Below are 198968 nucleotides of genomic sequence, written 5' to 3' on the forward strand. Positions count from 1 at the left end.
GGGGGGGGCGGCCCCCCACCCCCCCCCCGGCGGCCCGGGGGCTGCGGGGGCGGCCCCCCCGGCCCCCCCCCCGCGGGCGGGGGGGGGGGGCGGGCGCCCCCCCCCCCCCCCCCCCCACGGCCCGGTGTCGTCGTCAGGCCGGCAGACGTCTGGCCGGCGGTGACCGGCATCACCGGGACTGACCGCGTGATGACGTTCGGAGACGGCTGAGTTGGTGTGCAGAGCTTTCTGACGCGGTTCGCGGAGTGAGCGTGTGCAGGGCCGCACGGAGCTGAACGGTCCGCCAGGGCCGTGAGCAGTACGGACGCGCGGGCCCCGGCATGGCGAAGGCCCGCCCGGTGACCGGGCGGGCCTTCGCACTGCTTCCGTGCTCGCCTACGCCAGCAACTCCACCTCCGCCAGCGTGTGCTCACCGTCCAGGACCAGCCGGTACTTCGCGTACGCGCCCGGCGACTTCACCGAGAACGCCCGCGTCTGCCGGTCCCAGGCGAAGGACTCGCCCGAGCGCTCGTCCAGCGTCCGCCAGGTCGTGCCGTCGGCGGAGCCCTGGAGCTTCCAGCCGGCCGGTGCCTTGGCGTGGTCCGCCGAGGAGGTCAGGGTGTACTGGACCGCCTCGACGCCGGTGCCGGACACCGGCAGGTCCACCGAAGTGACACTCGCGTCCGTCGCCGAGGTGTTGTCGAACAGGGCGCCCTCGCCCGCGATCGCGTCGGCGCGCGGGGTCGGCACCTCGTCGTCCTGGGTGATCGACGGCGGCGCCGCGTTCTCGCCCGTGCCCCACGAGGAGGGTTTCGAGCCCATGTCGAACTCCAGGACGCCGCCCTTCGCGAGCAGCGAGTGGGGGAGCGAAGTGGAGTTCCAGCGCTTGCCGTTGACCTTCAGGCCCTGCACGTAGATGTTCTTCGTGCTGTTCTTCGGCGCCTTCACGACCAGCTTGCGGCCGTTCTCCAGGTGGACCGTCGCCTTGGTGAACAGCGGGGAACCGACGGCGTACTCGCCACTGCCCATGACCAGCGGGTAGAAGCCGAGCGAGGAGAAGAGGTACCAGGCCGACTGCTCGCCGTTGTCCTCGTCGCCGTGGTAGCCCTGGCCGATGTCACTGCCGGTGTACAGGCGCTGGAGCACCTCGCGGATGTTCTTCTGCGTCTTGTACGGCTGCCCGGCCGCGTCGTACATGTACAGGGCGTGGTGGGCGACCTGGTTGGAGTGCCCGTACATGCCCATGCGGACGTCCCGCGCCTCGGTCATCTCGTGGATGACACCGCCGTAGGAGCCCTTGAACTCGGGGGAGGCCGTCTCCGGGGTGGCGAGGTACTCGTCGAGCTTGTCGCCGAGGCCCTTGCGCCCGCCGTAGAGGTTGGCGAGGCCGCGGCTGTCCTGCGGGGCGGTGAAGGCGTAGCCCCAGCCGTTGGTCTCCGTGTAGTCGTAGCCCCACACGCGCGGGTCGTACTCGTCGGAGTCCACGCGCCAGTCGCCCTTGGCGTCCTTGCCCTGGAAGAAGCCGGCCTTCGCGTCGAACATGTTGACGTAGTCCTGGGCGCGGTTGAGGAAGTACGCGGACTCGTCCTTGTACCGCTTCTCACCGGTCTCCTTGTAGAGCTTCTCGCCCATCTTCGCGATGCCGTAGTCGTTGAGGTAGCCCTCCAGCGCCCACGACAGGCCCTCGTGCGTCTCGGACGAGGTGTAGCCGAGGAACGGCGAGGTCGCCATGCCCTTGCGGCCCACGCCCGAGGACGGGGGCACGACGGTGGCGTTCTTGACGGCCGCGTCGTACGCCGCCTCGGCGTCGAAGTCGACGCCCTTGACGTAGGCGTCCGCGAACGCCACGTCCGAGGAGGTGCCGGTCATCAGGTCCGCGTAGCCGGGGGAGGACCAGCGCGAGGTCCAGCCGCCGTCCTTGTAGTGCTGCACGAAGCCGTCGACCATCTCACCGGCCTGGGACGGGGTCAGGAACGAGTACGCGGGCCAGGTGGTCCGGTACGTGTCCCAGAAGCCGTTGTTGACGTAGACCTTGCCGTCCACGACCTTGGCACCGGTCTCCGTGGGCGTGTTCTCCTTGACCGCCTTGGAGAACGGGGAGGCGTACCTGTACTTGCCGTCGACCTTCTCGTGGCCCGCGTTCGGGTACAGGTACAGGCGGTAGAGGCTCGAGTACAGCGTGGTCAGCTGGTCCCGCGTGGCGCCCTCGACCTCGACCTTGCCGAGGATCTCGTCCCACTGCTTCCGGGCGTCGCGCTTGACCTTGTCGAAGGAGGCCCGCTTCGGGATCTCCTGGCGCAGGTTGTCCTTCGCCTGGTCGACACTGAGCAGTGAGGTGGCGATGCGCAGTGTCACGGCGTGGTCCCGGCCGGCGTCGAAGCGCAGGTGGCCCTTGACGCCGCTGGAGTCTCCGCCGGTGACCTTGCTGTCGAACTCGCCGTAGACGAAGAGCCGGGTGGCGCCCGCGGACAGGCCGGACCTGACGTCCGAGTAGCCGGTGAAGGTGCCGTTCTCCTTGTCCAGGGTCAGGCCGGCGTTGTTCTCGACGTTGTCGAAGATGACGCTCGCGTCCTCACCGGGGTAGGTGAAGCGCATCATCGCCGCGTGGTCGGTCGGCGTCATCTCGGCCTTGAGGCCGTTCTCGAACCGCACCCCGTAGTAGTACGGGCGGGCGGTCTCGTTCTCGTGCCGGAAGGCCAGCTCGCGGGCGTCCCGGCCGGTGTCCGGGGTGCCGGAGGCAGCCGAGGGCATCACCTGGAAGGTCTGCCGGTCGCCCATCCACGGGCTGGGCTCGTGGCTGGCGCCGAACGCCTGCAGGGTGGGCAGGTTGGCGTCGTTGTTGCCGCGCGCGTACTCGTAGAGCCAGCTGAGGGAGCCGGCGTTGGTCACCGGCGTCCAGAAGTTGAAGCCGTGCGGCACGGCGGTCGCGGGGAAGTTGTTGCCGCGCGAGAAGCCGCCGCTGGAGTTGGTGCCGCGGGTGGTGAGCGCGTAGTCGGACAGGTGGGCCCTGGGGCGCTCGCGCTTGGCCCGCTTGATCTCCACGTCGTCCAGCCAGCCGCGGAACTTCGCCGGGCCCTTGGGGGAGTCGTACGCCACCAGGATCCGGTCGACGGTCTTGCCGGCCGCGACCGAGCCGATGCCCGACTCGACGCTGTTCCACTGGTTGACGTAGAGGATCCTGGCGTCGCCCTGACCGCGCGGCGTCAGCGGGAACCCGTGCTGGTCGGTGGCCTTGAGGTCGCTCAGGTAGGTGCCGTCGGTGAAGGCGAGGTCGACGGAGACGTTCGTGGCGTCGTAGTCGAGGTCGCGGTCCGCCATCGACGGGAAGATCTTGTACGACAGCTCGGTGCGCCGGTCGACCTTCACGTCGACGTCGAAGACCTTGTTGTACGAGTACGCCCGGCCGTCCGCGGTGTGCCGGCCCGCGTAGCGCAGCGCGTGCGTGCCGGTGAAGCCGGCGTCCGCCTTCGCCGTGGGCGAGCCCGTCGGGCCCTCGTCGACGGAGGAGAGCATGTCCGCGGGGACGGGGACCTCGGTGTCGCCGGTGGAGAACTGGACGTCGCCGAGCTGGAGCGCGTCGCCCGCCCCGTTGTTCCTGGTGACCTCCAGCCGGAAGTGCTGGAACTCGGCGGCCTCGGCGAGGTCGTACGTCTTCGTCGTGAACGGCTCGCCGAAGGTCTCGCCGGAGCGGTTGTCCAGCGTCTGCCAGCTCTCGCCGTCCGCCGAGCCCTTCAGCGTCCAGTTCCGGGGGTCGCGTTCGGAGTGGTCGTTCGCGGAGGTGAGCGCGTACTTGGCGATCCTCGTCGGCGCGTCCAGGTCGAACTCGACCCAGCCGGTCGGCGCGAAGGTCAGCCACTTGGTGGTCGGCTCGTTGTCGGCGAGGTTCTCCTTCACCTCCCCGGCGCCCGTGTTCTCGCCGCTGGCCCGCACTCCGGTGACGTGTTCGGTGACGTTGCCGGGTATGCCGGTGCTGTACCCGCCGTCGACGCCCGAGGCCCGCTTGCCGCCGTCCGCGTCGGTGTCCACTGTGTCGAGCCAGTCCGGAGCCGGGTCGCCGTCCTCGAAGGACGACGCGAACTCCCGGTCCGCCTTCGCGGGCGCGTCCGGCAGCGCGACCGCCGCCCCCTGCGAGCCCGCCGCCAAAGCGAAGGCGGTCGTCATCACGACCGCCGGACCCCATCTGTGCCGAACTCTGTACTGCATGTCCTGGCCACCCTCCCTGCGCGTGGGACAACGTTGTCAAATCAACTGCGCAAGGACCAGTAGGGGTCAAGTGACATGTGATGTCAAGGGTGTTGGATGTGGCGTTCGGGGCTTATGCCAGGGATTCTTACGGCATGCCGTGCGCGGGCCGCTCATATTTCCGGGAGGTCTCAACTCGGAAAAGACGTACCGCCAACCTTGCTTTCGATCTTGCTCCGTCGGCGGAAAGTGGACTATACCTGTCGGCCACCGGGGGGATCCGGGGGGGAACCGCGAAAGAGGAACCGCCAGGGCGCCCGAACAGCAGTGACAGCACAGCAGTACCCGCATTTCCTGCACGACCCAGCGTGACCCGATCGCGGTGCCGGGGAGGATCCGGTTCACCGCCTGAGTCCTGGAGAAGGCGAGGACTTGAGCATGGGATCCACTTCCGCCGAGAACAACGGTAGGGGCGTCGGCCGCCGCGATCTGATCAAGCGGTCCGCCGCGCTCGGCCTGATCTCCGTACCGACCATGAGCTTCCTGTCCGCCTGCGCGAGCGGCGGCGGGGACGACCAGGAGAAGGCCGAGGCGGGCGAGAAGTCCGCCGAGAACCCGCTCGCGGTCAACGACAGCGCCCAGATGGAATTCGTCCTCTTCGACGGAGGCTTCGGCAAGGAGTACGCCGAGGACGCCGTGAAGCTCTACGAGAAGGCCTACCCGAAGGCCGAGGTGAAGTTCGCGGCCACGCAGAAGATCCAGTCCACCCTGCAGCCGCGCTTCAACGGCGGCAACCCGCCCGACCTCGTCGACAACTCCGGCGCCGAGCAGATGGACATGGGCGTCCTGGTCGGCAAGAAGCAGCTCGCCGACCTCACCCCGCTGCTCGACGCCCCGTCCTACGACGACCCGGACAAAAAGGTCCGCGACACGCTGCGCCCCGGCATCGTGGAGATGGGCCAGTTCGACGGCGACCCGGTCTGGATCATGTACTACGCCTACACGGTGTACGGCAACTGGTACTCCCAGAAGGCCCTGGACTCCCTCGACGCGGAGTACCCCAAGACCTGGGACGAGATGCTCGCGGTCTGCGCCAAGGCCAAGAAGAAGGGCATGGCCGGCTGGACGTACGCGGGCAAGTACCCGTACTACATCCCGTTCTCGATGTCCCCGATGATCGCCAAGGTCGGCGGTGTCGAGGTGCTGAACGCCATCGACAACCTGGAGCCGAACGCCTGGAAGCACCCGGCGGTCAAGGCGGTCTTCGAGGCCTGGTACGAGCTGTACCAGAAGGGCTACATCCTCAAGGGCACCCCTGGTCTGGACCACATCCAGTCGCAGACCGCGTGGGCCAAGGGCGACGCCCTCTTCATCCCCAACGGCTCCTGGGTGGAGAACGAGTCGGCCAAGGTCATCCCCGCCGACTTCGACCTCGCCGTCTCCGGGCCGCCCGGTATCGACGACTCGGACAAGATGCCCTTCGGCACCATCTGGGCGTCCGGCGGCGAGCCCTTCATCGTCCCGGCCAAGGCGGCCAACGGCGCCGGCGGCATGGAGCAGCTGCGCATCATGCTCAGCGAGGCATCCTCGAAGAACTTCACCAGCAAGGTGAAGTCGCTGAGCGCCTACAACGGCGGCACCGACGGCATCGAGCTGACCCCGGGTCTCAAGTCCGGTGTCGCGGCGCTGGAACTGGCCGGCGACAACGTGGTGAACCCGCGTATGCAGGACTGGTACGTGCAGCTCCAGAAGGAGAAGATCGGCGTCGGCTGCCTGGGCGAGATGATGGCGGGCCGGCTCACCCCGGCCGAGACCGTCAAGAAGATCCAGGGCTACGCCGACGACGCCGCCAAGGACTCGTCGATCAAGCACTACAAGCACCAGTGAGGACGCGTCACCAGGGCCTGTCCGGCGCCGCCGCGCCGGGCGGGCCCTGGCGGCGCCACCCGCACGCAGATCGGGGTCGGTAGCAATGCAGCACGGCAAGTACCGGTTCGTCGTGGGGTTCCTGGCGGTTCCTCTGGGGCTGTACGCGCTCTTCGTCATCTGGCCTTTCATCCAGTCGATCTACTACTCGTTCACGGACTGGACGGGACTGAGTCCCGAGTTCGAGATGGTCGGCTTCGACAACTACGAGCGGATGCTCGACGACGACATCTTCTGGAAGTCGCTCCAGCACAGCGTCATGTTCGCCCTGCTGGTGCCGCTGGTGACCCTCGGCCTGGCGCTCTTCTTCGCCTTCATGATCAACGTGGGCGGACGCCGCCGCCGCGGGGGACCCGCGATCACCGGGGTCCGCGGCTCCGGCTTCTACAAGATCGTCTACTTCTTCCCGCAGGTGCTCTCCATCGCGATCGTCGCCCTGTTGTTCCAGTTCGCGTACAACCCGGACAGCGGCGCGATCAACTCCCTGCTGCGCGGGATCGGCCTGGACTCCCTCCAGCCGATGTGGCTCGGCGACCCCGGCATCGCCCTGTGGTGCGTGATGGCGGTGCTCGTCTGGTCGACGGTGGGCTTCTTCGTGGTCCTCTTCTCCGCGGGCATGGCCTCCATCCCGGCGGAGCTGTACGAGGCCGCGCTGCTGGACGGGGCGGACCGCGCCACCACCTTCTTCAGGGTCACCCTGCCGCTGCTGTGGGACACCGTGCAGTCCGGCTGGGTCTACATGGGCATCCTCGCGCTGGGTGCCGAGTCGTTCGCGGTCGTGCAGATCATGACGACCGGACCCGGTGGACCCGACTACTCGACCACCGTCATGGTCCTGTACGTGTACCAGAAGGCGTTCCGTGACGGTCAGGCCGCCTACGCCACCACCATCGGCGTCGCCCTGCTCCTCGTCACGCTGGCCTTCGCCGCCGTCGTGATGCGGCTGGGCCGGCGCGAGCGGCTGGAGTACTGATCAGATGAAGACGACCGAGACCCCCGCCCCCGTGCCGGCCGAGCCCGGTACGCCCGTCCTGAAGGCCCAGGCCGCCCCCGGCGGACTCCGCAAGGGGAAGAAGAGGGAGGGCACCACCCTCAACGTCTTCTCCCACGGTGTCCTCGTCATCTGGGCGGTCATGGTCGGCCTGCCGCTGGTGTGGGCGGTGATGACCTCCTTCAAGGACGACGCCGCGATTTTCGGCTCGCCCTGGTCGCTCCCCGACAAACTGAACTTCGACAACTGGTCGCGGGCCTGGTCCCAGGCGCACATGAGCGACTACTTCCTCAACACCGTTCTGGTGGTGGGCGGTTCCCTCATCGGCACCCTGGTGCTGGGTTCCATGGCGGCCTATGTACTGGCGCGGTTCGACTTTCCCGGCAACCGGTTCATCTATTACTTGTTCATCGCCGGCATGAGTTTCCCGATCATGCTCGCCCTGGTCCCCTTGTTCTACGTGGTGGACAACATGGGGCTGCTGAACACCATCCACGGGCTGATCCTCGTCTATATCGCCTATTCGCTGCCCTTCACGGTGTTCTTCCTGACCGGGTTCTTCCGGACTCTGCCCAGTTCGGTGGCGGAGGCCGCTTTCGTGGACGGGGCCTCGCACACCCGGACGTTCTTCCAGGTCATGCTGCCGATGGCCAAGCCCGGCCTGATCAGCGTGGGCATTTTCAACTTCCTGGGACAGTGGAACCAGTACATGCTGCCGACCGTGCTGAACACGGACCCGGACAAGCACGTCCTCACCCAGGGCCTGGTGCAGCTGGCGGTCAGCCAGGGGTACAAGGGCGACTGGTCCGGCCTGTTCGCGGGCCTGGTCATGGCGATGCTGCCGGTGCTGGCGGCGTACATCGTCTTCCAGCGCCAGGTGGTCCAGGGGCTCACGGCGGGCGCCCTGAAGTAGCGCTCCGGCGCCCCTCGGCATGCCGCTCCCGCAGCGCGGGGGCGGCATGCCCGTGTGTGCGGGGTCGCGTGTGCGGGGCACCCGGATGCGGTTCAACCTCTTGACGGGAGGCGACCCGAACGGCTCAGCTTAGAGTTCACTAGTTGGACATGGACGGGGCCTCATCGAAGCGGCCCCGCGCGCAGGAGGTCGTCGTGGAGACTCCGGGGTCGCAGTCGTCGCTGCACCGAGCCAACCTGGAACGGGTCGTACGAGCGGTACGGCTCGCCGGGTCGCTCACGCAGGCGGAGATCGCGAGGACGACGGGCCTGTCCGCAGCCACCGTCTCGAACATCGTCCGGGAACTGAAGGACGGCGGGACGGTCGAGGTCACGCCCACCTCGGCGGGCGGCCGCCGGGCCCGCAGCGTCTCGCTGAGCGGGGACGCCGGCATCGTCATCGGCGTGGACTTCGGGCACACCCATCTGCGCGTCGCGGTCGGCAACCTCGCCCACCAGGTGCTCGCCGAGGAGTCCGAGCCACTGGACGTCGACGCGTCCGCGGCGCAGGGCTTCGACCGGGCGGAACAGCTGGTCAGCAGGCTGATCGCGGCCACCGGCGTGGACCGTGCCAAGATCGCCGGAGTGGGCCTCGGCGTGCCCGGCCCGATCGACGTGGAGTCCGGGACACTGGGCTCGACCGCCATCCTGCCCGGCTGGGGCGGCACCCGGCCCGCCGAGGAGCTGCGGGGGCGGCTCGGCGTGCCGGTGCACGTGGACAACGACGCCAACCTCGGAGCCCTGGGAGAGCTGGTCTGGGGCAGCGGCCGGGGAGTGCGGGACCTGGCGTACATCAAGGTCGCCAGCGGTGTCGGCTCGGGCCTGGTGATCAACGGCAAGATCTACCGCGGCCCCGGCGGCACAGCGGGTGAAATCGGGCATATCACCCTCGATGAGGCCGGCCCCGTCTGCCGGTGCGGAAACCGGGGTTGCCTGGAGACCTTCGCGGCAGCACGCTATGTGCTTCCGCTCCTCCAGCCCAGCCACGGCACCGGGCTGACGATGGAGGGCGTCGTGCGCCTGGCGCGGGACGGTGACCCCGGCTGCCGTCGGGTGATCGCCGACGTCGGCCGCCACATCGGCAGTGGAGTCGCCAACCTCTGCAACCTGCTCAACCCGAGCCGAGTCGTCCTCGGCGGCGATCTCGCCGAGGCCGGGGAGCTGGTGCTCGGGCCGATAAGAGAGTCTGTCGGACGTTACGCCATCCCCAGCGCGGCGCGGCAACTGTCCGTGCTTCCAGGGGCCCTTGGGGGCCGTGCGGAGGTGCTCGGGGCGCTCGCCCTCGCCCTCAGCGAGATGGGCGATTCGACCCTTTTGGACGGAAGTGCGACCGGGGCTCTTCCGGCGGCCACCCCTGCCTTCACTTAGAGCACGGATGGCACCGTTGTCATCTCGTTAAGGATTTACTTCTTGACGTCGCACGTGCGGCCGAGTTGACTTCCAGCCACCTCGGCCGCAACGACGCGGCCTCGTCAGGGAGGTTTGTGTAGTGAACACGCGTATGCGTCGTGCCGCCGTTGCCATCGCCGCCGGTGCCATGGCCGTCTCGCTCGCCGCCTGTGGCAGTGCCAAGGAATCCGGCGACAACAACGACTCGTCCGACTCGGCAGCGAAGAAGGGCGACGACATCAAGGTCGGTCTGCTCCTTCCGGAGAACCAGACCGCTCGCTACGAGAAGTTCGACAAGCCCATGATCGAGAAGAAGGTCAAGGAGCTCACGAACAACAAGGGCGAGGTCGTCTACGCCAACGCCAAGCAGGACGCCAGCCTGCAGAACCAGCAGGTCGACACGATGGTGACCAACAAGGTCGACGTCATGATCGTCGACGCGGTGGACTACAAGGCCATCGCCGGCTCGGTGAAGAAGGCCCACGACGCCGGCATCAAGGTCGTCGCCTTCGACCGCCTGGCCGAGGGCCCGATCGACGCCTACACCTCGTTCGACAACGTCACCGTCGGCAAGACGCAGGGCGAGGCTCTCCTGAAGGCGCTGGGCGACAAGGCCAAGGACAGCCAGATCGTCATGATGAACGGTTCCTCCACGGACCCGAACGCCGCCCAGTTCAAGGAGGGCGCCCACTCCGTCCTCGACGGCAAGGTGAAGATCGGCCGCGAGTACGACACCAAGGAGTGGAAGCCGGAGAACGCCAACGCCAACATGCAGGCGGCCATCTCCGCGCTCGGCAAGGACAAGATCGACGGCGTCTACTCCGCCAACGACGGCATGGCGGGCGGCTCCATCACCGCCCTCAAGCGGGCCGGTATCACCGGCGTCCCGGTCACCGGCCAGGACGCCGAACTCGCGGGTGTGCAGCGCATCATCACCGGTGAGCAGTACATGAGCGTCTTCAAGTCCTACCCGAAGGAGGCCGAGACCGCGGCCGAGATGGCCGTCGCGCTGGCCAAGGGCGAGTCGCTCGACTCCGTCGCCAACGACAAGGTCGACAGCGCCAGCGCCAAGGACATCCCCGCGGTCATCGTCCCGGTCGTCTCGCTGACCAAGGACAACATCAAGGAGACCGTCATCAAGGACGGCTTCTACACGATCGACGAGATCTGCACCGACAAGTACAAGGCCGCCTGCGACAAGATCGGCCTCAAGTAAGCGGACCCGCGTCCCGCGCCGCGTGAGCGCGCGGGACCGCCCGCCCCAGCTCCTCCGGCGCCCCGCACTCATCAGCCCCGCAAGCTACGCGGGGCGCCGGACGGATCACCCCCCAGAAAACTTCTGCACAACCTCCCGCCGGGTCAGGCGGCGAAGGAGATGGTTCACGTGTCCGCTACGCCCGTGCTGGCGTTGCGCGGGGTCTCCAAGCGATTCGGTGCCGTCCAGGCGCTCACCGACGTCGAGCTTGAGGTCCACGCCGGTGAGGTGGTCGCCCTGGTGGGCGACAACGGCGCCGGAAAGTCCACGCTGGTCAAGACGATCGCCGGCGTGCACCCCATCGATGAGGGCGCCATCGAGTGGGACGGCAGGTCCGTCTCGATCAACAGGCCGCACGACGCCCAGAACCTCGGCATCGCGACCGTCTACCAGGACCTCGCACTGTGCGACAACATCGACGTCGTCGGCAACCTCTACCTGGGCCGGGAGATCCGCAGGCGCGGCGTCCTGGACGAGGTGGAGATGGAGCGCCGATCCCGCGAACTGCTGGACACGCTGTCCATCCGCATCCCCAGCGTCCGCATCCCGATCGCCTCGCTCTCCGGCGGTCAGCGCCAGGTCGTGGCGATCGCCCGGTCCATGCTCGGCGAGCCCAAGCTGGTCATCCTCGACGAGCCCACCGCCGCCCTCGGCGTCGAGCAGACCGCGCAGGTCCTCGACCTGGTCGAGCGGCTGCGCGAGCGCGGCCACGCCGTCATCCTCATCAGCCACAACATGGCCGACGTCAAGGCGGTCGCCGACAAGGTCGCCGTCCTGCGCCTCGGGCGCAACAACGGCATCTTCGAGGTCAAGTCGACCTCGCAGGAAGAGATCATCTCCGCCATCACGGGCGCCACGGAGAACGCCGTGACCCGTCGTGCGGCGCGCACCAATGGGGAGATCAAGAAGTGAGCATCGACAAGACCTCCACACCCGCCGAGGACCACACGGTGGACAATCCCGCCGCGGCCTCCGGCACGGCCACCGCGGTCGACCCGCGGCTGCTGGTGCGCGAGCAGGGCTTCGCGGGCTATCTCGGCGAGTTCAAGCGGAAGATGAAGGCCGGTGACCTCGGGTCCATACCGGTCGTCGTCGGACTGCTGGTCATCTGGGCCATCTTCACCAGCCTGAACTCCAACTTCCTGACCGCGGGCAACTTCTCCGACATGTCGGTCGCGATGGTCGGCACCGGCATGATCGCCGTCGGTATCGTCTTCGTCCTGCTGCTCGGCGAGATCGACCTGTCGGTCGGCTCGGTCAGCGGTGTCGCGGGCGCCACCTTCGCGGTGCTGAGCGTCACGCACGGGATGAACGAGTGGCTGGCCCTGCTGCTGGCCGTCCTCACCGGCACCGTGGCCGGCGCCGTCCACGGGTTCTTCTTCGCCCGCATCGGCGTGCCGGCCTTCGCCGTGACGCTGGCCGGACTGCTGTTCTGGCAGGGCTTCATGCTGCAGATACTCGGCAGCAACGGCACGATCAACCTGGACACCGACGGCGTGGTCGTCAAGCTGACGAGCTACTTCTTCTCCGACGTGGCCGCCGCCTACGGCCTGGCGCTCGTCGTGACCGCGGGATACTTCCTCGCCGCGTTCTTCGACAACCGCCGCCGCGAGGCCGCCGGGGTGCCCTCCCGGCCGCTGAACGAGATCATCGTGCGCACGGTGCTGCTCGCGGTCCTGGCCTTCGTGGTCGCGATCGTCTTCAACCAGTACAAGGGCCTGCCGCTGGCCGTGGTGATCTTCCTGGCGGTCCTGGTGCTCACGGACTTCGTCCTGCGCCGCACCGCCTACGGTCGCATGATCTTCGCCCTCGGCGGCAGTGTCGAGGCGTCCCGCCGTGCCGGTATCAACGTGGAACTGGTCCGGATCTCGGTCTTCGCGATCGCCGGCGGTTTCGCCGCGCTCGGCGGTCTTTTCGTGGCGTCGAAGATCGCCGCTGCCAACCAGGGCGCGGGCACCGGTGAGTTCCTGATGAACGTCATCGCCGCGGCCGTGATCGGCGGCACGTCCCTCTTCGGCGGCCGCGGCCGCACCTGGAACGCGCTGCTCGGTGTGATGGTCATCGTCTCGATCCAGTACGGCCTCGCCCTGGAGGGCGTCGGCTCGCCGGTCCAGTACATGATCACCGGCGGTGTGCTGCTGGCGACGGTCGTCATCGACGCGATCACCCGCAAGACGCAGAAGACGGCCGGCCGCGCGTAGGCCCCGAGCCCCCTGCGGCCGACGACGGTCCGCCCGCCCGCCCGGCTGAGCCCCGGGCCGGCGGGCGGACCGCTTCGCCTGCGTCGTCCTGGCCGCCCTCGCCGTTCTCAGCAGGCGCCGAGGTCCTGCCAGACGCCCCACTGACCGGTGGTTCCGGGCTCCTCGCCGGTCGTCCACCACTTGGCCTTCCAGGTGTGCCCCTCGTGGGAGACCTGCCGGCCACCGGTGTAGACCGTGCCCGGGGCCCACGGGGCGGCCGTGCACCGGCCGCCGTCGCCGCCGGTGACGGTGAGCGAGTACGTGGTGCTGTGGCTGCCGGACGGGCTGGTGCCCGTGACGGTGACGGAGTAGGTCCCCGAGACGGTCTGGGCGGTCGTGTCGAGGGTGAGCGTCGAGGAGCCGCCGGCCGTCACGGACGCGGGGCTGAGCGAGGCGGTGACCCCGGCCGGGGCCCCGCTCACGCCGAGCGAGACCTTCTCCGCCTCACCGGTCTGCACCGCGGTCTTCACCGTGGTGGTGGCCGAGGCGCCCGCGGTCACCGTGCCGGCGGAAGGGGTGGCGGACAGCGAGAAGTCGTTGTCCGGGACGGTGCCGCCGCTGGTGAAGGGCGCGAAGACGTGCGAGAAGTCCCAGGTGTTCTGCCGGATGCCCGAGCAGTCGTCGGCCGCGCCGCCGCCCGCGCAGCTGCCGTTGTCGCGCTGGAGTGCCCAGAAGGAGAGCGTGTTGACACCCGTCTCCAGGGCCCAGTCGTAGACCGTGCGGGCGTTGTCCAGGGTGAAGGTCTCCGCCGGTCCGAAGTCGTCGACGCCGATCATCTCGATGACGCCGATCATGTTCCACAGCTGGGCGGAGGACCTGTCCGGGTGGAGCCGGGCCAGCACGTCGTGCAGGCCCTGGGCCGCGGTCCGGGTGTCCCCGGCCATGTCGTGCCGCTGGTTGTCGTAGTAGTCGAAGGTCATGAGGTTCACGACGTCGACCCGGGTGCCGTTGCGCACGGCGTTCTCCAGCAGCGCGACGCCGTTGTCCGCGAGGCCGTGGGTGGTCGTGGGCAGCGTGTAGGAGATCTCGATGGCGCGGCCGTTCGCCGCCGCCCAGTCCTGGACCAGCTTGACGGCCTTGTTGCGGCGGTCGATGCCCGCGGTGTTGTCCAGCGAGTCGATCTCGATGTCCATGTCGAGCCGGGTGACGTCGTAGGTCGTGATGACCTTCTCGTAGGCCGCGGCGATCTGCTGGACGTCGGTGCAGCTGTCGGCGATCTCGGTGCCGGTGGTGTCGGCCGTGTACCCGCCGAACGAGGGGATGACGTCGCCCCCGTTCGCCTGGATGGTGTCGAAGTCGCCGCCGAAGGTCGACCGGGCGACCGGCATCGACGTGTCGCCGTTCCAGTACGGCGTGCAGGAACCCGCGGTCGCGGTCTGGAGGAAGGCCATGGTGAGGTGCTTGGCACCCGACTGCGCGGCCAGGGCGGCGGGGCTCTCGCCGGTCCAGGCCTCGAAGTACGGCGCGAAGACCCGGTCCGGCAGCGGGGTGCCCGCCTCCGCCGTACCGGTGCCGGCCAGGGCGAGGCCCATCGCGGCCACGGTGGTGGCGGCCGCGGTGAGGGCCGCGCGGATGGAACGCCTGCGTCTCATGTCAGTCCCGGTGTGTGTGGGGTGTAGCGCCGATTCCCGTGCTGTGCTGGGGTGTTGCCGGGTACGGGGATATCGCCGGGGCGCCGGGGAACGCAATGGTCTGGACCAGAATGGGACTAGACCAATGTGCCGGGCCGGGCGTCACCCGGCCTGGACACCGTGCGCCCGGCGGACTGGACCACCCGGGTAAAGGTGTCCCCAAGCCGGGACCGCCGCCGGGGATGTCGTAGAACGGTCCGTCAGTGGGTAAGGCCGAACGCGTGACGTACGACGCACCGCCCGGACACGTTCCGCCGGAGCGGAACATTAGACTCGACGAGCCCGGCAACAGCTCTACTGCAAGGAGGCACGGGTGCCGCTGCTGACCCGCATCACGGGACCGCGCGATCTGGACCGGCTCAGCCTGGAGGAGCTGAACCAGCTGGCCGAGGAGATCCGTACCTTCCTCGTCGACGCCGTGTCCAAGACCGGCGGCCACCTCGGCCCCAACCTCGGCGTGGTGGAACTCACCCTCGCCCTGCACCGCGTCTTCGACTCGCCGAAGGACAAGGTGCTCTGGGACACCGGCCACCAGTCCTATGTGCACAAGCTGCTCACCGGCCGCCAGGACTTCTCCAGGCTGAAGATGAAGGGCGGTCTGTCGGGCTATCCCTCGCAGGCCGAGTCCGAGCACGACGTCATCGAGAACAGCCACGCCTCCACCGTCCTCGGCTGGGCCGACGGCATCGCCAAGGCCAACCAGGTCCTGGAGCGCGACGACCGCGTGGTCGCCGTCATCGGCGACGGCGCCCTCACCGGCGGCATGGCCTGGGAGGCGCTGAACAACATCGCCGCCGCCAAGGACCGCCCCCTGGTCATCGTCGTCAACGACAACGAGCGCTCCTACGCGCCCACCATCGGCGGCCTCGCCAACCACCTGGCGACCCTGCGCACCACCGACGGCTACGAGCGCTTCCTGGCCCGCACCAAGGAGGTCCTGGAGCGCACCCCGGTCGTCGGCCGCCCCCTCTACGACACCCTGCACGGCGCCAAGAAGGGCCTGAAGGACTTCATCGCCCCCCAGGGCATGTTCGAGGACCTCGGCCTCAAGTACGTCGGCCCCATCGACGGCCACGACCTCGAAGCCCTGGAGTCCGCCCTCACCCGCGCCAAGCGCTTCGGCGGCCCCGTCATCGTGCACTGCCTCACCGAGAAGGGCCGCGGCTACCAGCCCGCCCTGGCGGACGAGGCCGACCGCTTCCACGCCGTCGGCAAGATCCACCCCGACACCGGTCTGCCCATCTCCACCGCCGGCGCCGACTGGACGAGCGTCTTCGGCGACGAGATGCTCGAGCTCGGCAAGGAGCGCCAGGACGTCGTGGCCATCACGGCCGCGATGCTCCAGCCGGTCGGCCTCGACAAGTTCGCCAAGGCCTTCCCGGACCGCGTCTACGACGTCGGCATCGCCGAGCAGCACGGCGCCGTCTCCGCGGCCGGCCTCGCGCACGGCGGCGTCCACCCCGTCTTCGCCGTGTACGCCACCTTCCTCAACCGCGCCTTCGACCAGGTGCTGATGGACGTGGCCCTGCACAAGTGCGGCGTGACCTTCGTGCTGGACCGCGCCGGTGTCACCGGCACCGACGGCGCCTCCCACAACGGCATGTGGGACATGTCGATCCTCCAGGTCGTGCCCGGTCTGCGGCTCGCCGCCCCGCGCGACGCCGACCAGGTCCGCGCCCAGCTGCGCGAGGCCGTCGAGGTGGACGACGCGCCGACCGTGGTCCGCTTCTCCAAGGGCGCCGTCGGCCCCGCCGTACCCGCCGTCGGCCGCGTCGGCGGCATGGACGTCCTGCGCGCCCCCGGCACCGACACCCCCGACGTGCTCCTGGTCTCCGTCGGCGCCCTCGCGCCGATGTGCCTGGAGGTCGCCGACCTGCTGAACAAGCAGGGCATCTCCACCACCGTGGTCGACCCGCGCTGGGTCAAGCCCGTCGACGAGGCCATGGCCCCCCTCGCCGAGCGGCACCGCGTCGTCGTCACCGTCGAGGACAACTCCCGCGTCGGCGGCGTCGGCTCCGCGGTGGCCCAGGCCCTGCGCGACGCGGGCGTCGACGTACCGCTGCGCGACTTCGGCATCCCGCCGCGCTTCCTCGACCACGCCTCCCGCGCCGAGGTGCTGGCCGAGATCGGGCTCACCGCTCCCGACATCGCACGCCAGGTCACCGGCCTGGTCGCCAGGCTCGACGGCAGGTACGACCGCTCGGGCGCCGAGGTGGACCAGGTGGAGGCCGCGCGGGACTGACCTTCCGCACTGCGCCGAATGGGCCGGTTCCACCACTCCTCGCAGTGGTGGAACCGGCCCATCCGCGTGACATCGCCCACGCCGGGGCATACGCAGTACGCCCCCTCTCGATCATGTCGAGGACGACAAGCGTGGGAGGTCCCCGTGAGTAACACCCTCTTCAGGACCAAGAAGATCGAGCAGTCCATCCGTGACACGGAGGAACCGGAGCACGCGCTCAAGAAATCCCTGTCGGCGCTCGACCTGACCGTCTTCGGTATCGGCGTCGTCATCGGCACCGGCATCTTCGTACTGACCGGCACGGTCGCCAAGAACAACGCCGGGCCCGCCGTGGCCCTGGCGTTCGTCGTGGCCGGAGTCGTGTGCGCGCTCGCCGCGCTGTGCTACGCCGAGTTCGCCTCCACCGTCCCGGTGGCCGGCTCCGCGTACACCTTCTCGTACGCCTCGCTGGGCGAACTGCCCGCCTGGATCATCGGCTGGGACCTGGTCCTGGAGTTCGCGCTCGGCACGGCGGTGGTGGCCGTCGGCTGGTCGGGCTACATCCGGTCGCTGCTGGACAACGCGGGCTGGCACATGCCCGCGTCGCTCGGCGGCAGGGACGGTGCCGAGGGCTTCGGCTTCGACATCCTCGCCGCCGCCCTCGTGCTGGTGCTCACCGCCGTCCTCGTGCTCGGCATGAAGCTGTCGGCGCGGATCACCACGCTCGTCGTCGCCATCAAGGTGGCGGTCGTCCTCATCGTGATCATCGCGGGCGCCTTCTTCGTCAAGGGTGCCAACTACGACCCGTTCGTCCCGAAGGCGCAGCCCGTCGAGGCGGGCGGGGGACTCCACTCGCCACTGATCCAGCTGATGTTCGGCTGGGCGCCGTCCAACTTCGGCGTGATGGGCGTCTTCACGGCCGCCTCGGTCGTCTTCTTCGCCTTCATCGGCTTCGACATCGTCGCCACGGCCGCGGAGGAGACCAGGAACCCGCAGCGCGACATGCCCCGCGGCATCCTCGGCTCCCTGGTCATCTGCACCGTCCTGTACGTCGCCGTCTCGATCGTCGTCACCGGCATGCAGCACTACACGAGGCTGTCCGTGGACGCCCCGCTCGCCGACGCGTTCAAGGCCACCGGGCACCCCTTCTTCTCCGGCGTGATCAGCTTCGGGGCCGCGGTCGGCCTGACCACGGTCTGCATGATCCTTCTCCTCGGCCAGAGCCGGGTGTTCTTCGCGATGAGCCGCGACGGACTGCTGCCGCGCTTCTTCTCCCACGTCCACCCGAAGTTCCGGACCCCCTACCGGCCGACCATCCTGCTCGGCGTGATCATCGCGATCGTGGCCGGCTTCACCAGCCTGAGTGAGCTGGCCGAACTGGTGAACATCGGCACGCTCTTCGCCTTCGTCATCGTCGCGATCAGCGTGATCATCCTGCGTCGCACCCGCCCCGACCTGCCCCGCGCCTTCCGTACCCCGCTGGTCCCGCTGCTGCCCATCGTGTCCGTGGCCGCCTCGCTGTGGCTGATGCTGAACCTGCCCGCCGAGACCTGGGTCCGGTTCGGCGTCTGGATGGCGATCGGCTTCGTCGTGTACTTCCTCTACGGCCGCACCCACAGCCGCCTGGCCCGCGGCGAGGAGGCGCCGGCCGGCCCGGGCAAGTCGTCCGGCCCGGACGGCCCGTAGCCCCGCCGGCCCGTCGAGCCATCGACCCGTAGCCCCGTCGGCCCGTCGAGCCACCGACCCGTAGCCCCCGCCGGCCCGCCGACCCGCCGCTGAGGCCCCGCGCTCCCGCGAGTGCGGGGCCGAGGCGTGCGCGGGCGGGGCGTCACACGGGACGTACCGTCCTCGGCCCCGCCACCTGTGCGCCCAGCTCCGTCACCCGGCGGCGCAGTTCGCGGTCGGCCGTCACGACCAGGACCGCACGGTCACCCGCGGCCCGCGCCACCAGCTCGGCCATGTGGTCGTCCCCGCTGCCGGGCGCGGACTCCACCCGTACACCGGCCACGGACTCCACCCCGCGGGCCGCGCCCTCGACGACGAGCACGACCTCCACCGGCCCGGCCCGCCCCGGCACCCCGTCCGCCGCCAGCCGGTCCCGCAGCCGCTCGGCGGCCCCACGCCGGTCCCGCCACCAGCCGTCGGGCACCGAGCCGACGACGTTCGCGGCGTCGACGATCACGAGCAGGGGTGCGTTGTCGTCCATGCCGTCAGGGTCGCACGGCGACTCCGCCGCTCGCCGCCGTCCACGGCCGTACCCGATCGACACGGAGCGGCGGGGGCCCCCGCTCAGCGTGATCCGGTGAACGGCGACTGGGTTCTCTTCTCGGCCGAGACGGCCGCGGGAAACGAGTCCCCGGCCGCCCTGGCCTTCTTCGCCGTCGCGCGCGTCACGGCGGGCGCGACGCCGTACGGGCACTGACCTGTTCCGTGGCAGGCGAGAGGGCCCCCACCGCCATGGGGCGGATTCAGGGGCCCTCTCGTCCTCGTACGGGGACTACGCGGGTACGCTCGCCACGCCGTCCGCCAGGAACCGCTTCCCGTTCACCCGTTCGGCGACGCCCTCGCGGTCCAGGTACGGCGTGATGCCGCCCAGGTGGAAGGGCCAGCCGGCGCCGGTGATCAGGCAGAGGTCGATGTCCTGGGCCTCGGCGACGACGCCCTCGTCGAGCATCAGGCCGATCTCCTGGGCCACCGCGTCCAGGACGCGGTCGCGGACCTGCTCCTCGGTCAGGACGGAGTCGCCCTGCTTCAGGAGCGCGGCGACCTCCGGGTCCAGCTCCGGCTTGCCGCTGTCGTGGACGTAGAAGCCGCGCTTGCCCGCCTCGACGACCGCCTTGAGGTTCGGGGAGACGGTGAAGCGCTCGGGGAAGGCCCGGTTGAGGGTCTCCGAGACGTGCAGGCCGATGGCGGGGCCGACCAGCTCCAGCAGGACCAGCGGGGACATCGGCAGGCCGAGGGGCTCCACCGCCCTCTCCGCCACCGGCACCGGGGTGCCCTCGTCGATGACGTTCTGGATCTCACCCATGAAGCGGGTCAGGATGCGGTTCACGACGAACGCGGGGGCGTCCTTGACGAGAACCGCGGTCTTCTTCAGCTTCTTGGCGACGCCGAACGCCGTGGCCAGCGAGGCCTCGTCGGTCTGCTCGCCGCGGACGATCTCCAGGAGGGGGAGGACCGCCACCGGGTTGAAGAAGTGGAAGCCGACGACCCGCTCGGGGTGCTTCAGCTTCGACGCCATCTCCGAGACGGAGAGGGAGGAGGTGTTCGTCGCGAGGATCGCGTGGGCGGGTGCCACGGCCTCGACCTCGGCGAAGACCTTCTGCTTGACGCCCATCTCCTCGAAGACCGCTTCGATGACGAAGTCGGCGTCCGCGAAGCCCTCGGCCTTGTCCAGGACACCGGTCACCAGCGCCTTGAGGCGGTTGGCCCTGTCCTGGTTGACGCGGCCCTTGCCGAGCAGCTTGTCGATCTCGGCGTGGACGTAGCCCACACCCTTGTCGACGCGCTCCTGGTCGATGTCCGTGAGGACGACCGGGACCTCCAGGCGGCGCAGGAAGAGCAGCGCGAGCTGGGAGGCCATCAGGCCGGCGCCGACCACGCCCACCTTGGTGACCGGGCGGGCCAGCGACTTGTCCGGGGCACCGGCGGGGCGCTTGCCGCGCTTCTGCACCAGGTTGAAGGCGTAGATGCCGGAGCGCAGTTCGCCGCCCATGATCAGGTCGGCGAGGGCCTGGTCCTCGGCGTCGTAGCCCTGCTGGAGGTCGCCGTTCTTGGCGGCGGCGATGATGTCCAGGGCGCGGTAGGCGGCCGGAGCGGCGCCGTGCACCTTGCCGTCCGCGATGAAGCGGCCACGCGCGACGGCCTGGTCCCAGGCCTCGCCGCGGTCGATGGCCGGGCGCTCGATCGCGATCTCGCCCTTGAGGACGGACGCCGTCCAGATCAGCGACTGCTCCAGGAAGTCCGCGCCCTCGAAGATCGCGTCCGCGATGCCGAGTTCGTGGACCTGCGCGCCCTTGAGCTGCTTGTTCTGGTTCAAACTGTTCTCGATGATCACCGAGACGGCCTTGTCGGCGCCGATGAGGTTCGGCAGCAGCGTGCAGCCGCCCCAGCCGGGGACCAGGCCGAGGAAGACCTCGGGGAGCGAGAACGCCGGGAGGGCCGCGGACACCGTGCGGTAGGTGCAGTGCAGACCGATCTCGACGCCGCCGCCCATGGCCGCGCCGTTGTAGTACGCGAAGGACGGCACGGCCAGGTCCGCGAGGCGCTTGAGGACGTCGTGGCCGCCCTTGCCGATGGCCAGCGCGTCCTCGTGCCGCTTCAGCAGCTCGACGCCCTTGAGGTCGGCGCCGACCGCGAAGATGAACGGCTTGCCGGTGACGCCGACGCCGACGATGTCGCCGTCCGCGGCCTCCTTCTCCACCCGGTCGATCGCGGCGTCGATGTTCGCCAGCGACTGCGGGCCGAGCGTGGTCGGCTTGGTGTGGTCGTGACCGTTGTCCAGGGTGATCAGGGCGAAACGCCCGGCGCCCAGGGGCAGGTCGAAGTGGCGTACGTGCGCCTGTGTGACGACCTCGCCGGGGAACAGCTCGGCCGCACCCTTCAGCAGCTCTGCGGTGGTGCTCACTTGTCCCCCTCGAAGTGCGGGTTCTCCCAGACGACCGTCGCGCCCATGCCGAAGCCGACGCACATGGTGGTCAGGCCGTAGCGGACGTGCGGCTGTTCCTCGAACTGGCGGGCCAGCTGTGTCATCAGACGGACACCGGAGGAGGCCAGCGGGTGACCGAACGCGATCGCGCCGCCGTACTGGTTGACGCGCGCGTCGTCGTCGGCGATGCCGTAGTGCTCCAGGAACGCGAGAACCTGGACGGCGAAGGCCTCGTTGATCTCGAACAGGCCGATGTCGTCGATGGACAGGCCGGCCTGGGCCAGGGCCTTCTCCGTCGCCGGGATCGGGCCGTAGCCCATCACTTCCGGCTCGACGCCCGCGAAGGAGTACGAGACGAGGCGCATCTTGACCGGCAGGTTGTTCTCGCGGGCGAAGTCCTCGCTCGCGATGAGGGAGGCGGTCGCGCCGTCGTTCAGACCGGCCGCGTTGCCCGCGGTGACCCGGCCGTGCACGCGGAACGGCGTCTTCAGGCCCGCCAGGTTCTCCAGCGTGGTGCCCGGACGCATCGGCTCGTCGGCGGTGACCAGGCCCCAGCCCGTCTCGCCCGCCTCCTCGTCGGTGCGGCGCACCGAGACCGGTACCAGGTCGGCCTGGATCTGGCCGCCTGCGTACGCCTTGGCGGCCTTCTCCTGCGAGCGCACCGCGTACTCGTCGGCGCGCTGCTTGGTGATGCTCGGGTAGCGGTCGTGCAGGTTCTCCGCCGTCATGCCCATGAACAGGGCGGACTCGTCGACCAGCTTCTCGCTGACGAACCGCGGGTTCGGGTCCACGGCCTCACCCATCGGGTGGCGGCCCATGTGCTCGACACCGCCCGCGACGGCGACGTCGTACGCGCCGAAGGCGACCGACCCGGCCACCGTGGTGACGGCGGTCAGGGCGCCCGCGCACATGCGGTCGATGGAGTAGCCCGGGACCGAGGTGGGCAGTCCCGCCAGGATGCCGGCGGTGCGGCCGATGGTCAGGCCCTGGTCACCGATCTGGGTGGTCGCCGCGACGGCGACCTCGTCGATCTTCTTGGGGTCGAGACCGGGGTTGCGGCGCAGCAGCTCCCGGATCGCCTTCACGACCAGGTCGTCGGCGCGGGTCTCGTGGTAGACGCCCTTCGGGCCCGCCTTGCCGAACGGGGTGCGGACGCCGTCTACGAAGACGACGTCCCTGACGGTACGAGGCACGATGGCTCTCCTCCAGGGTGCGGGATGGCACTGCTGCGGCACGCAAGTACTGAGCGCGCGCTCAGGTCCCATGCTACTTATCAGTAACGTAGCTGCCCAGTCCCCCCGGCGGGAGCGGCGAACGTCACATCACCCGTCACACCACCGGAGTACCGCTCGCGCGACCGCGGCGCGCGGGCACTCGTCCCCGGATCTTGGCCGGAATCCGCCGCCGCCCTCGCCGTGACGGGCTCCGGCCGCCTCCTGCCCCTCGCCGCGACGGGCTCAGCTGCGACGGGCTCCGGCCTGCGTGACGGGCTCCGGCTGCGGCCCGGTCCCGCTACGACGCGTCCTGGCGCAGCGCCGTCACCAGCACGGGTGTCACCTGCTCGACCTGCCAGGGCCGGGCCCCGTGTCCGGCCAGGGCCGCGCTCACGGATTCGGCGTCGGACGTCGCGGGCGGCTCCCAGCAGACGCGGCGCACCGTGTCCGGAGTGATCAGGTTCTCCTGGGGCATGTTCAGCCGCTCGGCGAGCGCCGTCACCGCCGCGCGCGCCGCGGTCAGCCGGGCCGCGGCGGCGGGGTCCTTGTCCGCCCAGGCCCGCGGCGGCGGAGGTCCGGTCACCGGCTGGCCGGGCTGCGGCAGCTGCGACTCGGACAGCGCCTTGGCCCGGTCGACCGACACCTGCCACTGCTCGAGCTGCCGGCGGTTCACCCGCCCGAACCCGTTCAGCGCGGCCAGCGCGTGGGTGTTGGGGGGCAGCGCGAGCGCCGCCTCCACGATCGCCGCGTCCCCGAGCACCTTGCCGGGGGAGACGTCCCGGCGCTGCGCGATCCGGTCCCTGGCCTGCCACAGCTCCCGTACCACGGCGAGCTGACGGCGCCTGCGCACCTTGTGCATACCGGAGGTACGGCGCCACGGGTCCTTGCGCGGCTCGGGCGGCGGGGCCGACGCGATGGCGTGGAACTCCTGCCGGGCCCACTCCAGCTTGCCCTGCCGGTCCAGCTCCTTCTCCAGGGCGTCACGCAGGTCGACCAGCAGCTCGACGTCGAGCGCGGCGTAGCGCAGCCAGGGCTCGGGCAGCGGGCGCGTCGACCAGTCGACGGCCGAGTGGCCCTTCTCCAGGACGAAGCCCAGGACGTTCTCCACCATCGCGCCGAGGCCGACGCGCGGGAAGCCGGCGAGCCGTCCGGCCAGCTCGGTGTCGAAGATGCGGGTGGGCACCATCCCTATTTCCCGCAGACACGGCAGGTCCTGGGTGGCCGCGTGCAGCACCCACTCCACGTCGGCGATCGCCGTGCCGAGGCCGGACAGGTCGGGACAGGCCACCGGGTCGACCAGCGCGGTACCGGCGCCCTCGCGGCGCAACTGCACCAAGTAGGCGCGCTGGCCGTAGCGGTACCCGGAGGCGCGCTCGGCGTCGACGGCGACGGGGCCGCTCCCGGCGGCGAAGGCGGCGGTCACCTCGGCGAGGGCGTCCGCGTCGGCGATCACCGGCGGAACGCCCTCGCGTGGTGCGAGCAAGGGTGTCGGCGCCTGGCTCACAGAAGATCCGGCGTCGTCCGGAGGGGCGCCTCCGGTGGTTCGCAGTGGGTGGTCTGCTGCGGTTTCGTGGGCGTCGGTCACCTGTCAAGGGTATCGGTGGATCGACGGCGCCCGCCGACGGAACGTTCCGTCGGCGGGCGCCGGGGGGTCGTAAACCAGTCAGGTCGGTGAAGGACCGGTGGGGGACCGGCTTCACGGGGAGCACGAGCGGGTGCCTCGGGCGGAGGCGGTGGGGGAGCGGGCGGGGCCGGGAGTGGCGGGACGCGGTGGGTCGGGGCGGGCTCGTGGTGGGGTCGGAGCGGTCAGTGGATGATGCCCGTGCGCAGCGCCACCGCGACCATCCCGGCGCGGTCGCCCGTGCCGAGCTTGCGGGCGATGCGGGCCAGGTGGCTCTTGACGGTCAGGGCGGACAGGCCCATCGAGACGCCGATCGCCTTGTTCGACTGGCCCTCCGCGACCAGTCGCAGCACCTCGACCTCGCGGCCGGAGAGTTCGCGGTAGCCGCCCGGGTGGCTCGGGGCGCCCGGGGGGCGGCGGTGCAGGCGGGCGGCGGCGGCGCCGATGGGGGCGGCGCCCGGCCGGGTGGGGAGCCCGACGTTGGTACGGGTGCCGGTGACGACGTAGCCCTTGACGCCGCCGGCGAGGGCGTTGCGCACGGCGCCGATGTCGTCGGCGGCGGACAGGGCGAGCCCGTTGGGCCACCCCGCGGCGCGGGTCTCCGACAGCAGGGTCAGACCGCTGCCGTCGGGGAGGTGGACTTCCGCGACGCAGATGTCGCGGGGGTTGCCGATGCGGGGACGAGCCTCCGCGACGGACGAGGCCTCGATGACGTCGCGCACACCGAGCGCCCACAGATGACGGGTGACGGTGGAACGGACGCGCTGATCGGCCACGACCACCATGGCGGTCGGCTTGTTCGGGCGGTAGGCGACCAGGCTTGCAGGCTGCTCGAGGAGAACGGACACCAGGCCTCCTGGGGTGCGGGGACGGGGCCGGCTCATGGGGGTGAAGCCGGGACGAACCGTGCTTTCAAGGTCACAGTCGTCTTCGGCACCGAACCCGTCCGCCTTTAGAGAATGATCACGATCTGGTGAGTAACAATCCGAGCAATTCGGACACGCTGTCGATCATTCGAAGATCGAACGGTTTCGCACTTTGTCGATACAAGGCCGAAAGTGGCCGTGTCGACAAAGTGACGGAACGTCCTCCAGGCATGCGGAGCCCACGCCGGGAACGGTGAACGACGGCAGGGTCAGCGCGACTGCGGGCCACGCCGCTGGGGCAGCGTCACGATCGACGCGTCACCCGGCGCGGCCGGCGGCAGGCCCGCGACCTGGGCCAGCAGATCGCACCACGAGGAGAGGTGCGCCGCGGTGTCCGGGACGCCGCCCAGACCCTCGCGCGGCGTCCAGGACGCCCTGATCTCGATCTGCGAGGCGGACGGGCGCGCCGAGAGCCCTCCGAAGTAGTGGGAACTCGCACGCGTGACCGTGCCGCTGGGCTCGCCGTACGTGAGCCCGCGGGCCTGGAGGGCGCCGGTCAGCCAGGACCAGCACACGTCCGGCAGCAGCGGATCGGCGGCCATCTCCGGCTCCAGCTCGGCGCGCACCAGCGTCACCAGCCGGAAGGTCCCGTGCCAGGCGTCGTGCCCGGCCGGATCGTGCAGCAGCACCAGCCGCCCGTCCGCCAGGTCCTCTTCGCCGTCGACGACCGCGGCCTCGAGCGCGTACGCGTGCGGGGCGAGCCGCTGCGGTGCGCGGGTCGCCTCCACCTCGATCTGCGGCCGCAGCCGCGCGGCCCGCAGGGCCTCGACGGCGGCCGCGAAGGCCGGCGGCGTCGTACTCCCCTTGTGCCGGGCCTCTTCCTCGGTCCCCTTCGCCTCGTCCATTCCGCCAGCGCCGTCCGACAGTCGTCCCTGAGCCGCAGCCATGCGGGGAACATTAGGCGGAACGGCGGCCCGACGCAGGGAGGGACACCCGAGTGCGGGCGCGATGTCCGGATCACGCGGCCTCCGAAAGCGCGCGGGAGCCGCCCCACCCGTGGTCCGGCGCCGTCCGGGGGCCATGCGAGACTTGCGGACGTGAGTGCCAACCAGAGCCCCGCGGGCAAGCAGCCGACCGCCACGTACGACTCCGCGTTCCTCAGGGCGTGCAGGCGTGAGCCGGTGCCGCACACCCCCGTGTGGTTCATGCGGCAGGCCGGGCGCTCGCTGCCGGAGTACCTCAAGGCGCGTGAGGGCATCCCGATGCTCGAGTCCTGCATGCGGCCGGAGCTGGTCGCCGAGATCACCCTCCAGCCGGTGCGGCGGCACGGCGTGGACGCGGCGGTCTACTTCAGCGACATCGTGGTCCCGCTCAAGGCCATCGGCATCGACCTCGACATCAAGCCCGGCGTCGGCCCGGTCGTCGCGAACCCGATCCGCACCCGCGCGGACCTGGCACAGCTGCGCGACCTCACCCCCGAGGACGTCACCTACGTCACCGAGGCCTTCGGCCTGCTCACCCGCGAGCTCGGTGGCACCCCGCTGATCGGCTTCGCGGGTGCCCCGTTCACCCTCGCGAGCTACCTCGTGGAGGGCGGTCCGTCCCGCAACCACGAGCACACCAAGGCCCTCATGTACGGCGACCCGCAGCTGTGGGCCGACCTCCTGGACCGGCTCGCCGACATCACGGCCGCGTTCCTCACGGTGCAGATCGAGGCCGGCGCGAGCGCCGTCCAGCTCTTCGACTCCTGGGTCGGCGCCCTCGCCCCCGCGGACTACCGCCGCTTCGTGCAGCCCGCCTCCCGCAAGGTGTTCGAGGCCGTCGCCGGATACGGCGTGCCGCGCATCCACTTCGGTGTGGGCACCGGCGAGCTCCTCGGCGACATGGGCGAGGCCGGCGCGGACGTCGTCGGCGTCGACTGGCGCGTGCCGCTGGACGAGGCGGCCCGCCGCGTCGGCCCCGGCAAGGCGCTGCAGGGCAACCTGGACCCGGCCGTCCTCTTCGCCGGCCGGCCGGCGGTCGAGGCCAAGACCCGCGAGATCCTCGACGCGGCGGCGGGCCTGGAGGGCCACGTCTTCAACCTCGGCCACGGCGTGCTGCCGACCACCGACCCGGACGCGCTGACCCGCCTCGTGGAGTACGTCCACACGCAGACCGTCCGCTAGGACCCAGGCCCGCTCACCCGTTGCGGGCGTACCACGCCAGGCACCGGCGCCACAGTGCCAGCCCGGACAGCAGCACCAGCAGGGCGACCGGGGGCGACAGGTACACCAGCACGGGGGAGAGGGGGACCGTGTCGGCGTGGCCCGTCAGCCACGCCGCCGGGTAGTACCCGGCGAACGCGATCGGCACCCCGAAGGTGAACGCGCCCTGGAGGGCCACCGGGAACACGCTCAGCGGGTAGTTGCCGAAGTTGCCCGCCGTGTTGTCCAGCCAGAAGAACAGGGACTCGCTGCCCCGGAACCTCAGCACCAGGCCGGCGATGTGCAGATTGAGCCCGAGTTCGATCACGGTGGCGGCGACGACCGCCACGGCCAGGAAGCCCAGCGCGGCGGGCGACCACGTGACGTCCAGCACGGACAGGCAGACGCCGAGCGAGGCGCCGGCCACGACCAGGTCGCCCAGCGCGTTGACCGGCGCCTCGTAGGTGAAGACCTGGAGCAGCACCGGCGCCGGCCTGGTGCGGAAGGCCTCGAAGCGTCCCTCCCGCAGCAGGTGCGGGAGCAGTCCGAGGTTGCCGAAGAGCAGCATGTACAGGCCGTGCCCCAGCATGCGGATACTGCTGATCAGGAGGATCTCCCCGAGGTCCCAGCCCGCCAGGGACGGAAACCGGCTGAAGATCACCGCTGCGAAGAGCAGCACCGTGATCTGGAAGGTCACGCCGTTGGCGACGGCCATCGCGAAGTCCGCGCGGTTGGCGAGCTGGCTGCGCAGTCCGGCCCGCATGATCACGGCGGCCAGCCGCAGCCGGCCCGCACGGGGCGCCGAGGACGGCGGCGCGGCGGTGTCGGAGGTCATCGGCGTCACCCGCCCAGGACAAGCAGCCGACGGGCGGCGCGCCGCCACATCAAGCGGCTCAGCACGGCCAGCAGCACGCACCACCAGGCCTGTTCGGCCAGGTACGGCCAGCAGTCCGCCACGCTGATCCGCCCGGTGTACAGGGAGACGGGCACGTTGACGGTCGCCGCGAAGGGCAGGTGCCCGGCGACGGCCGAGAACCCTTCGGGGAAGAACCACAGCGGGACGAGCCCGCCCGACAGGAGCAGCTGGGCGAAGGCCACCAGCCGGTTCACGCCGAAGCTCGTGATGGTCCAGAAGCTGGTCAGATCGACCAGCAGGCCGATCTGGTAGAAGACGACCTGCCCCAGACCGTAGGCGAGCACGGTCACCGGGACGGCGGCCGGGGACGGCGGCAGCGCGACCAGCCCGCACGCCACGCCCACGGCCAGGCCGACGAGCAGCCAGGCCGTGGCGTACAGGCTCTCCCCGAGGCCGCGCCAGGCGCAGTAGCGGCGGGCGGAGAGCGGGCGGACGAACCAGAACACCACCGAGCCGTCGCGGATCCTGCTCTGCGCGGTCTCCTGCGAGGCCCCCTCCATGATCACCCGGCCGGTACCCATCAGCGTCGCCAGGACCGAGTAGGTGATGGCCTGGTCCACGTCGAGGCCGGCCACCTCTCCGCCGCTCTCGCGGTACAGAGCCCGCCACAGCAGCACGTACAGGAACACCTGGGTGACGATCACGAAGGCGGTCGCGGCCAGGCGCGGGCGGTAGGCCCACTCGGTGCGCGGGACCAGCGAGACGAGCCGGTGGGCGCGCGAAGGCGTCCGCGCCGCCGGGCCGGACCGGTCGAGGACGCTCATCCGCCCGCCCCCGGTGCCGCGGCCCGCTGCTGTCGCGCGCCCTCGTGCAGAGCCCGCAGGACGTCCTCCGCCGTCGCCCCCTCGTACCGGACCGAGCGGACCGGATGGACGGCGAGGAGTTCCGCGGTCACCCGCGCCCGGTCCGCGCCCGGCAGCGGCCTGACCCGCACACTCGGCCCCTGAGCGGAGACGACCTCGGCGGTCAGCAGGTCGAGCGGCGGAGGCGGCGTCTCGAACTCGACCAGGAACGCGGACTCCGTCCCGGCGACCGACAGCCGGTCGCGGGGGCCGTCGTGGACGACCCGGCCGCGGTCGATGACGACGATGCGGCGGCACAGCGCCTCCACCTCCGCCATGTCGTGCGTCGTCAGTACCACGCAGTGGTCCCCGGTGGCGGCCAGCCGCGACAGCAGCTCCCGCACCTGGTCCTTCACCAGCACGTCCAGGCCGATGGTGGGCTCGTCCAGGAAGAGCACCCGCGGCCGGTGCAGCAGCGCGGCGGCCAGATCGCACCGCACCCGCTGACCGAGCGACAGGAACCGCACCGGGGTGTCCCAGAAATCCGACAGCGAGAGGACGTCGTCGAGTTCGGCCAGCGCACCGCGCCAGGCGTCGTCCGGCAGCCCGTGGATGTCGCGCAGGATGGAGAACGAGTCCCGGGCGGGCAGGTCCCACCACAGCTGGGTGCGCTGCCCGAAGGTGACGCCCATGTTCCGGGCGTTGGCCTCCCGGTCGGCGTACGGATCGAGACCGCACACCCGGACGGTGCCCGACTCCGGGAGCAGCAGGCCCGTCATCAGCTTGATCAGGGTGGACTTTCCGGCGCCGTTCTGTCCCAGCAGTCCGACGAACTCGCCCCGTCCGATGCGCAGAGCCACCTCGCTGAGGGCGACCGCGCGTCCGGCCCGCCGGCGTCGCCACGGCCGGCGGATGCTCCAGGCGTCGGCCCGGTCCCAGGTGCGGAAGGTCTTGGTGACACCGTCCACGTCGATGACCGGTGCCACGTGCCCAGGACCGCTCACGAGCCGCTCCCCCGCGCCTCCGCGTCCGCCGCCCCCCGCAGCACGGCCGCCGCCACCAGCGGGTACAGCAGCTCGCCCACCGCGGCCAGCCACCGCACCGGGACGACCCGGCGCAGCGCCCCCGGCGCCAGCGTGGCCAGCGCCTCCCGGGCCGCCGGCCGCCCGAGGTCGGGGAGGCCGCCGAGGTCCCGGGTCACCACGCCCAGGGCGTAGGCGGTGGTCCACACCTCGGCGAGTAGTACGTCGCTGACCCGGTCGTGGATCAGCTCCCGGTGCGGGACGGTCTCCAGCGCCGTGCGCAGCGACGCCACGACGCGCTCCCGTCCGATGCCCCGCGCCAGCAGCGCCTCCTCGGCCGGCACCCGGCGCCAGCCGTCCGGGCTCGCCGGGTCCCGCAGGTAGACCACGGCCAGCTGCTCCCACCAGCAGAAGTACGGCACGGCGCGCATCGCGGGCAGCACGGAACCACCGGGGTCGCCGCCGGAAGCGAGGCAGGCGGCGCTGCGCGGCCCCATCACGTCGTTGCCGACCAGGCTCGGCGGGTTGGCGTGGTCGACCGGGCCGGCCACCGGAACGACCCGGTCGACGTCGCGCAGGTAGTCGAGCAGGGTGACGTCGTCGGTCGCGTCGGGCGCGGCCTTGGCGGCGGCGTACTCCTCGAAGCCCCGGGCCAGTTCAGCGGGCAGCACCAGCGCGACGGACGGGAGGTAGTCGTCCACCACGGGCGCCCACGCGTGGCCGAGCAGGGCCGCGGCACGGACCGCGTTGGCGGTGCGCGAACCCCACTCGGTGAACAGGCTGACGGAGTCCCGCGGACGGGCGGCGGCCAGCGCGGCGACGGTGCCGGCGAAGTGCGGGCCGAGCACGGCGTCGTCCTGGAGCACCAGGTGGTGCGTGGCGTCGGCCGACACCGACCGCCAGGCCAGGCGTGCGGTGCGCAGCGCCGACGGCGGTCCCTGCGGCTCCGGGTCGGTGACGACCCGCGCGGCGAGGGCGGGATGCGCCCGCCCCAGGGCCTCGGCAGCGGCCCGCCGCCGGGGATGGGCCATGATCACGGTGGACAGACGGAGGTCGGAACGGTGCGGTGTCATCCTCGGGTCTTTCTCGCGGGGCCTCGGGGGCGAGGGGTCCGGGGGGCGGGGGCGGAAGTGCAGGCGGTGGGGGGGCGAGGGCGGAAGGGTCGGTGGTGCGGGCGTGGTCGGGGTGGTGGCCGGGTCGGGACGTGGTGGTCACCGCTCCGTCTTGCCGAGCACCAGCGGCCCGCCGCGCAGCAGGCGGGCCAGGTGCCGGATGGGGCCCGCCCAGTGCAGGAGCGGCTGGAGCAGGAACGCCAGGCCCAGCAGAAGGGGCGCGGAGCCGTCGGGGGGTTCGGCGCGGGCGTCGGCGCCGCGGTGTGCGGCCAGCCAGTGCCCGGCCCGCCGCACGCACCACCGGGCGTGCAGCAGCGTGTAGGCGCACGCCGCGAGGGCCCAGGCCAGCAGCGGTCCGTGGGCGCCGCGCACGACCAGGGTGCCCGCCGCGGCCAGTACGACCGCCGGACCGGCGAACCACCACAGGGTGTCCAGACCCTCCTTGACCAGCACCACGGCGTTGCGGAGCCGGAACGCGCGCAGTACCGGATCGGTCAGCAGCCGTCGGCACCCGGCGAGCGAGCCGTGCGCCACCAGCGCGTACGCCTTGCCGAGCGCCGCCGTGCCGGAGTACCGGTCGACCAGGTTGAACACGGGCAGCACCTCCATCACCGCGCCCGCGGAGGAGAGTTTGTAGCCGACGAGCAGGTCGTCGACGGGCTCCTCGTACATGCCGATGGACACCAGGGTGTCGTGCCGGACGAACAGGCCGGCGCCGACCCCGTACACCACCGGTTCGGCCACGGCCGTCACGCCCGCCGGCAGCCGCGCGGCCCGGATGCGGCGCCGGGCCAGGATGCGGTGCGCCTCGACGCCGGCCCGGCGGCGCAGGTCGGCCAGGGCGTGGGCCCGCAGCAGGACGTCCGCGCCGCCGGGCCGGGCCGCGTGCGGGCGGCGCAGCTGGAGCGGAAGCTGCTGGACCAGGTCGGGCGCGGGGCCGCCGCCCCGGGAGACGGCGGCGGCCAGGTGCGTCAGGGTGTCCAGGTCGGGCTGCGAGTCGGCGTCGTACAGCCCGACGTAGGTGAACGAGGGTGCGGCGTCCGGCGGCAGCAGTTCCGGCAGCCGTTCCACCGCGTGCACGAGCTGGCTGCTCTTGGCGCCCTCGTCCGTGTAGTGCAGGTGGTGCAGGCCCACTCCGGGGTGGGCCGCCGCCAGCTCGGGCAGCAGCGCCGCGGCTACCTCGCGGGTGGTGGGGACGGCGTCGAGTGCGGCCCGCAGGGTGCCCGCCGGGTCGGCGGAGGCACGGGTGCGGCGCGCCGTCTCGGCCGCCAGACCGGAGGGCACCACCCCGCCCAGCCGGGCGGCCGCGTCCCGCGCTCCGCTCGCGACCAGGGCCGCCGCGAGGGCGGGCAGCCGGTCCACCACCGCCTGCCGCTCCCGCTCCTCGCGTTGCGTGGTGACGACGACCACGTGCAACAGGCCCGGCGGATACGGGAGTCCCGCCGCCGCCCGCACCACCTCGCCCAGCAGCTCCTGCTCGCGCAGGGCCGGCACCAGCAGTACGACGTGCGGCGCGGCGTCCGGCGGCACCGCGGCCAGCCGCCGCCGGTCCAGGAGGCGTCCGGTGACGGCCGCGCGGACGCTCAGCAGCACACCCCACAGCAGCACGCCCCAGAGCACGGCGAGAGCGGTCACGGTCATGCCCGCTCCGTCCGGCCGGTCACGCCGTCCGGCACGGACAGCCGCCGGCGGCCCTCCCGGGCGAGCGCGGCCTCCCGCATCGGGCCGAGCCGCGGGTGCAGGCGCGCGGCCCACTCCACCACCTCGGCCGGGGTGAGCGTCTCCGGTTCGCCCACCGGGATGCCCGGCAGCAGGCCGGGCAGCCGCGCTCCCAGGCCGAGCGGCACCGTGAAGGCGGCGGTGCCCGGTCCGCCGACCGCCGTGAGTTCCACGCAGAGGGCGCCGCCGGTGACGGACGTCGTCACGCGCACGAGGTCCAGCAGGGCCGACCGGGCCAGCAACGGCCCCTCGGAGCCGGACGGGACCGATTCCGCGGCCGGCCACCGCGCCTCGTACCGCCGGCCTGCCGTCATGTCGACGACCGTGTCGAAGAACCGGTTGGGGAACCGGCGGTACTGCCCGCGCAGCAGATGGCGGCGGCGCGGCAGCGCGGGGTCGGCGTGGCGGGCCACGCGGGTGATCCGGGGGACGGCGTCGTCGTCCGTCAGCCGCACCCTCAACTCCAGCGAGGTGTCCAGGGAGAAGGAGTAGTCGTCCCCGTCGCGGCGCACACTGCGCGCGTCCTTGCCGATCTTCACCACGAGACGGTCGGCGAAGACCTGGACCTCGTCGTTGTACCGCCGGTCGCCGTACTTGTACTCGACGGACCGGAAGGTGCCGTCCGCGTGGAAGTTGGCGAGGACGACGGGCCGGTCCTGCGTACGGGGCTCCGGTCCGAAGACGGCGAAGTGCGCCGCGCCGACCAGCGAGAGCTTCTGCTGGTTGCGGTCGAGCACCTCAAGCGAGTACCGCTCGGGGTCGGTCACGCCGAACAGCTCGTTCGCGAACGGCGCCTCCGGATCCGGTGCGTACACGTACAGACCCGTACGGCTTCCGTCGTCGCCGGTCCACGGGCGGGCGGCCAGCTGCTCGCCGAGCCCGGCCCGGTCCTGGAAGGTGTGGAAGGAGTAGGCGTGGGGGTGGTCGTCCGGGTCGCGGCGGCCCGGCGGATGGACCACCAGGTGCCGCAGGCAGACGCTGCTGCGCCGCAGGTCCCGCAGTTCGGCGGCGGGGGCGGCCGGGGCGTCCCGCCGGGGGCCGCGCGAGGCACCGGCGAGCGAGCCGGCGAGCGCGGCGGCGAAGCCGTCCACATGGGCCGGGGTCAGGTGCGGCATGGCGTAGAAGTGGTGGAACAGCCGGTCGCCGGGCGAGCCGTCCGGGGCCGTCCACGGCAGCGTGTTGCCCACCAGGCGGTACCGCTCGGCCAGTTCCGCGGGGAGCCTGCCGTCCTCGTGGGAGAAGCCGGCGACGACCACGGTGTTGCCGGGAGAGGGCAGCACCAACGCGTCCGGGTCGGCGGCGCGGATCGCTTCGGCCAGCCGGTCCCGCACCCGCAGACAGTCGCGGAACACCTCCCGGTAGCCGTCCGCGGCCAGCCCGAAGACCAGCGACCACAGCGCCGCGGCCATCGCGCCGGAGCGCGAGCCGCTGATCGTCTCGTCGACGAAGCCGGACATCGGGGCCGCCACCGCACCGTGCCCCAGCAGGCCCTTGCGGCACAGGAAGACCCCGCAGCTGTACGGCATCAGCCCGGACTTGTGCGGGTCGAGCACGATCGAGTGGACGTACGGGTTGCGGAAGTCGAAGGGCACCTCGGGCGCGGTGAACGGCAGGATCATGCCGCCGTGCGCCGCGTCGACGTGGTGGAAGACGCTCAGGTTCCCGCCGTCCGCGGCCCGCCGGGCCAGTACGCCCGCGATGGCGTCCACCGGGTCGACCAGGCCGGTGTTGTAGTAGCCGGCGGTGGACACGACGACCACACCGGTGCGGGCGTCCGCGCCGGTCTCCGCCGCGAGGGCGTCCAGCGCGGCGTCCACGGCCTCGGCGTCCAGCAGCCAGGAGGGGCCTGCCGGGCACAGCCGCAGCTCCAGGTCGAGGATCTCGGCCGCCTTGGCCACGGAGTGGTGGGTGAGCGCCGACGCGAGGACGACGACCCGCCCGGCGCCCGCCGCGCGCAGGGCGTTGCGGCCGACGCGCAGACCGGCGAGGGTGCCCTCGTTGGCGCCGCCGGTGAGGTAGCCGTCCGCGGCGTCGGCGTGCAGCAGCCCGGCGAGCGCGAGGACCGCCTCCCGCTCCAGCCGCCGGGTGCCGCGGACGCCGTCGCCGAAGCGGGTGTGGACGCCCACGTTGTTGGGGTTGCGTTCGGCGAAGCGCCCGAACGCGTCGAGCGCCAGGGCGTGCGGTGCCGTCATGGCGAACCCCAGCCGCACCGGGTCGTCGGGGGCTTGCCAGCCGGGCACCTCGGCGAGGCGTGCGTCCAGCACCCGCGCCAGTTCGGTGGCGGACAGCGGGGTGTCCGGAAAGGTGTCGGTCTCGGTCGAACCGTCCTCCAGGTCGGCCACGTCAGTCCCCCTCCCGGCGCAGCACGCATCGCAGGACCGCGCGCGGGCCGACGTCGAGGTCGCGGACGTAGCTGTGCGTTCCGCCCTCCGCGTGCAGCCCGGCCGCGGCGAACGCGTCGAGGACCCCGGCGTCGGGCAGCAGGGTCATGGGCACGTCGTCGGGCAGCAGGTACCGGCCGTCGCCGGTGCCCGGCCGCAGCCGCGGGTCCAGGGTCTCGGAGGTGAAGGTGTTGAGCGCCAGCCGGCCGCCCGGCCGCAGCACCCGGCGGATCTCGCGGACCGCCGTCTCCCACTGGGTCCGGTCGACGGCGTTGTGCAGGACGCCGTAGCAGACCACCAGGGCGAAGGCGCCGTCGTCGGCCGGGATCGCGTGGGCGGCGCCCTGCCGGACGGTGACCCGCCCGGACGGGTACCCGGCGGTCCGGGCCCGGGTCGCGTCGACCATGCCGACGTGCAGGTCCACGGCGAGGACGTCGAATCCCCGTTCCAGCAGGGCCACGGTGTTGCGGCCGCCGCCGCAGCCGAGGTCGAGGGCCGGGCCGTCGGCCGGGAGGCGGCCGAGCAGCTCGGTGAGGTAGGGCCGGACGCCGAGGGCGCGGAACTCCGCGACGGTGTCCGGGGCGTTCCAGTAGGTGGCGGCGCGGACGGCGGCCGTGGTCGCGTCGGTCATCGGACTGATCCCGTCTCCTCGTAGGTGCCGTTGTGCGCTCGGGTGTGCACGACGTCCATGTCCAGCTCCTCGAAGCGGCCGGCGCATCGGCCCGGGTCGTCGGTGAGGGCGAAGAAGGCCGGGCCGACGGAGGACAGGGCGAGCACCGTCGCCGCCTTCTCGTGCCACAGGGACTCCACCTCCCCGGCCAGTTCGGTCAGACCGGGGTGCGAGAAGGAGCAGTTCTCGATGCTGCCCATCCGGAACCGGTAGTCGAAGACCAGGGAGCCGAGCGGGCCCAGGTCGCCGCGCAGAGCGGCCGGCATGGCCTCGTGCAGCATCCGGAACCGATGGTGGGCGACCAGCGTTCGCCGGTGGCCCGGAACCGGTCGAAGCGGGCGACCTCTGCGGCCATCAGTTCGTCGGTGGGGCGTTCCTCCAGGGCCCGCGGCACCCCGATGACCAGGGACAGGTGGTCGGGCACGGGCGCGGACAGCACGACGGTGCTCCGTCCGGCGACGACCTGCACCCCGCCCGGGTAGAGACCGGAGGCGGCCGAGCCGCCGATGCACTGCACGGGGGTGAGCAGACCGGGCCGGCTGCCGTGCTCCTCACCGTGGTTGGCGGTGAGGTACGGCAGCAGGTCGGCGCGGTCCACCGGGCAGCCGTACAAATGGTTGACGGCGGCGGCGACGGCCGCGATGAGACTGCTGCTGGAGCCGAAGCCGGCGTGCACGGGCAGTGGGTCGCTGTCGACGCCGATCGCCAGGTCGGGGACCGTGCCGAGGGCCGCGCACATGATCAGGGCCGCGTGCTCGACCAGTTCGGGCCTGCGCACGCCGGGGTCCAGGACCAGCCCGGCCCCCGGTTCCCGGCGGCGCACGTGGACGCGGTGATGGCGGGCGACGGAGAAGACGACCTCGCCGGCGTCGTAGATCAGGTCGTTGTCGCCCGCGATCGCCCCGGGTTGCAGGGCCATGGCGTTCAGCCGGGTGGGGTAGCGCACGCGCACCTCCTCGGCGGCCGGGCGTACCGGGCCCGGGGATTCGGCGAGGGGGTGGTGCACGGTGCCGGGGGCGAAGGGCGCGAACACGGGGGGCGCGGGTGGGGTGGGGGCCATGGGGTCACTTCTCCGTGGTCGCGCCGGCGGGGGCGCCGGACAGGAGCCGGTGCCGGGCGAGGGTCAGCTCCGCCAGGTGGTCGAGTGAGCCGGTGGTGTAGCCGCCGCTGCCGAGGGAGCCGTCCGGACGGATGTTCATGTTGGCCTTGGCGAGTTGCAGGTGGGGCAGGCGGAAGCGGAGCAGTTCCCGCATCAGCGAGCGCAGTCCGGCGAGCGTGCGTCCGGTCGTGGGACGAGTGGGGGAGCGCCCGGCCTCGTCCACCAGCCGGGGGAGCAGGGGGCGGTGGCGGCGGGCCCGGTCGCTCGCCGCGCGGTAGGCGGCGGGCAGGTAGGGCAGGTTCTCGCGCAGGTACCGCTCGTACCACTCCTCCCCGGGGTCGCCGGGCTCCGGCCGGATCAGCAGGACATCGACGAGCAGCGGGGTCATCTGGGCGCCGCCCGGCGCGTAGAGCACCTGCCCGCCGACGGTCATGGGCGGGAAGTAGGGGCGCAGTTCACCCGAGAACGTCTCCGGGGTGATGGCGCGCTTCACGGCCAGCAGTGACTGGGCGAAGACGGTGAACCCCCGGGTGGCCTCGGCCAGCAGTTCCGCCAGCACGGGGTCGTCCGCGGCCAACGTGAGGGCGTCGAGCAGCGCGTCGACGGCGGGACGCAGGGCGACTCCCGCGGTGCGCACCTCCCTGATGAACAGGGCCTCCTCGGGCAGTTCGGTGAAGGAGCGCACGGCGTTCACGGGGTTGCGCAGGGCGTAGGTGTAGACGCTGTCGCGCGGCACCTCCTCGGTGCGGGCGCCCAGCCGCAGCAGGTTCTCCTCCGCACCCGGCACGCTGCGGAAGTCGACTCCGTGGCGTTCCAGCGAGGCGAGGGCGAAGCCGAGGTCGCGCAGGGCGGCGCCGGCGGTGACGGTGTCGTGCACGTGCGCCGCGACCCGGCCGTTCCAGGTGCGGGCGAGGCGGTCGAGACCGGCGACGTCCCCGGCTCTGTTGAGGGCGGGCAGCCGCGGCGCGTCACGTGCGGCGTCGAGAGGGTCGGAACCGGCCACGAGGAGGTCCAGTTCGCGCATGGGTGAGGCGAGCAGCACGGAAATCGCAGTCTCCTGGGTGGGATGAGAGCGCGGTTCGACGGCGGCGACGGCGTCACGGGGCCTGGAACGGCCCGGTCGCGGTCACCGGCCGAGGACGGCGGTGCGGTTCGGTACTCGGCGGATGGGCCGGCTGTGCGGGTGCGGACGGGTCACAGGGAGCCGATGAGTTCGTCCAGGGCGCGCACGCGCCGTGCGACGGGGCCCGGCGGGACGGCCGAGCGGGGTGCGTCGGTGAGCCAGACGGCGGGCAGGCCCGCGGCGTCGGCGGCGGCCAGACCGGCGTAGGAGTCCTCGACGGCGAGGAGTCCGGCGGCCGGTCCCGCGGGGGCGCAGGCGCGCAGCGCGCCCAGGTAGGTGTCGGGCGCGGGCTTGGTCCGCACCCCGGGGCCCGCGCAGTGCACGGAGTGGAAGGCGGACCGGATGCCCAGCCTCCCGAGGTGGCCCTCCACCCAGTCCCGGCAGTTGCCGGAGGCGATGGCGAGGCGGTGCCCCCGCTCCCGGCAGTGGGCGAGGAAGGGGCGTACCCCGGCCCGGGCGTCGAGGAGATCGGCCCGGGCGCGGTTGCGCCGTTCGAACTCGGACCACAGGACCCGGGTGCGCCGGCGGCCGAGTGCGCCGGTCAGGCCGCGGCGCAGGGTGTCCCGGTCGAGCGTGCCGTCGGGACGTACGCTCAGTGTGCCGAGCGGCTCCAGCGAGCTGTCGCGCAGCAGACCGCGCCAGACCTCGATGCCCGTGCGTTCCGTGTCGAGCAGTACGCCGTCGAAATCCAGGACGATCACCCGTCCTGTCGCGCCGACGCGTAAGTCCTGCGCCCTCACGATCAATTCCCCCGTCCCCCGTGCACGGCGAAGCCGACGGCACACACGGATGCGGCCGCCCTGCTCGCCCTTTGGTCTGGACCATTGAACTCTAAGCCGCAACGACCGGTACTTCAACAGGCTTCGGGGAACCGCGCGCCGCGCCGTCCGGGTGTCAGTCCGTGCCGGCCAGGATCTCGGCCGCCGCCGCTCCGGAGGCCGCGCTCGCGCCGTGGGTGAAGATCTGGGCCGCGGCGACGGTGGCGCCCGGCAGGCCCATCTCCACCACGATCGCGTCCGGGCGGGCGGCGGTCAGGCCGGTCACTGCGCGGCTCATCCAGGCGTGCCGGGCCGCGTCGCGGGCGACGATCACCAGCGGGCGTCCCGCGGCCGGTTCGAGGGCGCAGCTCTCCAGGGCCACCGTCCCCTCCTCCAGTTCCCGACCGCGCACCCGCACGAAGGTGGTGCCGGGCAGCCGCTCCCGCAGCGGGCCTGCCACGCCCCACGGGGTCTCCTTGCCGACGGCCATGTTGGCCACCGGAGCCAGCTCGACCACGTGCGGCGCGGCGGTCAGCGGCAGGGCGGTCCGCGCGGCGCCGGTGAGCCGGACGGCGCGGCGCGCGGCGACGCGGCCGATGCCGTCCCCGGCCGCCTCCCCGGCGCCTCCGGCCGCCTCCCCGGCGCCTCCGGCCGCCCGCAGCCCGCCCGACCAGTGGGCGAACTCCCGTACCCGGCCCGCCGCCTCGGCCAGCCGCTCCCGCGGCAGCTCCCCGGCCTCCACCGCGGCGACCAGCGCCTTGGCCAGCAGGGCGACGGTGGCCTCCTCGGCGCTCTCGCCGCCCACGCAGACGGCGTCCACTCCGGCGGCCACCGCCCGCACCGCGGCACCGTCGATGCCGTACCGGCGGGTGACGGCGCCCATCTCGATGGCGTCGCTGACGATCAGCCCGTCGAAACCCAGTTCGCCGCGGAGCAGATCGTGCAGGATGCGCCGGCTCAGGGTGGCCGGGAGGTCGGGGTCGTAGGCCGGTACCAGGAGATGTCCGCTCATGACCGCGCGCACACCCGCCGCGACGGCGGCCCGGAAGGGGGGCAGTGCCTGGGCGGCGATCTCCTCCCGCCCGGCCGGGTACGCGGGCAGGTCGTGGTGGGAGTCGACGGCGACGTCACCGTGGCCGGGGAAGTGCTTGGCGCAGGCGGCGACGCCGGAGGACTGGAGGCCGCGGATCCACGCGGTGGTGTGCCGGGATACCACGCCGGGGTCCGAGCCGAAGGAGCGTACGCCGATGATCGGGTTGTCCGGGTTGGAGTTGACGTCCGCGCTCGGCGCGTAGTCGAGGCTGACCCCGGCCCTGCGCAGCTGCCGGCCGAGGTCGGCGGCGACGGCCTCGGTCAGCTCCGGGTCGTCGACGGTGCCGAGCGCGAGGTTGCCCGGCCGGGACGACCCGGTGGCGGACTCGATGCGGGTGACGTCGCCCGCCTCCTCGTCGATCGCGACGATCAAGTCGGGACTGGCCGCCCGCAGTCGCGCGGTCAGCCGGGCGACCTGCTCGGTGGAGACGATGTTGCGGGAGAAGAGGACGACGGAGGCCAGTCCGTCGTCGATGTCGCGCAGGATCCAGTCGGGCGCCTCGGTGCCCACGAAGCCCGGCTGCAGGACGGAGAGCGCGAGCCGGCGCAACTCGCTGCTGTGCTTGCTGGAGGACATCGGCCGCGCCTTTCGGATGGTTTCTTGGTATAGACCAAGGTGGTGCGCGTTCAGGTTAACCAGGCGTGTCAAGGGTGGGGTCGTCGAACTCGGAAGTAACAACTGACCTCGTCGGAGGGGGTGTTGACACCCTCCCCTGGTCTAGTCCATTGTGAGGCGCAAGTTCGGCGAGGGACGCATGCGACACCAGTTTCCGCGCCGGACACCTGCCGCGGCCGGGCTGCGAAGACCGCTGTCGTGGCGACGACTTCCGTACGACGACTTCCGTGACGACCACCCCGGACGAGACGACCCTTCCGGACGAGGGCGCGGACCGGGGCGACCCCCGAAGGGGGCGGCCCTGGGCGGGGGAGTGCCCCGTCCGTCCGAGCCGCCCCCGTCGCCCCGCTCCCGCCCCGTGACGCGAGCGGGCCCCCGCTGTCACCACCGACCTCATGTGCGACGGAACGACCTCCGTCGTACACACCGCCGTTGCCCGCACAAGGCGACGGCGAGGATCTGGAGCACCACATGGCGACGCCCGATTCCTACCTCCACCGAGCCCCGTCCGACGTGCCCTACTTCAGCGCGGACGCCGACACCTACCTGGCCCGCACCCAGCTGCGCGACCTCGACAAGACACGTCCGCTGCGGGTGCTGTCCGAGGAGGACTTCGCCCACTGGCAGACGTACGGCCACGTCGTCGTGAAGGAGGCGATACCGGCCGACTCCGCGCGCCGACTGCTCGACTTCGCCTGGGAGTTCCAGGGCCTCGACCCCGAGCGCCCCGACACCTGGTACCAGGACCGCGAGTACCGCTCCGACCTCGACCGGGAACTGCACGTCTACGGCTTCGTCGAGGCGTACCACCACCAGCTCATCTGGGACAGCCGCCAGACGCGGCGCGTCTACGACGCCTTCGTCGACGTGTGGGACTGCGAGGAGCTGTGGGTCACCCTGGACCGGCTCAACCTCAACCCGCCCAACACCGGCAACCGCGACCGCGCCCTCATCGACAAGCCGGACCGCGGCTTCGACATAGAGCTGCACTGGGACGTCGACACCACCCTCGGCGTCCTGCCGCAGCGCGTGCAGGGCATCATCGCCCTCAACGACACCAAGCCCGACCACGGCGGATTCCAGTGCTGCCCCGAGCTGTTCCGCCGCTTCGACCGCTGGAAGGCGCTCCAGCCCGACGACCGCGACCCCATCAGGCCCGCGATCGACCGTGAGGACATGCCCGTCGTACGGCCCGACCTGGAGGCCGGCGACCTGCTCATCTGGAACGGACTGCTGGCCCACGGCGTGGCGCCCAACGTCTCCGGCGAGGGCGTGCGCGCGGTCCAGTACCTCTCCATGATGCCCGCGCTGGAGACCCACCGCGCCCTGCGCGACTCCCGCGTCGACTCCTGGCGCACCCTCGCCACCCCCGACTGGAACGTCACCCTCCTCGGGGACGCCCACCGGCACGAGTCCGAACGCTACGGCCCCGCCGAACTGACCGAACTGGGCGCCAGGCTGCTGGGCCTCGAGCCCTGGCACGGGGCCGTCGGCACCGGCACCGGTACGGACAAGGGCGAGGCGACCGACGAGGCCACCGGGGACGCCGCATGCGCAGCATCTGTCTGACCCTCCCCACCAACCGGCCCTGCCCGGACACCGTCACGGCCCTCGGCGAGGAAGCCGCCTACGCCGCCGACCACTTCGACATCGATGTCCACCTGCTGGTCCTCGACTCCTGCGCGCCCCCGGACCACGCCGCCCACGCCGACGCGCTGCGGCACCTGCCCGCTCACCCCCGGGTCACGGCACACCACCTCGACGAGGCCGCCCAGCGCGACTTCCTGACCCGGGTGACGACACGCTCCGGCAGCGCCAAGCCCGAGCTGCTGCTCGACCTGATGCTGCCCGACGGCCTGTCCTACGGTGCCTGCACCAACCGCGCCTTCCTGATCGCGGCCGCGCTCGGCTGCGATTCCGTCCACCGCAGGGACTCCGACAGCCGCTACCAGAACGTGGACGGCCGTACGGTCTTCCCCGTCCACCACGAGCTGCTCTCCCTCGGCGCACGCGCCGCCGACGCCGTGCCCGGCGTCACCGAGTCGACCCTGCCCGAGGCCCTCCTCGAACGGCGGGTCGCCCTGGTGGGCGGTTCCTTCGTGGGCGAACCCTCCGTGGACATCGCGCGGATACGGGACGCCGACCCCGGTGTCTACCGCGACGTCGTGTCCCTCTGGGCGCCCGGGCACTGGTCCGCCGAACGGAAACGCGAGCTCGTCGAGGAGTCCTTCCTCGGCGCGGGCACCGAACCCTTCACGGCCGACCACGCGCTGCTGACGGTGGTCGACCCGATGCGCGTGGACATGTGCAACATCGCCTTCCACGGCGACACGGTCAGCGAACGGGTGCCGCTGCCGCCCGCCCGGGACACCATCGGCAGCGACTACTTCCTGATCCACCTGGTGCACGACGCCCGGCTGCCGGGCGTGCTGCACAACCGGAACATCGTCAACTACCACACCGGCGAACGCAGGACCGACCCGGGCTTCCTCGCCTACCAGACCCGCTTCGCCAAGTTCCTGCTGTCGATGCTCTACTTCCACTTCGTCTACGACCGCATGGCCGAAGCGGGCGACGCACTGCTGGACGGGCACGGCCGGGCCCGCCCCTCCGCCGTGGCCGCCCTGGCCCGCGAGAGCACCGGCCTCGACACCGCGGAGAACGTCCGCCGGCTCGACGCGCTCGACACCGCCTACCGCCGGCTCGGCGGCCGGTACGCCGACTTCGCCGGCCTCCTGGCCGGCCGCCGCGCGCGCCTTCTCGACGAGGCGCGCGACGACATGGCGGACTTCGCGCTGCTGACGGAGGCGTGGGAGGCGATGGTGGCCGCCGCCAAGGCCACGCCCCTCGCCCCGTCGGCGGGGCAGCCGCGATGAGCGCGACGACGGGCGCGGGCCTCACCGAGGCCCTGGCCGCCGCCCTCGCCGCCGCCACCGAGGACCGGCTCGTGTACGACCTGGCGGGCATCGAACGGCGCCACGACTCGCTGCGCCGCGAACTGCCCGGCGCGCGGGTGCGGTTCGCGATGAAGGCCTGTCCGGTCGACGAGGTCCTCGCGGTCCTGGCACGCCGGGGCGCCGGAGCCGACGCGGCGAGCCCCGGTGAGGTGGAGCAGGCGCTGCGGGCCGGGGTGCCGGCCGGGCGCGTGCACTACGGCAACACCGTCAAGTCCGACCGGAACATCGCCGAGGCGTACCGGCTCGGCGTCCGCACCTTCGCCACCGACAGCGTCCAGGACGTGGCCGCCCTCGCCGTCCACGCCCCCGGTTCCCGCGTGTTCTGCCGGGTGGCGACCGGCGGGGCGGGCGCGGTGTGGGGGCTGAGCGACAAGTTCGGCTGCCCGCCCGGCGACGCCGTCCGCGTGATGGCGGCGGCCCGGGACGCCGGGCTGGTGCCGGCGGGCCTGTCGGTGCACGTCGGCTCCCAGCAGATGACGGGCGAGGCGTGGCACGGCGCCGTGGAGGACCTGGGCGACGTCCTGCGCGAACTCGGCCGCCGCGGCATCCGCGTCGACCACGTCAACCTCGGCGGCGGACTGCCCGCGCTCGGCTACCGCGACCGCCGCGGCGCCCCCCTCGACCCACCGCTGGACAAGATCTTCGCGGTGATCCGGGAGGGCATGGACGAGCTGCGCCGTGTCCACGGCGGCCCACTGGAGTTCGTCGTCGAACCAGGACGGCACCTCGTCGCCGACCACGGCGCGATCCGCGCCCACGTCGCCCGCCTCACCGAGCGCCGGACGGCCGGCGGCGAGCGGCAGCACTGGCTGTACCTGAGCTGCGGCAAGTTCAACGGCCTGTACGAGATGGACGCCCTGCAGTACCGCCTGTTCTTCCCCGGGCACACCGACGGCCCCCGGGTCCCGGCGGTCATCGCCGGACCCACCTGCGACAGCGACGACGCCTACTCCCACGAGGAGGGACTGGTCCCGGTGCCCGCGGCGCTGGCCTCGGGCGACCCGGTCTGGGTCCTGTCCTGCGGCGCGTACGCGACCAGCTACACGACCCTGGGCTTCAACGGCTTCACCCCGCTCCCGTACGCCTGGGCGGGCCGCCCGGACGGGCCCGGCGCCGATGGATGAGACCGTGCGCGTACGCCCCCTCGCCGACCGGGACTGGGACGCCGTGGTGGCGCTGGAGAGGGAGGCCTACACCGGCCTCGGCCTGTCCGAGGGCCGGGCCGCGCTGCAGTCCAGGGCGGCGGCGTCGCCGGACACCTGCTTCGTCGTGGACGCCGGCGCCCGCACGGCCGGCTACGTGCTCGCGCTGCCCTGTCCACCGCGCCGCTACCCGGACCTGGCGCGCACGGAGGTGACCTGGGCCGCCCATCCACCCGGCAACCTGCACCTGCACGACATCGTCGTGGCCCCGGGTCTGCGCCGCCAAGGGCTGGCCCGGCACCTCCTGCGCCACCTCACCGGCACCGCCCGGGCACGTGGGGACGAGCGGATCTCCCTGGTCGCCGTGGGCGGCACCGAGCGGTTCTGGTCGGCGCGCGGCTTCGTGGCCGAGCCGGGGGTCGTACCCGTCGGCGAGTACGGCGGTGACGCCGTGTACATGTCCAAACCGGTGCCGGCCCGCCCGTCCACCTCCCCGCCCGCCACCCTGCGCGAAGTGAGCTGATGCGCGTGTCCCGCCTCCACGACCCCTTCCGGCGCGGCCAGTTGGCGATCGCCGCGCTGTTCCTGTCCCTCGGCTTCCAGTACGCCACCTGGGCCGCGCGAATCCCCGCCATCAAGGCCGACCTGGACCTGAGCGCGGCCGAGGTGGGGGTGCTCCTGATGGCCGCGGGGATCGGCGCCGCGGTGTCCTTCCCCGCGGTGGCGTGGCTGATGCGCCACCTGGGTTCCCGGCGCCTCGCCCTGCTCTCCCAGCTCGGTCTGGCCCTGCTGCTGCTCGCCCTGGCGGCGGCCCCCGGCTACCCGGCGGCCCTGCTGGTGATGTGCGCCGACGGCGTCCTCGTGGGCTGCCTGAACGTGGCCATGAACGCGCAGGGCGCGGCCCTGGAGACACGGCACGCGCGCAACACGATGGCGAAGCTGCACGCCACCTTCAGCGCCGGGTCACTGCTCGCGGCCCTGCTCGCCTCCGCCATGACCGCCGCCACCGGATCGGTCGCGGCGCACTTCGGCGTGGCCGCCGCCCTCCTCGCGGCCCTGGGCGTCTGCGCCCGGACGGGCCTGCTCGACGAGAACACCCCGTCCGAGCAGGCCGAGCAGGCCGACCGGGCCGCCCCGGGGACCTCCGCCGAGGCGAAGCCGGACCGCCGCCGCTGGACCGTCCCCTCGCGGCTGACCCTGTGGATGTGCTGCGCCATGGTCTTCGGCACGGTCGCCGAAGGCGCCATGAACGACTGGTCGGCCCTCTACCTGGAGGACGTCGCCGAGGCGTCGGCACGACTGGCGCCGCTCGGCATCGCCGTGGTGTCGGGGATGATGGTCGTCGCCCGCCTCTTCGCCGACGGCTGGCGGGGCCGCTGGGGCGACGGACGGGTCGTCCTGCTGGGCAGCGCCGTGGCCGGTGGCGGCCTCGCCGCTGCCCTGGTCAGCGGCGGCGTCGCACCGGCTCTCGCGGGCTTCGCCTGCATGGGCCTGGGCATCGCGGCCGTGACCCCCTGCGTCTACGCCGCCGCGGCCCGGCAGGGCTCGGACGCGCTGACGCTGGTCGCCGCGATGGGCACCACCGGGCTGCTGGCCGGTCCGCCGCTCATCGGCTTCATCGCGGGCGCGAGCAACCTGGCGTGGGGGATGGGCGCCGTGGCCGCCTCCGCCGTCGCCGTCTCGCTGTGCAGCACCCGCATCCGCTGGACCCCCGCCCCGGTCGTCCGGAGCGAGGCGACCCACGCCTGAGCCCGCCGGCGCCGCCGGGCACCATCCCGCCCGCGCCCGCCTCCCGAAACGGCAGCCCGCGCGGCTCCGGCGGGGGCGGGGGGCCCCGCCGCAGCGGCCAGGCGATCGGCATGCCGAGGACGAAGCGACGACGAAGCCGACGACGTGGGCCACGTGGGCCACGGTGCCCGCGTCGGAGACGGCGCCGCCGGACGAGTGGACCGCCTGGAGCCCGGATCACGAGCCCGGCACGGGCCCGAAGCCGTCTCCGGCGGTGGCCGGGGCACGAGGGGAACTCGGGCAGCAGACGACAGAGGAGTACGACAAGACCGGTGGCCTCCTCACCGGCGGCGGGTCCGAGGCCGACACCCGCGCACCGCGCGGCGCCCCGCTCCACCGCGGGGTCCTTGGCCCACGTCATGGACGGGGACGACCGGAGACGCCACCGCCCGCCCGGTGGACGGTGCGCCAGGTCACCCGCTGAACGCCCCGGTCCGTGTGTACGTATGCCTTCTCAACCGCCCGCGGCCCGGGGAAGGCGGGTGGCGGGGACGACGTGAGGAAACAGGCGATGAACGAACGGGTCACACCGGCTCCGGCGATGCACGCCCTGCCAGACGGCGAGGCCGAGGTCGCACTCGTGCTGCGCCTGCCATGGGAGGACGTCGCCCGGCTCGGTCAGGAGGCGGGGCGGCTGGCCGCGCAGATGCAGCGCCCGGTGACACTGGACGAGGCGGTGAGCCACCGGCTGCGTTCCACGCGGGGCGCGGCCCACGCCAGGTCGGCCGGTGAGCAGCCGCCCGCGGTGAGCGCCCCGGCACCGGCGGCCGCCCAGGCGCCGGTGGGCGGCCCGGCCCCGGTGTCCTCCCTGCCGTCGCGGCCCCCGGCCGAGCAGGCACGGCAGGCCATCGACCGCATCAACGGGACGGCGTGAGCGCCGGCGCCCCTCAGCCCCGCCGCTCCACGGCACGGGCGGCCTTGCGGGCGGCCACCAGCACGGGGTCCCACACCGGCGAGAAGGGCGGCGCGTAGCCCAGGTCCAGGGCGGTCATCCGCTCCACCGTCATCCCGGCCGTGAGGGCCACCGCGGCGATGTCGACCCGCTTGCCCGCTCCCTCACGGCCGACGATCTGCACGCCGAGCAGCCGTCCGGTGCGCCGTTCGGCCAGCATCTTCACCGTCATGGGGGAGGCGCCCGGGTAGTAGCCCGCGCGGCTGGTGGACTCGACGGTCGCCGTCACGAACCGCAGACCCGCCCGCAGCGCGTCCCGCTCGCGCAGTCCGGTCCGCGCGATCTCCAGGTCGCAGACCTTGCTGACCGCCGTGCCCACCACGCCGGGGAAGGTGGCGTAGCCGCCGCCCGCGTTGGTGCCGATGACCTGCCCGTGCTTGTTGGCGTGCGTGCCCAGCGGGATGTGCCGCTCCTGCCCGGAGACCAGGTCGAGCACCTCCACGCAGTCGCCGCCCGCCCAGATGTTCTCGTGGCCGCGCACCCGCATCGCCAGGTCGGTCAGCAGCCCGCCGTGGACGCCGAGCGGCAGCCCCGCGGCCTCGGCGAGCCCGGTCTCGGGGCGTACGCCGATGCCGAGTACCACCACATCCGCCGGGAATTCGGTGTCCCGAGTGGCCACCGCACGGACCCGGCCGTCGTCCCCGGTCAGCACCTTGGTGACCTCGACGTCGTTCACCATGACGATGCCGAGACCCTCCAGCGCCTCGTGGACCATGCGGCCCATGTCCGGGTCCAGCGTGGACATCGGCTCCCGCCCGCGGTTGACGACCGTCACCTCGTAGCCGCGGTTGATCAGCGCCTCGGCCATCTCCACGCCGATGTACCCCGCGCCCACGACCACCGCGCGGCGGCCACGCGTGCGGCCCAGCGTGTCGAGCAGCGCCTGCCCGTCGTCCAGCGTCTGCACTCCGTGCACCCCGGGCGCGTCGATGCCCGGCAGCTCCGGCCGGACCGGCCGCGCCCCGGTCCCGATCACCAGCTTGTCGTACGACGTCCAGGACTCCGCGCCGGAGTCGACGTCCCGCGCGCGTACCCGCCCACCGGCCACGTCGATCTCCGTGACCTCGGTGCGCATCCTCAGGTCGATGTCCCGGGCGCGGTGCTCCTCGGGCGAGCGGGCGATCAGCCGGTCCCGGTCGGTCACGTCGCCCCCGACCCAGTAGGGGATGCCGCAGGCCGAGAACGAGCTGAAGTGGCCGCGTTCGAACGCCACGATCTCCAGCTCGTCCGGGCCCCTCAGCCGGCGTGCCTGTGACGCCGCGGACATCCCCGCGGCGTCACCGCCGATCACGACCAGTCGCTCCCTCGTACCGCCCGCAGCGCTCATGCTCATGCGAACACGCTACGTGGGCGGGGCATTTCAGTCCCGCGCGCCGGGCGCCTCGCCGGGCGACGCCTCCCCGCGCGGCGCCGCGGGCGCCGGTGCCGGACGGCGCGGCAGCCGGGGGCGTACCGCCCGCAGCCACAGCAGCGCGAGCAGCGCCGCCACCGCGGCGAACGGCAGCACCGCGCCGACCACCACCGCCACCCAGCGCAGCATGGTCACGAAGGCGTCCCAGCCGCCGGCCAGCGCGTCCGTGAATCCGGGGTCCTCGTCCCGCGCCTTCTCCGCCCGCTTCACCGGCGTCTCGGACAGGGAGAGGGTGATGGTGGCCAGGCTCGTGCGGTCCTTCAGGGCCGCCTGCCGGGCGAGCAGCGCCTCCAGCTCCGCCTGACGGGTGCTCAGCTCGCCCTCCAGGGCCACCACGTCGTCCAGTCCCGTAGCCCGGTCCATCAACTCGCGGACGCGGGCCACGCTGGCGCGCTGCGACTTCACCCGGCTGTCCACGTCCACGACCTGGTCGGTGACGTCCTCGGCCTTCGCGTTGCGCTGGAGCAGCTTCCCGGCACCCTCCAGCTCGTCGAGCACGTCCTCGTAACGCTCCACGGGCACGCGCAGCGTCACCTCGGTCCGCTCGTGGCCCGCCGCGTCCCGGGTGGTGCTCTCGTCGCCGACGTAACCGCCCGCGTTCTCGGTCGCGGTGCGGGCCGCGTCGAGCGCGCTGGGCGCGTCCTCGACCTGAACGCTCAGGGACACGGTGCGGATGATGTGGGTCGGGACGAGTTTCGGCGGCGCGCTCGCGCCCTCACCGGCCGCCCCGCCCTCACCGGCCGCGCCGGCCCGGTCGTCGGCCTGCGCGCCCGCCTCTCGCGAGTCCTGCCGCGGCGCGGCCGCCCCGGCCTTGCCGTCCGCGCCGGAACCGGCGTCCGACGCGCTGCAGCCGGTGAGGGCGAGCGCTGTGACCAGCAGCAGGCCGGCCAGGGCGCGGGCGGGTGGAGCGGACCTTCGGGCCGCCGCTCGTCGTGCCTGCATCGTGGGTACCCCCCGGGGTTGTGTCGACTGATGTCTTTACGACGCGCGGAGGGGCGCGCACGACGGCGCGGAACGGTTCCGAAGAGATCACGGTCCGGACTCGCGGGGCGGACACCGGGCGCGGACACGGACACCGGACACGGACACCGGACACGGACACCGGGGACGGACACCGGGGACGGACACCGGGGACGGACACCGGGCGCGGAAACCGGGGGCGGGCACGGACACCGGCGGGGCGGTGTCGGTGGTGTCTGAGACGCTGGGGACATGTGCGCAAGTGAGACCCCAGCGGGTGAGCTTCCCGCGGACACGGGACCTGGACACGTCGTCGTCGTCGGAGCCGGCATCGCCGGACTGGCCGCCGCCCACCGCCTGCTGGAGCAGGGCGCCCGGGTGACCGTCGTCGAGGCGTCCGACCGCGTCGGCGGCAAGCTGCTGCCCGGCGAGATCGCCGGCGTCCGCGTCGACCTCGGCGCCGAGTCGGTGCTGGCCCGCCGCCCCGAGGCCGTCGGCCTGGCCCGCGCGGCGGGTCTCGCCGACCGCCTCCAGCCGCCGTCCACCGCGTCGGCCTCCCTGTGGACCCGCGGTGCCCTGCGCCCCATGCCCAAGGGCCACGTCATGGGCGTCCCCGGCACCGCCGCCGCCCTGTCCGGCGTGCTCTCCGAAGAGGGCCTGGCCCGCATCGAACGCGACGCCGAACTGCCCCGCACCGAGGTCGGCGACGACGTGGCCGTGGGCGAGTACGTCGCCGCGCGCCTCGGCCGCGAGGTCGTCGACCGCCTCGTCGAACCCCTGCTGGGCGGGGTCTACGCGGGCGACGCCTACCGCATCTCGCTGCGTTCGGCCGTGCCCCAGCTCTTCGACGCCGCCCGCACCCACACCTCACTCACCGAGGCGGTGCGCGCCCTGCAGGGCCGGACGGCCACCTCACCGCCGAGCGGCCCGGTGTTCATGGGCATCGAGGGCGGCATCGGCACCCTCCCGCCCGCCGTCGCCGACTCGGTCCGCGCGCGGGGCGGCGAGATCGTCACCCGCGCGCCCGTCACGGAGCTGCGCCGCACGGCCTGCGACGGCTGGCGGATCGTCGCCGGCGGCCGGGTGCTGCACGCCGGCGCGGTCGTCGTCGCGCTCCCCGCCCGTCCCGCCGCGGAGCTGCTGCGGGCCGAGGCGCCCGCCGCCGCGGCCGAGCTGTCCGCGGTGGAGTACGCCTCGATGGCCCTGATCACCCTCGCCTACCGCCGCTCCGACGCCGCCGCGCTCCCCGAGGGCAGTGGCTTCCTCGTGCCGCCGGTCGACGGGCACACCATCAAGGCCTCCACCTTCGCCTCCCGCAAGTGGGGCTGGATCGCCGACGAGAACCCCGAGCTGGTCGTACTGCGCACCTCGGTGGGCCGGTACGGCGACACGGAGATCCTGGCCCGCGACGACGACGGCCTCGTCGCCGTCTCCCGGCACGACCTGGGCGAGGCCACCGGCCTGACCGCCGAGCCGGTCGCCACCCGCGTCACCCGCTGGCAGGACGGCCTGCCGCAGTACCCCGTCGGCCACCACGCGCGCGTGGCCCGCGTCCGCGAGCACGTGGCGAAGCTCCCCGGCCTGGCGCTGTGCGGCGCGGCGTACGACGGCGTCGGCATCCCGGCGAGCATCGCGAGCGCGTACGCGGCCGTCGACCGGATCGGGGGCGGCCTGCGCGGTGTGGAGGAGCTCACGGGACACCCGGTGCGGGGTCCGCACGGCGGAGCGGGAGAATAGGGACCATGAGTGACGACGCCTCCACCCCCGCGGCCGAGCGCATCCCCAACAAGGGCAAGCTGGCCAAGGACCTCAACGAGGTCATCCGCTACACGCTCTGGTCCGTCTTCAAGCTCAAGGACACCCTCCCCGAGGACCGCGCCGGGTACGCCGACGAGGTCCAGGAGCTGTTCGACCAGCTCGCCGCCAAGGACGTGACGATCCGCGGCACCTACGACCTGTCCGGTCTGCGCGCCGACGCCGACCTGATGATCTGGTGGCACGCGGAGACCGCCGACCAGCTCCAGGAGGCGTACAACCTCTTCCGCCGTACCAGGCTGGGCCGCGCGCTGGAGCCGGTCTGGTCGAACATGGCGCTGCACCGCCCCGCCGAGTTCAACCGCGCGCACATTCCGGCCTTCCTGGCCGACGAGACGCCGCGGAACTACATCAGCGTCTACCCGTTCGTGCGCTCCTACGACTGGTACCTGCTGCCCGACGAGGACCGCCGCCGCATGCTCGCCGACCACGGCAAGATGGCCCGCGGCTACCCGGACGTGCGCGCCAACACGGTCGCCTCCTTCTCGCTGGGCGACTACGAGTGGATCCTCGCCTTCGAGGCCGACGAACTCCACCGCATCGTCGACCTCATGCGCCACCTGCGCGGTTCCGAGGCCCGCCGGCACGTCCGCGAGGAGATCCCGTTCTACACCGGGCGCCGCAAGGACATCGCGGAACTGGTGGCCGGGCTCGCCTAGCCGGAACCGGCTGACCCGCCGGGTCAGCCGGCCCGCCAGACCCGCCAGACCCGCCAGGCCAGATCCGTCAGGCCCGCCAGATCCGTCCGGCCCAGCAGATCTGTCAGGCCCTCGGCTGTGGCTCCGGGCGCGGGGCGCAGGACGCGTCCCGCGCCGGGAGACGGCCGCGCAGCAGGTACGCCTCCAGGTGGCCGTTGACGCAGGTGTTCGGTCCGCCCGCGATGCCGTGCGTCCCCGCGTCCCGTTCGGTCACCAGTACCGAGCCCGCCAGCCGCCGCCGCAGCTCCAGCGCACCCTCGTACGGGGTCGCCGCGTCCCGTTCGGCGGCCAGGACCAGTGTCGGCGGCAGCTCGCCCGGCGCGGTGCGCACGTCCAGCGGCTGCTGCCGGGGCGCCCGCCAGTAGGCGCACGGCAGGTTGGTCCACACGTTGTCCCAGGTCTCGAACGGTGCCCGGCGGGCCAGTCGCGTGTTGTCCCGGTCCCAGACCCCGAAGTCGGTCGGCCAGGGCGCGTCGTTGCACTCGACGGCCGTGTACACGGCGTTGGAGTTCTCCGCTCCCACCGCGCCCGCCTCGGTACGCGTGCCCGCCTGTTCGACCAGCGGCTGCGGATCGCCCCGCAGGTAGGCCGCCAGCGCCTCGGCGCGGTGCGGCCAGTAGTCGTCGTAGTACCCGGCACTCAGGAACGCCCCCTGCAACTGCGCGGGCCCCACCGTCCCGCCCGCCGGTTTCGCCGCGAGCCGTGCGCTCGCCTCCTCGTAGCTGTGCTGCACCTTCCTCGGTGTGTCCCCGAGCCCGTACACGTCGTCGTGCTCGGCGATCCACTCCCTGAAGGCGTCCCAGCGGTCCTCGAACGCCTCCGACTGTCCGAGGTTGTTGCGGTACCAGACCTGCCCGGGGTCCGGGTTCACCACCGAGTCGAACACCATCCGCCGTACGTGCGAGGGGAACAGCTCGGCGTACAGCGCCCCCAGGTACGTGCCGTACGACGCGCCCATGAACGTGAGCCGCCGCTCGCCCAGCGCGGCCCGCAGGACCTCCAGGTCACGGGCGTTGTTGAGCGAGTGGTAGTGCCGCAGCGCGTCCCCGCCCCGTTCTGCGCAGTCACGCGCGTACGCCGCGGCCTCGGCGGCGCGCTCCCTCTTGTACGCGTCCGAGGGCCGTGTCGGGGCCGGTCGGGGCCCCTTGAAGAAGTCCCCGGGATCCTGGCAGGACAGCGCCGCGGAGGGCGCGACCCCGCGCGGGGCGTAGCCGACGAGGTCGTAGGCGGCCGCGATCCGCTTCCACTCGGGCACCATGCCCACCAGCGGGAAGTACAGCCCCGAGCCGCCCGGGCCGCCCGGGTTGTAGAGGAGGGCGCCCTGCCCGGGCACCCTGTGCCTGCCGTCGTCCGGGTCCTTGTGCGTGGCCCGCACCCGGCTGACGGTGAGCTTGATCCGCTTCCCGTCGGGGTGGGCGTAGTCCAGGGGCACGGTGACCGTGCCGCAGCGCATACTGCCCGGCAGCTCCTCCGCCTCCGGGCACGCCCCGTATCCGATACCGGCCGCCGCCGCGCGCCGGGCGGCCACGGCGGTACCGCGCGCCTCGGCCGACCCGGGACCGGCCGGGGGCGCCGGGCCCGCCTCCACCGGGGCGGCGGCGAGAGCGGTCAGCAGCAAGGACCCGGCGGCCGAGTAGAGGGCGGCAGCTCGCATCGCGTATCCCTTCGGTGGCACGGGGTGACACAAGGGATGGTTGGTGCCACCGGCCGGGCAGGGCAAGCACCGCCCGCGGGTGTCGGCGCCGAATGCGTCCGCGCGCCCCCGGTGCGTCAGGCCTGGCGCTCCCAGTGGTCCCCGGCGTACTTCACGCGATGGGCGAAGGCCGCACGCAGGTCCGGTTCGCCGATCGCGTGGACGCCCCGCACGGCGACCGAGGTGAGGAAGGCCCGGTCGTCAGCCGTGCCGTCGGCCTGCTGGACGAGGGCGCCGATCAGCCGTTGCCCGGCGGGGGAGGCCCAGCGCGAGTACGGGTGGATCTCGATCCGCGTGATGGCGAGGCATCCCAGGGCCAGGGCGAGTGGCAGCGCGAACCAGAGGGCGATGAGGAGGCGCGGCTCGGTGGCGGGCAGCGGCAGTGCCAGGGCGACCAGGCCGAGCGCGCACACGGTCACCGAGGCGACCCGTACCCGCCGCACTCCTGCCGCGATCCCGAGGGCGCCGCCGTCGGGCACGGCGAGGCCCGCTCCGACCAGCCGGTCGGCCAGGCACCGTACCGCGTCGGCGGCGGCCGCGTCGGCCCGTACGGGTGCTATCCGGGACTGCCCCGCGGGGCCTATCGCCCCTATGACCGACCGCTCCATGTCGTCGCGTCCGCACGGGTCGACGACGGTCGCCCAGCCGGTGTGCGCGAGCAGCAGCCGCCGCTGGCGAGCCATGGAGACGAGTGTCAGGTCGGCGACCCGCCGCGGGCCGCCGGACAGGAACGCCGCCTCGTACAGCGTCAGCGTGTGCTCGGGAGCCGCGGCGCGCGGGCCGACGGCGGCCGCGCGCACGGCGGCCAGACACAGCCGCAGGCACGCGAGGCCGGCGACGGCCCAGGCCGAGACGAGGAAAAGGACCCAGAACATGCCGTACTTCTATGCCAGAGGCCCTCGTCGGCGCCATGCCCTGGTCACCTGATTCTCGTGAGGAGGCTCCGGCGTTCAGCCGGGGAGCGACCGCATCCGGGTGCGGCGACGAGGAGCGTCACCGAGGTCCGGCTCCGGGGGAGCGCCCGTATCGCCGCCGGCGCGACTGGCTCGGCCGGCAGCGCGGGCACCTGGACCGGGGGCGACGCCGGGACCCTGCGCTTCAAGGACGATGGCACCGTTGTCGTGACCGACCTTGCCGTGTACGACAACGACGACGGCGACAAGGTGTCGGAGTGCAGCGGCACAGGCGAGTGGGGCATGTATCCCGACGACAAGGCAGCGGAGCAGTGGCAGACCAGCGTGTGCGACGGCAACCCGTGGAAATTCGGCGGCTCGAAGGCGCACCCGGAGATGCGGCGCAGCGTGGGCGATCCTCATTACGGGAACTTCCAAACCCTCGGCGGCGAGGAGCGGAAGCCGCCCGGCGTGTCCGGCCCCTGATACATCCGGCTCACCCGTGCCGCACCAGGGGGTGCTTGACCAGTAGCTCTTCGGGCCCATCCGGCTCCGCTCGTCGTGCGGTGATCCGCTCCAGTGCCTCGGGGTCCGTCATACGCCGGAGGGTAGGGACGCGACCCGCGACGGCGGGCGGCCTCCCGACCCGCCTTGCCAGACGATCGAGGCCTGTCCCCCGTTCAGCGGCGCAGCAGAACGCGCCTGGTCGCACGGGCCAGCCGGACTCCGGGGCGGGCCGACCGCGGCACCGGCCCCGACCGCTCCAGCCACCACTCCCGCAACTCCCGCCGCACCCCCGGGTCCTCGTCTTTCCCCGGCGCCGTCCGCAGTACGTGCTCGACGAAGTCGAGGGCGTCCCGCCGGTAGCCGCCGGTCATCGGGGACCCCTGTGCGTAGGCGAGGAAGGCCGGCCGGTACCGCGCGCCCAGGATCAGCGGCAGCTCGGGCGCGACCTTCCCGACCACGTCGGCCCGCTTCGCGGCGAGCGCCTGGGCCTGCACCCCCAGCCTCACCCGGTCGAACCCCTCGGGCACCGGCGTCCCCGCGACCAGCGCGGACAGCAGCTCGGCCTGCGCGAGCCCGAGCCGCTGCCGTACGTCGGCGGACCCGGACCCGGAGGTGGACCCGGACCGGGATCCGGATCCGGAGGCGGACCGGGATCCGGATCCGGAGGCGGACCGGGATCCGGATCCGGAGGCGGAGCCGGAGCCGGACCCGGGCCGGGGTCCGGTACCCGCGGTGCGCGCCGCCGCCCCGCCCCCGAAGGCCGCCGTACTCCCCGCCCGCCCCTTCGCGACGGCGCCGCGGATCGCCTCCACCTCACCGCGCATCTCGTCGCCGTCGGGGAAGTCCTCGTCCCGTTCCAGCAGGACGCCCGGCGGCACGACGCGCGAGGCGAGGTCGGTCAGGATGTCGAGCACCGGCCGCGGAACGGGGTGGGCGTGGCTGTCGTGCCAGACACCGTCCCGCTCGAAGCCGCCCGCGACATGGACGTAGGCGATGGCCTCCAGGGGCAGTTCACCGAGCGCCTCGGCCGGGTCCTCACCGAGGTTGACATGATTGGTGTGCAGGTTCGCCACGTCGATCAGCAGCCGTACGCCGGTCCGGTCGGCCAGCTCGTACAGGAACTGCCCCTCCGTCATCTCCTCGCCCGGCCAGGCGATCAGCGCCGCGATGTTCTCCACGGCGAGCGGCACGGGCAGCCCGTCCTGTGCGATGCGCACGTTCTCGCACAGCACGTCGAGGGCGTCGCGGGTGCGCGGCACGGGCAGCAGGTGCCCCGCCTCCAGCGTCGGCGAGGCGGTCGGCGCCCCGCCCGCCCGGACGAACGCGATGTGCTCGGTGCACAGGGGCGACCCCAGGACCTCCGCCCGTTCGGCCAGCGCCGCCAGCCGCCCCGCGTCCGGCCGGTCCGCGCCGCCGAGCCCGAGCGAGACCCCGTGCGGTACGACGGTCACGCCGCGCTCGCGCAGCCGCAGCAGCGAGTCGGGCAGATGCCCGGGACACAGGTTCTCGGACACGGCCTCGACCCACTCGATGCCGGGCATCCGCTCGACGACGTCCGCGATCTCCGGCCGCCATCCGATGCCGGTGCCCAGCGGCGCCATGCGCTCCATGGTTGCCTCCCCTCCCGCGAACATGCCGGGGATATCGCCCGCCCGGCCCGGGACGAACCGTGAACGGGGCATGTTCAGAGCAACATCTGAGCTTCGTGGCGGCGCCGGCCTTCCGCGCCTACGAGTTCTCCCGCCGCAGCGCCGGATGGTCCGCCACCACCGTGCACGAGCCCGGCGCGATCTCCGTGAAGCCCGCGTCGCGCACCACCGGCAGGCCGCCGGTGGTGAGGCCGGTCCAGCGGGCCGGGTCCGCGGTGCGTACCGACAGCGGGAAGCCCGCGTCGCGCCACGCCGTCCGCTCGCCGTCGGACAGCTCCCACCAGGCGAGCTGCGCACCGTGGCCCGCCTGGGCCATCGCCTTGCCCGCCGACATGCCCAAGTCGGGATTCAGCCAGAGCACCGGCGCGGTGGGGTCGGCGCCGACCGGCGGCTCGGGGTCGTCGAGGTCGGTGCCGGAGACCTGGAGGCGGGCCAGGTCCTTCGGCCAGCCGTCCAACGGGACCGGCGGGAAGACCCGCACCTCGGCGGTCTTGCCGGTGACCGTGATGCCGGGCAGCGCCTCGGCCCGCCGCCACTCCGCGCCGCGGGCCCGCCGCACGACCTTGCGGATGCGCGCGTCCTGCCAGTCCCGCATCGCCCGCGCCCACTCGCCCTCACCGGTCGACCGCTCGTCGCCGAGCAGCACCAGCACCGCCCGGGCCGCGGTCTCCAGCGCGTCGGTACGGGGCGGCGGCGCCGCCCGCTCGATGCGCACGACGAGCGGCAGCACGAACTGCGGCGCCTGGTCGCGGTCGCCGGGCTCGGGACGGAAGGGACTGCCAGGAACAGGGGTGGGGGCGGGGACGGGTGTCGTCGGGTCGTTGCTCACGCCCTACAGTCTGCCAACCCGCGCGCCTGGGAGAGTACGGCCCCATGCAACGCGAGCTACGGCTGGACGGCGTGGGCCGCTGCTACGGTCTGCGCGGCCCCTGGGTACTGCGGGGGGTCGAGCTGGGCGTGGTGCCCGGTTCCCTCGTCCGTGCCGAGGGCGCCAACGGCACCGGCAAGTCGACGCTCCTGCGCCTGCTCGCCGGGATCGACGCTTTCACCGAGGGCCGGGTCACCGGCCGTCCGCGCACGGCCTGTGTCCCGGAACGCTTCCCGCCCGCCCCGCCCTTCACGGCCGTCCGGTAGCTCACCCACCTCGGCACCGTGCACGGGTGTCCCGCCGGGCTCGCAGCCGGGGCCGTCCGGGCCTTGGTCGTGGTCGCTCATGTGTCCAGCCCAGGCCGTCAGCCGCGGCCGTTCGCGGCGCCGATCAGGTCCGAGACCTTCACGAAGCGGTAGCCCCGACGGCGCAGCTCGGGCACGACCGCCCGTACCACCTCCTCGGTCACCGGGGCGGCGCTGCGCGTGCAGTGCATGACGACGACCGAACCCGGCCGCACCCCGTCGAGCACCTGCCGGGTCACCGCGTCGGCGTCCGTGGCGAAGGCGTCCCCGCTCACCACGTCCCACTGCACGGCGGTGACGCCGCTGGGGGTCAGCTCCTTCAGAGCGGCCTTGTCGTAACAGCCGCCGGGAAAACGGAAGTACGGCATCGGGTCCGGCACCCCGGCCTTCTCGAAGGCCCTGTACGCACGCTCCAGATCCGGCCGCATCCGCTCCCTGGACACGGTCGGCAGGCCGTAGCAGTCCTCGGTGTAGGCGTAGTGGCTGTAGGAGTGGTTGGCGATCTCGAACCGCGGGTCCCGGCCGAGGGAACGGGCCTCCTGCGGGTACTCCTCGGCCCAGCGGCCGGTCATGAACACCGTGGCCGGCACCTTCAGCTCGCGCAGCGTCGCGATCAGCGCGGGATTGTCGAACCGTTCGCCCGCCGCCGCCCGCGGCCCCTGGTCGGCGGTCATGTCGGCGTCGAAGGTGAGGGCGACCGTCCTGCCCTCCCCGCGGGAGCCGTGTTCGAAGACGGGGGTGAGACCCGCGGGCCCGGGGGCGAGGGTGGGCGTGGGCGTCCGGGAGGCGGAGGGGACGGGGGCCGAGGGCGCCGGGCGGGGGGCCTGCTCGGCGCCGGTGGTTCCGCAGGCGGCGAGTGCGGCGCCCAGGACACAGAGGGCGGTGGCGCGTCGTACGAGAGTGATCACCGTACGAACGTAGAAGTGGAATGTTCGGCTCGTATGACTGTGCGGAGGGACGTGCCGACCCGGTCACCCGCCCGGCTCACGCCCCCGGGTGTCAGATGTCCCGCTGCTCCAGCGGCTTCGTCGCCGGGCCCTCGAGCACCTTGCCGTCCGTGCCGAAGCGGGAACCGTGGCAGGGGCACTCCCAGGCGCGTTCGGCCGCGTTGAAGCCGACCAGACAGCCCAGGTGGGTACAGCGCGGTGAGACGGCGTGCAGCGTGCCCTCCTCGTCCCGGTAGACCGCGAGCCGGTCACCGCCCGCCCGGACCACCGCACCCTCGCCCGGGGGCAGCGCGTCCACCGGCGGGGCGGGCCGCAGCCGGTCGCCGACGAAGTGCCGGGCCACCTCGGCCTGCGTCTTGAGCAGCGCCGGTGCCTCGCGCACCGCCGTGAGCAGCCGGCGCGGGTCGTACAGCCCGCTCCACGCGCACTCCTCGCCGGCGATCTGCGCGGTGAGCAGCCGGCCCGCCATCATGCCGCCGCTCAGCCCCCAGCCGCCGAAGCCGGTGGCGACGTAGGCGTGCCGCGCGCCCGGGTGCAGCGGGCCGGCCATCGGCACGGTGTCGGTGGGGTCGATGTCCTGCGTGGCCCAGGCATGGGTGAGGTCGACGCCGGGGAAGTGCTCCGTCGCCCAGGCGGCCAGGCGGTCGAAGCGCTCGCGGGTGTCCCCCGTGCCGGGGGTGAAGTGCTCCCCGGTGACGACGAGCAGGCGGCGGTCCGCGTCCTCCAGGGGCGCCGTACGCACCGAGCGGGTGTTCTCCTCCGGCGTGATGTACATGCCGTCGACGTCCCGGTCCGCCTCGACGCTCCCCGCGACGACCAGCTCGCGGCGCGGGGAGAGACGGGTGAAGAGCAGCGCCCGGTCGAAGACCGGGTAATGCGTGGTGACCACCACGTCCCGGGCGGTGACCGTCGCTCCCGCCTCGGTCTTCACACGGCACGGCTCGCCCTCGTCCAGACCGTGGACGGTGGTGTCCTCGAAGATCCGCCCGCCGTGCGCCTCCAGGTCACCGGCGAGTGCCAGCAGGTACTTGCGGGGATGGAACTGGGCCTGCCCGGTCACCTTCACGGCGCCCGCCACCGGGAAGGGCAGCCCGGTCTCCGTCACGAACGACGCCGGCAGCCCCGCCTCCTCGGCCGCGGACGCCTCGGCCCGCAGCTCGTCGACGCGGCCCGGGTCGCGGACGTACGTGTACGCGTCGCGCGTCTCCCAGTCGCAGTCGATGCCCAGCTCGGCGACGATCCCGGCGGCGTGCTCGATCGCCTCGGACTGCGAGCGTGCGTACAGCCGGGCGCCCTCGGGGCCCCGGGTGCGGCGCAGCTTCTCGTAGATCAGGGTGTGCTGCACGGTCAGCTTGGCGCTGGTGTACCCGGTGACGCCGGCGGCGACCCGCCCGGCCTCCAGCACCGCCACACTGCGCCCGGCCCGCGCCAGCTCCCAGGCCGTGCTGAGCCCCGCGACACCCGCGCCGATCACGGCGACGTCGACATCGAGGTCTTCCGCGAGCGCGGGGCGGGGCGCGCCGCCCGGTGCCGTCTGAAGCCAGTACGAGCCGCTGACCTGCACGTTCTGAGTCATGCGGCCCGGGTACCCCATTGCTGTGGCTTCATGGACCGGGCGGCGCGCCCCCGCTACCGGCGCCAGGGGCCCGTCACCGCGAAGGTGGTGCCGGGCGTGTAGCAGTTGACGTACATCGTGTCGCCGTCCGGGGAGAAGGTGACGCCGGCGAACTCACCCCACTCGGGCTCCTCCTCCGTCCCGATGTTCTGGGCGCCGCGGGCCATCGCGTACACCTCGCCGCGCCGGGAGACGCCGAAGACGTGCTGCGCGCCGTTGCCGTCCTCGCAGACCATGAGGCCGCCGCTGGGCGCCAGACAGATGTTGTCCGGGGACTCGCCGGGCAGCTGCACGTCGGTGTCCGGGCCGAAGACGATCACCAGGGTGAGCCGGCGCCGCTCGGGGTCGTAGCGCCAGATCTGGCCGTAGTGGTCGGCGGCCGAGCCCTCGTCGCTGTGGGCGAAGGACGACACGAAGTACACGCTCCGCCCGCCCCAGTAGCAGCCCTCCAGCTTCTGCGCGTGGGTGATGCCGCCCCGGCCGAAGTCCTGGAAGCGGATCGGCGTCCCGGCGGCCAGCGGGTCGGGTACGTCCACCCACTCGATGTGGTCGAAGGCCGCGCCCGTCTCCTGGATCGAGGACAGGTCGGGCACGCCGGGCACGCGCATCGCCTGGAGCCGGCCGCCCGCACGCAGCGAGCCCCTGCCGCCCAGCGGTTTCTCGGGCAGGAACCGGTAGAAGAGGCCGAAGGGCCGGTCGAAGGCGTCCTCCGTCTCGTAGACGACGCCGCGCCGCGGGTCCACGGCGATCGCTTCGTGCTGGAAGCGGCCCATCGCGGTCAGCGGCACCGCGCCCGTGCGGTGCGGGTCGGCAGGATCGACCTCGAAGATGAAGCCGTGGTCCTTGGTGTAGCCGTTGGTCCCGGCCCGGTCCTCGGTCTCCTCGCAGGTCAGCCAGGTGTTCCAGGGAGTGTGCCCGCCCGCGCAGTTGACGGCCGTACCGGCGATCGCCACCCGTTCGGACAGCACGTGGTCGCGTGAGTCCAGCTCCAGCGCCGTACAGCCGCCCTTGCCCTCCGGGTCGTACGTCAGGCCCTTGACGGTGGGGACCGGTACGCGGGCGTCGGCGCGGTTCTCGTGGTTGCGGACGAGGCGGGTGTGGCCGTGTCTGCCGGGGAAGGCCGACATGCCGTCGTGGTTGGACGGCACCGGGCCCTCGCCGGAGCGCAGCCGGTCGCCCTCGCGGGACAGCACCCGGTAGCGGAAGCCCTCGGGCAGGTCGAGCAGCCCGTCGGGGTCGGGGACCAGGGGACCGTAGCCGGCGCGGCCGGGGGACTGGGCGGCGGCGGTGCCGGCGAAGAGTTCGGAGAGGGCGCCGGTGAAGGCGATGCCTGCACCCAGGGCTCCCGTACGGGCGAGCACCTGGCGTCGGGTTGCGGACATGGGGGTGACCTTCCTGCTGGCGGACAGGATCGCGACCCCGCCGTGTCTATCACCTGCCAGGAGTCCCGGGAACCACGCGGGTAGCTCGTGTCACCGCTCCACCGGGTGTTCCCGGGCCCTCTCCAGGAACCGCAGCAGCTCCACCGGGAAGGGCAGCACGAGGGTGGAGTTCTTCTCGGCGGCCACCGCCACCACCGTCTGGAGCAGTCGCAGTTGGAGGGCCGCGGGCGTCTCGGACATCTCCCGGGCCGCCTCGGCGAGCACCTTCGACGCCTGCAGTTCGGCGTCGGCGTTGATGACCCGGGCCCGCCGCTCCCGGTCGGCCTCGGCCTGGCGGGCCATCGAGCGTTTCATGGTGTCCGGCAGGGAGACGTCCTTGATCTCGACGCGGTCGATCTGCACGCCCCAGCCGACCGCCGGGCTGTCGATCATCAGCTCCAGCCCCTGGTTCAGCTTCTCCCGGTCGGACAGCAGGTCGTCCAGGTCGCTCTTGCCGATGATCGACCGGAGTGAGGTCTGGGCCATCTGCGAGACGGCGAAGCGGTAGTCCTCGACCCGGACCAGCGCGTTGGCCGCGTCGACCACCTTGAAGTACACGACGGCGTCCACCCGCACGGTGACGTTGTCGCGGGTGATGCCCTCCTGGGCGGGCACCGGCAGCGTGATGATCTGCATGTTCACCTTGTGCAGCCGGTCCACCAAGGGCACGATCATCGTGAACCCGGGACTGCGCGACTCACCCGCGAGCCGCCCGAGCCGGAACACCACCCCCCGCTCGTACTGCTTGACGACCCGCGCCGCCGCGGCGACGTAGAGGACGCCCGCGCCGCCGACGGCGGCAGCCGCGGTCACCAGCTCCTGGAGCATGGCGGCCTCCTCACTCGGAGGACGGTTTTCACCCTTTCTGTCACGATAGGCCCGCCGCCCGGTCCGGGGCCATGCCCCGGGCCGGGCGGCGGCACCCCAGCCGCTACACCCCCGACTTCTCCGGCTCCGTGAGCTTCACCGGGTCCGTGCCGGCGGCGCTGTGCCGCCCGGCCCAGTTCTCCAGAGCCGTGCGGCAGGCGTGGTCCAGGTGGTGCAGCCCGGACAGGTCCAGCTCGACCGGGCGGTCCTGCGGCAGCGCCTCCAGGCTCTCCAGCATCTTCGGGAGCCGCAGGAAGGTCGCGTTGCCCGTCAGATGGGCCTGGACAGGGCCCGCGCCCTTGTCGACGATCTCCAGCCTGAGGTGCGAGGCGTCCCAGGCGGCCTTGACCACGGACAGGGCCAGTCCGATCAGCACGCCCTCGAACATGTTGACCGCGACGATCGAGACGGCCGTGACCACCAGGATCAGCGCCTCGCCCCGGTGCCCCCGCCACAGCGACACGAGGCCGCGGAACGGGATCAGCTTCCAGCCCGCGTGGACCAGGACGCCGGCCAGCGCGGGCAGCGGTATCAGGGCCAGCGCGGAGGGCAGCAGCGTGGCGAACAGCAGCAGCCACACGCCGTGCAGCACCCGGGACGCCCTGGTCCGGGCGCCGGCGCCGACGTTGGCGGAACTGCGCACGATGACCGCGGTCATCGGCAGCGCGCCGAGCACACCGCACACCGTGTTGCCCGCGCCCTGCGCCATCAGCTCCTTGTCGTACTCGGTGCGCGGGCCGTCGTGCAGCCGGTCCACCGCCGCGGCGCTGAACAGGCTCTCGGCCGAGGCGATCAAGGTGAAGGCGACGATGGTGCCGAGGATGCCCACGTTCGCCAGCTCGCCGAACGCGTCGGCGCCGGGCGGCTGGACGGAGTCCAGCAGGCCGTTGACCTCGACCGTGGCGACCGGCAGACCCAGCGCCGCCGTGACCGCCGTGGCCAGTACCACCGCGGCCAGCGCGCCGGGCAGGGTCCGCGCCCGCTTCGGCAGCCGCTTCCACAGCACCAGCACGGCGACGGTGCCCGCACCGAGGGCGAGCGAGGTGAGCGCCTCGGTGCTGCCCAGCGCGCCGGCGGCGGCCCCGGGCAGCCCGGTGAGCTTGCCGATGCCGGAGGCGGGCGCCTCCAGACCGGCGGCCGGGTAGAGCTGGCCCGCGATGAGCACGAGGCCGATGCCGGCCAGCATGCCCTCGACGACCGACAGGGAGATCGCCCGGAACCAGCGCCCCAGCTTCAGGGCGCCCATCACGAGCTGGATGAGCCCGGCGGCGAGCACGAGCACGCCGAGCGCGGACAGTCCGTACCGGTCGACCGCGCCGAAGACCAGCACCGTCAGGCCGGCGGCCGGGCCGGAGACCTGGAGGCTGCTGCCCGGCAGGAATCCGGTGACCAGACCGCCCACGATGCCGGTGACCAGGCCGAGTTCGGCCGGCACCCCGGAGGCGACGGCCACGCCCACGCACAGCGGGAGCGCGACCAGGAACACGACGAACGAGGCGGTGAGATCCTGCCGCCAGTGCGGGAACCTCCGGTTCCGGCCGGCTATGAGGGGCATGCCGGCGCTCACAGGGTCTCGAACGTGTCGGTGGCCGCGCGGTACTGGCGCACGAGGCCGGTGTGGACCTCGTAGTACCAGCCGTGCAACCGCAGTCGGCCGTCCGCCAGCCGCTTCTCGACGCAGGGGTAGGAGCGCAGGCGCAGCAGTTGCGCGAGGACGTGGTGCCGCACGGCCCCGGCGACCGTCGGATCGGCCGGATCGCACGGCCCCGGCTCGTCGGCCGCTTGTGCCAGCCAGTCCCGCACGGCGGGTACGGCGGTGAGGTCGTCGTCGCGCACCAGCGCGCCGACGGCGCCGCAGTGCGAGTGACCGCAGACCACGACGTCGCCGACTCCGAGGACCTCGACGGCGTACTCGATGGTGGCCGCCTCGCCGGAGGGGTGCTCGGCGCCGTAGGGCGGGACGATGTTGCCCGCGGTGCGCAGCTCGAAGAGCTGGCCGGGCCGGGCGCCCGTGATCAGGGCCGGTACGACCCGGGAGTCGGAGCAGGTGATGAACAGGACTTCGGGCGACTGGCCTTCGGCGTGCCCGGCGAACTCCTCAGGGTGCTGTCCGAACATACGGGCGTTGTCGATGAGGGGTTGCATCATGATGCGGCATTCCTCCTGGCGCGCGGTGGGGGCGCGTCGGACGGGTGGAACAGAGGTGGGGGTGTACCGGTCGTCCGTCAGCAGCGGAAGACCTGAAGTGCCGCCGGGGAGCGGTCCGTCGCGGGTCTGGACCGGCGTGTCCCGGCCGCCGTGCCGGAGACACGGGGCTCGTCCGCGGCCGGGACACGCCGGTGCGGGAGCGGGCGCCGGGGTGGCTCGGGCTGGGGCGCGGCGGTGGTCCGGTGCCGGTCGCGGAGGCGCGCGGGACCGTGCGGGTTCCCGGACCGGGGGGTGGCGTGGCACGTGGCCCGCTCGTCGTGCGGCGCCGGGCCGGAGACGAGGATGTCCGGGTGGGCGTTGGCCATGACATCACGGCTCGTATGCGCGAAAGCGAAGGATACCGACGGAGCGAAGAGCTGGAGGGCCACCAGGACCGTGGCGAGGAGCGGAACCCGTGTCCGTGCCGTCGCGTCCCGGAACATACGCCCCCTCCAGGCAGTTCACGCCTTCGCCGTGTGCCGGTCCATGGTCGGCGCACGGTCATGACTTGACCAACGCAGGGTCAATGCGCGGTCAAGAACCACGTTAACCCTGCGGAGAGCTTTGCAGGGTTAACGTAGCGTTACGAGCTGAAGAGAGCCTGAAAATCGCGGGTGGGTTGGCGCGAACGGACCGTTCTCGGGGCGTGTCGAGCCGACTCGGAGCGCGCCGGACCCGGGGCGGGCCGGACCCGGGGCGGGCCGGACCCGGGGCGGGCCGGACTCAGGCGGTGTCGGTGAGGGGCGCCGCGTCCCGGGCCAGCGCGGTGAGCCGGGAGATCGCCCGGAAGTACTTCTTGCGGTACCCGCCCTCCAGCATCTCCTCGCTGAAGAGCCGGTCGAGGGGCTGCCCGGAGGCCAGGACGGGCACCTCGCGGTCGTAGAGCCGGTCGGCGAGCACCACGAGCCGCAGCGCGGTCGACTGGTCCGGCACCGGACGCACCCCGGTGAGGCACACCGCGGTGAGACCGTCGGTCAGGGCGCCGTAGCGGCTGGGGTGGACGCGGGCGAGGTGGTCGAGGAGGGCGGGGAAGCCGTCCAGGGAAGCACCCTCGGTCTCCCGTGCCGCGCGGGTCACCCGCTCGTCGGAGTACGGCGCCGGGGCCTCGGGCAGACCGCGGTGGCGGTAGTCGTCGCCGTCGATGCGCAGAGCGTGGAAGTGGGCGGACAGGCCCTGGATCTCCCGCATGAAGTCCGCCGCCGCGAACCGTCCCTCGCCGAGTTTGCCCGGCAGCGTGTTGGAGGTGGCGGCGAGCGCGACACCCGCCTCCACGAGCCGGGCGAGCAGGCTGGAGACGAGGACGGTGTCGCCCGGGTCGTCGAGTTCGAACTCGTCGATGCACAGGAGGCGGTGTCCGGACAGGGTCCGCACGGTCTGCTGGAAGCCGAGGGCGCCGACGAGGTTCGTGAGCTCCACGAAGGTGCCGAACGCCTTGCGGGAGGGTTCGGCGGGGGTGGCGTGCCACAGGGAGGCCAGCAGGTGGGTCTTGCCGACGCCGTAGCCGCCGTCGAGGTACACGCCGCGGGGCCCGGCCGGGGTCTTCGGCGCCCTGCGGCCGAACCCGAGGAAGCCGCGCCTGCCGCCGGACGCGCCGGGCGCCTCGCCCAGCCCGCCCGCGAAGTCCTCAAGCACCCGTACGGCCTCGCGCTGGCTGGGCTGGTCCGGGTCCGGGACGTACGTGCTGAAGCGGACCGAGTCGAAACGCGGCGGGGGCACCATCTCGGCCACCAGGTGGTCCGCGGGGACATGGGGCTCGCGGGCACACAGCGACAGCGGACCGGGAGCCGTCCCGGATATCGGGGCGGGGCCGGAGGCGGGGGAGGAGGACGACACGGTGGTCAATGGTAGGGCCTGTTCGGACGCCCTTGCCGCCGCGCGGGTGCGGGTGCGGGTGCGCTTGCGGGCGGCTGCGTGTGCGGGTCGGGCCCGGAGCCCGGAGTGCGGCACAGTCCCGCCGGACGAGGTGGCGTGGCCCGGCACCGCGGTGCGCTTCCCGCCGGAGGCCCGCCCCGGCCGACCGCTCCGACCGCTCCGCCCCGGCCGTCCGCTGCGCCCCGGACTCGCCGTGGCCTCGGACCGTGGTGGCCGTTGCTCCGCGAGCGCGGCGGGCGGGGAGGCGCGCGGTGCCGGCGGGCCGCGGAGGCCGGTCGCTGTCCGCGGTCGCGGTGGGTGACCGGGCGTGGTCGCCGGGGCGTCGGCCCGCGCGGTTCGGGGCGCCGGTGCGTGGAACACTGCACCGCATGCGACGTCTGTTCCCCGTGACCCCTGTGACCGATCGGACAGCCGGCCCGGGCCCCGACGGGACCGACCGGGAGTGGAGCCTGGCCGAGCTGGCCGCCGCCTACGCCTATCCCGAGCCGGACGGGCGACGGGAGCCGTGGCTGCGGGCCAACATGGTCTCCACCCTCGACGGTGCCGCGCAGCACGACGGCCGCTCCCAGCCCATCTCCAGCGCGGCCGACATGCGGGTCTTCGGCACCCTGCGCGCGCTGGCGGACGTGGTGATCGCCGGCGCCGAGACCGTACGGCAGGAGGGGTACCGCCCGGCTCGCGCGCGGGCGGAGTTCGCCGAGGCGCGACGGACCGCGGGCCAGGGTCCCGTGCCGGTCGTCGCGGTGGTCAGCGCGAGCCTCGAGCTGGACTTCTCCCTGCCGCTGTTCGCCTCGCCGCTCGTGCCCACCCTGATCCTGACCGGAGCCGCGGCGGCTCCGGGCCGGATCGCGGCCGCCGAGAAGGCCGGCGCCCGGGTGGTGACCGCGGGCGACGGCGTCGGTGTGGACCCCGCCCGGGCCCTGCGGGCGCTCGCCGGGCTCGGCCACACCAGGCTGCTGACCGAGGGCGGTCCCCGGCTGCTGGGGCAGTTCGTCACGGCCGGCGTGCTCGACGAGCTGTGCCTGACCGTCTCCCCGCTGCTGACCGCGGGGGACGCGCAGCGGATCGCGGGCGGACCCGCGGTCGAGGTTCCGCGACGGTTCGCACTGGCGTCCCTGTTGGAGGAGGAAGGTTTCCTCTTCAGCCGGTACCAGCGCGACCAGGGCGTTGCCGGGCCCCGGTGAGCGACGGCGAGCGGACACGGGTCCGGTTGTCGCCGCACATCCGGGAATCGACGGAATCTTCCGTTCCGCTTAGTCCGCGCCGGGCACACTGAATCCGGCAGTACCCGTGCGATCACGGGGCAGGATGGTTTCCGCAGGGTCCGGTACGGCCTACGGAGGGTGGGCCCACGGGCCCTAGAAGGAGAAGGGGCGCCTGGTGTTCACAAGCGTTTTGATGATTGAGAAGGCCCTGACGTCCGCCGACGTGGAGTTCGTCACCACCTTGCACGGGGATGAGCGGGTCGCCTTCCACGTGCTGCTCCAGCCGCGCGGCGATCAGGCGGACCGCCTGCTGCGGGCCATCGACGACGTCGCGCTCGGCGAGCTCGACGACGCCGTGCGGGAGGGGGAGACCCCGGAGGGCCGGGAGGCGCAGAGCGTCGGAGAGCGGGCCCTGGAGGTGTCCCTCACCGCCCTGCGCGCGTCCGGTGCCCGGGCCGAGGGGCGGCTGATCGAGAACCACCCGCTGGAGGAGCTGAAGGCCCTGGTCATGGAGATCGCGGCCGACGAGGTGATCGTCCTGACCGACCCCCACTACGTGGAGGAGTTCTTCCACCGGGACTGGGCCTCGCGGGCCCGGCACAAGGTCGGCGTACCGGTCCTGAAACTCTTCTCCCACAGCAAGGCATAGGCTGGTGCCGCGCCCCCGCCGAGGGGGCGCGTCCATCAGCGGACCACCTCTCGCACCACCCGTCGCACCCCTGGGGAGAACAGCGCATGGCACCCGGCCTTCCTACCGCCATGGCCCGACCGCACTTCATCGGCATCGGCGGCGCCGGAATGTCGGGCATCGCCAAGATCCTGGCCCAGCGCGGTGCCGCGGTGGGGGGCAGCGACGCCAAGGAGTCCGCGACCGCCGAGGCGCTGCGCGCGCTGGGCGTCAGCGTGCACATCGGCCACGCGGCGGAGCACCTCGCCGACGACGCGAGCTGTGTGGTCGTCTCGTCGGCGATCCGCGAGGACAACCCGGAGCTGGCCCGCGCCGCCGAACTGGGCGTCCCGGTCGTGCACCGCTCCGACGCGCTCGCCGCCCTGATGGACGGCCTGCGCCCGATCGCGGTGGCCGGCACGCACGGCAAGACCACCACCACCTCGATGCTGGCGGTCTCCCTGTCCGAGCTGGGTCTGGACCCGTCGTACGCGATCGGCGGCGACCTGGACGCGCCGGGCTCCAACGCCCTGCACGGCGGCGGGGAGATCTTCGTCGCCGAGGCGGACGAAAGCGACCGCAGCTTCCACAAGTACGCCCCCGAGGTCGCCGTCGTCCTCAACGTCGAGCTGGACCACCACGCCAACTACGCGTCGATGGACGAGATCTACGAGTCCTTCGAGACCTTCGCCGCCAGGATCGTCCCCGGCGGCACCCTGGTGATCGCCGCCGACCACGAGGGCGCCCGGGAGCTGACCCGACGGCTGGCCGGCAAGGTGCGGACGGTGACGTACGGGGAGTCCGAGGACGCCGACGTGCGCATCCGGTCGGTCGTCCCGCAGGGCCTCAAGAGCGAGGTCACCGTGGTCATGGACGGCGCCGAGCTGACCTTCGCGGTCTCCGTCCCCGGCCGCCACTACGCCCACAACGCGGTCGCCGCCCTCGCCGCGGGCGCGGCCCTGGGCGTCCCCGCCACCGAGCTGGCCCCCGCGCTGGCCGCGTACACGGGCGTCAAGCGGCGTCTCCAGCTCAAGGGCGAGGCGGCCGGTGTCCAGGTCGTCGACTCCTACGCGCACCACCCCACCGAGATGGCCGCCGACCTGGAGGCCATGCGCGCCGCCGTGGGCGACGCACGCATCCTGGTCCTCTTCCAGCCGCACCTCTTCTCCCGCACCCAGGAACTGGGCAAGGAGATGGGCGACGCGCTGGCCCTCGCGGACGCGTCCGTCGTCCTCGACATCTACCCGGCCCGCGAGGACCCGATCCCGGGCATCACCAGCGACCTGATCGTCGAGGCCGCCCGGGCCGCGGGCGCGGACGTCACACCGGTGCGCGAGAAGAGCGAGGCGCCCGCGGCGGTCGCGGGAATGGCGAAGGCCGGTGATCTCGTTCTCACCATGGGCGCGGGCGACGTCACGGACCTCGGACCGCGCATCCTCGACCAGCTTTCCAGCACGGACGCGAACAGGTAAGGGGCTGAGACTCATGTCGTACGACGTCGAGAAGCCGGACGAGCAGTGGCGGGCGGAGCTGGCCCCGGCGGAGTACGCCGTCCTGCGCCAGGCCGCCACGGAGCCGGCCTTCACCGGTGAGTACACCGACACCAAGACCCAGGGCGTCTACTCCTGCCGTGCCTGCGGTGCGGAGCTGTTCACCTCCACGACCAAGTTCGAGTCGCACTGCGGCTGGCCGTCCTTCTACGACCCGAAGGACACCGACGCGGTCGAGCTGATCGAGGACCGCTCCCACGGGATGGTCCGCACCGAGGTGCGCTGCGCCCGCTGCGGGTCGCACCTCGGGCACGTGTTCAAGGGCGAGGGGTACGCCACCCCGACCGACCAGCGGTACTGCATCAACAGCGTCTCGCTGCGGCTGGAGCCCGCGGAGGGCACCGCGGGCTGATACAGCCGCTCACCGGCCGGCCGGGAGCGTCACGGTGAACACCGTCGCCCCCGGCTCGTCGCCCACCCCGATGGTGCCGCCGTGCGCCCGCACCAGCGAAGCCGCGACCGACAGGCCCAGGCCGCTGCCGCCCCGGTCGCGGCCGCGGGCCTTGTCGACGCGGTAGAACCGGTCGAAGATCCGTTCCCGGTCGGCCGCCGGAATGCCGGGGCCCGTGTCGGCGACCGACACCCGGGCCGCCCCGGACGTGGCGGAGACCGTGACCGAGACCCTGGTGCCCGGCGGGGTGTGCACGGCCGCGTTGGCGAGCAGGTTGTCGAGCACCTGCCGGATCCGCTGCGGGTCCATGCGCAGCCGCACCGCCGCAGGCCCGGCCGTCACCGTCAGCGGATGGTCCGGGCGACCGGCGCGGAAGGCGTCGGCCGCCTGCCGCACCACCTCCGTCAGATCCGCCTCCTCCCACCGCAGCGGCGCCTCCACCTCGTCCGCGTCCAGCCGGGCGAGCAGCAGCAGGTCGTCCAGGAGCACCCCCATCCGGGCCGCCTCGGCGCGCAGCCGGGCCAGATGCCGCTCCCGTTCCCGGGGCGCGTTGGCCGCCGCGTACTGGAAGAGGTCGGCGTAGCCCCGTACGGACATCAGCGGGGTGCGCAGCTCGTGCGAGGCGTCCGCGACGAACCGGCGCAGCCGCTGCTCGGCCCGGGCACGCACCGCAAGCGACGCGTCGATGTGCTCCAGCATCGCGTTGAACGCGGTCCGCAGTTCCGCCACCTCCCGCCCGCCGTCCCGTCCGTCGGCCCGCAGCGGCAGCCGGGCGGCGGACTCCGTCAGGTCGTGCGAGGCGATGCCGTGCGCCGTGCTCGCCATGTCGCTCAGCGGCTTCAGCCCGCGCCGCAGCATCCGGCGCCCGAACACCACCAGGGCCAGCAGCGCCAGCCCGAAGGCGACGACCTGCACCGTGATCAGCTGCTCCACGGTGTCCTCGACATCGCCCAGGGGCGCCGCGCTGACCAGCACCACCCCGGGCTCGACCTCGCAGGCCCGCAGCAGATAGGGACCGTGTCCGCCGATCCGCACCGTGCGGGTGAGGTCCTCCTCCGAGCGGGCCATCGTCCGCGCCAGAGCGGTCAGCGCGGCGCTGTCCGCCGGCACCTCGGCGGGAGTGCGCAGGTCCGCCGAGGTGCCGGAGACGTCGTACACGGCCGTGTACCAGCCGTAATAGGGCTTGCGCCGTACCGTGCCGTGCGCCGCCGCGTCCTTGGACTGCACGACCTGCACCAGTTTCATCTGGTCGACGAGCTGCCGTTCCAGATAGTCCCGCATGTACGCGGTCAGCACCGTGCCGACCACGGCGAACACCACCAGGGACAGCATCCCCAGGCCCAGCGTCAGCCGGGTGCCCAGCCGCAGGCCGCGGTAGGCGCGCCACCACCGTCGTATCACCCGGCCGCCCGCCGGATCGCGTAGCCGAAGCCCCGCACCGTCTGGATCAGCGGCTCATCCGTGCCGTCCGTGCCCTGCGCGCGGTTCGCGTCGTCCAGTTTGCGGCGCAGCCGGCTGACGACCAGCTCCACGACGTTGGACCGGCCGCCGAAGCCGTACTCCCACACGTGGTCGAGGATCTGAGCCTTGGTCAGCACGGTCGGCGACTTGCGCATCAGGTAGCGCAGCACCTCGTACTCGGTCGGCGTCAGTGACAGCCGCCGTCCGCCGCGGCGCACCTCACGGGTGTCCTCGTCCATCGCCAGGTCCGCCACCCGCAGCACCGACCGCGGGTAGCCCGGCCCGGCGCCGCGCCGCAGCACGGTGCGGAGCCGGGCCATCAGCTCCTCCACCGCGAACGGTTTGACCAGGTAGTCGTCCCCGCCCCGGGTCAGCCCCGCCACCCGGTCGGCCACGCCGTCACGCGCGGTGAGGAACACCACAGGCACCGTCGTGCCCGCGCCGCGCAGCCGGTCAAGGACCCCGAAGCCGTCGACGTCGGGCAGCATCAGGTCGAGCACCACGATGTCCGGACGGAACCCCGCGGCCAGCCGCAGCGCCTGTTCGCCGGAGTTCGCGGTGACCGCCTCCCAGCCCTCGTAGCGGGCGACCGTGGCCACGAGGTCGGCGATGGGCGGGTCGTCGTCCACCACGAGGAGTCGCACTTTTTCCACCCGCTCATACTGCGCCACCGGCCGCCCGCACCCCAGAGCGCGGAGACCGCCGTACCGGAATCGACAGGTGTTTGAAAGCCTCCCGACAGGAAAACGACAGGTCCGGCACGGCACCGGCGGCGCGCGGCCGGGCACGGCGGTCGTGCCCCGACGACGCACACCGGGCGACCGGCGGCCGGACCGCGAGGTGTGCGCCGTGGACGCGCGGCGACGGCGGCCAGGACACCGGCGCCACCGGTCGCCGCGGCCGCGCCACAGCGCGGCAGGACGCCCGTGTGAACGCCCGAGCAGGGGGAAGGAGTCGCCCCGGAGCGGCGAGCCCCGCGGTTCAGCCGTCTACACTCGACCGGCGACGGCCCCACCGACCGCGGCCGGAGCGGGCAGCTTCTGCCAGACCCGAAGGGCATTCGGCGTTTTGATACGGATGGAATCAGTCACCAAGCGGTACCCGGACGGCACCGTGGCGGTCGACCGGCTGTCGCTGGAGATACCCGACCGCGCGATCACGGTCCTCGTCGGTCCCTCGGGCTGCGGCAAGACGACGACCCTGCGGATGATCAACAGAATGGTCGAGCCCTCCGAGGGGACGATCCTGCTCGACGGCGAGGACCTGCAGCAGCAGCCCGTCACGACGCTGCGCCGCTCGATGGGGTACGTCATCCAGAACGCCGGGCTCTTCCAGCACCGGACGATCATCGACAACATCGCCACCGTGCCCCGCATGACCGGCTGGGGCAGGCAGAAGTCCCGCGAGCGGGCCGCGGAGCTGATGGAACGGGTCGGGCTCGACGCCTCCCTCGGCAAGCGGTACCCGTACCAGCTCTCCGGCGGCCAGCAGCAGCGCGTCGGCGTGGCGCGGGCGCTCGCCGCCGATCCGCCGGTGCTGCTCATGGACGAGCCGTTCTCCGCGGTCGACCCCGTGGTCCGCAAGGGACTGCAGGACGAGCTTTTGCGCATTCAGGACGAACTGGGCAAGACCATCGTCTTCGTCACGCACGACATCGACGAGGCGATCAAGCTGGGCACCATGGTCGCCGTGATGCGCACCGGCGGCCGGCTCGCCCAGTTCGCGCCGCCCGCCGAGCTGCTGTCCGACCCCGCGGACGCCTTCGTCGAGGACTTCCTCGGCGCCGACCGCGGCATCCGGCGGCTCTCCTTCTTCCCTTCCGCAGACCTCGAGCTGACCACCGGCCCGGTCGTACGCGCCGACGCCGGAGCCGAGCGGCTCGCCGCCGCCACCGACGCTCCCCACCTGCTGGTGACCGACGCGGACGACCGGCCGCTGGGCTGGGCCGAGCCGGGGGACCTGACCGCGGGGGACGTCGTGCCCGAGCGCCTGCTGTCCTACGGGCGGCCGTTCGTACCCGGCACCGACTCGCTGCGGGCCGCCCTCGACTGCGCCGTGCTCTCGCCCACCGGCTGGGCCGTCGCCGTGGACGCCGACGGCCGGGTGACCGGCGTCGCCTCGCAGCAGACCATAGGCGAGGCCATCCGCACCGCCCACGGTGCGGACAGCGCCGGTGACGCGGCGGCCGCCGCCGAGGCCGCCGACACCACCAAGGTCGCCCCGTGAACGGCTTCTTCGACATCCCGAGCGACCTCGACAACACCTACTTCGGCCTGATCGTCCTGCATCTGCGCGAGGCGCTGCTGCCGGTCCTGGCCGGACTGCTCGCCGCGCTGCCCGTCGCGCAGCTCTGCGTGCGGTTCCGCTGGCTGTACCCGCCGGTGCTCGGGGTGACCACCGTCTTCTACGCCATCCCGTCACTGGCCGTCTTCGTGGTCCTGATCGACTACACCGGCCAGACCGAGCTGACCGTGATGATCCCGCTGGCCGTCTACAGTCTGGTGGTGCTCGTCCCGGCGATCGTCGACGGCGTCCGGTCGGTGCCCGAAGAGACCCTGGCCGCGTCCACCGCCATGGGCTTCGGGCCCATACGGCGCTACCTCCAGGTGCAGTTGCCCATCGCCGTGCCCGCGATCCTCGCCGGGCTGAGGGTGGCCGTGTCGGCGAGCATCTCCCTGGTCAGCGTCGGCGCCCTCATCGGCAACCAGGGCGCCCTCGGCAACCTGCTCGCGGACGCCCAGAAGTACGGGCGGCCCGAGCTGGCGGTCAACTCCGTCCTGACGACCGCCGTACTGGCCGTCCTGTGCGACGCGCTGCTCGTCCTGGTCCGCAACCTGCTGACGCCGTGGATGCCGCGCGGCAGGCGCCCCAGGGGGAGCGCCGCCGAGCGGCGGGAGCGGCCCGGACCGCGGGAGGCGGCGGCCCGGTGAACGTCCTCCACTTCGTCAACGCCTTCTTCAGCGACAGCGCCCACTGGCACGGCTACGACGGCATCCCGCAACGGCTGCTCGAACACGTCCAGTACACGCTGATGGCGCTGGGCCTCGCCGCCGTGATCGGGCTGCCCGTCGGGCTGCTGACCGGGCACACCGGACGGGGCGGCAACGCCGTGGCCTTCGTCGCCACCGCCGCCCGCGCCCTGCCCAGCTTCGGACTGCTGGTGCTGATCGCCGTCGTCGTCGGCATCGGCCTGCTGCCCGTGATGGTGCCGCTCGTCGTGCTCGCCGTCCCACCGATCCTCGTGACCACCTACGAGGCGGTCCGCTCGGTCGACCCCTCCCCGGTGGACGCGGCGCGGGGCATGGGCATGCACGAGTCGAGCATCCTGTTCCGGGTCGAGCTCCCCGTCGCCCTCCCGCTCGTCCTCAGCGGACTGCGTTCGGCGGCCATCCAGGTCGTCTCGACGGCGACCATCGCCGCGTACGTCAGCCTCGGCGGAATCGGCCGCTACATCATCGACGGCCTCTACCAGCGCGACTACGAGAAGGTGGTCGGCGGCGCCACACTGGTGGCCGTCCTGGCCCTCGTCACCCTCGCTCTCTTCTGGGCGGTGGGACGGTTCGCGGTGTCGCCGGGGGTGCGCAGGCGCTGAAAGGCACACGATGGCGGTGAAAACGTAACCAGGCCGTTCTTGACTGACCGGCAAGTGGCTCGTTTGGATCGACGGATGACATTCACCGCGAAGAGCAGCAGGTCCAGGACCAGGCACACCGGCGCGGCGGCCCTCGCGCTCACCGCCGCGGCGGCGCTGCTCGCGGGCTGTTCCTCCGACTCCGGCGACTCCTCCGACCCCCTGGCGGGCGACAAGGCGGAGGCCGGCACCGTCGTCGTCGGCTCGAACAACTTCGCCGAGAGCACCCTGCTCGCCGACATCTACGGCGAGGCGCTCAAGGCCAAGGGCCTCAAGGTCACCTACAAGCACAACATCGGCAGTCGGGAGACGACGTACGGCCTGATGAAGAACGGCTCCGTCACGGTGCTGCCGGAGTACAACGGCTCACTGCTGGCCTACCTCGACCCCGATGCCGAGCAGAAGTCCGCCGAGGCGGTGAACGAGGCGGCGAAGGCCAAGCTCGACAAGAAGCTGACGCTGCTCCAGTCGTCCCCGGCCCAGGACAAGGACTCGGTGAGCGTCAACGCCGAGACCGCGAAGAAGTACGGTCTCACCGCCGAGTCGACCCTCGCCGACCTCAAGGAAGCGGCGCCGGACCTCGTGATCGGCGGGTCGCCCGAGTTCCAGACCCGGCAGCAGGGCCTCAAGGGCCTGGAGTCGGTGTACGGCCTGAAGTTCAAGTCCTTCAAGGCGCTCGACGCGGGCGGTCCGCTGACCCAGTCGGCGCTGACCAAGAACACCGTGCAGGCGGCGGACGTCTTCACCACCGACCCCACGATCATCAAGGAGAAGTTCGTCGTCCTGAAGGACCCGGAGAGCCTCTTCGGCTACGCGAACGTCACCCCGCTGGTCAACAAGGACGGGCTGTCGAAGGAGGGCGTGACCGCGCTCAACACGGTCTCCGCCAAGCTGGACACCGAGACGCTCCTCGACCTGGACGCACAGGTGCAGCTGGACAAGAAGGACCCGCTGGACGTGGCCAAGGCATGGCTGGAGTCCGCGGGCCTGGTCTGACGGGGGCCGCGGTCACGACGCCGCGGCTCCGGTCGCGGCGTCGATCAGCCGGTCGATCAGGGCGACGAGGACGTCCCGGCTCGAGGTCCGCTCCCGGGCGTCGCACAGCAGCACCTGAACGTGCTCCGGCAGCGCGAGGGCCTCGCGGATCTCCGCGGCCGGGTACGGATGCCGGCCGTGGAAGCCGTTGACGCCGACGACGAAGGGAATGCCCCGCCGCTCGAAGAAGTCGATCGCGGCGAAGCTCGACTCGGGCCTGCGGACGTCGACCAGCACCACCGCCCCGAGCGCCCCGATCGCCAGGTCGTTCCACATGAACCAGAACCGCTGCTGACCGGGCGTACCGAAGAGGTACAGCACCAGGTCCCGGCCGATGGTGATCCGGCCGAAGTCCAGGGCCACGGTCGTGGCCCGCTTCTCCTCGATACCGGCGAGATCGTCGACGCCGAGGCCCGCCGCGGTCAGCGGTTCCTCGGTGCGCAGCGGGGCGATCTCGCTGACCGACCCGACCATGGTGGTCTTGCCGACGCCGAAACCGCCCGCGATCAGGATCTTCACCGCTTCGGGCGCGGTGGAGCGTGCGGATGCCGTGGGCGCCGGGGCGACGCGCTCAGAGCCGGCCAAGGCCGTCCCTCACTTTCTGCAGCAGGTCCAGGTCCGGAGTGGCGCGGGAGACGAGGCGGGGCGGCCGGGCGGTGATCCGGCCGGCCTCCAGCAGGTCCGAGAGCAGGATGACGACCACGCTCACCGGCAGGTCGAGACGGGCCGCGATCTCCGCCACGGCGACCGGCTCGGCGCACAGCCGCAGGATCCGCAGGTGCTCGGGCTGCGGCCGCGCGGCCCGGACGGGCTGCGGGTCGAGAGCGGTCACCGTCGTGATGAGGGTGAAGTCGGCGCGGCTGGGCCGGGTCCGGCCGCCCGTCAGGGCGAACGGCCGTACGAGCCGGCCCCCCGCGTCGCCTCCCGTCACGTCACTCGCCGGGGCCGGCGGTGGCCCGCGGTGCCGCGCTCAGGTGCTCGCCGATCTTCTTCACCAGCATGTTCATCTGGTACGCCACCACGCCGACGTCGGCGTTCGGGCCGGTCAGTACGACCAGGTGCGCGCCGGGGCCCGCGGAGGTGAGTATCAGGTAGCCGTTGGCCATCTCGATGAGCGCCTGGCGCACCGGGCCGCCCCGGAAGTCCATGCTGACGCCCTTGCTGAGGCTCATCAGGCCGGACGCGGTCGCCGCCAGCCGCTCGGCGTCGTCACGCAGGAACCCGGTGGACTTGCTGACGACCAGTCCGTCCTCGGAGAGCACCACGGCCTGGTTCACGTCGGCGACCCGCTCCACGAGTCCGGTGAGCAACTGGTCCAGCTCGGTGTGCGTGGCGGGGGAGGGTCGGGTCATCGGGTGTCCTTCGTCGGCGGTCGGTCGGCGGTCGGAGTCGAGGGGGCGGCGGAGGAGAGAACCTGCCCGTCGGAGTCGGAGTCGGAGTCGGAGTCGGAATCGGAGCCGGAGTCGGAGCCGGAGTCGGCGCCCGTGTCCGTGTCGTCGTCGGTCTGGGCCCGCAGGGTGCCACGCTGGAAACCGGCCAGGGACGAGGCGGCGCGCTCGGCCGTGAAGTCGGCGCAGTCGTCGTCGGGCGCGTTGTCCGGGCCGTCCCGTCCAACGCCCGGGTCCTCGTCGCGCAGCTCGGCGGCGAGACTGGTCTGCGGCACCCGTCGGGGCAACGGCGCGAGTCCGTTCCGCTCGTCGGGTGAGCCGGGTGAGCCGGGTGAGCCGGGTGAGCCGGGTGAGCCCGAGGAGTCCGCGTGGGCCGCGGACCGGTTCGCGGGCGCCGGCGGGGACGACCGCGGGGGCCGTTCGCCGACGGCCGGGTCCGCTCCGTTCCCCGAGGCCGCGGCGGAGGGGGCGGCCGGGGCGGTCCCGCAGTCGGAGGGCGTCGTACCGGCCGTCGTACCGGCCGTCGTACCGGTCGCCGGATGGTCGTCGCCGTCCGTCCCGCCGACCGGTTCGCGGACCACGATGTCGTGCGGGATCAGCACGATCGCCGTGGTCCCGCCGTACGGGGAGGGGCGCAGCGTGACGGTGATGCCGTGCCGGTGCGCGAGGCGGGCGACGACGAACATGCCGAGCCGCAGGTCGTCGGCGAGCGCGACCACGTCGAACTGCGGGGCCACCGCCAACTGGGCGTTGAACGAGGCGTAGTCCTCCTCCGAGAGGCCGAGCCCGCGGTCCTCGATCTCCACCGCCAGCCCCTTGGCCACCAGCGCCGCCCGCACGCCGACCGGGTTGGGCGAGGGGGAGTACGCGGTCGCGTTGTCGATCAGCTCGGCCAGCAGGTGGATCACGTCGGCCACCGCGGGCGGGGCGAGGGCCACCTCCTCGTCGGTGTGCAGCTCCACCCGCTGGTACTCGGCGACCTCGCCGACGGCGCTGCGCAGGATGTCGACGAGCGACACGGGCTCGCGCCACGTCCGCCGGGGCTGCTCACCGCTGATGATGACGAGGTTCTCCTCGTAACGCCGCAACTGGCTGGCCGTGGAGTCCAGTTCGTACAGCCCCTTGAGGATCTCGGGGTCCGTGTGCTCGCGCTCCAGGGCGTCCAGCTTGCCGAGCTGCATGTTGACGAGGTTCTGGCTCTGCCGGGCGATGCCCAGGATCACCTTCTGGAAGCCTCGCCGGGTGTCGGCGAGTTCGACGGCGGTGTGCACGGCGGTGCGTTGTGCCGTGTTGAACGCCTGTGCGACCTGCCCGAGTTCGTCCCGCCCGTAGTCCAGCGGCGGGGTCGCCGACTCCACGTCGACGGTCTCGCCCCGCTCCAGCCGGGCCACCACGTCGGGCAGCCGTTCCTCGGCCAGGCTCAGGGTGGCCAGGCGCAGGCCGCGCAGCCGCCGGGACAGCGAGCGCGTGATGCGCCAGGACATGACGATGCAGAGCAGCAGGGCGACCAGGCCGCCCGCGCTGAGGGAGGCGGCCGTGATCAGCAGCCCGCGCGCCTCGTCGGCGCTGCGGTCGAGCAGCCCGCCCGTCTGCTGCCCGATCAGCTGCCTGTACCGCTCGGAGACCTTCTCCATGGCGGGGGCCCACCGCTGCCGCAGCTCCGGCAGGGAGATCCGGTCGTCCCCGTCCGCCGCACGAGCCGCCAGCACCTGGTCCTCGACGCTCTGGAGCGTCCTCCACTCGGGACTCGCGAGGATCCGCTCGGTCTGGGCCTTCGCGCTGCCGCTCAGCGACGGGAGGATCTGGTCCTGGACCAGCCAGCGCCGGGTGTGGACCAGCTGGGAGAACCGCTCCCATTCCGCCTCGTCCATCCGGCCGGACGGCCAGGCCAGAGTGAGCCGGGCGTCCTCCTGGGAGACCAGCTCGGCGGCGTGTTCGATGGCGACCAGCGGCCCGGCCTGCGAGGTGAGGTCGCCGTCGTCCACCTGGGAGAGCTCCTGGAAGGCGTGGATCTGCTCGTCGACGATCGAGGTGTACTGGTCGAGCGCCTGCTCGGCGGTGATGTCGGTGGGGTCGTCGACCTGGTCGCGGTAGTACTCCAGGCTGCCCACCGAGCCGAGCACCGAGTACAGCCGGTCCGAGACCCGGTCGGGGGCGCTCTCGATCGCGTCGGACTGGCCCACCAGCCGGGCGACCGCCTCGTCCGTCTTCCGGCGCTGCGCGTCCAGCTCCGCCCGGTCGCCGTCCGGGGCGGCCAGCAGGGCCGCGGACAGACTGCGCTCCTTCTGCAGGGCGAGCGCCGCCTCGGTGCCCATGGCGCCGGTGTCGCGGCTCAGCTCCGTCTGCGCGCGCAGCCGCAGGCCCTCGGAGAACATCTGGATCGTCGTGACGCCCCACACCGCCGCGAGGGTGACGCCGGGGACCAGGGCCAGGAGGATCAGGGACAGACGGATGGAGCCGAGGCGGCGCCGGGCACCCCTCTTCCGCGTCTTCCGGGTCTTCCGTGCAGACATCGTCGTCCTAGGCGATCAGTGGGGAAGGGGAGCGGGGACGCGGAGGTGCCGTCGGCCGTGGGGCCCGGTCACCGGGTGCCGCCCGCGGCGAACTCCGCGACCGAGTCGGCGTTCGTCCGGGTCACGAACGCGGGGCCGGTCAGCACGGGCGCCACTCCGCCGCCGCTGACGTTGCCGTTGGTGCGGTACAGCCAGAGCGCGTCCACCGCGAGGTAGCCCTGCAGATAGGGCTGTTGGTCCACCGCGAACTGGACGTCCCCGCGTTTGACGGCGGCGACCAGGTCGTGGTCGAGGTCGAAGGTGGCGACGTGGGCACTGCTGCCCGCCTCGTCCACCGACTTGACCGCGGTCAGCGCGAACGCGGCGCCGTTCATGACGACTTCGTCGATGCTGGGGTCCTGCCGCAGCCGGGCCGTGACGGCCGCGCCGACCGCCTCCATGTCGGTGCCCTCGACGTAGAGCATCTCGGCCTCGCCCTGGAAGGTCTTCTTCACCCCCGCGCAGCGGGCCTCCAGGGCGACGTTGCCGCGCTCGTGGATGACGCAGAGGGCGTGCTTGGCCCTGAGGTCGTTCAGCTTCTCGCCGACGGCCCGGCCCGCGACGCTCTCGTCCTGCCCGAAGTACTCCAGGAGCCCCGTGGACCGCCAGGCGTCGATACCGGAGTTGAGGCCGACCACGGGGATCCCGGCCGCCTTGGCCTCGGCGACCGGTGCCTTCATCGCCTGCGGTTTGGCCAGGGTCACGGCGATGCCGTCGGCCTCGTCGCGGATGGCGTCCCGTACCAGGTCGGCCTGGTCGGCGGTGTCGGCGTCGCCCGCGTACGTCAGGTCGACGCCGTCCTTGGCGGCCGCGGCCTCGGCGCCCTTGCGCACCCGGTCCCAGAAGGCGTCGCCCTCACCGCCGTGGGTGACCATGACGATCTTCATCCGGCCGGTGCCGGACCCGCCCGCGGCGTCCGCGGCCGAACCGTCCTCCTCCCCGCCGGGGGCGGAGCAGCCGGCCACCAGCAGGCAGACGGCCGCGGCGAGGACCGCGGTGCTCAGACGTACGGGGGAGTGGGTGGGCGGGGGAGATGTACTCATGGGGGTTGGGGCACCTCGCTGTACGGCCGAGCAGGAGGAACGGGACGAGGTGGCCCGGAGCCGCGGGTCAGTGCGACCAACCGGGAGAAACTCGCCTGGCCGGAGCAAACCGTGTGTGACCGCTGGTAGTCAAGTGACCAGCGAACTGCTGTGAGTTCTCGGTGCCGCATCGTGATGAACGGGACGGCGAAAGCGGGCCGAAGCGGAATGCCGGGCGGTATGCCCGGCGGCGTCCGTGCTCCGAGGGCGTGCCCGGCCCAGCGGTCCGCGGCGCTTCCAGGGACGCCCATCTGACGGTGAGTTAGCCCGTGAGTTATCGTGTACGGGGGGTAAAGACAGGCGGCACGGTCTGTTGAGTTCCAGCCCAGGAGAGTCCAGCCGATGGCGAGGCAGCTACGCGCCGAGCAGACCCGCGCGACGATCGTCGGTGCCGCGGCCGACCTGTTCGACCGGTACGGCTACGAGTCGACCAGCCTGAGCGAGATCGTGGCCCACGCCGGTGTCACCAAGGGCGCCCTGTACTTCCACTTCGCGGCGAAGGAAGACCTCGCCCACGCCATCATGGAGATCCAGTCCAGAACCTCGCGCCGGCTGGCCAGGGAGCTGGACCACAGGGGCTACTCCTCGCTGGAGGCGCTGATGCGCCTCACGTTCGGCATGGCCCGGCTCTGCGAGGAGGGTCCGGTACTGCGGGCCGGGCTGCGACTGGCCACCGGGGGTGTGCCGGTCCGGCCGCCGTTGCCGCACCCCTTCACCGAGTGGCGGGAGATCGCCACGTCCCGCCTGCTCGACGCCGTCCGGCAGTCCGACGTGCACCCGGACATCGACGTCGACTCCGTCGCCCACACCCTCGTCTGCTCCGTCGTCGGCACCCGCGTCGTGAGCGGCACCCTGGAACCGGCCGGGCGGCAGCCCCGTCGCCTCGCCGAGATGTGGCACATCCTCATCCGGGGCATGGTCCCGGTGACCCGACGCGCCCGCTACGTCACCCTCGCGGCCCGCCTGGAACGGGAGACGGCCACGGCCTGACCCGTGCTGCACCGCGCCCCCGTGCTGCACCGCACTGCCCGTGCTGCACCGCGTGGTCCGTGCTGCACCGCGTGGTCCGTGTTGCACCGCGCTGCCCGTGCTGCACCGGGCTGCACCGCGTGGTCCGACGTGGTGCGATGTGGTGCCTCGGGGGCTGTCCGGCAGGGCCGGGCGCCCGGGAGATCCTCGCCGGAGGGCGGTCGGTCCCGCCGGGCCGACGCGGTCCGCGCGATACCGTGGCGCGCATGCCCGACACCCCGCCCGAGCCCGCCCCCGTCATCCTCGGCGACGAGCCCGGCTCCTTCCCGCACGGCGTGCTGGCCGAGCGGCACCCCGCGATCGTCCGGCAGGTGCGGGACGCGTTCCCGCACGACCCCGAACGGCGACACGCGCTCGACATGCTGCTCGCGAGCTGCGCCGACGGTGTGGTCGAGCCGTTGCCCGCCGACGCCGACCCCACCGGCCGCGACCGCGAACGCTGGGCCGGCTGGGGCATGGACGCGTACGCCGGCCGCTCCTGGTACGACGTGCCCTGGCTGTGGGCCGAGAGCCACTTCTACCGCCGGCTCCTGGACGCCGTCGGCTACTTCGGACCCGGCACCTGGCAGGGCGTCGACCCCTTCAGGCCCGCCAAACTCGCCGAACTCGACGCGCCGGAGACGGACGAGGAACTCGCCGCGCTCGACGGCCTCACCGCTCTGCCCGCCGACGAGCGGAACCGGGCCCTGCTGCACGGTTCGCTCTGGGGCAACCGCGCCGACCTCGGCTTCCGCCTCTCCGACCGGGGCGCCGACACCGAGCGTGCGGTGGAGGCACTCGTCGCCGACGACAGCGACACCCTCTGGTCCCTGCTCCCGCCTCCCGGGACGGGCACCGCGGGTCCGGGCCCGGCCACCCTGTGCCTCGTCGCCGACAACGCCGGCCGCGAACTCGTTCCCGACCTGCTCCTCGTCTCGCACCTCCTCGCCGAGGGCCGCGTGGACCGGGCGATCCTGCACGTCAAGCCGTATCCGTACTACGTCTCCGACGCCACGCCCACCGACGTGCTCGACGCCCTGCGGCGGCTCGTGGCCGCGGGTGGCGCGGCGGCGGCACACGGTGACCGGCTCTGGACCGCGCTGGCCGACGGCCGCGTCACCGTCCGCGCCCACCCCTTCTCCTGCGCCCCGCTGCCGTACGCGGACATGCCCGACGACCTGCGCGAGGACTTCGCCGCGGCCACCGTCACCGTCCTCAAGGGCGACCTGAACTACCGGCGACTGGTGGGCGACCGGTGGTGGCCGCCGACCACCTCCTTCGCCGACGTGACCGCGTACTTCCCCGGCCCCGTCGCGGCCCTGCGCACCCTGAAGTCGGACGTGATCACCGGCCTGACCGCCCGGACCGAGGCGGCGCTGGTGGCGAGCGGCGAGCAGCGCTGGCGGACGAGCGGGACGCACGCACTGATCCAGGTCGGACGCTGAGGGCGGAGTCTCCGAAGCCGGACCCCCGAAGTCACCGAAGTCACCGAAGTCACCGAAAGTTCCCGGACTTCCCGGATTCGGCCCTGATTCACGCGATGGTGTGATCATGTCCCGGCCGGTGGATGTGCCCGGAGCGCCATGGGTAGTGCCCGGCCATGACGCGACAGCCCTTCGAACTCCCGCACTTCTACCTGCCGCATCCCGCGCGGCTCAACCCGCATCTCGACGAGGCGCGCGCCCACTCGACGACGTGGGCGCGCGAGATGGGCATGCTGGAGGGCTCCGGGGTCTGGGAGCAGTCCGACCTCGACGCTCACGACTACGGCCTGCTCTGCGCCTACACCCACCCCGACTGCGACGGGCCGGCGCTCTCCCTCATCACCGACTGGTACGTGTGGGTCTTCTTCTTCGACGACCACTTCCTGGAGAAGTACAAACGCAGCCAGGACCGCGTCGCCGGCAAGGCACACCTCGACCGGCTCCCCCTGTTCATGCCGCTCGACCTCGCCACCGGGACGCCCGAGCCGGAGAATCCGGTCGAGGCCGGCCTCGCCGACCTGTGGGCCCGCACCGTGCCCGCGATGTCGGCCGACTGGCGCCGCCGCTTCGCCGTCGCCACCGAGCACCTGCTCAACGAGTCCCTGTGGGAGCTGTCCAACATCAACGAGGGGCGGGTCTCCAACCCCGTCGAGTACATCGAGATGCGCCGCAAGGTCGGCGGCGCCCCCTGGTCGGCCGGGCTCGTGGAGTACGCGACCGCCGAGGTGCCCGCCGCCGTCGCCGGGTCCAGGCCGCTGCGGGTGCTGATGGAGACGTTCTCCGACGCTGTGCACCTGCGCAACGACCTCTTCTCCTACCAGCGGGAGGTCGAGGACGAGGGCGAGCTGAGCAACGGGGTGCTGGTCCTGGAGACCTTCTTCGGCTGCACCACCCAGGAGGCCGCCGAGCTGGTCAACGACGTTCTCACCTCCCGACTGCACCAGTTCGAGCACACCGCGTTCACCGAGGTGCCCGCCGCGGTCCTGGAGAACGGTCTGACCCCGCCGGAGGTCGCCGCCGTCGGCGCTTACACCAAGGGCCTGCAGGACTGGCAGTCCGGCGGCCACGAATGGCACATGCGCTCCAGCCGGTACATGAACAAGGGCGAGCGTCCGGCGGGGGGCTGGCAGACGCTCACCGGGCCCGGCACCTCCGCCGCCGACGTCGGCGCGCTCCTCGCCGCGGCGGCCGCCGAGCGGGCCCGCCCCTACACCTACGTGCCCTTCCAGAAGGTCGGCCCCTCCGTCATCCCCGACATCCACATGCCCTACCCGCTGGAGCTGAGCCCCGCCCTGGAGGGCTCCCGGCGGCACCTGCTCGAGTGGTCGCGGCGGATGGGCTTCCTCGGCGAGGGCGTCTGGGACGAGGACAAGCTCGCGAGCTGCGACCTCCCCCTGTGCGCCGCGGGCCTCGACCCGGACGCCACCCAGGAGCAGCTCGACCTCGCCTCCGACTGGCTGGCCTTCGGTACGTACGGCGACGACTACTACCCCCTCGTCTACGGCCATCGCCGAGACCTCGCCGCCGCCCGGCTGACCACCGCCCGTCTGTCGGCCTGCATGCCGCTCGACGGCGAGCCGGTCCCGCCGCCCGCCAACGCGATGGAACGCTCCCTGATCGATCTGTGGGCGCGTACGACGGCCGGCATGACGCCCGGGGAGCGGCGTCCGCTGAGGACGGCCGTCGACACGATGACCGAGGCCTGGGTGTGGGAGCTGTCCAACCAGATCCAGAACCGCGTCCCCGACCCGGTGGACTACCTGGAGATGCGCCGGGCCACCTTCGGCTCCGACCTGACCCTCGGCCTGTGCCGTGCCGGACACGGCCCGGCCGTGCCGCCCGAGGTCTACCGCAGTGGTCCCGTCCGGTCCCTTGAGAACGCGGCGATCGACTACGCGTGCCTGCTCAACGACGTCTTCTCGTACCAGAAGGAGATCGAGTACGAGGGCGAGATCCACAACGCGATCCTCGTCGTGCAGAACTTCTTCGGTGTCGGCTACCCGGCCGCCCTCCGCGTCGTCCAGGACCTGATGAACCAGCGCATGCGCCAGTTCGAGCATGTCGTCGCGCACGAACTCCCCGTCGTCTACGACGACTTCCAGCTGTCCGAGGAGGCGCGGAGCATCATGCGGGGCTATGTCACCGACCTGCAGAACTGGATGGCCGGCATCCTCAACTGGCACCGGAACGTCCCGCGCTACAAGGCCGAGTACCTGGCGGGCCGTACCCACGGCTTCCTCCCGGACCGGATCCCGGCGGCGCCCCTCAGCGCCATGTCCGTGCCCGTGCCCTCCCGCAGGAGCAGCCCCGTGCCGACGCCCTGACCGTCCTTCAGTCTCACTCTTTCGTGGCTCGTCACGCGTCGGTGCGCCGGGTAGAGCATCTGCCGGAGGCGATCCATGGAACAGACAGCGTTGCGTCCCAAGCCGATGCCCGGCCGCGAACCGGGCCCCGGCACCGCTCCCGACACGGCCCGGCGTCCGCACACCGGCCGCCGCCGCCGCCGACGGCTCACCACCGTACTGCTCGGCGTGCTCGCCGCGGCCGTCCTGCTCCTCGCGGGCGTGGGACTCGGCACGGTGGGTGCCACGATGATCGGCATGAGCCAACTCGCCGAACTGCAACGGCGGGCAGGGGCGTCGGCCGGGGGCCCGGGAGGGAGCGGGGCAGCGGAGGCGCAGCCGGGCACCCGGGCCGCTCCGGCGCACCCGTCGGCCCCGCCCCCCTCCCCGGCGCCGCCCGGAGCGACCCTCGGCGTGGAGGCCGTGGACGACGGGAAGCCCGGCGCCCTGGTCGTGGGCGTCCATGTGCCGGGGCCCGGATACGCGGCGGGCCTGGTGCGGGGCGATGTACTGCTGGCGTTCGGCACGACCCGCGTCGACTCGGCCGCCGACCTCGCACGCGCCGTGTCCCGCGCCAGGCCGGGCAAGCAGGTCAAGCTCACCGTGCGGCACGACAGCGGCGGCTACCAGCAGCTGACGGCCGTACCGGGCGTCGTCACGTGACGGCGCGGAAGTGGCTCGTGAGCCGTCCGTCGTCGTCCAGTACGTGGCAGGCCGGCCCGACCGGCGCGTCCAGGTCCGCGATCCGATCGCCCTCCCAGGGCAGAGGCGCAGGATCCACGTCAACCGGGCCCGACCGTGTGCGCGAGTACGAGCACGGTGTCGGCCTCCTCCGGGCGCCCGGACCGCGACACCCCCACGTCGCTCATGCTCAGACCGCATCGGACCAAGAGCCGGGAGGGCCGAGCAATGGCAATCGGCTCGCGTCGACCCCGTCCTGAGGGCAGGATGCTGCCCGTGGTCCCTTCACTCTTTCGCCCCGGGAGGCCCGGATGACCGCCGGCAGGCCCGCCGCTTCCTTCACCGCCGACGACTACCGGGCCCGTATGGAGCGCGCCGCGCGTGCGGCTGCCGACGCCGGGCTGGCCGGGCTGCTGGTGGCCCCGGGCCCCGACCTGGTGTGGCTCACCGGCTACGCGCCCACGGCGGACACCGAACGGCTCACCCTGCTCGTCCTCGCCCCGGACCGTGACCCCGTGCTCGTCGTCCCGACGCTCGAGGCCCCCGACGCCGCGCAGGCGGCCGGCGCGCCCGCCCTGACCCTGCGCGACTGGACCGACGGCAAGGACCCCTACGCGGCCACCGCCGCGCTCCTCGGCGGATCAGGACGGTTCGGCATCAGCGACAACGCCTGGGCCATGCACCTCCTGGCTCTCCAGCGGGCGCTGCCCGACACCTCCTACGCCTCCCTCACCCAGGCGCTGCCCATGCTCCGGGCCGTCAAGGACGCGGCGGAGCTGGACCTGCTGGCGGCGGCGGGCGCGGCCGCGGACGCGGCCTTCGAGGAGATCCGCGCGGTCCGCTTCGGCGGACGCCGCGAGTCCGACGTGGCCGCCGACCTCGCCGGTCTGCTGCGGCGGTTCGGCCACTCGCGGGTCGACTTCACCATCGTCGCCTCAGGACCCAACGGCGCCAATCCGCACCACGAGGTGGGAGACCGCGTCATCGAGGACGGCGACATGATCGTCCTCGACTTCGGCGGCCTGAAGGACGGCTACGGCTCCGACACCTCCCGCACCGTCCACGTGGGCGAACCCACCGACGAGGAGCGCCGGGTGCACGACCTGGTCCGCGAGGCGCAGGAGGCCGGCTTCCGGGCGGTGCGGCCCGGCGCCGCCTGCCAGGACGTCGACCGGGCCGCCCGCGCGGTCATCGCCGACGCGGGGTACGGCGAGTACTTCATCCACCGCACCGGACACGGTATCGGCGTCACGACGCACGAGCCGCCGTACATGATCGAGGGGGAGGAGCAGCCACTCGTCCCCGGCATGTGCTTCTCCGTCGAGCCGGGCGTCTATCTGCCCGGCCGGTTCGGGGTACGCATCGAGGACATCGTCACCGTCACCGAGCACGGCGGCCGACGGTTCAACGACACCACCCGGGAGATGGTCGTAGTCGAGTGACCGGTCACGGACGGACCCCGGCAGACCCGGCAGACCCGGAAGACGGCGGCGCGACATGACACAGGCACCGGCACCCACCGCGGACACCGTCCGCCGACTGGTCCGCTCCCTGCTGGGCGGGAGCACCGAACCCGACGTCCGGCCGGTCGCCGAGGGCGTCGAACCCGACACGTGGTGGGTCGGCAGCCGGCACGTGCTGCGGCTGGCCCCCGACCGCGAGACCTCGGCGCGACGGCGCCGCGAACTGCGTTTGCGTGAACTGGTCCGCCTCTACGTCTCCGTCGCGGTGCCGACGTCTGTCGCGTACGGCGAGTGGGCACCGGACCTCGTCTACACGCTGGATGCCAGGATGGCCGGCGGGTCGGGTGAGGACCACGACGTGTCCGCCCTGGGCGAGGCGGATCTCGCGGCGCTGCTCACCGGAGTGCGCGAGGTACCGGTCCGGCAGGCCGAGACGCTCGGTGTGCCGCGGGCGGCCCCGCGCTCCCTGGAGACCCTGCGGCAGGCCGCCGAGAGTGCCGCCCGCCTCCTCGCCGACGCCGACGAGTTCGACACCGCCCGGCCGGAGCGGCTCACCCGGGAGGCGACGGCCCAGCTCGGCGCACAGCCGGGCGCGGCGGTCCTCGTCCACCACGGCCTGACCGGCGGGCGCCTCGTGGTCAGCGCCGACGGCCGGGTGCGCGGCGTCCTCGGCTGGAGCGACGCGGTCCTCGGCGACCCGGCGGAGGACATCGCCGGGCTCGCACTCTCCGTCGGCTCACCGGCCGCGGTCCGCGCCGCCACCCTCGCCGGTTACGGTGCCCGGCCCTGCCTGCGCGGTCTGTGGCTGGCCCGCTGCGACGCGGTCGTCCAGCTCGCGGAGGCACTCACCGGCCGGTCCGGCACTCCGCTGCCCCTGCTCAGGACCCGGCTGCGACGCGCCTGGGAACCGATCCTCCTGGAACGGGTGACAGAGCTGCGCGAAGACGACCCGGACGACACCACCTGAACGCAGGGCCGCCCGAGCGTCCCTCGCTCCCACCGACATGCGCGCATGAGTCCACCTAGGTCCTGTCGTCAACCTCGCGTCGTCGCCCGCAGGACAGACGGGAGTTCGACGACAGGACTAGCTCCCCCGCGCGGACCCGCGGTGCTCCCGCGCGAGCACCGCGGGCCGCCCCCGCGCGGAGTCCGCGTGCGGGCGGGTCGGCCCACGCTCGCGCGCGGTACCGGCGTGCGGACCTGTTCCCGCACGGGCCGTGCGCGGGCCCGCCGCACTCCCGCGGCATCCGCGCGCGGGCCCCCTCCCGCGGCGCACCCGCGCGGACCGGCCCGGGCCTCAGTCCTGTACCAGCACCACGCTCGACTCGCCCGGCACGCGCAGCAGGCCGTCCGGGCCCGGGCCCTCCACCGGTTCCCAGGCCGCGAGCACACGCGCGGGCCGGCTGCCCAGCGGGATCGCCGCCGGACCGGTGCCCAGGTTGACGGCCACCCGGATGTCGCCGCGCCGGAAGGCCAGCCAGCGCGCCGCGCCGTCGTACGCCACCCTGGTGTCGGCCAGGTCGGGGTCGGTCAGGTCCGGCTGCTCGCGGCGCAGGGCGATCAGCCGCCGGTACCAGTCCAGCACGCGCGCGTGCGGCTCGCGGGCGGGCTCCGACCAGTCGAGGCAGGAGCGCTCGCGCGTCGCCGGGTCCTGCGGGTCGGGCACGTCCTCCTCCCGCCAGCCGTGCGCGGCGAACTCCCGCCGTCTGCCGCGCCGTACCGCCTCCGCCAGCTGCGGGTCCGTGTGGTCGGTGAAGAACTGCCACGGCGTACCGGCCGCCCACTCCTCGCCCATGAACAGCATCGGTGTGAACGGCGCGGTCAGCGTCAGCGTGGCCGCGCAGGCGGCGAGGCCGGGGGAGAGCAGGGACGCCAGGCGGTCTCCCCGGGCGCGGTTGCCGACCTGGTCGTGGGTCTGGCTGTAGCCGGTCAGCCGGTGCGCGGCCACCCTGCCTCGGTCCAGCGCACGGCCGTGCGAGCGGCCCCGGAAGGTGGAGTAGGCGCCGTCGTGGAAGTAGCCCCGGGTCAGGGTCTTGGCGAGCGCCGCCAGCGGATCGCGCGCGAAGTCGGCGTAGTAGCCCTGCGACTCCCCGGTCAGCGCGGTGTGCAGGGCGTGGTGGAAGTCGTCGTTCCACTGCGCGTGCACCCCCAGGCCGCCTTCCTCGCGCGGGGTGATGATCCGCGGGTCGTTCAGGTCGGACTCGGCGATCAGGAAGAGCGGCCGGTCCAGGTCGGCGGCGAGCTCGTCCACGGCGGTCGACAACTGCTCCAGGAAGTGGCACGCGCGCGTGTCGGCCAGGGCGTGCACCGCGTCCAGGCGCAGTCCGTCGACCCGGTAGTCCCGCAGCCAGGCCAGCGCGCTGTCGACCAGATACGCCCGCACCTCGTCCGAGCCGGGCGCGTCCAGGTTCACGGCGACACCCCAGGGCGTGTGGTGCGTGTCGGTGAAGTACGGCCCGAAGGCGGGCAGGTAGTTGCCGGACGGGCCCAGGTGATTGTGCACCACGTCCAGGACCACGGCCAGGCCGAGGCCGTGGGCCCGGTCGACGAACCGCTTCAGTGCCTCGGGCCCGCCGTACGGCTCGTGCACCGCCCACAGCGAGACGCCCTCGTATCCCCAGCCGTGCCGGCCCGGGAAGGGGCACAGCGGCATCAACTCGACGTGGGTGACACCCAGGTCCACCAGGTGCTCGAGCCGGCCGGCGGCGGCGTCGAGGGTGCCCTCGGGGGTGTACGTCCCCACGTGCAGCTCGTACAGGACCCCGCCGGGCAGCGGACGCCCGGCCCACCTCGCACGCCACGCGTACCGTCCGTGGTCGACGACCGCGCTGAGCCCGTCCGGTCCGTCCGGCTGGCGGCACGAGCGCGGGTCCGGCAGTACCGGGCCGTCGTCCACCGCGAAGCCGTACCGCGAACCGTCCCGCGCCTCCGCCTCACCGCACCACCACCCCGGCCGTTCCGGATCGCGCTCCAGCGCGCGCACGGCGCCGTCGCACTGCAACGTCACCCGGCCGGCCTGCGGTGCCCACACCTCGAACTGCACGGACGGTTCCCCTTCGTCTGCTGACCGTGATGCGGAGCCGGTCCGGCAGGTCGTGCCGCGGACGCGGGTCCGGGAGGTGCCGCGCCCTTCCGCGACCCGGTCCGCCGGACAGGCCCAGCCCGTCCATGGTCCTGCAAAAGGGATCATTCCGCTGGTGATTGCCACCGCTCGTGGCGGGTGTCGTGTCCGCTCCGCGCGCGGGGACGGCCCTTTCCCCCTCTCCTGGACACTCCGGCCCGGCTGACCGACAATCAGCTGCGTGACGTCGTCCTTCGAGTTCAACACGTATCCCGCGCGGTTGTCCGACGCGGAGCGCGACAAGGCGCTGAACGTGCTCCGGGACGGCGTCGCCGTGGGGCGCCTGTCGCACGACACGTTCGTCCGCCGGATGGAGCTGGCGCTCGCCGCCCGCCGCCCGGAGGAGCTGGCGGCGCTCACCGCCGACCTTTCCACCGAGAGCCGGCTGTCCCGGCTGGTGTTCGGCACCGTCGAGGCGGTGTCCGGGTTCGGCGTACGGCTCGGCAGGGCCTGGCGGGCCGAGCGGCTGCCCAAGCTGCTGCTGCCCCGCACCCGCGAGGGGCAACCGCTGCGCATAGGACGCGACCCGGCGAGCGGGCTGCGGCTGAGCCACGAGACGGTCTCCCGGGTGCACGCGGAACTCAGCCGCCAGGGCGGCATGTGGGTGCTGCGCGACCTGGGCTCCACCAACGGCACCACCGTCAACGGGCGGCGGGTCATCGGCGCGGCCGTCGTCCGCGGGGGCGACCAGATCGGCTTCGGCCGGATGGCCTTCCGCCTGGCCGAGAACTGACGCCACGTACCGCCCTCCGGGAGCGGACCGGGCGGGCAGGGCAGACCCCTGGCCTGGACCTCACTCGCAGTCGCGTCCGCTTCGGTGGCGCGAATCCCTTTGTTCTCACGGTGTTGACGTACCCCCCAAGTCGTGACTGACTGTGCGTACACCGCGCACACCAGGTGAATCGACGGCTCGCTTGTGGAGGTGTGCCCTGCCGCCCCTCCTGCGCTACCCGACCGTGGACGAGCTGGGTGCCCGGGCCGCCGCACTCGTCGCCCGGCATCCCCGACACGCCCGGCTGCGCCGCGTCGGCGCCTCCCGCGCGGGCACCCCGCTGCTGCTGCTCTCCGTCGGCCACGGCAGCCGCCAGGTCCTCGTCGTCGCCGGACCGCACGCGAACGAGCCCGTGGGCGGCGCCACCGCCCTCCGGCTGGCCGAGCGGGCCGTGGCCGACCCGCGGCTCACCGAGGGCGCCGACGCCACCTGGAACCTCCTCCTGTGCGTCGACCCCGACGGTCTGCGCCGCAACGAGGGCTGGCTGACCGGCCCGTACACCCTCGGCCGCTACGCCCGGAACTTCTTCCGCCCCGGCTTCCTGGAGCAGCCCGAGTGGCTGCCCGACGGCCCGGACCGCGCCACGCTCCCGGAGACCCGCACCCTGCTCGCACTCCAGGACGAGCTGCGGCCCTTCCTCCAGTGCTCCCTGCACGGCGTGGACGTCGGCGGCGGCTTCGTCGAGCTGACCCACGACCTGCCGGGCATCGCCCAGCGCATCGCCCACACCGCGGCCCGGCTCGGCGTCCCCCGCGAACTCGGCGCCTACGACACCCTGTACTGGCCCGACCTCGGACCCGCCGTCTACCGGATACCGCCGCCCCGCCGCGGCGACCTCACCGCCGCCATCACCGAGGCCGCCGTCGACTCGACGTGGTGCCATCCGCGGCGGTACGGCACCGTCACCGCGGTCGTCGAGGCGCCCATGTGGGCCGTGGCGGCCGTGGCGGACGGCTCGTCCCCGGCCGACCGGGACGCGCTACTGCGCACCGTGAGCCGCACCCTGCGCCAGGACACCCGGCGCCTGCACCGGGTCCTCGCCCGCGTCCGGCCCCACCTGGCCGCCGTGCCGGAGGCGGCGCACCTGCTCGCACCGGTCGACGACTACCTGCTGGTCTGCCCCCGGCTCGCCGACGCGTGGGATCCCGACACCGACGACGGCTCCGGCCGCTCACTGCCGCCGATGAACACCTCCCACCTGGTCGCGCTGCGGCTCGCCGGCCGGCGCCTGTCCCTGCGCACCGCAGGGCTCCTTCACCAGCTGGTCACCCGTGCCGGGGGCGATCCGGCGGGCGTCCTGCCCGAACTCGACCGGCTCGTCGACGAGGGCTGCGCCGACTACCGCGACGGCTGCGCGGCGCGCTGGATACCGGTCGCGCGCCAGGTGGAGTACCAGACACGGGTCGTACTCGCCGCGTTCGAACTGGCCGGGCGGCGCCCCACCGCCGGCTCCCGCACGGGGGAGTCAGGCCGGGGGCCCCAGGCCGCGGTGCCGATGCACTGGGACTGACCTCCCCCCGGCCGGAGCGGGGCGACCCAGCCCGTGTGGCCCGACCGGGTGCGTGGCGGTCGGGACCCGCGCGGGTGTGTGGCGTCGGGACCCGCACGGGTGACGGGCGGCCGCCGTGCCCCGCTCCCTGCGCCGCCTCTGCCTCCTGCGCCCGTCTATGCCTCCTGTGCCCCTTTCGCTCCGTCTCCTGCCAGTGGCCCCTCCGTTCCCTCCACCCGCTCCAGCAGCGCCACCGGCATGTCCGCGAAAAGGTCCTCCACGCGCGCGTGCCCCGCGAATTCCCGTCCGGGCGCCAGCGCGTCGGCCCACCGGCCCGGCGGCAGCGGCAGCGTCGTGCCGCGCCAGCCACCGGCCTCCGCCAGCCGCAGTGACAACCGGGTCACGGCCGTCACGGCCTCCCCCGAGCGGGCGAACGCCACGCAGTGGGCCGCCGCCGGGCCCTCGGCCGGCAGCGGCTCGTACGTCGCCGTGCCGCCGAAGGCACCGGGCCGCCGCGCCCGCAGCGCCAGCGCCGCCCGGGTCACCGCCGTCTTCTCCCCGGAGTCCCCGCCCCCGCCCCCGCCGGCGGGGAAGTCCACCGGACGGCGGTTGTCCGGGTCCACCAGTGCCAGGTACTCGTGCTCGGTGCCCTGGTAGAGGTCCGGCACGCCCGGCATCGTCAGGTGGGTCAGGGCGGTGCCGAGGACGTTGGCCCGGATGTGCGGCTCCAGGGCGTCGCGGAGGGCCGCCACCCGCTCGCCCGGCGGGCCGCACGGCCCAGCCGCCACGAACCGGGCCACCGCCTCCTCGTACGAGGGTTCCCGCTCCGTCCAGCTGGTGTGCATCCCCGCCTCGCGCACGTGCTTCAGCAGCGCCTCCCGCACCCGCTCCCGGTCCGCCGGGCCCAGTCCGAACACCGTCTGCCAGGCCGCCCACGCGACCTGGCCGTCCGGCCCGCCCTCGCCCGTGCGGGCGACCTCCGTCAGGACGTCCGCCCACCGTGCGGGACACTGCGTGAGCACCGCCAGTGCGGCGCGCACGTCGGCGCTGCGCTTGGTGTCGTGGGTCGAGACGACGGTGCCCGTCGCGGGCCAGTCGCGCTGCACACGCGCGCAGTAGGCGTGGAACTCCTCGGGCGGCACGGCCGGGCTCCCCGGGTCGCCGCCCACCTCGGTCGCCGACAGCAGCGGCACGTACCGGTAGAACGCCGTGTCCTCCACCGACTTCGCGCGCAGTGCCGACGCCGTCTGGGCGAACCGCGTCCGGAACTCCACCTGGCCAGGACCGTCCCCGTACCGCCCCAGCACCAGGTCCCGTACGACATCCACCGCGCCGGCCTCCTCGGGGACCTCGAAGGCGAGCCGTGCCTCGGCCGCCGCCTTCTCGGTGACGACCGTCGCCGCGTCCACCGAGGCGTACGGCCGGTACACCTCCAGCCGGACCAGCAGCTCCCGCAACGCCGTGCGCAGCGCCCAGGGCGCCCGGTCGCGCGGCGCGGGGTCCGGCGCGGCGACGCACAGGCGGTGGGCCACCCGGGTCAGCCGGTCCATCTCGGTGGCCAGCTCGTGCGTGAGCACCTTGTACGCCGCGCGCCGCACCGTCGCCGCCCAGTCCCCGCCCCGGTCCGCCTGCGGGAGCGCGAACTCGCGATAGCGGTCGAGCAGTTGTCCGTACCCCGCCGGGTCCGTGAACAGCCCGTCGACGTGCCGCAGTGCGTCGTAGCCGGTCGTGCCCGCGACGGGCCAGGCGGCGGGCAGCCGCTCCCCGTCCGCGAGGATCTTCTCCACCACCGTCCACCGGCCGCCGCTCGCCCGGTGCAGCCGTTCGAGGTAGGCGTCGGGGTCGGCGAGACCGTCGGGGTGGTCGACGCGCAGTCCGTCGATCACGCCCTCGCGCAGCAGCCGCAGGATCGTGGCGTGCGTGGCCTCGAACACCCCGGGGTCCTCCACGCGTACGCCGATCAGCTCCGAGATGCTGAAGAAGCGCCGGTAGTTCAGCTCGGTGCGGGCGAGCCGCCACCACACCGGGCGGTACCACTGAGCGTCCAGGAGCCGCGGCAGCGGCAGCCCCGCGGTGCCGTCCCGCAGCGGGAAGGCGTGCTCGTGGTAGCGCAGCACGCCGCCGTCGACCCGGAGGTCGTCCAGCACCTCTCCGACCGGGGCACCCAGCACCGGCAGCAGCAGCTGACCGCCCTGCGCCTGCCAGTCGATGTCGAACCACCGCGCGTACGGCGACTCCGGCCCCTCGCGCAGCACGTCCCACAGGGCGCGGTTGTGACGCGGCGACATCGCCATGTGGTTGGGCACGATGTCCACCACCAGGCCGAGATCGTGCTCCCGCGCGGTGCGCGACAGCGCCCGCAGACCCTCCTCGCCGCCCAGTTCCTCGCGCACGCGCGCGTGGTCGACGACGTCGTAGCCGTGCCGCGAGCCCGGGACCGCCTCCAGGACGGGGGACAGGTGCAGGTGCGACACACCGAGAGAGGCCAGGTACGGCACGGCCGCCGCCGCGGCCCCGAAGGGGAAGGCCGGCTGTAGCTGGAGCCGGTAGGTGGCCGAGGGAACGGAAGGGCCGGGGGAGGCGAGAGAGCCGGAGGAGGCGGGGGAGGCCGGGGACGGCACCGGGTCGGGTCGCTCAGGTGTCATGGAAACCTACGTACCCGCCCCGCCGCCTTTCCTGTCACCGGCCCCCTGCTCGGGTGCAGGAGGCCGGTGACGGAGGACCGCGCCCGAAAGGCGCCCCCGCGCCCTACACGGGCCGCTGCAGCACCGTCAGGCTCCGGTCCACCAGGGTCAGCCGGTCCCCGGCCTGCACCTTCGGGCCCGTGCCCGCGGGCACCCCCTCCGTCAGGGCGGTGTCGACGACCACCTCCCACTGCCGGCCGTGGTCGATCGGCACCACGAAGTCCAGCGGCTTCGGCGAGGCGTTGAACATCAGCAGGAACGAGTCGTCGGCGATGCGCTCCCCGCGGGTGCCGGGCTCGGAGATCGCGTTGCCGTTCAGGAACACCGTGAGCGCCGAAGCCCGCGCCGAGTTCCAGTCCCGCCGGGTCATCTCCGCGCCCTCCGGGGTGAACCAGGCGATGTCCGAGAGCTCGTCGTGCGTGCCCTGCACGGGGCGCCCGTGGAAGAAGCGGCGCCTGCGCAGGACCGGGTGGTCCTTGCGCAGCCACACCATCGCGCGGGTGAACTCCAGCAGCCCGGAGGGGACGTCCTCGCCGTCGGGCCACGCCACCCACGCCAGCTCGTTGTCCTGGCAGTAGGCGTTGTTGTTGCCCCGCTGGGTGCGGGCGAACTCGTCGCCGTGGCTGATCATCGGAACGCCCTGGGAGAGCAGCAGGGTGGCGATGAAGTTCCGCATCTGACGCGCCCGCAGCTCCAGCACCGCCGGGTCGTCGGTGTCGCCCTCGACACCGCAGTTCCAGGAGCGGTTGTGGCTCTCCCCGTCCCGGTTGTCCTCGCCGTTGGCCTGGTTGTGCTTGTCGTTGTACGCCACCATGTCGTGCAGGGTGAAGCCGTCGTGGCAGGTCACGAAGTTGATCGAGGCGAGCGGGCGGCGCCCGTCGTCCTGGTAGAGGTCGGAGGAGCCGGTCAGCCGGGACGCGAACTCCGCCAGCGTGCGCGGCTCGCCGCGCCACAGGTCCCGCACCGTGTCCCGGTACTTGCCGTTCCACTCGGTCCACAGCGGCGGGAAGTTGCCCACCTGGTAGCCGCCCTCGCCGACGTCCCAGGGCTCGGCGATCAGCTTCACCTGCGACACCACGGGGTCCTGCTGCACCAGGTCGAAGAACGACGACAGCCGGTCCACCTCGTGGAACTGCCGGGCCAGGGTGGCCGCGAGGTCGAAGCGGAATCCGTCCACGTGCATCTCGGTGACCCAGTACCGCAGCGAGTCCATGATCATCTGGAGTACGTGCGGGGACCGCATGAGCAGCGAGTTCCCGGTCCCCGTGGTGTCCATGTAGTAGCGGGGGTCGTCGGTCAGCCGGTAGTACGAGGGGTTGTCGAGACCCTTGAAGGACAGGGTCGGGCCCAGGTGGTTGCCCTCGGCCGTGTGGTTGTAGACCACGTCCAGGATCACCTCGATCCCCGCCTCGTGCAGCGCCTTGACGGCCGACTTGAACTCCAGCACCTGCTGGCCGCGGTCGCCCCAGGAGGCGTACGCGTTGTGCGGGGCGAAGAAGCCGACCGTGTTGTAGCCCCAGTAGTTGTTGAGGCCCATGTCCACCAGCCGGTGGTCGTTGACGAACTGATGGACCGGCATCAGCTCCAGCGCGGTCACCCCCAGCCCCGTGAGATGCTCGATGAGCGCCGGGTGCGCGAGGGCCGCGTAGGTGCCCCGCAGCTCCTCGGGCAGGCCCGGGTGCCGCATGGTCAGGCCCTTCACGTGGGCCTCGTAGATCACCGTGTGGTGGTACTCCGTCCGGGGACTGCGGTCGTCGCCCCAGTCGAAGTAGGGGTTGACCACGACCGACGTCATCGTGTGCGGCGCCGAGTCGAGGTCGTTGCGCCGTTCGGGTTCGCCGAAGTGGTAGCCGTACACCTCCTCGCCCCACTGGACCGCCCCGCTGATCGCACGCGCGTACGGATCTAGGAGCAGCTTGGCGCTGTTGCAGCGCAGCCCGCGCTCCGGGGCGTACGGGCCGTGCACGCGATACCCGTACCGCTGCCCCGGCATCACGCCCGGCACGTAGGCGTGCCGTACGAACGCGTCGCTCTCCCGCAGCTCGATCGCGGTCTCGGAGCCGTCGTCGTGCAACAGACACAGCTCTACTCGGTCGGCGGCCTCCGTGAAGACCGCGAAGTTGGTGCCGGCGCCGTCGTACGTGGCACCCAGTGGATACGCCTCTCCAGGCCAGACCTGCATGAACACGACTCTTTCAGGTGTGGGGCGCCGGTGCGGACGCCTTGGCTCCGAGTCTCCTGGAAGTCTCCCCGAAAGTGAGGCGACCACCTGGCACGTACGTCCTCCTACCCACCCTTCGGCGTTCTGCTCCGGCCGTACCGGGAAGGAGGCACGGGAGAGGCTTTCCCGGACCCGGCCACGTCACCGCTATGAATCCGCTCACTCCCAGGTGTCAGGGCGGCGGCAACACGCTTGCGGCACAGCGATGTTGGCAAAACCGGCCCGTCCATCGGGCTGCATCGCGGACCGCTTGCGGAGTACCCTTCCTTGATCGTTGGGACGGGGTGTCCCCGGCAGTGACCGGGGGAGCGGAAGGCGGTACTCGGGTGGGCTCGGGAGGGCTGGAGCTGCCTCCTGGTGACGACGGTCACCAGGGGAACTCCGCGGACGTCCCGCCCGGTGCGGTGTCCCTGGCGCGGCCGATGAACGCGGGCGCGATCGGTCCGGAGCTGGACTGGGACGCCGGGGCCTGGCACGAGGTGCGCACGCGCGCGCAGCGGGCGGGCCGGGCCTACATCTGGCTGAACCTCGTCGAACAGCGGCTGCGTGCCGTCGTGGCGGCTGTGCTCAGACCGGTCTACGAGCCCGTCCACGGCGACGACTGGGTGGTCGCCGCCGCCGGACCCGCCGGTCAGGAGTGGGTGCAGCGCGCCGTCGCGGTCCGCGAGGTCAGCCGCCGCAAGGGCTACCTGCTCGACCCGGCCGACGACAACGTCCTCAGCTTCCTCACCCTGCCGCAGCTGCGCGAGCTGATGGTGCAGCACTGGCCCTGCTTCGAGCCCTACGTGGACGAGCGACGCGACGTCGAACTGGCCCTGGACGAGCTGGAGGTCACCCGCAACGTCGTCTCCCGCAACCGGGCCCTGTCCGAGGCGGTCCTCAGCCAGGCCGAACGGGCGTCGGCGCGACTGCTGGAGGTCCTCGGCACGGGCGGCGACGTGCCGTCCGCCCGCCGGCTGCCGGTCGACGCGGTGGAGGACCTGGTCGGCGACCGCTACGCCGACGTGGTCGCCGTGCACTCGGACCGGGTGCGGCTGCTGCGCCAGTTCCCTGCCGAGGACCTGTTCGGCAGCGCCCGCCGGGTGGACGCCCTCGGTATCGGCCTCAACCTGCTCGTGCAGAACTTCTCCGGCCGCCGCCTGCTGCGGATGGCCGAGGCGGGCGGCCGGGTCCGGCTGCTCTTCCTGAACCCGGCGTCCAGCGCGATCAAGCGCCGGGAGCGTGAACTGGGCATCAAGCGGGGCGAGCTGAGCCGCGCGGTGGAGATGAACATCCTGCACATGCGCCGGGTGCGCGCCCGGCTGCGGGACCCGGGCGCCTTCGAGATCCAGGTTTTCGACGAGACGCCCCGCTTCACGGCCTACCTCGTCGACGGGGACGGCGCCGACGGCATCGCGGTCGTGCAGTCCTACCTACGCCGCACGCGCGGGATGGAGGCCCCGGTCCTCGTCCTGCGCAACGGGCGCAACGGCGGCAAGGTCGTGAAATCGGGCCAGCTCGAAGAAGGCGGACTTTTCCCCACCTACCGTGAGGAGTTCGAGCTGATGTGGGCGGATTCGCGGCCGGTGTCGTGAACGCCGGCCCGGCTTCCACCCGGGCCGGGCCCGGGCCCAAGCGGAATGCGATCCTCTGATTGTCAGTGGCCCGTGGGAGGGTGGAGACCACTGGGGGAACGCACCACCAAGAAGGGGGACCGCCCATGGGCTGGCACCGGGAGCTGCTGATCGGCTTCGACCTGGAGACGACGGGCACCGATCCGCGCGAGGCGCGCATCGTCACGGGGGCCGTGATCGAGGTCGTGGGCGGGGAGCCGCGAGGACGCCGGGAGTGGCTGGCCGACCCGGGCGTGGAGATCCCGGCGGACGCGGTCGCGGTGCACGGCATCAGCAACGAACGCGCGGCCGGTGAAGGCCGCCCCGCCGACCAGGTCGTGGACGCCATCGCCGGTGTCCTCGCGGACCACTGGAAGGCGGGCGTCCCGGTCGTCGCGTACAACGCGGCCTTCGACCTCACCCTGCTCTCCGCCGAACTGCGGCGCCATTCACTGCCGTCCCTGCGCGAGCGCCTGGGCAGCCTGGACCCCGCCCCGGTCATCGACCCGTACACCATCGACCGTTCCGTCGACCGGTACCGCCGGGGCAAACGCAATCTGGAGGCGGTCTGCAGGGAGTACGGTGTCCCGCTCGACGCCGCTCACGACGCCACGGCCGACGCCCTCGCCGCGGCCCGGCTGGCCTGCGCGATAGCCGGCCGCCACCCCAAGGTCGCGGCCCTCGGCGCGGCGGACCTGCACCGCCGCCAGATCGAGTGGTGCGCCGAGTGGGCGGCGGACTTCCAGAGCTTCCTGCGCCGCAAGGGCGACGCCGCGGCCGTCGTCGACGGGACCTGGCCGGTGCGCGAGTTGGCCGAGGACCCGGCCGACGAGCGGGTCTGACCCTCCGGGCGGGGACGCGCGGTCAGAAGGGGTACCACCGCACCGTGGGGTCGCCGTCCCGCAACGAGGCCACCCTGCGCTCGAACTCGGCCAGCGCCTTCGGGTTGCTCGGCGCGTGCTGGGCCACCCACGCGCAGCTGGCGGTCTCCCGGGCACCGCGCAGCACGGCGCAGCCGTCCCACTCGCGCACGTCCCAGCCGTAGGCCGCGGTGAAGGCGTCGTAGGCCTCGGCGGGCAGCCCGTAGCGGTCCCGGCTCAGCGCCAGCACCACGAGGTCGTGCTCGCGCAGGTCGGCGGAGAAGGTCTCCAGGTCGATCAGGACCGGGCCGTCGGGACCGACGTGCACGTTGCGGGGCAGCGCGTCCCCGTGGACGGGACCCGGCGGCAGGTGCGGGGCGAGCGCGGCGGCGGCCGACGCGAAGCCGTCCCGGCGCTCGCGCAGATACGCGGCGTCCGCGGGGTCGATCACGTCGCCCGCGAGCCGCAGCCAGCGTTCCACACCACCCAGCAGTTCGCGGGGCGGCAGCTCGAAGGAGGAGGGGAGGGGCAGTGCGTGGACGAGCCGCAGCAGCGCGGCCATGTCCCGGGGCTCGGTGGGCCGCACCGGGTCGGGCAGCCGCCGCCACACGGTCACCGGGTGCCCGTCGACGAACCGCGCCGTCGGATCCGCCGCCCGCACCGCCGGTACCCCGGCCTCCTCCAGCCACAGCGCGACGGCCAGTTCCCGGCGTGCCCGCTCCAGCAGTTCGGCGTCGCGGCCCACCTTGACCGCCAGGTCGCCGGCGGCGAACACCGCGTTCTCGCCGAGGGCCAGCAGCCGCGCCTCCCGGGCCGGGCCGGCCAGTACGCCCGCCGCGGCCAGCACCTCCCGCGCCCGTGCCTCGTCCATCGTCCCGCGCCTCCGTGTCCGTACCGGCTTCCGCCATCCGTCGGTCAGTGTCGCACTGGCACAGGTGGGAGCGTGTCGCGGGCCCTTTACGGGACCCGGTAACTTCACGAGCGGGGCCAGGCCCGCACGGGCCGTGCCAAGGGGTCGACCACGTGACACCGGTGACGGAGTCGAGGAGACCGGCTGGCCGTGCGCCCGGCACCGGCCGTCCACGGACCGGGCCGGACCACGGCGCCCGGTTCCCGCTGGTCGACGACCCGGAGGTGGCCCGGCGTCCGAAGGAGATCCGAGGGCGGACGGCCCGCGAGGGCGGCACCCGGCGTGCCGCCGACCTCATCGGGGCGGCGCCGGCCGCCGCCCGGGCCCGACCGCACCCGGTGCCGGACGACGCACCGGGCACGGGAGGCCGAAGAGCCCGTCCGTTCCCCCGGACTACGCTGTTGGTTGATTCGGGCCGACGGGCCCTTCGGCGGCGTTGGCCGGTCAGACCCCGACCCGCTCACCCCGCCCCCCGCGCTCGCCCCCGCCGCCGCGGACCGCCGGCGCGATCGCCTCGGGCGCCTCGTCGTGGGTGAGGTCGGGCAGCCGGCGCAGCCACTTCGGCAGGTACCAGTTGCGCTCGCCGAGCAGGGACATCACGGCCGGCAGCAGGACACCACGGATGATCGTCGCGTCGATCAGCACCGCCGCCGCAAGGCCCACGCCCATCTGCTTCATCGACTGCATGGACAGCGTGCCGAAGATGGCGAACACCGCGACCATGATGACCGCGGCGCTGGTGACGACCCCCGCCGTGGTGACCACGCCGTGCTGGATCGCGTCCCGGGTGGAGCGCCCGCGCAGCCGTGCCTCGCGGATCCGGGAGACCACGAACACGTGGTAGTCCATCGACAGGCCGAACAGGATCACGAAGAGGAACAGCGGCAGCCACGTGATGATGGCGCCGACGCCCTCCGCACCCACCAGCGAGGCGCCCCAGCCGTGCTGGAAGACGGCGACCAGGATGCCGTACGCCGCGCCCACCGACAGCAGGTTGAGCACGATCGAGGTGATCGCGATTGTCAGCGAGCGGAAGGACAGCAGCATCAGCAGGAAGGCGAAGACCACGACGAACGCGAAGACCGGCAGGACCGACCCGACGAGCTGGTCGTTGAAGTCCTTGCTGCCGGCCACCTGACCGGTGATCGGGGCCTCGACACCGTCGACCCCGCCCAGCGTCGCCGGACGTACCTCGTCACGCAGCTTGTCCAGGCTCTCGCCCGCCTTGTCCTGGTCCGAGCCGCCGACCAGCGGGACGTACACCAGGGCCACGTTCTGCTCGTCGTGCATCGTGATGTCCACCGGCCCGCGCGAGGCACCCGAACTGATCGCCCGCTCGCGGAAGCCGGCGAGCGCGGCCCGCACCTCGGGCGCGTTGATGTCGTCGGCCTTCACGACCACCTCGGCCGGGTCCGAACCGCCCGGGAAAGCCTCGTTGACCCGGTTGTACGTCTGCACGATGGGCAGCGAGTCGCCGAACTCCTGGTCCAGCGTGAGGTTCTGCGTCTTCATGCCGAGGGCGGGCGCGGCTACGGCGAGCAGCGCGCCGACGGCGACCACGGCGGCGAGCAGCGGCCTGGCCAGTACGCGCTTCAGCACGGCCGTCCAGAACCGGCTGCCCTCCCCGGCGTCGCCGCCCGGGCGGCGACGGCGCAGGAACGGCACACGGCCCTTCTCGACCCGCTCGCCCAGCAGGGACAGCAGCGCCGGCAGCACCGTCACGGAACCGGCCATGGCGACCGCGACCACCATCAGCGAGGCCAGGCCCATCGCCTCGAACTCCGCGATACCGGTGAAGAGCATGCCCGCCATCGCCAGGCACACCGTGACACCGGAGACGACGATCGCCCGGCCACTGGTGGCGGCGGCGATCCTGAGCGCCGTCCGCGCGTCCCGGCCGGCGGCGCGCTCCTCGCGCTCACGGCGCAGATAGAACAGGCAGTAGTCGACGCCGACGGCCAGACCGACGAGGAGCATCACGGAGTTGGCGGTCTCGCTCATCGGCTGGAGGTGGCTGACCAGGCCCATCAGGCCCATCGTCGCGATGATCGCGGTGATCGCCAGTGCCACCGGGACCAGCGCCGCCACCAGCGCGCCGAAGGCGACGAGCAGGATGCCCAGCGCCACCGGCACCGCCGAGTACTCGGCCTTCTTGAAGTCGTCGCCGAACGCGTCGTCGAACGTCTTCATCATGCTGGCGCCGCCGATCTCCTCGATCCGCAGCGACCCGTGCTCCCGCTGCACGCCCTCGACGGCCTTCAGTACCGGCTCGACCCGCTCGCCCGCGGTGTCCGCCTCGCCGCGCATGTCGAACTGCACCAGCGCGCTGCGGCCGTCCTTCGAGATCGTCCCCGCGTCGTAGGGCGAGGTCACGCCCGTGACCTTCCCGGTCCCCTCCACCGCGGTGACGACCGCGTCGACCGCGGCCCGGAACTCGGCGTCCGTGGCCCTGACACCGTCGTCCTTCGCCTGGACCAGAACGGACTCACCGGCCGGCTCGTCGATCCCGGCGTCCTCCACGATCCTGGCGGCGGTGTGCGTCTCGCCGCCCATCTGGTCGCTGTCCTTGACGTCGACCCGGCCGGCCGCCGAACCGAGCCCCGTCGCCAGGACGACGAACAGCACCCAGATCCCGACGGCGGCCCACCGGTGCCGGGCACTCCAGCCGCCGGCCCGGGCGGCTATGCCCCGCACCCTTCCGTCTCCGTTCCGCATGACGGGCCTGCCCCCTCGTGAGCGGTGCCGGCCCCCTGCCGCCACCTTGCGTTACGAAGGTATGGCCCGCGTAAGGCCGTCGCGTCGTGCTCTCCGGTGACCCGCGACGGCGCCGGACTCATCCCTCCGTACCGCCGCCCTCACCGCTGAGGAGGACCCTGGCCCCTTACATCTACCGGGGATGCCGGGGGTGACGGCTCAGGGCGCGAGGGCGCACCGGGGCCGACCGGGGGGCACCGGGCCCTTTCGAAACGGCGGTGATTGAGACACAGGCGCGCGTAGTGGTTGAACCCGCACACCACATCGGCGAGAGTGGCGCGCACGTCCGCCCAGCGCGGATCCGGCCGTCGTGCCCGCCCCCACGGGGCACGGCGGCCGTCTCGTGCCCCGGAACAACCGGGCCGGTGCCCCGGGCGCCGCACGCCGTGGCGTCAGGCCCCGACCGCGACCGCCGCCGGTGTCCGCGCCGCCTCGTACCGCTTCAGCAGGACGCGTGCCACCTCCGGTGCGGGGCCCAGGACGTCCGCCAGCACGTCGGCCCCGGCCGCGCCCCGCGCGATGCGGTCCGGCAGGAAGCCGGGTGCCAGGACGTACGGGGCCACGGCGACGCGCGCACAGCCCAGGTCGCGGAGCCGCCGCACGGCGTCCTCGGTGCGCGGAAGGGATGCGGAGGCGAACGCAGGCCGCACGGCGCACCAACCGGTGTGCCGCCACTCCCGCGCGATTTCAGCGATCACTGCGATCGCCTCCGGGTCGGAGGACCCCGCCGAGGCCAGCACGACCCCGGTCGAGGACTTGTCGGCGGGTGTCAGACCCGCCTCGTACAGGCGCCGCTCCAGCGCCGCCAGCAGCAGCGGCGAGGGACCGAGCACATCGGCCTGCCGGACGCGCAGGCGCGGCGGCGCGGCCGCCAGGACCGCCGGGATGTCCGCCTTGGCGTGGAAGGCGCGGGTCAGCAGCAGCGGGAGCGCCACCACGTCCCGAACGCCCTCGGTCTCCAGAGACTCCAGCACCCCCTGTACGGAGGGGATGTTGAAGTCCAGGAAGCCGGTCTCCACCCGTACGTCCGGGCGCAGCGCCCGCACCCGGCGGACCAGGGCGTGCACGGTCGCGGCGTGCCGCGGGTCGCGGCTGCCGTGGGCGATGACGAGGAGTACCGGTGTGGACATCCCGTACCTCAGCCCTTCACCAGCAGACCGCGGCTGCGCAGCACCCACCGCTCCAGCGGACTGAAGATGAGCAGGTCGATGGCGATGCCGACGAGCAGGATCAGCAGGATGGCCTCGAACACCATGGCCATGTCGCTGGCGTTGCGGCCGTTCTCCAGCAACTGGCCGAGGCCCACCCCGAGGTCGGGGAAGGAGGCGATGATCTCGGCGGCCATCAGCGAGCGCCAGGAGAACGCCCAGCCCTGCTTGAGTCCCGCCACATAGCCGGGCAGCGCGGCCGGCAGCACGATGTGCCAGGTGCCCTTCAGCCCCGTCGCGCCCAGGGTGCGGCCCGCGCGCAGGAAGACCGGGGACACCTGGTCGACGCCGGACACCAGGCCGTTGGCGATGGAGGGCACCGCGCCGAGCAGGATGACGGCGTACATCATCGAGTTGTTCAGGCCCAGCCAGATCACGGCCGGCGGCACCCAGGCCACCGACGGCAGCGACTGGAGGCCGGACAGGATCGGGCCGATGGCCGCGCGCACGAACTTCACCCGCGCCACCACGAGCCCCAGCGGGGTGCCGATCAGCAGGGCGAAGCAGAAGCCGAGCAGGCCGCGCGAGACGCTGGTCCAGATGTAGCCGAGCAGCTCGCCCCGCAGCCACGCCTGACGGACCACGTCCCACACGTCGGCCGGGGCGGGCAGCCTGGTCGGGTCGTCCACGATCCCGAAGGAGACGAGGGCCTGCCACACCGCCAGCACCAGCAGGACCGCGACGGCGGGCGGCAGGAACTTCTCGACGAGGGTCTGCCGCAGCGGCGTGCGGCCCCGCTGCACCGACTCCAGTGCGTCAAGGCCCGCCTCCAGACCGGCGAGATCGCCGCCGTCCTTCGCGCCCGCGCCCCCGGCGGGACGCGTCGTGTCAGTGCTGGCCATGTCGGCGGATCTCCCCACGCAGTTCTTCGGTGATCTCGACGGACAGCTCCGCCACGGCGGTGTCCTCGATACGGCGCGGCTGCGGGATGCCGACCGTCCACTGGCGCGCCACGCGTCCGGGACGGGAGGACAGCAGCACCACGCGCTCGGCCAGCCGCACGGCTTCGCGCACGTTGTGCGTCACGAACAGGACGGACAGCTTCGTCTCGCGCCAGATCCGGGTCAGCTCGTCGTGCAGCACGTCCCGGGTGATGGCGTCCAGCGCCGCGAACGGCTCGTCCATCAGCAGCAGCCTGCTCTCCTGCGCGAGGGCACGCGCCATCGCCACGCGCTGGCGCATACCGCCCGACAGCTCGTGCACCCGCTTGCCGTACGCGCCCTTCAGCCGGACGAGTTCCAGCAGTTCCTCCGCCTTGTCCCGGCGCTCGGCCTTGGGCACGCCCCGCAGTCTGAGGGCGAGTTCGATGTTCTTGCCGGCGGTCAGCCACGGGAACAGGGCGTGCTCCTGGAACATCAGGGCCGGCCGCCCGTCCGTGGTGATGGCGCCGGCGCTGGGGCTGTCCAGGCCCGCCACCAGGTTGAGCAGCGTGGACTTGCCGCAGCCGGAGGCCCCCAGGAGGGTGACGAACTCGCCGGGCGCCACATCGAGGGTGATGTCGTCCAGCACGAGCTGCTGCCCGAAGGGGCCCGCGAAGGACTTCGAGACGTGCTCGATCCGGGCGGCGTGCGTGGCCGGCTCGGTGCCGTCGGCGGCCTTGGCGAGGGTCGTGGTCGTGGCCATGGTCGTCACCTCCTGGGGGACGGTCGGGGTCCGGGCTTACTGAACGCCGAGTCCGGCGTCGTCGACCGCGGGCTCGCCCTTGGCCTTGAGGACCTTGTTGAGCAGGGTGAGGTCGTAGATGCCGGTCAGGTCGGGCTGCTCCAGCAGGCCCGCCCGCACGGCGTGCTCCGCCTGGGCGCCGAGGGTGGCGGCCAGCGGGTCGTCGGTCGGTTCGATCGACTCCCACGCCGGGTCCAGGACGTCGGCCGGCAGCGCCTTGCCGGTGTCCTTCTCCAGCTGCCTGTTGGCCGCTGCCTTCGCCTCGTCAGGGTGGGCCCCGATCCACTCGTTGGTGTCGACCGAGGCGTGGAGCACCGCCTCCACCGCCTTCGGGTGCTCCTTGAGGAACTCCTGCGACACGACGATGTTCGTGATCACGAACCTCTCGTCCGGCCACAGCGTCGACTCGTCGAGGAGCACCCTGCCGCCTTCGGCGACCAGCCGGGAGGCGGTCGGCTCGGGCACCCAGGCGCCGTCCAGGGAACCGGCCTTGTAGGCGCCCGGGATGACCTTGTTGTCGCTGCGTACGACCGTGACGTCGCCCTTGCCGCTCTGCGCGTCGACCTTCCAGCCCTGCTCGGCGGCCCAGTTGAGGAACGCCACGTCCTGTGTGTTGCCCAGCTGCGGAGTGGCGATGCGCTTGCCCTTGACGTCCTTCAGGGACTCGATCCGGTCCGGGTTCACCACGAGCTTCACTCCGCCGGAGGCCGAACCGCCGATGATCCGGAGGTTCTCGCCGTCCGACTTGGCGTAGCCGTTGATCGCCGGGGAGGGTCCGATCCAGGCGATGTCGATGGAGCCGGAGTTCAGCGCCTCGATCTCGGAGGGGCCCGCGTTGAAGGCCGCGTACTTGGCCTCGGTGCCGCCCAGCGCCTTCTGGAAGAAGCCCTTCTGGTTGCCGACCAGCGCCGTGGCATGGGTGACGTTGCCCAAGTAGCCGATCCGCAGGGACTCGAGACCGTCGGTCTTCTCGGCGCCCTCCGCCACCTTGACGGTGTCGTCGTCCCTCGCCTGGGAGCCGTACCCGCAGGCGGCCAGGGTCAGGAGCGGAAGGGCGGTCAGGACCGCCAGCGTACGGCGCAGGGCGGTGGTGGCAGGCACGGGAGGTGTTCCTCTCGTTGGTCCGGCTCGCACGCCTTTCGGTGGGTCCGAGAGGTCAGGTCGTGGCCGGGGGGTCGGCAGGTCTTCGGCTGTGCGGGTGCGGGGCGTGGGCGCGCGAGCGGTGCGCGTACGTCAGCGCGCACATCGCGCCACTCCGCCCTGTCCTCCCCCGAACTCCGTACGGGGGGACCCCCTGCCGAGGGCACCGCTGCCGGCGCGTCCGCCCTTCTTGGCGAACGCGGCGCAGAAGTCGGGGGAGTCCATGTTCAGAAGTCCCACGCGTCGTCGTCGGCGGCGTTCTTGACCGGCTCCGGCGCGGCGAAGGACTCGCCGACCATCCCGGCCGTGAGCGTGGTGCCGTCGCTCGGGTCGATCAGGATGAACGAACCCGTGCGGCGCGAGTCGGCGTAGGAGTCGGCGGGCAGCGGCTCGGCGGTGCGGATCTTCACGCGGCCGATGTCGTTGGCGACGAGCCGGCCGGGGTGCGGGTGCAGGGACAGGTCGTCCAGCGTGAGCCGGGCCGGGATGTCCTTGACGATCGCCTTGACCGTGCGGGTGCCGTGCTTGAGCAGTACCCGGTGGCCCACCGTGAGTGGCGCGTCGGCGACATGGCAGACGGTGGCCTCGACGTCCTGGCTGGTGGCCGGCGCGTCCTTGCCGGGCACGATCAGGTCGCCGCGGGAGACGTCGATGTCGTCCTCCAGCAGCAGCGTCACCGACTGCGGCGTCCAGGCGGCCTCGACCGGCTCGCCGAGCAGGTCGATGCCGGACACCTTCGACGTGCGGCCCGAGGGCAGCACGGTGACCTCGTCGCCGACGCGGAACGTCCCGGCGGCGATCTGCCCCGCGTATCCGCGGTAGTCGGGGTGTTCGGCGGTGCGCGGGCGGATCACGTACTGCACGGGCAGCCGGGCGTGGCAGTGCGCCAGGTCGTGGCTGACCGGGACGGTCTCCAGGTGCTCCAGCACGGTCGGGCCGCCGTACCAGTCCATGACCGCCGACGCCTCGACCACGTTGTCCCCGGCGAGCGCCGAGATCGGGATCGCGGTGACCTCCGGGACGCCCAGCTCGGTGGCGTACGCCGTGAACTCCTCGGCGATGGACGCGAACACGGGCTCCCTGTAGTCGACCAGGTCCATCTTGTTGACGGCGAGCACGACGTGCGGTACCCGCAGCAGGGCGGCGATCGCGGCGTGCCGGCGGGTCTGCTCGACGACGCCGTTGCGGGCGTCGACCAGGATCACCGTCAGCTCGGCCGTGGAGGCGCCGGTGACCATGTTCCGCGTGTACTGCACGTGGCCCGGCGTGTCCGCCAGGATGAACCGGCGGCGCGGGGTGGCGAAGTAGCGGTAGGCCACGTCGATGGTGATGCCCTGCTCGCGCTCGGCCCGCAGGCCGTCGGTGAGCAGCGCGAGGTCCGGGGCCTCCTGGCCGCGGCTCGCGGAGACCCGCTCGACGGCCTCCAACTGGTCGGTGAGGACCGACTTGGAGTCGTGCAGGAGGCGGCCGACCAGAGTGGACTTGCCGTCGTCGACCGAGCCGGCGGTGGCGAACCGCAGCAGGGTCGTCTCCGACAACTGCCAGACCGACAACGGTTCGACGGGCTCGACGGGCTGGACGGGCTCGACGGGCTCGGTGGGCTGGACGGGCTCGGTGGGCTCGATGGGTTCGGTGGTGCTGGTCATGGTTAGAAGTACCCCTCGCGCTTGCGGTCTTCCATCGCGGCCTCGGACATCTTGTCGTCGGCACGCGTCGCGCCGCGCTCGGTGAGGCGGGAGACGGCGATCTCGGCGATGACCTTCTCGATGCTGTCCGCGTCCGAGTCGACGGCACCGGTGCAGGACATGTCGCCGACGGTGCGGTAGCGGACCCGCCGCTTCTCCACCGTCTCGCCGTTCTTCGGACCGCCCCATCCACCGGCGGTCAGCCACATGCCGCCGCGCCCGAAGACCTCGCGCTCGTGGGCGTAGTAGATCGCCGGCAGCTCGATGCCCTCGCGGGCGATGTACTGCCACACGTCCAGCTCGGTCCAGTTGGAGAGCGGGAAGACGCGGACGTGCTCGCCGGGGGCGTGCCGGCCGTTGTAGAGGTTCCACAGCTCGGGTCGCTGGCGGCGCGGGTCCCACTGGGAGAACTCGTCCCGCAGCGAGAACACCCGCTCCTTGGCGCGGGCCTTCTCCTCGTCCCTGCGCCCGCCGCCGAAGACGGCGTCGAACTTCTCCGCCTGGATCCTCTCGGTCAGCGGCAGCGTCTGCAGCGGGTTGCGGGTGCCGTCCGCCCGCTCCTTGAGCACACCCCGGTCGATGTAGTCCTGCACGGAGGCGACGTGCAGGCGCAGCCCGTGCCGCTCGACCGTGCGGTCGCGGTAGTCGAGGACCTCGGGGAAGTTGTGCCCGGTGTCCACGTGCAGCAGGGAGAACGGCACGGCCGCCGGGGCGAACGCCTTCAGCGCCAGATGCAGCATCAGGATCGAGTCCTTGCCGCCGGAGAAGAGGATCACCGGCCGCTCGAACTCGCCCGCCACCTCGCGGAAGATGTGCACCGCCTCGGACTCGAGGGCGTCGAGGTGGGAGAGGGCGTACGGGCTGCCCGTACCCTCCTCCGCCGCGGCCGCGGACGTCACGGACGTCGTCATGCCAGTCCCCTTTCGGTGAGCAGGGCGTGGACCGCCGCGGCGGACTCCTGGACGGTCTGGTCCTGCGACTCGATGCGCAGGTCGGGCTTGACGGGCTCCTCGTACGGGTCGTCCACCCCGGTGAGCCCCGTCAGCTCACCCGCGGCCTGCTTGGCGTACAGACCCTTCACGTCGCGCGCCGAGCACACCTCGACGGGGGTGGCCACGTGCACCTCCACGTACGCCGTGCCGTTCGCCTCGTGGCGCTCGCGCACCGCGTCCCGGCTGTCCGCGTACGGGGCGATCACCGGGACCAGCGCCGTGACGCCGTTGCGGGCGAGCAGCTCGGCGACGAAGCCGATGCGCTGCACGTTGGTGTGCCGGTCCGCGCGGTCGAAGCCGAGGCCGGCCGAGAGGAACTCGCGGATCTCGTCGCCGTCGAGCAGCTCGACGCGCCTGCCCTCCCCGCGGAGGCGGTCGGCCAGCTCGCGGGCGATGGTGGTCTTGCCGGCGCTGGGCAGCCCCGTGAGCCAGACGGTGGCTCCGGTCGTCACGTGGTTCTCCCTGGATCTCGATGGTCCGGTGGTGGTCATGTCAGCCGTGCAGTCCGCACTCGGTCTTGGAGCGGCCCGCCCAGCGTCCGGCGCGGGCGTCCTCGCCCTCCAGCACCCGACGGGTGCAGGGCGCGCAGCCCACGGAGGCGTAGCCGTCCATCAGCAGCGGGTTGGTGAGAACGCCGTGCTCGGTGACGTACGTGTGCACGTCTTCCTGTGACCACTTGGCGATGGGGGAGACCTTCACCTTGCCCCGCTTCTCGTCCCAGCCGACGACCGGTGTGTTCGCCCGGGTCTCCGACTCGTCGCGGCGCAGCCCGGTCGCCCAGGCCCGGTAGCCCTTCAGCCCCTCCTCCAGCGGCTTCACCTTGCGCAGCGCGCAGCACAGGTCCGGGTCGCGGTCGTGCAGCCTCGGGCCGTACTCGGCGTCCTGCTCGGCGACCGTCCGGCGTGGGGTGAGCGTGATGACGTTCACGTCCATGACGGCCTCGACCGCGTCCCGGGTGCCGATCGTCTCCGGGAAGTGGTAGCCGGTGTCGAGGAACACCACGTCCACGCCCGGCAGGGCGCGGGAGGCGAGGTGGGCGACGACCGCGTCCTCCATGGAGGAGGTCACGCAGAAGCGGCCGCCGAAGGTGTCGGCCGCCCACTGGAGGATCTCCAGCGCGGAGGCGTCCTCCAGCTCACGGCCTGCCCGCTCGGCGAGCGCCTTGAGGTCCTCGGTCGTACGCTCTTCCCGAACCGCGGTCATATCGGTTCTCCTCCCGTGGAGTCGGGCTGAAGGCCCCGGGCGAGCAGTCCGAGGAACTTCAGCTGGAATGCGCGGTTGCACGCCCCGCATTCCCAGGCACCGTGGCCCTGCTCACCCGGACGCAGGTCCTCGTCGCCGCAGTAGGGGCAGTAGAAGGGGGCGGCGCGCTCGCTCACGACAGAGCCTCCTCCGAGGCGCGGGCCGCCCAGGCGGCGAAGCGTTCGCCGTCCTCGCGCTCGGCCTGGAAGCGCCTGAGGACGCGCTCCACGTAGTCAGGCAGCTCCTGGGCGGTGACCTTGAGACCGCGCACCTTGCGGCCGAAGGCGGGCTCCAGGCCGAGGGCGCCGCCCAGGTGCACCTGGTACCCCTCGACCTGCTCACCCCGCCCGTCGAGCATCAGCTGGCCCTTGAGGCCGATGTCCGCGGTCTGGATGCGGGCGCAGGCGTTCGGGCAGCCGTTGAGGTTGATGCTGAGCGGCTCGTCGAAGTCCGGGAGGCGGCGCTCCAGCTCGTCGATGAGCGAGGCGCCGCGCGCCTTGGTCTCCACGATGGCGAGCTTGCAGAACTCGATGCCGGTGCAGGCCATGGTGCCGCGCCGGAAGGTGGAGGGGCGGGCGGTGAGGTCGAGCGCCTCCAGGGACTCCACCAGGGACTCCACCCGCGCCTCCTTGACGTCGAGGACGATCATCTTCTGCTCGACCGTGGTGCGGACCCGGCCCGAGCCGTGCGCCTCGGCCAGGTCGGCGACCTTGGTCAGGATCGTGCCGTCGACGCGGCCCACGCGCGGCGCGAAGCCGACGTAGTAGCGGCCGTCCCGCTGCCGGTGCACACCGATGTGGTCGCGCCAGCGGCTGGTGGGTTCCGCGGGCGCCGGCCCGTCGGTCAGCTTCCGCTTCAGGTACTCGTCCTCCAGCACCTGGCGGAACTTCTCCCATCCCCAGTCGGCGACCAGGAACTTCAGGCGGGCGCGGTTGCGCAGCCGCCGGTAGCCGTAGTCGCGGAAGATGGAGATGACGCCCTCGTAGACGTCCGGTACGTCCTCGATGGGCACCCACGCGCCCAGGCGTACCCCCAGCTTGGGGTTGGTGGACAGGCCGCCGCCGACCCACAGGTCGAAGCCCGGTCCGTGCTCGGGGTGCTCGACGCCGACGAAGGCCACGTCGTTGATCTCGTGCACCACGTCGAGCACCGGCGACCCGGAGATCGCCGTCTTGAACTTGCGGGGGAGGTTCGAGTACGCCGGGTTGTTCAGAACCCGGCGCTTCATCTCCTCCAGCGCCGGTGTGCCGTCGATGATCTCGTCCTCGGCGATGCCCGCCACCGGGGAGCCGATCATCACGCGGGGTGTGTCGCCGCAGGCGGTCACCGTGGACAGGCCGACGCCCTCCAGGCGGTTCCAGATTTCCGGGACGTCCTCGATCCGGATCCAGTGGTACTGCACGTTCTGCCGGTCGGTGATGTCGGCCGTGCCGCGCGCGAACTCCTGCGAGATCTCACCGATGACGCGCAGCTGAGCCGTGGTCAGCGCGCCGCCGTCGATGCGGACACGGAGCATGAAGTAGCGGTCGTCCAGCTCCTCCGGCTCCAGTACGGCCGTCTTGCCACCGTCGATGCCCTGGCGGCGCTGGGTGTACAGACCCCACCAGCGCATGCGGCCGCGCAGGTCGCCGGGATCGATCGAGTCGAAGCCGCGCTTGGAGTAGATCGTCTCAATACGTGTCCGTACGTTGAGACCGTCGTCGTCCTTCTTGGTCTGCTCGTTCCCGTTCAGCGGGGTGAAGTGGCCGGCCGCCCACTGGCCCTCGCCGCGGTGACGGCTCACCTTGCGGCGGGGGGTCGCGGCAGCGGGCTCGGGTGGGGTGGCGGTCATGGTGTGACACGTCCTTCGGGGCGGCATCGGTCGGGGTCGGCGCGCGGCCCGTCGGTGAGGGACGGCGGCCGGGTGGCGGGCGGGCGGCTCTGACCTGCGCACATGGCGCTCGGCATACGTGAGGCACGCGTGCGCGTCGTTGCGCGGGGAGCGAGGTGAAGGCGGGGAACCGGAGGTGCTGGAGGGCGCTCTCAGCGGCCCGGACAGATGGCGCTGGACATGCGGCCGAGGTCGACGTGCCGCCGACTCACCAAGGCAATTCCAGTTCCAGGCATGACGGAAGCCTGGCACGGCGATCTGTGACAGGTCCAGCTTAATCCAAAATGTGGACACCCTTGTCTCGTAGAGTGAGACAAGGGTGTCGTGGGTCACACGCATCGCACACGGCCGAAAACTGACGTGTCGACGCAGGTCAGGCGGGGAAAGCCCCCGGCCACGGTCCCGGAGCGGCCACGTCCGTCTCTTCCTCGACCCTGGTGTCGAACAGGCGGAAGCCGCGGCGTTGGTAGTTGTCCATGGCGTGCTCGCCGTCCTTGCTGCACGTGTGCAGCCACACCCGCTCGGTGGTGGCCAGCCCCGGCCAGCGTTCCGCCAGGTCCCAGGCGCGGGCGGTGCCGTACGAGAGGAGGTGGCCGCCGATGCGCCGGCCGCGGAAGGCCGGGATCAGGCCGAAGTACTCGATCTCCACGGTCCCGGCGTCCCCGGGCGTCAGCTCCACGTACCCGGCGGGCGTGCCGCGGTCGTGGGCGACCCAGGTCTCCACGCCCGGCCGCTCCAGGTGCTCCCGCCACCGTGCGTGACTCCAGCCGAGCCGGTCCGTCCAGCGGATGTCGCCGCCGACCGAGGCGTAGAGGAAGCGGCTGAACTCGGGGGAGGGCACCTCGGCACGGACGATCCGCACGTCCCCCTCCGGCGCGGCGGCCGGCAGCAGATCGGTGGGCGCCGTCTGCTCCAGGGACCACGTGGTCACGGCGATGTTGGTCATGCCGGTCAGGGAATCATCCGGTCCGTGAATCTGTCGATCCCGGTCGCTCCGGTGCGTCCGGGGGCCCGGTGCGGGGTCAGTCCAGGGCGTCCTCGATCGAGGTCAGCGGCACCGCGAACAGCATCCGGCCCGACTGGGACCACACCTCACCGGTCCGCGCCCAGTACGACAGGGAGCCCGCCCGGCCGCTCCAGCACCGCTGCGACCGGTCCGACCCGCACTCCGTGGCCCGGGCGCCCTCCGTGTTCTGGCGCCACAGGGTCCCGCGCCCGTCCTGCCCGCCGGCCGCGCGTCCCAGGTACCACTCGGAGCGTGCCGCGCCGGCCGGCCGGTGCGACAGCAGGCCCCCGATCTCGGCCGCCCCGGTCTCGTACGCCTCCACCGCGTTCACGTGCCCGCCGGAGTCCGTGACCGGCAGTCCGGTGCGCTCGGGGTCCGTGGCGGTGCGCAGCGCGTAGCGCCACAGCCGGGTGGGCCGGTCGCCGTCCGCGGCCACCCGTTCGCTCGCCACCAGGCTGTCCGGGGCCGTGCCGCGGTCCAGGGAGATCGCGCCGGGGCGGGCCGCGCCTTCGGTGTCGGAAAGCCGGTAGGAGGCGACCGCGGGCAGCACGTACCCGTAGCCGTCCGCGGCCCAGCCGCCGGGCACCCGTCCGACGGCGTTCGCCGCGGTGGTGACGCGCTGGACCCGCTCCACGTCGTACACGTACAGCGCGTCGCTGTCTCCGGCGGCGGTGGTGACCAGCAGCTTGTCCTGGTACCAGACCATGCCGGTGACGGGGGAGGCGAGCCCCCGGTAGTCGTGGCCGCCGTCCACCGGGACGGCGAGGAGCGCCGAGGTGTAGCCGAGGTCGGCGGGGTCGTCGGCGTCGACGAAGGAGACCCTGGCCAGGCCGCCCTGGGGCATGCCGTCGTCGCGGGACCAGGCCGAGAGGATGACGCGGTGAGTGCCCCAGCGGCCGTCCTCGTCGGCGTCTCCCGAGGTGGTGACCGCGCCGGGGCGCCAGCCCTCGGTGTCGGCGTCGTCCCAGCAGTAGGCGCGTGTGGCGGCGGGGGAGACCGGCAGCGACTCGCGCTCCCCGGCCGTGCAGTCGGAGGACTCGCGCAGCCTGTGGTCGGCGGAGTCGAGCACGGTGTCGACGCCCACCGGCTCGCCCATCGCGGCGGAGAGCCGGTCGAGCCAGGGCCGGGGCACGCGGTGTTCGGTGAGCCGCAGCGCGTCGGTCCCGGCGGCGGAGGTGAGGGGCTTGAGGGCGCCGGGGTCGTCGGCGACCGTGGCCTGCGAGGCGCTGATCAGCGTGGCCGCGCCGGTCAGCGCGAGAGCCGCGCCGGTCAGGGCCGCGCGCAGCGCCCTGCCCCGTCTGCGTCGGCGGTGTCTGCCGCGCTGCTTCATACAACCTCCACGGACAACGGCCAACTGCGCTCGACGGTGGTCGCGTTGACCGAGGAGCGGATGGGGCGGTCCGTAGAGGATGCTACGGCAGGAGGGCGGGTCGGCGGACGCGGACGATGCAAATATGCGAAATCAACCCGCCTTTACGGCCATCCGGGGCGTCCCGGCCGCCCGGCGGGGAGCGGCTTCCGCCGGGACGTGCGGGACGAGTCCCGGGGCCAGAGCCGGGACGCGCCGTGGCGCGCCGTGGCGCGCCGGGACGCGCCGTGGCGTGAGTGTGGGCGAACGTCCGTTGTGAGCACGGGATCTGACGGGGCGGGGGGCGGCGGGCCGGACCGCTACCGCGTTGCCGGTCGACGGCGGGCACCGCCGCCGGTGCGGGGCCGTCCGGCGGTGCGGGGCCGTCCGGCGGGATAGGACCGCCCAGCGGAACAGGACCCTCCGCTGGTTGGGGGCTGTCCGTTGGTACAGGTTCACCTGCCGGCGCGGGACCCTGCGCCGGTACGGGGCTGCCCGATCGTGCGGGGCCGTCCGATGGTGCGCGACCCCGGTACGGCGTCCTCCGCCGTCACGGCATCCGTAGGGACGCCCGGCCCTCCGCCACCGCCGGTGCCGTCGAGTGGGGGAGGAGGTCGCGGGGGTCGGGCGGAAGGAGGACCTCGACCTCCGCGACCTCGCAGAAACGATACGGCCGGTGTTCCAGGTAGGCCCCGAGATACCTCCGTACCCGCGACATCTCGGCCCGGACGGTCACCGTGCGGGCCGGGTCGCCGAACATGTCCTCGGCCAGCCCGGACGCGCTGCGACCGTCCCGGTGCACCGCCAGCAGGTACAGCAACTCCGCGTGCCGCGGACTCAGTTCCCGCACCCAGTCCTCCGCGCCCCCCAGTACCCGTACCGACCATCGGCGCGGCTGCCCGAGGTCCAGCACGATCCGGGTGGCGCCCCGCGGCACCGGCACCGGCCCCGCCGCGGCCCGCACCAGCCAGCCCTCGGCCAGGGGCTCCACGGTGCACGCCCCGAGGACCGGCAGCCACCGCGCCCCCGCCTCCGGCGACTTGGGCAGCACCACCCGCTCCAGGTACGGCATCCCCGTCACCGCCGCCGTCCAGCCGTCCCGGTCAGCCACCAGCGCCCGCCCCTCCAGCCGGGCCAGCACCGGCGCGGCCACCGCCCGCAACCGCTCCAGCGACTGCACGTGCAGCTCCCGCAGCCGGGCCTCGGCCAGCTTGGCCACCGAGTCGACCCACGCCAGCGTCGCCGGGTGCATCGTCTCCAGCGGTCCGCTGACGTCGACCACACCGAGCAGCCGGCCGCTGCGCGGGTCGGTGATCGGCGCCCCGGCGCAGGTCCAGGTCGCCTGGGACCGTACGAAGTGCTCGGAGGCGAAGACCTGGACGGGACGCCGCGTGACCGCCGGAGTCCCCACGCCGTTGGTGCCGACCACCTCCTCCCGCCAGTCCGCCCCCACCTCGAACCCGAGCCCGTCGGCCCGGCGCAGCACCCGCGCGCTGCCCTCCCGCCACAGCACCCGGCCGTCCTCGTCGGCGACCACCATGATGTGGTGGGCCACGTCCGCGACCGACAGCAGCGCCTCCCGCAGCACCGGCAGGACGTGCCGCAGCTCCGAGGACTCGCGCCGCCGACGCACCTCCTCCGGGGGCAGCAGCCCGGAGCGGAAGTCGTGCTCCGGATCGACGCCGCCGCGCAGCATCCGGTCCCAGGACTGCTCGATCACCGGACGCGGGGCCACCGGAGCCCGCCCGCCGGAGAGTCTCGCGGAGCGGACCTCGCTCAGCATCCGGGCCGCACGCGCCACGTCGACGGCGGCGAACTGCGTCACGATCATCGGCGAGAGCGCCACGGGATCTCGTCCTTCCGGAAGCCGGATGTTCGTCTTATAGTGACCGGTTGCCCGCGCCGCGAGGGCACGGTCCGCACACAGCCGACCGCAAGTTGCAACCCCCTGCAACCCTGGTGGACGGCCGTGCGGGTGCCCAAACTTGAACCGCGCCGTCCCGAGCGGCGTACGGCCTGAACGGGCCCGTATGGCGGGGGTGGTGCCGTGTCGGCGCGGCACCACCCCCGCCACGCGCCTGGATCAGGCCACCGGCCGGGCCCGCTCCACCACCGACGCCAGATCCAGCGTGGGCGGAAGCGTGCCGAAGGCCGCGCCCCCGTCGCCGCCCAGCCGCGAGGCGCAGAACGCGTCGGCCACCTCCGGCGGCGCGTACCGCACCAGCAGCGCACCCTGGAGCACCAGCGCCAGCCGCTCCACCAGCCGCCGCGCCCGCCCCTCGGCGGCCCCCAGGTCGGACAGTTCCGTCAGCAGGCCCCGGATCGCCGCGTCCAGCCGGTGATCGGCCCCGCGGGCCAGGCCCACCTCCGTCAGACAGGCGTCCAGCGCCGCAGGCTCCCGCCCCAGCGCCCGCAGCACGTCCAGCGCCTGCACGTTCCCGGCGCCCTCCCAGATCGAGTTCAACGGCGACTCGCGCACCAGCCGGGGCAGGCCGGACTCCTCGACGTACCCGTTGCCGCCCAGGCACTCGGCCGCCTCCACCGCCACCGGCGCGCACCGCTTGGTCACCCAGTACTTGGCCGCAGGCACCGCCAGCCGCAGCAGTGCCCGCTCCCGCTCGTCGCCGTCGTCGGCGGCGTCGTAGGCCGCCGCCAGCCGCAGTCCGAGCGTGGTGGCGGCCTCGGACTCCAGCGCGAGATCCGCGAGGACGTTGCGCATCAAGGGCTTGTCGATCAGCTTCCCGCCGAACGTCTCGCGGTACGAGCAGTGGTGCACCGCCTGAGCCACCGCCTGCCGCATCAGACCCGCCGAGCCCAGCACGCAGTCGAGCCGGGTCGCCGCCACCATGCCGATGATCGTGGGCACCCCGCGCCCCTCCTCACCGACCCGCCGCGCCCAGGTCCCGGCGAACTCGACCTCGGCGGAGGCGTTGGACCGGTTGCCCAGCTTGTCCTTGAGCCGCTGGATCAGGAACACGTTGCGGGTGCCGTCCGCCAGCACGCGCGGCACCAGGAAGCAGGTCAGCCCTGCCGGCGCCCGCGCCAGCACCAGGAACCCGTCCGACATCGGCGCCGAGCAGAACCACTTGTGCCCGGTCAGCTCGTACGCGCCGTTCCCGGCCAGCGGCCGCGCCGACGTGGTGTTCGCCCGTACGTCGCTGCCGCCCTGCTTCTCCGTCATGCCCATCCCGAACAGCGCCCCGGCCTTCAGGTGGGCGGGCCGCAGCTCCCGGTCGTACACCCGGGAGGTCAGCCTCGGCTCCCACTCGGCGGCCAGCTCCGGGTCGGCGCGCAGGGCCGGCACCGCCGCGTGGGTCATCGACAGCGGACAGCAGTTGCCCGCCTCCACCTGGGTCCACATGAGGAATCCCGCCGCGCGCCGTACGTGTCCGCCCGGCCGGGACCAGGCATCGGTCAGACCCGCCGAGACGCCCTTGCCGAGGAGCCGGTGCCAGGCCGGGTGGAAGTCGACCTCGTCGGCGCGGTGGCCGTAGCGGTCGTGGGTGCGCAGGACCGGCGGGTTGTCGTTGGCCTGCGCGCCCCAGTCCTGGGTCTGGAGGGACCCGCAGCCGCGGCCGATCCCGGACAGCTCGGCGAGCGCCTCCTCGCGCAGCTCCGCAGCCAGATGCCGCCCGACGGCCTCCGTCAGGGCCCGGTCGGCGGTGAAGACGTCGTAGCCGGTCAGCGGCGGCGCCTGATTCGTCACGGTGTGGGTACTGCCTGCCATGGTCGTGAACCTACCGTGCCGCGGGACCCCGACGGGCCCGGACGGCGTCGGGAGCGTCCGCGGATGAGTGTCACCCCCGGCGGCGGATACCTTTAGGGCGTGCAGCCAGCAAGCGACTACCCCGAACGGCCCTCGGGCCGGCTCCACCGTGCCCGGGTTCTGTACCGGAACGTCTCCAAACGCAGGACCGCCTGGCTGCTGCTCAAGGACACGGTCAACTCGTGCATGGAGTACCGCATCCTCGGCCTGGCCGCCGAGGCGGCGTTCTTCACCCTGCTCTCGGTGCCGCCCCTGCTGCTGAGCATCCTCGGACTCGTCGGTTACGTCGACGCCTGGATCGGCGCCGACACCACCGCGAGCCTGCGCAACAACATCCTGGACGCCTCCCGCGCGGTGCTCTCCGAGCGGGGCGTCAAGGAGATCACCGAGCCGATCCTGGACGACGTGACCAAGGGCGGCCGGCCCGACGTCATCTCCATCGGCTTCCTGTTCGCCCTGTGGTCGGGCTCCCGCGCGGTGAACGTCTTCATCGACACCATCACCGTGATGTACGGCCTCGACGGCGTCCGGGGCATCGTCAGGACCCGCCTGATGGCCTTCCTGCTCTTCATCGTGGCCCTGCTGATCGGCTCGATCGCGCTGCCGCTGATGGTGGCCGGACCGGACGCCGTGGTGGAGGTGGTGCCCTGGTCGACGACGGTCGTACAGGTGCTGTACTGGCCGGTCGTGATCATCCTGTCGGTGGCGTTCCTGACCACGCTGTACCACGTGTCCGTACCCGTGCGCTCGCCGTGGATCGAGGACGTCCCCGGCGCGCTGGTCGCCCTAGCCATGTGGGTGCTGGGCAGCTTCCTGCTGCGCATCTACCTCACCGGCACCGTCGAGGGGCCCACCATCTACGGCTCGCTGGCCGCGCCCGTCGCGGTGCTGCTGTGGATCGGCGTGTCCGCGTTCGCGGTGCTCGTCGGGGCCGCGGTCAACGCGGCCATCGACCGGGTGTGGCCGGCCGCCGCGACCGCGGCGGCCCGCGAGGCCAACGAGCGGCTGCGCCAGGCCCAGGTCGCCGAGTACGTGGCCCGCACCTCCGCGAACGGCGACAGCGACCCCGACATGCCGTCCGAGTTCCCGGAACGCTGGTCCCGCTTCCTGCCCCCCGAGGACATCACGGCCCGCCTGCGCACCCACGTGAAGAACCCGCCGCCCGCCAACCAGAACCACAGCACCAACGTCAACCACACCCACAACTCCCACCACGCCCACGGCGACGACCACGACAAGCCGGAGGCGTCCTAGCGCCGTGGACGTACTCGTCGGCCCGTCCCTCACCTCCGACGTGTGGGACAACCCCCTGACGCCCCTGCCGACGACGGAGGCCACGCGGGACGAGCCGGGCCGGGAGGCCGTCCTGGACCGGCTCCTCGACCCGCAGGTCATCGCCGCGCCGCGGGCCCGGTTCGCCGGGCCGCCCGCCCAGGCGCCCGCCTGGTACCGGGCCCTGGGCGACCCGGTCGTGGGCCGGGCGCCGCGGCTGCTCCAGGACGACCCGGCCCACCTCTGGGCGACCCGGCCCACCCCTGGTGGGTGACCCGGCCCACCCCTGGACGGTCGCGTCTCTCGCCGCCGGGACCGGGGTCTCCCGCGCCGCGCTCGCCCGGCGCTTCACCGACCTGGTGGGCGGACCCCCGACGGGGCACCTCACCGGCCGGCGCCTCGCCCTGGCCGCCGACCGGCCGCGCGACACCAGGGACACCCTCGGCGCGATCGCCCGCCGGGTCGGCTACGGCAGCCCGTTCGCCCTGTCCCCCGCATTCGAACGGGCGTACGGCGTCAGCCCGCAGGAGTACCGGCCCCAACTCCGGCGTAACCTGGCACGCGTGTACGCGCAACGGGCGTCCCGGCTGGCCGGCGCGGTGGTGTGGACCCACACCCCGACGGAGCCCGGCCCGGGGCGCGTCCTGCCCGACGGGTGCATGGACCTGCTCTGGTACGACGGCCGGCTGCTGGTCGCGGGCCCCGACACCCGTGCGTACGTCACCGACGGCGCCCCCGGCCGCTGGGCCGGCGTCCGCTTCTACCCCGGCACCGCGCCGGCCCTCCTGGGCGTGCCCGCCCACGCGCTGCGCGACCGGCGCGTCGAACTCACCGACCTCTGGCCCGCCACCCGCGCGCGGCGGCTGGCCGCACGGGTGAACGCGGCCCCCGATCCGGCGACCGGTCTGGAGGAGGCCGCGCTGTCCCGGGCCGCCGGCACCGAGCCCCCCGACCCGCTGCTGCGCCGGGTGGTGGCCGCCCTCGACGCGGGGCGCCCGGTCGCCGCCACCGCCGACGAACTCGGCATCGGAGCCCGTCGGCTGCACCGCCGTTCACTGGCGGCCTTCGGGTACGGCCCCAAGACGCTGGCCCGCGTACTGCGGCTGCAACGCGCCCTCGCCCTGGCCCGCACCGGCATGCCCCTCGCCGAGACGGCCGTCCGGGCCGGGTTCGCGGACCAGGCCCATCTGACGCGGGACGTACGCGAGTTGACGGGCGCGACGCCCGGCGAGCTACTCGGACGGAACAGCTAGGTCCCGCGCGGCCAGCGGCGCGAAGAGATCGACGCCGTGGCCGTCGGGGTCGGCCAGCACCGCGTACCGCTGCCCCCAGGGCGCGTCCCACGGCACGCGCTCACCCGGGCTGCCGGCGCCGGTCAGCTCCGCGTAGAAGGCGTCCACCTCGGCGGGTGTGTCGCACAGCAGGGCGAGCGAATGCCGCCCGCCACCGGCCGGCGGCCGCCACCCGGGGGTGAAGGAACGGATGGACTCCTCGGTGTCCAGCAGCAGCCGGATCCCGCCCGGCAGCTCGGCCTCCGCGTGCGGCTGCCCCTCGGACCCCGTGGGGAACGCGAAGCCGAGCCGCCGGTAGAAGTCCACGGAGGCGGCCATGTCGGAGACGATGAGGCCGATGGCGTCGAATCGTGCGGTCATGGAGCCACCGTAGGCAGGACGCGCGGACCCGGTCTTGAAGAAAACGGACGCCTGACGCGGACGCCCGACACGGACGCCCGACACGGACGCTGGGGGCACTCCTGCCTCAGAAGCCCCTCAAGTCCCTTGAAACACAGGAGCCCAGCGCCGACGATGAGCCCATGTTCGGACGCGGCAGACAACCGGAACTCAACGTCCTCGTCCTGCGTGACGCGGACGTCATCGCCCACGGCCTCCGTCAGGCGCTCGCGGAGGCGACACCCGAGCAGCGGCCCGGACTGGAGCGCGCTGCCGCCCTGGTCGAACGGGCCGCCGCGGTCACCGACGCCGAACTGCGCGCCCGCTGGGTCCACGAACGCCTGGCGGCGGCCGGCCACCAGGGCCCCGCCGACTCCGTCCAGGCGGTCAAGGCCCTGCGCGAGGCGGCGCCCGGGCTGGGCCTCGTCCAGGCCGTCCAGCTGACGAGGGACGCCGCGGCACACCACCCCCAGGGCTGAGCGAGATTCCTTCTGTGGAACACCCGTACGGCAGGATGGCCGCATGATTCGTCACGCGCGCGTCCTGCCGGTGTTCCTGCTGGCCCCGCTGCTGCTCACCGCCTGCGGCTCCGAGAAGGCGGACGCCGGGCGCCCGGTGGCCTCCCCCTCGACGGCCGCGCCGGCCGCGGCCCCCGACACCGACACCGACACCGACACGGGCGGACTCGAAGCCCGCGCCCAGGCGATGGGCGTGGCCCCCGAGCTGGTCTACGTCACCGAGGCCCCCGGTTTCACCCTGGCCCGGCAGTCCGTCGGCGTCCTCGGCGACGACGGCTTCTCCGCCACCTGGGTCTCCGGCGAGTCCCACGCGCTCCTGCGTCTCGCCGTCGACCGGGGCACGATGACGGCCGGCACCTGCTCCGGGCAGCCGGTCGGCGCCATGCCCGGCGAGCGCACCGCCTGCGAGCGCGACGGCGACGCCTGGTACCGCACGGGCGCCGGACGCCACGAGTACGCCCTGCCCCGGGAGGGCCACGTCGTGCGCGTCTCCGCCGGCACGGACGCCGTACCGCGCGACGTCCTGCGCGCGGCCGCCCTCGCCACGCACCGCCCCGACGCCGCCGAGGCCACCCGCCTCCTGCCCTCCGCCGAACCCGCGCCCACCGTGCCGGTCGAGCGCGGCGACCTGCCCACGTCCGGCGACGGGGCACCCGACAACCACGTGGACGCGGGCGGCTGACCCGGTCGGTAGGGTGGCCGGAATGGCACCCCGACTGCTTCTCTACACCCGCACCACCGCCTACCGCCACGACTCCATCCCGGACGCCGTGGCCGCCGTACGGACACTGGGGCCGTACGAGGCCGACCACACCGAGGACCCGGCGGTCCTGGAACGCCCGCTCGAGCCGTACGCCGCCGTCGTCCTGCTCTCCACCAGCGGCGAGGTGCTCACCCCGGCCGGGCGCGCCCGGCTCGCCGCGTACGTCGAGGGAGGAGGCGGGGTCGCGGGGGTGCACGCGGCGGCCTGCACCGAGTACGACTGGCCGTACTACGGCGAACTGCTCGGCGCCCGCTTCGAGAGGCACCCCGCCCTTCAGCCCGGCCGGGTCGTCGTCGAGGACCGCGACCATCCGGCGACCCGGAACCTGCCGCCCGTCTGGGAGTTCACGGACGAGTGGTACGACTTCCGCACCAACCCCCGCGGCGCGGTCCGCGTCCTCGCCCGCGCGGACGAGACGTCGTACGAGGGCGGCGGCATGGGCGAGGACCACCCGCTGGTCTGGTGCCGCCGACAAGGCGCGGGCCGCGTCTTCTACACGGCCCTCGGCCATGCCTCCGACGCCTACACCGACCCCGTCTTCCGCGCCCATCTGCGCGGCGGCATCGACTGGGCGGCCGGCACGGCCTAGGCACCCGACGCCAGCCGCGGGCCCGCCTGCGCGGGACGCGCGCCCGCCTGGCGGCGGCTCCGCGCCCGGCTGCCCCGCGCCCGGCTGCCCCGCGCCCGGCTGCCCCGCGCCCGGCTACACCGTGTGCGGCGGCGCCGTGCTCGCCCGTTTCACCAGGCGGGTCGACAGCTCCGTGCGGGTGCTCTCCGGGTGGTGACCGTCCATCATGCGCAGCAGCAGACGCAGGGCGGTGGCCGCCATCTCCGACAGGGGCTGGCGGACCGTGGTCAGGGCGGGGGTGGCCCAGCGGGCCTCGGGCAGGTCGTCGAAGCCGACCACGCTCATGTCCCGGGGCACCGTCAGACCCCGCTCGCCCAGGGCCTCGTAGACGCCGAGGGCCATCGCGTCCGAGCAGACGAACACGGCCGTCGGGGGGACGGGCAGGTCCAGCAGCTCCCGCATGCGGCGGCGGGCGGTGGCCCGGTCGAAGCCGGCGTGGCGGACGTACTCGGGACGGTGGCGCACTCCCGCCGAGGCGAGCGCGGAGCGGTACCCGGCGACCCGCGCGCCGCTGCACAGACTGCGCCGCCGTCCGGCGACGACGGCGACGCGCTCGTGGCCGAGGCGCAGCAGGTGCTCGGCCGCCGTCACCCCGCCCTGCCAGTTCGCCGCGCCCACGGACACCACGCCGGGCGGCGGTTGTACGGCCGGGTCGATCAGCACGAAGGGGATGCCGTGCTGCGCCAGCCAGGCGTACTGGGCGGCGGTCAGCTCGGTCAGGTTGAACAGCACTCCGGACGTGCCGCGCACGACGAGCCGGTCCAGCCGGCCGCCTTCGGGCCGAGATTCCTCCGGTGGCACGGACCGGGGCCGGTTCGGGTCCGCCGAGACCACGACCTCGAGCCCCGCGTCGTACGCCGCCTCCTCCACCCCGTGCAGCACCGCACCCGACCAGGAACTCTCCAGGGAGTGCACGACGAGGTCCACCAGCCGGGGCGCCCGTGCGGTGTCGAAGCGGGGCCGGCGGACATAGCCGAGCCGGTCCAGTGCCTCCACGACCCGGCGCCGGGTCCCGGGCGCCACGTCCGCCTTCCCGTTGACCACCTTCGACGCGGTCGGTACCGAGACCCCGGCCTCCCGGGCCACCACCGCCAGCGTCGGCCCGGCCGACGTGCTCGCACTCGCCGTAGGGACCATCGGGCGACCACCTCTCCGGCCCGTCCGGGGCCCCGGGGACAGAAAGCGCTTCCTATCCTAGGTTCGCCGCGACCGGGCGGGAAGAGTGCGGACGCCGGTCCCGACTACTGCGTGAAGGCGGCGACGGTGTTCAGTCCGGCCTGCCGCAGCGTCCGGTGCACGGCAGGGCGGGCGCCCCGGACGGTGAGTGCGACCGGTGCCGGCGTCCGGGTGACCGTGCGCAACAGCGCGTAGGCGCACGCCAGATCGATGTGCTCCAGCTCGCCCATCTCCAGGATCCACGTCTTCGGCTGCCGCAGCCGCCGGTCCAGAAGCAGTTCCTCCAGCACGCGCAGCGCGGGGGCGTCCAGGGTTCCGGAGAAGACCAGCACGACGTGCTGCCCGTCGGCCTCGGCGATCCTTACGGGTGCGTCCTGACTGGAGCCATGAGGGTCGACGGTCACGACAGCCTCCTCGGTGGCGGATTGCGGGCGTGACCCCCATTGTCCTCCAGCGGCGGCGACGGTGACGGCACGGAATAGATCCGGCCGCCGGGACGCTTCGACGTGTGCGGTGCCAATGCGCGGTGCCAATGCGCGGTGCCAATGCGCGGTGCCAATGCGCGGTGCCACCGCGCGGTGCGACTGTGCGGCGAAGGGCTGGTGGCGCATGACGGCAGGCCGGACGAACCCCGTGGTGAGCACTCCCCACGGCGCGGTACGCGGCAGGTACCAGGACGGGATCGCGGTGTTCCGGGGCATCCCCTACGCGGCCCCTCCCTTCGGACCGCGCCGGTTCCGCCCGCCCGTACCGCCCGAGCGCTGGAACGGAGTGCGCGACGCCGGCTCCTTCGGCCCCACCGCACCCAAACCGCCGTACTCCGAGGCCTTCGCCCAGTACCTGTCCGACCCGGTGATCCCCGGCGACGACTGTCTCAACCTCAACGTCTGGACCCCCGAGCCGGGTCCCGCGGCCCGCCTGCCGGTCCTGGTCTGGCTGCACGGCGGCGCTCTGACCAGGGGTTCCTCCGCCGTACCGGTCTATGGCGGCCGCACCTTCGCCCGCGACGGCGTCGTCTGCGTCTCGATCAACTACCGGCTGGGTGTGGAGGGCTACGGCCTGTTCCCGGACGCCCCCGCCAACGCGGGCCTGCGCGACCAGATCGCCGCCCTCCGGTGGGTGCGCGAGTCCATCGCGGCCTTCGGCGGCGACCCCGACCGCGTCACCCTCGCCGGCCAGTCCGCCGGCGCCATCAGTACCGGCGCTCTTCTCGCCGCGCCGCAGGCTCAGGGCCTGTTCCGGCGGGCCGTGCTCCAGAGCGGCGCACCCGAAGCCGCCGACCGCGAGAAGGTACGGCGGATGGTCCGGCGCGTGGCCGCCCGCCTGAAGATCCCCGCCACCGCCGAGGCCTTCGCCGCCGCCGACCGGGCCCAGCTGCTACGGGCCCAGGCCGAGGTGGGCAGGTTCAGCAGCCCCGTACTCGGCGGACCCGGGTTCGGCCTCGTCATCGACGGCGACGTGCTGCCCCACGATCCGCTGGAGGCGCTCGTCGAGGGCGCCGCGGCACCGGGCGTCGACCTCATGATGGGCTGGACCCGGGACGAGTACCGGCTCTGGCTCGTCCCCGGCGGCCTCGTGGAACGCGTCGACCGACTGGGCTCGGTGGCCCTCGGCGGTGCGCGTGCCCGCTGCCACTGCGGCAACGAGGTGGTACGCGGCTACCGCGCCCTTCGCCCCGGCGCGGGAGCCGCCGAGACCGTCGGCCAGCTGGTCACCGACCACCTGCTCCGCATCCCGCTGCACCGCGTGGCCGACGCGCGGCCCGGATCCTCGTACGTCTACGAGTTCGCCTGGCCGTCCGGCCTGCCCGGCCTCGGCGCCTGCCACGCCCTGGAGCTGGGCTTCGTCTTCGACTCGGGGGACACGCCCGACTCGCGCAGGCTCGCGGGCGAGGGTGCGCCGCAGGAACTGGCCGACGCGATGCACGGCGCGTGGGTGCGGTTCGCCGAGTGCGGTGACCCGGGGTGGGCGGCCTGGGACGCCACGCATCCCGTGCGGGTCTTCGGCGACGGCGCCCCGCGTACGGCCCACGGCCCGCTCGACACCGAGTACGACCTGTGGCAGGCCGACGTCACCGCGCGAGGAACGCGGGCCGGGCGGCTGGTACGACGGTGACGTGCGGGGCGACGGGTTTCGGCGGCGCGCAGTCGCGGATCTGGATGGCGGCGGGTTCGGTGGCGGGTTCGGTGGCGGCCTCCACGCAGTTGCCGCCGTCGTCGTCGTCACCGTCGTCACCGCCGTCGTCACCGCCGCCGCCGCCGGTGCCGGAACCGGCGGACAAGTGGGGCGTGGGGGAGCGCGAACCCGACAAGACCGTGTGGGGCGCTCAGGGAGCCGGAGTGGCGCCCGCCTGCTCGCGGCCCCACTCCCGGGCACCCGTCACCCGGCCGACGACCACCACGACGCCCAGCACCGCGCCCGCGGCGATCACGCGTCCGGCCCACGACCCGGACCCGGTCACCGGAACCACCGCGGCGGCGACCACCACACCGGCCCCCGCGCACGCCGCGACCGCCTCACCCCACACCCGCGCGGCCCCGCGCCCCCACCGCCACGGCCACGTCTCACTCGTCACCAGGTAGGCGACCAGCAGCCCGACCACACAGGCGCCCTCCCACCGAGCCGGGTCGCCGAACGCCGCGATCACCACTACGCCCCCCGCCACTGTCGTCGTACGGTGGCGCAGCAGCCGGTGGGACCACCAGGTGGACTCCAGCGACGGCCGTCGGTCGAGTGCGGGGGCCGCCCACGCCGCGAAGGCGACCGCGCATCCGAGCGGCACCGCCTGCCCCGCCGTGTCCACCGTCGCCCACGGCCGCCACGCCATCACGACGGCCGCCACCGCGAGCACCCGCACCGGCACCGTGCCGATCCAGTACCCGAGGTACTCCCGAAGGCCCACCCTCGTATCCAGCGCCGTCATCCCGCGCGTCCCCTTCCCCCGACCCGCCCCGACAGCAGCGGCGCCATCGCCAGGTCCAACGACTCGCCCACGACATGCCGGAGTACCGGCACCCCGCTGTCGCGCAGGGCGAACCGCATCGCGTCCCGCTCCGCGTGCCACAGTCGCAATCCCAACTCGCCGGCCACATCCCCGGGTTCCACCCGCGGGTCCCCGCTGGGGATCTCCACGACGACCGGTCGGCGCCCGCGGGCCTGCAGATCCCGCAGCACCTTCAGCACGCGTGCGTCGCTCAACGGGGTGAACACGTACACGAGGGCCCCCTCCGGCAGCGCGGGCGGCGGGACCCGCCCGAGGCCGGGGCCGCCGAAGTCGCGGTCCTTGCGGACGTCGAGGACGCTCTCGACGATGCGGTAGAACGCGGCGTTCCCGGTGCCCGGCGCCAGCCACCGGGTGGTACCCCCGGTCGAGACGACCCCCACCCGGTCGTGGGTGCGCAGATAGGCCCGGGCGAGCCCGGCAGCGGCCCGTACCGTCTCGTCCAGGGACGACAGCCCGGTCACCGGGTCCACGACGTCCCCGAAGGCGTCGAGCAGCATCACCGTGTCGGCGGCCCGCTCGGCCGCGAACCGGTGCAGCTGCACGGTCCCGCGCCGGGTGGTCGACGGCCAGTGGATGCGCCGCTGCCGCTCCCCGGGGACCCACGGCCCCACGCCGACGACCTCGACGCCTTCGCCGGACTGCGGCGAGGCGTGTTCGCCGAGCCGCTGCGGCAGCCGCGCCGGGATCGGCGTGAACCCGGCCTGCGCGGCGTGGGGGAACACGGACACCTCGGCCGTCTCGACGCGCACGGTGCGGCGCACGGTGCCCCCGGCGTCGTACACGTCGAGGTCCACCGGACCGAGCGACCAGCGTCCCCAGCTCAGCGCGGTGTGGCGCAGCGTCACCGTGGACGGGCCGACGGCGACCCCGTCGAGCCGCAGACCGGGGCCGAGCGTGACGCCGGGGTCGAGGCGCACGGCGTCGCCGTCGTGGGCCACCGAGATGCGGACGGTCACGGTGTCGCCCTCGAAGCAGCGCCCCGGCTCGACGGTCGTCGACGTCTCGATACGGCGGACGTGGGCGCGGGGCAGCGCGAGCACGAGCAGCACCAGCGGCGCCGCCGCGAGCGCCAGCAGCCACGCCCGGCCGGTGAGCAGCGCGGCGGACAGTGCGACGACGGCGACGGTCAGCAGACGCAGCGTCCGCTCGCCCGGCCGCGGACCGCCGGGCGGCGGGGGCGGCGGCTGCGCCGGTGAGGTGCGGCCCTCCAGAGCGCGGACCACCGCGGCGCTTGGCCGAGGCACGGACGCGTTCCCGGACACGGACCCGGACCCGGGCGCGGTCACGAGGACACGGCGGCGGACGTGCGCCGCGTCGTCGGTGTGCCGACGCCGTCGACCACCTCGCGCAGCACGTCGTCCGTGGACATCTCGCGCACCCACAACTCCGGGCGCAGCGAGACCCGGTGGGCCAGCGCGGGTACCGCCAGGCTTTTGACGTCCTCCGGGACGACGTAGTCGCGGCCGTCCAGCACGGCGCGGGCGCGCGCGAGCTGGACCAGGGCGAGTCCGCCGCGCGGCGAGGCGCCGATGCCGATGTGGGGGTGGTCGCGGGTCGCGCCGACGAGCGCGACGGCGTACTCCAGCAGGTCGTCGTCGATCTCCACACGCTCCACGACGGCCCGCCACGCCACGACGTCGTCCGGCCCGGCGAGCCTTTCGAGCACCGCCTCGGGCGCGGCCCGGTCCACCCGGGCCCGCAGCATCGCCAGCTCCTCCCGGGCGGTCAGATACCCCATCCGCACGCGCAGCTGAAACCGGTCGAGCTGGGCCTCGGGCAGGGAGTAGGTGCCCTCGTACTCCACCGGGTTGGCGGTGGCGACCACCAGGAACGGGTCGGCGAGCGGCCGGGTCTCGCCGTCGACGGTCACCTGCGACTCGGCCATCGCCTCGAGCAGCGCCGCCTGCGTCTTGGGCGGCGTCCGGTTGATCTCGTCGGCGAGCAGGAGGTGCGTGAAGACCGGGCCGGGGTGGAACACCATCTCGCCGGTGCGCTGGTCGTACAGCGGCGTCCCGGTGACGTCCGAGGGCAGCAGGTCGGGCGTGAACTGGATCCGGCGGAAGTCCAGACCGAGCGTGGTGGCGAAGGACCGCGCGAGGAGGGTCTTGCCGAGGCCCGGCAGGTCCTCGACGAGCACGTGGCCGCCGGCCAGCACCCCCAGCATGACCAGTTCGAGGGCGTCCGGCTTGCCGACGACGGCTCGGCCGATCTCGCGCAGTACGGCACCGGCCTGCTCGCCGACCTGCTCGGCGGTGCGGAGCCGGGGCGCGGAGGAAGTCGTCACGTCGGTTGGTCCTTACCGGTACGGGGGCTACGGGTGGGGGGTGCGCCGATGACTTCGAGCCGGTCGACGAGGCGGCGCAGCACGTCGACGGGCACCTCGCCGTCGGGACCGGCACGGGGTGGCTCGGGCCCGAGCCAAGGCCACAGGTCCGGCCCGATCAACTCGGCGGCCCGCTCCGGACGTTGTCCGAGCGACACATGGTGGTGCTCGGCGAGTGCCGCGGCGTACAGACGGCGCAGCTCCGGCCGGAGCACCGCACGGTAGTGGAGGGCGCCGTCGGGACCTGTGGAGGCGCCCACGTTCCGTCGCCACTCGCCCATGCCCTGGACCCGCGTCCGCAACAGCCGCACCTCGCCCCGGTATCCGGAGTCGAGGGCGCCGGCCCCGACGGCGTACCGGGCGACGAGCAGGGCCACGGCGACGAGCAGTGCCACGAGGGCACCGGCCGCCCCGGGGCCGTCCAGGAGCAGTACGAGCAGGACGCCCGAGCCGGCGACCGCTCCGCCGAGCAGTCCGAGCCGGCGCAGCGTGAGCATGTCCTCTCCCGGGGCCCCCTCCGCGAGCCGGTTCATCGCGCGGCCTCCGGCTCCCGGTCCCGGAGCAGTGACGCGATCTCCTCCAGGGCCCCGGCCGCGGCCTCCCTGTGCGAGCCGTCCATCGGGTGCGAGGAGTAACGGGCCTCGCGGAACAGCGCGGTGAGCCGCGGCGCGGCCGGGCCCGGGGCGAGACCCGCGTCGACGGCGCGGGTGAGCAGGTCGGAGGGGCTGTCGGAGGCGTGCCGCGGCACGCCGGAGGCGACGAGGGCGTCCTCCATCGCGGCGTAGCAGGCGATGACGGCCGCACGGGCGTCACCGGTGTCGGCCAGGGCGCGGCGGCCCGAACGCACGGCGGCCAGGAGCAGCCGCGCGTCGTCGTCCCCCGTCGCGGCACCCGCCGGGCCGGGGAGCTGCGGCATCCTCAGCCCGATCCGTCGCAGGCGCCGTACGACGGCCACCACGACGAGCACCACGACGACCGCGGCCACCACGGCGAGTACGAGGTACAGCGGCACGGAGGAGTGATCCGCCGGACTCCCCGTACGGTCCTGGGGCGGGGGAGCGACGAGGGCCGGCGTGGCGGCGGGTTCCGTCGCGAGTGGAGGCGGGGGACCGGACGTGGTGTCACCGGTGGAGAACCGGTGCAGGACCAGGGCCAGGACGCCGATGACGCCCGCCCCGGCGAGCAGCAGCGGCGCGGCGGCTTCCCGCAGCCGCTCCTCGCCCGGTGGCAGCGAGAGGCGTTCGGCACCGAACCGGGGGCGAAGGCGCCCGACGGCCGACGAGGCCGCGGCCGTCCAGGCGACGCAGGTGCCGATCGCCACGAAGCCCCAGTGGCCGAGCGGCCCCCTGCCGGAGTGCAGCAGCCCCTCCGCGGGCCGCAGGGCGAGCGCGGCCACGGCCAGCATCCCGACGACTCCGGCGGCGACCACCGTCCCGGGCACCCCCCGGCGCTTCGCCGGCTTCCCGTCCGTCATGCCGTCCCCCGCTGAACATTGCCCCCGAACGCCAGTTCACCGCCATCTTGGCACATGCCGCACCGGTCACCCCGGGGACAGGGTCCGGGCGACCGACGTGATCGTGTCCGGGCCCACCCGGCAGCAGCCGCCGATCAGCCGGGCCCCGCGCTCCCGCCAGTCCCGCGTCCGCTCGGCCGGGAACGACGAACGCCCCCGCCAGGCCCGCGCCTTCACGTCCCAGGTCTCTCCGCTGTTCGGATAGGCGACGACCGGCTTGCCGGTGACGCGGACGGCGGTCTCGACCGCGCCGGACACGTCCTCGGGCGCGCAGCAGTTGACCCCGACCGCGATCACCTCCGCCGCGTCGGCGGCCAGGGCGAAGGCCTCCTCCAGCGGCTGGCCGGCACGGGTGCGGCCGCCCGCGACGGTGTACGACAGCCAGGCGGGTACGCCGAGCCCGCGCACCGCCCTGAGCAGCGCCGCCGCCTCGTCGGTGTCCGGGACGGTCTCCAGCGCGAGGACGTCGGGCCGTGCGGCGGCCAGGACCTCCAGGCGGGGGCGGTGGAAGCGCTCCAGCTCGCCCGCGCCGAGGCCGCACCGGCCCCGGTACTCGGAGCCGTCCGCGAGCATCGCACCGTACGGGCCCGCCGACGCCGCCACCCACAGGCGGCGGGACGGCCGTGCCCGGCGGGCGGCCTCGCGGGCCGACTCCACACTGAGCGCGAGGAGTTCGGCGGCCCGCTCCCTCCCGATGCCGCGCCGCGCGAAGCCCGCGAAGGTGGCCTGGTAGCTGGAGGTGATCGCCACGTCCGCGCCCGCCTCGAAGTAGGCGAGATGGGCCCGGGTGACCGCTTCGGGGTCATCGGCGAGCAGCCGCGCCGACCACAGCGCGTCACCCAGGTCGTGTCCGGCCGCCTCCAGCTGATGGGACAGCCCGCCGTCGAGCACGAGCGGGCCGGAGGCGAGGGCGTCGGCGAAGTCGCTGGTCATGACACGAGGCTACGACGCACCGGCCCCGGGCTCCGGGGCCTTGTCCCCCGTGCGAGCTACGGCCGGGTGTCCACCGGGAGGTGACGATCTTGCGCCGCCGGATGCGTAGCGTCCGGTGCAGCCCGAGGCACGCCGGTCACGGGCCCGACGAAGGAGTTCCCGTGAGGTTCGTGTGGCAGTTCCTGGCCGTGCTGGCGGCCTACGCCCTCGGTGGCATCGCCGTCCAGGCGGTGCAGGACAACGACTGGCTCACCCTGGTCGTCGGCCTCGCGGCGGCCGCCCTGACGGTCTTCGTGTACACGTGGGTGGTGCGGCGCACCGAGCCCCGGCAGGCCCTGGAGGTGGCCCGGGAGGGCGCCGCGGCCAAGACCGGCCTGCGGTCGTCTTCGCCTACCGCCACGGACTGGTGACCTGACGCGGGCCCGGTCTGCCGGGACGCGTCCTCACCCGGTACGCGTCGTGCGGCCCCGCTCGCACGGCGTCCGGGGTGCTGTCCAGCCAGTGCCGACACACCCTTCGGTGAGGCCGGTCACGCCGATGGCCCACAGGCTGTCCTGCCACCGCGGCCGCGGCCGCGGACGGTCGTCGCCTCGCTCCGCGCCTGCCATGTCACCTCGCATGTCACCTCGCACGGGGAAGTCGTGGACGAACGGTGCGGATCGGGTACCCGCATCCGCCGGGAACACTTCGGCCGACACCGAAGCAACGGGCCCCTAGCGTCGGAAACATGAGCGACACACCCCCTGCCGGCGCGCCCCCCGTCCCCGCCCCCGCCCCCGCCACGTCCGCCGCCCCCGCCCCCGCCGCCCCCGCCGACGCCGCCCCCGCCACGTCCGCCGACGCCGTCACCGCCACGCCCGCCGACGCCGTCACCGGCATGGTCGAGCACGTCCTCGGCCTGGCCGCCACCTGGACCCGCTGGGACGGGACGCCCACCCGCGTCGACGGCCGCGTCCACACCCCGCACAAGGCGATCCGCCGGGTCGCCGACCACATGGTCGACCATCTCGCTGAGCTGGAGGCCCGGCTGGCGGGGGAGGAGACGCAGCCCGACCACTGGCACGCCTCCATGGTCACCACGGACGCCGACCGGGCGCCCTTCACGCCCGAGGACCTCGACGAGGCCCGCAGCCGCCTCACCCGCCTCGCCCGGATCTGGGCCAACCGCCTCGACGCGCTCACCGACGAGCAGCTCGACCACTCGCCCGGCGAGGGCTGGAGCTTCCGCCGGCTCGCCGTCCACCTCACGGAATCCGGGTACTACGCCGACGCGGTGGGTGACCTGTCGTGACCGCCTTCGCCGAGCTCCACCGCGCCGGTGGTCCCCTGCTGCTGCCGTGCGCCTGGGACCACGCCTCCGCGTTCGCCCTCGCCGGGCTGGGCTTCCGGGCGATCGGTACGACCAGCCTGGGTGTCGCGGCGGCGGGCGGCCTGCCCGACGGGGCGTCGGCGACCCGCGAGGAGACACTGCGACTGGCCCTCGCCCTGGGCCCGGGACCGTTCCCGCTGTCCGTGGACGCGGAGGACGGCTTCGGCGACGACCCGGACGCGGTAGGGGAGTTCGCGCGGCAGCTGGCGGCGGCCGGTGCCGCCGGGATCAACCTGGAGGACGGCCAGGGGCCGGTGGACCGGCACGCCGCGAAGATCGCCGCGGTCCGTTCGGCCGCCCCCGGCCTGTTCGTCAACGCCCGTACGGACACGTACTGGCTCGGTGACGGCGGAGGGGAAGGCCGCCTCGCGGAGACGTTGCGGCGCCTGGAGGCCTACCGCGAGGCCGGTGCCGACGGCGTCTTCGTCCCCGGGCTCACCGACCCCGCCGGGATCGCGGCCCTCGCCGCCCACTTCGACGTCCCCCTCAACGTCCTGTACTCGCCCACCGGACCCACCCTCGCGCACCTCACCGACCTCGGCGTGCGGCGCGTCAGTCTCGGCTCGCTGCTGTACCGGCGGGCGCTGGGCGCCGCCCTGGAGACGGCCGCCGGCATCCGGGCGGGCCGGATCCCCGGCCCGGCCCCCACGTACGACGAGGTGCGGGCGCTGAGCTGACTAGGTCCTGTCGTCCAACTCGCGTCGTCGCCCGGAGGGCGGCCCCGCGGCGTCGGATGCGTGCTCTCGGCGTGCCGGGTCCCGGGCCTCGTACTGGAGGTATCCGGGTCGGGGCCCGGTACGGCGAGGTGCGCGCATGACGTCGCCGGGCAGACCTGAGTTCGACGACAGGGCCTAGCTTCCGCCTGCGCCGCGTCGTTCCCGCGGCCAGTTCTCCAGTGCCACGTGCAGCGCCTCGACCGCCTTGTCCCAGGACGCCTGTACGTCCCGCGGGGCGCCGAAGCCGCCGGAGGCCTCCAGCGCGCAGTAGCCGTGGAAGGTGCTGCGCAGCAGGCGCACCGCGTCGGTGAGGTCGGGTTCGGCCAGGCCGTAGGCGCGGAGCATGCCGTGGGTGATCTCGGCGGTGCGGCGCAGGGCGGGGGAGCCGGCGACGAGGGACTGGTCGACACGGATGCGGGTCGCGGCGTAACGGCCCGGGTGGCGCAGCGCGTACGCCCGGTAGGCGTCCGCGAAGGCGGCCAGGGCCTCCTTGCCCGCCCGTCCGGCGACGGCCGCCGCGATCTCCTCGATCAGCTCGCCGCCGGCCAGCAGCGCGACCCGGACGCGCAGGTCCTCAAGGTTCCTGACGTGCGTGTAGAGGCTGGCGTCCTTCACCCCGAAGTGCCGGGCGAGCGCGGAGACGGTGACCGCCTCGAAGCCGGTCTCGTCGGCGAGGTCGGCGGCCGCGGCGACGACGCGGTCCGTGGTGAGACCCACTCGGGGCATGGGCCACCTTCCCGGCTTCCTGGAGCTCCTGGGTTTCATGCTAGGGCAGGCGGGACGGCAGCCCGGGATCACCTCCGAGTCGTTCAACGTTCATCTTCTGCCTCGATTCTCCTCACAGCCGCGCACGGCGGCTGTATCCAGGAGGATCTTTCATGGGGCACGGCCACGGCCACGGTCATCACCACCACGGACACGCTCACACCCACGACCACGAGACCGCGCAGGCCCTGCCCGCCGCCTTCGACCCGGGCGTCCCCGACGAGGCCCTGAGCCCCGAACAGCAGTCGCGGCGCGGCCTGCTGCGCCGCGCCGGCCTGCTCGGCGCCGGACTGGCCGCAGGCACCGTCCTCGCCCAGACCGCGACCGCCGCCCCCGCGCGGGCCACGGGCAACGGCCGCCGCGGGAAGGGCTTCCTGTGGCTCGCCGGTGACCACCACATCCACACCCAGTACAGCGGCGACGGCAAGTACCGCGTCGTGGACCAGGTCCGCCAGGGCGCCCGGCACGGCATGGACTGGCTGGTCATCACCGACCACGGCAGCGTCACCCATGCCAGGATCGGCGTGGAGAAGGTCAACCCGGACATCCGCGAGGCCCGCGACGCCTACGAGGACACCCTCGTCTTCCAGGGCCTGGAGTGGAACATCCCGGCAGCCGAGCACGGCACGGTCTTCGTCCACCCCGGCCGCCACGAGGTCGCCGTCCTCAAGCAGTTCGAGACCGACTACGACGGTGGCGTGAAGGGCGCCACCGACTCCACCCCCGCCAACGAGGCCCTCGCCATCGCCGGGCTCTCCTTCCTCGCCGACCAGGTCGAGCGGCGCAAGGTCAAGGACGCCCTGATGCTGGCCAACCACCCGGCCCGCAAGGGCATCGACTCCCCGCACGAGATCCGCGCCTGGCGCGACGCCACCTCCCGCGGCCGCCAGATCGCCGTCGGCTTCGAGGGCGCCCCGGGCCACCAGGCGGGCGGCCTGCCCGGACCCCTCGGCCCGGGCGGGGCCCGCGGTATCTACGACGGCGGCCGGAGCGCCAACTCCTTCGCCGGTTACCCGCTGGAGAGCTACCGCACCTGGGGCGGCTTCGACTGGATGACCGCCACCGTCGGCGGCCTGTGGGACAGCCTCATCGCCGAGGGCCGCCCCTGGTGGATCACCGCCAACTCCGACTCCCACCAGGTCTACGCCGACACCGGCGCCCGCGGCGGCGGCGACTTCAACGCCAACGGCCGCTACGACGACCCCGTCTACGGCGGACGGATCGACATCGCCCAGAACGACTTCTGGCCCGGCCAGTACAGCCGCACCCACGTCGGCTCCGACGGCTTCTCCTACGCCGCCGTCATGGACGGCATCCGCGCCGGCCGGGTCTGGGTCGACCACGGGCAGCTCATCAGCGGCCTCGACGTCCGGGTCTCGGGCGGCGGCCGCTGGGCCACCCTCGGCGGCGCCCTGCACGTCCGCAGGGGCACGCGGGTCACCCTGTCCATGGACGTCGCCCCGGCCGGCGGCGCCAACTGGGCGGGCTTCGTCCCGAAGCTGGCCCGCGTGGACGTCATCCAGGGCGACGTGACCGGACCGGCCGCCGACAAGGACACCTTCACCGCGCCGACCGCCAGGGTCGTCAAGTCGTACGAGGTGAACAAGGACAGCGGCACCGTCCGGCTCACCTACGACCTCGGCCACGTCGACCACCCCGTCTACCTCCGCACGCGCGGCACGGACGGCAACCGGTCCGCCGTCGGCCCCCTGGGCGCCAAGGTCGACCCGGCGGGCCCCGCCATCGACGTCGCCGGCGACGCCGACCCGTGGCGCGACCTGTGGTTCTACTCCAACCCGGTGTGGGTCCTGCCGTCATGACACCGCACGCCGCGCCGTACGTCCTCGGTATCGACACCGACGCGACGACCCTGCGCGAGGCCGACCGCCTGCTCCAGGCGCTGGCGGCCGAACTCGCCCTCCCGAAGGGCGTCCTCGGCTGCACGCACCTGGTGCGGGACGGCCGTCCGCGGGTCGCCCTGTCCCTCGCGGCCGGGGCGGAGCCGGTCCTGCGCACCGCCCGGGACCGGCTCACCGCCCGGGGACACGAGGTCCGCGACGGCGCGCCGGACGAGACCGGCCGCGCGGTCCTCTACCCGGGCGCGGACCGCCTCACCGGCACACTGACGCTCGCCGAGCTGCTCGCCCGCTCCGCCATCGACCGGGTGACCGTGCTGGGCACACCGGACGAGCCGTCCCCGGACACCCGGCTGGTCACCCGCGACCACGTCCGCCCGCACTGGCGGGACGGCCGCCTCGTCCTGGCCGCCATGCCCGCCGCGGGCGGCACGCTGGTGCCGTTCGAGGACCCCGCCCCGACCCCCTGCTGCGCGGACCACTGAGCGTGCGGAAGGAGGGAACGGGCACGGGGTCGGGCCGTGCTCAGCCCGCCAGCACCCCGCGCACGAACCCGTTGGTGAACTTCCCCGCCGGGTCCAGCTCCCCGGCCAGCGCCCGGAAGTCGGCCAGCCGCGGGTAGAGCGCGCTCAGCTCGCCCGCCGGCGTGGTGAACACCTTTCCCCAGTGCGGCCGGGCCGCGAACGGGGCCAGGGTCTCCTCCAGCAGCCGCACCACCGGCAGCACCGCCGCGGTGTCCTCGACCCAGGTGAAGTGCGCCGCCACGGTGTCCCGCCCGTGGGACGGGCTCAGCCACTGCTCGTCGGCGGCGACCGTGCGGATCTCGCAGGTCTGGAGAACCGGCGCGACGGTCTCCCGTATGGCGTCCACCGCGTGCAGGGCCGCCAGGGCGTGCTCCCGGGGCATCAGGTACTCCGACTGCAGCTCGGCACCGCTGCTGGGCGTGAACTCGGCGCGGAAGTGCGGCAGCCGCTCGTGCCAGGGCCCCGGTACGCCGAACTGCTCCGTGCAGTTCACCGCGGGCATGCCGGGCACGGGATGCATCTTCTCGGCGGCCGGAGCGGCGTACGGGAAGTCGGGCAGCGGTCGGTCGGTGCGGCGCTTGAGCCACACCTGCCGGAAGCCGGGCGCCCGCCAGTCGGTGAACAGGCTCACGCTGTACGCCGCCGCCATCACCGTCTCGAGCGTCGCCGTGTCCAGTCCGGCCAGCGGCAGCTCGGTGAAGACGTGCTGCTCGACCTCGTAGGCCGGTTCCAGGTCGAGAGTGAGCGCGGTCACGACACCCAGCGCGCCCAGCGAGGTCACCGCGCCGCCGAAGCGCTCGTCGTCCCGCGAGACGGTCACCGCCGAACCGTCCGCGGTGACCAGCTCCACCTCGCGCACCACCGAGGCCAGCGAACCGTTGCCCACCCCGGAGCCGTGCGTGCCGGTCGCCACCGAACCGGCGACAGAGATGTGCGGCAGCGAGGCCATGTTCGCCAGCGCCAGCCCCCGCGCGTCGACCCGCCGGGCCAGCTCCGCGTACCGGACGCCGCCGCCGACCCGCACCGTACGGGCCGCGGTGTCCACGTCCACCTCGGACGGCAGACCCGCCAGCGACAGCAGGACGCCCTCCGCGCCCGGCTCGGCGATCTCGTTGAAGGAGTGCCCGCTGCCCAGCACCCGCAGCCCGGCGCTGTCCGCCACCAGGGTCCGCAGCGCGTCGAGGGAGTGCGGCCGCAGCAGTTCCCCGGCCGTGTAGGTGATGTTGCCGGCCCAGTTGGTCACGGTGATGTCGCTCATATCGCGGAAACCTACCCGGCGCGCCTGGAGGGGCCCCGCCCGGGAAGACGCACGGCCGGGGGCATACCGTGAGAAGTCGAACGCCGGAGCTGGGAGGAGACACGGGATGGACAGCCGTACCGCGCTGGTCGAGGATCTGATGGAGCGGTTCCCGCACGTGCCGCGCGAGGCCGTCTTCAAGGAGGACCTCCTGCGCGGCGGTGTCGCCTTCGACCCCTCGGCGCTGAGCGACAACGAGGGGGGTGAGGTCAAGCCGAAGTCGTACTTCATCTTCTCCTTCGACCACGGCACCCTGCCCGAACTGGGCGAGGCCGCGCTGCGCCGCCCGCCCGAGGAGATCGTCCTCACCGGCGGCCCCTACGACCTGCGCCGCACCGTCGTCTCGGTCCGCGTGAACCCGGCCTCCCCCTACCGCGTCGCCGCCGACGAGCACGGCCGGCTCGGCCTGTACCTGGACGGCAGGCGCATCTCGGACGTCGGGGTGCCGCCGATGCCGGAGTACTACCGGCACACCCTCTCCAACCGGAAGTCGGTCATGGAGGTCGCCCCGACCATCCAGTGGGGCTACCTGATCTACCTGACCGTCTTCCGGGTCTGCCAGTACTTCGGCGCCAAGGAGGAGTGCCAGTACTGCGACATCAATCACAACTGGCGCCAGCACAAGGCGGCCGGCCGCCCCTACACGGGAGTCAAGGACGTCGAGGAGGTGCTGGAGGCCCTGGAGATCATCGACCGGTACGACACGGCGAAGGCCTCCACCGCCTACACCCTCACCGGCGGCGCGATCACCAAGACGGTCTCCGGACGCGACGAGGCCGACTTCTACGGCCACTACGCCAAGGCCATCGAGGAGCGCTTCCCCGGCCGCTGGATCGGCAAGGTCGTCGCCCAGGCACTGCCCAAGCCGGACGTCCAGCGCTTCAAGGACCACGGCGTACAGATCTACCACCCCAACTTCGAGGTGTGGGACGAGTACCTGTTCAAGATGTACTGCCCCGGCAAGGAGCGCTACGTCGGCCGCGACGAGTGGCACAGGCGCATCCTCGACTCCACCGACGTCTTCGGCGCGCGCAACGTCATCCCCAACTTCGTCGCGGGCGTCGAGATGGCCGAACCCTTCGGCTTCAAGACGGTCGACGAGGCCATCGCCTCCACCACCGAGGGCCTGCGCTTCTTCATGTCGCACGGCATCACGCCCCGTTTCACCACCTGGTGCCCCGAGCCCACCACCCCGCTCGGCAAGGCCAACCCGCAGGGCGCGCCGCTGGAGTACCACATCCGGCTCCTGGAGGCCTACCGCGCGACGATGGACGAGTTCGGCCTCTCCTCGCCCCCCGGCTACGGCCTGCCCGGCGCCGGCCGCGCGGTCTTCTCGGTCAGCTCCTTCATGGACAGCCTCCCGGAGGACGAACCCGTCGAGGTGTGAGCCCGGTCGGCAACGACGCGTGCGCCGGCGGGCCCCACACCTGACCCGCCGGTGCCGAACACGGCGCTTGTCAGTCGTGCGGAAGACGTGCGAAGCTCTGCGCCTGCCGTGAGGCCCTGCCCCAACTCCGTCACCGGTGCGCTGAGTTGGCCTCGCCCGTGGACGCAGTGGATGCAGGAGTCCGATGCCCGACCTGCCGAGCCCCCAGGACGCCGCCGAGGCCGCGCTGCACGCGGAGAGCTGGGACACGGTGCTCTCCTACGCCGACCTGTGCACGGCCGGATCAGAGGCGGCCGTCCGGTTGGCCACGGAGGCGTTCGGCCATGGACTGCGCGAGGTCCGCGCCGCCGACGCGGCCGCGGCCGGGACCGCCGCCCGCCGCCCGTCCCGGCTGCCCCGCATCCCGCTGCTCCTGACCGCCGTGCGCACCACCGCGGCGGCCTGGGAGGCCGCCGGGCAGGGCCACGAACTCGACTCCGACCTGCGGTTGTGGCTGCGCTCCGAGCGGGCCGCCCGCTACGCCGGACCGCCACCGCGGCGCCCGCTCGCGCTGCGCGGGCTCAGGGACATGCAGGCGCCGGACGCGGAACTGCTGTGGCTGGCCGACGTGGAGACCCTGCCGCTGCCCGTCGTGGCCCGCCGGCTCGGCCTCGACCCGGCCACCGCGTCCCAGGAACTCGCCCAGGTGCGCGACCTGTTCCGGGACCGCTGCCGACGGGGCCACCACGACGCACCCCCGAACGCCGGATGCCGCCCGTACGCCCGGCTGCTGGACGCGGTCACCAGGTCGCCGGCGGCCGACATCCCCGACGACCTCTCCCACCACCTCGCCACCTGCCCCGACTGCGCCGAGGCCGCCGCCTGTCTGCGCCCGGACGGTGCCGGACTGCCCGCCGCCCTCGCCGGCGGCGTGATCGGCTGGGGCGGCCGCGCCTACCTGGAACGCCGCCGCCGCGCCGCCGAGGCGCGCCTCGGGGCGGGGCGCCCGGCGCCGGGCGACGACGGCCGCGCCGACGGGACGCCGGACGGCGGCCACCGGACCCGCCTCGCCCGTGGGGGTCTGCTCGCCACGGCCGTCCTGGTCTCCCTGCTGGCGCTCACCGTCTCCCTGCTGCCCTTCGACGGCGCCGCCGAGGACACCGCGGCACCCGCCGGCACCCCGGACCGGCGCCGGATCACCGTCCCGGAGCCCACGCCGCCGCCGACCACGGACACCCCGCGGGCGCAGCCGCCGCCCGCCGCGACGCCGTCCGCCACCGACGCCACGACGCCCGGGCCGGACCGGACCCCGCCGCGCGAGGACCCCGAACCGGAGCCCCAGGGCACCGCCACGCCCACCGCGCCCACCGGGGTGCCACCCGCGGCGGACCCCGACCCCGCTGCCGCCGCCTGCCGCGTCCACTACGACCTCGTCAACCAGTGGCCCGACGGCTTCCAGGCCACCGTCACCGTCACCACCGCCGACGCGCTCGACTCCTGGCAGGTCGCCTGGACCTTCCCCGACGGCCAGCGCATCGGCCAGATGTGGGACGCGAACCACACCCAGAACGGCTCCCGGGTCACCGCCGGCGCCGCCGCGTACAACCGGTCCGTCCCCGCGGACGGCCGCCTGGCCTTCGGCTTCCTCGCCTCCTGGAGCGGTCGGAACTCACCGCCGTACGACTTCACCCTGAACGGCCGCGCGTGCGCGCGGCCCGCGCCCGGGTGACGCCGCCGGTGGGTAAGCTGGCCCGGCCCCGGACCTCACGATCCCCCGGCCGCGGGGCCCCGCGAACAGAGGGTGGTCGGCCTTGCTGTATCTCGCGTTTCTGCGCGGCCTGAACGTGCCGGGGCGCTCGGTGAAGATGGATCACCTGCGCGCTCTCTTCCGGGACATGGGATTCGACGCGGTCCGCAGCCACATCCAGAGTGGCAACGTCTTCTTCGAGACCGCCGAGGAGGACCGTTCGGTGCTGAGCCGGACCATCGGCGCCCATCTGCGCGAGGCCCTCGGCTACGAGGTCGCGGTCTGCCTGCGCACGATCCCCGAGATGGAGGAACTGGTCGCGCTCGACCCGTTCAGGGACATCACCGTCACCGACGGCATGCGCTGCTGCGTGGTGTTCACGACCGAGCGGATCGACCCCGGGCTGGAACTGCCGCTGCTCTCGCCCAAGAAGGACATGGAGATCATCCGGACCACCGGGTACGAGGCGTTCGTCGTCTGGTACCTGATCAAGGGCAGGGCGCCCACCGCCAAGGGGTTCCAGGAACGCCATCTCGGGCGCGACGCGACGACCCGGTACTTCCACACCGTCCTCGACATTCTCGACGCCGCCAAGAAGGGCGCGTCCTGAGGGAGGAGCACAATCCCGTGGCGTCCGGAGCCCCGGTGCTTCTAGGATGCACGCGTATCGAGCGGTGGCCGTGACCGGCTGCCGCCGTCGGCCGAGCAGAGAGCAGGAGGTGTGACCCGATGACTGTCATCGCGACGGGCGCTGCCCGCATCCGGAAGTCCGTCAAGTCCACCTCCGTGGCCACCGGCTGACCCACCTCTCCTTCCGCGTGCGACACGCGGACGCCGGGGCCGCCCTGTGAAGGGTCTCCCTTGAACCTCTCCTCTCCTTCGTCCTCCTCGCCCTCCCCCCACCCCCTCGCCCCCTACGGCTGGGACGCGGGATGGGAGTCGGAGTTCGCCCCGTACGCCGGACAGGGCTGTCTGCCCGGCCGGGTCGTCCGCGTCGACCGCGGGCAGTGCGACGTCGTCACCGCGGACGGCGTCCTGCGCGCCGACACCGCGTTCGTCACCCCCGACGACCCCCTGCGCGTCGTCTGCACCGGCGACTGGGTCGCCGTCGAACCGGACGGCACCCCGCGCTACGTACGGACGTGTCTGCCGCGCCGTACCGCCTTCGTGCGCTCCACCTCCTCCAAGCGGTCCGAGGGGCAGATCCTCGCCGCCAACGTCGACCACGCGGTCGTCGCCGTGTCGCTCGCGGTGGAGCTGGACCTCGCCCGGATCGAGCGGTTCCTCGCCCTCGCCTGGGAGTCCGGGGCACAGCCCCTGGTCGTCCTCACCAAGGCCGACCTCGTGCCCGACCCGGTGACCCTGGCGTACCTCGTGCGGGACGTGGAGGCGGCCGCGCCCGGCGTGCCGGTGCTGTCCGTCAGCGCCGAGCAGGGCGAAGGGCTCGACGTCCTGGCCGCCGTCGTCGGCGGCGGCACGGCCGTGCTGCTCGGACAGTCCGGCGCCGGCAAGTCCACCCTGGCCAACGCACTGCTCGGCGAGGACGTCATGGACGTGCGGGCCATCCGCGACGTCGACGGCAAGGGCCGGCACACCACCACCACCCGCAACCTCCTCGCCCTGCCCGGCGGGGGAGTGCTGATCGACACCCCCGGACTGCGTGGGGTCGGGCTCTGGGACGCGGGCAACGGGGTCGGGCAGGTCTTCGCCGAGATCCAGGAACTGGCCGACGGATGCCGGTTCCACGACTGCGCCCACGAGAGCGAGCCGGGCTGCGCCGTCCTCGCCGCCATCGACAGCGGTGAACTGCCAGAGCGGCGGCTGGAGAGCTACCGCAAGCTCATGCGGGAGAACCAGCGCATCGTCGCCAAGACCGACGCCCGGCTGCGGGCCGAGATCCGCAAGGAGTGGAAGCGCCGGGGCGCCGTCGGCAGGGCGGCGATGGAGGCCAAGCGGGGCGGCGGCCCGCGGTAGCCCGCCCGTCCGCCGCAACGTGATGTCCGATTTCCGCCAGCCCGGGTCCTCCGGCCTGGCGGAGACTGGACAGCGTGACACGGACAGCGGAGACAACCGGGACAGCGGCGTACGGGAACTCGCACGAGGACGGCAGGTACGAGGCCGTGCGGAGCCGGGACGCCCGGTTCGACGGCGCGTTCTTCTTCGCCGTCGAGACGACCGGCATCTACTGCCGGCCCAGCTGCCCCGCGGTCACGCCGAAGCGGCACAACGTGCGGTTCTTCGCCACGGCGGCCGCCGCGCAGGGCTCGGGCTTCCGGGCCTGCCGGCGGTGCCGCCCCGACGCCGTACCGGGCTCCGCGGACTGGAACGTCCGCGCCGACGTCGTCGGCCGGGCCATGCGGCTGATCGGCGACGGCGTCGTCGACCGCGAGGGCGTCGCCGGACTCGCCGGGCGGCTCGGCTACAGCGCCCGGCAGGTGCAGCGGCAGCTCACCGCCGAACTGGGCGCCGGACCGGTGGCCCTCGCCCGTGCCCAGCGGGCGCACACCGCGCGCGTCCTGCTGCAGACCACGGGCCTGCCGGTCACCGAGATCGCGTTCGCGTCCGGGTTCGCCAGCGTGCGGCAGTTCAACGACACGATGCGGGCCGTGTACGCGGCCACCCCGAGCGAGCTGCGCGCCACGGCCCCGGCCCGCGACCGGGCCTCCCGGCGCGCCGCCGCCCCCGCCGCCGGCGTCCCGCTGCGGCTCGCCCACCGGGGCCCCTACCAGCCGGGCCCCGTCTTCGACCTGCTCCGGCGGGAGGCCGTCGCCGGGGTCGAGGAGGTGAGCGGCGAACCCGGCCGCCGCTTCTACCGGCGCACCCTGCGCCTGCCCCACGGCACCGGGATCGTCGCCGTCCAGGAACGGCCGGGGCGGCCCGGCACGGGCAGTGGCGGCTGGCTCGAGGCCCGCCTCCACCTCACCGACCTCCGCGACCTGACCACGTCCGTACAGCGGCTGCGGCGGCTGTTCGACCTCGACGCCGACCCGTACGCAGTCGACGAGCGGCTCGGCGCCGACTCCCGGCTCGCCCCGCTGGTCGCCGCCCGCCCGGGGCTGCGCTCACCGGGCACCGCCGACCCCGACGAACTCGCGGTCCGCGCCCTGGTGGGGCGCGCGGAGGCCGAGCGGCTCGTCCAGCGGTACGGCAAGGCGCTCGACGCGCCCTGCGGTACCCTCACCCACCTCTTCCCCGAACCGGCCGTCCTCGCGGGGGCGGTCCCGGACGGCACCCCGGGCGCGCTCGCCGCCGCCCTGGCCGACGGGGCCGTACGCCTGGACCCGGGCGCCGACCGGGACGACGCCGAGCGCGCCCTGCTCGCCGTGCCCGGCCTGGACGCCCGTACGGCCGCCGTCGTGCGCACCCGCGCCCTCGGCGACCCGGACGTCGCCCCGCCCGGCCTCACCGTGCCCGACACCTGGCGCCCCTGGCGCTCGTACGCACTCAACCACCTGCGCGCAGCAGGAGAGTGGGAGAACGACCGATGACCACGACCACCACCGAGACGTACTGGTACGAGACCGACAGTCCCGTCGGGCGGCTGCTCCTGACCGCCGGCGCGGACGGGGCGCTCACCTCCCTGTCCGTGCCCGGGCAGAAGGGCGGCCGGAGCGTTAGGGACGGGTGGCGGCACGACACCGGGCCCTTCCGGGACGCCGAGGAGCAACTCGGCGCCTACTTCGCGGGAGAGCTGAAGGAGTTCCGGCTGCCGCTGCGCGCCGAGGGCACCGCCTTCCGGGAGCGCGTGTGGGCCGCCCTGGACGACGTGCCCTACGGGGCGACGACGACGTACGGCGAGATCGCCGCGCGCATCGGCGCCTCGCGGCCGGCCGTACGCGCCGTCGGCGGTGCGATCGGCGCCAACCCGCTGCTGATCCTGCGCCCCTGCCACCGCGTGATCGGCGCCGACGGCTCCCTGACCGGCTATGCGGGCGGCATGGAACGCAAGACGCGGCTGCTGTCGCTGGAGGGTGCCGCGCTCAGCCGGCCAGGACCGCTCCCAGCCACGCCCCGGTGATCAGCAGACAGGCGAACAGTTCCGCCAGCAGATCGGCGCCGCCCGCGCGCAGCGCCGTCCGCAGTGACGCCATCGCCTCGCCGTGCCGCCCGAGCCGCAGCCGCTCGGCGAGGTAGACGCCGCCCATGAAACCGGGGACCGCCCCGAGAACGGGGATCAGTACGAAGCCGAGGACGGCACCCGCGCCCCCGTACGCCATCAGCCGGCGCATGGCCCGGTCCCGGTTCCGCCGCCGGTCCGGCAGCGCCCAGCGCACCGCCCGGGACAGCAGCAGGACGACGGTGGCGCCCACCAGCACCGCCCACGAGAGCGGCTGCGGGTTCTTCAGCGCCCACCACGCGACCCCGGCCCACACCAGCCAGGAGCCGGGCATGCCGGGCAGCAGCACGCCGCACAGCCCGAGCAGTATGACCAGGCCGGCCAGCAGGAGGTCCCACGCTCCCATCTGTCCAGGGTGCGGGAGCGGGGCGCGATCCGCAGAAGTGCGGCGTGGTGGCCGGGGCGGGGTCAGTGTCTCCTGGCCACCCAGTCCCGTTCGTAAGCGTGCCAGCCCAGCTGCAGCCGGGTCGTGACCCCGGTCAGCTCCATCAGGCGCTTCACCCGCCGCTGCACGGTCCGCAGGCCCAGGTCGAGCTGCTTGGCGACGCTCGCGTCGGTCAGCCCGGCAAGCAGCAGGGAGAGGATCTCCAGGTCGGTACCGTCGGGGGCGTCCGGGCCGTGCTCGGTCACGCCGGACGCGCCCAGACGCAGCGGGAGGGCGTCCCGCCACACCGCCTCGAACAGGCCCGACAGCAGCTCGAGCAGGCCACTGGCGTGCACCACCAGCGCGGCGGGCTCCGACGAGCGCGCGGTGAGCGGCACCAGGGCGAGGGACCGGTCGGCGACGATCAGCTTGGTCGGCACCCGGTCCACGACCCGGACCTGCTCGTCGCGGCCCAGCGCGGCGGTCAGCTCGGTGATGCCGGTCGGCTGGCCGAGGACCGACCGCTCGACCACCACGCGATAGCGGACGCCGCGCCCGGTGGCCTGCTCCTCCGCGTCGTTCTCCATGCCGGTCACGGCGACCGGTTTGTCGGTGACCAGCGCGCACACCTCCTCGCTCGCGCCGAGCTGGAGCTGGAGGAAGCGCTGGGCGACCGCCGCGGCGCCGGTCACCACTTCCACCAGGTCGTGCACCGCGGGCTCGGCCGCCGCCGCCCGGTACTCCTCCGCCAGCAGCGCCGCCGCCAGCTCCGCCTTCTCCAGTTCGTGCCGCTGCTGGGTGAGCAGCGCGCCCAGCGCGACGCCCGGCGGTGCGGCGACCCAGCGCCCCGGCCGGGCCGAGGACTGGGCCGCGAGCCCGTTCTGCTCGAGCCGGCGCAGCGCACGCTCGGTGTCCCGCTCGCCGAGCGCCAGCCGCCGCGCCAGATCGGGCACGTCGGCGGCGCCCACGGACACCAGTGCCCGATAGGCCGCCTCGTGCGTGTCCTCGAGACCCAGCACTCCCAGCATCCGGCGTCGCCCCTCCCCGAGAACCATGACCGCCACCCGGGCGGTCGTCCGTGGCGGGAAACGGCCACGGCGCAAACCCGCCTCCGGACATCATCGCCGTACCGCCGGTCACTCTGCCAAGGTGGCGTCGCCGAGCGGTTCTCCCGTGGGGGGTGGAACCGCTCGGCCACCCCACCTCGTAGGACCGCTCGACGCGTCCCCCGACACGCCGTCCGGCGCGCGCCGGTGCACCCGAATTTCCCGATGCCCCGTTCTCATCCGGCTCCGTCGGTGGACAATCAGGAGCATGAGTCAGCAGGGGGGAAGGCCCACCGGTCCTGAGGACGACTGGTGGGGGCAGCTGTACGACGCCTCCACCGGCGACACCGGCCCCACGGCCGCGCCCGATTCCCTGGACGACCGCTTCGCGTCGGTGTCGGGCACGGTGGCCCGCGGACCGGACCACGGCACCGGGGAGGCGGCACAACCGCCTGAGGGGGAGGCGGCACAACCGCCTGAGCCGGACCCCGCTCCACCCGATCCCCCCGCCACCCGCACCCCCCCTCCGGCCGCCCCCCGGCCCCCCTGGTGGGCCCCGGCGAAGCCCCCGGGCGTCCCCGGCCCCCGCAGCACGGACCCGGCGAGCGGTGGCGGCCCTCCACCCCCTCAGGTCCCGCCGCGTGCTGGTGACACCCCGCACGGGAGCGGCCCTTCGCGCCCCGGAGGCCCGTCGCGCGCCGACGACGTGCCGCGCGACGGCGGTCCCCCGGGCCATGCGGACTCGCCGCGTGGTGACGGCGCCTCGGGCGGCGGTGGCTTTCTGCGCCGTGGGGACTCGCCGCGTGGTGACGACGCTTCGGGCGGTGGTGGTTTCCTGCGCCGTGGGGACTCGCCGCGTGGTGACGGCGCCTCGGGCGGTAGCGGACTTCCGCGCCCTCCCGGCCCGCCCCCGCCCCGGGCCCCCTGGGAGCCTCCGCCCACGACCCCCACCGGCCCGGTGAGCTTCCCGCCGGGGCCCCAGGGGCCCGGCGCTGCGCCGCCGGGTGCCGGAGGGCCCGCCGCCCCGCCGGGTGCCGCACGGCTCGGCACCGCGTCGGGTTCTGAGTGGTCCGGTAGGGCGTCGTCGGGTCGTGAGGGGTCCGGCACCGTACCTCCGGGTTCTGAGCGGCCCGGTGCCGCGCCGTCGGAGGCCGGGCGGTCCGGCACCGTGCTGCCCGGAGGTGAGGGGACCGGCACGATATCGGACGCGACGGCCGGGCAGGTGGCCGGTGCCGGTGAGGGGGCGGTGTCGTCTCCTCCGCCGTCGGCTCCGCGGCCGGGCGGGCGGCCGGGTGGTGGCCCGCGTGGTCTCACCACCTCGGGGACCGGGGCCGCCGACCTCAGCGAGCCCTCCGCCGTGATGCCGCCGCCCGGGACCGCGTCGGAGCTGCCCCCGCTCCCGCCTCCGTTCGTCCCCTCGGTGCCTCCCGCCCCGGACGGCGCCGACCGTGACTACGTCGGCGCCGGGCCGCCCACCTACGACGCCGAGCCCAGCGCCTTGCCGCCCGCCGATCCCGACGGGCTCGACGGACTGGTCCCGGACACCGTGCTGGACGGCGCCCGGTACGGGACTTGCACGCTTCGAGCCGTCTCCGTGCGCGGGGACTCGCCCCGGTACCGGGGCGAGCAGCGCCGCGACGCGCTGCTCGTCGCCCGGTTCGGCACCGGCGAGCACGCGCTGATCCTGGTGGCGATGGCCACCGGCGCCCGCGCGACACCCGGCGCGCACCGGGCGGCGGCGGAGGTCTGCCGGTTGATCGGCCGCGCCGTGGGCCGCAGCCACGCCCGGCTCGCCGAGGACCTGCGGGCCGCCCGGCGCGGCGACCTGAAGTCCGGCCTGCACCGCCTCACCGACCGCAGTCTCGGCCGGCTCCGCGCCGGCGCCGTCGAACAGGGCCTCGCCCCGCACGAGTACGCGGCCACCCTGCGCTGCCTGCTGCTGCCCGCCGCCCCCGAGTGCCGCACACGGGTGTTCTTCGGCGTCGGCGCGGGTGGCCTGCTCCGGCTGCGCGACGGCGCCTGGCAGGACATGGAGCCGAGCGTCGGCGACGTCACGGGTGAGCCCGTCCTCGGCTTCGGCTCCGCGCCCAGGGGAACGCCGAGGAGCACGCCCGACGACGCGCCCAGCGAGACGCCCGCGGGCGACCGGCTCACCATGGACCTCGGCATCACCACGCCCCCCGGTCCGTACGAGGGACCGTCCGCCGAGCCGCCTCGCGAGCCCTTCCGCTTCCGGGCCTCCGTAGCCCGCCCGGGTGATGTGCTCCTGATGTGCACCACGGGCCTGGCCGAGCCGCTGTCGAGCGAGCCCGAGCTGGCCGAGTTCCTCGCGCGGCGATGGGCGCACCGCACCCCGCCCGGACTCGCGGAGTTCCTCGCCGACGGCCTCGTCCGGGTCAAGGGATACGCGGACGACCGTACGGCCGCCGCCGTTTGGGAGGCGTGAGGCCGCTCGCTGTGGCATAGCTGGAGCCATGGCCAAACAGAACGTCGCGGAACAGTTCGTCGACATCCTCACCCGCGCCGGGGTCCGGCGCCTCTACGGAGTCGTCGGCGACAGCCTCAACCCGGTCGTGGACGCCGTGCGCCGCCACTCCGGCATCGAATGGGTGCACGTGCGGCACGAGGAGACCGCCGCCTTCGCCGCGGGTGCGGAGGCGCAGATCACCGGGAAGCTGACCGCGTGCGCCGGCTCCTGCGGTCCCGGCAACCTCCACCTCATCAACGGGCTCTACGACGCCCACCGCTCCATGGCCCCCGTACTCGCCCTCGCCTCGCAGATCCCGTCGAGCGAGATCGGTCTCGGCTTCTTCCAGGAGACCCACCCCGACCAGCTGTTCCGCGAGTGCAGTCACTACAGCGAGCTGATCTCCAGCCCGAAGCAGATGCCGAGGCTGCTGCAGACCGCCATCCAGCACGCCGTCGGCCAGGGCGGCGTCAGCGTCGTCTCCCTGCCCGGCGACATCGCGGACGAGCCCGCTCGGGAGAAGGCCGCCGAGACCGCCCTGGTCACCTCCCGGCCCACCGTCCGCCCCGGCGACGAGGAGATCGACCGGCTGGTGCGGATGATCGACGACGCCGACAAGGTCACCCTGTTCTGCGGCAGCGGCACGGCGGGCGCGCACGCCGAGGTCATGGAGTTCGCCGGGAAGCTCAAGGCACCGGTGGGGCACGCCCTGCGCGGCAAGGAGTTCATCCAGTACGACAACCCCTTCGACGTCGGCATGAGCGGACTGCTCGGCTACGGCGCCGCCTACGAGGCCACCCACGAGTGCGATCTGCTGCTCCTGATCGGCACGGACTTCCCGTACAACGCCTTCCTGCCCGACGACGTGCAGATCGCCCAGATCGACGTCCGGCCCGAGCACCTGGGCCGGCGCTCCAAACTGGACCTCGCGGTGTGGGGCGACGCGCGGGAGACGCTGCGCTGTCTGATCCCACGGGTGAAGGAGAAGAAGAACCGCCGCTTCCTCGACCGGATGCTGAAGAAGCACGCGGACGCGCTGGAGGGCGTCGTCAAGGCGTACACCCGCAAGGTCGACAAGCACGTCCCGATCCATCCCGAGTACGTGGCCGCCATGCTGGACGAAATGGCCGACGACGACGCGGTGTTCACCGTGGACACCGGCATGTGCAACGTCTGGGCAGCCCGCTACATCTCGCCCAACGGCCGCCGCCGCATCATCGGTTCCTTCTCCCACGGCTCGATGGCGAACGCGCTGCCGATGGCGATCGGCGCCCAGTTCACCGACCGGCGCCGGCAGGTCGTCTCGATGTCGGGCGACGGCGGCTTCACCATGCTGATGGGCGACTTCCTCACCCTCGTCCAGCACGATCTGCCGGTGAAGGTCGTCCTCTTCAACAACTCCTCGCTCGGCATGGTGGAGTTGGAAATGCTGGTCGCGGGCCTGCCCTCGCACGGCGTGGCCAACAAGAACCCCGACTTCGCCGCAGTCGCCGAGGCCTGCGGCGCCTTCGGTGTACGGGTGGAGAAGCCCAAGGACCTGGCGGGGGCGCTGAAGGCCGCCTTCAAGCACAAGGGGCCGGCCCTCGTCGACGTCGTCACCGACCCCAACGCCCTGTCCATCCCGCCGAAGATCAGCGCCGACATGGTCAGCGGATTCGCCCTGTCCGCCTCGAAGATCGTCCTGGACGGCGGCGTCGGACGCATGGTCCAGATGGCCCGCTCGAACCTGCGCAACGTGCCCCGGCCGTGACCGGACGGGCAGTCCGCCCGAAACCGCATGACTGTCCGGGGCCCGAACGGGCAAGGCTTCCCCGTGAAGATGTTCGACCGGAGCGGGACCGGCCGGAGTGGGATCGACCAGAGCGGGACCGACCGGACATGACCGACCGGGGCATGACCGACCAGAGCGGCTCCGACCAGAGCGGGACCGGCCGGAGCGGGACAGACAGGGGGAGACGACATCAGCACGCCGACGGGGGACATGAAGGAGCAGACGGTGCCACAGCTCAGGCAACGGCTCGGCCGGGCGGACCTGCGGGCGGTGCCCGTGGCCCGGCGGGCCCTGCGTGAGCTGCTGCGGCACTGGGGCGAGCCCGGACGGTCGGAGGTCGCCGAGCTGCTCACCAGCGAGCTCGTGACCAACGCACTCGTGCACACCGACGAGGGCGCCGTCCTCACCGCGACGGTCGGCCCGCGCGCGCTGCGGGTCGAGGTACGGGACTTCGTGGGCCGGGGCCGGCAGCCCGGACCCCGTGCCCCGCAGGTCGAGGAGAGCACCAACGGCAGAGGGCTGGTCCTGGTGGAGTCCCTCGCCGACGACTGGGGCGTACGGCCCTGCGGGGCGGGCAAGTCGGTCTGGTTCGAACTGGGCACGGAAGCGGCCTGAGGCGCCGGAGACCCGGCGCCTCGGCTCGTCCCGTCCGGCGTGGTTCAGCCGAACTGCTGCTCCAGGTCCTTGAGCTTGCGCTCCAGGGAGTCCAGGCGGGGCAGGGCCTGGGTGTCGTCCTCCGCGGTGAGGTCCACGGTCGCCGGGTCAGACCCGTTCCGTACGGGCTGCAGGGAGGGCCGCCGGGCTGCGGGCAGTTGCTCCGGGGTGGATATGGCAGGCTCCGCGGTGGCGCGTTCCGAGCCGCGCTCGACCTGCTGCACCTCGACCTCGACCTGACGGCCGCCGCGGCCGGGGAAGCCGCGGTGGCCGTGGCCACGGCTGATCGCCTTGAGCTGTGCGCGCTCCAGCCGCTCCTGCTCGCGCCGCCGGAGCTTCTTCTCCTCCTTCTGGCGCCGGTCGTCGCGCACCTCCTCGACCGCCTCGTCCAGGCTGCGCACGCCCTCCAGGAGCATCAGCGACCAGGCGCGGTACGTCTCCCGGGGAGCACGCAGCCAGCGGACCATGCGGATCTGCGGCAGCGGACGCGGCACCAGACCCTGCTCGCGCAGAGCGGCCCGGCGGGTCTGCTTCAGGGCCCGGTCGAACAGCACGGCCGCCGACAGGGACATGCCCGCGAAGAAGTGCGGGGCGCCCGCGTGCCCCAGGCCGCGGGGCGCGTGCACCCAGTTGAACCAGGCCGCGGCGCACGCGAAGGCCCACACGAGTATGCGCGAGCCGAGCGCCGCGTCACCGTGGCTGGCCTCGCGCACCGCGAGAACGGAACAGAACATGGCCGCGCCGTCGAGTCCGAACGGGACCAGGTACTGCCAGCCGTCGCTCAGACCGAGGTTCTGCTCGCCGAAGCCGACCAGACCGTGGAAGGAGAGCGCCGCGGCGACCGCCGCACAGCAGAAGAGCAGGCCGTAGGAGAAGGTGCCGTAGAGGGCCTCCTTGCGCCGGCGGCGCTCCTCCATGCGCTCCCACGAGTCGTCCGCGCCCGCGTCCTTCCCCGAGGAACGCTTGCCGCGCGCGAGCACCGCCACCGCCGCCAGCATGCCCAGGAGCAGCACGGCGCCCGGAAGCAGCCAGTTCAGCGATATGTCGGTCAATCTCATCAGGGGTCCCTTGCAGTGGGATAGGGCGTAACGCCCGCCATGGTGGCCCAAACCCAGCGGCCCTCAGGGGGTTTCGCGGCAAGAGGCCGCCAAGAGAGTGCAGAGGGGGTGCCCAGGGCGGCGTTCTGCTCGAACTGCCGCATGAGGGGCGGGAGTTGAGTTCGAATAAGACTACCCGTACGAGTGGTTCCACGGGAAGTTGCCGCGTCGCGTGGGGATGTTGTGAAACAACGCCGCCGATCCTAGTCGACGATCTCGGGCCCGCTGACCACCCGTCAGTGGACGGGAGGGGTCACCCCGCCGTCGCGAGCAGCTTGCCGACCCGGTCCGCGTCGCAGGTGCGCGGGCAGGTCGCGCAGGTGTCCTCGGGGCGCAGGGTGTAGAACATGCAGCAGCTCGCCCGGTCCCGGGTGTGCAGCGGCTCGCCGTCCGGCCCCTTCAGCTCGCGGAACGCCGCGTCCCCGACGTACGGCTTGGTCGCGCCCGGCAGCAGCAGTTCCAGCTCGCGCCGCGCCCGTTCCTGCTCGCCGAGCAGATGGGCCACGTACCACAGGCCCTCGACGACCTCGTCGGTCGCCATGCCCCACAGGGCGCGTCCGCGCCGCCGCATCCGGGGGCCGAATCCGGCCAGCACCGGCTCCAGGTGTTCGGCGACCGAGGCCCGTACCTCGGCGCGCAGCGCCTCTTCGTCGGCGACCACCCGGGCGCCGGGCAGGGCGGCGGCCGGATCATCGGGGAGGCAGGCGAAACCGGCGGCACGCACGGCCATGCGGCCGAGGGGGAGCCCGGCGGCGGTGCGGTCGTAGGCCACCTGGGCCGCCGGGTAACGGGGCACCCGGCGGCCCAGGAACCACGGCACGGTGATCAGCAGACAGGCCGGCCACGCGTACCGGTGCAGTCCGAAGCTCGCGATCACGTCCGGCCGGGCCCGCTGCCCGTAGTCCCGCAGCACCTGGGCCTCGTCCCAGGCCAGAAACGCCGTCAGCTCCGGCCCGCCCGCGGCGAGCGAGGCGGCCGCGACCCAGTCCTCGCCGCGCGGAGGCTCGTCGCCCGCGGCCAGCTCGGTGACGCCCAGGCCCGGGAGGACCTCGGACAGGCGCGCGTAGGCGTCCGTGAAGGCCGAGCGGGCGACAGGCATGCGGGACCACCGATCCACGTCAGGGCAACGGGCTACTTAAAGGTAAGCCTTACCTTACCCAAAGCCTTTGGGATTTGAACTGACGGCCCCTGCCCTTATGGTGCTTGACGGGCAGGTGACAACCCGCCGTAATGACCCCAAGTACCGACACGTCCCGCAGGAGGACCCGTGAAGCCCAGCGCGCAGGGCGCCGCAGGAGCGGGGACCGGACGGGCGCGTGCGGCCGGTGCGGTGCGGGTTCCGGCGCAGCCCGGGGCGGCGGACGTGGCCCGGGACCGAGCCCGCCACGCCGGGGAACCGGACGGCGCGGCGCGCGGCGAGCACACCCACGGCGAACCGCCCGCAGCCGGCCCCTCCGCATCCCGCCCGCGTGACCTCGTCCGGCGTTCCTCCGTGCGCGGGCAGATCCTCGACGCGCTGCGCAGCGCACTGGTCACCGGCGAGCTGCGGCCCGGCGAGGTCTACTCGGCGCCCGCGCTCGGCGACCGGTTCGGTGTCTCGGCGACCCCCGTACGGGAGGCCATGCAGCAGCTGGCCCTGGAGGGCGCCGTCGAGGTCGTGCCCAACCGCGGCTTCCGCGTCGTCGAGCGCGGCGAGGGCGAACTGGCCGAGCTGGCCGAGGTCCGGGCCCTGATCGAGGTCCCGGTGTGGCTCCGCCTGGCCCGTACGGTGCCCGCCGAGCGCTGGGCCGAGCTGCGCCCCCTCGCCGAGGCCACCGTCCGGGCCGCGTCCGCAGGCTGCCCGGTCACGTACGCCGAGGCCGACCGCGCCTTCCACCGCGGGGTGCTCGCGCTGGCCGGCAACGAGCAGCTCGTCCGGATCGCCGGTGACGTGCACCGCCGCGCCCAGTGGCCGCCGGCCGGCGCACCCGCCGTGCGGGGGCGGGCCGACCTGGTCACCGACGCGCACGAGCACACGGCGCTGCTGGACGCGCTGATCGCCGGCGACCCGGACGTGGTGCGGGCCCTGGTCGGAGAACACTTCACCGGCACCCCCTGAGCGGCGCCGCCCGCCCGCCCGGACCTCCTGCCGCTATGGGCCTCCCGCCGCTACGGGACTTTCTGCCGCCACGAGGCTCCCGCCGTTCCGTACGGCTCGCGGGCACCTTCTTCCGTTCCGTACGGCTCGCGGGCACCTTCTTCGCGGGGGTCCGGCCCCCGCGGCCGTCCGGGGCGCCTGCCGTCACGCCGTGGCCGCGCCCGCGCCCGGTGGGGCCAGCTGTCGTGCCAGCCACGTCGGCACGCCCCCCAGCAGCCGGAACAGCCGCCGTGCCTCCTCCCGCAGCCGTGACGCCTCGGGTTCCGACTCCGCGTCCGCGAGCGACGCCAGTGCCGGTGCCGTACCGACGAGGTACCCCAGCTCCTCGCGGATGCGCAGCGACTCGGCGAAACCGTGCCGTGCCTCGGCCAGCTCCCCTTCCCGCAGGGCGAGGCCGGCCAGATGCCGCCAGGTGAAGGACTGGAGCAGCGGGTCGGCGTGCGCCGTGGCGCCGGCGTGGGCCCGCCGGTACGCCGCGCGGGCGGCCTGCGGCGAGCGGGTCAGGTTCTCCGCGAGCAGTCCGCGCCGGAAGTCCAGCAGCGCCCGCCCCCCGGCCCCCGGCGCGATCAGCGCCGCCGCACGGCCCAGCGCGGCCCGCGCCTCGTCGGCCCGGTCGCGCACCCCGTGCACCGTGGCGGCGTACGCGAGTTGCCCCCGTTCGCAGGCGGCCGCCCCGCGCTCGTCGTCGCTGTGGGCCAGGGCCTCCGCGGTGCGCAGCGCGTCCTCGGCCTCGGCCCAGCCCTGCTCCGTGTACAGGCACCGCTCCACCAGCAGCGTGGTCCGCTGCAAGGCGGTGTCCGCGGTGACCGGCTCCAGCAGGGCCGCCGCGTCGGCCCAGCAGCCGCGCGAACGCAACCGCCACACCGCGGTCTGGAGCGGATCGTCACCTTCGGTCGTTCCCCAGCCAGAACCAGCCATGGCGGAATGCGCCACGTCGCCCTCCCCTTAGCACGCCGTCGAGCTCTCGAGTGGTGGCCGCATCTCAGCATGGATCCGGCGGCCCGGCCAAGGGGATGGGTGAAACTTTTCACAAAGTCGTGGACTTCCCGCTCCCCGGGTTTGGGACCGGGCACGGGTGTCCCGGCGCCCACGGCTCAGCTCATACGCAGTGCCAGGAAGAAATCCAGCTTGTCCTCGAGGCGCGACAGGTCACGCCCCGTCAACTGCTCGATCCGCCCGACGCGGTAGCGCAGCGTGTTGACGTGCAGGTGGAGCCGGTTCGCGCAGCGCGTCCAGGAGCCGTCGCTGTCGAGGAAGGCCTCCAGCGTCGGGATCAGCTCGGCGCGGTGGCGGCGGTCGTAGTCCCGTAGCGGGTCGAGCAGCCGGGCGGTGAAGGCGCGGCGGACGTCGTCGGGGACGAAGGGGAGCAGGAGCACGTGCGAGGCCAGTTCCTGGTGGCCGGCCGCGCAGACCCGGCCGGGGCGCGCCGCGGCGACCCGGCGCGCGTGCCGGGCCTCCTCCAGTGCCCCGCGCAGCCCTTCCGCCGAGTGCACGGCCGCGCTGACGCCGAGCGTGACCCGCCCGTCGCCGTCCAGCCCCGCCGACAGGGGTTCCCGTACGGACGCCAGAAGCGCGTCCGCGAGGACACCGGCCTCGGAGCCGTCGTGCTCGCCGGAGACCGCCGGCAGCGGTACGAGGGCCACGGCCTCGTCACCGGTGTGCGCCACGGCGATGCGGTCGGACTGCTCGGGGCCGGTGGCGTGCGGGTCGACGAGGATCTCCTCCAGCAGGCTCTGCGCGACCCGGCCGGTCTCCTCGTCGCCGTCGTCCCACTCCACGCGGGCCACCACTACCTGCCAGTGCGGGGCGGCGCCGAGACCCGGCAGCAGCACCGGCGCCGCCACCCGCAGCCGGGCCGCGATCTCGGCGGGCGCGGCGCCCGTCTGCACCAGCTCCAGAACCTCGTGGGCGAGCCGCCGCCGCACCGTGCGTGCCGCGTCCCGCCGGTCCCGCTCGACCGCGATCAGCTGCGTGACGCCGTACAGCAGGTCGAGCCGCTCCCCGGCCCAGTCCCCGGCGTCCGCCTCGACGACCAGCAGCCAGTCGGACAGCACCGTCTCGCGCGCGTCCCGTCCGGCGCCCGCGCCCAGCGGGACCCGCGTCCCCCCGGGCGTCGCCGGGAGCCGGCCCCGGCCGCGCACCGGGAAGAGGCTGTACGTCGTGCCGCCCAGGGGCACCCGGTGCGGTGGGCGCCGGCCCGTGCGGGTGGCCGCGAGGTGCTCCGCCGCCAGCTTGGCGCACACGTCGGCGGAGAGCGCGGGATCCGCGTCCTTCGGGCCGGCGACCGGCCGTCCGGTGGGGGAGAGCACCCAGGCCCGCAGGTCGAGGTCGGAGCCGAGAAGGTCAAGAACCACGTCGGGGCCGCCGCCCGCCGGTCCCGAGGTCATCATCCGGCGGTGCCGGTCCACCACGGCCGCCAGGTCCCCGGCCCGCTCGCCGGACACCTGGCGCACGACGTGCTCGGTGATGGTCGCGAAGGCCACCGACTCGTGCACCGCGAACAGCGGCAGCCGGTGCCGCACGCACGCGAGCACCAGGTCCTCGGGCACGCTCCCCAGCTCCGCCTCACCGGCGGCCAGCGCTGCCACCCCGGCCTGCACCAGGAGGCGGACGAACGGCTCCGAGTCGGCGGCGTCCCGGCGCCAGGCCAGGCCGGTGAGCACCAGTTCGCCGCCCGAGAGATAGCGGCTGGGGTCCCGCAGGTCGGTGGTCATCACGCCCCGGACCGTGCGGTCCAGCTCGTCCTCGCCGCCGAGCAGCATGAGGCCCAGCGCGTCGGTGTCCAGCAGTGCGCGCAGCCGCATTCTCGTCGCCGCCGTTCTTTGTCTCGAAGTGTTCCAGGTCACGCGGCCGTGTCGCCCGTTTCCGTGGGAGAACGAGGAGGCTCCCGAGTACCTTCGTTCATACGAATCTACAAGATGCCCGCCCTGGCCAGCCAACTCCTTCATGGTTTCTGCGACTGACCCTGGTGGAGCACACGGCGGTGTACTGAGGCCATTCCACGTGAACAGCACATGAACGAGCCGGGTCACCGCCCACGGAATTGGCTCGATCTCCACTACCCACCACACGCGGACACCACCGGACGAAGTCGAGGAGGAGAGCCGGTCATGGACTTCCTTCGCCCCGCCAGCTGGGAGGAGGCGCTCGCCGCGAAGGCCGAGCACCCCACCGCTGTGCCGATCGCGGGTGGCACCGATGTGATGGTCGAGATCAACTTCGATCACCGCAGGCCCGACTACCTCATGGACCTCAACCGTATCGGCGACCTCGCCGAGTGGGAGGTCGGCGAGGACTCCGTACGGCTCGGTGCCTCCGTGCCCTACTCCGGGATCATGGCGAACCTGAGTACCGAGCTGCCGGGGCTCGCCCTCGCCTCGCACACGGTCGCCTCCCCGCAGATCCGCAACCGCGGCGGCGTGGGCGGGAACCTCGGCACCGCCTCCCCGGCGGGCGACGCCCACCCGGCGCTGCTGGCGGCCGGCGCGCAGGTCGAGGCCGAGTCGGTGCGCGGCAGGCGGCTGATCCCGATCGACGCGTTCTACACGGGCGTGAAGCGCAACGCGCTGGAGCCCGACGAGCTGATCCGCGCCGTGCACGTCGACAGGGCCGCAGGACCGCAGCAGTTCTCCAAGGTGGGCACCCGAAACGCCATGGTCATCGCCGTGTGCGCCTTCGGCCTCGCCCTGCACCCCGAAAGCCGCACGGTCCGCACCGGCATCGGCTCGGCCGCGCCGACCCCGGTCCGTGCGACGGCCGCCGAGGAGTTCCTGAACGCGGCGCTCGACGAGGGCGGCTTCTGGGACCACGGGAAGATCATCACCCCGTCGGCCGTCAAGCGGTTCGCGGACCTGTGCTCCGCCGCCTGCGACCCGGTCGACGACGTCCGGGGCACCGCGAGCTACCGCCGCCACGCGGTCGGCGTCATGGCCCGCCGGACGCTCACCTGGACCTGGGAGTCGTACCGCGGCGTCCGCCGTACCACGGAAGGAGCCGCGTGATGCGCGTCAACTTCACCGTCAACGGACGTCCGCAGGAAGCCGACGACGTGTGGGAGGGCGAGTCCCTGCTCCACGTACTGCGCGAGCGGCTGGGCCTGCCCGGCTCCAAGAACGCCTGCGAGCAGGGCGAGTGCGGCTCCTGCACGGTCCGCCTGGACGGCGTTCCGGTGTGCTCCTGCCTGGTGGCGGCCGGCCAGGCCGAGGGCCGGGAGGTCGTCACGGTCGAGGGTCTGGCGGAGTTCGCCCGGCAGCGTGCCGAGGGCCGCGTCACCGGCGCCCGCGGCGCAGAGGGCGCCTCGCTCGACGCGGCCAGGCGGTGGCGGGCCGCGGGGACCGGCTCGCAGACCGGCGACAGCGCCGGACTGGCCCCCGTCCAGCAGGCGTTCATCGAGGCCGGCGCCGTCCAGTGCGGCTTCTGCACGCCGGGACTGCTGGTGGCCGCCGACGAGATGCTGGAGCGTCACCCGGACCCGTCCGACGCGGACATCCGCGAGGCGCTCTCGGGCAACCTGTGCCGCTGCACGGGCTACGAGAAGATCATGGACGCGGTCCGTCTGGCCGCGGCCCGCCGGTCCGAGGGAGCGTGAGCATGGCCGCCAACGGCGCACCCACGAGGATCACCCAGGGCTCCGGGAGCAGGGGCGGCGTCGGCGAGTCCACGCTCCGTCCGGACGGCACCCTCAAGGTCACCGGAGAGTTCGCGTACTCGTCCGACATGTGGCACGAGGACATGCTCTGGGGGCAGACCCTGCGCTCCCCCGTCGCACACGCCGAGATCGTGTCCGTCGACACCGGCGAGGCGCTCGCCCTGCCCGGTGTGCACGCCGTCATGACGTACGAGGACCTGCCGACCGGCGTACGCCACTACGGCCTGGAGATCCAGGACACCCCGGTCCTCGCCCACGGCAAGGTCCGCCACCACGGTGAGCCGGTCGCCATCGTCGCCGCCGACCATCCGGAGACCGCGCGCCGCGCCGCCGCGAAGATCAAGGTCGAGTACAGGGAGCTGCCGGTCATCACCGACGAGGCCTCCGCGACCGCCCCCGACGCGGTCCTCGTCCACGAGGACCGCGACGACCACCACATCGCCCACGTCCCGCACCCCAACATCGTGCACCGTCAGCCGATCGTGCGCGGCGACGCCGACGAGGCCGCCGGGCGCGCCGACGTGATCGTCACGGGCGACTACCGCTTCGGCATGCAGGACCAGGCATTCCTCGGCCCCGAGTCCGGTCTCGCGGTCCCCTCGGAGGACGGCGGAGTCGACCTCTACATCGCCACCCAGTGGCTCCACTCCGACCTGCGCCAGATCGCCCCCGTGCTCGGCCTGCCCAAGGACAAGGTGCGGATGACGCTGTCCGGCGTGGGCGGCGCCTTCGGCGGGCGCGAGGACCTGTCGATGCAGATCCACGCCTGCCTGCTCGCGCTGCGCACCGGCAAGCCCGTCAAGATCGTCTACAACCGCTTCGAGTCCTTCTTCGGCCACGTCCACCGCCACCCGGCCAGGCTCCACTACGAGCACGGCGCCACCCGGGACGGCCGGCTCACGCACATGAAGTGCCGGATCGTCCTGGACGGCGGCGCCTACGCCTCCGCCTCCCCGGCGGTCGTCGGCAACGCCTCCTCGCTGTCCGCCGGCCCGTACGTGATCGACGACGTGGAGATCGAGGCCCTCGCCCTCTACTCCAACAACCCGCCCTGCGGCGCCATGCGCGGCTTCGGCGCGGTCCAGGCGTGCTTCGCCTACGAGGCGCAGATGGACAAGGTGGCCGCGGAACTCGGCATGGACCCGGTGGAGTTCCGCCGGATCAACGCCATGGAGCAGGGCACGGTCATGCCCACCGGCCAGCCGGTCGACTCCCCGGCGCCGGTCGCCGAACTCCTGCGCCGAGTCAAGGCGATGCCTATGCCGCCGGAGCGCCAGTGGGAGTCCAGCGAAGGCGCCGACGTACGGCAGCTGCCCGGCGGTCTGTCCAACACCACGCACGGCGAGGGCGTCGTCAGGGGCGTCGGCTACGCGGTCGGCATCAAGAACGTCGGCTTCTCCGAGGGCTTCGACGACTACTCCACCGCCAAGGTCCGCATGGAGGTCGTCGGCGGCCGGCCCGTCGCCACCGTGCACACGGCGATGGCGGAGGTCGGCCAGGGCGGCGTCACCGTCCACGCGCAGATCGCCCGCACCGAGCTGGGCGTCACGCAGGTCACCATCCACCCCGCCGACACGCAGGTGGGCTCGGCCGGCTCCACCTCGGCCTCCCGGCAGACATACGTCACCGGCGGCGCCGTGAAGAACGCCTGCGAGAGCGTGCGCGAGAAGATCCTGCGGATCGGCCGCCGCAAGCTCGGCTCCCGGCACCCGGCCTGGGCGAGTGCCGAACTCCTCCTGGAGGGCGGCAAGGTCGTCACCGACGGCGGCGAGGTCCTCGCCGACCTGGCCGACATCCTGGAGGACGAGGCCGTCGAGGTCGAGGAGGAGTGGCGGCACCGGCCGACCGAGCCCTTCGACCTGCGCACCGGCCAGGGCAACGGCCACGTCCAGTACTCCTTCGCCGCGCACCGCGCGGTCGTCGACGTCGACACCGAACTCGGCCTGGTCAAGGTGATCGAACTGGCCTGCGCCCAGGACGTCGGCAAGGCACTCAACCCGCTCTCCGTCGTCGGCCAGATCCAGGGCGGCACCATCCAGGGCATGGGAATCGCGGTGATGGAGGAGATCGTCGTCGATCCCGTGACCGCGAAGGTCCGCAACCCCTCCTTCACGGACTACCTGCTCCCCACGATTCTCGACACGCCGGCCCTCCCGGTCGACGTGCTCGAACTCGCCGACGACCACGCGCCCTACGGGCTGCGCGGTGTCGGTGAGGCCCCGACCCTGTCGTCGACTCCGGCGGTCCTCGCGGCCGTCCGGGACGCGACCGGGCTGGCGCTCGACCGCACGCCGGTACGACCGGAACACCTGACCGGTACGGCGGGCCAAGACCCTCCGGGCGGCGCACGGAACGTCACACACTCCGCGCCGCCCGGAGCACAGACCAAGCCCCGCTCCGCTCGCGGCGCTTGAAGTACCACCACACATGCGTTCGTCTCGGGCCGTCCCCCGGGTCGTGCTCATCCCAAATCCCGCGACCGCCCCAGCGGCCGACCGGGTGCACCTATGAACCTTGGGAGACGGCCCCATGACCCAGCAGTCAGTGGAGCCCGAGATCACCGCCGAGGACGCGGGCGCGGGTTGCCGCGTCCCCGGCGGACGGTCCTGGCTCGACCGGTACTTTCACATATCCCACAGAGGATCCACGGTCGCGCGTGAGGTGCGCGGCGGCGTCACCACCTTCATGGCGATGGCGTACATCGTCCTTCTCAACCCCGTGATCCTGTCCGGCAAGGACGCGGCGGGCGACACCCTGGGCCAGCAGGCCCTGATCACCGCTACGGCGTTCGCCGCGGCGCTCACCACGCTCCTGATGGGCTTCGTCGGCAAGGTGCCGCTCGCCCTGGCCGCCGGGCTCTCGGTGTCCGGGGTGATCGCCGGGCAGGTCGTTCCCCAGATGACCTGGCCGCAGGCCATGGGCATGTGCGTGATGTACGGCGTGGTCATCATGCTGCTCGTGGTCACCGGGCTGCGCGAGATGATCATGAACGCGATCCCGCTGGCCCTCAAGCACGGCATCACCATGGGCATCGGCCTGTTCATCGCCATCATCGGCCTGGTCAAGGGCGGCTTCGTCCACGCCGGCCAGGCGACCCCGCTCACCCTCGGCCCCGCGGGAGAACTGGCGGGCTGGCCCGTCCTGCTCTTCGCGGGCACCCTGCTGCTGATCTTCATGCTGCAGGCGCGCAACACGCCCGGCGCGATCCTGATCGGCATCGTCACCGGCACGGTCGTGGCGGCGCTGCTGAACGCCACCGGGGTCATCGATCCCGGGCAGTGGGCCAACGGCGCTCCCGAACTGCACGGCAGCGCGGTCTCCATGCCCGACTTCTCGCTCTTCGGCGACCTGGAGTTCGGCGGCTGGGGCGAGGTCGGCGCGATGACGGTCGGCATGATCGTCTTCACGCTGGTGCTGGCCGGGTTCTTCGACGCGATGGCCACCATCATCGGCGTCGGCACCGAGGCGAAGCTCGCCGACGACAGGGGCCGCATGCCGGGCCTGTCGAAGGCGCTGTTCATCGACGGCGCCGGCGGTGCCATCGGCGGCGTGGCGGGCGGCTCCGGCCAGACCGTCTTCGTCGAGTCCGCGACCGGCGTCGGGGAGGGGGCCCGCACCGGGCTCGCCTCGGTCGTCACCGGCCTGTTCTTCGCGGGCTGCCTCTTCTTCACGCCGATCACCGCGATCGTGCCGCAGGAGGTGGCCTCCGCCGCGCTGGTCGTCATCGGAGCGATGATGATGATGAACGCCCGGCACGTGGACTGGGCCGACCGGGCCACCGCGATCCCGGTCTTCCTGACCGTCGTCCTGATGCCGTTCACGTACTCGATCACGGCCGGTGTCGCCGCCGGCGTCATCTCCTACGTCGCCATCAAGGCCGCCCAGGGCAAGGCCAGGGAGATCGGCGTGTTCATGTGGGCCCTGACGGTGATCTTCGTCGTCTACTTCGCCCTCGACCCGATCGAGAGCTGGATGGGCGTGCACTAGCCGCCGCCCGGGGAACCCGGGGCACACCCCTTGCCCGAGGAGACCGACACATGCTGGACATCGCCGAGGAGCTGAACCGGTGGGTCGAGCGGGGACGCGACTTCGCCGTGGCCACCGTGGTGGCCGTCGAGGGCAGCGCCCCCCGCCGGCCCGGCGCCGCCCTCGCGGTGGACGCCGACGGCACGGTGGTCGGCTCGGTCTCCGGAGGCTGTGTGGAAGGGGCCGTGTACGAGCTGTGCCGGCACGCGCTCCAGACCGGCGAAACCGTGCTGGAGCGCTTCGGACACGGCGACGAGGACGCCTTCGCCGTGGGTCTGACCTGCGGCGGGGTCATCGACATCCTCGTCACGCCGGTACGGGTGGCCGATCCCGTCCGCCCGGTACTGGCCGCCGCGCTCGCCGCCGCCGCGCGCGGTGGGACGGCGGCGGTGGCCCGGATCGTCAGCGGTCCGGCGGAACTGGTGGGCCGCGCGCTCCTCGTCCGGGCGGACGGCTCCCGCACCGGCGGCTTCGGCGGACACCCCGACCTGGACCGCACGGCGGCCGCCGAGGCCGGCGCCTTCCTGGACGCGGGGCGCACCGGCACCCTGGAGACCGGCGCGCGGGGCTCGCGCTGCGGAGCACCGCTCACGCTGCTGATCGAGTCCTCGGTCCCGGCACCCCGCATGATCGTCTTCGGTGCGGTCGACTTCGCCTCGGCACTGGTCCGGGCCGGCAGGTTCCTCGGCTACCACGTGACGGTCTGCGACGCCCGCCCCGTCTTCGCCACCAGGGCCCGCTTCCCGGACGCGGACGAGATCGTCGTCGAGTGGCCCCACGAGTACCTGCGGCGCACCGAGGTCGACGCGCGCACGGCGCTGTGCGTCCTGACCCACGACGCCAAGTTCGACGTACCGCTGCTCCGGCTGGCGCTGCGCCTGCCGGTGGCCTACGTCGGCGCCATGGGCTCCCGCCGCACCCACCTGGACCGCACCGCCCGCCTGCGCGAGGTCGGCGTGAGCGACCTGGAGCTGACGCGCCTCAGGTCGCCGATCGGCCTCGACCTCGGTGCCCGCACCCCCGAGGAGACGGCCCTGTCCATCGCCGCCGAGATCGTCGCGACCCGCCACGGCGGCACCGGCGCCTCCCTGACCGGCGCCGGCACCCCGATCCACCACGACGGCGCGACGGCACCGGACGGCCGGGCCGGTTCGGTTCGGTGACCTGTGAGGTGCTCAGTCACGTCCCCGCGCCCGCGGCCGTCCCTCGGCGGCCGGTGAACCGGACGGACCGCGGCCGGCGGACGGGCTGTGGGCGCGCGGTGCGATGCCGAGGTCGAAGCGCATGTCTCCCCGCAGGTCCTGCAGGAGACTGCGGGCGGCGTCGAGACGGGAGCGGATCCGCCGGGGGCCGTCCTCCTCGCGCGGGGTTCCCGCGTGCAGCCGCTTGAGCATCCCGTAGGCCTGGTTCAGTTCGCGGTTGACCGCTGAGGCGGTGGCCAGCACGGGTTCCGGCACGACCATCTGCGCCTCCGCGTAGCAGGCTCGGTAGGCACCGCGTACGTCCTCCAGGTTCGCGAGCTCCTCCACCGGCCCCCGATCGTCACCGTCCCGGTCCGGCGACAGTCGGTGAAACTCGTCGGTCAGTGCTCCGAAGTAGCGACGGGCGGCCTGGTTCAGAGCGATGTAGTTCGCCCGGCGCAACTCGTACACCCTTTCCTTCTCACGGGCCTCGTCCTCCATCCGCCGCTGGTGCTCCGCATCGCGGCGCTCCGCGTCCCGTGACCGTTCCGCGCCGCGCTGGGTCAGCCAGGTCGCGCAGAGCGTCCCGCACACGCCGACGACGGCAGCGATCAGTGCCTCCATCCAAGAGCCCTTCTCTCCTCTGCCGGTCGCCGAGTGCGAACGCGACCGGCACGCCTCTGCCGGCCTACGTGCCCATTCGGGAAGGAAAACCAACCCGGCCTGGTCTGCCGGGCGTTGCGAAAAGACACTGCGGGGTTCCGGTGTCATCCGCGCCATATGTCGGTAACCTTTCGACATGAACCGCGACTCGGCGAAGAGTGACGGGGAACCAGGCCGCGACGTCCTGGAATCGGGCCTGGCGCTGTTGCGGAGTCACTTACCGCAATCCAGTTCCGTCGAGATCGTGAAAGCGCTCGCGGGCGGGTACACCGATGCCCGGGTCGTGCTGAGCGACATCGCCCAGACTCCTGTGGGCGACGGCGTGCTGAACGGCCAGTACATCCTCAAGGCCGGGTTCTCCACCGGGCGCCCGCAGGCCGAGGCGCACAACGCCTTCGTGCGGAGTCTGGAGAAGTACGGTCAAACGCATGTACCGCGACTGGTCCAGTCGGTCCAGGAGTCCGGCACCAGCGTCGACGTGTACGACATCGCCGGTCTGAGTCTCGACCGGCTGCGCTCGGCCGAGCACGTGGACGCCGAGGACCGTGAGGAGACCTGCGCGCGAGCCGCCAGGGAACTGCTTACCGCGCAACTCGCCGTCGCGGGGCTCCCGGACTATCGGGGAACCATCGGTTCGGTCCTGGGCGAGTGGCTCGGCGGCTCCTTCCCCGACGACCAGCGTGGCTCCCGCGTCCGAGAGGTGCTCGGTCCCATGCCCGGCACCGGGCATGTGTTCCGGCACGAGGGGGAACTGCTGCCGGATCCGCTCGTGATGTTCGATCCCGGGGTCGGCCTCGCCGGACGTGACCTGGCCTGCTTTCGCGGTCCCACCCATGGCGACCTGCACCTGCGCAACGTCCTGGTCCGAGGCTCTCGGCTGACCAAGGACCTCACGTACTGGCTCATCGACGTCAACTGGGACGCCCCCACTCCGCTCCTGTACGACCACGCCTACCTGGAACTGTCCGCTCTGCTGTTCGGGCTGGGCCACTCGACCAGCGGCAGGGTCCTTCCCCTCCTGGCCCGGCTCGACGAACAGGCCCTGACGGTGCCCGTGGAGCTGGACCTCAACGACTCCGGCCTCATCACCCTCCTGCGCCGTATCCGCACCGAGACACGCGGTGTCCTGGCCACCCGTGAGCAGAAGCGGGAGGACGTCTGGTAGCAGCAGATGCTCATGGCCCGCATCGCCGCCGGGCTCAACTGGGCCGCCAAGCCCCTCGACGACATGTCCCTGCGCCGTGCCGCCCTGGCCAGTGCGGGCTGGGCGGCACGGCTGCTGCTGCGAGACCGCCACGCCAAGGTCTGGCTCGACATATCCAGAGAGGAGCCCATCAGCACCGTTGGTCTCGCGACCAGTTCCAGCGCCACCCCGGTCACCGCCGAGAGGGCGCTGCGCCTGTGGAAGCCCTTCCGGCAGACCCACTCGGGCATGGACCTGTTCCTCGTCGCCGACGGTGTGGACGCCAAGCCCGCGTTGGCCGCACTGGCGCACTGCGGCTGGGCAGCGGTGATCGACCTCGATCCGGCCAGCGACGACGAGGGCCTGTCCTCGCTCGTCGTGCCCAGTCTGGCCGAACGGCGTCACGTCAGCGTCTTCGGCGAGAACCGCGAGCTGGTCCCGCCCGAGAACGCGACCAGCTGGCTGATGGCGAACGGCTGGACGAGCCACGACGAACCGAGTGCCGACTCCGACGACCTGTGGCGCCGCCGCGGACACCTCAAGCGGGTCAGGGAGCTGGTCGACGCGACGCACGACGGCACGCCGAACCAGTCCGCCGCGGTCCTGATCCTCCGTTCCGGTCTTCGGGACCGACAGATCGAGCGCGTGCTCGACTACATCGACGAGCGGTACGACGGCATCGCCGACAGGCTCGAACTCGCCCAGGCTCCGGCCGTCAACGGGATCGACATCGACGCGTTCCTCAGTGTCGTGGCCGAGTCCCTCCCACTGGAGGGAAGTGGCGCCTCGCCGCTGCTGCCCGGCCTGGACGGGAGGCCGTGGGCGCTGAAGTGGTCCGACATCCAGCGACTCTCGGTCGACCTGGAGGTGCTGCACTCCGAGACTCTTGCCGTCAGTGAGTCCGCCCAGCAGACGGCGGACGAGTTCTGGCGCGGCCGGCCTCCCACCTGGCAGGAGCTGGAGGTCCAAGTCGACGTCAGGCGTGATGCCTATGACGCCCTGGAGAACGAGATCACCCAGCGGCTGAACGGTCACCAGCTGGCCACCGTGCGGCTCGACCACTCTCCCGGCGCGGGCGGCACGACACTGGCCCGCCGCGTGGCCTGGAATCTGCACCGCACGTACCCCACCGTAATTCTGCGCACCTACTCGGACACGACGGCCGACCGCATCGACGAGATCTACCAGGAGACCGGCTACTCCGCGCTCGTGATCGCCGAGTCGGCGATCCTCCCGGAATACGATCGCGACGAGTTGGTGCACGCCCTGGCCCAGCGCAACACCCGGGCGGTTCTCCTGTGGGTCAACCGTACGAACGTGCGGCGCAGGGGCAAGCACCAACTGCTCGACCCGTTGCGGGGCGCGGAGCGCGACCACTTCCTCAAGAGGTTTCGGGAGCGCGCGGACACCGTCAGGGCGCGCCGGCTCCTGGACAGCCTGTCCGAAGGGGCTGCCGACGAGGTGGCCGCGCAGAAGCTGTCGCCGTTCTACTTCGGGCTGTGCGTCTACGAGGAGCAGTTCGAGGGCATCGCCTCGTACGTACGCAATCACTTCTCCAGACTGACCCGGGCACAGAAGGAACTCGCCCGTCACCTCGCCCTGCTCACCCGCTACGGTCAGGAACTCGGCCTGCCCATCGTCATGGTCGAGTCGTGGATGGGACGGGAACGGCCGGTCTACTCGCCGCTGACCAATGTCGAACTCGGTGAACTCCTCGGCCCGGATTTGCGCCATCTGGTCGTGGCGGAGCGCGGCGCCCTGCGTCTGTTGCATCCGCTGATCGCGGAGTACGTTCTCAACGAGGAGCTCGACGGCGAGCAGTACAGCCTCGGCAAGATCTCCGTGGACTTCATCAGGCGGACGACGGCCCTGCTCGGTGCCGACAACAGGACCACCACGCACCTGCTGAACGAGCTGTTCATCCGGCGCTCCAACATGGCCACGGACCGGCAGAAGCCCGACAACTTCTCGGAGCTCATCGAGAGCATGTCCACAGAGGCGGGCGCCGAGGTGTTCGAGGTGCTGACCACCGAGTGCGCCAACAACGCGCACTTCTGGAACCACCGGGGACGTTTCGTCATCTACAAGGTGCGGACGGACTTCCGCGCGGCGGAGAGCTTCGTCCTCACCGCCGTGGAGAAGTCCAATGGGCGGGACGCGACGCATCTGCACACGCTGGGCATGGTCCGCCGGTTCTGGATCGAGAACACGCTCGAACGGATGCTGAGGGACAACGAGCACCACACGCCGGAAGAACTGCTCGCATCCGTGGAAGCGCTGTTCGACCGTGCGATGGAGGCCTTCACCGACGCCGCCAAGTACAAGAACACCGACTACACGTGGTCCACCCCCATCCAGCTCATCGCGACCGTCGTGGAACGCCTCTGGAGGGCCTCGGGAGACGCGAGCCTCGCGGAGTTCATGGAGGGCGACGCCCCCTCGGCGGCCTGGGTGACCAGGCAGATCGGCCGGGCCGAGGAGCTTCTCGACAATCTCCGCAACATCAACGCCGAGGGTGACTACTACAAGCGGCTCGACAACAAACTGACCCTGCTGTACGGGGATGTGGAGCGGCTGGTCGAGCAGTGGCAGGAACTGCGTCGGCGCGGCGCGGCGAATCCTCAGATGGACCTGGCGATCGCCCGCACGCTCTACGCGAAGGCCGGCCGGGACTGGTCCCTGCTGACCGAGGAACAGGTGCGGACCATAGCCCAGATGGCGGAGGAGCCGGTCGACAGCGGTCGTGCCACCGATGCTGACCTGCGCTTGTGGTTCCAGTCGTACCGCAGGCTCCCGGAGTACTCCGAAACGCACGCCCTCGAACGGCTCGCGTGGTTCGCCGCGGAGCGCAACAGCCTCGACGCCAACTACTACCTGTACATCCTGCACTTCCTCATCTGGTACCGCGGTGACGCACCGGACGAGGAGCGCATCCGCTACTACCTTGAGGAGTCCACGCGGCTGAGCCGTGCGCACCGCAGGCAGTGGAGCTTCGAGTGGCTCGGCGTCGACACGCGGTCGCATCCGCTGGTGCACTTCAGCGAAATGGGACGGCAGCGCCACGGGTCGTCCGGTTTCTGGAGCCATCCGCAGGAACTGCTGCGGGTGCAAGGCATCATCCAGGAGATCAAGAGCCCTCAGTCCGGTCGGCTCAGGGTCAGACGTGGTCGGCTGCCGGCCTTCTTCACCCCTCGCAACCGGTTCCGGAAGACCCGGGACATCGATGCGCCCGTCGACTTCTACCTCGGTTTCAGCTACGAGGGTCTACGTGCCTGGGAACCCACCTACCCCGGAGAGACACCCGACGCGCTGATCAACGCGGAGCCGGCCCGGAAGTCGCCGCTGTTGGTCGCGCAGAGTTCAGCCCCGGCCTCTCCCGCACCAGCGGAAACGACGGTGGGGCCCGAACCGGGCCCCGAACCCGTCGCGCAGGAGACGCCCGTGGCCGCGCCGCCGGTCCTGGGTCCGTTCCGGGTCGACCCGGCAGTGCTGCGCTCGCTCGCCGCCCTTCGGCGCGGCAGCGAACCGCCGGACTTCGCGGGAGCCATCGTCGAGCTGGTGAAGCGGGCCCGGAGCGAGGAACGGGTTCTGACGTCGCTGGAGTTGGGCAAGGCGCTGCAGACCCTCTTCGGGATGGAGGTGTACAAGCGTTTCCTCAAGGAGACGGGCGGGGGAAAACTGAAACTCGCCACCCAGGCCCTCGGCTTCAGGACGACGCCCACCCCGCAGGGCTTCGACGTCGACCTGCCCTAGACAGGTCGACGACCGAAGTGACGTCCGGTCCAGGTGCGGACCGCCTTCCCGGTCAAGGACACGTCCGCGACCACCGGCCGGTGGTCCGAGGCGGCCGACTCCTCCGGCACGGAGGCGTCCCGTACCCGCACGCCCTTGCCCACGGCCACGTAGTCGATCCGCTTCACGGGGGACGCGGCCGGGTACGTGCCGCCGGTGCCGGCCGCGGCGTCGCTCAGCTCCCCCCACAGCGGCTTCAGTTCCGGCGCCGACGGCTCGGCGTTGAAGTCGCCGAGCAGTACCTGCCGCGCCCCGGGCAGGGCCGCCCGCTCCCGGGCCATGATCCGCCGGGTGTCGGCGACCTGGGCCACCCGGACGGCGGGGTCCGCCCGGTAGTCGAGGTGGGTCACGAACACCTGCACCGGCACTCCGCGCACCTTGAGCCTCACCTCGCCGAACCCGGGCGCGGGCGCGGGCACCGGGTTCTGGTCCTGCGTGGACAGGCGGGTGATCTCGTGGTTCGTGGCGGAACGGACGGGGAAGCGGGACAGCACCGCCACGCCGTACTCGCGCCGGGGGTCCCCGGCCGTCACGGGGTCGAGGCTGTAGATCGGCGCGAACGACACCCGCATGCCGAGCCGCCGCGCCAGCTCCCCGGCCACGTCCAGCCCCCGGCTGCGGGCTCCCCAGTGCACGTCGACCTCCTGGAGGCCGATCACGTCCGCGTCCAGGGCACGCAGCGCGGCGGCCTGTCGGTCGAGGTCGAAGACGCCGTCCGAGCCCGCTCCGGCGTGGATGTTGTAGGTGGCGACGCGCAGCGGGACCGGGTGGCCCTGGCCGGCGGAGGCGGGCGGCGCCGCGACGGCCAGGGTCAACAGGGCCCCGGTGACGGACAGTTGCATGAGAGTGCGTGCTCTGGCAGACATGTCGGCACGGTACGCGGGAAACGGCGGCCCCGAGGCGCGCGGCGCGATCTCGTCCGGGACGAGCACCCCGCCGGCAGCCTCCCGTTCACGGCCGGCGCAGGAGACGGTTGACGGTGCGGCCGAACACGTACCGGCCCGAGCCGCGGAGAACGCCGTCGAAGACGGCGGGCAGGAACCGGACGTCCAGTTCCTCGCGCCACACGACGCGGGTGCGCCCGCCGGGGCCGGGCAGGACCTCGATCTCCGCCCAGCCCCGGACCAGCCGGCCGCGCTTGTCCAGCCGGAACCGGCCGGGGGAGCCGTCCCGCGGTGGTTCCCAGACCGTCACCTCCATCCTGTCGTCGAAGGCGAGCGGTCCGGCACCCGTGCGGGCCACGATCACCGTGCCCGGGCGGGTGGGGCCGGGCGTGGCGACGGTGACGCGGGTCAGCGGCACGGAGTCGCCGTGCCGCCGCCAGGCGGTGAGCCTGCGCCAGGCCTCGTCCGGGGGGAGCGGGGCGGTGCGTTCGAGCGAGAAGGTGGCCACCCGGCGATCGTAGGGACAGGGCGCGGGAACCGGCGGCAGGCCCGAGCGCGCGACCGCCGGAACTACCGGTAGACCTTCCCCGGTTCGGCCGTCCCGGGGGCCAGTAGCTGGGGCACCGTCACGAAGACGTATCCGCGCGCCTTGAGCGCGTCGATGATCCCGGGCACCGCCGGCACCGTGCCGTCGTAGATGTCGTGCAGCAGGATGATGCCGTCCCGGGAGGACTGGTCCAGGACACGCTCGGTGATCAGGTCGGAGTCGTCGGTCCTGTAGTCCTTGGCGGTCACGCTCCACAGCACCTCCGCCAGCCCCAGTTCCCGGCAGATCGCCTGGACCGTGTCGTCGGTACGGCCCTGGGGCGGGCGCATCAGGGTGGGGCGTTTCCCGGTCAGGCGCTCTATCTCCTTGTTCGGGCGCTCCAGTTCCTCGCGTATCTCGTCCGGTCGGGCGTCCGTGAGGATCCTGTGCGTCCAGGTGTGGCTGGCCACCTCGTGGCCCTCGTCGGCCATGCGCCTGACAAGTTCGGGATAGGTGTCGAGGTGCCGTCTGCCGAGCAGGAAGAAGGTCGCCGGAACCTGCTTCTCCTTGAGTATGTCGAGCAGCCGGGCGGAGTTCTCACTCGGTCCGGCGTCGAACGTCAGCGCGATGCACTTGGTGTGGCGGCAGTCGACGGTGCCGAAACCGGCTGCCCGGGACTGGGCGCCCGCCGCGCCCCGGACGGAGCTGGGCGAGGTCGTCTCCAGTTTCGTGCAGCCACTCAGTGCCGACGTCAGCGCGGCGGCTGCCGCGAGGGCCGCCGCGACACGCAACCCGGTCCCCGTTTTCGTCATCTTCCTGGTCAGCGAAAGCATGCGAGGACTATACACAGCGAGTATATACACGGTGTATAGTAGTGTGTCGAATACCTGTTCGAGGTAGTGGAGGGGTTCACCGGGTTACTCAGCCGACACGCACGTGACGGTGAGAGTGAGGAGAAGCCCGTGAGCGAGAGCCCCGGGGGCGGCGGCCCCCTAGACGCACGCGGCTGGCGCCGGGCCCTGGTGACCGGCGGAGCGGGATTCGTGGGGTCCCACCTGTGCGGCCGCCTGCTCGACGCCCGCACCGACGTCGTCTGCCTCGACAACCTGGCCACCGGCTCCCGGGCCAACGTGGCCGACCTGCGGCAGCGGCGCGGATTCCGGTTCGTCCGGGGCGACGCCACCGACCCGGCGGCCCTGCGCAACCTGCCCGGCCGGTTCGACCTGGTCCTGCACTTCGCCTGCCCGGCCTCGCCCGCCGACTACCTCCGGCTACCCCTGGAGACCCTCGACGTCGGCAGCACCGGCACCCGCAACGCGCTGGAGCGGGCCCACGCCGACGGCGCCCGCTTCCTGCTCGCCTCCACCTCCGAGGTCTACGGCGACCCGCTGGAGCACCCGCAGCGCGAGACCTACTGGGGCAACGTCAACCCGGTCGGCCCGCGCAGCGTCTACGACGAGTCCAAGCGCTTCGCCGAGGCCCTGGTCACCGCTCACCGCCAGGTGCACGGCACCGACACCGCCATCGTCCGGATCTTCAACACCTACGGCCCCCGCATGCGCACCGGTGACGGCCGGGCCGTTCCCACCTTCATCGCCCAGGCCCTGGACGGCGTGCCGCTCACCGTCGCCGGCGACGGCGGCCAGACCCGCTCGCTGTGCTACGTCGACGACACCGTGACGGGCGTCCTGGCCCTCGCCGCGTCCGGTGAGACCGGGCCGATGAACATCGGCGGCGCCGACGAGATCACCATGCTGGAACTGGCCCGCCGGGTCGTCGAACTCACCGGTTCCGGCTCCCGCATCCGCTTCGTCGAACGCCCCGTCGACGACCCGGGCCGGCGCAGGCCCGACACCACCCTGGCCCGGGAGCGGCTGGGCTGGCGGCCCCAGGTGAGCTGGAACGAGGGGCTGGAGCGGACCATCGGCTGGTTCGCGCACGCCGTCGCCGCCTGACGCGAGCCCACAACAGTCGCTCATGGTGACAATTCAGTTCTTGTCGGGAAGTGACCTGTCTCCAAGTGTTTGAGACAGCTCGCCCGCGGCACCCGCGACGCCGAGAGAGGAGCCCGCCCCATGCGCATCCTTGGTGTCAACGCCCTGTTCCACGACCCGGCCGCCGCACTCGTCGTCGACGGCCGGACCGTTGCGGCCGCCGAGGAAGAGAGGTTCAGCCGGCGCAAGCACGGCAAGCGTCCGGTGCCCTTCTCCGCCTGGGAGGTGCCCGAACTGTCGGCGCGCTGGTGCCTCGAACACGCCGGAGTGCGGCCGGGGGAGCTGGACGCCGTCGCCTACTCCTTCGACCCCCGGCTCGCCCGGCCCGCCCGCGACATGGGTCTGGACGACCCCTGGGACCCGCTGCGGCTCGAGTACGCCCGCCGGGCGCCCGAGTTCCTCGCCGAGGCGCTGCCCGGACTCGACCCCGACCAGGTCGTCTTCGTCCCGCACCACGTGGCGCACGCCGCCTCCGCCGGGCCCGCCTCACCGCACCCCGACAACGACGTCCTCGTCCTGGACGGCCGCGGCGAGTCCGCCTCCCACCTGGCCGGCCGCTACCGCGACGGCAAGCTGGACGTCCTCGCCACGCAGGCGCTCCCGCACTCGCTCGGCCTCGTCTACGAGGAACTGACCGAGCACCTCGGATTCCTGCGCAGCAGCGACGAGTACAAGGTGATGGCCCTCGCCTCCTACGGCACACCCCGCTTCGCGAAGCAGGTGCGCGAGGGCGTCCACGCCACCGGTGACGGCGGCTTCCGCGCCCACGGAGTCGACTGGGCGGCCCTCGCCCCGGCCCGCGCGAAGGGCGAGGACTGGACGAAGGACCACGCGGACCTCGCCGCGAGCACCCAGGCCGTCCTGGAGGAGCTGCTCCTCGAACTCGTCCACTGGCTGCACCGCGAGGCCGGGGGCCAGGCCCTCACCATGGCGGGCGGCGTCGCGCTGAACTGCGTGGCCAACTCGAAGATCGCCGCCCGCGGCCCGTACCGGCACGTGTGGGTGCAGCCCGCCGCCGGCGACGCGGGCACCGCCCTCGGTGGCGCCCTGCACGTCGCCGCCGCCCAGGAGGGCGCCGCACCCGAGCCGATGCCCGGTGCCGACCTCGGCCGCGGCTGGAGCGACGACGAGATCCGCGCCTGGCTGGAGACGGCCGCGATCCCCTACGAGGAGCCGGACGACATCGCCGAGACGGTCGCCGAGGAACTCGCCCGGGACGGCGTCGTCGCCTGGTTCCAGGGCCGCAGCGAGTTCGGGCCCCGCGCCCTCGGGCACCGCTCCCTGATGGCCCACCCCGGCCGCGCGGAGAACCTGGAACGGCTCAACCACGTCAAGGGCCGCGAGGAGTTCCGCCCCGTCGCGCCGATGGTGCTGGCCGACCGCGCCGCCGACATCTTCACCGGGCCGGTCCCCAGTCCGTACATGCTCTTCGTGCACGAGGTCGCCCCCGCCTGGCGCGACCGCGTCCCGGCCGTCGTCCACGTCGACGGCACCGCACGCATCCAGACCGTCGAGGAACGCCGCGAGCCGCTCGTCGCCCGCATGCTGGCCTCCTTCGAGAAACGCACCGGGCTGCCCGTCGTCGTCAACACCAGCCTCAACACCGCCGGGCGGCCCATGGTCGACGACCCGCGCGACGCGCTGGAGTGCTTCGGCTCGGCGCCCGTGGACCTGCTGGCCATCGGCCCCTTCGCGGTGCGCCGGGGACGGGCGTTCGCATGAGCGGCGCCCCCGAGGCCGGCGGCACCAGGACCGGCTACGCCGTCGTCGTCCCCACCCTGGTACGCCACACGCTGGCCGACTGCCTGGCCTCGCTGGCCGCCGCGCACGGGCCTGACCCCGACGAGATCGTCCTGGTCGACGACCGGCCGGGACCCGACACCGACCCCGGCGCGCTGGAGCACGCCCTGGCCGTCCTCGGCGACCTGCGCGAGCGCACGGTGGTCCTGCGCGGCGGCGGCCGCGGCCCCGCCGCCGCCCGGAACACCGGAATGCGGGCGGTGACCGCGCCCTGGACCGCCTTCCTCGACGACGACGTCCAGGTCGGCCCGCACTGGTGCGACCAGCTGATCCAGGACCTCGCCGAGGCGGCGCCCGACACCGGCGCCGTACAGGGCGTGATCGCCGTGCCGCTGCCGGGCGAACGCCGCCCCACCGACTGGGAGCGCGGCACCGCGGGCCTCGCGCAGGCCCGGTGGATCACCGCCGACATGGCCTACCGCACCGACGTACTCGAACAGGTCGGCGGCTTCGACGAACGCTTCACCCGCGCCTTCCGCGAAGACGCCGACCTCGCCCTGCGCGTCCTCGACGCGGGCTGGCGCATCCGGCGGGGCCGCCGCACCACCCGCCACCCCGTACGCCCCGCCGCACGCTGGGTCTCCCTGAAGCAGCAGCGCGGCAACGCCGACGACGCCCTGATGCGGCGGCTGCACGGACCCGACTGGTGGGCCAAGGCGGTCGCGCCCAAGGGCAGGATCCGTCGCCACGCGGCGATCACCGCCGCCGGCGCGGCAGCCGTCGGCCTCGCCGCCGCCCGGTGTCCGCGTGCCGCCGCCGTCGCCGGGCTCGGCTGGGCCGCGGGCACCGCCGAGTTCGCCTGGGCCCGTATCGCGCCCGGCCCGCGCACCCGGCACGAGGTCACGACCATGCTGGTCACCAGCGCGCTCATCCCGCCCGCCGCGACCTGGCACCGGCTGAGCGGGCTGTGGCGCCACCGCGGTGCCCGCGCGTGGCGGGAGGTGGCCGCATGAGCCCCGTCAAGGCCGTCTTCTTCGACCGCGACGGCACCCTGGTCCACGACGTCCCCTACAACGGCGACCCGCAACGGGTCCGGCCCGTCGACGGCGCCCGCGAGGCGGTGGCGCTTCTGCGCGACCGCGGCATCCGCGTCGGTGTCGTCACCAACCAGTCCGGCGTGGCCCGCGGCCTGATCAGCGACGCCGACGTACGGCACGTCAACCGGCGCGTCGACGAACTCATCGGCCCCTTCGACGTCTGGGCCGTCTGCCCGCACGGACCCGACGACGGCTGCCACTGCCGCAAGCCCCGCCCCGGCCTGGTCCTGTGGGCGGCGGGCCGCGTCTGCGCCGACCCCGCCGACTGCGTCGTCATCGGCGACATCGGCGCCGACACGGAGGCCGCCGAACGCGCGGGCGCCCACGGCATCCTCGTCCCCAACGACCGCACCCGCCCGGAGGAGACGGCCGGCGCGGCCCACGTCGCCCCGGACCTCCTCACCGCCGTCCGGTCGGTACTCACCGGCCCGCCGACAGGCCGGGTCCTGGTGGACGAGCGTCCCATCGAGGCGGCGTTCAGGACGGGGCGGGCCGCCGCCGACACCCGCGGGAGGCCGCGATGAAGGCTCTGGTCACGCGCCTCGACAGCTTCGGCGACGTGCTGCTCGCCGGGCCCGCCGTGCGTGCCGTCGCCGCGCGCGCCGACCACGTCACCCTGCTGTGCGGCGCACGCGGCGCACCCGCCGCCCGGCTGCTGCCCGGCGTCGACGAGGTGCTGGTGTGGGAGGCCCCGTGGGGCGGGTTCCAGCCGCCCGACGTGAGCCGCGCGGACATCGACGCCCTCGTCGGACGGATCGACGCCGACACGGCGCTGATCCTCACCTCCTTCCACCAGTCCCCGCTGCCCACCGCCCTGGTACTGCGCCTCGCCGGCGTCCGGTACATCGCCGCGGACAGCGTGGACTACCCGGGCTCGCTCCTCGACCTGCGCCACCAGCGCGCCCCGCACGCCCACGAGGCCGAGGCCGCGCTCGACCTCGCCGGGGCGGCCGGATTCCCGGGGACCGACGACGGCCGGCTGCGCGTGCGCACGCCGCCCCGCGCCGAGGCCCTCACCGGCCCCGGCCCCTACGTCGTACTCCACCCGGGCGCGAGCGTCCCCGCCCGCGCCTGGGGCGCCGAGCGCGCCGCCGAGGCCGTACGCGAACTGGCCGCCGCCGGGCACCGCGTGCTGGTCACCGGCGGTCCCGGCGAGCGCGGTCTCACCGCGTACGTCGCCGGAGAACACGGCACCGATCTCGGCGGCCGCACCGACGCCCCGGAACTGGCCGGCGTCCTCGCCGGCGCGTCCGTCGTCGTCACCGGCAACACCGCGCCCGCCCACCTCGCCGCCGCGGTCGGCACCCCCGTGGTCTCCCTGTTCGCCCCGGTCGTACCCGCCGAACGGTGGCGGCCGTACGGCGTCCCCCACGTCCTGCTGGGCGACCAGGACGCGCCCTGCGCCGACAGCAGGGCCAGGGACTGCCCCGTCGCCGGGCACCCCTGCCTGAACACCGTCACGGCCACCGACGTGGCCGCCGCCGTCGAGAAACTCCTGGGGGAGGCATGAGGATCCTCATCTGGCACGTGCACGGGTCGTGGACCACGGCCTTCGTACAGGGCCCGCACACCTACCTGGTCCCCGTCACACCGGACCGCGGACCCGACGGCCTCGGCCGCGCCCGCACCTGGGACTGGCCCGACTCCGTGGTCGAGGTGGCGCCCGAGCGGCTGCGGGACGAGCACATCGACCTCGTGATCCTCCAGCGCCCGCACGAACTGGCCCTGGTCGACCAGTGGCTGGGCCGCCGCCCGCCGATGGTGTACCTGGAGCACAACGCCCCCGACGGCGACGTGCCGCACACCCGCCACCCGGCCGCCGGCATCCCGGGCGTCACCCTCGTCCACGTCACCCACTTCAACCGGCTGATGTGGGACGCGGGACCGACGGACACCACCGTCATCGAGCACGGCATCGTCGACCCCGGCCACCGCTGGACCGGGGAGCTGGAACGCGCCGCCGTCGTCGTCAACGAGCCGATCCGGCGCGGCCGCACCACCGGCACCGACCTCCTTCCCGTGTTCGCCCGCGCCGCCCCGCTCGACGTGTTCGGCATGCGCACCGAAGGGCTCGCCGAGCACATCGGCGTCGACCCCGCCCGCTGCCGCACGCGGGACGTCCCCCAGGGCGACCTGCACACCGAACTGGCCCGCCGCCGCGTCTACGTCCACCCCGTCCGCTGGACCTCCCTGGGCCTGTCCCTGCTGGAGGCCATGCACCTGGGCATGCCCGTGGTCGCCCTCGCCACCACCGAGGTCGCCGAGGCCGTGCCCCCCGGCGCCGGTGTGGTCTCCAACCGCATCGACGTCCTGACCGACGCCGTACGCGACTTCCTCGCCGACCCGCTGCACGCGCGGACGGTCGGCGACGGGGCCCGTGCGGCGGCCCTGGCCCACTACGGGCTGTCCCGCTTCCTGGACGACTGGGAGCGACTGCTCAAGGAGGTGACCCGATGAGGATCGCCATGGTGTCCGAGCACGCGAGCCCGCTCGCCGCGCTCGGCGGTGTCGACGCCGGTGGACAGAACGTCTACGTGGCCCGCCTCACCGAGGAGTTGGCGGCACGAGGCCACGACATCACGGTCTACACCCGCCGGGACGCCGCCGACCTGCCGGACCGGGTGAACCTGCCCGGCGGCGCGGTCGTCGAGCACGTGCCGGCCGGACCGCCCGTGACCGTCCCCAAGGACGAGCTCTTCCCGCACATGCCCGCCTTCGGCGCCCATCTGGCCCGCGCCTGGGCCCGGGAGCGGCCCGACGTGGTGCACGCGCACTTCTGGATGTCCGGCATGGCCTCGCAGATCGGCGCGGGCCCGCACGGCGTCCCGCTCGTCCAGACCTTCCACGCCCTCGGCACCGTCAAGCGTCGCCACCAGGGCATGCGGGACACCAGCCCCTACGAGCGCATCGGCATCGAACGGCAGCTCGGCCGGACCTGCGAACGGGTCCTGGCCACCTGCACCGACGAGGTCGTCGAACTCGGCGACATGGGCGTCCCGCCCCGGCAGGTCTCCGTGGTCCCCTGCGGCGTGGACGCCGAGCACTTCCACCCCGCCGCCGACACCGGCCGCACCCCCGAGCGACGCCGGCGGTACCGGCTGCTCGCCTGCGGACGGCTCGTCCCCCGCAAGGGCTACGACCAGGCCATCCGCGCCCTGGCGCACATCCCCGACGCCGAACTCCTCATCGCCGGCGGCCCGCCGGCCGGCGCCGTGGAGGCCGATCCCGAGGCCCGGCGCCTGACCGGCATCGCCCGCCGCGCGGGCGTGGCCGACCGGGTCCGGCTGCTCGGCGCGGTCGACCCGGACGACATGCCGGCCCTGATCCGCAGCGCCGACCTGGTGCTGTGCACCCCGGTGTACGAGCCGTTCGGCATCGTGCCGCTGGAGGCCATGGCGTGCGGGGTACCCGTCCTCGCCACCGACGTCGGCGGCCACCGCGACTCCGTGGCCGACGGCAGCACCGGCCGCCTGGTCACCCCGCAGGACCCCGGGGCCGTCGCGGACGCCGCCCGCGCACTCCTCGCCGACGAACGGCTGCGCCGCCAGTTCGGCAGGAACGGCCGCGAACGCGTCCTGCGGCACTACACCTGGGCACGCGTCGCCGACGGCGCCGAACAGGTGTACCGCCTGACCCGCTCCGAACACGCGGTATCCACGGAGGTGGCGTGATGACCGTGCACCCGCCCGTCGTCGGGCACTGCGACGAACTCCAGGACGCCCTGGGGGCCTTCCGCGCCTCCGCGCACATCACCCAGCGCTGGGGCGACCGGCTCGCGGCCGTGCTGGCCGGCGGCGGCCGGCTGCTCGCCGCCGGAAACGGCGGCAGTGCCGCCCAGGCCCAGCACCTGACCGCCGAGATCGTCGGCCGCTACCGCGACGACCGCCCGCCGTTCTCCGCGATCGCGCTGCACGCCGACACGTCCTCCACCACCGCCATCGCCAACGACTACGGCGTCGACGAGGTGTTCGCCCGCCAGGTCCGCGCCCACGGCCGCGAGGGCGACGTCCTGATGCTGCTGTCCACCAGCGGCGCCAGCGCCAACCTGCTCTCCGCGGCCGACGCGGCCCGCGCGGCCGGGGTGCACGTGTGGGCGCTCACCGGCTGCGCCCCCAACCCGCTCATGGCGGGCAGCGACGAGTCCCTGTGCGTCGAGGCACCGTCGACGGCCACCGTCCAGGAGATCCACCTGGTCGCCGTCCACATGATCTGCGCGGCCTTCGACGCGGCCCTGGAACGCGGCCTGCCGGGCGCTGCGGGCAGGCGGGGCGCACGCGGCGCCCGCGGCGTACGGGAACGCGGAGGTGACGGGACGCATGGCTGACAGGACCCCGCTGGTCGTGGTCGGCGACGCGCTGCTCGACCGCGACCTGACCGGCTCGGCCGACCGGCTCGCCCCCGACGCGCCGGTCCCGGTCGTCTCGGAGTGCGCCGAGCGGACGCGGCCGGGCGGGGCCGCCCTCGCGGCGTACCTCGCCGCCCGCGACGGCCGCGAGGTCACGCTGATCACGGGCGTCGGCGAGGACCCGGCCGGCCTCGCCCTGCGCGAACTGCTCGCCCCCTGGCTGACCGTGATCCCCCTGCCCCTGACCGGCACGCTGCCGGAGAAGACCCGTGTCCTCGCCCAGGACCGTCCCGTCGTCCGCCTCGACCGGGGTGGCGGCCGGGTCCGCGAGGCCACGGAGGAGGCCCGCGCCGCGCTGCGCTCCGCACGGGCCGTCCTGGTCTCCGACTACGGCCGGGGCGCGGCGGACGTCCTGCGCGACGTGCTCGCCGCGCGCCCGCCGCAGGTCTGGGACCCGCACCCGCGCGGCGGGCCCCCGGTCCCCGGCACCCGCCTCGTGACGCCCGCCGAGAAGGAGGCCCACGGCTTCGCGCCGCACCAGGACCACCCGGGCGGCGGCCTGCGCGCCGCCGCGCTCAACGCGGGCGCCCTCGTACGGGACTGGCGGGTGGCCGCGGTGGCGGTGACCCTCGGCTCGCGCGGCGCCCTCCTGTCGTACGGCGAACACCCGCTGCTGGTGCCCGCGCCCGCCGCCCACCACGGCGACTCCTGCGGGGCGGGGGACCGGTTCGCGGCCACCGCGGCCGGGCTGCTCGCCGACGGGGCGCTGGTGGGGGAGGCCGTCGAAGGCGCGGTGAGCGCCGCCACGGCCTTCGTCGCCGCGGGCGGCGCGGCCGCCGTCCCTCCGGCGGGCCCGGGCCCGGCGCCCACCTCGCGGCCGGACTCCGACGACCCGCGGGCCCTGGCCGCCCGGGTCCGCGCCGAGCACGGCACGGTCGTCGCCGCCGGCGGCTGTTTCGACCTCCTGCACGCCGGACACGTCGGCCTGCTCCAGGCCGCCCGGCGGCTCGGCGACTGCCTGGTCGTCTGCGTCAACTCCGACGCCTCCGTCCGGCGCCGCAAGGGCGGCGGCCGCCCCGTCAACCCCCTGGCCGACCGCGTCCGCGTCCTGCGTGCCCTCGCCTGCGTCGACGCAGTCGCCGTCTTCGACGAGGACACCCCCGAACGCCTCCTCGGCGACCTGCGCCCCGACGTGTGGGTCAAGGGCGGCGACTACGCGGGCGCCGACCTCCCCGAGGCCGCGCTGCTCCAGGAGTGGGGCGGCCAGGCGGTCCTCCTGCCCTACCTCGACGGCCGCTCCTCCACCGCCCTGCTGGCCCGTGCCGCGGAGGGGGCCCGATGAGGCCCGCGGCCCCGGAGCGGCCACGCCCCCGACCCCGCCTCGGCGCCCCGTCCGGGTCCATGCCGTCCGCGGCACCCGGGGCGGGCACGGGCGCCGGGGAAGGCGGCTCCCCGTTCCCGGGGTCGGCCGGTGGACCCGTCACCGGGGACCCGGTGCATCCGCCGGCCGCCGGGGCGGTGCGACCGGGGGATGCCGGGCCGGCCCCGGCCGGCTCCGAAGCGGCGCGCCACGAGGGCGGGGGAAAGCCCCGCGTACTGGTCCTGCGCGCCCTCGGGCTCGGGGACCTGCTGGCCGGGGTGCCCGCCCTGCGGGCGTTGCGGCGGGCGTACCCCGGGCACGAGCTGGTGCTGGCCACCCCCGCCGAGCTGGCCCCCGTGGCCGCCGCGACCGGTGCCGTGGACCGGGTGCTGCCCGCCGCCGAACCCGGGCGTGCCGTACCGCGCACCCTCGACTGGACCGGCCCGCCCCCCGAGATCGCCGTCGACCTGCACGGCAACGGACCGCCCAGCCACCGCCTCCTGGCCCGCCTGGGCCCGCTGAAGCTGCTGGCGTTCGCGCACCCGGGGACCCCGGAGGTGGACGGCCCGCCCTGGTACGCCGAGGAGCACGAGCGCGAGAGGTGGTGCCGGCTGCTGCGGGCGTACGGCATCGACGCCGACCCCACCGACCTGCGCCTGCCGCGCCCGCACGCACCGTCCCCGGCGCCCGGCGCCTTCGTCCTGCACCCCGGTGCCGGTGCCCCCTCCCGCTGCTGGCCCGTGCAGCGGTACGCCGCCGTCGCCGAGGCGCTGCGCGCACGCGGGCACCGGGCCGTGGTCACCGGGGGAGCGGACGAGGCGGACCTGGTGGCCAGGCTGGCCAAGCTCGCGGGCCTGCCCGACACGGACGTGTTCGGTGGCGGCCTGCCCTACGACCGGCTCTCCGCGCTGGTGGCCGGCGCCCGTGCCGTCGTCAGCGGCGACACCGGCATCGCCCACCTCGCCGTCGCCCACGCCACGCCTTCCGTCACCCTCTTCGGCCCGGTCCCGCCCAGCCGCTGGGGGCCGCCGCCCGGCCCCCGTCACCGCGCCCTGTGGCATCCGGGCCCGGACGGCGACCCGCACGGCCACGAGACCGACCCCGCGCTGCTGCGGATCAGCCCCGACGCCGTGCTGGACGCACTCGACGCCCTGGACGCCCCGGCCGCCCCGGAAGAGGGACCATGAAGCACGCCGCGCACCACAGCCCGACCGCCGCCCGCGAAGGAGCCCGGCCCGACCCCACGAAGCCCGCCCCCGTCGGCATCGTCATCGCCACCCGCAACCGCCGCGCGAGCCTCGCCGTCACCGTGCGGAACCTGCTCGCCCTGCCCGAGCGGCCCGAGGTCCTCGTCGTCGACAACGCCTCCACCGACGACACCCGCGCCATGCTGGCCCGCGACTTCCCCCGGGTCCGCGTGCTCGCCCTGCCGTCCAACCGCGGCGCCCTCGCCCGCACCGACGGCGTCCGCGCCCTGGACACCCCGTACGTCGCGTTCAGCGACGACGACTCCTGGTGGGCGCCGGGCGCCCTCGGCGCCGCCGCCCGGTACTTCGACGAGCACCCCCGGCTCGGTCTGCTCTCCGCCCGCACCCTCGTCGGCCCCACCGACGCCGCGGACCCCCTCAACGACCTGCTCGCCGACTCCCCGCTCGGCACGGCCACCGACCTTCCCGGCACCCAGGTGCTCGGCTTCCTCGGCTGCGCCGCCGTCGCCCGCCGCACGGCATACCTGGACGCGGGCGGCTATCACCCCCTGCTCTTCTTCGGCGCCGAGGAGACCCTCCTCGCCTACGACCTGGCCGCCCGCGGCTGGGGCGTCACGCACTGTCCCGACGTGGTCGCCCACCACCACCCGGACCCCCGCCCCCGCACCGGCCGGCCGGCCGTCGTGCGCCGCAACGAACTCCTCACCGCCTGGCTGCGCCGCCCCCTCCCGCATGCGCTGGCCCGCACCCGCGCCCTCGCCGCCGACGCCCTCGGCGATCCGCAGGCCCGGCGCGCCCTGCGCGAGGTGCTCACCCGCCTGCCCGCCGCTCTGCGCGCCCGCAGGGCCCTGCCACCGCACGTGGAACGGGCCGCCCGGCTCCTCGACCGAGCGGACGGAGCGGCCTCATGACGGACACCCGGACCACCGTCGTCGTCATCACCCACAACCGGCGCCCCGAGCTGCTGCGCACCCTGGACCGGCTCGCCGAACTCCCCGAGAAGCCCGCGGTGATCGTCACCGACAACGGCTCCACCGACGGCACCGCCGCCGCCGTCGCCCGCCACCACCCCGGCGTACGGCTGCTGTGCCCCGGCCGCAATCTCGGCGCCGTCGGCCGCAACCTGGCGGTCCGCCAGGTCCGCACGCCCTACGTCGCCTTCTGCGACGACGACTCCTGGTGGGCGCCCGGTTCCCTGTCCGGAGCCGCGGACCTGCTCGACCGGCACCCGGCGGTCGGCTCGGTCACCGCCCGCATCCTGGTCGAACCGGACGGCACCGAGGACCCGATCGTCGAGGAACTGCGCGACTCGCCCGTGCCCCGCCCCGACTGGCTCCCCGGACCGGCGCTCGGCTCCTTCCTGGCCGCCGCGACCGTACTGCGCACCGACGCCTTCCGGACCGCGGGCGGCTTCCACCCCCGGTTGTGGCTCGGCGGCGAGGAGGAGCTGCTCGCCGCCGACCTGGCCGCGAACGGCTGGTGGCTGACGTACGCCGACCACCTGACGATCCATCACCATCCCTCGCGGGTACGCGACTCGACCGTGCGCCGGTCTCACGGCATCCGCAACACCCTGTGGTTCACCTGGCTGCGCCGCCCGGCCCGCCTCGCCCTGCGCCGCACCCTGCACCTGGCCAGGACCGTCCCCCGCGACACCGCGTCCCTGCGCGCCTTCGCGGAGGCGGCGGCCGCGCTGCCGTGGGTGCTGCGGGAACGCCGGGTGCTGCCGCCGGAGGTCGAGGCCCGGCTGCGTTCGCTGGAGCCCGCTCAGCGCGATTCGACGGCCCGCAGCTACACCGGCTGACACGGGGCCGCACCGGCCCCTCCGTCCGCCCACGGTGCCTCCGTCCGCCCACGGTCTCTCCTTCGGCTCACGGTCCCCGGCCACCACCCGGCATTGCGGCTAACCCTCCGTCCACCGGCACAGCAGCCGGAACACCGCGAACAGCGTCACCGGCCACACGGCGGCGAACGCCCAGATCACGCCGGGCGTGGACGTGAGGATGCCGACGACCATGAGGGTCACCGACAGCGCGAGCAGCAGGAGCACGGTCGGTGTGCGCGGGCGGTATGCCGCGAGGCGGGTGAGGTCGGGGCGGCGGCGGAGCCGCAGGGTGCGCAGGCGCCGGTCGAGGCGGCGGTCGCGGCGCAGCGCCCGTTCGATCTCGTCGAGTATCCGTTGCTCGTGATCGGGGAGCCGGCCGATGGACACGATGTCTCCTCCAGGGGGCGGACCGACCCTCGCCGAGTGCCCGCGCCCCAGGGCGGCTAACCGCCCGGCCGGGCCGTCATCGCCCCCGAAGCCGCCCCCAACGCCGGCACCAGAGCGTCCGCCGCGTCGGCGACCGCGTCCGCCGCCCGGAACCCGGCGCCGATCCGCGCCGCCTCGTCCCGCCCGTCGGCCAGGCACCAGTGCCACCAGCGTTCCAGTACGCCCTCGTCCAGCGCCTCCGCCAGCCGCTCGGCGGCCACCGGCGCAGGCCAGCCGCAGGCGCGGGCCTGCGCCGTCACCTTCGCACCGCCCTCGACCGGGTCGACCGCCAGCACCGGGACACCGGCCCGCAGCGCGAGGACCAGCCCGTGCAGCCGGTCGGTGACGACCAGGTCGAGCCGGGCCAGTACGGCCTCCAGCTGGGCCGGGGTGCCGCACAGCCGCCAGTCGCGCGCGTCGAGCCGGGTCTCGAGTTCCAGCCGGGCACAGTCCCGGTCGGCCAGCCAGCGCGTCAGCACTCCGGCGACCTCCTCGTGCCGCCGCTTCCCCCCGTACTCGTGCTGTCCGTGGGTGAGCACCACCCCGACGACGGGCACGCGCGAAAGCTCAGGGGCGCGGGCCGCGAGGTCCAGCCCGGGACGGGTTCCGGCGGCGTCCCGGGCCAGCACCCGGTGGAAGCCGGTGACGGCCGGGGAGCCGGGATCGACCACGGAGACGCCGACGGCGATCCGGACGCAGTGGGCGAAGGTCCGGTGCAACTCCTCGACCTGCGGTCCGTGCGCCGGCCCGCACACGAACACCAGCCGCGAGTACGCCGCCGGGTCCACGTCCTCGAAGTGCGTACCGTCGGCGCGGAAACCGGGGCTCCACACGACGTCGTAGGCCTCCCCCGCGTCCCGCAGAACCTGCTCCACCCGCTCCAGCGCCAGCACGTCCCCGGCCGTCGCCTCCCCGTGCAGGAAGCTGAACCAGCCGGTCACCAGAATCCTGTCCCGTCCGTGCACAGTGCCCACGGGTGCCCCGCCGGCGGCCCGGCAACCACCGGTGTCCGGTCAGCGCCCGAGCACCGGCCCGAAGGCGCCGCGCACGTCCGCGTCCGCGTCCGTGACGGCCACCCGTGTCCCGTGTCCCGTGTCCCGTGTCCCGTGTCCCGTGTCCCGAGTCCCGTGCCCCGGGCGCCGTCCCGGACCCGGACCGGGCGGCGGTCACCGCGTCGCGCGTCGCGCGGGCCAGGGCGATGGTCAGGGCATCCCACGACGAGGACGCAGAGGACGCACGGCGGACAGGACCCGAGAAACGCCGGGACGAGGTCGTGGCCGAGGGCGGGCGGCGCTCGCGACGCTGCACGCCGAAACCGCGTACGGCCTCCGCTCGGGACCGTACGCGGCCGACCGGGTGCCGTTTCGGGGGCCAGCCGGCAGGGGTCGACGAGGGGCGGGCAGAGGCCACTTGGATACCGGCAGAGGCCACTTGGAGAGGGGGCGTTGCGGGCCGCTCGTGGAGGCTCGCAACGCCCCCTGGTCTTGCACCTGAGGGATACTCAGGAGATCAGGGCACCGTCCGGGGGCGGACTACGAGGTGACCTGCGCGGTCACCGGGTCCGAGAACGTGCTCGGCCGGGAGTGGGCCCCGGACGACAGGCTCGGGCACAGCCCTCGCCTCTGGAGGTGATCCCCGCCGGGACGCCCCCGACGAGCAGGGGTCCGCCGCTGTCGCCCAAGAGGGGCACGGTCGCGGTCCGCGGTGCGGTGGCGCCCACGGTGGCCGGGGCGGTGGGGGTCGGTCTGGAGCGAGTGAGCCCGAACACGAGTCTCCTCAAGGGGCTGCCGGTGGGGGGTCGCCCGGGCGTGGGGGGTGCACGGGGAGTCTCGGGACAGACCCCCGTATGCCCGGGCGAGCGGCACGTGTTCACGCTAGAACCGGCGGTCCGGACCACCCAATGAGGGAAGACCCTAGGGGGGGTCGGGCAGGGAAAACCCTCGGTTTACCGCCGCTAAACCCGTCCGTCGTCCGTCGTCCGTCGTCAGCCGTCAGCCGTCAGCCGTCAGCCGTCGTTTGGCCGTCGTCGGTTGGCCGTCGGTGGTCGGGTCGGTCGGCCGTTCTCAGTCGGGCCGCCGGCCCGCCGCCAGTCGGACGATGTCGACCCGGGACCGGATCCCGAGTTTGCGGTAGACCCGGGTCAGGGTCGCCTCGACGGTCTTGACGCTGACGAACAGCCGGGCGGCGATCTCCCGGTTGGTCGCGCCCTCCATGACGAGCGCGGCCACCTGACGCTCCATCGAGGCGAGCCCCGCCAGGCCGTCCGGCTCGACGGCCCGCAGCGGGGGCGGTCCGGCCGCCCGCGCCGCGACGGCCGCCTCCACCCGCCGCAGCCAGGGCAGCGCCCGGCACCGCCGGAACAACCGCGCCGCCTCGTCGTACGACGCCGACTCCGGTGCCCGTCCCGCCCGTTCGGCGTGCAGCTCGGCCAGTGCGAGGACCGCCCGCGCCTCCTCCAGGCCGAACCCCAGCCCGGCGAGCCGCTCCCGTGCCGACGTCAACCGGATCACGGCCGCCCGGTGTTCGCCCCGTGCCGCCCGCACCAGGGCCTCGGCCCGGTCGAGCACGGCGAGCACGCTCCCGCGCCCGAGCCGCAGCGCGTGTGCCCGGGTGACCTCGATGACGTCCAGCGCCTCGGCCGGCTCGCCGGTGCGCACCAGCGCCTCCGCGAGATCGCCCTGCCACCGGCCGCGCGCCGGGTCGGTGATGCCCGCGCCGGCCTCCAGCTCCCGCACCCGTCGCAGCGCCCGTACGGCCGCCGCCGCGTCGCCCGCCACCAGGTTCGCGTGACCGAGCGCGGCCAGCGCCCGCGACAGGTACACGGCGTCACCGTCCCCCTCCGCCCGCCGCACCGCCTCCCGCGCCAGCTCCAGCGCCCGGTCCGGGTCGCCGCCCGCGGCCTCGGCGAGCGCGGCCTGCATCGCGCCCGCGCCCTCCCCGATGCCCGCGTCGTGCGCCAGGGTCAGGCTTTCCCTGGACAGTTCGAGGGCCCGGCCGCAGTGGCCGGAGTGCAGTTCGGTCTCCGCGAGGAAACGCAGGTAGTGGACCTCGCTCTCGGCCATGCCGCGCCGGCGCACCTCGCGCAGCAGCGCGGTGACGGTGGTCCGCGCCTCGGCCAGCCGGTCGCTCATCACCAGCCACCGGAACCGGGAGGAACCGGCCCCGTTGTGATGGCACGCCACCCGCGGGTCCTGCGGCTCCTCAAGCGCCCGCTGGATGGTCGCCGGGGCGCCCGGATGGCCCATCAGCGTCTCGGCCTGCGCCTGGAACGCCAGCGCGAGCAGCTCGGTGCGCCGGTCCCCGGCCCGCGCCGCCAGCCGGGCCGCGTGCGCGGCCTCCTCCCGGCCCTGGGCGAAGTCGCCCTGGACCACCAGGGAGCGCCAGGCCAGCTGGTAGTGGACCAGGGCGAGCAGCCGCGGGTCGTCACCCGCGTCGGCCAGAGCCTGCGGGAAGACGGCGTCGACCTCGCCGATGGCCTGCCCGGCCGCCTCGATCACCGCCATCCAGGCCCGTACCCGCTCGCCGGGCGCGGTGGCCCGGGTCAGCACCTCGCGGGCGACGTCCCGGGCGAGGTCGGGCTCGCCCGCGGTGATCGCGTCCTCGGCGGCAGCCAGCCGGCGCTCGTCCGGCCCCGGTGTGCCGTCCGCCGGGGTGCGGCGGGCGGCGAGCAGCCCCAGCGAGGCGGCCACCGACGGCGCTCCGCGGTCCCGGGCCAGCGCGGCGGCCTCGGCCAGCCGGGCCGCCACCCGGGGGTCGGTGCCGGTGGTGGCCAGCGCCAGGTGCCGGGCCCGCTCGATCGGGTCGGACGCGGCCGTGGACAGCGCGGCGTGCGCGGCCCGCCGCTCCGGTGCCGGGGCCTCGGCGTACAGCGCGGCCGAGATCAGCGGATGCGCGAACCGCACGGTCGGACCCTCGGGGTCGGTCGCCAGCAGTCCCAGCGACGCCGCCTGGGCGGTCTCGGCCTCGGCGTGCTCCCGGCCGGCCGCGTGCAGCAGGGCCGGGGTGGGCCGGGCGCCGGCGCTGGCCACCAGGAGGGTGCGGCGCGCCTCGTCCGACAGCATCTCCAGTCGGGACAGGACCAGGGCGCGCAGCGAGGTCGGCACCGGCAGCGGCTCGCCCGGGCGCGGTGCCGCGGGGCTCTCGGCCAGGGCCCGGCCCAGTTCCAGCGCGAACAGCGGGTTGCCGCCGCTGGTGCGGTGGATGTCGCGGACCGTGGAACGATGCAGGCCCGCATAGCCGCGTTCGTCGAGCAGCGTCGACACCTGCGCGCGGGTCAGCGGACCGAGGCGTACCGCGCGGGTGTCCGGCGGGGAGGCGCGCAGCTGGCGGTCGTACTCCGCGTCCTGCGTCTCCGGCCCCTCGGTGCGCACCGCGCACAGCAGCCGTACCGGGATGTCGCCCAGGCGGCGGGCGGCGAAGCCGAGCAGTTCCGCGCTGGCCGGATCGAGCCACTGGAGGTCGTCGGCGACGACGAGGACCGGCCCCTCGGCGGCGAGGGCGCGCAGCGCGGACAGCACGGCCAGGCGCAGTGCGAGACCGTCGCGCTGGAGGGTGGACTCGCCGCGGCCGGTGAGCGCCGACTCCAGCGCGGTGCGCTGGGCGGCGGGGAGCGCCCGGGAGACCTCGTCGAGGACCGGGCCCAGGAGGTCGGCGAGAGCGAGGAAGGGGAGGTGCGATTCCGACTCGGTGGCCGAGCAGCGCAACACGGTGTGCGCCGTGCGGGCATATTCCGCGGCCAGGGTCCGCAGAACCGTCGACTTTCCGATCCCGGCGGGTCCGTGCAGCAGCACACTGCCGCCCCGGGCAAGCTGCTCACGCGCCGCGCCGAACGACTCCTCCCGCCCGATGACCAGATCGGAGCGACATCCGGAAGCCTCCGCGAAGTCCCGTGGCACGGTGACCGCTCCCCTCCGTGTGTCGAATCCGGGCCAATATTAGGCAACGGCTCATTGCCTTACGGAGCGACGGCGAGGTGAGCCGAACAACAAACGTGAGCCTGCCGAAAAAACACCGGCGAGAAATCCCCGGCCCGGCCCCCCGCGCCCGAGGCGCCCGGCCCGCCCTCTACGGCAGCCACCCCGTCCGGCGGGCGGCCGCGACGGCCTCGGTACGGGTGCGGGCGCCCAGCTTGCGCATCGCCGAGCGCAGATAGCTCTTGACGGTCTCCGGGCCGACCCCGAGCCGCTCGGCCGCCGCCCCGTTCGTCGCCCCCGCGGCCACGCAGGCCAGCACGTCCACCTCGCGCGGCGCCAGCCGTGGACGAGCGGCGGGCGCGTTGCCCGCCGCCAGCAGGCCGCACGCGCGCAGCAGCTCGTCCCGCAGCGCCGGGTCCGTGATCCTGGGCGCCAGCGCCCGCAGCGCCGCGTGCGCCTCGCGCACCTGTTCCCAGGCCGCGGCGCCCGCCGAATCGTGCGCGGCCGCGGGTGCCGGCCGCGGCGAGGCCGCCGCAAGCAGCTCGTCCGCCTCGTCCCGCAGCACCAGCGCCTGCTCCGCGTCCCGCGCCGCCGCCATGGCCGCGCTCAGCGTGCGGTCGCCCAGCGGCTGGGCCGTGCGCAGGGCGCCGTACAGCACGCCTCGCACCCGGCGCCGTACCACCACCGGCACCGCCAGCACCGAACGCAGTCCCTCGGCGGCGACGGGCAGGTCGTACTCGTGGCTGATCTGCCGGGAGACGGAGTAGTCCGTCACGGCGCACGGCCGCGACAGCGCCACCGCCCTGCCGCCCAGGCCGTTGCCGGAGGTCACCGCGAGGGCGCTGAGCGCGGCCGTGGCCGTACCGCTCAGCTCGCTGATCCGCACCTGGCGCCGCCCGGGCTCCAGGAGCCCGCCGAAGGCCACCGGCAGCCCGGTAGTCCGCCGCAGCCGCACCAGCGCGCCGCGGATCTCCGCCGCGTCCACCGCCACTCGTTCCGCCCTCCTCGCGCCCGTCCAGCCACGCACACCCCCGTTCGGGGGTAGTGAGACCCACATCACGGATTACACGATGGCACAGAGCCGCCCGGCAAGGTCCGGCACCGAGGAGGACAGATGACGACGGCCACGGAGCTGTTCCGCAGCGCACGGGACTTCCTGCTGGAACACCGCGAGGACTACACCGCCGCCCACCAGGGCTTCACCTGGCCCCGCCCCGAGAACTTCAACTGGGCGCTGGACTGGTTCGACGTCATCGCCGAGGGCAACGGGCGCACCGCGCTGCACATCGTCGAGGAGGACGGCTCCGAGGTCCGGGTCTCCTTCGCCGAGATGTCGGCCCGCTCCGACCGCGTCGCGAACCGCCTGCGCGCCTGGGGCGTCGGCCCGGAGGACCGCGTCCTCGTCATGCTCGGCAACCAGGTCGAGCTGTGGGAGACCGCGCTCGCCGCGATGAAGCTGCGCGCCGTCGTCATCCCGGCCACCACACTGCTCGGCCCCGCCGACCTGCGCGACCGCGTCGACCGGGGCCGGGTGCGGCACGTGGTCGTGCGCGGCGAGGACACCGGCAAGTTCGCCGACGTGCCCGGCGACTACACGCGCGTCTCGGTCGGCGGCGGCACGGCGACGGCGCCCGGCTGGCGGTCCTACGAGGACGCGTACACCGCCTCCGACGCCTTCACCCCGGACGGCCCCACCGCCGCCGACGACCCGCTGATGCTGTACTTCACCTCGGGCACCACCGCCCGCCCCAAACTGGTCGAGCACACCCACGTGTCCTACCCGGTCGGACACCTGGCGACCATGTACTGGATCGGCCTGAAGCCCGGCGACGTCCATCTCAACATCTCCTCGCCCGGCTGGGCCAAGCACGCCTGGTCCAACCTGTTCGCGCCGTGGAACGCCGAGGCGACCGTCTTCCTGCACAACTACACCCGGTTCGACCCGGCCCGGCTGATGGCCGAGATGGACCGGGCCGGGGTGACCACCTTCTGCGCCCCGCCCACCGTGTGGCGGATGCTCATCCAGGCCGACCTGACGCAGCTCGCCACCCCGCCGCGCGAGGCCGTCGCCGCCGGTGAGCCGCTCAACCCCGAGGTGATCGAACAGGTCCGCCGCTCCTGGGGCGTGACCGTCAGGGACGGCTTCGGACAGACCGAGACCGCCGTCCAGGTCTCCAACAGCCCCGGCCAGGTGCTGAAGACCGGCTCCATGGGCCGCCCCAGCCCCGGCTACCGCGTCGAACTCCTCGACCCGGTCACCGGCGCGCCCGGCGCCGAGGAGGGCGAGATCGCCCTGGACCTGTCCGCCCGCCCCGTCGGCCTGATGACCGGCTACCACGGCGACCCCGACCGCACCGCCGAGGCGATGGCCGGCGGCTACTACCGCACCGGCGACATCGGCTCCCGCGACGCCGACGGCTACCTGACCTACGTCGGCCGCAGCGACGACGTCTTCAAGGCGTCCGACTACAAGATCTCCCCCTTCGAGCTGGAGAGCGCGCTGCTGGAGCACGAGGCGGTCGCCGAGGCGGCGGTCGTGCCGGCCCCGGACGAACTGCGCCTCGCCGTGCCGAAGGCGTACATCGTGCTGGCGGCCGGCTGGGAGCCAGGCCCGGACACCGCGAAGGTGCTCTTCGAGCACTCCCGCGACACACTCGCCCCCTACAAGCGCCTGCGCCGCCTGGAGTTCGGCGAGCTGCCCAAGACCGTCTCCGGCAAGATCCGCCGCGTCGAGCTGCGCGAGGCCACGGCGGCCGGTTCCGCGGACGAGTACCGCGAGGAGGACTTCCGATGACCGCGCTCTCCTACGCGCACGGCACCAGCACCACCCCGCTCCTCGGCGACACCATCGGCGCCAACCTCGACCGCGCGGTCGCCGCCCACCCGGACCGCGAGGCCCTCGTTGACGTGCCGTCCGGGCGACGCTGGACCTACGCCGAGTTCGGCGCCGCGGTCGACGAGGTGGCGCGGGGGCTGCTGGCGAAAGGCGTCGCCAAGGGCGACCGGGTCGGCATCTGGGCGGTCAACTGCCCCGAGTGGGTCCTCGTCCAGTACGCCACCGCCCGCATCGGTGTCGTCATGGTGAACGTCAACCCCGCCTACCGGGCACACGAGTTGGAGTACGTCCTCAAGCAGTCCGGCATCAGCCTGCTCGTCGCCTCCCGCACCCACAGGAGCAGCGACTACCGGGCGATCGTGGAGGAGGTCCGCGGCCGGTGCCCCGCGCTGCGCGAGACCGTCTACATCGGCGACCCGTCCTGGGACGCGCTGACGGCGGGCGCCGTGTCGGTGCCGCGGGAGCGGGTCGGGGCGATCGCGGCCGAGCTGAGCTGTGACGACCCGGTCAACATCCAGTACACCTCGGGCACCACCGGCTTCCCGAAGGGCGCCACCCTCTCCCACCACAACATCCTCAACAACGGTTACTGGGTGGGCCGCACGGTCGCCTACACCGAGCAGGACCGGGTGTGCCTGCCGGTCCCCTTCTACCACTGCTTCGGCATGGTCATGGGCAACCTGGGAGCCACCTCCCACGCGGCCTGCATCGTCATCCCCGCCCCGTCCTTCGACCCGGCGGCCACGCTTGAGGCGGTGCAGCGGGAGCGGTGCACGTCCCTGTACGGGGTCCCGACCATGTTCATCGCGGAGCTGAACCTGCCCGGCTTCGCCTCCTACGACCTCACCTCCCTGCGCACCGGCATCATGGCGGGCTCGCCCTGCCCGGTGGAGGTGATGAAGCGGGTGGTCGCCGAGATGCACATGGAGGAGGTCTCCATCTGCTACGGCATGACCGAGACCTCCCCGGTCTCCCTGCAGACCCGCATGGACGACGACCTCGAACACCGCACCGGCACCGTCGGCCGCGTCCTGCCCCACATCGAGGTCAAGGTCGTCGACCCGGTCACCGGCGTGACCGTGCCGCGCGGCGGCACCGGCGAACTGCGCACCCGCGGCTACAGCGTGATGCTCGGCTACTGGGAGGAGCCCGAGAAGACCGCCGAGGCCATCGACCCGGGCCGCTGGATGCACACCGGCGACCTCGCGGTGATGCGCGAGGACGGGTACGTCGAGATCGTCGGCCGCATCAAGGACATGATCATCCGGGGTGGCGAGAACGTCTACCCGCGCGAGGTCGAGGAGTTCCTGTACGCCCACCCGAAGATCGCGGACGTCCAGGTCGTCGGCGTGCCCCACGAGCGCTACGGCGAGGAGGTGCTGGCCTGCGTCGTCCCGCGCGACGCCGCCGACCCGCTCACGCTGGAGGAGCTTCGGGCGTACTGCGACGGGCGGCTCGCCCACTACAAGGTGCCCAGCCGCCTCCAGCTCCTGGACTCCTTCCCGATGACCGTCTCGGGAAAGGTGCGCAAGGTGGAGCTGCGGGAGCGGTACGGCGCGTGAGGCGAGAGGACCGATTCGCTCGCTAATCACGGTGATCGTCCTTTTTGATCAGGTGGACAGGTGTGGGAACTGTTGTTTGGATGAGGCGAGTTGACAAGTCCCGTGGCGCCGTTTGGGGGGTGCGCCCCGGGTCCGCCTGCCTGCGGATCCATTCACTCCTCTGAGGGCGCTCACCCAGTGAGTGGTGTGCATCGTGAAGTTGCAGGTCATGGGGCTGGTGTGCGCGGGCTTCGGCATACTCGGGCTGGTCGGCGGCCGGTGTCCCCGATG

At 73.3% G+C, this 198968-nt stretch carries 167 protein-coding genes and 4 pseudogenes; 82 read left to right on the forward strand and 89 right to left on the reverse strand.

Annotation, left to right across the window (positions count from 1 at the left end; translation table 11 throughout):
* Positions 1–375 precede the first annotated feature (375 nt).
* Entirely contained in the window at positions 376–4182 is a 3807-nt protein-coding gene (locus tag ACGFYH_RS17945; protein ID WP_393804088.1) for a GH92 family glycosyl hydrolase, read from the reverse strand.
* 417 nt (positions 4183–4599) lie between these two features.
* Between ACGFYH_RS17945 and ngcE the strand changes: the two genes are divergently transcribed.
* From ngcE to ACGFYH_RS17980, 7 genes are all read left to right on the forward strand, one after another.
* Positions 4600–6048, forward strand: coding sequence for an N-acetylglucosamine/diacetylchitobiose ABC transporter substrate-binding protein (ngcE, locus tag ACGFYH_RS17950; RefSeq protein ID WP_393804089.1), 1449 nt, complete (start codon positions 4600–4602; stop codon positions 6046–6048).
* Positions 6049–6133: 85 nt separating this feature from the next.
* A complete protein-coding gene (locus ACGFYH_RS17955) occupies positions 6134–7060 on the forward strand; it encodes a carbohydrate ABC transporter permease (RefSeq protein ID WP_393804090.1) in 927 nt (308 codons plus the stop codon).
* 4 nt (positions 7061–7064) lie between these two features.
* The gene (locus ACGFYH_RS17960; protein ID WP_393804091.1) at positions 7065–7991 is read left to right on the forward strand and encodes a carbohydrate ABC transporter permease; all 927 of its coding nucleotides are present in this window, start codon (positions 7065–7067) and stop codon (positions 7989–7991) included.
* 194 nt (positions 7992–8185) lie between these two features.
* Positions 8186–9397, forward strand: coding sequence for an ROK family protein (locus ACGFYH_RS17965; RefSeq protein WP_393804241.1), 1212 nt, complete (start codon positions 8186–8188; stop codon positions 9395–9397).
* 133 nt (positions 9398–9530) lie between these two features.
* Positions 9531–10634: a sugar ABC transporter substrate-binding protein gene (locus ACGFYH_RS17970; RefSeq protein WP_393804242.1), complete on the forward strand. Its 1104-nt coding sequence runs from the start codon at positions 9531–9533 to the stop codon at positions 10632–10634.
* 159 nt (positions 10635–10793) lie between these two features.
* Positions 10794–11585: an ATP-binding cassette domain-containing protein gene (locus tag ACGFYH_RS17975; RefSeq protein ID WP_393804092.1), complete on the forward strand. Its 792-nt coding sequence runs from the start codon at positions 10794–10796 to the stop codon at positions 11583–11585.
* The gene (locus tag ACGFYH_RS17980; RefSeq protein ID WP_393804093.1) at positions 11582–12874 is read left to right on the forward strand and encodes a sugar ABC transporter permease; all 1293 of its coding nucleotides are present in this window, start codon (positions 11582–11584) and stop codon (positions 12872–12874) included. Before ACGFYH_RS17975 ends, ACGFYH_RS17980 begins: the two co-directional genes overlap by 4 nt.
* A gap of 107 nt (positions 12875–12981) precedes the next feature.
* Here the strand turns inward: ACGFYH_RS17980 and ACGFYH_RS17985 are convergent, their stop codons facing one another.
* Complete coding sequence (locus ACGFYH_RS17985) at positions 12982–14505, reverse strand: glycosyl hydrolase family 18 protein (RefSeq protein WP_393804094.1); 1524 nt, start codon at positions 14503–14505, stop codon at positions 12982–12984.
* A gap of 352 nt (positions 14506–14857) precedes the next feature.
* Here ACGFYH_RS17985 and dxs point away from each other — a divergent pair, with 352 nt between their 5' ends.
* Both dxs and ACGFYH_RS17995 read left to right on the forward strand, forming a co-directional pair.
* Positions 14858–16786: a 1-deoxy-D-xylulose-5-phosphate synthase gene (gene dxs / locus ACGFYH_RS17990; RefSeq protein ID WP_393804095.1), complete on the forward strand. Its 1929-nt coding sequence runs from the start codon at positions 14858–14860 to the stop codon at positions 16784–16786.
* A 144-nt stretch (positions 16787–16930) separates the two neighbouring features.
* The gene (locus tag ACGFYH_RS17995; protein WP_393804096.1) at positions 16931–18451 is read left to right on the forward strand and encodes an amino acid permease; all 1521 of its coding nucleotides are present in this window, start codon (positions 16931–16933) and stop codon (positions 18449–18451) included.
* A gap of 142 nt (positions 18452–18593) precedes the next feature.
* Here the strand turns inward: ACGFYH_RS17995 and ACGFYH_RS18000 are convergent, their stop codons facing one another.
* From ACGFYH_RS18000 to ACGFYH_RS18025, 6 genes are all read right to left on the reverse strand, one after another.
* Positions 18594–18971: an NTP pyrophosphohydrolase gene (locus ACGFYH_RS18000; RefSeq protein ID WP_393804097.1), complete on the reverse strand. Its 378-nt coding sequence runs from the start codon at positions 18969–18971 to the stop codon at positions 18594–18596.
* 291 nt (positions 18972–19262) lie between these two features.
* The gene (locus tag ACGFYH_RS18005) at positions 19263–21392 is read right to left on the reverse strand and encodes a 3-hydroxyacyl-CoA dehydrogenase NAD-binding domain-containing protein (protein WP_393804098.1); all 2130 of its coding nucleotides are present in this window, start codon (positions 21390–21392) and stop codon (positions 19263–19265) included.
* Positions 21389–22606 carry an acetyl-CoA C-acyltransferase gene (locus ACGFYH_RS18010; protein WP_393804099.1) on the reverse strand — a complete coding sequence of 406 codons (1218 nt, stop codon included), beginning with the start codon at positions 22604–22606 and terminating at the stop codon, positions 21389–21391. The genes ACGFYH_RS18005 and ACGFYH_RS18010 overlap by 4 nt, the downstream gene beginning before the upstream one ends.
* A gap of 319 nt (positions 22607–22925) precedes the next feature.
* The gene (locus ACGFYH_RS18015) at positions 22926–24212 is read right to left on the reverse strand and encodes an HRDC domain-containing protein (protein WP_393804100.1); all 1287 of its coding nucleotides are present in this window, start codon (positions 24210–24212) and stop codon (positions 22926–22928) included.
* Positions 24213–24433: 221 nt separating this feature from the next.
* On the reverse strand, positions 24434–25096 hold the full coding sequence (locus ACGFYH_RS18020; protein WP_059298226.1) for a response regulator transcription factor: 663 nt from the start codon (positions 25094–25096) through the stop codon (positions 24434–24436).
* A 287-nt stretch (positions 25097–25383) separates the two neighbouring features.
* Positions 25384–26061 carry a DUF3000 domain-containing protein gene (locus ACGFYH_RS18025; protein ID WP_393804101.1) on the reverse strand — a complete coding sequence of 226 codons (678 nt, stop codon included), beginning with the start codon at positions 26059–26061 and terminating at the stop codon, positions 25384–25386.
* 150 nt (positions 26062–26211) lie between these two features.
* Here ACGFYH_RS18025 and hemE point away from each other — a divergent pair, with 150 nt between their 5' ends.
* Positions 26212–27279 (forward strand): uroporphyrinogen decarboxylase, encoded by a 1068-nt coding sequence (hemE, locus tag ACGFYH_RS18030; RefSeq protein ID WP_393804102.1) that lies wholly within the window; start codon positions 26212–26214, stop codon positions 27277–27279.
* Positions 27280–27292: 13 nt separating this feature from the next.
* Here the strand turns inward: hemE and ACGFYH_RS18035 are convergent, their stop codons facing one another.
* The 12 genes from ACGFYH_RS18035 to ACGFYH_RS18090 form a co-directional block, all read right to left on the reverse strand.
* Complete coding sequence (locus ACGFYH_RS18035) at positions 27293–28132, reverse strand: ABC transporter permease (protein WP_393804103.1); 840 nt, start codon at positions 28130–28132, stop codon at positions 27293–27295.
* Positions 28133–28137: 5 nt separating this feature from the next.
* On the reverse strand, positions 28138–28977 hold the full coding sequence (locus ACGFYH_RS18040) for an ABC transporter permease (RefSeq protein WP_393804104.1): 840 nt from the start codon (positions 28975–28977) through the stop codon (positions 28138–28140).
* Positions 28974–29999 (reverse strand): ATP-binding cassette domain-containing protein, encoded by a 1026-nt coding sequence (locus ACGFYH_RS18045; RefSeq protein ID WP_393804105.1) that lies wholly within the window; start codon positions 29997–29999, stop codon positions 28974–28976. The genes ACGFYH_RS18040 and ACGFYH_RS18045 overlap by 4 nt, the downstream gene beginning before the upstream one ends.
* Positions 29996–31090 (reverse strand): hypothetical protein, encoded by a 1095-nt coding sequence (locus ACGFYH_RS18050; RefSeq protein WP_393804106.1) that lies wholly within the window; start codon positions 31088–31090, stop codon positions 29996–29998. Before ACGFYH_RS18050 ends, ACGFYH_RS18045 begins: the two co-directional genes overlap by 4 nt.
* Positions 31091–31228: 138 nt before the next feature.
* Complete coding sequence (locus ACGFYH_RS18055) at positions 31229–32770, reverse strand: hypothetical protein (RefSeq protein ID WP_393804107.1); 1542 nt, start codon at positions 32768–32770, stop codon at positions 31229–31231.
* Positions 32767–35190: a pyridoxal-dependent decarboxylase gene (locus tag ACGFYH_RS18060; RefSeq protein WP_393804108.1), complete on the reverse strand. Its 2424-nt coding sequence runs from the start codon at positions 35188–35190 to the stop codon at positions 32767–32769. The genes ACGFYH_RS18055 and ACGFYH_RS18060 overlap by 4 nt, the downstream gene beginning before the upstream one ends.
* Position 35191: 1 nt before the next feature.
* Positions 35192–35860 carry a class I SAM-dependent methyltransferase gene (locus ACGFYH_RS18065; RefSeq protein ID WP_393804109.1) on the reverse strand — a complete coding sequence of 223 codons (669 nt, stop codon included), beginning with the start codon at positions 35858–35860 and terminating at the stop codon, positions 35192–35194.
* Entirely contained in the window at positions 35857–36099 is a 243-nt protein-coding gene (locus ACGFYH_RS18070; RefSeq protein ID WP_393804110.1) for a hypothetical protein, read from the reverse strand. Before ACGFYH_RS18070 ends, ACGFYH_RS18065 begins: the two co-directional genes overlap by 4 nt.
* Positions 36057–36959 carry a hypothetical protein gene (locus tag ACGFYH_RS18075; protein WP_393804111.1) on the reverse strand — a complete coding sequence of 301 codons (903 nt, stop codon included), beginning with the start codon at positions 36957–36959 and terminating at the stop codon, positions 36057–36059. The genes ACGFYH_RS18070 and ACGFYH_RS18075 overlap by 43 nt, the downstream gene beginning before the upstream one ends.
* 4 nt (positions 36960–36963) lie before the next feature.
* On the reverse strand, positions 36964–38040 hold the full coding sequence (locus tag ACGFYH_RS18080; protein WP_393804112.1) for a monodechloroaminopyrrolnitrin synthase PrnB family protein: 1077 nt from the start codon (positions 38038–38040) through the stop codon (positions 36964–36966).
* Positions 38041–38192: 152 nt separating this feature from the next.
* The gene (locus ACGFYH_RS18085; RefSeq protein ID WP_393804113.1) at positions 38193–38861 is read right to left on the reverse strand and encodes an HAD family hydrolase; all 669 of its coding nucleotides are present in this window, start codon (positions 38859–38861) and stop codon (positions 38193–38195) included.
* Between the two features lie 154 nt (positions 38862–39015).
* The gene (locus ACGFYH_RS18090; protein WP_393804114.1) at positions 39016–40548 is read right to left on the reverse strand and encodes a glycoside hydrolase family 3 N-terminal domain-containing protein; all 1533 of its coding nucleotides are present in this window, start codon (positions 40546–40548) and stop codon (positions 39016–39018) included.
* Positions 40549–41058: 510 nt separating this feature from the next.
* Here ACGFYH_RS18090 and ACGFYH_RS18095 point away from each other — a divergent pair.
* The 5 genes from ACGFYH_RS18095 to ACGFYH_RS18115 are packed head-to-tail and all read left to right on the forward strand — an operon-like array spanning position 41059 to position 46435.
* The gene (locus ACGFYH_RS18095; protein ID WP_393804243.1) at positions 41059–42156 is read left to right on the forward strand and encodes a phytanoyl-CoA dioxygenase family protein; all 1098 of its coding nucleotides are present in this window, start codon (positions 41059–41061) and stop codon (positions 42154–42156) included.
* Complete coding sequence (locus ACGFYH_RS18100) at positions 42138–43463, forward strand: DUF6271 family protein (protein WP_393804115.1); 1326 nt, start codon at positions 42138–42140, stop codon at positions 43461–43463. The genes ACGFYH_RS18095 and ACGFYH_RS18100 overlap by 19 nt, the downstream gene beginning before the upstream one ends.
* Positions 43460–44668 (forward strand): type III PLP-dependent enzyme, encoded by a 1209-nt coding sequence (locus ACGFYH_RS18105; RefSeq protein ID WP_393804116.1) that lies wholly within the window; start codon positions 43460–43462, stop codon positions 44666–44668. The genes ACGFYH_RS18100 and ACGFYH_RS18105 overlap by 4 nt, the downstream gene beginning before the upstream one ends.
* The gene (locus ACGFYH_RS18110) at positions 44661–45209 is read left to right on the forward strand and encodes a GNAT family N-acetyltransferase (RefSeq protein WP_393804117.1); all 549 of its coding nucleotides are present in this window, start codon (positions 44661–44663) and stop codon (positions 45207–45209) included. The genes ACGFYH_RS18105 and ACGFYH_RS18110 overlap by 8 nt, the downstream gene beginning before the upstream one ends.
* Positions 45209–46435, forward strand: coding sequence for an MFS transporter (locus tag ACGFYH_RS18115; RefSeq protein ID WP_393804118.1), 1227 nt, complete (start codon positions 45209–45211; stop codon positions 46433–46435). Before ACGFYH_RS18110 ends, ACGFYH_RS18115 begins: the two co-directional genes overlap by 1 nt.
* 21 nt (positions 46436–46456) lie before the next feature.
* Here ACGFYH_RS18115 and ACGFYH_RS18120 read toward each other — a convergent pair.
* Positions 46457–46645: pseudogene (locus ACGFYH_RS18120) on the reverse strand (rhomboid family intramembrane serine protease); the annotation flags it as partial.
* 340 nt (positions 46646–46985) lie between these two features.
* Between ACGFYH_RS18120 and ACGFYH_RS18125 the strand changes: the two are divergent.
* A complete protein-coding gene (locus tag ACGFYH_RS18125) occupies positions 46986–47348 on the forward strand; it encodes a hypothetical protein (RefSeq protein ID WP_393804119.1) in 363 nt (120 codons plus the stop codon).
* A gap of 13 nt (positions 47349–47361) precedes the next feature.
* On the opposite strand, the gene ACGFYH_RS18130 is transcribed toward ACGFYH_RS18125, so the two are convergent.
* Both ACGFYH_RS18130 and ACGFYH_RS18135 read right to left on the reverse strand, forming a co-directional pair.
* Positions 47362–48759 carry an FAD-dependent oxidoreductase gene (locus ACGFYH_RS18130; RefSeq protein WP_393804120.1) on the reverse strand — a complete coding sequence of 466 codons (1398 nt, stop codon included), beginning with the start codon at positions 48757–48759 and terminating at the stop codon, positions 47362–47364.
* A 27-nt stretch (positions 48760–48786) separates the two neighbouring features.
* A complete protein-coding gene (locus ACGFYH_RS18135) occupies positions 48787–49779 on the reverse strand; it encodes a DUF4349 domain-containing protein (RefSeq protein ID WP_393804121.1) in 993 nt (330 codons plus the stop codon).
* Between the two features lie 270 nt (positions 49780–50049).
* Between ACGFYH_RS18135 and hemG the strand changes: the two genes are divergently transcribed.
* Together hemG and hemQ are read left to right on the forward strand one after the other, a co-directional pair.
* Positions 50050–51534, forward strand: coding sequence for a protoporphyrinogen oxidase (hemG, locus tag ACGFYH_RS18140; RefSeq protein WP_393804122.1), 1485 nt, complete (start codon positions 50050–50052; stop codon positions 51532–51534).
* Between the two features lie 5 nt (positions 51535–51539).
* The gene (gene hemQ / locus ACGFYH_RS18145; protein ID WP_393804123.1) at positions 51540–52271 is read left to right on the forward strand and encodes a hydrogen peroxide-dependent heme synthase; all 732 of its coding nucleotides are present in this window, start codon (positions 51540–51542) and stop codon (positions 52269–52271) included.
* 103 nt (positions 52272–52374) lie between these two features.
* On the opposite strand, the gene ACGFYH_RS18150 is transcribed toward hemQ, so the two are convergent.
* Entirely contained in the window at positions 52375–53964 is a 1590-nt protein-coding gene (locus tag ACGFYH_RS18150) for an alpha/beta hydrolase (protein ID WP_393804124.1), read from the reverse strand.
* Between the two features lie 116 nt (positions 53965–54080).
* Complete coding sequence (locus tag ACGFYH_RS18155) at positions 54081–54878, reverse strand: TIGR04222 domain-containing membrane protein (protein WP_393804125.1); 798 nt, start codon at positions 54876–54878, stop codon at positions 54081–54083.
* 246 nt (positions 54879–55124) lie between these two features.
* Between ACGFYH_RS18155 and ACGFYH_RS18160 the strand changes: the two genes are divergently transcribed.
* Complete coding sequence (locus tag ACGFYH_RS18160; protein ID WP_393804126.1) at positions 55125–55382, forward strand: hypothetical protein; 258 nt, start codon at positions 55125–55127, stop codon at positions 55380–55382.
* A 194-nt stretch (positions 55383–55576) separates the two neighbouring features.
* Here ACGFYH_RS18160 and ACGFYH_RS18165 read toward each other — a convergent pair whose 3' ends face one another.
* Positions 55577–57004 carry a DUF692 domain-containing protein gene (locus tag ACGFYH_RS18165; RefSeq protein WP_393804244.1) on the reverse strand — a complete coding sequence of 476 codons (1428 nt, stop codon included), beginning with the start codon at positions 57002–57004 and terminating at the stop codon, positions 55577–55579.
* A gap of 127 nt (positions 57005–57131) precedes the next feature.
* Positions 57132–57881 carry a peptidyl-tRNA hydrolase gene (locus ACGFYH_RS18170; protein ID WP_393804127.1) on the reverse strand — a complete coding sequence of 250 codons (750 nt, stop codon included), beginning with the start codon at positions 57879–57881 and terminating at the stop codon, positions 57132–57134.
* Positions 57882–57925: 44 nt separating this feature from the next.
* Here ACGFYH_RS18170 and ACGFYH_RS18175 point away from each other — a divergent pair.
* Positions 57926–58183: pseudogene (locus ACGFYH_RS18175) on the forward strand (ATP-binding cassette domain-containing protein); the annotation flags it as partial.
* 101 nt (positions 58184–58284) lie between these two features.
* Here ACGFYH_RS18175 and ACGFYH_RS18180 read toward each other — a convergent pair.
* From ACGFYH_RS18180 to zapE, 8 genes are all read right to left on the reverse strand, one after another.
* Positions 58285–59133, reverse strand: coding sequence for a polysaccharide deacetylase family protein (locus ACGFYH_RS18180; RefSeq protein ID WP_393804128.1), 849 nt, complete (start codon positions 59131–59133; stop codon positions 58285–58287).
* Between the two features lie 91 nt (positions 59134–59224).
* Entirely contained in the window at positions 59225–60748 is a 1524-nt protein-coding gene (locus ACGFYH_RS18185) for an FAD-dependent oxidoreductase (RefSeq protein WP_393804129.1), read from the reverse strand.
* A 53-nt stretch (positions 60749–60801) separates the two neighbouring features.
* Positions 60802–62169, reverse strand: a complete 1368-nt coding sequence (locus ACGFYH_RS18190; RefSeq protein WP_393804130.1) for a PhoX family protein — start codon at positions 62167–62169, stop codon at positions 60802–60804.
* Positions 62170–62259: 90 nt separating this feature from the next.
* Positions 62260–63036, reverse strand: a complete 777-nt coding sequence (locus tag ACGFYH_RS18195) for a slipin family protein (protein ID WP_393804131.1) — start codon at positions 63034–63036, stop codon at positions 62260–62262.
* Between the two features lie 103 nt (positions 63037–63139).
* Complete coding sequence (locus ACGFYH_RS18200; RefSeq protein ID WP_393804132.1) at positions 63140–64630, reverse strand: SulP family inorganic anion transporter; 1491 nt, start codon at positions 64628–64630, stop codon at positions 63140–63142.
* Positions 64631–64638: 8 nt separating this feature from the next.
* On the reverse strand, positions 64639–65220 hold the full coding sequence (locus ACGFYH_RS18205) for a carbonic anhydrase (protein ID WP_393804245.1): 582 nt from the start codon (positions 65218–65220) through the stop codon (positions 64639–64641).
* A gap of 80 nt (positions 65221–65300) precedes the next feature.
* Entirely contained in the window at positions 65301–65705 is a 405-nt protein-coding gene (locus tag ACGFYH_RS18210; protein ID WP_393804133.1) for a hypothetical protein, read from the reverse strand.
* A gap of 280 nt (positions 65706–65985) precedes the next feature.
* Positions 65986–67095: a cell division protein ZapE gene (zapE, locus tag ACGFYH_RS18215; protein WP_393804134.1), complete on the reverse strand. Its 1110-nt coding sequence runs from the start codon at positions 67093–67095 to the stop codon at positions 65986–65988.
* 407 nt (positions 67096–67502) lie between these two features.
* On the opposite strand from zapE, the gene ACGFYH_RS18220 reads away from it, so the two are divergent.
* The 4 genes from ACGFYH_RS18220 to msrB all read left to right on the forward strand — a co-directional run bounded on the left by ACGFYH_RS18220 (position 67503) and on the right by msrB (position 70908).
* A complete protein-coding gene (locus ACGFYH_RS18220) occupies positions 67503–68318 on the forward strand; it encodes a pyrimidine reductase family protein (RefSeq protein WP_393804135.1) in 816 nt (271 codons plus the stop codon).
* Between the two features lie 196 nt (positions 68319–68514).
* On the forward strand, positions 68515–68988 hold the full coding sequence (locus tag ACGFYH_RS18225; protein WP_393804136.1) for an indole-3-glycerol phosphate synthase: 474 nt from the start codon (positions 68515–68517) through the stop codon (positions 68986–68988).
* An 86-nt stretch (positions 68989–69074) separates the two neighbouring features.
* Positions 69075–70478 (forward strand): UDP-N-acetylmuramate--L-alanine ligase, encoded by a 1404-nt coding sequence (murC, locus tag ACGFYH_RS18230; protein ID WP_393804137.1) that lies wholly within the window; start codon positions 69075–69077, stop codon positions 70476–70478.
* A 13-nt stretch (positions 70479–70491) separates the two neighbouring features.
* Positions 70492–70908, forward strand: coding sequence for a peptide-methionine (R)-S-oxide reductase MsrB (gene msrB, locus ACGFYH_RS18235; RefSeq protein WP_393804138.1), 417 nt, complete (start codon positions 70492–70494; stop codon positions 70906–70908).
* Between the two features lie 9 nt (positions 70909–70917).
* Here the strand turns inward: msrB and ACGFYH_RS18240 are convergent, their stop codons facing one another.
* Together ACGFYH_RS18240 and ACGFYH_RS18245 are read right to left on the reverse strand one after the other, a co-directional pair.
* Entirely contained in the window at positions 70918–72348 is a 1431-nt protein-coding gene (locus tag ACGFYH_RS18240) for a sensor histidine kinase (protein WP_393804139.1), read from the reverse strand.
* On the reverse strand, positions 72345–73061 hold the full coding sequence (locus ACGFYH_RS18245; protein ID WP_393804140.1) for a response regulator transcription factor: 717 nt from the start codon (positions 73059–73061) through the stop codon (positions 72345–72347). The genes ACGFYH_RS18240 and ACGFYH_RS18245 overlap by 4 nt, the downstream gene beginning before the upstream one ends.
* A gap of 415 nt (positions 73062–73476) precedes the next feature.
* Between ACGFYH_RS18245 and ACGFYH_RS18250 the strand changes: the two genes are divergently transcribed.
* The 4 genes from ACGFYH_RS18250 to ACGFYH_RS18265 all read left to right on the forward strand — a co-directional run bounded on the left by ACGFYH_RS18250 (position 73477) and on the right by ACGFYH_RS18265 (position 77035).
* The gene (locus tag ACGFYH_RS18250; protein WP_393804141.1) at positions 73477–74634 is read left to right on the forward strand and encodes an ABC transporter ATP-binding protein; all 1158 of its coding nucleotides are present in this window, start codon (positions 73477–73479) and stop codon (positions 74632–74634) included.
* The gene (locus ACGFYH_RS18255) at positions 74631–75338 is read left to right on the forward strand and encodes an ABC transporter permease (RefSeq protein ID WP_393804142.1); all 708 of its coding nucleotides are present in this window, start codon (positions 74631–74633) and stop codon (positions 75336–75338) included. Before ACGFYH_RS18250 ends, ACGFYH_RS18255 begins: the two co-directional genes overlap by 4 nt.
* Entirely contained in the window at positions 75335–76000 is a 666-nt protein-coding gene (locus tag ACGFYH_RS18260; protein WP_393804143.1) for an ABC transporter permease, read from the forward strand. The genes ACGFYH_RS18255 and ACGFYH_RS18260 overlap by 4 nt, the downstream gene beginning before the upstream one ends.
* Positions 76001–76075: 75 nt before the next feature.
* A complete protein-coding gene (locus ACGFYH_RS18265) occupies positions 76076–77035 on the forward strand; it encodes an ABC transporter substrate-binding protein (RefSeq protein ID WP_393804144.1) in 960 nt (319 codons plus the stop codon).
* Positions 77036–77047: 12 nt separating this feature from the next.
* Here ACGFYH_RS18265 and ACGFYH_RS18270 read toward each other — a convergent pair whose 3' ends face one another.
* The 5 genes from ACGFYH_RS18270 to ACGFYH_RS18290 form a co-directional block, all read right to left on the reverse strand.
* Positions 77048–77659: an ATP/GTP-binding protein gene (locus ACGFYH_RS18270; protein WP_393804145.1), complete on the reverse strand. Its 612-nt coding sequence runs from the start codon at positions 77657–77659 to the stop codon at positions 77048–77050.
* Positions 77646–78005, reverse strand: coding sequence for a DUF742 domain-containing protein (locus tag ACGFYH_RS18275; protein WP_393804146.1), 360 nt, complete (start codon positions 78003–78005; stop codon positions 77646–77648). Before ACGFYH_RS18275 ends, ACGFYH_RS18270 begins: the two co-directional genes overlap by 14 nt.
* 1 nt (position 78006) lies before the next feature.
* The gene (locus ACGFYH_RS18280; protein WP_007445343.1) at positions 78007–78426 is read right to left on the reverse strand and encodes a roadblock/LC7 domain-containing protein; all 420 of its coding nucleotides are present in this window, start codon (positions 78424–78426) and stop codon (positions 78007–78009) included.
* The gene (locus tag ACGFYH_RS18285) at positions 78423–80975 is read right to left on the reverse strand and encodes a nitrate- and nitrite sensing domain-containing protein (protein ID WP_393804147.1); all 2553 of its coding nucleotides are present in this window, start codon (positions 80973–80975) and stop codon (positions 78423–78425) included. The genes ACGFYH_RS18280 and ACGFYH_RS18285 overlap by 4 nt, the downstream gene beginning before the upstream one ends.
* Before the next feature lie 68 nt (positions 80976–81043).
* Complete coding sequence (locus ACGFYH_RS18290; protein ID WP_393804148.1) at positions 81044–82057, reverse strand: substrate-binding domain-containing protein; 1014 nt, start codon at positions 82055–82057, stop codon at positions 81044–81046.
* 381 nt (positions 82058–82438) lie between these two features.
* On the opposite strand from ACGFYH_RS18290, the gene ACGFYH_RS18295 reads away from it, so the two are divergent.
* The 6 genes from ACGFYH_RS18295 (at position 82439) to ACGFYH_RS18320 (ending at position 90041) form a co-directional block, all read left to right on the forward strand.
* Positions 82439–83086 carry a ScbR family autoregulator-binding transcription factor gene (locus ACGFYH_RS18295; RefSeq protein WP_393804149.1) on the forward strand — a complete coding sequence of 216 codons (648 nt, stop codon included), beginning with the start codon at positions 82439–82441 and terminating at the stop codon, positions 83084–83086.
* Between the two features lie 245 nt (positions 83087–83331).
* Complete coding sequence (locus ACGFYH_RS18300) at positions 83332–84549, forward strand: damage-control phosphatase ARMT1 family protein (protein WP_393804150.1); 1218 nt, start codon at positions 83332–83334, stop codon at positions 84547–84549.
* A 155-nt stretch (positions 84550–84704) separates the two neighbouring features.
* Positions 84705–86912 carry a germacradienol/geosmin synthase Cyc2 gene (gene cyc2 / locus ACGFYH_RS18305; protein ID WP_393804151.1) on the forward strand — a complete coding sequence of 736 codons (2208 nt, stop codon included), beginning with the start codon at positions 84705–84707 and terminating at the stop codon, positions 86910–86912.
* A gap of 75 nt (positions 86913–86987) precedes the next feature.
* A complete protein-coding gene (locus tag ACGFYH_RS18310) occupies positions 86988–87593 on the forward strand; it encodes a PDZ domain-containing protein (protein ID WP_393804152.1) in 606 nt (201 codons plus the stop codon).
* A gap of 329 nt (positions 87594–87922) precedes the next feature.
* Entirely contained in the window at positions 87923–89053 is a 1131-nt protein-coding gene (locus ACGFYH_RS18315; RefSeq protein ID WP_393804153.1) for an aminopeptidase P family protein, read from the forward strand.
* Between the two features lie 55 nt (positions 89054–89108).
* Entirely contained in the window at positions 89109–90041 is a 933-nt protein-coding gene (locus ACGFYH_RS18320) for an aminoglycoside phosphotransferase family protein (RefSeq protein WP_393804154.1), read from the forward strand.
* Positions 90042–90371: 330 nt separating this feature from the next.
* On the opposite strand, the gene treZ is transcribed toward ACGFYH_RS18320, so the two are convergent.
* Positions 90372–92117, reverse strand: a complete 1746-nt coding sequence (gene treZ / locus ACGFYH_RS18325) for a malto-oligosyltrehalose trehalohydrolase (protein ID WP_393804155.1) — start codon at positions 92115–92117, stop codon at positions 90372–90374.
* A 259-nt stretch (positions 92118–92376) separates the two neighbouring features.
* Here treZ and ACGFYH_RS18330 point away from each other — a divergent pair, with 259 nt between their 5' ends.
* Together ACGFYH_RS18330 and ACGFYH_RS18335 are read left to right on the forward strand one after the other, a co-directional pair.
* Positions 92377–92928 (forward strand): FHA domain-containing protein, encoded by a 552-nt coding sequence (locus tag ACGFYH_RS18330; RefSeq protein ID WP_393804156.1) that lies wholly within the window; start codon positions 92377–92379, stop codon positions 92926–92928.
* Between the two features lie 223 nt (positions 92929–93151).
* A complete protein-coding gene (locus ACGFYH_RS18335) occupies positions 93152–94477 on the forward strand; it encodes a M14 family zinc carboxypeptidase (RefSeq protein WP_393804157.1) in 1326 nt (441 codons plus the stop codon).
* A gap of 155 nt (positions 94478–94632) precedes the next feature.
* On the opposite strand, the gene treY is transcribed toward ACGFYH_RS18335, so the two are convergent.
* Both treY and glgX read right to left on the reverse strand, forming a co-directional pair.
* On the reverse strand, positions 94633–97101 hold the full coding sequence (gene treY / locus ACGFYH_RS18340) for a malto-oligosyltrehalose synthase (protein ID WP_393804158.1): 2469 nt from the start codon (positions 97099–97101) through the stop codon (positions 94633–94635).
* Positions 97102–97204: 103 nt separating this feature from the next.
* Entirely contained in the window at positions 97205–99322 is a 2118-nt protein-coding gene (gene glgX / locus ACGFYH_RS18345) for a glycogen debranching protein GlgX (RefSeq protein WP_393804159.1), read from the reverse strand.
* A gap of 365 nt (positions 99323–99687) precedes the next feature.
* Between glgX and ACGFYH_RS18350 the strand changes: the two genes are divergently transcribed.
* Both ACGFYH_RS18350 and ACGFYH_RS18355 read left to right on the forward strand, forming a co-directional pair.
* Complete coding sequence (locus ACGFYH_RS18350; protein ID WP_393804160.1) at positions 99688–100935, forward strand: SAV2148 family HEPN domain-containing protein; 1248 nt, start codon at positions 99688–99690, stop codon at positions 100933–100935.
* A 125-nt stretch (positions 100936–101060) separates the two neighbouring features.
* Positions 101061–101795, forward strand: coding sequence for a 3'-5' exonuclease (locus tag ACGFYH_RS18355; protein WP_393804161.1), 735 nt, complete (start codon positions 101061–101063; stop codon positions 101793–101795).
* 22 nt (positions 101796–101817) lie between these two features.
* On the opposite strand, the gene ACGFYH_RS18360 is transcribed toward ACGFYH_RS18355, so the two are convergent.
* The 17 genes from ACGFYH_RS18360 to ACGFYH_RS18440 form a co-directional block, all read right to left on the reverse strand.
* Positions 101818–102684 carry a phosphotransferase enzyme family protein gene (locus ACGFYH_RS18360; protein ID WP_393804162.1) on the reverse strand — a complete coding sequence of 289 codons (867 nt, stop codon included), beginning with the start codon at positions 102682–102684 and terminating at the stop codon, positions 101818–101820.
* Positions 102685–103167: 483 nt separating this feature from the next.
* Positions 103168–105438, reverse strand: a complete 2271-nt coding sequence (locus tag ACGFYH_RS18365) for an MMPL family transporter (protein ID WP_393804163.1) — start codon at positions 105436–105438, stop codon at positions 103168–103170.
* A 431-nt stretch (positions 105439–105869) separates the two neighbouring features.
* Complete coding sequence (locus tag ACGFYH_RS18370; RefSeq protein WP_393804164.1) at positions 105870–106607, reverse strand: sirohydrochlorin chelatase; 738 nt, start codon at positions 106605–106607, stop codon at positions 105870–105872.
* An 8-nt stretch (positions 106608–106615) separates the two neighbouring features.
* The gene (locus ACGFYH_RS18375) at positions 106616–107527 is read right to left on the reverse strand and encodes an ABC transporter permease (RefSeq protein WP_393804165.1); all 912 of its coding nucleotides are present in this window, start codon (positions 107525–107527) and stop codon (positions 106616–106618) included.
* Entirely contained in the window at positions 107514–108308 is a 795-nt protein-coding gene (locus ACGFYH_RS18380; RefSeq protein WP_393804166.1) for an ABC transporter ATP-binding protein, read from the reverse strand. Before ACGFYH_RS18380 ends, ACGFYH_RS18375 begins: the two co-directional genes overlap by 14 nt.
* A 36-nt stretch (positions 108309–108344) precedes the next feature.
* The gene (locus tag ACGFYH_RS18385; protein WP_393804167.1) at positions 108345–109448 is read right to left on the reverse strand and encodes an aliphatic sulfonate ABC transporter substrate-binding protein; all 1104 of its coding nucleotides are present in this window, start codon (positions 109446–109448) and stop codon (positions 108345–108347) included.
* Positions 109449–109714: 266 nt separating this feature from the next.
* Positions 109715–111133, reverse strand: coding sequence for a sulfate adenylyltransferase subunit 1 (locus tag ACGFYH_RS18390; protein WP_393804168.1), 1419 nt, complete (start codon positions 111131–111133; stop codon positions 109715–109717).
* Between the two features lie 2 nt (positions 111134–111135).
* The gene (gene cysD, locus ACGFYH_RS18395; protein WP_393804169.1) at positions 111136–112083 is read right to left on the reverse strand and encodes a sulfate adenylyltransferase subunit CysD; all 948 of its coding nucleotides are present in this window, start codon (positions 112081–112083) and stop codon (positions 111136–111138) included.
* Entirely contained in the window at positions 112080–112655 is a 576-nt protein-coding gene (gene cysC / locus ACGFYH_RS18400; protein ID WP_393804170.1) for an adenylyl-sulfate kinase, read from the reverse strand. Before cysC ends, cysD begins: the two co-directional genes overlap by 4 nt.
* 1 nt (position 112656) lies before the next feature.
* Positions 112657–113367: a phosphoadenylyl-sulfate reductase gene (locus ACGFYH_RS18405; protein ID WP_393804171.1), complete on the reverse strand. Its 711-nt coding sequence runs from the start codon at positions 113365–113367 to the stop codon at positions 112657–112659.
* Complete coding sequence (locus ACGFYH_RS18410) at positions 113364–113543, reverse strand: hypothetical protein (protein WP_369180374.1); 180 nt, start codon at positions 113541–113543, stop codon at positions 113364–113366. Before ACGFYH_RS18410 ends, ACGFYH_RS18405 begins: the two co-directional genes overlap by 4 nt.
* Positions 113540–115237, reverse strand: coding sequence for a sulfite reductase SirA (gene sirA / locus ACGFYH_RS18415; protein WP_393804172.1), 1698 nt, complete (start codon positions 115235–115237; stop codon positions 113540–113542). The genes ACGFYH_RS18410 and sirA overlap by 4 nt, the downstream gene beginning before the upstream one ends.
* Positions 115238–115428: 191 nt before the next feature.
* Positions 115429–115512, reverse strand: coding sequence for a putative leader peptide (locus ACGFYH_RS18420; RefSeq protein ID WP_309475039.1), 84 nt, complete (start codon positions 115510–115512; stop codon positions 115429–115431).
* A 137-nt stretch (positions 115513–115649) separates the two neighbouring features.
* Positions 115650–116222: a GNAT family N-acetyltransferase gene (locus ACGFYH_RS18425; protein WP_393804173.1), complete on the reverse strand. Its 573-nt coding sequence runs from the start codon at positions 116220–116222 to the stop codon at positions 115650–115652.
* Positions 116223–116298: 76 nt separating this feature from the next.
* Entirely contained in the window at positions 116299–117612 is a 1314-nt protein-coding gene (locus ACGFYH_RS18430; protein WP_393804174.1) for a hypothetical protein, read from the reverse strand.
* A gap of 568 nt (positions 117613–118180) precedes the next feature.
* Entirely contained in the window at positions 118181–119476 is a 1296-nt protein-coding gene (locus ACGFYH_RS18435) for a GAF domain-containing protein (protein ID WP_393804175.1), read from the reverse strand.
* Positions 119477–119713: 237 nt separating this feature from the next.
* Complete coding sequence (locus ACGFYH_RS18440; RefSeq protein ID WP_393804176.1) at positions 119714–121357, reverse strand: acyl-CoA dehydrogenase family protein; 1644 nt, start codon at positions 121355–121357, stop codon at positions 119714–119716.
* A gap of 99 nt (positions 121358–121456) precedes the next feature.
* Between ACGFYH_RS18440 and ACGFYH_RS18445 the strand changes: the two genes are divergently transcribed.
* From ACGFYH_RS18445 to ACGFYH_RS18460, 4 genes and pseudogenes are all read left to right on the forward strand, one after another.
* Complete coding sequence (locus ACGFYH_RS18445) at positions 121457–122650, forward strand: YihY/virulence factor BrkB family protein (protein WP_393804177.1); 1194 nt, start codon at positions 121457–121459, stop codon at positions 122648–122650.
* A 4-nt stretch (positions 122651–122654) separates the two neighbouring features.
* Positions 122655–122942: a hypothetical protein gene (locus ACGFYH_RS18450; protein WP_393804178.1), complete on the forward strand. Its 288-nt coding sequence runs from the start codon at positions 122655–122657 to the stop codon at positions 122940–122942.
* Positions 122943–123027: 85 nt separating this feature from the next.
* Positions 123028–123144, forward strand: a pseudogene (locus ACGFYH_RS18455) (AraC family transcriptional regulator); the annotation flags it as partial.
* Positions 123118–123921 carry a helix-turn-helix domain-containing protein gene (locus ACGFYH_RS18460; RefSeq protein ID WP_393804246.1) on the forward strand — a complete coding sequence of 268 codons (804 nt, stop codon included), beginning with the start codon at positions 123118–123120 and terminating at the stop codon, positions 123919–123921. The pseudogene ACGFYH_RS18455 and the gene ACGFYH_RS18460, both read left to right, overlap by 27 nt.
* Here the strand turns inward: ACGFYH_RS18460 and ACGFYH_RS18465 are convergent.
* A complete protein-coding gene (locus ACGFYH_RS18465) occupies positions 123901–124320 on the reverse strand; it encodes a VOC family protein (RefSeq protein ID WP_393804179.1) in 420 nt (139 codons plus the stop codon). The genes ACGFYH_RS18460 and ACGFYH_RS18465 overlap by 21 nt on opposite strands.
* A 161-nt stretch (positions 124321–124481) precedes the next feature.
* On the opposite strand from ACGFYH_RS18465, the gene ACGFYH_RS18470 reads away from it, so the two are divergent.
* Genes ACGFYH_RS18470 through ACGFYH_RS18480 form a run of 3 tightly spaced genes read left to right on the forward strand, consistent with a single transcriptional unit; the run spans position 124482 to position 126208 of the window.
* Positions 124482–124817, forward strand: coding sequence for a hypothetical protein (locus ACGFYH_RS18470; RefSeq protein ID WP_393804180.1), 336 nt, complete (start codon positions 124482–124484; stop codon positions 124815–124817).
* Between the two features lie 43 nt (positions 124818–124860).
* Entirely contained in the window at positions 124861–125538 is a 678-nt protein-coding gene (locus ACGFYH_RS18475) for a hypothetical protein (protein ID WP_393804181.1), read from the forward strand.
* 22 nt (positions 125539–125560) lie between these two features.
* Positions 125561–126208: a ThuA domain-containing protein gene (locus tag ACGFYH_RS18480; RefSeq protein ID WP_393804182.1), complete on the forward strand. Its 648-nt coding sequence runs from the start codon at positions 125561–125563 to the stop codon at positions 126206–126208.
* A gap of 114 nt (positions 126209–126322) precedes the next feature.
* Here the strand turns inward: ACGFYH_RS18480 and ACGFYH_RS18485 are convergent, their stop codons facing one another.
* On the reverse strand, positions 126323–127384 hold the full coding sequence (locus ACGFYH_RS18485) for a LacI family DNA-binding transcriptional regulator (RefSeq protein WP_393804183.1): 1062 nt from the start codon (positions 127382–127384) through the stop codon (positions 126323–126325).
* Positions 127385–127488: 104 nt separating this feature from the next.
* Complete coding sequence (locus ACGFYH_RS18490; protein WP_393804184.1) at positions 127489–127827, reverse strand: STAS domain-containing protein; 339 nt, start codon at positions 127825–127827, stop codon at positions 127489–127491.
* Between the two features lie 205 nt (positions 127828–128032).
* On the opposite strand from ACGFYH_RS18490, the gene ACGFYH_RS18495 reads away from it, so the two are divergent.
* On the forward strand, positions 128033–129538 hold the full coding sequence (locus tag ACGFYH_RS18495) for a carboxylesterase/lipase family protein (RefSeq protein ID WP_393804185.1): 1506 nt from the start codon (positions 128033–128035) through the stop codon (positions 129536–129538).
* Here the strand turns inward: ACGFYH_RS18495 and ACGFYH_RS18500 are convergent.
* The 7 genes from ACGFYH_RS18500 to mmuM all read right to left on the reverse strand — a co-directional run bounded on the left by ACGFYH_RS18500 (position 129495) and on the right by mmuM (position 135196).
* Positions 129495–129704: a hypothetical protein gene (locus tag ACGFYH_RS18500; protein ID WP_393804186.1), complete on the reverse strand. Its 210-nt coding sequence runs from the start codon at positions 129702–129704 to the stop codon at positions 129495–129497. The two genes, ACGFYH_RS18495 and ACGFYH_RS18500, sit on opposite strands and share 44 nt — an antisense overlap.
* A 45-nt stretch (positions 129705–129749) precedes the next feature.
* The gene (locus ACGFYH_RS18505) at positions 129750–130346 is read right to left on the reverse strand and encodes a hypothetical protein (RefSeq protein WP_393804187.1); all 597 of its coding nucleotides are present in this window, start codon (positions 130344–130346) and stop codon (positions 129750–129752) included.
* Positions 130343–131671 (reverse strand): DUF58 domain-containing protein, encoded by a 1329-nt coding sequence (locus ACGFYH_RS18510; RefSeq protein WP_393804188.1) that lies wholly within the window; start codon positions 131669–131671, stop codon positions 130343–130345. The genes ACGFYH_RS18505 and ACGFYH_RS18510 overlap by 4 nt, the downstream gene beginning before the upstream one ends.
* 38 nt (positions 131672–131709) lie before the next feature.
* A complete protein-coding gene (locus tag ACGFYH_RS18515) occupies positions 131710–132711 on the reverse strand; it encodes an AAA family ATPase (RefSeq protein WP_393804189.1) in 1002 nt (333 codons plus the stop codon).
* A complete protein-coding gene (locus ACGFYH_RS18520; RefSeq protein ID WP_393804190.1) occupies positions 132708–133247 on the reverse strand; it encodes a hypothetical protein in 540 nt (179 codons plus the stop codon). Before ACGFYH_RS18520 ends, ACGFYH_RS18515 begins: the two co-directional genes overlap by 4 nt.
* 32 nt (positions 133248–133279) lie before the next feature.
* Positions 133280–134224, reverse strand: coding sequence for a DUF4129 domain-containing protein (locus ACGFYH_RS18525; protein WP_393804191.1), 945 nt, complete (start codon positions 134222–134224; stop codon positions 133280–133282).
* Between the two features lie 66 nt (positions 134225–134290).
* Positions 134291–135196: a homocysteine S-methyltransferase gene (mmuM, locus tag ACGFYH_RS18530; RefSeq protein ID WP_393804192.1), complete on the reverse strand. Its 906-nt coding sequence runs from the start codon at positions 135194–135196 to the stop codon at positions 134291–134293.
* 161 nt (positions 135197–135357) lie between these two features.
* On the opposite strand from mmuM, the gene ACGFYH_RS18535 reads away from it, so the two are divergent.
* From ACGFYH_RS18535 to ACGFYH_RS18545, 3 genes are all read left to right on the forward strand, one after another.
* The gene (locus ACGFYH_RS18535) at positions 135358–135606 is read left to right on the forward strand and encodes a hypothetical protein (protein ID WP_393804193.1); all 249 of its coding nucleotides are present in this window, start codon (positions 135358–135360) and stop codon (positions 135604–135606) included.
* Positions 135607–136073: 467 nt separating this feature from the next.
* A complete protein-coding gene (locus tag ACGFYH_RS18540; protein WP_393804247.1) occupies positions 136074–136487 on the forward strand; it encodes a hypothetical protein in 414 nt (137 codons plus the stop codon).
* Complete coding sequence (locus ACGFYH_RS18545) at positions 136484–137242, forward strand: isocitrate lyase/phosphoenolpyruvate mutase family protein (RefSeq protein WP_393804194.1); 759 nt, start codon at positions 136484–136486, stop codon at positions 137240–137242. The genes ACGFYH_RS18540 and ACGFYH_RS18545 overlap by 4 nt, the downstream gene beginning before the upstream one ends.
* Before the next feature lie 174 nt (positions 137243–137416).
* Here the strand turns inward: ACGFYH_RS18545 and ACGFYH_RS18550 are convergent, their stop codons facing one another.
* On the reverse strand, positions 137417–138007 hold the full coding sequence (locus ACGFYH_RS18550; RefSeq protein WP_393804195.1) for a TetR-like C-terminal domain-containing protein: 591 nt from the start codon (positions 138005–138007) through the stop codon (positions 137417–137419).
* A gap of 152 nt (positions 138008–138159) precedes the next feature.
* Between ACGFYH_RS18550 and ACGFYH_RS18555 the strand changes: the two genes are divergently transcribed.
* Both ACGFYH_RS18555 and ACGFYH_RS18560 read left to right on the forward strand, forming a co-directional pair.
* Positions 138160–139866 carry a PHP domain-containing protein gene (locus ACGFYH_RS18555; protein ID WP_393804196.1) on the forward strand — a complete coding sequence of 569 codons (1707 nt, stop codon included), beginning with the start codon at positions 138160–138162 and terminating at the stop codon, positions 139864–139866.
* Positions 139863–140387: a hypothetical protein gene (locus tag ACGFYH_RS18560; RefSeq protein WP_393804197.1), complete on the forward strand. Its 525-nt coding sequence runs from the start codon at positions 139863–139865 to the stop codon at positions 140385–140387. The genes ACGFYH_RS18555 and ACGFYH_RS18560 overlap by 4 nt, the downstream gene beginning before the upstream one ends.
* Positions 140388–140427: 40 nt before the next feature.
* Here the strand turns inward: ACGFYH_RS18560 and ACGFYH_RS18565 are convergent, their stop codons facing one another.
* Positions 140428–141684, reverse strand: coding sequence for a D-arabinono-1,4-lactone oxidase (locus ACGFYH_RS18565; protein ID WP_393804198.1), 1257 nt, complete (start codon positions 141682–141684; stop codon positions 140428–140430).
* Positions 141685–141790: 106 nt separating this feature from the next.
* On the opposite strand from ACGFYH_RS18565, the gene ACGFYH_RS18570 reads away from it, so the two are divergent.
* From ACGFYH_RS18570 to ACGFYH_RS18595, 6 genes are all read left to right on the forward strand, one after another.
* Positions 141791–143110, forward strand: a complete 1320-nt coding sequence (locus ACGFYH_RS18570) for a radical SAM protein (protein ID WP_393804199.1) — start codon at positions 141791–141793, stop codon at positions 143108–143110.
* A gap of 184 nt (positions 143111–143294) precedes the next feature.
* Entirely contained in the window at positions 143295–144818 is a 1524-nt protein-coding gene (locus ACGFYH_RS18575; RefSeq protein WP_393804200.1) for a cellulose binding domain-containing protein, read from the forward strand.
* Between the two features lie 82 nt (positions 144819–144900).
* Positions 144901–145446, forward strand: a complete 546-nt coding sequence (locus ACGFYH_RS18580; RefSeq protein WP_393804201.1) for a DUF1697 domain-containing protein — start codon at positions 144901–144903, stop codon at positions 145444–145446.
* A 251-nt stretch (positions 145447–145697) separates the two neighbouring features.
* Positions 145698–146810, forward strand: a complete 1113-nt coding sequence (rsgA, locus tag ACGFYH_RS18585) for a ribosome small subunit-dependent GTPase A (protein ID WP_393804202.1) — start codon at positions 145698–145700, stop codon at positions 146808–146810.
* Positions 146811–146884: 74 nt separating this feature from the next.
* Positions 146885–148324, forward strand: coding sequence for a DNA-3-methyladenine glycosylase 2 family protein (locus ACGFYH_RS18590; protein WP_393804203.1), 1440 nt, complete (start codon positions 146885–146887; stop codon positions 148322–148324).
* Complete coding sequence (locus tag ACGFYH_RS18595) at positions 148321–148854, forward strand: methylated-DNA--[protein]-cysteine S-methyltransferase (RefSeq protein ID WP_393804204.1); 534 nt, start codon at positions 148321–148323, stop codon at positions 148852–148854. The genes ACGFYH_RS18590 and ACGFYH_RS18595 overlap by 4 nt, the downstream gene beginning before the upstream one ends.
* On the opposite strand, the gene ACGFYH_RS18600 is transcribed toward ACGFYH_RS18595, so the two are convergent.
* Both ACGFYH_RS18600 and ACGFYH_RS18605 read right to left on the reverse strand, forming a co-directional pair.
* Positions 148817–149299 carry a DUF456 domain-containing protein gene (locus ACGFYH_RS18600; protein ID WP_393804205.1) on the reverse strand — a complete coding sequence of 161 codons (483 nt, stop codon included), beginning with the start codon at positions 149297–149299 and terminating at the stop codon, positions 148817–148819. The two genes, ACGFYH_RS18595 and ACGFYH_RS18600, sit on opposite strands and share 38 nt — an antisense overlap.
* Before the next feature lie 62 nt (positions 149300–149361).
* Positions 149362–150345 (reverse strand): helix-turn-helix domain-containing protein, encoded by a 984-nt coding sequence (locus tag ACGFYH_RS18605; protein WP_393804248.1) that lies wholly within the window; start codon positions 150343–150345, stop codon positions 149362–149364.
* A 1438-nt stretch (positions 150346–151783) separates the two neighbouring features.
* Here ACGFYH_RS18605 and ACGFYH_RS18610 point away from each other — a divergent pair.
* From ACGFYH_RS18610 to ACGFYH_RS18620, 3 genes are all read left to right on the forward strand, one after another.
* A complete protein-coding gene (locus tag ACGFYH_RS18610; protein ID WP_393804206.1) occupies positions 151784–152809 on the forward strand; it encodes a protein phosphatase 2C domain-containing protein in 1026 nt (341 codons plus the stop codon).
* A gap of 28 nt (positions 152810–152837) precedes the next feature.
* Positions 152838–154580 (forward strand): pyruvate dehydrogenase, encoded by a 1743-nt coding sequence (locus ACGFYH_RS18615; RefSeq protein ID WP_393804207.1) that lies wholly within the window; start codon positions 152838–152840, stop codon positions 154578–154580.
* Positions 154581–154811: 231 nt separating this feature from the next.
* Positions 154812–155216, forward strand: a complete 405-nt coding sequence (locus ACGFYH_RS18620) for an ATP-binding protein (protein WP_393804208.1) — start codon at positions 154812–154814, stop codon at positions 155214–155216.
* Positions 155217–155260: 44 nt separating this feature from the next.
* Here ACGFYH_RS18620 and ACGFYH_RS18625 read toward each other — a convergent pair whose 3' ends face one another.
* Both ACGFYH_RS18625 and ACGFYH_RS18630 read right to left on the reverse strand, forming a co-directional pair.
* Positions 155261–156313 (reverse strand): DUF2637 domain-containing protein, encoded by a 1053-nt coding sequence (locus tag ACGFYH_RS18625; RefSeq protein ID WP_393804209.1) that lies wholly within the window; start codon positions 156311–156313, stop codon positions 155261–155263.
* A 292-nt stretch (positions 156314–156605) separates the two neighbouring features.
* Entirely contained in the window at positions 156606–157451 is an 846-nt protein-coding gene (locus ACGFYH_RS18630; RefSeq protein WP_393804210.1) for a (2Fe-2S)-binding protein, read from the reverse strand.
* 168 nt (positions 157452–157619) lie between these two features.
* Here ACGFYH_RS18630 and ACGFYH_RS18635 point away from each other — a divergent pair, with 168 nt between their 5' ends.
* Positions 157620–158450 carry a GntR family transcriptional regulator gene (locus ACGFYH_RS18635; RefSeq protein ID WP_393804211.1) on the forward strand — a complete coding sequence of 277 codons (831 nt, stop codon included), beginning with the start codon at positions 157620–157622 and terminating at the stop codon, positions 158448–158450.
* Between the two features lie 183 nt (positions 158451–158633).
* Here ACGFYH_RS18635 and ACGFYH_RS18640 read toward each other — a convergent pair whose 3' ends face one another.
* Both ACGFYH_RS18640 and ACGFYH_RS18645 read right to left on the reverse strand, forming a co-directional pair.
* Positions 158634–159422 (reverse strand): hypothetical protein, encoded by a 789-nt coding sequence (locus tag ACGFYH_RS18640; RefSeq protein WP_393804212.1) that lies wholly within the window; start codon positions 159420–159422, stop codon positions 158634–158636.
* 161 nt (positions 159423–159583) lie between these two features.
* Positions 159584–161293, reverse strand: coding sequence for a PucR family transcriptional regulator (locus tag ACGFYH_RS18645; protein WP_393804213.1), 1710 nt, complete (start codon positions 161291–161293; stop codon positions 159584–159586).
* A 306-nt stretch (positions 161294–161599) separates the two neighbouring features.
* Between ACGFYH_RS18645 and ACGFYH_RS18650 the strand changes: the two genes are divergently transcribed.
* The 5 genes from ACGFYH_RS18650 to ACGFYH_RS18670 all read left to right on the forward strand — a co-directional run bounded on the left by ACGFYH_RS18650 (position 161600) and on the right by ACGFYH_RS18670 (position 168326).
* Positions 161600–162490, forward strand: a complete 891-nt coding sequence (locus ACGFYH_RS18650) for an FAD binding domain-containing protein (RefSeq protein ID WP_393804214.1) — start codon at positions 161600–161602, stop codon at positions 162488–162490.
* Entirely contained in the window at positions 162490–163077 is a 588-nt protein-coding gene (locus ACGFYH_RS18655; protein WP_393804215.1) for a (2Fe-2S)-binding protein, read from the forward strand. Before ACGFYH_RS18650 ends, ACGFYH_RS18655 begins: the two co-directional genes overlap by 1 nt.
* A gap of 2 nt (positions 163078–163079) precedes the next feature.
* Positions 163080–165551 (forward strand): xanthine dehydrogenase family protein molybdopterin-binding subunit, encoded by a 2472-nt coding sequence (locus tag ACGFYH_RS18660; protein ID WP_393804216.1) that lies wholly within the window; start codon positions 163080–163082, stop codon positions 165549–165551.
* 115 nt (positions 165552–165666) lie between these two features.
* Positions 165667–167124: an NCS2 family permease gene (locus ACGFYH_RS18665; RefSeq protein ID WP_393804217.1), complete on the forward strand. Its 1458-nt coding sequence runs from the start codon at positions 165667–165669 to the stop codon at positions 167122–167124.
* A gap of 50 nt (positions 167125–167174) precedes the next feature.
* Positions 167175–168326 carry an XdhC family protein gene (locus tag ACGFYH_RS18670; RefSeq protein WP_393804218.1) on the forward strand — a complete coding sequence of 384 codons (1152 nt, stop codon included), beginning with the start codon at positions 167175–167177 and terminating at the stop codon, positions 168324–168326.
* A gap of 12 nt (positions 168327–168338) precedes the next feature.
* On the opposite strand, the gene ACGFYH_RS18675 is transcribed toward ACGFYH_RS18670, so the two are convergent.
* Positions 168339–168968: a hypothetical protein gene (locus ACGFYH_RS18675; RefSeq protein ID WP_393804219.1), complete on the reverse strand. Its 630-nt coding sequence runs from the start codon at positions 168966–168968 to the stop codon at positions 168339–168341.
* A 175-nt stretch (positions 168969–169143) separates the two neighbouring features.
* On the opposite strand from ACGFYH_RS18675, the gene ACGFYH_RS18680 reads away from it, so the two are divergent.
* Both ACGFYH_RS18680 and ACGFYH_RS18685 read left to right on the forward strand, forming a co-directional pair.
* A complete protein-coding gene (locus ACGFYH_RS18680; RefSeq protein WP_393804220.1) occupies positions 169144–170172 on the forward strand; it encodes a hypothetical protein in 1029 nt (342 codons plus the stop codon).
* 12 nt (positions 170173–170184) lie between these two features.
* Entirely contained in the window at positions 170185–173943 is a 3759-nt protein-coding gene (locus ACGFYH_RS18685) for a hypothetical protein (protein WP_393804221.1), read from the forward strand.
* Here ACGFYH_RS18685 and ACGFYH_RS18690 read toward each other — a convergent pair.
* The 3 genes from ACGFYH_RS18690 to ACGFYH_RS18700 all read right to left on the reverse strand — a co-directional run bounded on the left by ACGFYH_RS18690 (position 173940) and on the right by ACGFYH_RS18700 (position 176204).
* A complete protein-coding gene (locus tag ACGFYH_RS18690) occupies positions 173940–174848 on the reverse strand; it encodes an endonuclease/exonuclease/phosphatase family protein (protein WP_393804222.1) in 909 nt (302 codons plus the stop codon). The genes ACGFYH_RS18685 and ACGFYH_RS18690 overlap by 4 nt on opposite strands.
* A gap of 85 nt (positions 174849–174933) precedes the next feature.
* On the reverse strand, positions 174934–175374 hold the full coding sequence (locus ACGFYH_RS18695) for an SRPBCC family protein (RefSeq protein WP_393804223.1): 441 nt from the start codon (positions 175372–175374) through the stop codon (positions 174934–174936).
* A 62-nt stretch (positions 175375–175436) separates the two neighbouring features.
* Entirely contained in the window at positions 175437–176204 is a 768-nt protein-coding gene (locus ACGFYH_RS18700; protein ID WP_393804249.1) for a polysaccharide deacetylase family protein, read from the reverse strand.
* A gap of 150 nt (positions 176205–176354) precedes the next feature.
* Between ACGFYH_RS18700 and ACGFYH_RS18705 the strand changes: the two genes are divergently transcribed.
* The 12 genes from ACGFYH_RS18705 to ACGFYH_RS18760 all read left to right on the forward strand — a co-directional run bounded on the left by ACGFYH_RS18705 (position 176355) and on the right by ACGFYH_RS18760 (position 188940).
* The gene (locus ACGFYH_RS18705) at positions 176355–177347 is read left to right on the forward strand and encodes an NAD-dependent epimerase/dehydratase family protein (RefSeq protein WP_393804224.1); all 993 of its coding nucleotides are present in this window, start codon (positions 176355–176357) and stop codon (positions 177345–177347) included.
* A gap of 120 nt (positions 177348–177467) precedes the next feature.
* The gene (locus ACGFYH_RS18710; protein ID WP_393804225.1) at positions 177468–179108 is read left to right on the forward strand and encodes a carbamoyltransferase; all 1641 of its coding nucleotides are present in this window, start codon (positions 177468–177470) and stop codon (positions 179106–179108) included.
* A complete protein-coding gene (locus tag ACGFYH_RS18715) occupies positions 179105–180139 on the forward strand; it encodes a glycosyltransferase family 2 protein (protein ID WP_393804226.1) in 1035 nt (344 codons plus the stop codon). Before ACGFYH_RS18710 ends, ACGFYH_RS18715 begins: the two co-directional genes overlap by 4 nt.
* Entirely contained in the window at positions 180136–180747 is a 612-nt protein-coding gene (locus ACGFYH_RS18720) for a D-glycero-alpha-D-manno-heptose-1,7-bisphosphate 7-phosphatase (RefSeq protein WP_393804227.1), read from the forward strand. Before ACGFYH_RS18715 ends, ACGFYH_RS18720 begins: the two co-directional genes overlap by 4 nt.
* Entirely contained in the window at positions 180744–181733 is a 990-nt protein-coding gene (locus tag ACGFYH_RS18725) for a glycosyltransferase family 9 protein (protein WP_393804228.1), read from the forward strand. Before ACGFYH_RS18720 ends, ACGFYH_RS18725 begins: the two co-directional genes overlap by 4 nt.
* The gene (locus tag ACGFYH_RS18730) at positions 181730–182680 is read left to right on the forward strand and encodes a glycosyltransferase (protein WP_393804229.1); all 951 of its coding nucleotides are present in this window, start codon (positions 181730–181732) and stop codon (positions 182678–182680) included. Before ACGFYH_RS18725 ends, ACGFYH_RS18730 begins: the two co-directional genes overlap by 4 nt.
* Positions 182677–183894 carry a glycosyltransferase gene (locus ACGFYH_RS18735; protein ID WP_393804230.1) on the forward strand — a complete coding sequence of 406 codons (1218 nt, stop codon included), beginning with the start codon at positions 182677–182679 and terminating at the stop codon, positions 183892–183894. Before ACGFYH_RS18730 ends, ACGFYH_RS18735 begins: the two co-directional genes overlap by 4 nt.
* Positions 183894–184547, forward strand: coding sequence for an SIS domain-containing protein (locus ACGFYH_RS18740; RefSeq protein WP_393804231.1), 654 nt, complete (start codon positions 183894–183896; stop codon positions 184545–184547). The genes ACGFYH_RS18735 and ACGFYH_RS18740 overlap by 1 nt, the downstream gene beginning before the upstream one ends.
* Positions 184540–185910, forward strand: a complete 1371-nt coding sequence (gene rfaE2, locus ACGFYH_RS18745; protein ID WP_393804232.1) for a D-glycero-beta-D-manno-heptose 1-phosphate adenylyltransferase — start codon at positions 184540–184542, stop codon at positions 185908–185910. The genes ACGFYH_RS18740 and rfaE2 overlap by 8 nt, the downstream gene beginning before the upstream one ends.
* Before the next feature lie 59 nt (positions 185911–185969).
* Positions 185970–187115, forward strand: a complete 1146-nt coding sequence (locus tag ACGFYH_RS18750; RefSeq protein WP_393804233.1) for a glycosyltransferase family 9 protein — start codon at positions 185970–185972, stop codon at positions 187113–187115.
* A complete protein-coding gene (locus ACGFYH_RS18755; RefSeq protein WP_393804234.1) occupies positions 187112–188047 on the forward strand; it encodes a glycosyltransferase family 2 protein in 936 nt (311 codons plus the stop codon). The genes ACGFYH_RS18750 and ACGFYH_RS18755 overlap by 4 nt, the downstream gene beginning before the upstream one ends.
* Positions 188044–188940, forward strand: coding sequence for a glycosyltransferase family 2 protein (locus ACGFYH_RS18760; RefSeq protein WP_393804235.1), 897 nt, complete (start codon positions 188044–188046; stop codon positions 188938–188940). Before ACGFYH_RS18755 ends, ACGFYH_RS18760 begins: the two co-directional genes overlap by 4 nt.
* 99 nt (positions 188941–189039) lie before the next feature.
* Here the strand turns inward: ACGFYH_RS18760 and ACGFYH_RS18765 are convergent, their stop codons facing one another.
* The 5 genes and pseudogenes from ACGFYH_RS18765 to ACGFYH_RS18785 form a co-directional block, all read right to left on the reverse strand.
* Entirely contained in the window at positions 189040–189348 is a 309-nt protein-coding gene (locus ACGFYH_RS18765; RefSeq protein WP_393804236.1) for a DUF3040 domain-containing protein, read from the reverse strand.
* A 56-nt stretch (positions 189349–189404) separates the two neighbouring features.
* A complete protein-coding gene (locus ACGFYH_RS18770) occupies positions 189405–190352 on the reverse strand; it encodes a polysaccharide pyruvyl transferase family protein (protein WP_393804250.1) in 948 nt (315 codons plus the stop codon).
* Positions 190353–190919: 567 nt separating this feature from the next.
* Positions 190920–191065: pseudogene (locus ACGFYH_RS18775) on the reverse strand (trypsin-like serine protease); the annotation flags it as partial.
* A 385-nt stretch (positions 191066–191450) separates the two neighbouring features.
* Positions 191451–194282, reverse strand: coding sequence for an ATP-binding protein (locus ACGFYH_RS18780; protein ID WP_393804237.1), 2832 nt, complete (start codon positions 194280–194282; stop codon positions 191451–191453).
* A gap of 169 nt (positions 194283–194451) precedes the next feature.
* Positions 194452–195291, reverse strand: a complete 840-nt coding sequence (locus ACGFYH_RS18785) for a response regulator transcription factor (RefSeq protein ID WP_393804238.1) — start codon at positions 195289–195291, stop codon at positions 194452–194454.
* 123 nt (positions 195292–195414) lie between these two features.
* On the opposite strand from ACGFYH_RS18785, the gene ACGFYH_RS18790 reads away from it, so the two are divergent.
* Positions 195415–197094, forward strand: coding sequence for an AMP-binding protein (locus ACGFYH_RS18790; RefSeq protein WP_393804239.1), 1680 nt, complete (start codon positions 195415–195417; stop codon positions 197092–197094).
* Positions 197091–198698 carry an AMP-binding protein gene (locus ACGFYH_RS18795; protein WP_393804240.1) on the forward strand — a complete coding sequence of 536 codons (1608 nt, stop codon included), beginning with the start codon at positions 197091–197093 and terminating at the stop codon, positions 198696–198698. Before ACGFYH_RS18790 ends, ACGFYH_RS18795 begins: the two co-directional genes overlap by 4 nt.
* The last annotated feature ends 270 nt before the right edge of the window (positions 198699–198968 follow it).

This window comes from Streptomyces sp. NPDC048392 (assembly GCF_043200575.1).
Taxonomy (GTDB): Bacteria; Actinomycetota; Actinomycetes; order Streptomycetales; family Streptomycetaceae; genus Streptomyces.

Bases quoted from the DNA above. Each gene is read 5' to 3' on its own strand.
- ACGFYH_RS18040 (WP_393804104.1), bottom strand. From the start codon at position 28,977: ATGAGCGTCCTCGACCGGTCCGGCCCGGCGGCGCGGACGCCTTCGCGC.
- ACGFYH_RS18355 (WP_393804161.1), top strand. From the start codon at position 101,061: ATGGGCTGGCACCGGGAGCTGCTGATCGGCTTCGACCTGGAGACGACG.
- ACGFYH_RS18680 (WP_393804220.1), top strand. From the start codon at position 169,144: ATGAACCGCGACTCGGCGAAGAGTGACGGGGAACCAGGCCGCGACGTC.
- ACGFYH_RS18130 (WP_393804120.1), bottom strand. From the start codon at position 48,759: ATGAGCATGAGCGCTGCGGGCGGTACGAGGGAGCGACTGGTCGTGATC.
- ACGFYH_RS18575 (WP_393804200.1), top strand. From the start codon at position 143,295: ATGCCCGACCTGCCGAGCCCCCAGGACGCCGCCGAGGCCGCGCTGCAC.
- ACGFYH_RS18600 (WP_393804205.1), bottom strand. From the start codon at position 149,299: ATGGGAGCGTGGGACCTCCTGCTGGCCGGCCTGGTCATACTGCTCGGG.
- ACGFYH_RS18220 (WP_393804135.1), top strand. From the start codon at position 67,503: ATGCGACGTCTGTTCCCCGTGACCCCTGTGACCGATCGGACAGCCGGC.
- ACGFYH_RS18370 (WP_393804164.1), bottom strand. From the start codon at position 106,607: ATGTCCACACCGGTACTCCTCGTCATCGCCCACGGCAGCCGCGACCCG.
- ACGFYH_RS17945 (WP_393804088.1), bottom strand. From the start codon at position 4,182: ATGCAGTACAGAGTTCGGCACAGATGGGGTCCGGCGGTCGTGATGACG.
- ACGFYH_RS18525 (WP_393804191.1), bottom strand. From the start codon at position 134,224: ATGACGGACGGGAAGCCGGCGAAGCGCCGGGGGGTGCCCGGGACGGTG.
- ACGFYH_RS18740 (WP_393804231.1), top strand. From the start codon at position 183,894: ATGACCGTGCACCCGCCCGTCGTCGGGCACTGCGACGAACTCCAGGAC.
- ACGFYH_RS18110 (WP_393804117.1), top strand. From the start codon at position 44,661: ATGGATGAGACCGTGCGCGTACGCCCCCTCGCCGACCGGGACTGGGAC.
- ACGFYH_RS18320 (WP_393804154.1), top strand. From the start codon at position 89,109: ATGACACAGGCACCGGCACCCACCGCGGACACCGTCCGCCGACTGGTC.
- ACGFYH_RS18475 (WP_393804181.1), top strand. From the start codon at position 124,861: ATGATTCGTCACGCGCGCGTCCTGCCGGTGTTCCTGCTGGCCCCGCTG.
- ACGFYH_RS18285 (WP_393804147.1), bottom strand. From the start codon at position 80,975: ATGTCTGCACGGAAGACCCGGAAGACGCGGAAGAGGGGTGCCCGGCGC.
- ACGFYH_RS18795 (WP_393804240.1), top strand. From the start codon at position 197,091: ATGACCGCGCTCTCCTACGCGCACGGCACCAGCACCACCCCGCTCCTC.
- ACGFYH_RS18760 (WP_393804235.1), top strand. From the start codon at position 188,044: ATGACGGACACCCGGACCACCGTCGTCGTCATCACCCACAACCGGCGC.
- ACGFYH_RS18070 (WP_393804110.1), bottom strand. From the start codon at position 36,099: ATGGGCAGCATCGAGAACTGCTCCTTCTCGCACCCCGGTCTGACCGAA.
- ACGFYH_RS18560 (WP_393804197.1), top strand. From the start codon at position 139,863: ATGACACCGCACGCCGCGCCGTACGTCCTCGGTATCGACACCGACGCG.
- ACGFYH_RS18195 (WP_393804131.1), bottom strand. From the start codon at position 63,036: ATGCTCCAGGAGCTGGTGACCGCGGCTGCCGCCGTCGGCGGCGCGGGC.
- ACGFYH_RS18200 (WP_393804132.1), bottom strand. From the start codon at position 64,630: ATGCCCCTCATAGCCGGCCGGAACCGGAGGTTCCCGCACTGGCGGCAG.
- ACGFYH_RS18150 (WP_393804124.1), bottom strand. From the start codon at position 53,964: ATGCGAGCTGCCGCCCTCTACTCGGCCGCCGGGTCCTTGCTGCTGACC.
- ACGFYH_RS18055 (WP_393804107.1), bottom strand. From the start codon at position 32,770: ATGACCGTGACCGCTCTCGCCGTGCTCTGGGGCGTGCTGCTGTGGGGT.
- ACGFYH_RS18730 (WP_393804229.1), top strand. From the start codon at position 181,730: ATGAGGATCCTCATCTGGCACGTGCACGGGTCGTGGACCACGGCCTTC.
- hemQ (WP_393804123.1), top strand. From the start codon at position 51,540: ATGAGTGACGACGCCTCCACCCCCGCGGCCGAGCGCATCCCCAACAAG.
- ACGFYH_RS18565 (WP_393804198.1), bottom strand. From the start codon at position 141,684: ATGAGCGACATCACCGTGACCAACTGGGCCGGCAACATCACCTACACG.
- ACGFYH_RS18480 (WP_393804182.1), top strand. From the start codon at position 125,561: ATGGCACCCCGACTGCTTCTCTACACCCGCACCACCGCCTACCGCCAC.
- ACGFYH_RS18605 (WP_393804248.1), bottom strand. From the start codon at position 150,345: ATGCTGGGAGTGCTGGGTCTCGAGGACACGCACGAGGCGGCCTATCGG.
- ACGFYH_RS17955 (WP_393804090.1), top strand. From the start codon at position 6,134: ATGCAGCACGGCAAGTACCGGTTCGTCGTGGGGTTCCTGGCGGTTCCT.
- cysC (WP_393804170.1), bottom strand. From the start codon at position 112,655: ATGACCACCACCGGACCATCGAGATCCAGGGAGAACCACGTGACGACC.
- ACGFYH_RS18690 (WP_393804222.1), bottom strand. From the start codon at position 174,848: ATGTCTGCCAGAGCACGCACTCTCATGCAACTGTCCGTCACCGGGGCC.
- ACGFYH_RS17970 (WP_393804242.1), top strand. From the start codon at position 9,531: ATGCGTCGTGCCGCCGTTGCCATCGCCGCCGGTGCCATGGCCGTCTCG.
- ACGFYH_RS18310 (WP_393804152.1), top strand. From the start codon at position 86,988: ATGGAACAGACAGCGTTGCGTCCCAAGCCGATGCCCGGCCGCGAACCG.
- ACGFYH_RS18660 (WP_393804216.1), top strand. From the start codon at position 163,080: ATGGCCGCCAACGGCGCACCCACGAGGATCACCCAGGGCTCCGGGAGC.
- ACGFYH_RS18465 (WP_393804179.1), bottom strand. From the start codon at position 124,320: ATGACCGCACGATTCGACGCCATCGGCCTCATCGTCTCCGACATGGCC.
- ACGFYH_RS18725 (WP_393804228.1), top strand. From the start codon at position 180,744: ATGAAGGCTCTGGTCACGCGCCTCGACAGCTTCGGCGACGTGCTGCTC.
- ACGFYH_RS18115 (WP_393804118.1), top strand. From the start codon at position 45,209: ATGCGCGTGTCCCGCCTCCACGACCCCTTCCGGCGCGGCCAGTTGGCG.
- cysD (WP_393804169.1), bottom strand. From the start codon at position 112,083: ATGACGACGTCCGTGACGTCCGCGGCCGCGGCGGAGGAGGGTACGGGC.
- ACGFYH_RS18735 (WP_393804230.1), top strand. From the start codon at position 182,677: ATGAGGATCGCCATGGTGTCCGAGCACGCGAGCCCGCTCGCCGCGCTC.
- ACGFYH_RS17960 (WP_393804091.1), top strand. From the start codon at position 7,065: ATGAAGACGACCGAGACCCCCGCCCCCGTGCCGGCCGAGCCCGGTACG.
- msrB (WP_393804138.1), top strand. From the start codon at position 70,492: ATGTCGTACGACGTCGAGAAGCCGGACGAGCAGTGGCGGGCGGAGCTG.
- ACGFYH_RS18750 (WP_393804233.1), top strand. From the start codon at position 185,970: ATGCCGTCCGCGGCACCCGGGGCGGGCACGGGCGCCGGGGAAGGCGGC.
- ACGFYH_RS18205 (WP_393804245.1), bottom strand. From the start codon at position 65,220: ATGCAACCCCTCATCGACAACGCCCGTATGTTCGGACAGCACCCTGAG.
- ACGFYH_RS18505 (WP_393804187.1), bottom strand. From the start codon at position 130,346: ATGACGGCGCTGGATACGAGGGTGGGCCTTCGGGAGTACCTCGGGTAC.
- ACGFYH_RS18365 (WP_393804163.1), bottom strand. From the start codon at position 105,438: ATGCGGAACGGAGACGGAAGGGTGCGGGGCATAGCCGCCCGGGCCGGC.
- ACGFYH_RS18520 (WP_393804190.1), bottom strand. From the start codon at position 133,247: ATGCTCACGCTGCGCCGGCTCGGACTGCTCGGCGGAGCGGTCGCCGGC.
- ACGFYH_RS18425 (WP_393804173.1), bottom strand. From the start codon at position 116,222: ATGACCAACATCGCCGTGACCACGTGGTCCCTGGAGCAGACGGCGCCC.
- ACGFYH_RS18075 (WP_393804111.1), bottom strand. From the start codon at position 36,959: ATGGCCCCCACCCCACCCGCGCCCCCCGTGTTCGCGCCCTTCGCCCCC.
- ACGFYH_RS18685 (WP_393804221.1), top strand. From the start codon at position 170,185: ATGGCCCGCATCGCCGCCGGGCTCAACTGGGCCGCCAAGCCCCTCGAC.
- ACGFYH_RS18650 (WP_393804214.1), top strand. From the start codon at position 161,600: ATGGACTTCCTTCGCCCCGCCAGCTGGGAGGAGGCGCTCGCCGCGAAG.
- ACGFYH_RS18550 (WP_393804195.1), bottom strand. From the start codon at position 138,007: ATGCCCCGAGTGGGTCTCACCACGGACCGCGTCGTCGCCGCGGCCGCC.
- ACGFYH_RS18390 (WP_393804168.1), bottom strand. From the start codon at position 111,133: ATGACCAGCACCACCGAACCCATCGAGCCCACCGAGCCCGTCCAGCCC.
- ACGFYH_RS18405 (WP_393804171.1), bottom strand. From the start codon at position 113,367: ATGACCGCGGTTCGGGAAGAGCGTACGACCGAGGACCTCAAGGCGCTC.
- ACGFYH_RS18470 (WP_393804180.1), top strand. From the start codon at position 124,482: ATGTTCGGACGCGGCAGACAACCGGAACTCAACGTCCTCGTCCTGCGT.
- ACGFYH_RS18715 (WP_393804226.1), top strand. From the start codon at position 179,105: ATGAGCGGCGCCCCCGAGGCCGGCGGCACCAGGACCGGCTACGCCGTC.
- ACGFYH_RS18540 (WP_393804247.1), top strand. From the start codon at position 136,074: ATGGTCGAGCACGTCCTCGGCCTGGCCGCCACCTGGACCCGCTGGGAC.
- ACGFYH_RS18700 (WP_393804249.1), bottom strand. From the start codon at position 176,204: ATGACGAAAACGGGGACCGGGTTGCGTGTCGCGGCGGCCCTCGCGGCA.
- ACGFYH_RS18755 (WP_393804234.1), top strand. From the start codon at position 187,112: ATGAAGCACGCCGCGCACCACAGCCCGACCGCCGCCCGCGAAGGAGCC.
- ACGFYH_RS18670 (WP_393804218.1), top strand. From the start codon at position 167,175: ATGCTGGACATCGCCGAGGAGCTGAACCGGTGGGTCGAGCGGGGACGC.
- rfaE2 (WP_393804232.1), top strand. From the start codon at position 184,540: ATGGCTGACAGGACCCCGCTGGTCGTGGTCGGCGACGCGCTGCTCGAC.
- sirA (WP_393804172.1), bottom strand. From the start codon at position 115,237: ATGACCGCCACCCCACCCGAGCCCGCTGCCGCGACCCCCCGCCGCAAG.
- murC (WP_393804137.1), top strand. From the start codon at position 69,075: ATGGCACCCGGCCTTCCTACCGCCATGGCCCGACCGCACTTCATCGGC.
- ACGFYH_RS18035 (WP_393804103.1), bottom strand. From the start codon at position 28,132: ATGACCTCCGACACCGCCGCGCCGCCGTCCTCGGCGCCCCGTGCGGGC.
- ACGFYH_RS18360 (WP_393804162.1), bottom strand. From the start codon at position 102,684: ATGGACGAGGCACGGGCGCGGGAGGTGCTGGCCGCGGCGGGCGTACTG.
- ACGFYH_RS18790 (WP_393804239.1), top strand. From the start codon at position 195,415: ATGACGACGGCCACGGAGCTGTTCCGCAGCGCACGGGACTTCCTGCTG.
- ACGFYH_RS18300 (WP_393804150.1), top strand. From the start codon at position 83,332: ATGCCCGACACCCCGCCCGAGCCCGCCCCCGTCATCCTCGGCGACGAG.
- treY (WP_393804158.1), bottom strand. From the start codon at position 97,101: ATGACACCTGAGCGACCCGACCCGGTGCCGTCCCCGGCCTCCCCCGCC.
- ACGFYH_RS18675 (WP_393804219.1), bottom strand. From the start codon at position 168,968: ATGGAGGCACTGATCGCTGCCGTCGTCGGCGTGTGCGGGACGCTCTGC.
- ACGFYH_RS18485 (WP_393804183.1), bottom strand. From the start codon at position 127,384: ATGGTCCCTACGGCGAGTGCGAGCACGTCGGCCGGGCCGACGCTGGCG.
- ACGFYH_RS18280 (WP_007445343.1), bottom strand. From the start codon at position 78,426: ATGACCCGACCCTCCCCCGCCACGCACACCGAGCTGGACCAGTTGCTC.
- mmuM (WP_393804192.1), bottom strand. From the start codon at position 135,196: ATGACCAGCGACTTCGCCGACGCCCTCGCCTCCGGCCCGCTCGTGCTC.
- ACGFYH_RS18430 (WP_393804174.1), bottom strand. From the start codon at position 117,612: ATGAAGCAGCGCGGCAGACACCGCCGACGCAGACGGGGCAGGGCGCTG.
- ACGFYH_RS18290 (WP_393804148.1), bottom strand. From the start codon at position 82,057: ATGAGTACATCTCCCCCGCCCACCCACTCCCCCGTACGTCTGAGCACC.
- cyc2 (WP_393804151.1), top strand. From the start codon at position 84,705: ATGACGCGACAGCCCTTCGAACTCCCGCACTTCTACCTGCCGCATCCC.
- ACGFYH_RS18105 (WP_393804116.1), top strand. From the start codon at position 43,460: ATGAGCGCGACGACGGGCGCGGGCCTCACCGAGGCCCTGGCCGCCGCC.
- ACGFYH_RS18615 (WP_393804207.1), top strand. From the start codon at position 152,838: ATGGCCAAACAGAACGTCGCGGAACAGTTCGTCGACATCCTCACCCGC.
- ACGFYH_RS18295 (WP_393804149.1), top strand. From the start codon at position 82,439: ATGGCGAGGCAGCTACGCGCCGAGCAGACCCGCGCGACGATCGTCGGT.
- ACGFYH_RS18720 (WP_393804227.1), top strand. From the start codon at position 180,136: ATGAGCCCCGTCAAGGCCGTCTTCTTCGACCGCGACGGCACCCTGGTC.
- ACGFYH_RS18090 (WP_393804114.1), bottom strand. From the start codon at position 40,548: ATGTCCTCCAGCAAGCACAGCAGCGAGTTGCGCCGGCTCGCGCTCTCC.
- ACGFYH_RS18710 (WP_393804225.1), top strand. From the start codon at position 177,468: ATGCGCATCCTTGGTGTCAACGCCCTGTTCCACGACCCGGCCGCCGCA.
- ACGFYH_RS18630 (WP_393804210.1), bottom strand. From the start codon at position 157,451: ATGCCTGTCGCCCGCTCGGCCTTCACGGACGCCTACGCGCGCCTGTCC.
- ACGFYH_RS18000 (WP_393804097.1), bottom strand. From the start codon at position 18,971: ATGGACGACAACGCACCCCTGCTCGTGATCGTCGACGCCGCGAACGTC.
- glgX (WP_393804159.1), bottom strand. From the start codon at position 99,322: ATGCAGGTCTGGCCTGGAGAGGCGTATCCACTGGGTGCCACGTACGAC.
- ACGFYH_RS18210 (WP_393804133.1), bottom strand. From the start codon at position 65,705: ATGTTCCGGGACGCGACGGCACGGACACGGGTTCCGCTCCTCGCCACG.
- ACGFYH_RS17975 (WP_393804092.1), top strand. From the start codon at position 10,794: ATGGTTCACGTGTCCGCTACGCCCGTGCTGGCGTTGCGCGGGGTCTCC.
- ACGFYH_RS18265 (WP_393804144.1), top strand. From the start codon at position 76,076: ATGACATTCACCGCGAAGAGCAGCAGGTCCAGGACCAGGCACACCGGC.
- ACGFYH_RS18025 (WP_393804101.1), bottom strand. From the start codon at position 26,061: ATGGCTGCGGCTCAGGGACGACTGTCGGACGGCGCTGGCGGAATGGAC.
- ACGFYH_RS18095 (WP_393804243.1), top strand. From the start codon at position 41,059: ATGGCGACGCCCGATTCCTACCTCCACCGAGCCCCGTCCGACGTGCCC.
- hemG (WP_393804122.1), top strand. From the start codon at position 50,050: ATGTGCGCAAGTGAGACCCCAGCGGGTGAGCTTCCCGCGGACACGGGA.
- ACGFYH_RS18625 (WP_393804209.1), bottom strand. From the start codon at position 156,313: ATGAGATTGACCGACATATCGCTGAACTGGCTGCTTCCGGGCGCCGTG.
- ACGFYH_RS18375 (WP_393804165.1), bottom strand. From the start codon at position 107,527: ATGGCCAGCACTGACACGACGCGTCCCGCCGGGGGCGCGGGCGCGAAG.
- ACGFYH_RS18420 (WP_309475039.1), bottom strand. From the start codon at position 115,512: ATGCCTGGAACTGGAATTGCCTTGGTGAGTCGGCGGCACGTCGACCTC.
- ACGFYH_RS18620 (WP_393804208.1), top strand. From the start codon at position 154,812: ATGAAGGAGCAGACGGTGCCACAGCTCAGGCAACGGCTCGGCCGGGCG.
- ngcE (WP_393804089.1), top strand. From the start codon at position 4,600: ATGGGATCCACTTCCGCCGAGAACAACGGTAGGGGCGTCGGCCGCCGC.
- ACGFYH_RS18165 (WP_393804244.1), bottom strand. From the start codon at position 57,004: ATGGCGCCGCTGGGCACCGGCATCGGATGGCGGCCGGAGATCGCGGAC.
- ACGFYH_RS18100 (WP_393804115.1), top strand. From the start codon at position 42,138: ATGCGCAGCATCTGTCTGACCCTCCCCACCAACCGGCCCTGCCCGGAC.
- ACGFYH_RS18645 (WP_393804213.1), bottom strand. From the start codon at position 161,293: ATGCGGCTGCGCGCACTGCTGGACACCGACGCGCTGGGCCTCATGCTG.
- ACGFYH_RS18185 (WP_393804129.1), bottom strand. From the start codon at position 60,748: ATGACTCAGAACGTGCAGGTCAGCGGCTCGTACTGGCTTCAGACGGCA.
- ACGFYH_RS17985 (WP_393804094.1), bottom strand. From the start codon at position 14,505: ATGAGACGCAGGCGTTCCATCCGCGCGGCCCTCACCGCGGCCGCCACC.
- ACGFYH_RS18135 (WP_393804121.1), bottom strand. From the start codon at position 49,779: ATGCAGGCACGACGAGCGGCGGCCCGAAGGTCCGCTCCACCCGCCCGC.
- ACGFYH_RS18595 (WP_393804204.1), top strand. From the start codon at position 148,321: ATGACCACGACCACCACCGAGACGTACTGGTACGAGACCGACAGTCCC.
- ACGFYH_RS18495 (WP_393804185.1), top strand. From the start codon at position 128,033: ATGACGGCAGGCCGGACGAACCCCGTGGTGAGCACTCCCCACGGCGCG.
- ACGFYH_RS18050 (WP_393804106.1), bottom strand. From the start codon at position 31,090: ATGACACCGCACCGTTCCGACCTCCGTCTGTCCACCGTGATCATGGCC.
- ACGFYH_RS18190 (WP_393804130.1), bottom strand. From the start codon at position 62,169: ATGTCCGCAACCCGACGCCAGGTGCTCGCCCGTACGGGAGCCCTGGGT.
- ACGFYH_RS18665 (WP_393804217.1), top strand. From the start codon at position 165,667: ATGACCCAGCAGTCAGTGGAGCCCGAGATCACCGCCGAGGACGCGGGC.
- ACGFYH_RS18315 (WP_393804153.1), top strand. From the start codon at position 87,923: ATGACCGCCGGCAGGCCCGCCGCTTCCTTCACCGCCGACGACTACCGG.
- ACGFYH_RS18065 (WP_393804109.1), bottom strand. From the start codon at position 35,860: ATGACCGACGCGACCACGGCCGCCGTCCGCGCCGCCACCTACTGGAAC.
- ACGFYH_RS18440 (WP_393804176.1), bottom strand. From the start codon at position 121,357: ATGGCAGGCAGTACCCACACCGTGACGAATCAGGCGCCGCCGCTGACC.
- ACGFYH_RS18655 (WP_393804215.1), top strand. From the start codon at position 162,490: ATGCGCGTCAACTTCACCGTCAACGGACGTCCGCAGGAAGCCGACGAC.
- ACGFYH_RS18125 (WP_393804119.1), top strand. From the start codon at position 46,986: ATGAACGAACGGGTCACACCGGCTCCGGCGATGCACGCCCTGCCAGAC.
- ACGFYH_RS18380 (WP_393804166.1), bottom strand. From the start codon at position 108,308: ATGGCCACGACCACGACCCTCGCCAAGGCCGCCGACGGCACCGAGCCG.
- ACGFYH_RS18155 (WP_393804125.1), bottom strand. From the start codon at position 54,878: ATGTTCTGGGTCCTTTTCCTCGTCTCGGCCTGGGCCGTCGCCGGCCTC.
- ACGFYH_RS18555 (WP_393804196.1), top strand. From the start codon at position 138,160: ATGGGGCACGGCCACGGCCACGGTCATCACCACCACGGACACGCTCAC.
- ACGFYH_RS18570 (WP_393804199.1), top strand. From the start codon at position 141,791: ATGGACAGCCGTACCGCGCTGGTCGAGGATCTGATGGAGCGGTTCCCG.